Source organism: Proteus sp. G2669, assembly GCF_009915245.1.
Classification (GTDB): Bacteria; Pseudomonadota; Gammaproteobacteria; order Enterobacterales; family Enterobacteriaceae; genus Proteus.
Window position 1 is genome coordinate 57,672 of sequence record NZ_JAABLX010000055.1, and the last position, 230,686, is coordinate 288,357.

A 230,686-nucleotide genomic window follows, 5' to 3' on the forward strand; every position below is an offset into this window, starting at 1 on the left:
ATTGAACTTGCTGCTGAAATAGCATTACCCCTTGATATTACCTCATTACCTGAAAAAGGTACGATTGATGCGACCTTATTAACCTCGCATTATGCTTATCCCTTAGTTCTTATTCTTGAATGGGTAGGACAATCAGGCACTATTTCACTTGCGGAACAAGGGGGAGGCCATGCATTAGCTCTGCTACCTTGGCATGTTACTCCCGAAAATATAAAAATTGAACAAGGTCGTTGGGAATGGTTTGGACTAGATCAGCCATTGCGTGGTGGCGTTAATATTAATATTGCCCAATGGCAAAAAGGCCTGTCTAATTTAAGATTAACTGCACGATTAAATGTAATGACAGAAGGTAATGCTGGAAAAGGAAATTTAGTTATTTCAATTCCTGAAACAGCAGTAAATATACTAGATGCACATATTCCTATTCAGATTACTGGTGTGGTTAATAAACAATTAATGCAAACCAGTGCGCAATTACCTGTTTTCGTGACGGGAGCATTAGCTGATCCTACGATTGAATTTCAATCTGGTTCATTACTTCGCTTTAAAGGTCCATTAACTGAAACGCTCACTATAAAAGATGCACGCTTACCATTAGCAGGAACAACATTTTCATCAAAAGGTTTTAACGGTCGTTTAAATGCGATTGTTGTCGCACAAGATAGTATTTGGGGCGACTATCGTATTCATTTTCAAGGTAAAGCAATTGATTTTTTACCTGATAATGGAACGTGGCAATGGCGTTATTGGGGGGAAGGAAATTTATTGCCTTTAAAAGCTCGTTGGGATATTGCTGGTACAGGGTATTGGGTTGATAAATTGGTCAGTTTTGAAAAGCTTAATACAGGGTTTGATGTTTTAAAATACCAACATACAACGATGACTGCACCTCGATTATCTTTAGAGAGTCCATTTCGCTGGGTAAGAGATGAGAAAAAACCAACATTTGGTGGAAAATTAAAATTAACCAGTCAACGTATAGACTTTCCTGCTGGTGGTTTTCTAGATAAAACCGATTTTATTGTCACAATCAATGGTAAATCACCCTTTAATTTTAATATGAAAGGTGAATTAAGTGCCAAACCCAATATAGGACCAATTGCAATTAATACGCGTTGGGATGGTGCTAGGCTGAGAGGGCAAATGCGTTGGCCTTCACAACCAATAAATGTTTTTCAATCTTTAGTGCCAGAAGATTTAGGAATTACTCTTGATAAAGGAGAACTCTATACTCAAGCAGATTTTTCTATTGCACCAGAACAAGGTTTAATTGCTGGAGGACATCTTGTTGTTAAGCAAGGAGGAATGTGGCTTAAAGATGGAGTTTTAGAAGGGTTAGATTTTATTTTACCTTGGCGTTTAAACGGTGATGAATGGCAACTTGGTGTTAAACAGCCTGTTCAGTTACGAATAAAGCGTGTTAATAATCTTTTTGAAATGACCAATATTACAGCTGATCTTCAAGGTTTTTATCCGGCAACAGAAAATAAACCATTAGTTTTATCCAATGTGAATGTAGCTATGCTTGATGGAACCATTTCATTGGAAAAACTCACTATTCCTCAACGAGATGCGGCAATTATTTCTCTTGATAATATTCAATTAAGTCATCTATTTACTTTATTAAAAGTGACTCAGTTTGCTGCATCGGGTAAAGTTAGTGGCGAATTTCCATTCTTTATTAACAATAATCAATGGATTATTAAAGATGGATGGCTTGCTAATTCATCTTACTTGACGTTAAGACTTGATAAAGATTTTGTTGATTCAATCGATGATAATAATATGTCAGCAGGTATTGCTATGGCGTGGTTGCGATATTTAGAGATCAGTCGTTCATGGACTCGCGTCAATTTAAGCAATTTAGGTGAGTTAATATTAGAGGCTGAAATTCAAGGAACGAATCCTCTAGAAGATAAACGTCGACAAGTTAATCTCAATTATCGGCATGAAGAGAATATCTTTCAATTATGGCGAAGTTTACGATTTGGCTCACAATTGGAAGAGTGGTTAGAAAAAAGCTTATCAGATTTAGGGAGTGAGTCAGAGTGAAACCATTATTTTTAAAAAAACTATTTTTATTAACGGCCTTAATGATGGGAATATCAGCGTTAACAGGATGTATTCGACTAGAAGTCGCTACGCCCGATAAGCCGATTAATATTAATATGAATGTTAAAATTGAACATGAGATTAATGTAAAAATAGACAGACAAGTCGAAGATCTCTTGAAAAATAACAGTGCCATTTTTTAAAGGATAAATGATGAATTATAAAAAATATCTCTTAAGCTTTGGTCTAATGATAGCTTTAACTAGTGTAAATGCCATAGCATTAACGCTTGATGAAGCGAGAACACAAGGATTAGTAGGCGAGACCTTTAGTGGCTATATTGAACTTGTGCAGACAAATAACAAACAAGCTCAACAACTTGTTGATAAAATAAATCAAGCTAGAAAAGCTAAATATGCTGAAATCGCTAAAACTAATCAGATAACGCCTGAATCTGTGGCTCGATTGGCTGGTGAAAAATTAGTGGCAAGAGCCAATGAAGGTGAGTATGTTAAAGGTATTAATGGAAAATGGGTAAAAAAATAGTAACGCCTTAAATAAGCATTTAATTTCGTTAAAAGCACGATCTATTATAAATAGCTATCGTGCTTTTCCATAATTGCAATCACTAACTATCGCTAAACGTAACAACATCATCATTTATTTTTATAGTGAACTGAATATTGGATTGTATATAACCGGGTTTTGGAGGTATATCATCTTTTTTTACATAATTAGCAAAAAAATAAAACTCAACTTTACCATCAATGAGATTTTCAACAAACTCATTCTCTTTATTAAGATCTAGTGGTCTTTGTTCTTCATTGTATAATAATTGAAATGTAATATTAGCACTTGCACTATCGTCAGTGATCTGATTTTTTAAATAACCAGTATTATTATCAATACTTGAATTTTCAATTTTCAAACGAACTTCGCCATGGCTTTTAGAGCAATCATTTATAGTAACAATAATAATGTGACTGTCTGTATCAGCTAATGTTCCCGCTTCATGTGATGAAAAATCATTTTCATTAATAGAAATCTTATCGCTGATATTTTCATAGATATAATCAATATCACAACTTAAAGGAATTTCATGATCACCGCGCCTAGGTGCTGATGATAATGAAAAAGAGATAAGTAGTAACATAATCATTAAATAGATGTTTTTTTTCATAATTTTCTTAATAGAGATAAATTAGTTTAAATACAATTGATTTCTTTTTTTATTAGAGTGATGTTCTTTTCATTATCATTAATTTCATAGTTAAATTGACACTGCTTATCTTCTCCCCATTTTACTTTTACTAGTCCACTCTCTGTAATACCAGAAAGAAAAATAATATTATTTTCCGATACTAATCCGTGAGAAATAATATTACCGTTTTTATCGAACGTGGTGACTGTCGATGCAAAGGGAAGTGGAGTTGTTGATTTAAAAATAACACGATAACCAATTTTTATTGGGAAAATTATTTTAGACACTGAGCCTAATGTAGGAATAATATTTTTACTATAAACTTCTGTTTCTGCTTGTTGGGGTAATGTCGTTGCATTTAATTTAATGTTGTTTATTCGATAAGGTGTTATGTTATTTAAAATTAGATTTCCAAAAATATCTGTTTTCGCTTTTGTTGAAAATGATGTTTTAATTCCAGATATTCCTTGAGTATTAATCAGTGCAAATGTTCTACCTAAACGAGGAGTAAGAGTAATACCATTAGAATGAAGGACAATTCCTCCATTGATAGAAACATTGTAATTGTAACTATCTTCCACTTTGTTTACATTAAATGTGTAAAATTGATAGTTATTTTGGTAACGGGCATTGGTGGAAAAACGGTTGAACTTTCTTTTCTCATCATAAGAGTGTTGATAATTTACTGAATAACCTAAATTGTAATTAAGTAGAGCACCTCCAATGTTGGTCGTGTTGATATAGTGTTTCTTCTTATTTTGATAATCTATTTGATTATTAAACCAATGATAGTGTTCACTATTATTACCTAATGGTATATGGAGATTAAGTGAGAAGGAATGATCAAAAATAGATCTGTCTTTTTTAAAATTATATTTAATATTATAGTTTATTTTATTTATTGAAGATGAGAAAGAAGTACCTAATTCAAAATTTTTAGATGTGGTTTTATATATTTTTTCGTGATACTGAAAAGAAAGATAACCTAAATCACTAAAGTTTTGTGATAAAGAAAATGAATAATTTATTTTAACTCTATCTTTTTTTTGGAAATTATCTAAATAATGATAAAAAGATATTCCAGAAGTAAAGTAGGCTTGCGTTTTTGATATTTTTTTTTGATAGCGAAGTTGATATTTAAATTTATTTTTACTATTTTCATAACTTAAGTCTGTTGCTAAACCACCCAGTATACCTAAATCAAGAGATAGTCCAGATAAATAATTCATATAGTTATCTCGTTTTTTTATCGCGCTATATGAGGTAATTCTTTGACTAAGACCATATGATAATTCACTTAAAAGGAAAATTGAATTTTCTTTATCGCTATTCTTTGCTAATGTACCGGAAATGAAATTATATTGATAACTACCTTTATTTAGTTGATTAGGTAATGATGTGAAATAATGTGTTGAGGTTTTTATTCTTCCATCGGCTTCTTTAACTTCTAAACTGAGTTTTTCACTCCCTAAAACAGGTAATGAATTTATAATAAAAGGACCTGGGGGAACGGTGCTTTCATAAATGACTTTGTCACCTTGCTTAATCACCACTTGAGCTTCAGTATCAGCAATTCCTTCAATAATAGGTTTGTTAGCATAAAGAGTATTACTTAAAATTAAATTATTGGATATTAATTGAAAGCCAATTATTTTATCAGTTGGTAATATTCGTGTTGTAGGTGAGAACTTGCCTCCATAAAAAAGAGCAGAAAAAGAATTAATTTGGCGATAGGTATATATTGATGAAAGCTTCGACTGGTAACGATTTTTATTCCAATAAAAACTATTTTGACTGCGTATGCGCCAAGTACCTAAATTAAGGCCTGTTTGTAAACTGAGTTTTTGTTCTAGGTCTTTTTTTTGATGATGCCTAATTGAATAGGAATATTGACTAAATAATGCAGTGATCCCGTTATCCCAATCTTTTTCATCGATAATTTTATTTTCTCTTTTTATCAATGCTTTTTGTGGAATAATTAAATTTAGTTTCTGATTTGAAAAAGAGTATTTAAAATCAATTGAGTATTCAATTAAAGGAATTATATCTTGATGCTCTTTTTTTATTGAATAGAAATCAGCATCAATACCAAGAGAGATAAAATCATTAACAGAGAGGCAAGGGATTAACTTGTTGTCTATATTTTTAAAATAAAGGAGTTTTGCCATTTTTTTTCTATTGTTGATATGAATAATAGAATAATAAAACCCTTCAGGTTTTTTATTTTCAAGTAGTTGTTTGATAGTTTCTTTATCAATTTTAGAAAATGAATGAGCATAAATTGAGAGTGAGCTATCTTGAGCTATAGTATGTTGATTATAAATAGATATTAAAATAAAAAATGTTAATTTTGTTTTTATATGATTAATAATCATTAATAACTTCCTTATCCATCACCTCTATAGCTACACCATATTGATTAAATGTTTTCCATTTAACGTTCCCACTTTCTGAAATTATTTTTTTTGTGTTATATTTTTTAAATGGCGGGATTGTTTTACTTTCATTAACTATTAATATCCTATTAAAATATACTGAAGATAGAGAAATAAAATAAGGTGTAGGGTTGTTTATAATAAACTCATTATTTTTATTTTTTAAAAATTCAATTTTTTTATAAGCATCTTTTGCATCTTTTTCTATTGATATAGGTCTATATATTAAGTTATATACTGAATTTATAGAGACATGTAACATATTTTTACTGTTATCAGAGTTTAATAGAATAGGTATTCTTTTAATGTTTATTCTATATAATGTTTCTCTATCTCTTTCTTTTATTTCATCTTTTTTAAATATCTTTAAAGAAAAGGTTTCATCTTTTTCTATCCTGAAAAGAGGTGGGGTTACCATAAAAGGAATTTCATTACTATTTTCTTTATCATAATGTGTAATCCAACTTTGTATAAAGTAATCATTATTTGCTTTGTTGTTTATTTCAATTATTTCTTGATTGATACTTTCAATGAAAATAAATTTATCTTTATTTATTTCTATTGATGATTGACTATATGTAGGAAAGATGAAAAATAATGCGAAAAATTTAAATTTTTTAAACATATTCTTTTGCTAGCTAGAGTAGAAAGTATAAATGTTAAAACAAAGCTGGTATTCCAGCTTTGTTGATTTATGGCATTTTAATCCACAGCAATATCACTATATATAACATCAAAAGTTAAAGTGGATGATACTAAACCTGGTGTCGCATTTATTCCATTAGGCTTCATATAGTTAACATTAAATAAAAATTGTGCACTTTTATCTTCTTTATCTATTTTTGTTTTAAATGCGTTAGGTTTTTCATTACTTAATTCAATAATATTTTTATCAGTATCAAAAATAGCAATGTCAACATTGCTACCGTTATTGGCTAAATTTTTTAAAAGTCGTTTAGTTTGTTTTGGTATTTGTAATTGTACGCTATTAATGTTTTCGCCACAGTTAGTAAATTGAATCTCAAGAGGTTGAGCTGGAGTTTTAGCAATATTATTATCACCAAAGTTACTCGCTTGAACTGGCGGTAACTCAATAGGTTGTATTTCATCTAATTGACATCTTGGATTTGGTGTAACAGAACCATTAATTGTAATTGTTCCTACATTTTTTTCTGTATATTCAACAGCATTTGATTGAGTTGAAAAAAGAGTTGTAGATAGAATGAATATTGAAAGTATACTTTTTTTCATCGTAAATTCCATTTATTGAATTAATAAAATTATTTAATTACTTCTATATTACTTAAAGCGATTAAATCTTATTGATTTATTCTTTATAAATCCAATTTGTTTTTTATATAAACATTTATTTATAGTATGAATAAAAAGATAAAAATTAAAATATGGTTGCTAAAACAACCTGTATTTTAATATTATTTCAAGGATTTTATTAAAAATAGAATTTATCTCTATTAAGGTTTGTAAATTATAAATTAACTATGATTTTTTTATAAAAGAAAAATAATGTAATAATTATTGCAATGGAATATTAAATTTAGGTATAAAAAAAGCACCTGAGTAGGTGCTTTAAGAAAAATATCAATTATTATTTTACTGCAATGCTTCTTGTATTAATGATAGCATCAATTTCTTTTTGTGCTTGTTGGTGAGATTGCTGTGCGTATTCTTCACCAAAGGCAGTACCTTCAGCCATAATAAATTGTACGTCGTTAATACCAATAAATGCTAAAAATTGTTTTAGGAAAGGAGCGATAAGATCAGAAGGTTGATCTTTATGAACGCCACCACGGCTCGTTAATACAATCGCTTGTTTATCTTCAAGTAAACCTACAGAACCCGCTTCGGTGTATTTAAATGTTTCACCCGCACGAGCGATATAATCAATGTAATGTTTTAATTGTGCCGGAATTGAGAAGTTGTACATTGGTGCAGTGATAACAATGATATCATGTGCTTTTAATTCGCTAATTAATTCATCAGATAATGCTTTAGCAACTTTTTGTTCATCAGATAGCATTGTTGTTTCTTTTCCAAAAGCGAATAGAGTAGCTTGGTCTAAGGTTGGTACCGTATCTTTAGCAAGATCACGCACAGTAATAACATCATCCTTATGGTTATTCTGCCAATTTCCAATCAAGTAATCGGCCATTTTATTGCTGTGTGAGTAGTTTTCTAAAATGCTAGACTTCAGTACAAGGATCTTTTTCATTATTTTCTCTTGATCTATCAAATATGCTATTTGTTTAAATTTGCTGGTTTACGGTATTTTACTCTATCTTTTAAAGATCACATCTCAATCCTTTGAATATGCTATTCAAATATATTGATTATATAAAATCATAGACTAAGAAATTTAACCAAGCCTTTATGTGCCAATAATCTGTTGTGATATCATAAAGGCATTAGTTTTGATTGAAAATAACCTCAAAAAGGATAATAAAAGGTGACATTATCATCTGCCATGCTCTATCAAGAAATAGAGCAATTATCGTTGCGGGAGCAACAACGGTTAAGAAAACGTCTACGTGGCGTCGCTAAAATTAATAATGAAGAGTCCAAACAGGCGGTATTAAGTGCAATTAAGCAAGATATCACCACAGCACACCAGATGATAATTCGCCGCCAAGCTAATTGTCCTGAAATTACTTACCCAGAAAACCTTCCTGTTAGTCAAAAGAAAGATGCTATTTATAATGCAATAAAAGATAACCAAGTCGTTATTATTGCAGGGGAAACTGGCTCAGGTAAAACAACACAGATCCCTAAAATTTGTCTTGAATTAGGGCGAGGGATCAAAGGATATATTGGCCATACTCAACCGCGCCGTTTAGCCGCGCGTTCTGTATCTGAACGTATTGCTCATGAGTTAAAAAGTACGTTAGGAGAAGCTGTAGGTTATAAAGTTCGTTTTAGCGATCATGTTGGTGACAATACACTTGTTAAATTGATGACTGATGGGATTTTGTTAGCAGAATTACAGCAAGATAAACTGTTACTGCAATATGACACGATTATTATCGATGAAGCCCATGAGCGTAGTTTAAATATTGATTTCATTCTTGGCTATTTAAAACAGCTATTACCTAAACGTCCTGACTTAAAAGTAATCATCACGTCAGCAACCATTGATCCTGAGCGCTTTTCTAAACACTTTAGTCAAGCTCCAATTATTGAAGTTTCAGGTAGAACTTATCCTGTTGAAGTGAGATATCGCCCAATTGGTGGTGATGAACTGGATAGCGATAAGGATATGACTGATGGGATTATCGATGCTATTGATGAATTAAGCCGAGAAAGTGCGGGTGATATTCTTATTTTTATGAGTGGTGAACGAGAAATTCGCGATACTGCTGATGCTCTGAATAAATTACAACTTCGCCACACCGAAGTATTACCTTTATTTGCCCGCTTATCTAATAGTGAACAAAATCGAATTTTTCATCCTCATAATGGCAGACGCATTATTTTAGCAACCAACGTTGCCGAAACTTCATTAACTGTACCTGGTATTAAATACGTTATTGATACCGGTTTTGCGCGTGTCAGTCGTTATAGTTATCGTACTAAAGTACAACGACTTCCAATAGAGCCTATTTCTCAAGCTTCAGCAAATCAAAGAAAAGGGCGTTGTGGTCGTGTTTCTGATGGTATTTGTATTCGTCTTTATTCAGAAGATGATTTTATTTCTCGTGCTGAGTTTACTGATCCTGAAATATTAAGAACTAATCTTGCTTCTGTTATTTTGCAAATGACCTCAATAGGATTAGGTGATATTAGTGCATTCCCATTTGTACAGCCACCTGATAAACGTAATATTCAAGATGGTGTTCGATTATTAGAAGAGCTAGGTGCATTACAAGAGGGAACAGAAAATAATGGTGCTTATCGTTTAACCCCTATGGGAAAACAACTTGCACAACTTCCTATTGATCCCCGTTTAGCAAGAATGGTACTTGAAGCGCGTAAATATGGTGCTGTTAAAGAGTTGATGGTCATTACTTCCGCACTTTCAATTCAAGATCCTCGTGAAAGACCGATGGATAAACAACAAGCTTCTGATGAGAAACATCGGCGCTTCCAAGATAAAGATTCTGATTTCTTGTCTTTTTTAAACATGTGGGATTATTTGAAAACTCAACAAAAAGAGTTGAGTCATTCCCAGTTTAGAAAACTGTGTCGCCAAGAGTTTTTAAATTTTATGCGCGTGCGAGAGTGGCAAGATGTTTATACGCAATTACGACAAGTTGTGAAAGAATTAGGTTTCCCTGTCAATAGTGAACCTGCTGATTTTAGAAGTGTTCATGTTGCACTCCTAAGCGGTTTATTGTCGCATGTTGGACAAAAAGATGCGGATAAACAAGAGTTCACTGGTGCAAGAAATGCTCGTTTTTCTATTTATCCAGGCTCAGGTCTATTCAAAAAACCGCCTAAATGGACAATGGTGGCAGAGCTCGTCGAAACATCTCGTTTATGGGGGAGGATTGCGGCTCGGATTGAACCTGAGTGGATTGAACCTATTGCTGAACATTTGGTGAAGCATCAATATAGCGAACCTCATTGGTCAAAAGCGCAAGGCGCAGTAATGGCTAATGAAAAAGTGACATTATATGGTTTACCTATCGTTGCCTCTCGACCTATAAATTACAGTCAAATTGATCCGCTTTTATGCCGTGAACTCTTTATCCGACACGCCCTAGTGGAAGGGGATTGGCAAACTCGTCATGCTTTTTTCCGTGACAATTTAAAACTACGGACAGAAGTTGAAGAATTAGAGCATAAATCCCGTCGTCGTGACATTCTTGTCGATGATGAAACAATGTTTACCTTCTACGATCAGCGAATACCTCAGGACGTCGTTTCATCTCGTCATTTTGATAAATGGTGGAAAGATGCACAAAAAATATCACCTGATCTGCTTAACTTTGAAAAAAGTATGCTTATCAAAGATGATGCTAAACGAGTTAGTGCATTAGATTATCCGAACTATTGGCAACAAGATAATTTAAAATTACGCCTCACTTATCAATTTGAACCCGGCACTGCAGCTGATGGTGTCACCGTTCATATTCCATTAGCTATTTTGAATCAGGTAAAAAATGAAGGATTTGACTGGCAAATTCCGGGTATTCGTCATGAATTAATAGTGGCTTTAATTAAATCATTACCAAAACCTATCCGTCGTAATTTTGTACCAGCACCTAATTATGCTTCTGCATTTTTAGAGCGAGTACCTCAAGTTGAAGGTGATTTGCTTGATAGACTTGAAAAAGAGTTACGTCGAATGACTGGGGTAATGGTTGATAGAGAAAGTTGGCAACTTGATCAAGTTGCCGACCACTTAAAAATGACATTCCGTGTTGTTGGCGAAAAAAATAAAATACTGGCAGAAAGTAAAGATCTCAATAAATTAAAAGATAACTTAAAGGAAAAAGTGCAAGAAACATTATCAGCAGTAGCCGATGATGGTATTGAACAACAAGATTTACATATTTGGAGTTTTGGTGATTTGCCTCAGCGATATGAACAAAAACGCGGTGGTTATTCAGTGAAGGCTTATCCTGCTTTAGTTGATGAAAAAAACAGTGTAGGTATTAAGCTTTTTGAAACAGAAACTGAACAACAAGCATCAATGTGGGAAGGGATACGACGGTTATTACTATTAAATATTCCTTCTCCGATTAAATATTTGCATGAAAAATTACCAAATAAAGCAAAACTTGGTCTTTATTTTAATCCTTATGGCAAAGTGCTTGATTTAATTGATGACTGTATCGCTTGTGGTGTTGATAAACTTATGGCGTCTTATGGTGGCTTAATTTGGCAAGAAGACGAATATCAAAAGCTACAAGAGTATGTCAGAGCAGAACTAAATGATGCTGTGGTTGATATAGCAAAACAAGTTGAAGCAATTTTAACGCAGGTATTTGCCATCAATAAACGCTTAAAAGGGCGGGTTGATATTAGTGTTGCTTTTGCATTATCTGATATTAAAGCCCAGCTTGGCCAGTTGGTTTTTCCTGGTTTTGTTACCTCTCACGGCTGGAAACGCCTTGCTGATATTCCTCGTTATTTGAGTGCGATTGAAAAACGAATGGAAAAATTAGCTATCGATCCTAATCGTGATCGTGCACAAATGAGTCGAGTTGAAAATGTTATACAGCAATGGCAACAATGGCTAGGTAAACTGACTGAAAAACAAAAGCAGCAAGAAGAAGTGCAAAATATTCGTTGGATGATAGAGGAGTTAAGAGTGAGTCTATTTGCTCAACAGATAGGGACTCCATATCCAATCTCAGATAAACGTATATTGCAGGCAATGGAACAAATTAATTTTAACTAATTAAATAGCGACATGTTTGAACCCACGAAAACTAATGCTTTTCGTGGGTTTTTTATTCTCTTGCCAATTAATAGTCACCTATATATTAGTTACAACATACTATATGTTTCTTGATTTATAAATACCTAACCATCAGTGCGAAAAATAACAGCTTAGCAGGAAAATTTTTTTGACCTAAGTGAAATTGATTTTGAAGAGAGAAGAGAAAGAGAGGTACTGTTTTTCCAGTACCTCTAAGATTATTTCTAGTAAATAGTTAAGTAACCTAATGCTGGAATAGAGCCAAATAAGACAAGAGCTAACAGAATTTTTTCACTTAAGAGTAGCGGCTTTTTGTCTTTATATTGTTTACGTGTGTATAAAAACATCAGGATACCTGGTGCATACAGAACAACAGAGAGTAATAAATTAATCACACCTGATGCATAAAGTAACCATAAACCATATAAACTTGCGGGTATGGCAATTAATAATAAAGCACGACTACTGCGTGCAATTGCTACTTTAAATAAAAATGCACCTACGAGAAAATAAGGAACAAGGATCATCTCTGACGCAATAGTCAGTAATGTGTTGTAATTACTTCCCGTCAGCCAAATTAAAACTAAAGAGAATTGAACAGCATAATTGGTAAACCATAACGAAGATGAAGGAGCATCATTTTTATTCTGTTTCCCTAATTGTTTAGGGAAAGAGTGATGTAGTGCGGCAATATACGGTACTTCTGCAGCCATAATTGTCCAGCTTAAATAAGCACCACATACAGAAAGAATAAGACCTGCAGCAATAATTATTTCGCCCATACTACCAATCAGTTGTACAAGCAGAGGAGCCATTGACGGGTTTTTCATTGCAGCTAGATCAGCTTGGCTGACTAAACCTTGTGATAAAAGTGTCACAAGAATATAAATAATCAAAGCAATAACAACAGCAAGTACAGTCGCTAAACCAACATCTCGTCTATTTTTAGCTCTTGCAGAAACGACGACGGCACCTTCAATACCAATAAATACCCATAGTGTGATCAGCATTGTATTTTTAACTTGGTCCCAAACAGGAACACCCATATTTATTCCTTGGAAATCAAGGGTAAATATGTCCATATTGAAAGCTAATAGGGCGACAATAATAAATAATCCCAGTGGAATAAGTTTTGCCATTGTTGCCATTAAATTAATACTGGCTGCTGTTTGTACACCACGCAAGATAAGAAAGTGAACAACCCAAAGTAATATGGATTCTCCTATTAAGGCCTGCCAAGTATTACCATCACCAAAAATGACATTTTCTGGGGAGTCTGTAAAAAAACTGAAGGCAGCAAAGACAATAACAAGATAAGAAACGTTAGCGACAACCGCACAGACCCAATAACCCCATGCAGAGCAAAAACCAATAAACTCACCAAATCCTTCTTTAGCGTAAGTGAAAATACCCCCATCAAGATCGGGGCGAAGGCGAGAGAGAAGCAATAAAGACGTGGCAAGAAAGAGGATCCCAACACCCGTTATCACCCAGCCAATAATCAATGCAGCAGGGCTAGCAACTTCAGCCATATTTTGAGGCAAACTGAATACACCTGCACCAACCATTGAGCTTAACACTAACGCGGTGAGTGATATTAAGCCAAGTTTCTTATTCAAGGATAATTACCTACGTGATTAAAATTGTAAATAAATAGCGTATTTTCTTGTTTTTTGGTCAGTAAATAGAATAAATATGAATATCTCAAATTTAAATAAAGATAAAAACACTAAAAAACAGCGAGATTTTACGGAGAGTTAACTTGGTTGTCTATGCATTAAATCATAAAAATTATGCACTTTTACAAAATGTGGTTTATTTGATTATATTTTGAGTAAAAAAAAACCTCGCATAAGCAAGGTTTTTATTAATTAGGAAGTTTTATTACTTGAATAGGTCAGCAGTAATAGTGACTGTACCACCATCACTTTGCCATTCATTTGTAATATGGTAATACTTGGCACCTTTTGCGGCAGCACGTTTAGCAACCTGATAAGAAATTTCTGGTGAGTTTACAAAGTATCCGCTAAATGTAATGGTATCAAAAGGGTCCATTAATGCAGCAGCAGCTTTGTTGACTTCTTGGATTTCAGTACCATCAGGTAATGTGACAGTGTAACGACCACTTGCACCCGAAGTTTGTGTATCAGCAAATGCACCTACACTTCTATCAAAATCAGTGTTTGATGCAAGACCTGGCTTTTCAACTTTATTGGCAGAAGCTCCGCCTTCAGCAATAAGTGCGCGACCGGCATCAGAATCATAAGGAACAACGGCTTCTGGTGCTTGAATAGCGCGTTTAGGTGCATCTTTTTTGTAGATATAAGCTGTAACTTCTTGGTTACCACCATCATTTGTCGATACATTACGTACAATAAAGAATGATGCAGCACCTTTTTTAGCAGCCGCTTTTGCAATTGCATCGTTAATATCAGGGGTTGTTGGGAAGTAACCACGGATAGAAACAGTATCAAATGGTTGTAACAGAATTGCTTCAGGTTTTGGTAATTCAGTTACGCCATGAAAAATACGGTAGCTTTCTTCTTCTGCTTTGGGTGCATCTTTATGGTATAGATCAGCAGTAACACTCATGTTGCCACTATCACTAATATCATCTAGACCTTGAATGTAGAAACTATCAGCACCGACTTTATCCGCACGACGAGATACCGCATCAGCGGCTTCATAAATAGCGTTAAAACGACCGATAACTGTGATTCTTTCAAATGGTTTTAGTTCTGCAGCTTGTTCGGGTGTTAATTCCTGAGCAGCCTGCGCAACAGTGATATTAGTTAAAGACAACATCGCTGCTGCGATGACTGAGGTTTTCAGCTTCATACAAAATCCTTCCGCCTTGCGCAATTAATATTGGTCATGTGCTGAACGTAGTGGTTTATCACATAGGGATTAATTATTACATGTAATAATAGCATTTGTCGCATTATTTTATTTAGCGAATCACCACAGAGTCAAATGACCAGTATATGTTACCAGATATTTACCTGAATATAGTGAATAATTCATAAATATGCCTTTTCGACTAAAATGATCCAATTAAGTTCAATTTTAGCTTTACACAGATATAGATTATTGGTTTTATTTTCAGTAGGTTATTAGAGCTCCGATTAATGGCATGCATATTATTATTTTTAACATTTTTTTTGCATGAATGTGAAGTTAACGGAGAAGTTTTAACAGGTCACTATGGATAAGAAGGGAAAATTATGCGAATTGGTATACCCAAAGAGCGACTTTCTAATGAAACAAGGGTTGCGGCAACACCAGCCACAGTAACACAACTCATAAAATTAGGATTCACAGTCGCAATTGAAAATGGTGCTGGTATTGCTTCAAGCTTTGAAGATAAAGCTTATCAAGAAGCTGGTGCTGAAATCCTCGACCTCCAAAATGTTTGGCAGTCAGACATTATTTTGAAGGTTAATACACCACTTGATAATGAAATAACATTATTGCAAGAAGGTGCAACGTTAGTGAGCTTTATATGGCCAGCACAAAATGCGCCATTGCTCGAAAAACTAGCTGAAAAGAACATTAATGTTATGGCCATGGATAGTGTGCCACGTATTTCTCGTGCACAATCTCTTGATGCATTGAGCTCGATGGCAAACATTGCTGGTTATCGTGCTGTTGTTGAAGCAGCTCATGAGTTTGGTCGATTCTTCACAGGGCAAATTACTGCTGCGGGTAAAGTACCACCAGCTAAAGTGATGGTGATTGGTGCCGGTGTTGCAGGTCTTGCTGCAATTGGTGCAGCAGGAAGCCTTGGCGCAATTGTTCGTGCATTTGATACTCGCCCTGAAGTGAAAGAACAAGTTCAAAGTATGGGCGCTGAATTCCTTGAGCTTGATTTTAAGGAAGAAGCAGGCAGTGGTGATGGTTATGCGAAGGTAATGTCAAAAGCCTTTATTGATGCTGAAATGGCGTTATTTGCAGAGCAAGCAAAAGATGTTGATATCATCATTACAACCGCATTAATTCCAGGAAAGCCAGCACCTCGTTTAATTACGAAAGAAATGGTTGATTCAATGAAGCCAGGGAGTGTGGTTGTTGATCTGGCAGCCCAAAATGGAGGGAACTGCGAATATACCGTACCTAATAAAGTCTTTACGACAGAACATGGCGTAAAAATTATTGGTTACACAGATCTTGCAGCTCGCTTGCCGGCACAATCGTCTCAGCTTTACGGTACTAACTTAGTCAATTTACTGAAATTACTTTGTAAAGAGAAAGACGGCAATATCAATATTGACTTTGATGATGTTGTTATTCGAGGAGTGACTGTTATTCGTGCTGGTGAAGTAACATGGCCTGCACCACCGATTCAAGTTTCAGCACAACCTAAAGCGGCACCTGCTGCGAAACCACAAGAGAAACCCGTTGCTAAACCTGTTTCACCTTGGAAGAAATACGGCTTATTAGCTATTGCTTTCTTATTATTTGCATGGCTTGCCAATGTTGCACCAAAAGAGTTTTTATCTCACTTTACGGTATTCGCGCTTTCTTGTGTGGTGGGATATTACGTTGTTTGGAATGTTAGCCATTCATTGCATACACCATTGATGTCAGTTACAAACGCAATTTCAGGCATTATTGTTGTCGGTGCTGTACTCCAAATTGGGAGTGGTGGTTGGGTTAGCCTCTTTTCGTTTGTCGCAATTTTAATTGCGAGTATTAATATTTTTGGTGGATTTACTGTTACTCAACGTATGTTGAAAATGTTCCGTAAAGGATAAGGGAGACAATTATGTCCAGCGGAGTTGTTACAGCGGCATATATTGTCGCCGCAATATTATTTATTTTTAGCCTTGCCGGCTTATCAAAGCATGAAACCTCTAAACAAGGTAACTACTTTGGTATTGCAGGGATGGCGATTGCACTGTTCGCAACCATTTTTGGGCCTTATGCTGGCAATGTAGGTTGGATCATTATTGCAATGGTAATCGGTGCTGTTATTGGTATCCGTTTAGCTAAAAAAGTCGAAATGACTCAAATGCCAGAATTGGTTGCAATCTTACACAGTTTTGTAGGTTTAGCGGCTGTATTAGTTGGTTTTAACAGTTATCTTGACCACAACACAGCAATGGATCCTGTGATGGTGAATATCCATCTAACAGAAGTCTTTTTAGGGATCTTCATTGGTGCTGTTACATTCACAGGTTCGATTGTTGCTTATGGTAAATTAAGTGGAAAAATGTCGTCGAAACCGATGATGTTGCCTAATCGCCATAAATTAAATCTTGCTGCTTTAGTTGTTTCTTTCTTATTGATGGTTTGGTTTGTTAAAACCGACAGTGTTGGCTTACAAGTTTTCTTAATCATCGTAATGACAGTAATTGCATTAGCATTTGGTTGGCATTTAGTTGCATCGATAGGTGGCGCTGATATGCCAGTGGTTGTTTCGATGCTGAACTCCTACTCAGGATGGGCCGCCGCCGCCGCAGGCTTTATGTTGAGCAATGATCTGTTAATCGTAACCGGTGCATTAGTGGGTTCTTCAGGTGCGATCCTTTCTTATATTATGTGTAAAGCGATGAATCGTTCCTTTATTAGCGTAATAGCAGGTGGATTTGGTACAGATGGTTCAGCTCCAACTGAAGATGGTGAAATGGGAGAGTATCGCGAAACAACGGCTGAAGAAGTCGCTGATATGCTGAAAAATTCAACATCTGTCATTATCACTCCTGGTTATGGATTAGCGGTGGCTCAAGCACAATACCCTGTGCATGACATCACTGAGAAATTACGTCAACGTGGTGTGAAAGTACGTTTTGGTATTCACCCGGTAGCAGGGCGTTTACCGGGCCATATGAATGTATTGTTAGCGGAAGCTAAAGTACCTTATGACGTTGTATTAGAAATGGATGAAATTAATGATGACTTCTCTGATACTGATACTGTTTTAGTTATTGGTGCTAACGATACGGTAAACCCAGCAGCACAAGATGATCCAAATAGCCCAATTGCAGGTATGCCTGTGTTAGAAGTGTGGAAAGCACAAAACGTCATTGTGTTTAAACGCTCCATGAATACAGGTTATGCTGGGGTTCAGAATCCTCTATTCTTTAAAGAGAATACGCAAATGTTATTTGGCGATGCTAAAGCTAGCGTAGACGCAATTTTAAAAGCACTGTAATAGATACAGATAGTGAATAGTGAAAAGCCAGTCAATTCTTTGACTGGCTTTTTTAATGGATACTTCAACTATCAATCGTGATCGCTATCAACTGTAATAGGGCAGGTAAAACCATCTGGTTTGATGGCCAATAAATCACATTTGATATGGTCTATCAATTGTTCTGCGGTATTTCCTAAGAAGGCTGCTGAAAGCCCGGTTCTTCCTAAAATACCTAAAACAACAATACCTGCATTTAACTCTTCACAAACTTGAGGAATAACTTGTTCTGGTAATCCTTCTTTAACATGTGTTTTCTCTTCAGGGATGCAGAATTTCTGGCGCAACTCTTTCATCGCAATAAGATGCTGACCACGAAGTGCATTGTTATAAAGATTAGGATCAAAATCAGGTAACTCAATCGCAATATTAATCGGTGCAACAGGATAAGCACTGAGTAGATGAACATCAGGATCTTTTTGTATGCGATGAGACAAATCAGTTGTTAATTCAATAAGTTTTAGATTAAGAGCATCATGATAAGATTCTTCATTTGATAAATTTGCAGCTACGACAATAGCGCCGTATTCAGGCCACTCTTTATCTTTAACCATCCAGACAGGGCAAGGGCATTTTCTAAGTAATTGCCAATCTAGAGGAGTAAAAATAAGTGAACCTAATTTATCGTGTTGATGAGCCATTTTTATGAGTAAGTCATGCTGATGTGCTACGACTTCTTCAATAATGGCTTCATAAGGTCGATTATGCCAAATGACTTTAATATCAATTTCTATACCGGCTTCAAGGTAATAGCGAGACTGCTGTTTGATCCAAGCTGCTTTTTGACTAATAACACCTTTGCGCATTGCGTTGCGTTCATCGGGAGATAAAAGGGTTGTCATGTCATAGGAGAGATCATAAACAGGTAGAAAAGCTTTTATCCGCCCACCATTACGCTGAACGATATAGACAGCACGGCGAAGTGCTGGTTGGTCATCTTGGTTAGGATCAATGACAACGAGAAGGTTTTGATATTTTTCCATTGTAATATCCTCTTTAGGGCTGGATTTATCCATCTACAATTTAAAGATAACCCAAGAAGATAAAATTCAATAGTACAAAATAGAAAACGGGGCACAAATTTGTGTGCCCCGTTATAAAATTAACGAGTGAAATGTAACAGATATTAAACTTCAGCTGACGAAGGAAGTTTACCCGCTAGTTCACTTAATAACGTACCATCTTCGATGGTAATATATTTACCTTTAACGCTTAACATGCCACTTTTTTGGAAGCGACCTAATAAACGGCTAATCGTTTCAACGGTTAAACCCAAGTAATTACCGATATCACCGCGTGTCATGGTTAAACGGAATTCACGAGGAGAAAAACCACGCTGAGCGAAACGACGAGAGAGGTTATAAATAAAAGCAGCCAGACGTTCTTCTGCATTCTTTTTCGATAGCAGTAAGATCATCTCTTGGTCACCTTTGATTTCACCACTCATCAGGCGCATCATTTGTTGACGTAAGTTAGGCATTTTGCCTGACAGATCATCCAAAGTCTCAAATGGAATTTCGCAAACCATTGATGTTTCTAAGGCTTGAGCGAAACTAGGGTGTTCAGTATTAATAATGGCGTCAAATCCAACCAAATCACCAGCAAGATGAAATCCTGTTATTTGCTCGTCGCCTTCTTCCGTAATAGTATAACTTTTAATAGTACCGGAACGTATGGCATAAAGTGATTTCAGCTCATCACCGGCTTTAAACAAGGTTTGACCTTTTTGGATGGGCTTTTTACGCTCGATAATATTATCGAGTTGATCAAGCTCATGCTCGTTTAAAGTAAACGGGATGCAGAGCTGGCTAATACTGCAATCCTGACAATGGATTGCACAACCGCCAGATTGGATTCGGCGAACGACGCGTTTTTCTGGGATCATAAGCTTGCTCATTACAAATAAAAATATTGATATGCGTCAATTTTAACACATATTGCAGTAATTGGTAAGGGGAATAACGATACGTGTAGAAATAATTCTGAATGTAACAAAACATGTATCTTGATAAAAACGATGTTTTGCTTAAAGGCTTATTTAGAACAATTTGCGCTAACCCTATACTCGATTGGTATATTATTCGATTTTCTAATGAAATTATAGTGCTATTACTAAATTATCCTCGTCAAAAGCCAAAAATGAAGGCGTGCTTCAATATTTTCTATCTTTATATTGACATTTAGTTTACGGCTTTACCTTAAATTCGTGTTTTTTATACATAACTCTTTATTTTCTTAACAAAAAATAAGTAAAGTTAACTAGGTGTATTTTTGATACAACTTAATGCTACCTTGAATTAGCTTTTCCTTATAAAAGATGGGGGAACTGCAAAGAAGTGCGGAAAATTGAAACATTCTATTACCTATTAAGTGGTATTGATATACATCAATGAGGGTTTACCACTATACCCTATTATTTTCACTGATGAGAGTTGTTATGTGAGAATGATAAACTAATGAAAAAAATAGAAAAAAGTGAAGAAAACAAAGGGATGATGTCTTTAAGTCGTCGCCATTTTGTTCAAACAAGTGCGGCATTAGTTACTGTGCCTTTTTTCGCACGAAATGCACAAGCTAATATAGATAAAAGCTTACCTATTGCACGAAATGATAACGAACCGGCCACTGTTGTTGCTACATGTAGTACTTTTGACTGTGGTGGTAAGTGTGATATCCGTGCACATATAAAGGAAGGTATTGTTACTCGTATTACCACGAGACCAGATAATGAATTAGATGAAGCTATGCCTGTTATGAGGGCATGTGTGCGTGGACGAGGTTATCGCAAGTTTTCTTACCATGCTGATAGATTGAAATACCCAATGAAAAGGGTCGGCAAACGTGGTGAAGGCAAATTTGAACGCATTTCATGGGATGAGGCAACAACGCTCATTGCGGAAAATGTGACACGTTTAACGGAGAAACATGGTGCTGGAAGTCGTTTTTTAACAGTGAGCACAGCAGTAACAGGGGGGATCTTCTCTGGTGATACCATGATGAAGAAACTCTTTAACTTAACAGGAGGCTATCTTCCTTATTACCATTCGGTTAGCTTGGGTAACACCTTAAAGGTAACGCCTTATACTTATGGTATTGCAAAAACAGGTAGCTCTTTAGACACCCTCGAAGACACACCATTAGTGATCTTATGGGGCCATAACCCTAATGAAACTATTTTTGGGCATACTAACCATTATTTTCAAAAGATGAAAAATAATGGTACTAAGTTTATTGTGGTCGATCCTCGTTATTCTGATACTGCGCAATCTTTAGCTGATCAATGGATACCTCTCTTACCAACGACAGATAATGCCTTAATGGATGCAATGATGTATGTCATTGTTACTGAAAATCTTCATGATAAACCTTTTATTGATAAGTATGTCGTGGGTTTTGATGAAGATCACATGCCTGAAGGTGTTCCTGCTAATGAATCTTTGGTTGCTTATTTAACGGGTAAAAAAGATGGCATAGAAAAAACACCTGAATGGGCAGAAAAAATCACTCGAGTACCCGCTAATACTATTCGTCAGCTAGCACGCGAATATGCAATGACTAAACCTGCTGCTCTAATTCAAGGTTGGGGACCTCAACGCCATATTTGTGGTGAACGTAGTGCGCGAGGATCTTCATTATTGGCAGCAATCACAGGTAATGTGGGTAAAAAAGGCGCTTGGGCTGCGGGTTACGGTGGTATTGGTAATCGTCAATCTATGCGTGGACCTAATATTGGTAATAATCCAGTTAAAGCTAAAATCTCGATAATGAACTGGATGCAAGCTGTTGAAGATGCAAGTAAAGTTCGTATTGAGGATGGGCTTGTTGATGCGGATAAACTTGATTCAAATATCAAGATGATCTTCTCTTTAGCGGGTAATTATTTAGTTAATCAAAACCCAGATGTGAATGCAGCCGCTAAATTACTAGAAGATGATTCAAAGGTAGAATTTATTGTTGTCAGCGATCTCTATTTATCACCTTCTGCAAAATATGCCGATCTCGTTTTACCTGAAACCAGTTTCTTGGAACGCTGGAACATAGGAAATACGTGGGGAACAGGAAATTACTTCCTACTTTCTGAAAAAGTTGTTGAGCCCGCTTTTGAACGCCGTTCTGATTATGAATGGATTACAGAAGTTGCGGAAAAAATGGGTGTAAAAGAAGCTTTCACTGAAGGTCGTAGTGAGAAAGAATGGATTGCTCACCTTGTTGATATTAACAAAACACGTTTTGAAGATAGACCTGATTTTCCTAATTTTGAAGAGTTACAAAAAACACGCCGTTATCTTTTTAAAGATAAACCTTTTGTTGCCTTTGAAAAAAACATCAGTGACTTTGAAAATAATCCATTCCCAACACCTTCAGGTAAAATTGAGATTTTTTCTAAACGTCTTTATGACATGAATAATCCGGATATTCCGGCTTTGTCTCATTATGTGCCAGCAATTGAAGGCCCAGAAGACAAATTAACAGAAAAATATCCATTACAAATGTTGACTTGGAAAGGAAAAAATAGAGCTAACTCAACGCAGTACGCTAATCCTTGGTTACAAGAAGCTCAACGTCAAGAGGCGTGGATAAATCCAATTGATGCTGAAAATAGAGGTATCAAAAATGGTGATATGGTGCGTATTTATAACGAACGCGGAATAACTGAGATCCCAGCATTAGTAACACAACGCATTATTCCTGGTGTTGTTGGTTTACAAGCCGGTGCTTGGTGGGCTCCCGATGAAAACGGCGTTGATCATGGGGGGTGCCCTAACGTTTTAACATCGACACGAATGACACCATTATCACATGGTAATTCACATTTAACTGTTTTAGTTGAGGTAACCAAAGCATGAGTGACTTTAAAGAATATGCACCGGTAAGCGATGAACAGCTCGGTTTCTTTATTGATTCCTCTCGTTGTTCTGGTTGCAAAGCTTGCCAAGTAGCATGTAAAGATAAAAATAATTTAGAAGTTGGTCGCCGTTTTCGCCGTATTTATGAAGTAAAAGGAGGCGGTTTTGCACCGACAGGGCAAGGTGGTCTGGTTAATAATGTGTTTGCATATACATTAACTATTTCTTGTAACCACTGCGAATCACCCGTTTGTGTGAAAAACTGTCCAACAACAGCAATGCACAAACGTGAAGGTGATGGCATTGTTCGTGTTGATACCTCTAAATGTGTAGGTTGTGGTTATTGCGCATGGTCATGCCCTTATGGCGCACCACAAATGAATGAAGAGACCGGACAAATGTCAAAATGTGATTTTTGTATTGATTTACTATCAGAAGGCAAAAATCCAATTTGTGTTGATACATGCCCGCTAAATGCGATTAAGTTTGGCAAGATTAAAGAGTTAAGAGCGAAATATGGGCATTTAAGCCAAGTTCAAGGATTACCTGACTTTACGATGACAAATCCAAATTTAGTTATCAAACCTCATACTGGTGCGACGAAAAAGGGAGGAGTTCAAGCATGAATGAATGGCCATTAGTGACCTTTACTTTATTCGTCCAGAGTTCTGTTGGCGTAACTCTTTTTTCAGCCCTTTATTTTTGTTGGTTAGAAAAAGAGATTGGTAATCAAAGAGCCACGGTTGCGATGCGACCCGTGTTATTAACTGCCGCTATTTTAGGGTGTTTAGGATTATTAGCATCAACGTTACATATGGGATATCCATGGAATGCTTTTCATGCATTACGCCATATTTCTTCATCATGGTTGAGTCGTGAAATCATATTTGCTGCCGTTTATCTTGGTGCGTTATGCCTTTATACCTTAGTGGTTTTGATTAAAGGGCACATGAACAAAACCTTATTAGCGGTTATTGGTCTGCTTGGCATCATTGATATAATATGTATGGCGTCATTGTATTACAACACTTCGATGCTGACATGGATGCACGTTAATACTTACTTTATGTTTATAGGCGCACTATTTTCAACTGGGGCCGCTATAGCGCTATTAATAACAGCACTTCGCGTTAAAGCCTTTGTAAATAGTGAGCTAGCAAAAAGAATTGTAATCAGTGCATTAGTGGTTATTTTTCTTACAGTAACATTACGTATGGCGGAGCAACCCTTTTATTTAGAATGGATGTCATCAGTCATTTCAACAAATGATGCAATAACGTTCCCTCATACGCCTATCATTGCGTATAATGAAACATTCGGATTAAGAATATCTGCATGGATTTTGTCAATTCTTGGTATTTTAATGATGGGATACAGCGTATGGAAATATCGTAATGCTGTATTTACTTCAGGATTGCGTATGGTATTAGCAAGTAGCGCAACAATACTGATTGCAGAAATTCTCAATCGTTTTGCATTCTTTATTGTAAAGTAGTGGAGTAGTGAAGTATGAGGCGTTTTATTAAGGTGGATCTTCCTCCTGAACCAATTATTAATGATAAATGTGTTAGAAAACGCCTCAAACAAAGCCTATGTGATAGTTGCTCTAAAGTTTGTCCTGTGGGCGCTATCACTTTTGGTCATCTAGAAGTAAAAATAGATAATGAACGCTGTTTTCAATGCGGTAATTGTCTATTTACTTGCCCTGTCGATGCAATAGAAAACATTACACCTCATGAAAGAACACATCAGGATAATTATCTTGTTGTTAATCATGATGAACCACTAGCAAGCACAGAAGAATTGTTAGTGTGGCATCGTCAATATCACATTAGAGGAATGAAAATAGCGCAACCTTTAGTGGATAAATGGCTTCCTGTTTTGGCGAATTTAAATCTTCAACTAAAAACATTACAAGAGCCTATCTGGCAATTAATGATCACAGAACCTACTGATATTGATAGTGGTCGTCGTTTTATGCTTTTTCGTCAAAAACTTGATGAAAAACCATTAAATAAAGATCAAGTAAGAACAGGATTAAATGCAAGAAAACAACTATATCCAGAAGATAGTTGGTTTCAAATTCAGTTAGATACCGAAACATGTATTCTTTGTTCCGCATGTGCAAAGGTCTGTGATGAAGGTGCGATTGAACTCGAAAACAATATATTCAAACTGGATGAAAAACGTTGTACTGGTTGTATGAATTGTGAAGTTGTTTGTTTCCCTAAATCCATTCATGTTAAAGAACATGTCGCTAAAAATAACGAACCCATTTTTTATCACTATTATGATGCACACTGTGAAAAATGTCGGTTAGCTTTCTTATCATGGAAATCTGATGCAACATTATGCCCGATTTGCATACAACATCAGAAGCAAGGTTGGTTATAATCTTCCTTTAAATACACTTTGATCTATTTATTGCTTAATCGGCGAACACTTTTCTTGAAATAAGTAAGATAAGTGATAGAAAAAGCTTAATTAGCGTTAAGATCAGAGAGTGGATAAATTAAATGGGAGCATATGATGAATACTGTTTTACCTGCAAACATGTTAGAGATTGCTATTACAGAACCTGGTGATATAGACAAATTACAAGCAAAAATATCACCTATACCTTCACTTCCTCCTCATTATCTTTTAATTAAAGTTGCCGTCTCAGGTGTTAATCGACCTGATATCTTTCAAAGACAAGGAAGCTATCCGCCACCAGCAGATGCTTCGCCTATTCCAGGCCTTGAAGTTTCTGGAGAAGTAGTGGCTTTAGGTGAAAGTTGTACTAAATGGCAATTGGGTGATCGGGTTTGTGCTTTAGTCGCAGGTGGTGGTTACTCTCAATATTGTATTGCACATGAAGACATCGCATTACCATCAATGAATTTAACAGATATTGAAGCAGCTGCATTACCTGAAAACTTCTTTACCGTCTGGGCTAATTTATTCCAGTTAGGCAAACTAAAACAGGGCGAATCTGTTCTTATTCATGGTGGAACTTCTGGGATCGGTTCTACTGCAATTATGCTTGCCCATGCTATAGGGGCAACCATTTATACAACCGTAGGTTCTGAAGAAAAAAAGGAAGTAGCTTACAAAATTGGTGCTGATTATGTCATCAATTACAAACAAACCGATTTTGCTAAAGAAATTCCTATCTTAACTCACGGTAAAGGTGTCGATGTTGTACTTGATATTATCGGTGGAGATTATGTCGAGAAGAACTACCAAGTTGCGAGCAAATTTGGACGCATAATACAAGTGGGCATGATGAAAGGGATGCCTAAAAATGTAAATATGATGCCAATGATGGTTAAACGATTAATTCATACCGGCTCAACGATGCGTTCCCGTTCAGTAGAAGAAAAAGCTCACATTGCACAAGAATTAAAACAACATGTGTGGCCATTGATTGCTGAAGGTAAAATTAAGCCAATAATTAATGCCATTTTCCCATTAACAGAAGCAGGAAAAGCTCATCAGTTAATGGAGTCTGGTGATTTAATTGGTAAAGTTGTGCTAGAAAATACGACTTATAACGTAAATGATAGTAACTAAGAGTATTAAATATTATTTGTTATAAGAAGTAATGGTTATTTTTTGTTTAAAAAAGCGAATATTCCGAAAAAAACATGAGCAATTTATCATGTGTTTTTTTATATATTGAAGTAAAAATGAATAACAATTAAATAAATATATTTTTGGTGGCGCATAAAATTTAATATCTATCCTCTTTAATTGATGTTGGGCGATATAAATATTTATTAATTCTAATTAAGGTGGGTTTAAGTATTAACCTTAGTAAAAATAATATCACATTGACTGAAAAGTAACTTAAATCAAAATTGATAATAAAATAAAGAAACTAACAAATAAAACTAAATCATTAATCATTAAATAGAGAAAACTTTAGGTTGAATTGAAAAAATCTTAACTGATATCAATAAAATAAAGAAGATTCTTACTCATCATGTAGTATATCATTTGAATAGAGATTAATTATTTACGATTAATAAACACAATTCTCATTAAAACAAATAACAAAAATTTATATATAGGTGCGATGATGGCAAATCATAAACAAACCTGTCTGAGTGCTGCAGAGCGTGTATACCATACCCGAACCGTTGATACGCTAGCATGTTATCATCGAGAGATGGCAAAAATATTAATGAATAGTGAGTATTCTTTTCCTAATGCAAGTAAAGCAAAAAAAAATAATAGTGATAATTTAGAGACTAAAATAAAAAATTGTACAATTGAAAAAAAAGTAGTAGATAATTCTTTTGACTCTATTTTAGAGTCGCTAAAACAGCAAAGCAATTTTACTCAATCAGATATTGAGCCTTATTTTTCTCATCATCATTCACAGGTGATGCAATTGGCTAAATTCGGCTATCTTTCTGCATTGGCTTACAATTCAGATAATGTTTTTAATCACCATTCGCCCTTACAAAAACAACAAGAAAAGGAAATTATAGAAGATCTCTGTAAATTAATTGGCTTTTCATCGAAAGATGCATTTGGGCATATCACGACAAGCCATACCCTTGCTTGTTATGAAATATTATGGGCACTTAGAAATTTAAAAACATTACCAATGGCAATTGCCCGCCATCCCAAGTCACGAGATTTGGTTGCAGATAAAAAAGCATTTGAGTTATTCAATATGTCTATCTCAGATATTCTAGCTATGGGTGAACAACTCCATAAACGTAAGATTTTTGATGATGTTAGTTATTTGACATGCCGGGGAACGGGTATGACAAAAACAATGCATTTAGGAAAATTACTTGTCCCTGTTTCGCGTTTTGAATTTTGGAAGAAAGCAATGGATATATTGGGGTTAGGATATGACAACCTTATTGCATTGCCTATCGATGGATCATTTAAAACAGATACTGAAAAAATGCGTAGTATTGTTTTACGCCTTATTGAACAGGGCGAACCTATTTTGGGTATTATTGGTATGTTAGGCTCCCCATCTTATGGCAGCATTGATAAATTAAGACCACTTTTTGAATTAAGAAGAGAATGTGAGGAGAAATACAAAAATTCTTTTTATATTCATATAGATGCTTCACAATTTGGTTATATGAAAAGTTTGTTTCTTGATGATAATTACGAACTTATTCCTTATAAGACGTTGTGCAAAAAACTAAAAAAAGAAGCGCCTCTACTTGAATTAACGCCAGAAATATATGAAAGCGTCACACAGCTTTCTCTTGCAGACTCTGTCTCTTTTGAGCCTTTTCAAGCTGGCTTTTCACCTTATCCCACGGGTGTCGTTTGTATTAAAGATGCACGCATGAGTCATTTTCTAACCAATCCACCAAGATTATGTCCAGAGCAAGCTGATGGTGTTCCCGAAATTGACGGTATTCAATCAGCACCTGCAGTGGCTTCGATGTGGAGTGTACATCAACTTTATCCCTTTACTTTATCGGGATATGGAAAATATGCTCAAATTCAATGGGAAACACGAGTCAAACTTGAACAATTCTTTAATCAAGCTCAATCCTTTGAAAAGGAAGGGGAGCACTACTTTATTCGAGTTTTATCAGCATCCGATTTTAATAAATTGAATTTTGCAGTTGTGAAAAAAGGGAATACGTGTTTAGAAACACAAAATAAGCTGAATAAAGAAATATATGAACACTTAGTTGTAAAAAGTCACTATAGACAAGACCTAAGCTTACTTACACTTTGTGCTCGTAATAGTGATGATGCACCCGCACAGTTTTGTCATGAGTGTTATCTAGATAAAAATGAGTGGGAAACAATCAAGCATTTAAGTCTGTTACAACTTACTATAAAAAGTACGCAAATAGGTGATAAACAACAAATTGAGGCAGGGTACCAATATATTAAGAAGGTCGTTTTATCTGCGCTAGAGAGAGAGTTATAACAATAACTTTTGATCACTAAAAATATCCAGCCTGAAAAACGAAGAAGTGAGTGATATCTCATTATCTTCGCTTTTTGGGTGGTTTAATGTCCGCATCTAATTGTTCCCCTTACAAAATAAGTGACATCGTCACTTATCGTTTTCTCTTTATTACTTACAATCATCAGCTCACTAAAACAGAACGACGATCACTTCCTCAAAATTTATTTTTTATAACTATTTTGATTTTTTCTTCTTTTATTTCCATTGATAGCACATAAAAGCAAGCTAGAGAATGAGAATCATTCATAATAACACTCTTCCTTGTATGGATATAATCATAAATAAATCATATTGTTAAAGATAGAATTGATTTAGTAATACATTTAGATATATCTAAAGCTTGATAATTTAGATATATCGGTTTATATTGCATTACATGAATTCGATATATCTAAAACGATGAGGGAATATTTATGATGATTCGAGCATTACACTCACTTTATCAACAGCGTGCTGAAAATGGTGAACATGGTAGTCATGGTCACGGAAACGGAAAAGGGCATTGTGGAGGTAAAGTTAAACAAGGTCGGAGCCATGGAAATCACGGCGAGCATTGCTGTCATGGTGAACATGGTCACGGACATGAAGGTCATGGTGAGCATGGTCATGGACATGAAGGTCGCGGTGAATGTCGTCATGGTGAACATGGTCATGGACATGAGGGTCACGGTGAATGCTGTCATGGTGAACATGGTTCTGAAAGACAAGGCAAACAACGCGGTCGTGGATGCGGTGGGCGAGGTAAAGGTCAAGGACGTCAATTAAAACGTATGTTTGATCATGGTGATTTACGAGTTTTATTACTCAGCATGATTGCGAAAAAACCGAGCCATGGTTATGAAATTATTCGTGAAATTGATGAAGCCTCTTCAGGATTATATGTGCCTAGCCCCGGTGTTATTTATCCAACACTAACATTACTTGAAGAGCAAGATCTACTGGTTGCCACCATTGCTGAAAAGGGTCGTAAAAATTACAGCATTACACCTGAAGGCTCTGCATTTTTAACTGAACATCAGGAAATAGATGCCAATATTCAAAGAAAACTTGCTTATGCGAGAGACTTGTCTCAAAACGCGGGTGGTGTTTCAGAAGAGATTGAATCTGCGGTTGGAAAATTAAAGGCTGTATTACGCCATAAACTGGTGTTAAAAGAGCTTTCTGTGGAAAAAGCGGAACGTATTGCTTCCATTCTTAATGAAGCAGTTGAGAAAATCGAAGCTATTAATGAGGCATTGATCTCAGAGGAAAGGGAAGATGAATAAAACAGATACTCAACCACAAAATACAAGAAGACATAATGAAATAGAAAAAGAGGATTTAGAAAATAATCCAGCTGTAAAAGAGCAAATTTGCCCTAAAATGCCAGTTTCTTACTTTCGTAGAGCATTACGTAAACCTGGCAGAATATGATAATGATGGACGGAGGTTATCATGATATGACCTCTGTCAGTTTTTCTTCTACCCGTTGTTCCTCCTATCTACTGCTTTACAAAGTGGTTTTTAACTAACAGAAACCAACAATTTCCTTGTAAAACTTGTTTTACTTCCCAATGACTATCTTAGCAATCACTACCTTCATTTATTTTTGTAAGTCATCTTTTTTTGATGGCCGTTTGTGGCGTTTTTCTTAGGTTATTGTACTGATATCAAAAAAATCATAAATGTTTGTGGAAATGTTCCATGTTAGCGATTATTTTATTTAGGTTAGTAAGCCATTATAAAAATAGAAAACGTAAACCAGAGATATGCTTGTAATAACAATAAAATAAATACCAGATCAAAATAATAAACGTTCGTAAGCACTTAAACGAGAATAAGTGCATTACTTCAAACGTATACCTTACTCGATAATGCATGCATTTAATGCGCATAAATTAGAGAAAAGTAACATAGATAGTGGTTTATTTATTGTTAAGAATAGAAAAAGCGATGCGAATAAGCGGTTGATATTCATAAAAATATTTCCGCATAAAAATAACAATACGCTCATCAAATAGAACAATCGATCGACGAAGTTGATTGTTATGTATTTGCCGTACTTATTGAATCAACATTTGCTAACTTAGGAATATTCGAATGAAAGTGAAAGCATTATCTGTAGTGATAAGTTTGATACTCGCTACACCGTTATGTGCTAATGCGCAAACTGATATAAGTGCTATTGAAGCAAGATTAAATGCGTTAGAACAACGTGCGAATGCAGCTGAAGCAAGAGCTGCTGCTGCAGAACAAAAAGCAGCTCGTCTTGAACAACTCGTTAATTCAAATAATGGATATAAAGGAAAGCCTACAAATAACGTTGCTTCAATGAATATGGAGCAACGCATTGCTGTATTAGAAAAGCAATCAGATGAAGCTCAAGCTAAAGCCAATATCGCTCAAACCCAGCTAAATGAACTTCAACAAAAACAATCAGTTCAGCTTGCTAATACAGGGAATAAAGAAGCTACAGGTTTTTTCTCTACTAATACAAATTGGGGTGATCTCAAATTGTATGGCGATGTTGAATATAATATTGATGCGGCAAGTAAAAAAGGCCAGTTAACATCAATGAGAATGATGCCTGGTAAGCAAAAAGACTTTGAAGATAACGAAAAATGGTCACTTAATGGGCGTATTTTAATTGGTATCGATGGTGAGAGAGAATTAAAAAATGGCAATTATGCTGGTTTTCGTGTTCAGCCTATGGCTGACATGACCGGTAAAATGAATCTAGATGATGCTGCCTTTTACTTTGGTCAACGTAATAAATGGGAATATAAAATTGGCCGTTATGAAGCGTATGATATGTTCCCTTTAAATCAAGATACTTTCGTCGAATATTCAGGTAATACCGCAAATGATTTATATGGTGATGGTTTTGGCTATATTTATATGATGAAAGAAGGGCGTGGTCGTAGTAGTGATGGCGGTAGCATGATGGTTAACACACATTACAACGACTGGTATTTTGAGTTAAATGCATTAGTTGAAGATGGAACTTCAGTTTTCAAAGATGGTGAGTATCACGGGCGTAAACTTGATAATCGTAAAAATGTTATTTATATGAGACCTGTTGTTGCATGGCAGAAAGGTAACTTAACAATTGCAGGTGCGATAGACGCAAACGTAATAAGTAAAGCTTATGGTTACGAGGATGAAAATGGAAAATTCCAAGATCAATCACGTCGTACTGGTTATGGTCTAACGTTAAGATGGGATACTTTAGCTGATGATCCTATTAATGGCATTGTTGCAAATTTAAGTGCTGCTTATCTTGATGCTAAAGATGAAAATGATTTTTCAATTGGTAGTAATGTGTTGTGGCGTAAATTCCAATTAGGTTATATCTATGCACATAATGATATTAAAGCTTACTATCAAACAAGCGGAAATAATGAGCAAAATGAAACCTATCTAACGCTTAATCCTGGTAAGTACAATATCAATACAGTATTTGCTTCTTATGAATTACCTAATATCTTGGATATGGATAATTTTAAAACCTATTTAGGTGCTTATTATTCACGGATAGATGGCAAAGACGAGATAAATGTACATAGTAGTGATAAGGATCGCTATGGTGCTCGTATTCGCTTTAAGTATCTCTTTTAATTTTATTTTTGATACTTTAAGTTAGACATCAGTCCCACATCGAAAGACTTCAATTTTTAATGTACTGTTATTAGTTGAAGTCTTTGCTTTTTATGTATGTATAGCGATAAGTATGTAAAATGGTAAATATGTAAAACCTCAAATACCGGATAAAAGAAAGGTTTTGACCAGTTTTTCAACCTGCCACTCTTTAATATCAGAAACTTGCCCATCACCAATCTCAACTAAGCGTAACTCTCCAGCAGCATTCCTGACTACATCTATGGAATAAAATGGCGTGTTTATCTGTTTCGCTACTTTTCTTACAAGTTCAGGAATTTCATTATCCGCAGAAAATATTTTCTGATTTAAAACAAAATATCTACGCTCACTATTATTAATAAATTCTTCAACTCGGCGAAGGCTGACGCCACCTTCAATATTTCCCCTAAATTGTGTAATCAGTTTTAATATTTCCCTAATCTCATCTGCATTTTTAGCGATAGAGCCTCTCGTTGTCGTTAGCGATTTTACATAATCTTTCACAAAGTAAGCTGGCCATTGAAGCTGCTTAGTTAACTTTTCAAAATCTGTTTCTGCATTAACAATAACAGTTTCTGGTGTGAACTCTTTACAATATTCATACCAACCAGTTATATGATGGTTACGAATATAATCTTCAGGTGTTTCAAGCATTTTTCCGCCATGAAAATCCACAGCATGGTATAACTGTTGATACTCATTTTTATTTAACATCCATCCTCGCCAAATAACGGGATGTTCTGATTCAAGTGGATGTGAAAACTTATATTTACCCAACGCGACATCTTCTGATGAGAGTAACAAGCAATGGATGTTGAGTGCTTTGGCACAACGATATTCTTGCTCAAAGGCCTCATCGGGTTTGCCAATTTTAGAATAATCATCAGGGTAAATTATTTGCATAAGTAATTCCTTTTAGTTCAATAAATTCAAAGAAAGATATTTTAATGCTCTATTTAATGGTTTGAAGCTTTTTTCTCTTAATTACATGTTCTCTTTTTAAGTTGTGAGATCTCTCGATTTTTTGATCTTTTCTCAGCTAGATAACTGATTTTACTCGTGCCATAGTTTTATTTCCTGCCATAATCTGTTTAACAAATACAGACATAAAATAACGTATTTAAATACGATTAATATTAAGCAGGAAACAATTCAATGTCTTTCTATACACAAAACAGTTATTCAAATAATAAGACCTATAAGCAAAATAGAATAAAAACACTATTAATAGGTTTGGCCTTAATTCCTTCCTTCGTATTTGCAGATGACCTATCACAATTACCACAAAAAGAGCGAGTAGCTTATTTTACTCAAGCTCAGCAAGCAGGGATCACTGGTGTTGCTATTAAAACCAAGCCTGTATTGGCAAGGCCGGCTAAAGAAGGTGAAATCATCACAACCATTATTAAAGGTGAAGGTGTTGAAACTGTCTCTGAACCTGCAAAAGGGGGAGATTGGGTCGTACAAAATATCTGTCCAGAGACAGGTAATGAAGAAATATTGGTAAGAAAAGCTAAATTTGCTCAACGTTACAATACGGCAGAGAAAAATGAAATTAATTTAGTGTCTTATCCTAATGATTATCAACCTTTTATCCCGAAAGGGATCGAAATGAATTATTTTATTATACCGGGATCTACACCAGCATTTGCAATGGAAGCTCCATGGGGAGAATTGCAACGCTTTCAACCGGGTGATGCGGTTGTTCAATCCACAACGGATGGCCAAGATATTTATCGTATTCAAAAGGCAGCATTTGAGTGTACTTATACTATCCTTAAACCTGCTAAATTAGCACAATAATATTAAACTAATCTGTTGTAGGTTGAATTATTATTTTTATAATTCATAATGTTATAAGTATATCGCCATTTAAGGCAAGGATGTTAAATAGAGAGAGTTGTTGATAGTAAGTAAGGCATGCTGCATTGTTGTTTAATTGCATTAATAGCTACATTTCGTTAACCTATCTCTATCAATTTCTTCAACTCATTAGGTAAAACCTATTGAACTGATAGCAGGAATGTATTAGCTATTCTCAAGTGGAATAGGTACATTAGTTCCCATACCAAACAGGAGGAAATACAATGTCTTTAATTAATACCCCAATCAAACCATTCAAAAACATGGCATTTAAAGACGGTCAATTCGTAGAAGTGACTGAAAAGGACGTCGAAGGCAAATGGAGCGTTTTCTTCTTTTACCCTGCAGACTTCACTTTTGTGTGCCCAACCGAATTAGGTGACTTAGCGGATCATTATGCTGAGTTCCAAAAAATGGGCGTAGAAATCTATTCAGTTTCTACCGATACACATTTTACCCATAAAGCATGGCACAGCAGCTCAGAAACTATCGGTAAAATCAAATATGGTATGATTGGCGACCCAACTGGCGCATTAACTCGTAACTTCGAAAATATGCGTGAAAACGAAGGTCTTGCAGACCGTGGTACTTTCGTTGTTGACCCACAAGGTATCATCCAAGCAATTGAAATCACAGCTGAAGGTATTGGCCGTGATGCATCAGACCTGCTGCGTAAAGTTAAAGCTGCTCAGTATGTAGCTAGCCACCCAGGCGAAGTTTGCCCAGCAAAATGGAAAGAAGGTGATGCAACTTTAGCTCCATCACTGGATTTAGTTGGCAAAATCTAAATAAGAATTAAGCCACTAAAAAAGTTATTTATCGGGTGTTTCGGCACCCGATTTTATTGAGGGTGCAAAAATGTTAGATAATAATTTAAAAGCTCAATTGAAAGCTTATTTAGAACGATTAACTCAGCCAGTTGAGTTAGTAGCAACATTAGATGACAGTAAACATTCAGCTGATATTCAAGCGCTATTAAAAGAAATCGAACCATTATCCGATAAAGTCACTTATCGTGAAGATAATAACGCTGATGTGCGTAAACCATCTTTTCTTATTACTAACCCAGGAAAAGAAACGGGTGTTCGTTTTGCAGGTTCGCCATTAGGCCATGAATTTACTTCATTAGTTTTAGCATTACTGCAAACTGGTGGTCACCCATCAAAAGAAGCACAAGAATTACTTGAACAAATTCGTCAGTTAGACGGTGAGTTTCATTTCGAAACCTATTATTCGCTCTCTTGTCATAACTGCCCAGATGTTGTTCAGGCATTAAACTTAATGGCGATTTTAAATCCGAAGGTCACACATACAGCGATCGACGGAGGCATGTTCCAAAATGAAATTCAGGAACGTAATATTATGGGCGTTCCTGCTGTATTCTTAAATGGTAACGAGTTTGGTCAAGGTCGCATGACTTTAGCTGAAATCGTTAACAAAGTAGACAGCAATGCAGAAAAACGTACTGCGGAATTATTAAACCAAAAAGATGCATTTGATGTATTGATTGTTGGTAGTGGCCCTGCAGGTGCATCAGCGGCTGTTTATTCAGCACGTAAAGGTTTAAACACAGGTCTTATTGGTGAACGCTTTGGTGGTCAAGTTCTTGATACTGTTGATATTGAAAACTATATCTCTGTACCAAAAACAGAAGGTGCAAAACTTGCGGGTGCTTTAAAAGCTCATGTTGATGATTACCAAGTGGATGTGATTGATAGCCAAACAGTCAGTCGTTTAATTCCGGGGGCATCAGAAGGGGAATTACACCAAATTGAAACAGCATCAGGTGCAATTTTAAAAACCCGTAGCTTAATTATTGCAACAGGTGCTCGCTGGAGAAATATGAATGTTCCCGGTGAAAATGAGTACCGTACTCGCGGTGTAACTTATTGTCCACACTGTGATGGCCCACTGTTTAAAGGCAAAAGAGTCGCTGTAATTGGTGGTGGTAACTCAGGTGTTGAAGCGGCAATTGACTTAGCTGGCTTAGTCGAACATGTCACAGTATTAGAATTTGCGCCAGAAATGAGGGCCGATGCTGTATTACAGAAAAAACTGCGTAGCTTAAACAATGTAGAGATTATCTTAAATGCTCAAACTACAGAAGTGTATGGTGATGGTACTAAATTAACCGGTCTAAAATATAAAGATCGCACCAATGATTCTATGCACGATATTGCGCTAGCAGGTATTTTCGTTCAAATCGGCTTATTACCTAATACACAGTGGTTAGAAGGTACAGTTGAGCGCAATAAAATGGGCGAAATTGTTGTTGATGCTCGTGGCGAAACCAATATTAAAGGTGTTTTTGCCGCTGGTGACTGTACTACAGTACCTTATAAGCAAATTATTATTGCTGCTGGTGAAGGTGCTAAAGCCTCACTTAGCGCATTTGATTACCTTATCCGCACGACTGCAAAATAAGCAAATCAAAGATAATCAATAAGTTATAGAGAAAGGCATCTTTTTTAAGATGCCTTTTTTTGTACATAAAATCATCAAAAAGGGCTGAAAAGTGCCCTTAAGTGTTCAAGTGTGGACAATATGTGGACACTCTAAACCAGTAATTCTGTACTACCTTTCAATGGGTTATATTGAATGGCATCTTGTAAGAAGTCTGGTGCAAAGTGTGCATAGGTCAACGTTTGTTGCAAATTAGTGTGTCCTAAGATGCGTTGTAACGTAATAATACTTCCGCCGTTCATCATAAAATGGGTGGCGAATGAATAGCTTCTTGCTTCTTTTCAAAGCGTCGTCTGATCCGTTTTCCATTACGGCCAGTTGGTCTAATGTCCACTTCATATTGACCATTTTCGAGTTTCTTAATTGTCATAAGAAAACCCTCCAATGGTACAAATGCTTTGTGAATTAATAAACTCACAAAAATCTAGATATATCGTTATCCAATTTTCTTGTCTGAGTGGGACGATTGCGTGTTTATAACGAATATTTAATTGCTGATGCCAATCAGGATTTAATTAATTTATATCATCATGTTTTAAATAACACTTCGGTGATGAGTAGAGATGGTTATCATGATTGGGAAAAACTAAACAAAGCTGATACTTATTACACAATAAGAAAATCATTTAATTAAATTGGCATTAAATACATGTCAACACTCTCAGTGTTTCTCATTTTTTATATTTAAATCGCCATTGTTATAACGGTCTGTGTAGATATAACAATTCAGGTGAATTTAATGTGCCATTTGGAAAATATAAAAATATTTATTTTCCAGAAAAAGAAATTTATCAATTCGCTGAAAAAACCGTTAATGCCATTATCGCCTGTTTAGAATGGCAAGATACTTTGTCACTCGTTGATTTTGGGGATGGAGTTTATTGTGATCCCCCTTATATGGGAGATGAAGGTAGTTTTACTAAATATCATCACACTGATTTTACTCACGCTCATCAAATTGAATTAGCTCAAGCGTTAAAGGCATTAAATCAATCACAAGGTAATCCGATTACCGTCTCTAATTCCATTCACGCCAAAGAACTGTATGCCGACCTTGGTTTTCTTATTCACGAGATTGATGCGCCTCGTTCTATTTCTGCAAATGGAAACCGCCAATCAGCAAAAGAAATTATCGCCGTATTACAGGAGGTGTGCTGATGGAACAGGGCTATGTTGATATTCAAGATCCAAAAAAATGGGGTGCATATCAAAAATGGAGAAGGACTTTTTATTCAAGTCGTTCAAAGTCAGATAATGGGCACATTGCTGATAATGATTATTTTAAACATCATAAAATTTTTGATGAGGAAACGTATTGGGATGTTGTTCCATCTATTAATATGGGGTGTTATAACTTTTTAAATATGGAAAATATAAGAAATGATAGGGGTGATGATTATTTTAATGAAATGATATTGTGTCAATTCAATGGGAATTGATTTGTGGAATTAATGAAAAATGGCTTAAAATATTCTTGAGAATAATTTAAGCCATTATGAAATTAATCTATGGACATATCATCAAAGTAATCAATTATCTTTTCTAAATATCTTATTTTTCTACCAGAATAACTGTCTATATCTCTAAAGTAATTATTATCTTTAAGCTTTTTAAACTCTTCACCAGTAAGCAATTCATAGCGAAGTACCATATACAAATAGTGAAGTGATGTATCAAATAAATTCTGATCTAATGGTATATTCAATATGGTAAGTACTTCTTCTGGAGTTATATTTTTTCTTTTTAATTTTTCTAATAACGGTTCATTGTTAATTTTTATAAAACAAATCAAGCCAACAATAACTTGATGTGCACTATTAAGCATCATTATTTTATTGGAGTTTTTTATAATTGAAATTAAAGAATAACATTTTTCTATTTCTCTAAGAGATACATTGTTGAAGTTAAATAGGTACAGTAACATATTGAATACATCGCTTTCTCTCATAAAAATATTATTTTTATCTATGTGTTGAAGATAAGTTCCTAAAGTTAAATGTTTAGGCATACGATATCCTTCACTATTTATGTATTTATCTGTTGTGAATATATCTTTAGGCAAAGTAAACCAATAATCTATAAATTTATTTAAATATAGTGATGAGTTAATATTTCCATATCTTATTTTTATTGATTCTTCAAATTGTTGCTTATTCATAACTAGCAGAAAATAAAAACCTTCAACATTAAATATGTGTTTTATTAATTCTAAAAGATTTAATGAAAAATCAGGTCTTGCTCTATCTAACTCATCAATAATAAACAAGGTTTTATTATTTGTTTTTTGGTGTATAGACCTTAATATGGCTCTAAAACTTTCGATTTTATCCTCTTCTTCTTGTGAGTTTTTTATTTTATCTTCAATGTAACTTTCCCAAGGGGCATTTGTGGCATCAACAATTGATTCCTTAATTTTATCTATATCATCACTGTCGATTAATTTAGAGGTTAATATATTGATTATACTTTTAGGAACTTGTTTTGAAATGCTTAAAGCAACACTTTTACCTGTTTGGAATACTTTCTCTTTTATAGATTTTTCATCATGTTCTATACTATTGTATACACATGATATCATTGGTAATAATGGGTCTTTTTGGTAATCATTTTTAAAAGAATCAAAGTAAATAACATTAATATTATTTTCTGATAGTTCTAATTCTGCTTTTAGCATTTTTACAAAAGAGGTTTTACCATTTCCCCATTTATCATTTAATGCAAGAACTAAGTTACTATCTTCAGAATGGTTTACGACATTAATAATTTTGTCATATAAAGCTTTCCTATTAAAAATATCATTTTCGCTTGTAAACCCTTGAAAAAAATCAGGTTCTTCTGGTGACAATCTCATAACAACTCCTTAAATACGTTTAATATGAAATCTATTTAGATAGTTACTATTGCATGGTAAGCAATTCTGAATAATTTTGCATGATATTGAATCTATTGTGCCGTCATTTTTTATATACACTAATGCCATTGCAGGCGCTATGATGAGAATTTGCATCTGCATAAAAATCGACACATTTAGTGCGCGGGCGTGGCGGGGTCACGATTGCGTTTTGAGGGGCCAAACGTTAAGCTAACAGTTAATGAAAAATTAAAGGATATATTATGTTTTCTTCTAATATTGATGATAATGAAATAAAGAAAAGAATGGATAACTTTAGGAATAATATAGAAAAAGGAGTAAATAAAGGAGATATTACTCTTGAGCTTATGTCTATATTTGGGGACAATTATATTTGTCCGGTTGAAATGAAAATCTATGATATAGGAACTCCTTTTTATCGAGTTCGCCCCATTCCTTCAGAAGATATTTGTAATCCTTTTAAAACAATATCTAGAATTGAAGATGCTTGGGAACCACCTGAATATATTATAAAAACAAGAGGTCGACTAAATAATATAAATGAAAGTATTTTATATTGTTGTCCTGATGATTTTGAACTAGCTATTGATGAAGCTAGAGCGAGAGATAATTCATATATAGCAATCATGGTATATAAGTCATATCGAAAAATAAAATATACTGTATTGGGAGACTATGAAAACTCTAGTTTACCTAAAGATAATAAAACAAAACTATTATATTCATTTTTAAATGAGGAGTTTTCAATAGTTGTTGAAAATGGTGAGGAAAATCGCTATTCGATTACTCACGCGATTGCAAATTCATATTTTAGTTACCCTGAGCAAGATGCTTGGTGTTATCGTTCTATACAGTCATCTAAAAAATTTAATGTTGCATTTTTACCCAAAAAATCAAAAGATTGTCTTAATCTTATGGGGGTTATTATTTGTAATCCTAAAAAATTACCTAATGGAAATTATAATGTAAAATATGTAATTGATTTTGATAAAGTATCAAATAATATACGTTACCATAAGATTGATTCTGAATGGCAAAAAAAAATATTTCCTGAAATTATAAATGGTGAAGTTTCTTCCACAGTAATAAAAAAATAAAAATACCACTTTATTTTTTGTTAATATCTTGGAAAAAATTATACTTTTCCAAGATATTTTCTATTAATATTTACTCATCATCCAATGTGTACTTATCAAACTTAATCACTTCTTCACCTAACCAATCATTAATCTGTAATATCTTGCTTTGCAGTGGTGCCAACTCATTACGAAAGAAAACCTTTGCCGCTTTCTCAACGTCACCAAAGCTACCGGTATTTTGTGGAATGATCCCCATCATTTGAGGTGGTACGCGGTGTGCCGCTAACATATCGTCACGGCTGACATTCTTGATATTAAGAAATTCATCTTTTGCGCAATCTCACTTAGTGGAATAACTTGTACGCCGTCTTTCTTGCCGTTCGGTGCATGGATAAACAAGTTGCGGAAATTGCCGGGACCTTTTGAGTTTTGCATTGCTTTACGGATTTTATCAATATCACTTTGGTTTTGTGATGCGTCACTGACGTATAAAATAAATCCGGCATGGCTTCCATTACGATAATACTTAAGACGGAACAGCATTCAGTAGCACTGACATGGTGGACGCCAGATATTCCGGTAACCCGTACAACTCTTGATTTAAATCGGGTTCGTATAACTGAAATACACTGCCGGGTTTAAACTCATAAGGTTGTGAGTCATAGCCGTAACGTACAAACCAATAACTGTCATCGGCAACACCACGACGGGTATATTTTGCCAGTGTTGGTGTGAGTTTTAATAAATTACCCACCATATTATTACGCCGTTCAAGATAGGCATTGCCGAATGTTAAGAAGTCGAGCGCAAACCGGCTAAAGTCTAACTTAGAGAGAAGACGGTTAGGCTGAAATGTGCTGACTAAAATATTACGTTTGACATAAATTGCACTACTATGATGAGTCGCAGCGCGAAATAATTTTGATAACCCATCAAAGCTAATTGGGGGCTCATACCAATTATCAATTTGCGCACATTCCAGATAATCAAAGATTTCTCGTTTATCTAACACCGGAGCGAGATCACCAAAGGTAAAGGCTTCCATGCTGTTATTGGCGGTGCCACGTTGAAAAGGGCGTGCATCGTTGCCCACGCAAGGTCAGCGTGTCCGCTTGAGGCTTCATAAGTGAGGCGGTTACCGCTTTCTGTGGTAGTGTGGGAGATGGACACCGTTTTTCATTGGTCGATAGAGGCGCTTATACCGGCGTGACTGCAAATTATTTAAATACCCGTAAACCGCAAGAGAAAACACAATCACAAATTAGGCGCAGAAAACCCACTACTGATAAACCGAAAAAAGAAGAAGAGAAACAAGGGGAGTACCTTGTCGGTGAAGAAGGTAACGTGATGGTGTTGTCTCATACTTACGCGAGTAAAACCAATGCCGAACGCGCCGCGAAAGCCGCGTGGGAAAAAATACAGCGAGGTGTTGCTTCATTTAGTATTACGCTGGCGAAAGGGCGTGCAGATCTCTTTCCTGAGTTACCGGTACAAGTGAGCGGTTTTAAACCTGAGATTGATAATGCTTATTGGACGTTGGTCACGGTGAGCCATTCGCTGAACAATAGCGGGTTTACCACCTCGTTAGAATTAGAAGTCAAAAGCAGTGATATAGATATGGATAAGGAATAGTGCCTGTGTATAATTACAGGTAATTTCCACATCATAAAGAGGTAACCCGTTTATGATGATTTGTCCTGTTTGTGGTCATGCCGCACATACTCGTAGTAGTCAGCAAATATCTTCCGATACCAAAGAACGTTATAACCAGTGTCAGAATATCAATTGTGGCGCGACGTTCGTCAGCCATGAAACCGTAACGCGGTTTATTTCAAAGCCTCAATTGATTGAACGAGTAGAGCCACATCTTGATAAGTGTTGTCAGCAGGCGTTGGGGATTTGATGGAAATCCCCGGAGAGAAAAATTGTACTATAAAAACTCAGGGGATCTTAGTTTCATTTTTTATTTTATATTTTATTTACAATATTTTTTATAAAATTCATGTACGGATTTGTAGGATCTTTTTGCTTAGACATTAAAAATGTTGTACCAAATATAGCTTCAAATTGGCCACAACTATCTTTTATTGCAGATTGGTTCGATAATCGATTTTTTAATCCTGGTTTTAGCATTTGTAACTGGAAAGAAGAAATAGTTAATAAATCTTTCCATAAGTTAATACAGTCATTCCTAGTAACAGTATCTTTAAAACCAATACGATATGGTGATTTGATACTATTTTCGATAATTACTTCAATTATACGTCTAATTGCATGTATTATTAAAAAAGAACTTCCTCTTTCATTTAAAAATGATAGGAAATTTTTTTCGTGCTCTTTGATTTTAGATTTTCTATCCTTATTTTTTAATTCTTCTTGTAAAATATTACAAGCTTCAAGTAGTGTATAGATAAAAATGACATGTCTTGCTGTAATGGAAGGATTAAATACTTTTTGATAAAGATTATCATCTTCCCATATTTTCATTTTATTATGATAGCTATCATATGGGCTACCGTGCCATGCCATTAAAGCTTGAGCAGCTGTATGAGCATCTATTTTTAATTTTTTATTTGCACAAGGTACTCCACGTAAACCACCATCATAATTTCCTGACTTGTGCTTTGAAAACTCTTGTCTTAATCTTTTTTGTATAGGATCATTAGCTCTAAAGTCTGATTGAATAACTTTGTTTTGGCTATTGTTGTACCGAGTTATTTCCTCTATTAATTTTTTATTTTCACACTTTATAAAGCGTATACCTATTTCTATTTCATCTAATTTTACTTCTTTCTTTAATGTTCCAAGTGAACCAGTTGTTTGGGCTCCATTAACTATAGAAATTCCTTTAATACTTTTTAAGTATTTTTGACTCTCTTCAGTGACGATATTAAAGTCATGAACTAATGCTGTAATTCCATTATTAAATACAAAAAAATCATGAGGCGTTTCTTTTGATGAACGTTGTATACCTGCATTTATGATTTTATCATTATCTTTATTATTGGCTCCCATAAAATTTCTTACGTTTGCACTAAATAATTCTGTAGATGTATACTTTTTATAGATATCCGCTAACCATTTTCCATTAATTGTTGTAACAAAAGTTTCCCAATCAGAATTTTTTTTAAGAAAACCAACTCTATTTTCAGGAAAAGATATTTCATCAGAGATAATTATAGATTGTGTAGATGATTTATATAATTCATCTAAAGTTTCTAGTCCAATTTCGCGAATACTGGCTTTAACATTAATTTTTTCATTATTATATTTTTTTAGTTGTTCTTGCATTGGTGTTGACATTGGCTCCATTTGTTTTTTTATTTGCTCACTTTCGGGGCAATTATGTACATACCAAATGTGAATAATATCTATTTCGCCTGCTGATAAAGCATCTCTAGCATCAGAAACATGAGGGCGAATTTCTACTGGAATATCATCAAGAGATGAACTAAGTAAAACTCCTATTGCGTATGATAAATCAGCACCTTTGTTACCTTTAGCGGTTGGTTTAAATGATTGAGCTTCATAAGCTTGTATCATAACAATAGATCTAAGTTCTCGGCTAACAAATAAAATATCTATTTTAGCATCATCTCTACCTCCAGTAATTGCTGAAGATATTGTATTTAATGCATCATCTAAACCAAAGAACAATTCTAAAGCAAATACAGCTTCTTTATTTTCTTCAAAAATTTCCAGATCTTCTCTTTTTTTTAATGCTGAAATAAAGTCACTATCATCAAAACTTGTGTATTTTTTATTCAACTTAATATCCTCAAAAATAAAATTTAGAAATAAATTTACCTTATAAATAAATATATTCATGCGGAAAATATTATTTTTGGGTAAATAATCACATTATTGATGAAATACTATTGGAATAAGTATTAAGTTTGTTATATAGATAAAAAATATACTGTATTAATTAACAGTAATTAACAAAAAGCCTCTCTTTTTGAACTTAGGTTGTTCATTTCAAGAGGCTTTCCGAAATGTGGTCAATATGTAGACATTGACGCTGATTAAATCCTTTTATATCAATCTATTAAAGCAGTATAAAAAGCCTCACTTAGCGCATTTGATTACTTGATTCGCACGACTGCAAAATAAGTAAGCTAGGTTTAAAAATTAACTCTTTTACATTATAAAAGCATCTCAATTGAGATGCTTTTTTTCTACCTTGAATTTTTAATTTATCGAAAAATCTCTATTCATAAACCTCAAACAACCTATGCTATTATCTCACGACTTAAATAATCTATAGGGAAGTTGATTGATATGAATATAAAAATGATGAATTTTAAACAAATTGTTCCTGCAATTCTTTTTTCTTTGGTAAGTATTAGCTCTTTTTCTGTTAATGCAGATATCGAAATTCGTGATGAAACTTTATTTGAAGCACATCAACGTTTTAAAACCGAAATTATAAATGACAGTTTTGATAATATTGATCCACCTTGGGAAGCGCCACCAGAAATATTTAATGTTATTAAATACCCAGCCAAACCCGGTGATATGTATGCCTATTTAACACCACCTCCAGCAAACAAAAAAACGAAATTACCTGCTGTGATCTGGCTAAATGGAGGCTACGGTGGAATAGGGGGTGATGACTATTTTTGGCAACCTAAACCGGCTGATAATGACCAAACAGGTGCTATTTTCCGAGATCCCAATATGGTACTGATGATCCCATCTTTTCGAGGTGAAAATACCAATCCTGGTCGTTATGAAATGTTCTATGGCGAATTGGAAGATCTTGAATCAGCGAGAGAATATTTAGCATCATTGCCTTACATTGACGCTAAACGTATCTATGTCGTTGGACATAGCACTGGAGGAACACGTGCATTATTAGCGAGTGAATATAGTGATAAATTTAGAGCTGTTTTCTCTTTAGGTGGAATACCTGATCTTAAATTAAGAGCTGAAGGGGATATGATAGTTGAGTTACCTTTTGATAGAAATAAGGAAGAGGAATTTAATGTTCGATCTGTATATCGTTATATTAAATCAATAAAAACACCAACTTTTTATTTTGAAGGACGAGACTATTTTTGGAATGAGTTTAATGAGCTACGTGCCGTTGCAATGGTGCATGATATTCCATTAAAAATATATAGTATTAAAAATGGTGATCACTTTAATATTATTGTTCCAGTCAGTAAATTAATTAAAGATAAAATTTTACAAGATACTGATACAAATAAAGAAAGCAATATTCGATTCACTAATGAAGAAATAAAATGGATCAATAAACAAGTTCGATAATAATTTAATTTATATTTGAACAGATTTTTAATAACTCGCTCTTTTATTTAATTGATAAAAGGGCGAGTTTTTTATCTAAAAGTCAATATGGTTAAACTGAAAACTCATCACATAACTCTTGAAGTTTATTAATCATCCTTGCTATATGAAAACCATCACAAGTAGCGTGATGTACTTGAATGGATATTGGTAATAAAAATTTGTCATTTTGTTGAATATATTTTCCCATAGTAAAAATAGGAGGAAAATAATCTTTTACATTAGCAATATTTAAATTAAATCCATCAAAACTTACCCACGGGATCATCGAAATACAGAAATGATTTTCAGGTAAATTAGGTTTTGCAGATAGATTCAGATTATCTTTATACTTTTGATAATCTTGCTTATATTCTTTTAAAAAAGAACGCCAATCTTCAACATATTTACTCCATAACTCTGAAAAAGTTTCCGTTTCTGGATGAAAAATCGTATATGCAGGATTGATATAATCCCAAATAACCAATTCATCATTCTTTATTGCCATTCTAGATTCAGGATAATAATTTACCGTTTTTGCAATCAAATAGATCATTACAGGGTAAAACTTAAGATTATTTTTAGTTAATATATCCCTTAAGGCCGTAATATCTAACTTAGTTGTCAAACTAAAACCACATTGCAAGTTATGACGATAATGTAAAAAGTGTTCTTTTCTATGCCATTGTTCTAAATCGATTTTTTTATAATTCATTTTTAAGCCCTTCTTGTTAAGTAATAATTTTCTTAGTGAAGAAGGGCAAAACGGGTTGTCTGAATAGGCTGCATAATAACTCCTCACATATTTAATTATTATAAAAGATAATATAACGTATTATTGCACTAATTATTAAATATTAAAGGTATTTTTGTGCTGACACTAACTACAATAACATTTTTTTGGAAAAAGACATTAAGTATATTATGATAAGAAGGTTACTTTTTAAAAAATGAAGGGATTTATGATGCAAGCTAAACTTGCTTATCAATGGAAACAACAAAGACGTGGAAGGCTCTCTTTTTTAGGTTTAGAAATTGCTTGGTCAATTTTATTTGCTATTGTCGAAAACTTAATATATCGCTGGTATATATTACTTTATCCTGAAAGCGCAGATTCAATAATTGAAAGTGCCTTTTATTATCAATTTTCTTTTACGCCATATGGTTTAATCGAAATTGTACTTTTAATAATACAAATCTACATATTTACTCTGATTTTATCACAACGAGTGAGAGATATTGGTATAAGTTATCCAGTCATTATTTCACTTGTTTTTACTATCAGTCCTATATTATTAATGCCATATTTGCTCTTTAATGCGCCAACCATGTTAATGGTGCTTTTTGTTGTTTTATTAATAGGTGGGTTGGTTGCTTTACTTGCACCTTCTGCTTATAAAGTTGATATCGACATTAATAAAACGTCAGAAGAAAAAGAAAATAACTAATTAAAAAATGTGTTGTGTGAAACGAGAAAAAGCATCTAAAAAGATGCTTTTTCTGATCAAGGCATATGGCTCATGGTTTATCAAAAAGTTAGGATAAAATCTCAATGACTCCTTTTTGCCCATCAACTTTTACTCTTTGCCCATTTTTTAAAATATTCAATATATTACGAACGCCCATAATGGCAGGTAATCCCAATTCTCTAGCAGTAACAGCACCATGAGATAATGGTCCACCACTTTCTGTAATTATGCCGGAAGCTCGATAAAAAAGTGCAGTCCAAGCTGGATTGGTTGTTCTTGCAACTAAAATGGCATTTTGTGGAAATTCGGCAAAATTTTCAGGGCCATGAACAAGATAAACTTCACCTTCAACAATGCCTGCACTTCCAGCCAACCCTTTTAATTGGTGCTCATTTGTATTCAGTTCATCACCGCCATCTTCGCCATAAATCCATTGTGGGGTAACTGATTTTGCTTTTAGATATCCAGTTTTGTTTTGGTATATATGATGACGTAACTGATTCCACTCAGTAGGATCATCTGCAAGAATTGCATTAGCTAAAGGTTGTTCATTAGCAAAATAAATGTCCATTGGGCAATCTAAAACACTACGAATAACCAATCGCTCTCCTAATGCTTTTAATCCGCGACGCATAGGTAAAGCTAGTCGTGTTGTTTGATAATGTTCTAAGTCATCAAGTGCAGTATAAACTCGAGCTAATCGAATAATCTCTTGTAAGAAAAAACGTAACTCTTCAGGAGCATCAGAAACAATTGAAAATTCAGTTTCTGATTGTAGAATTTTTTTACCTAATGGATCATCTACTTGTTTATCATCAGCTAAATCAGCCATTGCCTTAATTTGAGTCAACACAATATGGGGGGCATCTAGCCAAGTTGGATGATACGCATCAAAGTCTAATTCTCGATGACCGTGATTTGCTAAAAATAAGGAAAATTGCTGGTGAAAATGAGGATCACATACCTCAATTTCTTGCATAATACTTTCAGGAACAATGGATGTTATAAGTTTGAGAAGTTGAGGGTGCTGTCGAACATAACGAGAGAGAGCCCAAAGTTCAGCGTTCACTTGCCCCGTTTTAGTTTCAGACATCGCAATTAAATTATCGAATGCGGTATGAGCATATTTTTCTTCTTTGAAGAAAAGTTTTAGCAATGCCATCAATGCAGAATAGAGTGAGCGCTGAGTCAAGGATATGGCAATGTTAGGTAAAAAGTAATCAGCGCCTAATTTATTAATTCTTTGCACATAATCCCATAGCTGAGGCAAACTTTTATCCTGCAATGGTTCATTCATCAATGCACCAATAGAGATTAAATATTTATCTAAATCACGCATCCAAGTAATAGGTAATTCCTGTACCCAACTGAATTTTTGTGCAATTTCAGGCAACGATTTTAACAGGGTAGGTAAATCATTCATCATCGATGTAGGGAGACGATTACTATACAAGGAAACTGCATTTTGGTTGCCGTAAATATAATAATCTTGCATACCGAACCATTTACCATTAAATGAAGGAAGCCCCATAAGATTAAGGCTAAAGTTTAATGATGAATGAAAACCCGCTTCACACATATCCCATGTTAATGGCGTGATAGGATTAGGGAATCTTTCTGCTGATTCTTCTCTTGTCCAAATTGGGGCAATTTGTGTCACATTGCGTGATTGCAAAAGCCATAATTTTCCATCATGAAATGCCCATTCTATATCTTGTGGGAAATCAAAATATTTTTCCGCTGAGATAGCAAGTTCAGCTACTTGTTTACACTGTTCTGCTGTCAGCGAGGACATGGATTGTTGAGCAGATTTAAGAGGTAAGATTTTAGTACCATTATCAACCATAACAATGGCATTTATTTTTTGAGCAATCGTTTCTTGTTTTAATGAGAAACTCTCTCTATCAATTAGAAATTCATCGACAGGATCTTCACCAGCAACAACAGTTTCACCTAATCCAAATGCGGCATTAATTAATACAGTAGAAAGAGAGCCTTGAACTGGATCAACAGAAAAAGCCACACCCGCAGCTTCATTCTCTTGGACGTTAATCATTCTTTGTAGCACGACCGCCATTGATGCTTGAGTATGGGGTAAATTTAAATGTTGGCGATAGAGCATAACGTGCGTGTGCCATAAAGATGCATAACATTGGCGAATAGCTTCCAGTAAATTAGGCAAAGTTTTAACACCTAATACAGTATCATGTTGCCCCGCAAAAGCGGCTCCAGGCATATCTTCTAATGTTCCAGAAGATCTCACCGCTAAAGCAGTGTTATTTAATTGGAGCTCGTTTAATTTCGAATTTAAAGAATGAATTAAGCTCTCTGGCATGGATGCTTGTAAAATTAAATGGCGAATGTTTTTACTAACGACTTCAATTTCTTGCTTTTTTTCTGATAATAAGTGATTAATTTCAGGCAGTAAGGGCGTGATAAATAACTGATAAGCTTGACAAGAGAGGATTAAACCATCAGGAACAGGCAGTGACTGAATTGTTTTTGCTAAACTCGCACCTTTACCCCCACTAATAGATACTTCAGAAGCAATAGGCTCGTTAATTTTATAAATGAGTTCCATATTCGACCTTATTATTTTTACAAGTGATGTAAAGCACCAATGATGCAAGTAAAGCACCGACAATAACATCAATGCCATAATGGTAATGTAAATATACAGTTGCCAAAATCAGCCCTATTAGGATAGGAAATAAACAATAAGCCGTTTTTTGATAACCTGATAAATAGAAAAAACCAACAATATAAAGCGTTATCCCAGTATGCAATGAAGGAAAAACATCCATTCCTGTAATGCCTTTATCAACGAGATCAGTCAGAAATAGTGTCATAGCGCCAGAGTAAACGGGATAGTTAAAATCAGAAGGAAATGCAGAGTAAGGACCTGCGGCTGGAATAGTAAAGTAACCAATAAATCCAAAAAAATACATCAGCATTAAACCGAAAAAATAGTTTTTAGTTAGCACGTTATTCCGGCTAAAAAAGAAGAACAGGGCACTACCAATAATTAGAAAATAGAAACTAAAATAGCAAAAAGAAAGAAATTCACTTAGCCATCCTGATTGTAAAAAAATAGACCATTCGGGTAAACTTTTTCCAAACCACAAGAACTTATCCAAAGTATATAAAATATCATCAAAACTCCATTGGTATAATCCATAGCGAATTGACTTAAATAAGGGAAAAATGGTCCAGCATACAATCAGTTGTAACAAACCTAACCAATAAAATCGCGAATGATATGTTGAATGTTGATTTTTATATCCGACAAAAACCAATAAAATCCATAAAAACAAACCTAAGAAAATAGGTGTTAGCATCTCTGTAGCATGAATTAACCAACTACCATAAGTACCAAGTCCCCAGATAATAAAGAGTTGCACGGAAAATAGATGGTTAAAAAGCATCCTAGCTTTAGTCGTTAACATATTTGGGCGCCTTTCTTCCTTATCAATATGAAGCCGAATGATGCACTGACTAAGCTTATACCAATAAATAGAGGTGAAAAGAATAGGAGCATGACTAAGATCGGAAGCCAAATTGCTGAGGCAATAGCGCCACCTAATATTTTGAAGAAGCTAACGGTATTACGTGCATCAGCAAAATGAGATGCGATAAATGATGAAAGTAATATTGGGAATAAAATATACATAAATAAAAATGAAATATAACGCCAAATTAGAATAGAAGATTGAGAGGTTTTTTCTATAGTTTTATTGCTATTATCTGCTTGAGATAAATTATTTTGATAATCAATAAAGGATTCAGCATAAGAGTATCCTTCTTTATTTTTATTAAAAGCATAGGATGAGGCTTTTTCAAAAATATCAACATCTGGACAATTAACAGAAATTTTATTTAATGCATTAGATACTTCTTTATGAATATTTTGTTCCCATTCCCTGATTGATAAATTATCTTTTTTCGAGGTTATACATATATTATCTCCAATATAAACTTCAACTTTTGAACTGAATTTATCAGGTGCGATATAAAATAATCCCATAGGGATAATATCAAAATCTACTCCCTCACTGATTAATGTTCTAATAATTCTTGCAGCTCCTCGTTGATAAGGTAAAGGCTGGAAACCCCACTCACTACTGCCTTCTGGAAATAAAAGGAGATCTCCGCCTGCTTTTATATGCGCAATTGCTGCTTCTGAAGGGCTTGAAAATATATTTGTATTTATGCCTAAACGTTGTCTATCCTTTTTTCTAACTACGGGAATGCCCGTAAAAAAAGTCTTCATTATGCAACTATTTAATAATTGTATTGATGCTAAAGCCTGAGCTTTAGGAAATGCCTTCAATGCAATGTAACCATCAAAAGCACTGTTCCGATGACTACAAAGAATTAGCTTTGGATGTGTATTTTCGGATTGAGATCTATTATGGTAAATAAGTGAAACTTTTGAAAAATAGATTTCTCTAATTGAAGTGGATATGAATTGATAATAAAAAGGAAGTTCAGAACCAGCAACAAAAGAGGAGGTTTTTTTTATTGGGGAAGGTAATATTGAATTAGGCATAAGATTTCCTTACATTATCCTTCTGCCAAAACATATCATGCTCTAAAAAAAAGTAACACTAAAAAATTTAAAATGCACTATTAGAATAGTAGTTTTTTACTGATTCGAGGCTTTTAATTCTAATGAATAAGATGGAAATGAGTATGATTCAACTTAGACTTGCTGAACCACAGGAAGCAAAAAGATTGTGGTATTTACGAAATCAAGCTTTGCGATTTGGTTGTGAGAATGTTTATCCAAAAGCTATTTTAGCTGCATGGACTCCCGATGAAATGCCTGATGGATATCGACAAGCTATTATAGATAATCCATTTTATGTAATTGATTATAAAGAGTATAACATTCCAGTAGCTTCTGGTTTTTTAGATGTCAAAACAGGTTTTGCTGAAGCAATTTTTACATTACCAGAATATATGGGGAAAGGATTTGCAGGACTTATTTTAAAACAGTTGAAACATGAAGCAATAAAGAGGGGGCAAAAAAAATTATTTTTGGATGCAACACCTAACGCAGTAATATTTTATTTAAAACAGGGCTTTAAAGCATTAGAAGAGCGAGATTATTATTCAAGTTTAGCAAAAGCAAATCTACATTGTTATCGAATGTACATTGATTTAGATTAGCTTCGGGAATTTATGCACATAAAAAAAATTTGTACTGAATGATCTAAAAATAAAAAATGCTATTCTGAAAATGCGATATTGCTATATTTTTATCATATTTTGAGTTGGTTATTGTATTAACAACATAAAATAGCAATCGCCCTGATGTTACGATATTGTAAAGTATCACGACATCTCTAGGATAAATATTATGCAAAATGTGTTATTAACGTTATGGCCATTATTCGCGTTAATTGCGCTAGGTGCAATTTTAAGAAGAAATAAAACGTTTGAACCCGCATTTTGGGTAGGAGCTGAAAAACTTAACTATTTTCTACTTTTTCCTGCCCTATTGATTAATAGTTTGGCGAATGCTCCTTTATCTGATCCTCAATTACCCCACCTTGCTGGGGCTATTTTTTCTGTAGTTATTATTGTCACTATTTTGTGTGTTATTTTGAAAAAAATAACAGGGTGGTCTGCGGGTCGCTTTGGTGCAATTGTTCAAGGTAATATTCGATTTAACACTTATTTAGGTTTAGCTATTGTTGCTGATTTATTTGGTGTTGAAGGCTTGGGAATAGCGGCTTTGATATTAGCAACACTAGTTCCTCTATCCAACGTAACTTCAGTGCTTTGCTTAACTGCAGGGCAAAATGTGACTTTGCGTCAATTGATATTACCTATCATAAAAAACCCTTTAATTATCTCTTGTGTTATTGGCATCATAATAAATCTGTCAGGAATTGGGCTTCCTTTTGGTAGCGATCAATTCTTGAAATTGTTAGCAGCAACGAGTTTACCTTTAGGACTTATTTGTATTGGTGCAGCATTGCATCTATCAACACTAAAAGCAGAAAGCAAAATGATTGGTATTAACACAGTTACCCGATTGCTTATAGTACCGGTAATCGCGTATAGCGTTGCTTATTTCTTAGGTTTATCTTCATTAGTTATGATGCTTTTAGTTATTTTCTTTTCTATTCCAACAGCGCCAACTTCTTATATTTTAACCCGACAGTTAAGGGGCGACTCTGAATTAATGGCAGGGATCATTACATCTCAGACGATACTTGCAGTAATGACATTACCTATTATTTTAAGTTTTTTAGCAATATAGAAAGGTTTCATTATCAAAATATCATAAATAACTAGATTGTTTTTTTATATCATAAAATCTTTATCCTGATATTTTTATTTCATAATATTAGATATTAGGAGAATATAATGCCAATAAAAATTGCTGATTATTCAATAAGTCCTGTAAATGCAAAGCAAATACAAGATGCATCCAATCCACTAGATGCAAGAACTATATGGGAAAAAATAAAAAATTGGTTTGGCTTTGGACAAGAAAGCACGGTTATCCCATTAATTAAAAATACTTTTTTTAATGATGAAACATCTAAGTTAGATAAAATACTTGGATTTTGTAAATTAGAAAACCTTACTACTGGTAATGAATATAAAAAAAATTTTTTGATTGAAAAAAACGATGATGAAATAACTTGTTCTATTAAATTGGATAAAAATCCTGACAGTGAAGAAATAAGCTTTTCATATAATATAAATGATATTGACAATGATTTGAAATCAATAACAGATATAATAATAGCATTAAAAGAAAATGATTTTGATGAGTTTATATTTGATGCTATAGCAATCTGGGATGAAAAAAACAAGAATAACATTAATAAAATCGATGATATTAAAAAAGAAGTTATTATCAATTTAATAAATAATAAAATTAAGGTTGTAAATGAAAATAAATTTGATAGAAATTTCATATTAACAAACAGATTATATAAAAAAGCTAATTTTGATTTCAAGAAGTTTCCTAGTGAATTAAAGGCATTAATTGAAGATGAAAGAAAAAAAGCAAATAAAGAAGGTAAAAGATTATTAGATAAAATTGAGGCTGAACTACTTAATGACCTATCAAGGATGTCATTGAAAATTAATAGTATTTCCGTTGCTGATCTAAGAAATAAACCACAAGAATTAGACGAAAAAACATTCAAAGAGTTAGAATTTAAAAAATTAAAAAATGAATTTACAGATTTGGATGAAAATAATAAGGAACTAATTTATTCCTTATTATATCAAAAAGGACTTCTTGAATTTAAATCATTTTTGATGAAACAAGATACACTTGCGGGATTAATTAATGTTCCTTATTCAGCAGAAACGGTAATAGATATTATAAAAGATAATAGTAAAAACACAATAAAAATTAAAATAGAAAATAAAAAATCATTACAAGATAAAAGTAATAATAATATAGAAAATATAAAGAATTTAATAAATACAGAGTTACCGTATGTTAATGAGCAACACTGTAACTTAGTCAACCTCGTTAGTAAAGAACTTATAGGAAAGCCTTTTTCATTAGATAAATATATGAATATTATGGGTATTGTTAACTCTAATATTTCAGAGTTATTATTAGTTGGAAGGAATATTACGTTAGAAGATAACACTAAATTAATTTTTGACTATGATATTAAAAATAAAACACTTGTTCTTGATAACAAAAGTGAATATGAATACGCAATCTTGAAGTATTGACTATTGGGCTAAACAAAGCTTCTTGCTATTATGGTTATAAATCAATAATAAGTAAGAGGCTCTTTTTATGTCACAACCTCATCACCTTGAAATCCAAGCAGTTATTACCAAACTAAAAGAACAATATCAAAATGCCGTTGATGCATTACGTAATGCAATTGTTGATTATGCACAAAATGGAACATTACCCGATATAAAACAAAGAGCTGAAGGATTATTTGCTTATCCTCAATTAACAGTGCATTGGTCTGGAGAAATAAAAACAGAAGATAAAACGAGAGCTTATGGGCGTTTATCTCGCTCAGGAACTTATTCTACCACTATTACTAATCCCGCTTTATTTGAAAACTATTTATCAGAACAATTGCAACTTATTGCTGATGCCTACTATGCAACTTTTGAAGTTAGTGCCTCAAAACAAGAGATCCCTTATCCTTTTGTCATTGATGGAACTGGTGTTGGTTTTGATAGAAAAATGAGTGCTTCTTTAGCTAAATATTTCCCGACAACTGACTTATCTAAAATTGGTGATGAAATTACCGATGGATTAATTTGTGATAGGGATATTTTACCACTTTCTCATTTTGATGCTTTACGTACAGATTTCTCATTGGCACGTTTAAAACATTACACAGGTACATTACCTGAAGATGTTCAACCTTATATTTTATTCACTAATTATAATCGCTATGTTGATGAATTCGTTCGTTGGGCATGTGATCAAGTTGCGGATAAAGATAGTCCATATTGCGCGCTTTCCTGTGCTGGGTTTCAACAAATTACAGCAGATACTGTTGATCCTGAAAAGTTAATATCAGATTTAACTTGGAAGAAATATCAAATGCCAGCTTATCATTTAATTGCTAAAGAAGGCCCCGGAATAACATTAGTTAATATTGGTGTTGGCCCTTCAAATGCAAAAACAATTTGTGACCACTTGGCGGTTTTACGGCCTCATGTTTGGTTAATGATTGGTCATTGTGGCGGATTACGTGAAAGCCAACAACTTGGCGATTATGTTTTAGCCCATGCTTATTTGCGTGATGACCATATTTTAGATGATGTTTTACCGCCTGATATTCCAATCCCAAATATTGCAGAAGTACAACGTGCACTTTATGACGCCACTAAAGCAGTCAGTGGAAAACCAGGGCATGAAATAAAACAAAGATTAAGAACAGGAACCGTTGTGACAACGGACGATCGTAACTGGGAATTACGTTTTTCTGTTTCAGCTAGACGATTTAATTTAAGTCGCGCCGTCGCTGTTGATATGGAAAGTGCAACAATCGCAGCACAAGGCTATCGTTTTCGAGTTCCTTACGGCACATTATTATGTGTATCAGATAAACCTTTGCATGGTGAAATTAAGTTACCTGGTCAGGCGAATCATTTCTATGAGGGCGCTGTGTCAGAACATTTGCAAATTGGTATACAAGCTATCGAGTTACTTAAACAAGAAGAAAATAATTTGCACTCTCGAAAATTGAGAACATTTAATGAACCACCTTTCAGATAAATTGTAAGTAATAATAAATCCCAAATTATAATTAATTCAATAGTTTGGGATTTTTATTTGATTTTATCAAAAGTGAATTATTCAAAAATAAAATTTAAAAACGTAAATGGCGTGCTGCTTTTCTTAGTCGATCATCCCCACGTCTGTCATAACGCTGAGTTGTCATAATACTGGCATGACCCATTGCATCTTTTACAGTCACAATATCTTCTCCATTATCAAGCATTGCGGAAGCAAAAGTTCTTCGAAGATCATGAGGAGCAAATTTATCAATACCACTTTCTTGCTGACGAGTTTCTAAAATATAGTAAATAGCTTGGTCTGTAATTCGTTCAGTTGTTACATCGTCAAAACGACGAATTCGAGTAAAAAGAGGGCCATCTTGAGTACCTCTTATTTCATCAATCCATAATTGAACGCGATCCCAAGTATCATCAGGCATATAAGACATTCTTTCTTTATTACCTTTACCTCTGACAAGAAAAGCTTGATCACGAAATTGAATGTGCTCGTAATTGATAGCGACTATTTCTGAACGACGTAACCCGCAACCTAATAACACACTTAATATTGCGGCATCTCTTAAACCTTTCGATGAATTGTCTTTTTCACAACTTTTAAATAAAGCACGAATTTCACTACTCGTTAGAGCTCGACCTTTAGGGAGTCGACTTCCTCTTACCGATTTAACTTGGCGGATATGCTGATAACTTTCAGTATCCATTTGTTTCATTGCCCAAGCTTCTAAAGCGACACCTTTTAAAGCAGCAAGATAAGTATTGATAGTGGCGGGGGCTTTATTGGCATCAGATAACATATCAATAATGGCTTGAATATGATGCCGGCGAAGTGCTCCCCACTGGCAATTTTTGAGAGAAGAAAAACCAATCATCTTAGCAACAATAGTTAAAAACGATCCCATTGTTTGACGACTACGTTTTGAACCCAAACTCATTAAATATGCCATTGCAGGATTAGTATGAGCGGGTGAGGTGAATGTTGCATTCAGATCCAATAATGCTTGTTTTTCAGACAAAACTAGCGATGTTTCAGGTGTTAATTCCTGATCGTCGTGGTGAAATTCCACTGTGATTTCCTTATTAAATCAACATAACCATGATGAATATTCTAACAGATCCAAAAAAGAAAAAAGCTACTTTTTCAAAGGATCATTTTAATAAGTAGAATGGATCTTGTTTGTTTTATCATCAATTGGAATGTTAATTGAACATAGTTAGTGTAAATAGTAATCGAGTTGAATTGTCTCTAAAATTAAGAATAGATTTCTTTCAGAAAAAATGTAGGGAATAAGACGAATAATAGGAGATGAGCTAAGGTTTCGTACCCAAGATCTTCATTTTTCTCTGTTTAAAAATAAGGAAGAAATTGGGTACGAAATAGAAAAATGACTATTTAAATTTACTCTTTATAAATAGCAACAACAGGTTTTCCATCATTACCGATTGTGCCACGGTACATACCTTCAGAATTAAAACTCATCGTATAGTTGCCTGACTTATCTAATACGATAACACCACCACTTCCATTAATAGCTTTGACTTCATCAAGTGCATTTTGTGCCGCTATTTCTAAAGGTAGATTTTGATATTTAACTTGGGCGGCAATATTAAAGGCGGTTAATGTACGGATAAACATTTCACCAGAACCCGTTGCAGATACAGCAACTGTTTCATTATCGGCATAGTTACCTGCGCCAATAATAGGGGAGTCGCCTACTCGGCCATAGCGTTTATTAGTCATTCCGCCAGTTGAAGTTCCAGCTGCTAAATTACCATGTTGATCCAGAGCAACTGCACCTACTGTGCCATATTTATAATCGTACATCATCGGATCAACAAAAAGTGCAGCTGTTTTTCCATCATGATCTAAAACGATTTGTTCTTTTTCTATCGCTTTTTGGAGTTGTTGCCAGCGATTTTCGGTACGGAAATAAGAAGGGTCTACAATTGTCAGCCCTTGTTCTTTAGCAAAAACATCTGCGCCATTTGATACCATTAAAACATGAGGGCTTTTTTCCATTACTGCAATAGCTGCATTGATAGGATTTTTAACTGTAGTGACTCCAGCAACAGCACCGGCATTGCGTGTTTTTCCATCCATAATAGAAGCATCAAGTTCATTACGTCCATCATGGGTAAAAACGGCGCCTTTTCCTGCATTAAAGAGAGGCGAATCTTCCATTACGTTAATTGATTTTTGAACCGCTTCTATACTAGTGCCTCCGCTATTCAAAACAGCATATCCTGCGTTTAATGCTTCAGTCAGTTTTTCTTTATATTCTTTTTCTTGCTCAGGGGTGATAGTGTCTTTAGTAATTGTGCCTGCACCACCATGAATAACAAGGCGAATAGGGGATTGGGTATTAGCATAAACAGAGGTAGCAAATAGAGTGCAAAGTGTCATTGTGGCGAGTTTATATTTTATATTATTCATATAACCCTTCTTATTTTAGATTAAAATTAATTTGATATTTTCATATGTTTTCTTACCGCTTTATTCCTAAGTTCTAATTAATTACGTAAGTTAGCTATAATAACTAACTGCAATAATCACTATATAAAAAGTTTAAGACATAAGTGGTCTGAACACTTGAATTTATTTCTGATTTATCGATCTCTGTCATAGGGTTATTTTACTTTACGATTTATTTTATAACATATTCAAGTGGTTACATTTTTTAGAGGTTGTTTTTATATCAGAAGAAATATGTTAAGTAAGTAATAATATATTCAATTTAAAATTAATAATGCTATTTTTACTGATTATTTCTAGGTATTTAAAATAAGTATTTAAAAATAGGCTTCAATTAATTTATGCAATAAATTCAATCTGTTGCTATAGATGGTTACATTACAGTTAACTAATAATTAGTTATTTTATAAAAGAAAATAAAAAGACAAGTATCGTTTTAATATTGATAAGCGATTGATAACAAATTGTTATTATTTCGTTTGTATTTGAATGTAATAAAAAGGTGTTTTTTATATACAATTTGTGTGCTTCTTCGAATAATCAAAAAGGGATAATGGATTCTGTGATAAAAGCACTACATTAATTTGAGTTAAGGCTCTATTATAGTAACATAATATTTATAATTCATAAGGTTAGCTTTTAACATTTTATTTTTTTATTAGGTATGAGTTAGCTTTATTAATACAAATGAACTATTTTTAAATATAGATAAAATAAAAAATTAATCAGTTTTTACTATTTAACTATTTTCTGACATACAGCAGATAAACACATTTTGGGTATTATTTTATGGCTAAAGGAAGGTTAAATAATTTATATGAAAAATCAAAAAAAGAGTCGTTTTTTTGTTTACGGTATTATTCTTATCGCGATAATTGCTGCCGGTGTTTTTTGGTGGAAATCCCAAGCACCGACACTTCCTTCTGGATTTGCTCAAAGTAATGGGAGAATAGAAGCAACCGAAATTGATATATCAACAAAAAGTCCAGGAAGAATAGACTCTATTTTAGTGCAAGAAGGTGATTTTGTTAAAGCAGGTGAAGTTTTAGCCAATATGGATACTCGTACACTTAAAGAACAACTTCATGAAGTTCAAGCACAATTAAATCAAGCAAAAAGCAGTGTTGTTACTGCTCAATCTGCATTATCACAACGTAACAGCGAACAACTTGCTGCCCAAGCGGTGGTTCGTCAACGTATTGCTGAACTGGATGCAGCACAAAAAAGGCTCAATCGTTCTCGCGCATTAGTAAAAACCAATGCTATTTCTATTCAACAATTAGATGATGATATCGCCAGAACTGAAGGGGCTAGAGCTGCCGTTGAAGCTGCCAAAGCGCAAGAAACGGCAACCGTAGCTGCTATTGAATCTGCAAAAGCGGGCATTATTCAAGCAAATACAAAAGTAGATGCCGCAACAGCAACCGAAAGACGCATCATGGCTGAATTAGATGACAGTATTTTAAAAGCCCCTCGTAATGGTCGTGTTCAATATCGTGTTGCTGAGCCAGGCGAAGTTTTAGGCGCTGGCGGTCGTGTGTTAAATATGGTTGATTTAAGTGATGTTTATATGACCTTCTTTTTACCAACTGAAGCGGCAGGTCAAGCAGCTTTAGGTAGTGACGTTCATATTATTTTAGATGCAGCCCCTCATATTGTTATTCCTGCAAAAACGACTTATGTCGCTAGTGTTGCTCAATTTACGCCTAAAACAGTTGAAACGGATAATGAAAGACTGAAATTGATGTTTCGTGTAAGAGCGAGAATTTCACCTGAGTTACTTGAAAAACATCTTGAATATGTAAAAACCGGATTACCAGGTCGTGCTTATATTCGATTAGATAACAATCAATCTTGGCCAACTGATTTAGAGGTGAAATTACCACAATGAGTCAAACAATGAGAACGCAAAGTCATTCTCATATCATTGAATTGACTCATGTATCCCAACATTATGGCGATACCAAAGCACTTGATGATGTGACATTGACTATTCCAGCAGGAAAAATGGTCGGCCTAATAGACCCTGACGGTGTAGGTAAATCGAGTTTAATTTCTCTTATCTCAGGAGCTAGAGAGATTCAAACAGGGCAAGTCATTGTTTTAAATGGTGATATGAATGATGTTGAACATCGAAGGGCTGTTTGTCCTCGTATTGCTTATATGCCACAAGGATTAGGTAAAAACCTTTATCACACACTTTCTGTTTTTGAAAACGTTGATTTTTTTGGCCGTCTATTTGGTCAATCAAAACAAGAACGAGCAGAGCGTATAAACGACTTACTTGAAAGTACGGGTTTAGCGCCGTTTCGTGACAGACCAGCAGGTAAACTTTCTGGTGGGATGAAACAGAAACTGGGTTTATGTTGTGCATTAATTCATGATCCTGAATTACTTATTCTAGATGAACCGACAACAGGGGTTGACCCTTTATCTCGTGCTCAATTTTGGGAGTTAATTAATCGTATCCGTAAACGCCAAACAAACATGAGCGTGTTAGTTGCGACTGCTTACATGGAAGAGGCTGAGCGCTTTGATTGGCTGGTTGCTATGGATGCCGGAAAAGTTTTAGCAACAGGTCATGCCAATGAATTAAAAGCACAAACTCATACGGATGAATTAGAAGCCGCTTTTATTGAGTTGTTACCTGAAGAAAAGAAAAAGAATCATCAAAAAGTAATTATTCCTCCTAGAGATAAAAGCGACGATGATGTGATTGCCATTGAAGCTAAAGATCTAACCATGCGTTTTGGTCAATTTGTTGCGGTTGATCATGTGAGCTTTCGTATTCCTAAAGGCGAAATTTTTGGATTTTTGGGATCAAATGGTTGTGGTAAATCAACCACAATGAAAATGCTGACGGGATTATTAGAGGCTAGTGAGGGGCGAGCTTGGTTATTTGGTCAAGAAGTTGACCCTAAAGATATCGAAACTCGTCGTCGAGTGGGGTATATGTCGCAAGCCTTTTCACTTTATAGTGAATTAACGGTACGACAAAATCTAGAATTACATGCCAAACTTTTCCATATTCCTGAAGAAGAAATTCCTCTACAAGTTAAGGCGATGAGTGAGCGTTTTAATTTAACCGATGTTGAAGATGTCCTTCCTGATGGTTTGCCATTAGGTATTCGCCAACGTTTATCCCTTGCAGTCGCAGTTATTCATAAACCTGAGATGTTGATACTGGATGAACCAACCTCAGGGGTTGACCCTATTGCTCGAGATATGTTCTGGAACTTGATGGTTGACTTATCAAGACGTGACGGTGTCACTATTTTTATTTCAACCCATTTCATGAATGAAGCTGCACGCTGTGACCGAATGTCACTTATGCATGCGGGTAAAGTTTTAGTCACTGATACTCCGAGTAATTTAGTCAAAAATAGTCAATTTGATACCCTTGAAGAAGTCTTTATTGATTATCTTAAGAAGGCATCGGGTGAACAGGAAAACCCTGAACTTAATGAAAAAACACTACAACTTCCCGCATCTAGCGATGAAAGTGCAGAAAAAGCCTTAAAACAACGATTTAGTCTACGACGTTTATTTAGCTATAGTATTCGTGAAGGAATGGAGTTGCGTCGTGATCCTGTGCGTCTAACACTGGCGTTATTAGGAACGGTTATTCTCATGTTTATTATGGGATATGGAATTAGCATGGACGTTGAAAACTTACGCTTTGGTATAATGGATAGAGACCAAACGGGTTTAAGTCAAGCATATAGCCAAAATCTGTCAGGTTCTCGTTATTTTATTGAAAAAGCACCAATCACTGATTATGACCAACTTGAACGTCGGCTACGTAGTGGCGATATCACCGTTGCAATTGAAATTCCGCCTAACTTTGCCCGTGATGTTGCAAAGGGAAATACTGTAAAAATAGGCGTTTGGATAGATGGTGCGATGCCAAATCGAGCTGAAACAGTACGTGGTTATATTCAGGCAATGCACTTAACATGGATGCTTGATATGGCAATGCGTCAACCAACAAACGTGGTTGATAAATTATCACCAATTAATATCGAAACACGTTATCGTTATAATCCTGATGTAAAAAGCTTACCTGCTATTGTACCGGCTGTTATCCCACTTTTATTAATGATGATCCCTGCAATGTTAAGTGCATTGAGTGTGGTACGTGAAAAAGAGCTGGGTTCTATTATTAATCTTTATGTTACACCTGTTACCAAGGCTGAGTTTTTATTAGGTAAACAATTTCCTTATATCTTATTGGGAATGTTTAACTTTTTTATGCTCTGTGCGCTTTCAGTCTTTGTATTTGGCGTCAGTTTTAAAGGCAGTATGCTTACGCTCTCTTTAGGGGCATTGCTCTATATTACGATCGCAACAGGGATGGGGTTATTAATCTCTTGTTTCATGAAAAGTCAGATTGCCGCTATTTTTGGTACTTCAATTATTACCTTAATTCCAGCAACACAATTTTCAGGAATGATTGACCCTGTTTCATCATTAGAAGGCATTGGTAAATGGATAGGGCATGTTTATCCGACTTCTCATTTCTTAACTATCGCAAGAGGGACTTTTTCTAAAGGATTAAACCTTTTTGATTTGCCTTGGTCTTTTATTCCTTTGCTTATTACTATCCCTATCGTAATTGGCCTAAGTGTCTTTTTCTTGAAAAAGCAGGAGGCTTAAATGTGGCACACAATGCAAAATGTATTTAACTTAGGTATAAAAGAGCTACGAAGCCTCTCACGTGATAAGGCCATGCTGGCATTAATTGTGTTTGCTTTTACCGTATCGATTTACTCATCTGCAACGGTAACACCGGGTTCATTACACCATGCACCGATTGCGGTTGCTGATCAGGATAAATCACAATTATCTGCACGTATTGTAAATAGTTTTTATATGCCTTATTTTTTGCCACCTGCAGATATCACTCCTGAGCAAATAGATGGTTTGTTAGACAGAGGCGCTTATACGTTTGCATTAGATATTCCACCTAATTTTCAGCGCGATCTTTTAGCGGGTCGTAAACCGGAAATACAAGTTAATATCGATGCAACACGAATGAGCCAAGCTTTTTTAGGTAATAGTTATATACAAAATATTGTAATGGGAGAGGCGAAAACCTTTTTAGCCAAAAACAGAACCAATGACCCATTACCTGTTGATTTAGAAGTAAGAATGAGCTTTAACCCTAACCTAACACAATCTTGGTTTGGCTCTGTGATGGCAATTATCAATAATATCACTATGTTATCAATAGTATTAACAGGAGCTGCATTAATAAGGGAGCGAGAGCACGGAACCATTGAACATTTACTGGTTATGCCTGTAACTCCGTTTGAAATCATGCTTTCTAAGATATGGTCAATGGGTTTGGTTGTACTATTGGCATCGGTAATGTCGTTAGTCTTAGTGGTAAAAACCTTGCTTAATGTACCTATTGAAGGCTCGGTTTTACTGTTTATGTGTGGTGTTGCTTTAAGCTTATTTGCGACAACTTCTATTGGTATTTTCTTAGGTACAATGGCGCGTTCAATGCCACAATTTGGTTTATTGATGATTATGGTTTTACTACCACTAAATATGCTATCTGGTGGTATGACATCACGAGAAAGTATGCCTCAGTTTGTACAAGATGTAATGCAAACAATGCCAACAACACACTTCGTGAGTATAGCTCAGGCCATTTTATATCGTGGTGCTGATTTCTCTATTGTGTGGCCTCAATTTATTGTCTTAATTGTTATTGGGTCGGTATTTTTCTCATTAGCCTTATTACGTTTTAGAAAAACCATTTCGGCTATGGCCTAATAAATTTTAAATATTAATCGATAATTTAACCTATTCTCTTCTATTATTAAATATAGAAGGGGATAGGTTTTTTATTAATTAAATTATCTCCGCTTGGTGTTTTTACTTAATTATGGGGTTTTAATAATTAATATTTACAAGAGTAAATAGTATATTTAAGGTAAGACATTAAGTAAAACTCATTAGTAAATAACCTTACCCATTATCAAAATAATGAAATTAATATATTTTTATTGATTGTTTTAAAAATATTTAAAATAAGGTTGGTTTTATGAAGATAATAAGAATATTTAAAGTTGCAACAAGAGAAAGTAAATTTAATAAAGAAGAACAAATTGGTATAGATATAATGGATATTAAGCCAATTAGAGATAAATTATATTTACCTCACTCTATAAATGCTTGGTACACCACAACACTTAATGAACCGATGACTTTTATTCAACTTCCTACAGCGACATCCGGCTCCCAAATTTTACTTCATATCACTCAAGGTTCAGGTGCAAATCAAGTGACTTTTGTTGATGGTGTATTATGGCCTTTAGGTCGTAAACCTCTATTGTCATGGGATGAAAATGCTATTGATATGATCCAGTTTATTGCACTTAACGGGAAATGGATGGGGCGATTTATTGGGGGAGGTATGCATGTATCAGAATGATAATTTAATGTCTATATATAATTTGTTATTTGGTCATCAACGATTCTTAGATAATAATACCGGTTTAACAATGGATAGAAATAAACAACATTTTGTCTTTAATCTTGATGGTGTTTTATCAAATAATAGACACACAATAGGATATACACGTTTAGAATCACAGCCTAATGGAGATGCAACAACAGAAGGTCAATCTTTACAAATATTGGGTTATCTTTATGTATATAAGGCAACAAAGGATAAATATTGGTTAGATAAAGCAATTTGGTGCTTTGATGCCTATATTAAATATTTCTATCAAGATCAAACAATTCCCGACCCTCCTCATAATAGATGGTTAAGCCAATGGATTATTAATGGTAAAGAGCCCACGTTATCTAATTGGCCAATTAATTTTGATGAACCGACTAATTCAGGATTTATTGATACTGAAATTATGTTTGTTGATGGTATATGTCAAATACCCCATGGCACGCCTTATTGGGGAGAATATCTTGATATAGTGACACAAGCCTATCGTGGAGTATTATCTTATTCAAATATAAATGCCAGAGTTGTCGGAATTAATAATGATGGAAGTATTAATTGGAGTAAAAAGGGTGAATCCGTTGAATTAGCATGGTTGATTGATTTATACGGACGAAAAATTGATAAGCAAGGTTATGTATTAGAAGAAAATGCGATTGAACCCAAAGGCTATGTAAAAATGGCATCGCCAATTAATGGATTATGGAAATTGTGTCATGCAAATATTCAACCTGTAGAGAAAGGTGGCTTTCTGATAAAACGAAATATGGCATGGCATAATAGACCTCTTAATATCCCTATTATTGATAAACAGAACTATGGGAATGCTGCTGATGCAGAAGAGTGGTTTTTAGAGGCAAGTTATACATTATGGAAAATAACGAATGAACACCGTTATTGGTTAGCTTGGCGAAATAGCGCATTAATGTGCATGAGATATGCAAATATTGATTCTAATGATAAGTTCTTCAGACAATCTACTACTGAATTAAGTCCGTTTACTGACGGGATCTCCTATGAATATCATTATCCCAAAAATCGCCAAATTACTCTTGATAGGAATAAACAGGGATTTATCAGAATAAAAACGGATGGAAATGCTACGTTGACTTTAGAGCAGCAAAGTATTTCTAAGAAAATTGATAAAAACTCTAAAATAATCATTAATGTAGGAGGAGTGGATAAAAATAAAGCCCCATTAAACGTCAGAATTAATATGGGTATTATTCCGCAAAAGAACAGTCATGTTGTGAAAAATTGGTTTTTGTCACTACCTCATACTTATACAAATAATAAAGTAATAAAATATGAATTCAGTGTGAGTTCGTTTATTCAAAAAGATGAAGATATTGAATACCTTACTGTTAATGATGTAGGGTATGTTGAACTGGGTGAAGATATCAAAACTTCATTTGAGTTTGAGGATAATGTTGTTGATGGTCGTTCAGCTGTTGTACAACATGTGGAACTTAAAAATAGCAGTAAAATGATGGTGGGTTTTTGGTTAACAGAAGAAGAAAAAACGGTTCCGACATCATTTACGTATAAATTGAATAGAAATAAATGGGAAATCATTATTTATGATGCTGAATTTTGGCGCTGGCACTGGACATTACCTGTAACAGGAGGCAAATGGTCTACTATTCAGCTAACACCTGAATCTCTTGAATTAACGACTTATCAACCTTATTACTCAGATGGCGAAATTAAGCCTAAGTATCCAAAATTACAAGCCGTATCTAGCGTTACTCTTGCTATAAATGAAGCTGAAAAAGAGAATAGCTCCGAACTTACTTGGTATTGCTTTAACGATATTCCCATTCATTTTAATGATCTTAATGGTTGGACGCATAAATTTTCAATAACCCTATCAGGTGATGATAGTTTTGAAGGACTTATTGGTGATTGTGATATTAGCTATAACGATCTCAATAAACTCGCTTATACCCCCGGAATTATTCCTTTTTCCAATAATTCTACAAAAGATTCCTCTCAATTCGATTCGTGGCGTGGATTACCTTATCCTGGCTATCAACATCCTTTTATTTATATCCATGAAGAAAATGCACAAACTCATTTAGAAAATATGTGTCAGTTTTTGTTTGATGCCCAAAAGGCTTATGAAGAGAAGTTTAAGGTGAAAGGACCTGTTGCTATGGCCTATATTTGGGATCGCTGGGATAACATTGAGTATGGTGAGGCAGATACCTTTATTTTTAATCATTGGGGGAGTGATGCTTGGGCAGGTTATCAACCTAGGGCTTTTGCTTCAGCAGCTAGAGCGTGGTATGAATTAGCCTTATGTGAAAAAAATATTCCTGAAAATCTTATTCAATTTACAAATAATTGGGTTGCTTATCTTATTCATTTTTTCGAAAAAGTAGGTGGATTCCCTTGCGAATTTCCTGCGGATTCTCCACCACCAGAAAAGCGAGATTTTGTCGGTCATATGACAGGATTGTGGCTATGTGGCCTTTGTTTTGCAGCACTGTCTGGGTGTAAAAACAGTAAATTAAATTGGATTATTGAAAAATCAGTTACTGAACTTATTGAACATTATCAAATTGTGTCTCCAACAAGTCCCATGAATGGGAGTTGGTCCCCAGCTGTAAGAGTCGGGAGCGATAATGGTATATTCTATGGTTTTTGGTCTGGTGAGATCTTACGGGGATTAGGTATGTATATTTTATATAAACAAGAAAACTAATTAATAGATTAACTTTACCCATCCTCTAATAGTGTCAGTCATGGCATAAATCGATAACCGATCCCTGTTTCTGTTATTAAGTGTACAGGACATGTGGGATCGGTTTCTAATTTTTGACGCAAATGCCCCATATAAATACGTAAATAATGGCTATGCTCGACAAAATTAGGCCCCCAAACATGTTGCATTAAATGTCGTTGAGTAAGCACTTTACCACTGTTATTAACTAGTTCACTCAGTAAGCGAAATTCTGTTGGTGTCAAATGAACCTGTTCATTTTGGCGTGTGACAATACGATTAACCCAATCGATAGTAATATCACCAAAGGTAAATTGTGTGTTTTCAGTTTCTTGCTTTACAAAACGACGTAGTGAAGCCCTTACTCTGGCAAGTAGTTCACTAATGCCAAAAGGTTTCGTTAGATAATCATCAGCTCCAGCATCAAGTGCGTTTACTTTATCTTGTTCACCATCTCTTGCAGAAAGGACGATTACCGGCGTACTACTCCATTGGCGAAAATCTTGAATAAAACAGAGTCCGTCTTTATCTGGTAAACCGAGATCAAGAATAACCAAATCAGGTTTTCTTGATGCCGCTTCAATTAACCCTCGTTGACATTCAGAAGCCTCATAAACACGAAAACCTTCGTTCTCTAATGCTAGCCGAACAAAGCGTAAGATCTCTTTTTCATCTTCAACAATTAAAATGTTATATGGAGTCACTGTTTTATTTCAATCTCATCAATATCAGGGAGTGATTTTAAAGGTAAAACAAAGTGGAAACTTGCTCCACCTTTTTTATTGTTTTCAGCCCAAATTTCACCTTCATGTAAGCGAATAATCGCATTGCAAATCGCTAAACCTAATCCAACTCCAGGAATAGCTGATTCTTTTACTGCGCGTGAAAATTTATTGAAAATAAGCTGTAGCTGATCACTGGGAATACCATGACCTTCATCCCAAATTTCAACATGAATTTTTGTTTCTTCTGTGTAGGCTTTTATGCCTAACTTCGTGTTTGATGCTGTGTATTTAACTGCATTTTCTAGCAAATTAGTGATAACTCGTTCAATTAAATTGCTATCACAATAAAGCAATAGATCGGCTGAAATATCAATTTGTAATGGATGTTTATCTAGTAAATAAGAGAGTGAACGAATGGCACTTCCTGTAATTTCTTGTAGTGAGTTCCATTGTAAATTGACATGAAATCCACCTGATTGGATCCGAGCCATATCCAGTAAATTATTGACTAATCGTGAAGTTGTGAGAATTTGTTGTCGAATTTGGTTCACTTGCTCAGTGTGTGATGAACCTTCGGCACTTAAATCTAGAAGTAAAATCTCAGATTGACCAAAAAGCACAGTAAGAGGGGTTTTTAAATCATGAGAAAGAGCCGCTAAGAGGGCATTTCGTAATTGTTCTCGTTCTATATTAATTCGTGATTGTTCGGCCATTTCTGCCTGCTGTAATCGCTCAAGTGCATTGGCAATCAGTCCATTAAACGTTTGTAATAACTGTTGTTGTTCAGGAATAAGTAGCTGGCGAAGATTATTGGGTTCAATGGCTAAAATAGCTAAAACTTGTTGAGATGCCGTAATAGGGTGTAATTGATAAGGTACACTTGGAAGCGTATCAGTGCCTGCGCCAGCGATCTGATCTTTGTCATAACACCAACGCGCAATTGCATTATCAAGAGGTAAATGCCCCATTCCTTGAGCATGAAAAGGAGTTAATTCGTCTTGTTTATTGGGAATAAGTAAACAAACTTTGGCGTCAAATGCACTTGATAGAAAATGATAACTTGTCTGAGCAATTTCTTGTAAAGTTACAGCGCGACTAAGTTCTCTGGTCATTTCAAATAAATGGCGAGTGCGTTGTTCTCGATAACGTGCAACTCGTGTTTGATAACGCATACCTGCGGTTAAATTTCCCACTACTAGCCCAACAATAAGCATTACAGTAAATGTAATTAAATACTGCATATCTAAGACAGCGAGAGAAAAGTGAGGCTGTACAAAGAATAGGTCAAAGCTAATAACATTAATTAATGCGGCAAAAATGGAAGGGCGGCGACCAAAAAAGAGCGCGATTAATACAACACCCAATAAATAGAGTGTGACTAAATTGGCCTTATCAAGCGCTAATAGAAAAGTACGAGAAAATAAGGTTATTACTAAACATAATCCAATGGCTGTGAGATAACCTTTTAGATTTTGTCGCCATTTATCATTTTGCAGTTGTGGTATTTTAGTTTTGTAACGAAGCTCCTCATCACTAAGTGCAACGCTGATAACATGGAGATCGGGAGCGTATCGCGCTAATTTTTCAGCAAAACGCATACGTATCCAACGTTTTAGCCACTGCCACTTTTGATAAGCGCGCTGTCCAATAATGACTTTTCCTAAATTATGCTCTCTGGCATAACGGATCACCGCTTTTTCTGCATGATTGTCGGAGAGGATCGCGGTTCTTGCACCAAGATGTTGGGCCAGCTTTAATGAATGTAAAATTGCTCGGCGTTTATGTTCTCCAATTTGGTGAAGTTTAGGTGTTTCAACATAAATGGCATGCCATTGGCAACCAAAAGCAGCAGCATAACGTGCCGCTGTACGAACTAATTTATCATTACCACCATGAGCCCCCAGGCAAACCATTAAACTATCTGTAGTGTGCCAGACTGGGGCTGTTCCTTGACTATCACGGAATTCTTTAACTTGTGTATCAACACGATCGGCCATACGGCGTAAAGCTAATTCACGCAAGGCAATTAAATTACCTTTACGAAAAAAGTGTTCTATTGCACGCTCGGCTTGTCCTGCAATATACACTTTGCCTTCGTGTAATCGCTGTTGTAAATCGTCAGGTGGCAAATCCACCATAACCACTTCATCGGCACTATCAAAAATATAGTCAGGGATTGTTTCTTGAACTCGAATACCCGTAATACTACCAACAATATCATTAAGACTTTCAATGTGTTGTACATTTATCGTAGCAAGAACATCAATACCCGCATCCAATAACTCTTCAATATCTTGCCAGCGTTTAGGATGTCGGCATTTATGGGGATTACTAAATGCCAATTCATCCATTAAGATCACCGCAGGGTGCCTTGCTAAAGCGGCATCTAAATCAAATGCCGTTAATTTTCTACCATGATAATGAATACGTTGTGGTGGCAATACCGGCAATCCACTTAATAATGCTGCTGTTTCTTGGCGTTGATGTGTTTCAACCACGCCCACAAGAATATCTATACCTTGCTGGTGGAGGCGTTGAGCTTCTTGCAACATGGCGTAGGTTTTCCCTACGCCAGCACAAGCACCAAAAAATATTTTTAAACGCCCACGAGTTGTTGTTCGCGTTGAAGCGAGTAAATCATCAGGAGAAGGGCGTTGCCATTGTTGATCGTGTTCCATTCTATTGAATACTCGCTTTCTGTTGTTTTTCAGCACTTAATTTATCAAGTGCTTGATTCAGCATAAATACATTCACAACAGGCTCTCCCATAAATGACATTAATGGAGATATCGTGTTGTTTTTTATTAATTGTTCTAGTTCATTTTTTGAAAGTTGACGTAACTGTGCAATATTTTCAACTTGGTAATAGGCTGCTTGTAATGAAATATGCGGATCAAGCCCACTTCCTGATGCAGTTACTAAATCCACGGGTACTATATGATGATTACCAACGTTTTTTTGCCATATTTGAACACGTTTTACGACTTCATTTAGTAATAAAGGATTAGAAACTGCCAATTGGCTAGCACCTGATGCCATACTGTTATAAGGCCTTTCTGTTGTCATTGAAGGTCGGCTTTTAAAATAATCGGTTCGATTAAATTGTTGACCAATTAATTCAGAGCCAATGAGCGTGTCATCTTGATAAATAAGAGAACCCTTCGCTTGCCATGGGAATATTAAGTTAGCTAGTCCCGTTACTAAAAGAGGATAGGCCAGCCCAGTTATTAGTGTAAGTAATAATAACATTACTAATGATGAACGAAATAGAGGCATATATAACTCCTTAAAACCCAATAAGCGCTAAAATCATATCGATAACTTTAATGCCAATAAATGGTACTAATAGACCGCTGATCCCGTATAAGGAAAGATTACGACGAAGTAATACATGTGCTGATACTGGACGGTAATTCACACCTTTAAGTGCAAGTGGGATCAAGAAAACAATAATTAAGGCATTAAAAATAACCGCAGATAGCATTGCCGATACGGGTGAATGCAAGTTCATCACATTAAGCATATTGAGTTGAGGATAAGTGACGGCAAAGGCTGCTGGAATAATGGCAAAATATTTAGCAATATCATTGGAAATACTAAAAGTAGTTAACGCACCTCGTGTCATTAGCATTTGTTTGCCAATATGCACAACTTCGATTAATTTTGTTGGATTAGAGTCTAAATCAACCATATTGCCTGCTTCTTTAGCGGCTTGAGTACCTGAGTTCATCGCAACAGCAACATCGGCTTGTGCTAATGCAGGGGCATCATTAGTACCATCACCCGTCATTGCGACTAATCGACCTTCTGATTGGTATTGACGAATTAATGCTAATTTTGCCTCTGGTGTTGCTTCTGCGAGGAAGTCATCAACACCAGATTCTGCTGCGATAGCTGCTGCCGTAAGATGATTATCACCGGTGATCATGACGGTTTTTATCCCCATTTGGCGAAGTTGGGCAAAACGTTCTTTAATACCGCCTTTCACAATATCTTTAAGTTCAACCACACCTAAAATTTTCTGATTTTCAACGACCACTAGTGGTGTTCCACCAGCTCTTGCTACTTGCTCGACTATAGCGGTGACTTCATCAGGAAAATGACCGTGACTAACTTCAATATGGCGACGAATAGCATCAACAGAACCTTTGCGGATCAATCGCTCCCCAATATTGACTCCACTCATTCGTGTCATTGCAGAGAAGGGAATAAAAGATGCCCCAATGGATGCTAAATCGCGTTCGCGCAAATTAAAACGTTGTTTAGCGAGGATCACAATGCTTCTGCCCTCAGGTGTTTCATCTGCAAGCGAGCTTAACTGTGCTGCATCAGCAAGCTGTTTTTCGCTAATACCCGAAAGAGGGATAAAACGAGAAGCTTGACGATTACCGAGAGTAATTGTGCCTGTTTTATCAAGAAGTAAAACGTCAACATCGCCAGCAGCTTCAACAGCACGGCCACTAGTTGCGATAACATTTGCATCTAGCATTCGGCTCATACCTGCAACACCAATCGATGAAAGCAACCCACCGATCGTGGTAGGGATCAGACATACTAACAAAGCAATCAAGGTTACTACTGAAATAACGTCGCCATGGCCTTGATATTCGACAGCGAAAACACTGAACGGGTAAAGGGTGATGCAGGCTAATAAGAAAATAAGTGTGAGTGCTGTTAATAAAATAGTTAAAGCCACTTCATTTGGTGTTTTTCTGCGTTTAGCGCCTTCAACCATTCCAATCATGCGATCGAGAAATGAATTCCCCGCTTCTGCAGTACAACGAATGATCAACCAATCGGATAACACACGAGTACCACCAGTGACAGAAGAAAAATCACCACCTGATTCACGGATCACCGGTGCGGACTCACCCGTAATAGCACTTTCATCAACTGAAGCACCACCTTCAATTACTTCGCCATCACAAGGAATAACTTCACCCGCGTTGACTAAAACAATATCACCTTTATGTAATGAAAAAGAATCAACGGTTTCTTTCGGTGCATTGATGTCAGCGTGATGCAAACGCACTGCTTTGGATTGTTGTTTCGCACCACGTAAACTAGCTGCTTGTGCTTTGCTTCGGCTTTCTGCTAATGATTCAGCAAAATTGGCAAATAACAATGTCACCCATAACCAAAACATCACTTGTGAAGTAAAATGATTATCACTAGGGAGATATCCTAATAGCGAAGCAATCCAAATACCGGTAGTTAAAAGCGCACCAACATAAACAATAAACATAACGGGGTTACGCCATTGAGCCTGAGGGGTACATTTTTTTATTGCATCAAAGAAAGCCGACATTATTGTTTTTCTGTCAAAAAGTTGGGTTGTTTTCATGATAGGTTTCCTTATTTAGCCCAAAACAGCTGTAAATGTTCTGCAATAGGGCCAAGTGCTAATGCCGGAACAAAAGTCAAAGCACCGATCATTAATACCGTGAGGATCAATAAAAAAATAAACAGTGGTGAAGTGGTAGAGAGTGTCGCCAAGCTTTCTGGTTGACGTTTTTTCACCGCTAAACTACCCGCAATAGCAAAAACAGGTAACATGACACCAAAGCGACCAATGAGCATTGCGATACCTAATGACAGATTATAAAAAGGTGAATTGACATTGAGCCCGGCAAAGGCACTACCGTTATTATTCGCAGCAGAAGTAAAAGCATATAACACTTCGCTAAAGCCATGAGGGCCTGGGTTTAAAATGGCTTCACGACCAACATCAGTAAATAACGCAAGGGTAGTACCTAATAAAACAACGGCTGGAGAGATTAAAATGGCAATGGCTACCCATTTCATTTCGGCAACACCAATCTTTTTACCGAGATATTCCGGTGCACGACCAACCATTAAGCCAGCGATAAATACAGCTAATAACACATAAAGGATCATGCCATAAAATCCTGAGCCTACACCGCCAAAAACCACTTCACCTGTTTGCATTAACCACATTGGCGCCATGCCACCTAATGCTGTTAATGAATCATGCATTGCATTAACGGCACCACAAGAAGCGGCCGTTGTGACAGCAACAAAAATGGCGCTACCAATTATTCCAAATCGTGTTTCTTTTCCTTCAAAATTCAGTGAGCTATTGGTACCTGCGAGTATAAATTCTGGATTTCCTTGCCATTCAGCCCAAGTAATAACACCAACGGCAACGATAAAAATCAGCGTCATTGCCCAAAGTAAGGTGTAGCCTTGGCGCTGAACTCCACTTAAACGACCAAAAGCAAAACATAAGGCAGTAGGAATAAGAAAAATAGCGAGTATTTGTAAGAAGTTACTTAATGAAGTTGGATTTTCATAAGGATGTGCAGAGTTTGCCGCAAAAAAACCACCGCCATTTGTGCCTAATAACTTAATTGCTTCTTGAGAAGCAACTGGCCCCATTGGCAACCATTGTTGTTGACCATCAAGACCTTGACTGAATAGCGCAGGTTGAAAGTTTTGTATCACGCCTTGGCTGACAAATAACAGAGACCAGATAATCGCTAAAGGTAGTAAGACATATAATGTAATACGCCCAATATCGACCCAAGCATTCCCTAAAGAAGAACAAGAAGATTGTGTTAATGCTCTAATTAAAACAAAAGCTACCGCAATTCCCGTTGTGGCAGATAAAAAGTTTTGTACTGCAAGCCCCATCATTTGGCTCAAATAACTGACAGCAGTTTCACCGCTATAAGCTTGCCAGTTAGTATTTGTAATAAAGCTAATAGTTGTATTTAGTGCTAAATCCCAGTTCATATTAGGGGCAAATTGGGGATTTAACGGTAAATAGCCTTGGTTAAGCAGTATGACAAATAATAGAATTGCCCCCATTAAATTAAAAATAAGCAGAGCGAGCATATACTGATACCCGCTCATAGGCTGAATAGATTTACCTGCGGGTTTAAAACCACAGCAACGCCAAATGACATGTTCAGTTTGAGTAACCCAATGAGGTAAATCACCTTCAATCAGGCGAGCTAAATAATGTCCAAGCATTTTTCCCATTACAAATAGTGTAATAAGAAAAACAGCAATATATATCAACGCTGTTATTGCCATTTTTAAAATGCCTCTGCATGAAATAACACATAAATAAGATAAGCAGTGAGCAAAACAACTAATGTCACAGCACCGAATATCACCATCAGAACGATCCTTTTACTATTTAGATTAAGAGAGCGTACTTAAAGGTCTGTAAAGATGTTGATAAAAGAGATAGGTGAAGTGTAAAAAAAGTATAAAAATGGCAGATAGGTGATCTATTGACTCCTTGATTGGTTGAAATAATGTCATGCCTTTGTTAGATCTAAGTTAGGTTCAAATAATATGCTAATTAAGTGAATAGAAATTAGCACTCTCTAGGGGATATTGAATGAATACTCTCTATCTAAAGGCCAAATGGTTTTTATACTTCTTAAGCTTATTAATAATTTCATCTATCTTCATGGTTAAAGCGATGGCAAATTCTGATAAGGCATACCTAGTTACACTGGCACAAGAGGGAAATTTATCTGAATTAAAACGTCAGATAGAACAAGGTGCAGATATTGAACAACGTGATCTAAAGTTACGCACACCGCTAATGGCGGCCACACATGCCAACCAAATTGAGGTTGCAAAATATCTGATTGAGCATGGTGCAGATGTTAATGCTCGTGATGCTATTCATGATTCACCATATCTTTATTCAGGCGCTAGAGGTTTACAGGAGATCTTAGAATTAACGTTATCGCATGGTGCCTCGCTTAAAAGTGTTAATCGTTATGGTGGAACAGCATTAATTCCTGCTTCAGAGCGAGGTCATGTAAAAACAGTAAAAACATTGATTGATGCTGGTGTGGATGTTGATCATATTAATCGTTTAGGTTGGACGGCTTTAATCGAAGCTATTATTTTAGGTGATGGTAGCCAAAAATATGAAGAGATTGTGACTTTACTTATTGAAGGCGGAGCTAACGTTAACCTCGCCGATGGCTCTGGCCACACACCATTAACCTTAGCTAAAGATAAAGGCTATACAAACATCGTTAATATACTTGAAAAAGCGGGGGCAAAATAATGTCAGATAAGCAATTTATACAACAAGCTATATCGCTTGCAATGGATAATGTGAAAGTGGGGGGAAGGCCATTTGGTGCGGTCATTGTGAATAATAATCAAGTGATTGCAAGTGCTGTTAATCAAATAGTAACGACAAATGATCCCACCGCCCATGCTGAATTATTAGCATTACGAGAAGCAGGTAAAGTATTAGGGCGAACAAAATTAGATGACTGTATTGTTTATGCCAGTGGACAACCTTGCCCAATGTGTCTTGCAGCCATGCGTATGGCGGGGATCTCTAAAATTTTTTATGCTTATTCTAATGAGGATGCAGAGCCTTACGGACTATCGACAGCCCGTATTGCTAAAGCATTAAGAAAGGAGCCAGAGCAACAAGAAGGCCTTCAATTTGTACAGATAAAAGCTGAGAATGAAATGCAACCTGAACTTTATCAGTATTGGTCACAGCAATCTTAAAGATGCTAAGTTTTCTATAAATAAAAGCCCTAAAAGCGAGAATTGAAGTAACAGCATAAGATCAGATACTTTTAGGACTTTTTATTTTTACTATTGATGATTAATCAACAAAATAATTGTTTTTCAGCAGGGGTCACATTTAACTGCGATTGCCAACTTTTGAGCGTTAACGTCGCCAACATGGCTAAACCTTCATAATAAGGGGAGGCCCCTTGTAAAGATAACTTTTCTAAATAACGATAAGCCCATGGCAGAAGGTGTTCTGCTAATAACTCATTGAGCTTTTCAGGGCGAGTTTCTGCAATCCATGCCACCATCATTACCATTAATCCAAAGTGATCTTCAGGCTCATTTTGAGTTAACGCAATATCAATGCCATTTTCTAGCATCCATTCACGTAAATCTAATGTTGAATTACCAAATAATACATTTTCATGATCAAGATAGACTGAGCCCCAAGGCGGTGCTGGAAGTGCGTAAGGGCCGACAAATAAACGCTGATAAGCTAGTGCTAAAGTTTCTTCATTTAATGAGGTTTGTGAAAGTAGACTTGCAATACGTTGCTTCTCTTCCTCACTGCCATACGGCCATTCATCAATCCACTTTGGGCTCGACAGCAGTTCGACAATGTCATTTTTTTCAGTGGGTGCATAATAAAATGCCGCACCTAAAATACGGGCAGTAAGAGAAATGTCAGTAATAAGTTGTTGTTCCATAATATTTTTATAATCCGCTTAGATTTATTGTCTTTACTATATGCGATTTTCTATCTAAACATAATGACGAAGATTAAAAAAGAGTGATACCGCATTATAAAAGGAAAACCGCCATAACAGATAAAAAGTATGGGCTTTTTAACTATTACAGCGGTTTAAAGGCAGTACTTTTAATTAACCAACCACAGCCATACCGACAGTCATATGTAAACCATAGAACACACCGCGTCCGATAAACTCACCGGCAAACACTAAAATAAAGCCCAATGCTAATAAAGCAACAGAAGGGTTATTTTTACGCAGAAGTGGTGCAATCCAGCAACTTAAGCCTAAAACTAAAGCTACTAATTTAATTCCCATTAAAGCACCATAGTTAGGGACTAAATCTACTGCTTTTTGTACAGAAGTTTGAATAGAGCTTAATTCAAAGCCTTGTGATGTTGCCACAATAGCACTCACAACAATTGCGATAACACTTAATAATGGCAATGCACTGACACAATTGAGGTTAAAACCCGCAATACGCAGTAAAAGTGCCGCTAAAATAGGGCCACAGATAAAGGCGGTTAGCACAAAATTAAATGTAGTGTAGCTGTTATACCATGTTGGAACGGTATCAATTTGGTATACGCGAGATATTGCTGTAATAAATAATGCAGCTAATACTATCACAAGGGCGACCCATAATTTGCCCAATGCAGCCGGCATCTTATTAAGTACAGCCAGTAACCAGTAGATCCCTCCCAGAGCAAAGAAAATTGAACCGCTGGCAATTTCATTACTTAATGATGAGTGACCCAGACGAAGTAATGAGTTAAATGCGCGTAATGGGGTTCCCATATGCATCATGGATAATAAGAAACCAATACCCATTAATACCCAAAGACCAAACATGCTGTAATGTACTTTTCTGTTCATTTCAGGAGAAAGCTTCCCCGAAAGAATAGCGCATCCCATGATAATAAATGCGCCAGCAACACTTTGACCGATAACAGTAAAGAACATCAGTGGCCATTCATGCAATCCCACCATCTTACACCTCCTCTGGGTTTGCCAGATGACCGGTGGTATCACCCACAGGACGGCTATTGGCATTTAATTTAAGGACAATATTTGGCTTGGTATATTTTGCTGAAGGAAGTGGGGCGATTTCAGCTAAATCACCATATTTAGCACGTAATTCTTCAATCGGTGCCATATCTAATGCACGTAGTGGACAAGACTCAACACAAATCGGTTTTTTGCCTTCAGCTACACGCTCATAACAACCGTCACATTTGGTCATATGACCTTTAACTTCATCAAATTGCGGTGCGCCATAAGGACATGCCATGTGACAATAACGACAACCGATACAAATATCTTCATTAACGACAACAAAGCCATCTTCACGTTTATGCATTGCACCACTTGGGCAAACTTTTGCACAAGCAGGATCGTCACAGTGGTTACACGAAATGGATAAGTAATAGGCAAAAACATTTTGTGTATAAACGCCATCTTGTTCAGTCCAATCGCCACCTGCATATTCATAGATCCGACGGAAATTGACTTCAGGGGATAAATTTTTAAAATCCTTGCACGCCAGTTCACAGGTTTTGCAGCCGGTGCAACGACTTGAATCAATGTAAAAACCATATTGCGTTGACATAACCAGACTCCTTACGCCTTGACGACTTCAACAAGATTACTGTGAGAAGGATTACCCTTGGCAAGTGGCGAAGGGCGTTGTGTCGTTAACACGTTAATGCTACCTGCGTGATCAATGCGGTTACTATCTGGGTTATACCAAGCACCTTCACTTAAACCTACTACACCGGGTAAAATGCGAGGTGTCACTTTTGCGTTGATCCTAACTTCACCACGATCGTTATAAATACGTACTAAATCACCGTGTTTAATGCCTCGTTTTGATGCATCAACAGGGTTTATCCATATTTCTTGTGGACATGCGGCTTTTAAAACATCTACGTTGCCATAAGTTGAGTGAGTACGTGATTTATAGTGGAAACCCGTCATTTGTAATGGATATTTTTCCATTGCTGGATCACCATAACTTTCAAAACCAGCAGAATAAATCGGCAGTGGATCAATGACATCGTCAGATGCAAGTTCCCATGTCGCTTTAATGTCAGCAAGTTGAGAAGAATAAATCTCAATTTTGCCTGATGGTGTCGTTAATGGGTTGTTTTCAGGATCATCACGGAATTTACGATAAGCAACATGATGACCTTCAGGGTCGCGTTTTTTGAAGATCCCTTGAGTACGGAACTCTTCAAAAGTGGGAAGTTCAGGTAAGTTTTGACGAGATTGTTCGTAAAGGTGACGTAACCATTCTTCTTGAGTACGATTTTCAGTGAATTTTTCACCTACACCCATGCGTTTTGCAATTTCGCTGGTCATTTCATAGATATTACGGCTTTCAAAGCGAGGTTTTATTGCTTGATCTGCAAAAATTACATACGCCATATTACCCGCCGATGCATCCATACAGAAATCCATCTGTTCTGATGCAGTGCAATCAGGAAGTAGAATATCGGCATATTTAGCAGATGCTGTCATATGGTTATCGATCACCACAATCATTTCGCATTTTTTATCGTCTTGCAAAATATCGTGAGTACGATTGATTTCAGAATGTTGGTTAACTAAACAGTTACCTGCGTAGTTCCATACCATTTTAATAGGCACATCAAGTTTGTCTTTACCACGAACACCATCACGAGTTGCTGTCATTTCTGGGCCACGTAAGATTGCATCCGTCCACATAAACATGGAAATGCTGGTGGTGACAGGGTTAGTGAACGTAGGCATACGAACAAAAGGAATGCTGTAAGAGCCTTCGCGAGCACCAGTATTACCGCCGTTAATTCCCACATTACCGGTCAAAATAGAGAGCATCGCAATAGCACGAGAAGCGAGTTCACCGTTAGAACGGCGTTGAGGCCCCCATCCTTGTGTAATATAAGCTGGTTTTGCTGTTGCAATTTCACGAGCCAATTTCACAATACGTGAAGCGGGAATACCTGTAATTTGCGCTGCCCATTCTGGTGTTTTAGGTTGACCGTCAGCGCCGTCACCTAAAATATAGGCTTTATAGTGCCCATTTTTTGGCGCACCTTCAGGTAGAGTGGTTTCATCGTAACCTACGCAATATTTATCTAGGAAAGGCTTATCAACTAAGTCTTCTTTGATCATGACATACGCTAAGGCATTGACTAATGCTGCATCCGTTCCTGGGCGAATAGGGATCCACTCATCTTCACGACCTGCACCCGTATCGGTATAACGCGGATCGATGATAATCATTCGTGCATCAGATTTCTCACGGGCTTGTTCAACGTAATAGGTGACACCGCCACCACTCATCCGTGTTTCACCTGGATTATTACCAAACATTACAACCAGTTTGGTGTTTTCAATATCTGAAGGGCTATTACCATCTGCCCAACCACCATAGGTGTAATTTAAGCCAGCTGCAATTTGTGCCGTACTGTAATCACCGTAGTGATTAAGATAACCACCACAACAATTCATTAAACGAGCAATTAATGTTGCTCCTGGTGGCCATGACTTCGTCATCGTGCCACCTAAAGTACCTGTGCCGTAGTTCAAATAAATAGATTCATTACCATAATCTTTAATCAAACGTTTCATGGTATCTGAAATCGTATCAAAGGCTTCATCCCATGAAATACGTTCAAATTTACCTTCACCACGCTTACCCACACGTTTCATTGGGTAGCGTAAACGGTCAGGGTTGTAAACACGACGACGCATTGAGCGACCACGTAAACAGGCACGAACTTGGTGTAATTCTTCGTAGATATCATTACCCGTATTGTCGGTTTCTACATATTTAATTTCACCATCAACAACATGCATACGTAATGGACACCGACTACCACAGTTTACTGTACAGGCACTCCACACCACTTTTTCGCTATTCGTTGTCGGTTTTGTCTCTGTGGCGATGGCTTGATTAAAGGGGAGAGATAATCCCCCTGCAGTTATTGCTAAACCACTCGCTGCACCTGTTTTTACAAAACGACGGCGAGATAAGGGAGTGGAAAGTAACGCCATCTCTTTGATGTTTTTCATACATTACTCACTTGATTATTTATATTTTTAAGAAAAAAGAAGCCAACAAGCTTATAGAAATAATTATTGTTATTGTTGTTAAAAAATAAGCACTTTAACGTAGGTAATAAAACCCAACTGTTAATGTGGATATTACGTATTTTCTAAAAGTTGTAGTTGCTTTACATCAAAGAAAAGTGATTTATTACAAGCGTTACCAGTTTTTGAGGTTAACTTAAGTTTTTGTATTAGTTAAATTTAATCAAATGATTGACAGTGTTATATAATAAAATATATAACGATTAATAAAGTATTATAATGTTACTGATAACAGAGAATAGACGAAATAATAATGCACTATCTATCAGATTTGACTGGATAATTTGCCAATAAAATTAATGAATGGAATATTTTTTTCTCAAATAAAATTATTTAACATTATATTAATTTGTTTAGCTAAATAAAAAATAATTTGTTTAGCTATTAGATTATTTTAAGTTACTTTTATTGTCTAGTTAGGACTAGTTATGTGTCTTTTTTGTCGTTTAGATCACAAATAGAACGCTTTTATCCGTATATTTATTGCCATTCAAGATAGGTTTTTATTTAATCATATTATTAGCTAAACCGTTTTAGTTTTTATGACTGCTATTAATGATTGGTTTATAAACGAAGTAAGACTTACCGAGGCTATGATGAATATTGAGAATATTGCTCGCCAACTAGTACCTTTATTGGGAGGTGCTGAAAACATTGCCAGTGCGGCGCATTGTGCTACTCGTTTAAGACTTGTATTAGTCGATGACACTAAAGCTGATAAAGAGGCAATCAATAAATTAGAAGGTGTAAAAGGGTGTTTTAGTAATGCAGGGCAAATTCAGGTAATTTTTGGTACTGGCTTAGTTAATAAAGTGCATGCTGCCTTTATTGCTGCGGCGGGTATTGGTGAATCAAGTAAATCTGAAGCGGCAAATATTGCAGCCAAAAAGCTTAACCCATTTCAGCGAATAGCTAGACTGCTTTCTAATATTTTTGTACCTATTATCCCTGCCATTGTGGCATCGGGTTTATTAATGGGGTTACTTGGGTTAATGAAAACTAACCAGTGGGTGAGCCCTGATAATGCACTCTATATCATGTTAGATATGTGTAGCTCTGCGGCATTTATTATTTTGCCTATTTTGATTGGTTTTACTGCGGCAAAAGAGTTTGGCGGAAATCCTTATCTTGGCGCTACATTAGGTGGAATTTTAACGCATCCTGCATTAACTAACGCATGGGGCGTTGCCGCTGGTTTTAACACCATGAACTTCTTTGGGTTAGAGGTGGCAATGATTGGTTATCAAGGTACTGTTTTTCCAGTCTTGCTTGCCGTTTGGTTTATGAGTGTCTTGGAAAAACAATTACGTAAAGTTGTTCCTAATGCTCTCGATTTAATTATCACGCCATTTTTAACCGTTATTATTTCGGGCTTTGTGGCGTTATTAGTTATAGGGCCTGTTGGTCGCCTTTTAGGTGATGGTATTTCACTATTATTAAGTACCTTAATTACACAAGCGGGTTGGATAGCAGGGCTGATCTTTGGTGGCCTTTATTCTGTGATTGTTATTACGGGTATTCACCACAGTTTTCATGCTGTCGAAGCGGGTTTATTAGGTAATCCTAATATTGGAGTTAACTTTTTATTGCCGATTTGGGCAATGGCGAATATTGCTCAAGGTGGTGCTTGTATAGCCGTTTGGTTTAAAACTAATGATGCAAAAATTAAAGCAATCACAATCCCATCTGGTTTTTCCGCTATGTTAGGTATCACTGAAGCGGCAATTTTCGGGATTAATTTACGTTATGGAAAACCTTTTATTGCTGCGTTAATTGGTGGTGCAGCTGGCGGTGCTTGGGTTGTAGGCTCGCATGTTTATATGACAGCCGTAGGGTTGACTGCTATTCCGGGTATTGCAATCGTGCAAGCAGGTTCAATTATGAACTATATTATTGGCCTTGTGATTGCCTTTGTGACTGCGTTTGTTATCTCTCTTTTGCTGAAATACAAAGTGGAGTCTGCATAAATGAACACAAACGAAGGGTTATCTGCGATTTTACAATCGGTCATGCGTAATAGCGCTAAAGCCATAAAAGATAAATATTATCCACATTGGCATTTAGCGCCAGTAACTGGGTTATTAAATGATCCCAATGGATTTTGTTTTGATGGTGAATATTATCATCTGTTTTATCAATGGAACCCTTTGTCTTGTGAGCATAAACATAAATGTTGGGGTCATTGGCGCTCAAAGGATTTGATTACTTGGCAGCATCAACCTATTGCTTTACTACCTGATGAATTTTATGACAAAGATGGCTGTTATTCTGGTAGTGCCGTGATCTACCAAGGGAAATTAACTCTTTGCTATACCGGTAATGTCAAATTTGAGGATGGCTCACGTACAGCATGGCAATGTTTAGCCGTTGAAAATCAACAGGGAGGTTTTGATAAGTTAGGGCCTGTATTAGGGCTTCCTGAAGGCTATAGTGGTCATGTCCGTGATCCGAAGATTTGGCAATATAATGATGTCTGGTACATGGTATTAGGCGCACAGAACTTAGATAAACAGGGTAAAGTTTTACTCTATCGTGCATCTCACTTATATCAATGGCAATTAGTCGGCGAGTTAGCGGGAAGTTATTTAGGCGGGTTAGCTGATGCGGGTTATATGTGGGAATGCCCAGATCTCTTTGAACTAGATGATCGCTTTATTTTATTAACATGTCCCCAAGGGATAAAAAGAGAACAACAACGATTTTTAAATTCGCATTCTAGTGCCTATTTAATCGGGGATTTTGATTATTCAACATTGCAATTTCAGCATGGTGATTTAGTCGAACTAGATGCAGGTTTTGAGTTTTACGCACCTCAAACAACATTAGTGAATGGCAGACGTTTATTATTTGGTTGGATGGGAGTTCCTGATGGTGAAGAGATGTATCAACCGACTATTGCTAATGGCTGGATTCACCAAATGACTTGCCCTCGCGAATTACATATAAAAGAAGGGAAGCTTTATCAACAACCCGTAAAAGAGTTACAGCAATTAAGACAAAAGCCAGCATATTGGCAGGGTATTGCTGATGATGCGCCAGATATCAGCGGATTTTCGTTTGAATTTGAAGTAGAGCTATTTGGCTCTCTTACTATTTATTTTTCTGATACTCTTGCTTTATTCATTGAAGATGATCAAGCCGTGTTAAAACGCCGTAGTGTTAAAAATGGGGAGTGGCAATCACGTTTCTGGTCTGGTGATATAAAACATCTTCAAATATTATGTGATAGCTCCAGTGTAGAGATTTTCTTTAATGGCGGAGCCGGTGTGATGAGTAGCCGTTTTTTCCCCTTAGAAAAACAGACTATTTGTTTCTTGGGAAAAGACACAATAAACCTCACAACTTGGCCATTAAAGAATGCATTACTCAGTTAGATCCAATTATATAAACAATAAAACAGTTTAAGTTTAGCGAATGTGACATTAAGTAGAATAATAGTGAAAAAACAAAAACGTATCACGATCACCGATATTGCAAAATTAGCGAGCGTTTCAAAAACAACGGCAAGTTTAGTATTAAATGGCCGTGGTAAAGAGATGCGTGTATCTGATGATACTATCGCACGTATTACGGCTATTGCTGAACAATATCAGTATCAGCCTAATATTCATGCTCGCTCTTTACGTGATAATCGTAGTTATGCATTAGGGTTGGTTATTCCTGATATTACTAACTATGGTTTTGCTTCTGTGGCGTATGAACTAGAAATATTATGCAGAGAAGCAGGTATTCAATTACTTATTTCTTGTACTGATGAAAATGCGGCTCAAGAAACGCTGGCAATAGAACATCTATTATCACGTCAAATAGATGGTTTGATTGTGGCTTCTTGTTTACAAAGTGATTTTGAATATCAACGTTTAAGTAAGCAAATACCTGTTGTGTTATTTGACCGGTATTTTGAAGGAACAACATTACCTTTTGTTGTCACCGATTCAATAACGGCAACACAACAAATTATTGCAGAAATTGCTTCGACAAAAGGTATTGATGAGTTTTATTTCCTTGGTGGGCAATCAACGCTTTCACCAACTAAAGATCGTCTTTTAGGTTTCACCCAAGGGCTTTCACAAGCACAAATCAATCTAAAATCAGAGTGGATCATACATGGGCATTATCACCCAAGTTCAGGTTATGAAATGTTTGGCTCTTTGTGTGCATCGTTAGGACGATCGCCTAAGTTTGTTTTTACTTCTGCTTGTGGCTTATTGGATGGCGTGTTGCGCTATCTAAGTCAAAATAAAATTATGCAAAATGAAGTCTATTTAGCCGGTTTTGATGATCACTATTTGTATGATTCATTATCAATACCAATAGATACTATTGCACAAAATAATCCTGAATTAGCATCACACTGTTTCCGACTGGTCATGGGATTAATAAACCAGACAAACTTAGAAATTCATCAAATTTTTGTTCCAGCAAAAATTCATCAACGACATGAGTAAGACTGAGCAATTTTATGCAATCACCAGTATAGTGTTTATGATACAAGCTGATGATTTTTACTGTTGATGGAGTCAATATTCAATGCGCCAAGAGCAGGCTAAACTTATCCACCTTCCTGAGCTGAATAGCCTTGCTTATCTGCAAGCTGAATATTTACACCAAACTTTCTCTCGCCATACCCATGAAGGCTTCTGTATTGGTGTAATTGATGATGGCGCACAGCAGTTTTATCGCACAGGAAGTGAACATATCGCTCCTAAAGGAGACATCATTATTGTTAATGCAGATGAAGTTCATACCGGCTCCTCTGCGGTTGAATCTGGTTGGGCTTATCAAGCTATTTATCCCACACCAGAATATCTGCAAACATTAACGCGTGATCTACAACAAGAGCAGGGTGCCACGCCTTGGTTTCCTGATGCTGTTATTCACGATCCTGGTTTAAGTCAGCAACTTTTATTACTTTTTTCATTACTGGAACAACCTAATAATTATCTTTTAAAAGAATCGCTATTGCTTTCAACAATGGCAATGTTGATTTTGCGTTATAGCAAAACAAGAACCCAAGAAAAACCATTAAGTGCTATAGGGCAACGGTTACAGTGGGTGAGTGAATTAATGAATGACACACCTGAAAATGAGTTTTCACTCAACACGTTAGCTGAAATGGTGAATTTAAGTCCATGGCACTTTTTACGTCAGTTTAAAAAAGAAATAGGTATGACCCCTCATGCTTGGCTTATTCAAGCCAGAATTCGTAAAGCAAGGCAGTTACTCTCTTTAGGTCATACACTTACTGATGTAACACAACGTTGTGGTTTTTCAGATCAAAGCCATTTCCATCGTCATTTTAAAAACGCTATTGGTGTTACACCGGGAAACTATTTAAAAGGGCTTCGATTATCTTCCTCTTTAAAATCCCCCTTGTTGTAATAAAAAATTAAAAGAGCAATTTTATACAATCCCATTTATCTTTACTGACTGATAATCATTCTCTATAGAATTAATGTATTAGACGTGAAGACAGATAAATGGAAAAAATCAAAAATAACACTGAAGATAAGCAAACTATGCGTGCCTTTGGTTTAGGCGCTTTACATGTTTTGCCTTTATGCCTTGCGGTGATCCCTTGGGGAATACTCGCAGGTTCAATGGCTGTTGATGCAGGATTAACCTTTGCACAAAGTGTCGGAATGTCTGCTATTGTTTTTGCAGGTGCGGCGCAATTAGTAACATTAGGGTTAGTTGTTTCTGGGGCAGGGATGCTAACCATTATTGTTTCTGTCTTTTTTATTACTGCCCAACACCTTTTATATGGTTTAACCTTACGGCCTCATGTTGCTCATTTAAAATGGTATCAACGCATTACGATAGGTTTTTTATTAACGGATGAGCTTTTTGCAGTGTCAGCACAACCTAAAGTGAAACTAACACCTGCTTATATGATCGGTGCAGGATTATGTTTTTATTTAGCCTGGGTAGCGGTCAGTATTGTTGGCATTATTATGGCAAGCCAAGTTTCTGATTTATCACGTTATCATCTTGATTTCTCTATTGTTGCTACGTTATTGGCAATTGTGATCCCGTTAATAAAAACATTTAGTACGTTAGTCGGTGTTATTGTCTCATTTTGCCTTTCAATTGTTTTCAGTTGGTTAAATATAGAGGGTGGTGTCGTTATTGGTGGGCTAACAGGTATGTTTATCGCGGTTTGTGTTGCAAGAATAAGAGGAGAGCAAAAATGACATGGTCGTTATTATTAATTTTGGCACTGGTCATTTTCATGCTGCGTTATTTCTTTCTCGAACCAGCAGTACCTGTCAAATTACCGCCAGTGATCAGACAAGCCTTAGGATACTCTGCACCCTGTTTATTAACCGCAATCTGTGCGCCAATTGTACTGTTAGAAAAAGGCGAATTTAAAGGTATTTTAGATAACCCTTATCTTTGGGGAACTTTATTATGTGTAGGATTAGCGCTTAAAATACGCAATACATTAATAGTGGTTTTACTGACCTTGGTTGGTTTTTATCTTCTTAATGCCTTATTAAACTGAATACTAAAGGTGATTTTATTTAACGTAATATTTACATTTAAAAATAATCATTTTTGTATTAATGTAGTTCGTTATTTTATCGGCCGTCTTTGAACGGCTGATTCTACCTCTCTTTTCTGTATTACCATTCATTATCCGACTCGTTTCACCTCTCATTTTTAACGTATACCAATTGATGTTGTGTTAAAAAAATGTGATCTAAATTGCTTCGATTTGGTTTTGCTTCTGTTTTTGGTTTTTTGTTTTGAATACCATCGCAGAATCACAGACCTGATCTCCTTATTCTCGTTATCAATGATACGGAGGCACTTTATATGTTTTCAGAAGAACGGCGGCAGGAAATTTACACCATCATCAGGGAACAAAAGAAAGTTAAAGTGGCTCAGCTTGCGGAGAAATTCAGTGTCACATTGGAGACTATTCGCAGCGATTTGAAATACCTTGAAGGAGAAGGGTTGATCAAACGTTGTCATGGTGGCGCCATACTAGGGAAACAAGAAATTAAAAAAATAAGTAAATTCAGTGATAGTTTTGATATTTCATGTTTATTGCACGACTTATTAATTGTTAGAGAACGTAAAGATAGAAAACCGGAAGGTAAAGTCTGTGTTTTAGGATCGTTTGTAGTAGATATTATCGCCAATGTCGAATCTTTTCCGAAAGTTGGTGAATTAGTTAATTCAAAAAGCAATTCGATAGGTCCTGGTGGTAAAGGAACAAATCAGGCGATGGCAGCAAGTTTTTCTGATGCAAAAGTCCATTTAATAACAAAAGTTGGTGAAGATCATTTTAGTAAATATGCTTATAAATATTTACAAGAAAGTGGCATTGATTCTTTCACTATTTTTCAAACAGAAACCGAGCCAACAGGCAGTTCGATTAGTTATTTAGCTGACAAAACACAAAACAATATTACAGCAACTTATCTAGGCGCAAATAACACTTTTTCTGAACAAGAGATTGATATTTCATTGCCGTATGTCAGTGAAGCCGATGTGTTATTGCTCCAAGGCGAAATTAATATAGAAGCTAATATTAAAGCCGCCTTATTTGCTAAGTCGGTTAATAAGATCATCATACTAAATGTTGCGCCTTATAACGAAAACCTAAAACAACTTTATTTGTATCTTGATTTTATTACTTTAAATGCGAACCAAGCATCTCATTGGGCTGACTTTGAAATAAACGATATTAATGATGCAAAGCAGGCGATCAATATTATTTCCGGTGACGAAAGTAAGAAAGTGATTATTTATATGGATGAGCTTGGTGTGGTTTATTTTGATGGTCGAGCCACATTTCATATTCCACCTATGCCATCGTTACGCGTAGATACGATGGCAGCAACAGATGCGTTTAATGGCGCATTTGCATCAAAGATAGCAGCAGGAGGCACAATGCATGAGAGTGTATTATTTGCCAGTGCTTTCCTCTCTGCATTTATAGAACAAAAAGGCGTAACAGCAATGCCTGTACTTTCCCAAGTTCAGGCTCGCCTTAAATCAAGGCTTGAAGATATTCGGCCACAAATAATCTGCAATGAGAAAAGGTGCATATAATGAAAAAAACACTTCTGGCATTTACCCTATGCAGTTCCATTTTTACACTTCCGGCTTTCGCGCAATACCCTGAAAAACCGATTACTATTGTTGTTCCTTGGGCTGCAGGTGGTAATACCGATACGGTTGCACGCTTAGCAGCAAAAGGACTACAAGAAGAATTAGGCGTTACTGTTAATGTAGTCAATAAAACTGGCGGCAGTGGTGTTGTAGGTCATGATGCCATTAAAAATGCAAAACCTGATGGCTACACATTAGGAATTGCAACAGTTGAAATTACCATGATGCATCATCAGGGAATGACGAATTTAACATATCAAGATTACACACCGATTACACGTCTTGCCGTTATTTATGGTGGATTGCAAGTTGGAAAATCTTCGCCATTTAAAAATGCACAGGAAATTATTGATTATGCGAAAGCAAATCCAGGTAAATTAAAAGCATCAGGCAGTGGCTTAAATTCAATTTGGCATCTGAATACTATTGGTATGTTGCGTGCAGCTGGATTACCAGATAATGCTATTCGCTTTATTCCTTCTCAAGGTGCGAGTGCGGCGTTACAAGAATTAGCATCAGGGGGTGTTGATATAGTGACATCTTCATTAGGTGAAGCCGATAGTATGGTAAAAGCGGGATTAGTAAAACATATGGCCATTATGTCCAATGAAAAGTCGGCTTTCTACCCAGATGTACCCTTATTCAAAGAAGCTACAGCTTATAATTGGGATCTGCAAGCGTGGAATATGTTAGTTGCCCCTAAAGGTCTTGATAAAGAAGTACAAGATAAACTTACCGCAGCCATGAAAAAAGTATATGCCTCTGGTGAATTAGCCGAATTTGCAAATAAACAAGGCTTTGAAGTTATCGAGTTATATGGCGATGATGCCACTCAATTTATGGCCAATGAAGATAAAAAGTTTGGCGAAATTATAAAGAAATAACTGAGGGAACGGCTGAGCAACAGCCGTTTTTATGCCTATGCTAAATCGTCATATTCTATCGCTCATATTTTGTTGCTTTGGTTTATTCCTTATTGTTTATAGTGCATATTCATTAGGCGATTTTAGTGAATATGGTGCTGCGTTTATGCCTTCTATTATTGGCGGTGGCATGATCCTATTTTCATTAATAGATATATTTTCACGTAAACAAGAAAGTGACATTCCATTAGTGACGTGGCATGAAATAAAATTTGTCTTATTAATTATCAGTATTATTCTTTTTTATGTGCTTGCATCTGATTATTTAGGATTTATTTTAACCGGATTAATTATTACAGCACCATTAATGATGAAATATGCAACAGTAAAATCTATATATAGTTTTATTATTTCAGCAGGAGTGGTGTTAGGTGTGTATTACTTATTTACCGCTGTACTGTTAGTACCGCTACCTCAGCTATTTTCATAAATAGAGAACAACAGTATGGATATATTAATTAGCGCACTTGCTTATATTGATTACACAACAATTCTTGTCGTTATTGGAGCCTGTTTATTTGGCTTATTTGTTGGTGCAATTCCCGGATTAACATCAACAATGGCTATTGCATTAATGGTACCGTTTACTTTTTTTCTTGAACCCATTCCTGCTTTAGCCTTAATGATCTCCGTTGGAGCATCATCTATATTTGCAGGGGATATTCCCGGAGCCTTATTAAATATTCCGGGTACACCTGCATCGGCAGCTTATACCAATGATGCACATTCCTTAGTTAAAGAAGGTAAAACAAATCGTGTATTGGGTATGTCATTAACCAGCTCTGTGATTGGTGGCGTAATTGGTACGATTATATTAGCCTCAACAGCACCAATATTAGCTGAATTTGCTTTAAAATTTAGCTCTTACGAATATATGTGGTTGTCTCTAATCGGTTTAAGTTGTGCAACTATTGTTTCCGGCTCTCATATTAGAAAAAGCTTATTAGCTCTGTTCTTTGGTATTGCATTAGCCACCATTGGTTATGATGAGTTTACAGGTCAAGCCCGCTTTACTTTCGGTGAAGTTTCTTTAATGCAAGGTGTCAGCTTTATTCCAGCAATGATAGGGCTATTTGCTATTTCTGGTGCTATCAAATATTACGTTGAACGTTGGAAAGAAAAGCAAATTACACTAACAGAAGTGAATGTGGAAAATAACTCTTACAATATCTTTAAAGGTGTGGGGGGTGTTGTTCGTCAACGTAAGGGCGGTATTTTCCGTAGCGGAATAATAGGAACATTAATTGGTGCTTTACCTGGTGCTGGAGCCGATATTGCCGCGTGGATCTCTTATGCTGTTTCAAAGAAACTCTCTAAAAAACCAGAGAAATATGGTCATGGCTCTGAGGAAGGTATTGTTGATGCTTCAGCGAGTAATAATGCAAGCTTAGCCGGAAGTTGGATCCCATCTCTAGTCTTTGGTATTCCCGGTGATTCTGCGGCTGCAATTATTATCGGTGTACTATATATGAAAGATATGCAACCGGGACCAACGTTATTCTTATTTAACCCCGATAAATTGTATGCTGTCTTTATTATCTTTTTTATTGCTAATCTTATTTTACTTCCGATTGCTTTTATTGTTGTCAATTTGTTGAAAAAAATTGTTGCTATCGATAATGCGATTATTTACCCAGCAATCATTCTATTTAGTATCGTTGGCTCATATGCAATCACAAATACGATGTCTTCTATTGTGGTTATGTTAGTTATGGGTGTTATTGGCTATTTCCTTCAAGAACGAAAATTCCCAATCTCACCAATTATTTTAGGCATGATATTAGGGCCTATGTTAGAAAAGAATTTACTCTCCTCATTAATGAAATCTGATGGTGATTTTATTAATTTTGTTAATAGACCTATTTCGATGGTATTAGCCAGTGCATTTTTTCTCATTGTTATTATGCAAATTAGAGGTGCATTGAAAGCTAAATAACGCATCTCGTTTTTATACCAAATAAATTAAATATAAAGATACTTTTTAAGTATCAGGGAAAGCTCATTTTAAATAAACAAAATAACGTTTTTTAAGATGTTAGAAATCAGCAGATAAATAAAAATATCGGGTGATCGAATGAAAAAAATATTAAATAAGCCAGAAAATTATGTCGATGAAACATTAGCCGGTTTATGTCTTGCACATAGCCATATTTATCGTCAACCACAGCCAAGATTGATTGCTCGTTCAAAAAAAGCAGATAAGCCGAAAGTGGGTATTGTAACAGGCGGAGGCTCTGGCCATTTGCCAGTATTCACAGGATATGTCGGTAAAGGTTTATTAGATGCAGCTGCTGTGGGAGATGTTTTTGCTTCACCTTCAGCGGATTTAATGGCCGATACTATTCGTGAAGCAAATAGCGGCTTAGGCGTATTGCTACTTTATGGCAATTACGGTGGCGATGTAATGAATTTTGATATGGCAACTGAAACGGTTGATTTTGAAGATAATATTCGTTGCACAACGGTATTAGCTGCGGATGATGTTGCTTCAGCAAAGCCTGAAGAGGCGCATAAACGCCGTGGTGTAGCTGGGATGGTTTATGGTTTTAAAATGGCGGGCGCCAAAGCAGAAGAAGGGGCTTCACTTGATGAAGTAACACGTATTGCTCAAAAAACCATGGAAAATACCCGAACGATTGGTTGTGCGTTAACATCTTGTACCTTACCAGCGGTAGGACATCCTACCTTTGAAATTGGTGAGGATGAAATGGAAATGGGCATGGGAATTCACGGTGAACCGGGAATTTGGCGTGATAAGTTACGCAGCGCTGATGAAATTGCCCAAGAAATGTTCGATCGTCTGCAAGCTGAATTATCATTCAAAGCAAATGATAAGGTTTCAGTGTTAGTCAATTCATTAGGCGCAACACCTCTTGAAGAGCTCTACATTCTATATAACAAAGTTGCACAGCTTATTGAAAAAACAGGTGCTACGATTATTCATCCATTAGTCGGCCGTTATGCTACATCAATGGAAATGACGGGGGTAAGTTTAACGTTGTGTAAATTAGATGATGAACTCGAAGCTTTAATGAATGCACCGGCTTATTGTGCATTTTGGAGAGTCTAGCGATGAATATCACTCTTGATATGCTAAAACAAGGCGTTGCACGTATTGCTACTGCTTGTGAGCAATCACAGTCAATGTTGTGTGAAGCTGATAGTCGTTTAGGTGATGGTGATTTAGGGATCACCATGCAAAAAGGGTGGCGGCAAATTGCAGATGATGCACAAGATTGGCCTGACGATTTAAGTAAATCACTTTTTCAATGCAGTAAATCACTACAAAAAGCCTGCGCTTCTTCTTTTGGTACGTTGCAAGCGACTGCTTTTATGGCAATGGCGAAATATTGCAAAGAAAATCAACTGCAAGAAATAGCCCCCGCCGATATTTCACCACTTTTAACTGTTGCGTATCAAAGCATGATGGCGAGAGGAAAAGGGGAGTTAGGGCAAAAATCGGTACTTGATATTATTTACCAATTATCTGAAGCGCTAAAACCTGTTTTATCTCTATCGGAATTAAAAGCAGCAGCCTTATTCAGTATTGATAATACGCTTACTGAATTTCGTCAAAAACCTAATTTATTAGGTCGAGCGCGTATGTTTCCAGAAAAATCTATTGGTTTAGATGATCCTGGCATGTTGGCAATTAAAGTTATTGTTGAAGCAATCTGATTTAATAAAGGTCTTAATATGAAAAAATTATTTGGCGTTACAGTGGCAATGGTTACTCCGTTTGATTCGAACGATCAAGTGGATATTAATGCGTTATCTACATTAACAGACATGTTAGTCACTCAAGGTGTTGATTGCCTCTATCCTTGTGGCACTACGGGAGAGATGCTACGTTTATCAGCTTCAGAGCGTAAAAGTGTTGCAAAAACTGTTGTCGAAACAGCCAATAAACGCTTACCCGTTTTTATTCATGTTGGCGCAATGACATTAACCGAAACCATTGAATTAGCGAAACATGCCGTTGAAATTGGCGCTGATGGTATTGGTGTGGTGACACCACAATTTTTTGGTGCGACAGACAGAGAATTAGAAAATTATTTTGTGACGGTGGCAAACAGTGTGCCGGATAATTTCCCTGTTTATCTGTATAACATACCACAATGTGCGGCAAATAATATCAAGCCTGAATTAGCGGCAAAAGTACAACAACAGTGTAAAAATGTGATTGGGATTAAATACAGTTTTGCTGATAACAATACAACATTAAGTTACCTTGCTGTAGCTGATAATTTTTCAGTGCTTCATGGCTACGATAAATTATTCCTAGGCCTACTAGATGCAGGTTGTGATGGTACTGTTTCAGGTTGTGCTTGTGTATTCCCTGAACCATTTGTGAATATGTATAAAGCCTATATTGCAGGTGATCATCAAGAAGCAAAACACTGGCAACAATTTTGTGTGAAATTTAGTGATGCACTCAAATCAGGTGCAAATATGGCAATATTTAAATCAGCATTAACCATGCGTGGTTTAGATGGCGGTCATATGCGTTTACCACAACTCGATTTATTACCTGAAGAAAATCAACAATTAAAAGAGAGTTTAACGCAATTGTGTAAAGAAGCAGGGATCACTTTTTCACTTAATTAAAAGAGACTAAGCAAAAAACATCTTCGTTATCTTAATTGAGTGGCAATATATTGATGATTTTAAGCAGTATGAAAAATAATCCATACTGCTTTTTTTTAATTGTTAATAACATCTTTTTATTGTGCTAAAAAACGACCATATTGTGCGATATCGACATTACCACCGCTGATAATAATTCCGATTTTCTTACCTTTTAATTTATCACTAAATTGACGAGCTGCCGCTAAACTTAAACATCCCGTTGGCTCTACAATTATTTTCATTCGCTGGGCATAAAACTGCATGGTGGAAATTAACTCTTCATCTGTTGCAGTTAAAATATCATCCACATTGTTACGAATAATCTCAAAAGTATAATTACCAAGATGTTGTGTTTGCGCACCATCTGCAATTGTTTTCGGAGTATCAATATGAATGATTTCGCCTTTGCGTAATGATTGTTGTCCGTCATTTCCTGCTAAAGGTTCAACACCAAATATTTTACAATCTGGTGAGAGGGCTTTGGTTGATAATAAAGAGCCAGAAAGTAAACCACCACCACCTAATGGAACAAATAGCATATCTAATTCACCAACTTCATCAAACAGCTCTTTTGCTACAGTACCTTGCCCTGCAATAATATGAGGATGATCATAAGGTGGAATTAACGTTAATCCTTCTTTTTGTGCTAGTTGTTGGCCAATTTCTTCACGATTTTCTGTATAACGGTTATAGGTGATCACACGACCACCATAGCCTTTTGTCGCTTCCATTTTAGCCTTTGGCGCATCTTCTGGCATGATAATTGTTGCAGGAATACCTAATAATTTTGCTGATAAAGCAATAGCTTGTGCATGGTTACCTGATGAGAAAGTCACGACACCCATTTTACGTTGCTGTGTGGTAAATTGTGATAACGCATTTATTGCCCCCCGAAATTTAAATGCGCCCATACGCTGAAAGTTTTCACATTTAAAATAAAACTGCGCCCCGGTTAGCGCATTAATAGTACGAGAAGTTAAAATAGGTGTTTTATTAAGATAAGGCAAAATGCGTTGATGGGCCTGTGCAACATCTTTATAGGTAGGAATAGGTAGCTTATTCATAAGATTACTCCTTGATCACCACGGCTTCAATTTCAATTTTGCTTCCAAAATGTAATTCTTTTACGCCAGCGACTAATCTTGCGGGTCTATGTTCGCCAATCCATTTTGCATATAGCTCATTAACAACGGGCCATTCATTAATATCAGTCACATAGACTTTTACTTGAGCAATATCGGTTTTCTTTGCATTTATTCCGAGAAGACAGGCATTTAAATTTTCAAGAACTTGTGTGATTTGAACTTCAACTGGCTTGTTTGCCAATGGATTTCCTTGTTTATCTAAAGGCAATAGTCCAGAAATAAATGACATATTATTTGCAGTAACAACATGAGAGTAATGCCCACCAGGTGAGGCAAGGGTTTCAATATTTTGTAGTGTAAGATGTGATGCCATGGTATTTTCCTATTTCACTTAAGTTAGATAAAATGTATACTTATTTATACATAATGTCTAATGTTAGATCAATAGTTCATTTACTTATTTGCCAATAAATTTTTTTTATAAAAAAATCAAAGAACGGTTATGATCTTGTCATTGTTTTAATGTTAAATAATTGACTTTTTGAATGATATCTTCAAAAGAGATTGGTTTGATTTTATCATTATAAAACAATGTATTATAAACACTTTTTGCCAAATCGTTATACAGATCTCCTTTTATTTTTGAATACTCGATATTTATCATCATATTATTATCATTAGAAATATTACTAATGGTATTAGTATTTTCTTGAGAATTGTTTTCTATTTTTAATAATTCATTATTAAGAGTTTTAATAGCTAAATTATTTCTTAATATATCATCTATCTTTAGTGATGATATTTTCTCCATTACTTGAGTATCACGTAATAGTGATTGAATAATGGAACTTTGGGCACATTTACTATTTATTTCAATGTGATATTCCTTGCTCAATTCATCGAATATTTTTTTTCGATTTTCATCTGTTAAACGTGTACCTTTTTTAGAAAAAATATGATCAATCTCTCTATTAATTATGGCCGATATAAGCGTAACTCTTTCTTCTTGTTCCCATTTTTCTATCATCTGTTCTAGTGTCAGCTTCTTAGTTATTGGCGAGTCTAAATCTTTTACCGTGCTTTCTAGCATCATAATTGCGAGTCTTTGACTTACATCTTTAAGATTAATATCTATCTGTTTTTCTTTGTATTTCAATGTGGCAAATGTATTTTTCGCATCATTAATATTTTTTAACAACGCTTGATAGTTTGAGATTTCATCAATCTTTACTGATTTTTTCTGATCTATCTTATAAGATATTCTGCATTTATTTCCAAATAAAACATTGATCATTTCATTATCCTAAATATATAAAAATAATACTTTATTATATTATTAGACTAATAAGTAAATACGTCTTTTATAAAATGCACGATTATATTTATTTTTAATTTAAAGATAAAAAAAGAATGAAATATGTAAGCTGTAAAAAGATAATGTAAACAAAAAATAAAAAGAGGTGAAAAAATCACCTCTTAATTATTTGAGTATAGAAGCTTTAGTATGAGCACCGCGTTATTTTCCACGCTGTATAAATCGCTATTAATGGTGCGAATGCTAAAAATAAGAAAAGGGCAGATGCAGAAGAAGAAAGTCCTTCCGGTGTACCGCTATTAAAGCCATTTAAGTTAACTATCATACCAGCAAGAGCAGAACCGAGTGCAGTTGCAAATAACTGTACCGTGGTAATCGAAGCACCTGCAATATCTTTATCTTGTTCTGATGCGGCTTGTAATATTCGTGTTAATAGGTGTGGCCAACCAAAACCAATACCATATCCCACTAAGAATAAAGCGAATAATATAATAGAAAGACTAACCGCATTTTCCGATTGCAGCAATGGATTTGGAATAACGAAAGCTAACGCTAATAAACCAGCAAAAACAATAATAGGACCACTTAAAATACTAAAACGCATTTTAGCGCCTTGCCAACTTGCACTAATCACTTCAGCAACTGTCCAACCTAACGCCATTAATGCACTCATATAACCAGAAGCTAAAGGTGTTTGCATATGCAAGCTTTGTAGATAGTAAGGGACAAAGATCTCACATGTCATGCCAATCGCTAATAACGAGATAGTCAGATATAAAAGGGCATGTAAAGAAAGACCTTTAAAAGTATTTGACGGTAATAATCGAACAGAAAGGCGTTTCTCACAAAAAATAAGTATACCAATTAAACCAAATACCACCACGATACTGAGTAAGTTGATGATGAGTGAAGAAGAAAGGCTACCTGATGAAATAAGCAAAACTGCCGCTGTTAAAATTATTAGCTGAAGATAAGGTAAACTTTGTGATGATGATTTTGGAGCCTCGTTATCATTCTTTGGTAAGATAAACCACAGGTAAATACCATAAAAAAGCATGATAGGTAACATAATACCAAAGGCATAACGCCAAGCATCTAATTGAGCAAAAATTCCACCAATAGCAGGGCCAATTAATGTAGCAACCCCCCACATTCCTGAAATTAATGCCATTGCTCTTGGCCATAATGCTTGATCATAAACGATATTCACCATGGCGTAGGAAAGTGCAAATAAAAGCCCACCACCAAGGCCTTGAACAAATCGACCAATTAGCATGACTTCCATTTTAGGTGCTATTGTACACAATAAACTACCAATAAAAAAAAGTACCGTTGCTATCAAATAGGCACCTTTGGCACCTAATAAACTTAATAAGCGTGCAGATAATACCGAACCAATAATAGAGGCCGCAACAAATAGCGTGGTGTTCCATGCATATAATCCCATTCCGCCAATATCGGTTACAACTGAGGGTAAAATCGTGGTTGCCATTAAAATATTAATTGCGTGGATCACGACACCAAAGGAAAGTGCAAATGAAATTGCCCCATTTTTCCCTGAGAAAAGATCACGCCATTGGCTATTGTTATCTGGGATCATTAGAAAAAATATCCTTCTTTTATTGCTATTACGACATAGCTTCGTTAAATTACCAAGGTAAAACTTGGATTAATAAATACTGAGACGTCTAATATGTCAAGAAAAAACTTGGAATATAATTATCCTGCTCAACGTAGTGTTGGCGATAAAATTCTGTTTTTAATTAAAAAACATGGGCCAATGCAAGCAAATGATGTTGGTCAACGTCTTGGTACAAGTAGCGAAGCGGCAAGGCAACAATTTGTAAAGCTTGCCAGCGCAGGATTGGTTGAAGCAATAACTGAGCCAAGAGGGGTTGGACGACCTATTCAATATTGGCACTTAACAGAATTAGGGCAAAAGCAATTTCCAGATACTCATGCTGAATTAACAGCACAAATTCTGATGACTATTCGTGAAGAATTGGGTGAAGATGCGATTGATAAAATTATTCTTGCACGAAAAAAACAGAGCTATGAACGCTACACTCAAGCAATAAGAGAAGCTGATGAACTAACAGAACGCTTAGATATTTTAGCTTCTCTGCGTAGTCAAGAAGGCTATATGGCGCACTGGGAACAAGTAAAAGATAACGAATACCTGTTTATTGAAGATCATTGCCCAATATGTGCCGCAGCTAAAGTTTGCCAAGGTTTTTGTAATACAGAAAAAGAGTTATTTTCTGAAACACTAGGGGTAGAACTACAACGTGTTGAATATATCTTAGAAGGTGCAAGACGTTGTGCTTACCACATTAAAATCTAATCTTATTCATGCTTGAACAATAAAAGCAAAACCGCGCAATAAAGCGCGGTTACGTTCTGTCCTTAGAAAATAAGTTTATTTTTTACAAGGTAATTGCAGAAGCTTTCCAAATTCGTTGCATATACTCTGTTACCGCACGATCTGCAGAAAAATAACCCATTTGGCAGATATTTAATGCAGATTTTTTCAACCAAGCATCTCCATCTTGATAGAGAACATCAACACTATCTTGAGTATCCACATAGCTACGATAATCGGCTAATACCTGATAATGATCGCCAAACTCAATTAAACTATCGAAAATTGATTTATATCTATCAGGAGAAGTTGGATTAAAGAAGCCATTAGCGATTTGATTGAGCACTGTATGTAGCTCAACATCTTCATCATAATAGCGACGTGGCGAATAACGCTGTCTTAACTCAGCAACTTCTTGTGCGTTATGACCAAAGATAAACATATTTTCAAAACCAACATGCTCACCAATTTCAATATTAGCACCATCCAGAGTTCCGATAGTTAGCGCACCATTTAACGCAAATTTCATATTACCTGTACCAGAAGCTTCTGTGCCAGCTAAAGATATTTGTTCAGATAAATCCGCAGCAGGAATAATATGTTGCGCTAAGCTCACGCCGTAATTAGGAATGAAGATCACTTTTAGTTTATCTTTAATACGCTCGTCATTATTAATCTTCACCGCAATATCGTTGATAAGATTAATAATTTTTTTCGCATTATAATAAGCTGACGCAGCTTTACCTCCAAAAATAAATACGCGAGGCACCCAGTTTTTCTCTGGATTTTCTAGAATACGATTATAACGAGTGATAATACCTAACACATTGAGAAGTTGACGTTTATATTCATGAATACGTTTAATTTGCACATCAAATAACGCATCAGGATTAATGGTAATATTCAAATCTTGCTGAATAATGTTAGCCAAGTTTTGTTTATTCAGTCGCTTTGAGTCTTTTAATTGGTGTAAGAAATCTTTGTCTTTCACCAGTGGCATTAATTCACCTAATTGCTCTAAATTGGTTCGCCAGTTGGTACCAATCTGGTTATCAATGACTTGAGAAAGAGAAGGGTTAGCTAATGCCAGCCAGCGACGGGGGGTAATACCATTGGTAATATTGCAGAATTTCTTAGGATAGATCATCGCAAAATCAGCAAATAAGGATTGCACCATTAATTGGCTATGAAGTTCAGAAACTCCATTAACTTGCTGACTAATAATTACCGCAAGCCAAGCCATACGGACATTACGACCATTTTCTTCATCAATAATAGAAACACGACGTAATAAGTCGTTATCATTAGGATATTGTTCTCTAACTTGCTTTAAGAATTTATCATTGATTTGGAAAATAATTTGTAAATGGCGAGGAAGTGCGCGTCCTATCATATCAACAGGCCATGTTTCTAATGCTTCACCCATTAACGTATGATTGGTATATGAAAATATGCAGATTGTTTGCTTCCATGCTTCATCCCAACTAAATCCATGCTTATCAATAAGTTGGCGCATTAATTCAGGAATAGCGAGAACAGGGTGAGTGTCGTTAAGGTGAATGGCAATAAAATCTTTTAAATTATCAAAGCGTTGATGAAGATGATAATGACGTTGCAAAATATCTTGAATAGAGGCGCTGACTAAAAAATATTCTTGCTGCAAACGCAACATCTTACCTGACATAGTTGAGTCATCTGGGTAAAGAATACGAGAGATATTTTCAGAGCGATCTTTGGCTTCTGTAGCTTCAAGGTATTCACCTTTATTGAATTTACCTAAATTAAACGCACCATTTGCTTTAGCAGACCATAACCTAATGGTATCTGTTGCTTGTGTGTTATAACCAGGAACAATAGAGTCATTAGGTTGAGCCAGCACATTCAAGGTATCAACCCAATAACTTTTATCACCTTCTTGTTGTAAACGCCCGCCAAAATCCACTTCAAATTGCACATCATGACGAGGGAATTCCCAAGGATTACCTTTCTCAAGCCAGTTATCCGCAACTTCATGCTGTTCACCATTTTGAATTTGCTGACGGAACATACCGTATTCATAGCGAATACCATAGCCTGTCACCGGATAACCTAATGTGGCACAAGAATCAAGAAAACACGCCGCTAAACGACCTAAACCGCCGTTACCTAAACCTGGGTCTGGCTCAAGTTCGATTTGCTTTTCAAGATCAAGTCCTAATTCTTTTAATGCTTCTTTAACTTCGTTATAAACCCCTAAAGAAAGCATAGCGTTCGTTAAAAAACGTCCCATAAGAAATTCCATCGAAATGTAGTAAACCTGTTTTACTTTCGGTGAAAGTTCAGCTTTGGTTGATTTCAACCAACGTTCAACTAAACGGTCTCGTATCGCGTAGGAAGTTGCATTTAACCAATCTGTTGGTGTGGCGTATTTAGGGGAAGTACCAACAATAAACATCAGTTTATAAACAATAGAACGCTTTAACGATTCAACATCCTTATCTGGTGATAAATAATCAAATTCACATAACTTTTTCATTATAAATCTCTTTTGGTGATCCACAGGTCAAATAGACATCATGTCTATAAACGGTGATACAGCGCTGCATAGGTCTTAGCCGCTGTTTCCCAACTAAAAATAGTTTGGCTCATGGCATCTGTTTGAACTTGTTGCCACTGTTTTGGCATACCCCACAAGGTAAAGGCTCGATTGATAGCAAGACGCAAATCATCAGGTGTTGCTTCATGGAAAACAAAACCTGTGGCTTGATGATGGGCTAGATTTTCTAATGAACAATCATTCACCGTATCAGCTAATCCACCGGTGTGTCTCACTAAAGGAAGTGCGCCATATTTCAAGCCATATAGCTGAGTTAACCCACAAGGTTCAAAACGACTAGGCACCATAATCACATCAGCACCCGCGATAACTTGGTGTGAAAAACTTTCGTCATAACCAATATGAGTAGCAACATGTTGAGGGTATTGTTGTTGAGCATGTAAAAATGCGGATTCAAGATGGCTATCACCTGTGCCTAACAACACAAATTGACCACCTTGATCAACAATATCAGGTAATACGTCAATCACTAAATCAAGCCCTTTTTGTGATGTTAAACGGCTCACAACAGCAAAAAGAGGGGCATTATTATTAACAGGTAAACCGCATTTTTTCTGTAATGCTGTTTTATTTTCTAGGCGTTTATTGAGGTTTTTTATATCATAGCGACGTGTAATTAAGTTATCCGTTGCAGGCTCCCAAATCGCCTCATCTATACCATTTAATATGCCACTTAATCGCTGTTCATCGGTACGTTGACGCAATAAACCTTCAAGTCCATAACCAAATTCAGGGCGCGTTATCTCTTTGGCATATGTTGGGCTAACCGTCGTAATATGATTTGCATAAAATAAGCCCGCTTTTAAGAATGAAATCTGTCCATAATATTCCAACCCATTAATTGAAAAACTGTAATCAGGTAATTCAAGTTGATGAAGATGATAAGGTGAAAACTCGCCTTTATAAGCGAGGTTATGAACTGTAAAAACCGATTTTGCAGGATAGTGTTTTACAGCCAAATAAGCGCAAGCTAACCCCGCATGCCAGTCGTGAGCATGAACAATATCAGCACGCCATAAAGGATCTAATCCTGCGGATAATTCACTGGCAACCCAACCTAATAGGGCAAAACGAAAAACATTATCACTATAAGCATGTTGATATTCATCGTGATAAGGGCTGCCTGCTCGTTGATAAAGATGAGGTGCATCAATAAGATAAATATCAATACCTTGGTATTGACCATAAAGCAAAGAAATATGACCTGCAAAGGTATCAACATCAGTGACTAATTTGAGATCAACAATATTATCTTTAATCGCAGGAAACGCGGGTATAACAACCCGCGCATCTAAGCCTATTTTTTTCTGAGCTAGGGGCAAAGAGCCCATAACATCAGCTAATCCCCCTGTTTTTAGCAGAGGAAATAACTCAGAACAACAGTGAAGCACATTCACGAAAATGCCTCCTCATTTTGAGGTTTCTGTTCTTCGTTTTTCTCAATTGGGTTTTCTTTTTTTTGATGTGCTAATTGTTCAAGCATTTCTCTTGTCACTAGCACAATACCTTCTTCAGTACGATGAAAACGAGCCGCATCATCTTCTGCATTCATACCAATGACTGTCCCTTCGGGGATAGTACAACTACGCTCGATGATACAACGTTTTAAGTAGCAGTGATGACTCACGGTAACATCTGGTAAAATGACAGAATCTTCAATGTGGCAGAAAGATTCAACACGAACCAATGGGAATAAAATAGAAGAATAGAGAGTTGAGCCATTGATAATACAGCCATCTGCAATCAAAGAGTTCATCATTTGCCCATGCTCACCATGATTATCTTGTACAAATTTTGCAGGTGGTAGCGGGGTCATAAAGGTGCGAATTGGCCAATCTTTGGCATACATATCAAGCTCAGGTGTCACTGAGGCTAAATCAAGGTTTGCAGACCAATACGCTTCAATGGTTCCTACATCACGCCAATAAGGTGCTACAGACGGATCAGAACTAACGCAAGAGAGTTCAAATGGGTGAGCTAACACATCACCACGTTCAGTGATTTTAGGAATAATATCTTGGCCAAAATCATGATGTGAATCAGGATCACGGCTATCTTCTTCCAGTAAATCAAATAGATAATCTCTATCAACCACATAAATCCCCATGCTCGCTAATGAATGCTCTGGATCATCAGGAATACACGGTGGATTTGATGGTTTTTCTAGGAAATTTAGTACTCGACGATTTTCATCGATGTCCATAATACCAAACTGAAATGCATCTTCTTTAGGAACTCGAATACAGGCAACGGTAAATTTTGATTTATTTTCAACGTGATCAAGTAATAAACGCGCATAGTTCATTTTATAAATATGATCACCCGCTAAAATCACCACATATTTAGCTTTGTAGCTACGAAGAATATCAAGGTTTTGATATATCGCATCAGCCGTACCCATATACCAATGTTCGGTATTACGACGTTGTTGAGCTGGTAATAAGTCAACAAATTCATTCATGTCTTCGTTAAAAAATGACCAACCGCGTTGAATATGTTGAACGAGGGAGTGCGATTGATACTGGGTTATTACACCAATACGACGGATCCCTGAGTTAAGACAGTTTGATAGCGTAAAGTCGATAATTCGAAATTTCCCACCAAAGAAAACCGCCGGTTTTGCACGTTTCGCTGTCAATGCTTTCAAGCGTGTGCCACGACCTCCAGCTAAAACGAGCGCAATCGCCTCTTTAGGAAGTTGTTGTGCCAACATTAATTTTTGGCCTTGTTCTGTTGTCATCATAGTTATAGCACTCCAATCAAATTACTTAACTTGGGAGGAAATATTGGGTAATTTTTCAGTAGAAGACTGAGTATAAAAAACGCTATTTCGCCAAAGGGTGATACTGTTAGGTTGTACTTCACAATGCTGAGATTGTGTTGGGTGACAAAGAGGCCAGCTAGCCGTATCAAGCAAGCAAGACCAAGACCCTTCAGGTAAAGAAAAGACAGCGCTGTTTCTTAATGGGTTAATCATTAAAATCCATTGTTGCGCTAAAAAAAGTTGTAATGGTGAGGGCGGAAGTTGTTGCCAATCTTCATCGCTCATTGGTTGAGCATCTTGATTGAACCAAATAACGTTTTCACTATCTTCTTCCCACCATTTAAGAGAACTTAAAGGTGTAATTTGGTGACGTAATTCAATAAGGTGGCGAATGTAATCAGTTAAGTCATAAGGTTGTTGAAACCATTTGATCCAACTGACTTTATTATCCTGACAATAAGCGTTGTTATTACCATATTGCGTATTACCCACTTCATCACCGGCGAGTAAATGAGGTGTTCCTCTAGAAAGCAGTAAGGTTGCCAGCATATTCCTTGTCGCAAGCAATCTGTATTGACTTATTTTTTCATTAACTATCAAACCCTCTTCACCAAAATTCACACTGTAATTGGTGTTATGTCCATCTAGGTTTGATTCTCCATTCTCCTCGTTATGTTTATTCTGATAACTCACTAAATCTCGCAGTGTAAAGCCATCATGGCTTGTTATCATATTGATACTAGAATAGGGAGGCCGACCGTTTTTATGGTATAGCTTTGCAGAGCCAGTAATGTTGTCTGCAAATGTTGCAATAGATACATCTCGCCATAACCAAAAACGACGAATAACATCACGGTAGCCGTCATTCCATTCTGTAAATGGAACTGGGAAATTACCGACTTGATAACCATCAGAGCCTAAATCCCATGGCTCTGCGATAAGTTTAATGCGTGAAAGAAGCGGATCTTGGCGAATAGCCGTTAATAATGGCGATTGTGTATCAAAATAAGGAACTCGGCCAAGACTGGTTGCCAAATCAAAGCGGAAGCCATCAATATGAAATTCAGTAACCCAATAGCGTAGGCAATCCATTACCCACTGCACCGTTTCAGGGCGACTTAAATTGAGAGTGTTACCACATCCTGTCCAATTTTGGGCTTTACTTTCATCGTTTAACCAATAATAGCTTTGGTTATCAATACCACGTTGAGAAACAATATAACCTTCAAATTGGTCACTTAATTCAGCAGTGTGATTGAATACCACATCTAGGATGACTTCAATATTGGCTTTATGCAGACATCTTACGGCTTCTCGAAATTCATCAATAATATTTCGACCAGTGTTGGAATAATATTGTGTCGATAAAGCAAAAGGCGCTAATACGTTATAACCCCAATAGTTTTTTAAACCAATTTTATGAAGATGTGGCTCGGTTAAATGATATTGAATAGGTAATAATTCTAATGCCGTAATACCTAATTTTTTCAAATGCGAAATAAAAGCAGGGTGTCCTAATGCTGCATAAGTACCCCGTAATTTTTCAGGTATTTCAGGATGTAGTTTTGTTAGTCCCTTTACATGACCTTCATAAATAATGGTTTCTGACCACGGTGTATTTAAACGCTGATAAGTGCCTTTTTCTTTATAATAGTGACAAAAACAACCACTATCATCCGTGATAACTGCTTTAGGTGTTATTGCACTATCATCATGTTCTAATGCATTAAAAACAGGGGATGTATAAGGCAAGGTGTTATCCACTATGCCTGTGACTTGCCTCGCATAAGGATCTAATAACAACTGTTGAGGTTGATAGAATAATCCTTTTTCTGGTTCCCATTCGCCTTCTACACGATAACCATAATGTAAACCAGGCCCTGCACCAGGCAAATACCCATGCCAAATTGAGCCAGTTTTACCCGGTAATGGATAGCGGATCTCTTTGCCTGCTTTATCAAACAGGCAGAGTATGACTTTAGTGGCATTTTCACTAAAGAGTGTAAAATTTACTCCATAACCATCATAATGACTGCCCATAGGAAAAGGGCGACCATAATCTAAAGACATATTAATCCTTCAATCTTAAATACAGCGTCGCAAGTGGCGGTAGTGACAATGACAAGGAGTGAGGCTTGCCATTAAATGCACTTGCAGTTGTCTCTATTTCACCTAAATTTCCTACATTACTGCCGTTGTAAAACTCAGAATCACTATTGAGTATTTCTTGATATGAACCCGCTTTGTTTACACCGACAACGTAATTATGATGAACAATAGGAGTGAAATTACTGATAACAATAATTTCATTGCCTTGTGCATCTTTACGGCAAAAAACAAAGACGGAATTGTCGTGATCATCAACGGTAAGCCATTCAAAGCCTTCGCGTTCAAAATCACACTCATAAAGCGGGGCATTGGCTTGATAGGAAAGATTTAAATCTCGTACAAAGTGTTGAACACCTTGGTGCGGGCTATTTGGCTCTTCGAGAAGATGCCAATCTAAACTACTGTCGTGGTTCCATTCACGCCACTGTGCAAACTCACATCCCATAAATAGTAATTTTTTGCCGGGATAAGCCCACATAAAGCCAAGATATGCCCGTAAATTGGCAAATTTTTGCCAATCATCACCCACCATACGACCTATTAACGAACCTTTACCATGCACAAATTCATCGTGAGAAAGAGGCAGAACAAAGTTTTCGTTATAGGCATAGAGCATGCCAAAGGTCATTTGATTGTGGTGGTATTTACGATAGATAGGATCTCGTTGCATATAAGCTAACGTGTCGTGCATCCAACCCATATTCCATTTGTAATTAAAACCTAAACCACCATCATCAGGCGGTAGGGTAACACCTGGGAAATCGGTTGATTCTTCTGCAATCGTGATAGTACCTGGGCAAGTTGCACCCAATAATTTGTTGGTATGACGAATAAAATCAATGGCTTCTAAATTCTCACGTCCACCGTGTTTATTAGGTATCCATTCACCTTCTTTTCGGCTGTAATCACGATAAAGCATGGAAGCAACTGCATCGAAACGGAAACCATCAAGCGCAAAATGTTCGTGCCAATACAATAAATTGCCTGAAAGGTAATTCAGTACTTCATTGCGCCCATAGTTATAAATTAATGTGTTCCAATCAGGATGGAAGCCTTCTCGTCTATCAGCATATTCATAGAGTGATGTACCATCAAAATTACGTAAACCGTAGTCATCTTCAGGGAAATGCCCAGGAACCCAATCTAAAATAACGCTAATTTCAGCCTGATGAGCCGCTTCGATAAAATCACGAAAATCCATAGGTGACCCAAAGCGACGAGTTGGTGAATATAACCCTAAAGGTTGATATCCCCATGAGCCATCAAAAGGGTGCTCATTAATAGGCAATAGTTCGATATGGGTAAAGCCCATTTCTTTAACGTAGGGAATTAACTGTTCGGCTAGTTCACGATAACTTAACCAACTTTGATCGTCAGTGTGTCGGCGCCATGAACCTAGATGAACTTCATAAATAGAGATAGGCACATTACGTTGATTCGCTTGCTGACGTGGCAATGGCATTGGCTTAACGGGAGGTAATGTATTGATGATTGATGCAGTTTCAGGGCGTATTTGCGTTTCAAAAGCATAAGGATCTGCTTTTAATCGACGTTCTCCATTGGCATCCAAAATAGCGTATTTATAGCAATCACCAAGATGAGCTTGTGGAATAAAAAGCTCCCAAATTCCACTTTCACGACGTAATCGCATAGGAAAACGTCTTTCATCCCAAAATGAGAAATCGCCAACCACACTCACACTTTGTGCATTGGGTGCCCATACAGCAAAAGTAATACCATCAATATCACCTAATTTAGCAGGGTGAGCGCCTAAACATTGATAAGGGCGAGAATGATGACCTTGTGCTAAAAACCAAATATCCATTTCTTGCAGTAAAATACCGAACTGATAAGGATCATCAACAATCCCTTGTGCATTTTCCCAAGTAACATCTAAACAATAACTAAAACGACGTTTACGTCGGGGGATTGCACCACAGAAAAAACCACTAGGATGTTTGCGTTCTAATGTCGCGACTTTTCTGCCATTCTTTCTATCGATGACACTGACTGAAACAGCATCAGGTAAAAATGCACGAACTTCTAAACCAGCCGATGTTTCATGCATACCAAGAAGTGCAAAAGGGTCAGACTCATACCCATTAATTAGCTTTTCTATTGTTTTTTTTGTCACAGCTACAGACATCTTATCGTCCTTCGTTGCTAGCAAATAAATTAATAAATTTTATATATAAATATCAGCATAGAACGTTAATTTAAGTTAAACAATAAGTGTTTTTAACAGATTATTTAAAAACAAAATAATCATCATGGGTTAATATACTTAAAATTTGTCTTTAATTGATTGAATGCAAATACATTTGATGTGAGAGGTAGAGTAAGATCGCGAATTATAAATACAGCACAAATAGCGTTTTTACCTAATCTAAAAAAGAGGCTGATATTAAATATTTTTAATTAAATATTTAATATGGAGTTTTAAAAAGTATAAGTAATAAGAGTAAAATCGTCATTTTTATGAAAAAAAAACACTTATTTCATTAGCAGAATTAACTTTTCTGTTGTGTGAGCCATTGTTCAAAATCGAGGTGTGTTTTGGTTTTTTGTACACCTAATGGTGTTAATGCATAGTAATAAAGAGGGGCTATTTGAATGTTAGGAAATAAGATTTTTAAAGTTCCGCGATTTATTTCATTCGATAAAATTGAGATTGGGCCAATACCTATTCCTAAACCTTCGATAATTGCTTGAAGAGAAATATGAAAGTGATCAAAGCGATACTGACGCAAAAATGATCGCTGAGTATTAAGTTGAGCCGCTATTAGCCATTGTTGCCAATGACCAGGACGAGTAAGTGTATCGATGACAGGGCAATTAAAAACATCTTCCACATTTGTGACGCTGTAACGTTTAAGGAGCTTTTCAGAGGCAACTAAACAATGCACATCCTTTAGAAAAACAAGAGATGAATACTCTTGTTGCTGAGGTTGCGGACGAATAATTAAATCATCATGGCTGATTAAGTGAAATCGCTCACTATTTGCTGATGCAATTTGAATGTTGGCATTAGGATATTGAAGATAAAAATCCTCCATTCTTGGAATAAGCCATTTTAAACATAATGTTGTAGGAACACTGATATTTAAAATATCGTTTTTACCACCATTGCCATAACGAACACCAATGTCATTTAGCTTATCAAAAACATCACTTAATTCTTGTGCCAATGTTAATGCATAGGGAGTTGGTACACGGCGTAAACCTTGTTTGTTAAATAACGTAACACCAAACCATTTTTCAACAACTTGAATATGTCTGCTAATCGCACCATGAGTTACACATAGTGTTTGTGCCGCTTCTGTATAACTTTGGCTATGACAAGCAACTAAGAAAGCACGCAATGAAGGTAATGGAGGAAGGTTTCTCATCATAATTTTCTCTATAGTTTACTTATCACCAATAAGGCGGTCTTTCTGATTAAAACTCACAGTACAGTGATATTTTATCACAGGTAAAAATAAAGAAGGCAGGTATGATAAAGCATCTTTAACTTATTGAACTTAAAGGATGATAATGAGTTTTATCGCGGTTATTTTATTAGCAGTGTTTTCTGGTGTTATCAGCGGAGTGGTTGGAACAGGTTCGTCTATTTTACTTATTCCTGCATTAACTTATGTATTTGGCGCTAAAGAGGCGGTGCCTATTATGGCTCTTGCCTCCGTAATGGGGAATTTATCTCGCATTTACTTATGGCGTCATAGTATCCGTTTTAAGCCACTTTTTTATTATTTATTACCCGGTATTCCCGCGGTTATTTTAGGTGCCAATACATTATGGGTTATGCCTGAAAAATGGCTCAATATCGGGATGGGGCTGTTCTTCATTCTGATGATCCCAATTATTCATTTATTACGCCAACATCAAATTAAAATGAAAACTTATCAAGTTATTATTGCTGGCGCGGTTATCGGCTATTTAACGGGCGTGGTGTTTTCTACTGGGCCATTAACTATTCCAATATTTTCTGCATATGGGCTAACACTAGGGCCATTACTAGCTACAGAAGCGGCCGCTTCGTTTGTTATTTATCTCACCAAAGCCCTAACTTTTAGCCAACTTGGTGCAGTTAATAGTTTTATCCTAATTAGTGGCGTGTTAGTGGGTTGTGGCTTAACCATAGGCAATTTCCTTGGCAAAAAGCTGGTATTAAAACTGACACCTAAGCTATTCCAAGGGCTACTAGATGTCATGTTAATTTTTGCTGGTGGCTCACTGCTTTTTAATGGTTTTTTCTCTTAAATAACGAATGTAATTACTTATTTTCTTTATTGATCATAATAATCTGATAAATAAGGCGCTAATATTATTAATGAGAGATCAGCGAGTGGCAACAATTCATCAACTGTAGCTCCTGATCTTGCTCTTAAAGAAATGGAATGCAATAACGCAATCACCCCCAATGCAATGGTGTGAATATCAGTTCCTTCTTTTAGTTCACCGGCCTCTAACACTTCTTGCAAGGCATCTTCAACTTGCTGAGTTTGTGCATTAATAACCCGATTAAGCATATTTTTGATTGCAGGATCGGCAATTTCAGTTACTGCGGTTGAAAGTACCATACAACCAGTTAATCCATCATTATCTGTATAAAAATGGATAGCCGAATTCAGATACCGATTTACTCTTGCGGTAATTTTATCTTTCGGTGACTGTTTTTCTAATTCATGGCGATAACGCGTAGAAGCAATATGATTAAAGCGTTCAATGGCTTTTTCATACAATGCGGCTTTATTACCAAATGCAGCGTAAAGACTTGGCTTATTCATTTGAGTTTCAATGACCAAGTCATCCATCGATGTTGCAGTAAATCCTTTTCGCCAAAATAATGCCATTATTTTTTCAAGAGCAGCATCGCTATCATAACGACGAGGGCGACCTTTTTTTTGCATTTTATACCAGTTAGTAAGAAATTCATTTACTCAGTATAAAACAAATGTCATTATTTTACTAACCAGTACAAAATAGGAAAGTAAAATGAATCACAATGAAATGCTGTATGGAAAAAATATGCCCTCCATTATCAAACTTGTTGAAGATGGGCGTAAACAGCAATTAAAGCCATTGAAAATAGGTATTTTTGTCTGTCCAGGCTTTATGCCTATGGATATTAATGGCGCTCAATCAGTCTTTACGATTGCAAGTGCTGAAATTTATTTGATCTGGAAAAAGAAGGAGTTAGTTGAAGGGTATATTGGTTGGCCAACAATGCCCACCATGACTTTTGATGAATGCCCAGAAGATCTTGATGTACTCGTCGTAGGAATGGTACCACCAGAAATTGTTGAAGATGAAGATACACTAACATTTTTTGCTAATATGGGTAATAAAGCACGTTATGTTATTGGTACATGTTACGGCTCTTTAGTTTTAGGTGCGGCAGGATTATTAAAAGGTAAAAAAGCAACCAGTAATTCAAATGTCGTTCCGATGTTACCTGATATGGGGGCCATAGCAGTAGAGGGAAGTGATGTTGTTATTGATGGCAATATTTATACTTCAGGGCCAGCCACAGGTTCGTTTGATGCCTCATTATTAGTATTAGAACAATTACTTGGTACACCTTTTGCTCAATTGGTTGAACTCGCGATTGAATATGATCCTCGTCCTCCTTTCGGAACAGGTTCCCCCACACTTGCAGGATCTGAAATGACTGCTATTTCACAAAGTTTGACCGCTAATCTAAATGCTCAATTTCATCAAGCCGCACGTAATGGTCTTAAAAAATGCCGTTAATTTAGGTTAATCCACGCTAGAATGAGGTGATAAATATTGAAGTTTATCTAAACTGTTTTATTCAATTTCGGAGTATCACAATGACAGAATACGAAAAAATGGTATCAGGTCATCTTTATCATGCATGTAAAGATGATAGTTTAGAGCCACTTAGAGTAAAAGCTCGCGAAATTATTTATGATTTTAATGTAACGCGACCATCTGAAGTTGAAAAAAGAAAGGCATATTTAAAACTGCTTTTGGGTAAAACAGGCGATAGCTTTACTATTGAACCCCCGTTTCATTGTGATTATGGTGAATTGATTGAAATTGGGGAGGGATTTTATGCCAATTTCAATTTAACGATATTAGATTGTGCGCCTGTAAAAATTGGAAACAATGTAATGTGTGCACCTAATGTTAGCATTTTAACTGCAACTCATCCGATCGATCCTGAAATACGCAGCAGTGAGCTCGAATATGCATTACCTATTACTATTGGCAATTCTGTATGGTTAGGTGCAGGGTGCATTATTTTACCCGGTGTAACTATTGGTGATAATTGTGTTATTGGTGCCGGCAGTGTAGTAACAAAATCTATTCCAGCTAATTGTGTTGCTGTTGGCAATCCCTGTCGTGTAATAAGACAAATCAGTGATAAAGATAAAACAGATGCAGAAAGAAGGTTGAAACTTTAATTACTAAAAATCAAGGCTCAATAAGTCTATTGAGCCTTATGATAAGGTTACTCTTTAATAAAACTTAAATAGTTAAAGAGTGATTGAAAACCAAACTTACGATATAGCGCTAAACCATCTGCGGATGCATCTAAGAAACAACGCTCTACACCTTGCTCACGGCAAAACTCTAAAACATGTTTAATCAAATGAGTAGCATAGCCATTGCCTTGATAAGCAACATCTGTCCCAATATCATCAAAACGCGCTAATTTATCATGTAACGTCAGCGTTAATGACGATACGGGCTGACCATCAACTAACAGAGCATAATGGAAAATAGCCGCACCATTATCTAATGCTTTTTGGTGATAACGAATATATTCATTAACAATCGTATCATCGCTATCATCTCCCACAGGGAACGCTGTTTTTAACGGATGTGCCCATTGTTCTAGGTTATGATTGGTGAGAATAATATCGCATGGATTATTTCGATAAGAAGGGTAAACCGCTTCTGACAATGTTAAATACATTGCTGTTGTCATACCGTCACCGGTATAGCCTGCATTTTTTATAATTTCTTCAAATTCAGGCAATAATGATTCAGGTAAAACCAGAATATGATCTTTTTTTTGCGATGAGAAAAGGGTACTGGCCTGCTGAAACGAGCTTTCTGTTGCGCCTTGACGTAAATAAATAAAGTTAAAAATTGGCGCATCCATTGGTGTCATAAAGCAATGAGTATGATCACCAATACGAATATTATTTTCACAAATTTCTGACCAAAAGGCTTTTTCTACTATTTTAAATTCTTTATACAGTTGTGCATCCATAATGGTTCTCTAGCTAAATCGTGATAAGCGATAAGGAGTTAATAAAGGATTCGCTTTTTCGTAAATCAGTTCTTGTGCAACCAATTTACATAATAAAGGTGACAACGTCACGGCGGCGTGCATAGTAACAAGATATAGTCCCTGATAAGGAGATATTTCTCCAATAATTGGCATTTCATCTTTAGGCATGGGTCTTTCACCAACAGTAACCTGTTCAATCGTTAGTTTACCTGTTTGCGTAAAATTATCATAAAAAGTCGCTTGTGCATGGAATGCAATGTGCTCAGGGTGATGTTCATCACTATTATCAATGTAATCCTCAGCCGCAATAATCTCATTTTGAGCAAAGTGACGTAACTCCATTTCTGGTGTTGAGATAATGCAAGGTAAAAACGGCGTTTCAGCATCTGTTGTTAATTTGAGTAAAATACTGGGTAATGCATATAAAGGTAAATTAATACTTTTTTCAGACAATAACGCTAAAGCGCCCACTCCCGCGGTTAAAATAACATGATCAGCATGCATTTTAATATTTTCTGTTTCTACACCAATAATGCGATGATCTTCTTCTATCAAACGAATGACTTCAGTGTTAGCTCTGTATTTTACGCCCATTTCTTGGGCTTGCCGTAATAATATGTCAATAACATGAAAAGGGTTCACAGCACCTTCATCACTTGCAAAAGCCGCTAGCTCAGGGGCTTTGGATAAATTAGGTACTTTATGGATCAATTGTTCTTTATTTAATGCTTGGACATTAAAGCCAGCTTGGTGATGTGATTGAATAAATTGAGCAGTTTCTTTGTCAGAAGACATCCAACTTATTGCACCTGCCCAATCAATATTTAATTTTCCTTGAGTCTCTTTATCAAGTTCTCGCCAACAATGGATCGCTTCTGCTCGTAATTGTTGATAAGCATCTGGTCGTCCATAAGAGACATTTAGCCAAGCAAATGAAGCACTTGTTACACCAGCTCCTGCATTGGTTTTATCTAATAAGATAATCTGCATGTTACTCATTTTCGCAAGATACCAAGCTTGCATTACACCAACTATACCAGCACCAACAATAATAATTTTCTTTTGTGTTTTTTGAGATAGCGATGAGGCGCTTATATCCATTTTATTCTCTTAACGGTAATAGGAAGTAAGGTAATTTTTATGCTAATTATAAAAAACAACACAGAATAATGGTTTTGAGAAAAATAATCTTATTTATCCTCTCACTTTTTGTGCTAATACATTCAATGATGCATTTATAAAAATCATTATTTTTCATAAAGATATTGACTGTTATTGCTTTTATTTTGACAATATTGGGTAGATGCAGATCACAAAAGGAATAAAAAACTATAACACAAAATAAACAATGGGATATTACCTCTTATATTTGTCTTTTTTATAGTTTATAAGACTATAATTATTTTTTATTTTGAATTTTATCACTGTTTAAATTTTAATTTCAGCATCATACTATAACGCATAGTCAAACCAGTTTTTTAATCCAATATGAATAAGTAAAAAAGACTTACAAACTGCTTTTTATTAACAAAAGCAGAGTAATTAACTTATTTTTAGTTTATATAAAGATTATTGTTTTACAAAAAAATTATTGTGGATATGATAGCTCATATATTCAGCATGTTATTTTTTTAAAAAAGGCGTCGTATGTTAGAAAGTATCGGTATTTCAAATATTTGGACATACCTTTTAGGCGTTATTTTTATTACCTTAGTACCTGGTCCAAACTCGATTTTCGTCCTTACTTCCAGTGCGAAGCATGGGGTAAAAGGGGGGTATAAAGCCGCTCTTGGTGTTTTTACGGGTGATGCATTATTAATCTTTTTGGCATTTTTGGGGGTAGCTTCATTAGTCAAGACTTCACCCGTTTTCTTTATTGTTATTAAATATGCAGGTGCTCTTTATTTAACCTATTTAGGTTTGAAGACATTATATGCAACGTTTCACAAGAAAAAAGAAACAACTGAACAAGTATCAGAAGTGGCAATCAAAGCAAAAGATGGTCTTTATGTTAAAGCTCTATTTTTAAGTATGCTTAATCCTAAAATGATCATTTTTTATGTCTCTTTCTTTATTCAGTTTATTGATCCTAAATATGAAAATGCGGGTGTTCCATTTTTTGTATTAGGTGCAATTTTAGAAACATGTAGCATGATTTATTTATCAATTCTTATTTTTGGCGGAGTGGCTATTACTAATAAAGTAAAACATAACAAACGATTAGCATCATTATCAAATAGTTGTATAGGTGCAGTGTTCTTACTTTTTGGTGCCAAACTTGCTTTAACAGCGTAAGAATATAGTTATAGTTTTAGTTAAAAAGGTCACTATAAAGTGACCTTTTTTGATCTCTCTAATTTGTTAGAGAAAAGATTTTATTATTTGATAACTACTTCTAATATTGAATTATATGTCTCTGTTTTGATAAATTTATTAATTTTTAAATCCGCTTTATCTAATAACTTAATAAACTCTTCTTCAGTGCGCTCTCCTGATTCAGGAAACGCACTTACACAAAGTAGATCCATATATTTTGCAATGTCGGGAATATTCTTCTTAAAAACGACAGGTTCAATAATAAGTATTTTTGAATCTTCTTTCATTGCCTCACGGAAATTTTTAAATATTTTAATGACACTTTCATCATCCCAATCATGAATAATATACTTAATTAAATAAATATCTGATTCAGGGTATTTACCAAATAAATCTCCAGGAACTAATTTCCAGCGGCTATCATCACCTAACTCTACTAATTTAGTGCGTTCTAATACATGTTGACGATCAAATAACTGACCTTTTAAAGTTGGATTATTTTTTAATACTTCTAATAATAATCCTCCTAAACCTCCTGCAATATCAGTAACAATTTTATTTTCAGGAAATTCATAATATTTAATAATGAAGTAATTTTCTATTTTTGAAAGTGAGCTCATGCCTGCCTGAAAATCATGATCTTCTCTTGTATTATCTTGCCAGTATTGATAAAAGGACATTCCATACAAGTTTTCAAAAGCTGGGTTACCTTGCACTGATTCGGTTATATCGCCGACAGGTCGCCATAATGTCTCATTCGTTAACATTAATACGGCATCACGTAAGCTATATTCGTGATCACTTAATAAAAATTGCCCTGCAGGAGCAAGAGAATAATTAAGATTTTCAGATTCATAAAGTATGTTCTCTGATGCTAGCATTCTTAATATTCTATTTAAAACTGAAGGAATAGAGTTTGTTTCTTCTGCAATCTCATTGATATTTTTAGGACCGTCCTTCAATAAATCAGCAATTTTTAATTTAGCAGCAACTCTTAACGCACCAGGTACGGTAAAACTCATTGATTTTTTCATTAAATCTAAAGCTGCTGATTTGTTTTTTAAATTCAAAGTGCTATTTATCATATTAAACCTTATAATTAGATGTAATTAATAATTAATATAGAAAACTATTAAAGCAAATAAATTATAGATGATAATTTAATATTTTTTATTTTATATTTCATTTTTAAACTTAATTGTTTTTAATTATAATAATATTTATGTTCTATTATCATATAACAAAACAAGTTCCTCTTGTTAATGTAACAATATGAAAATATATTAATTTAATTATTTAATATCTTTTTATTCTATTGATAGAACAGTAATGTTTACGCTAGGCAATTGTTACTATCTTATTAGTTCTACATAAAGGAAAAAGCAAAAAATGGAGTGCATAGTATCTCTACTTTCACGTTATACTAATTTTAATGTTTCCAGTTTATCTGAGTGAATTTATGTACTTCCAATATGGTGAAAAAGAGATAAAAACCTTAAAACAGCGTGATAAGCGTTTAGCTGCACTCATTGAAAGAATGGGGGATATTAAGCGTCCTATTACACCTGATTTATTTACAGCATTAGTTAAAAATATTATCGAACAACAGATTTCTGTTTCTGCTGCAATAACGGTGCATCAAAGGCTATTGAATTTATGTGAAGGTGTCTATACACCAGAACGTATTAGTATATTAACTGAACAAGAAATTCAGCAATGTGGTATGACAATGCGCAAAGCAGGTTATATTATTGGCATTGCAAACTCAGTAATCTCTGGGGAATTAAAATTAAATAAAATTCCTGATATGACAGATAAAGAGGTTATTGATACTTTAATTCAATTAAAAGGTATTGGGGTTTGGACAGCGGAAATGCTATTAATTTCTTCACTTAATCGGCCAGATATTTTGAGTTGGGGAGATTTAGCTATTCAACGTGGGATTATGCGTCTTTATCGTCATAAAACATTAGATAAAACACGTTTCGAACGCTACCGAAAACGCTATTCACCCTACGGTTCTACGGCATCACTTTATTTATGGGCATTATCTAAAGAGCCAGAGTAATTGAGCAATAAACGGAGTTCTTTATTCATTATGTCTGCCGATAATAGCCATAATTCCGCATTTAAAGGACTACCATAATGGAAAGTAAACATAATCAACTTATTGAGCAAGCTTGCCGTTTTATTGAAAAAAACAACGGTGATGTTTCACTAGCTCGTATTGCTGAGCATGTTATGGCAAGTCCATATCATTTTCATCGTTTATTTAAATCAACGATGGGGATCACGCCAAAAGATTATGCTAATGCTTATCGCCAAAAATTAATAAAAAAAGCATTGGTTCAAGATGGCAGTATTACAGATGCGATTTATCAATCAGGCTTCAATGCTAATAGCCGTTTTTATGAAAATGCAGCTGCAATATTAGGAATGACGCCAACAAATTGGCGTACAGGCGGTAAGAATATTGCTATCTTTTTTGCAATTGCATTGTGCTCTTTAGGCAATATTCTTGTGGCTCAAAGCGAAAAGGGGATTTGCGCTATTATGCTAGGAGATGATGCAGAACAGTTATTAAAAGATTTACAAAAACAATTTCCTCTTGCTGAATTAATTGGTGCAAATAAAGAATTTGAACAAATAATAGCCCAAGTTATCGGTTTTATTGAATTACCTAAACAACCGCTATCTTTACCTCTTGATATTCAAGGTACTGTTTTTCAACAAAAAGTATGGCAGGCATTATTAGATATCCCTTTCGGCAGTACTATGACATATCAAGAAATTGCCAATAAAATAGGTTCCCCTAAAGCATATCGTGCGGTAGCAAATGCCTGTGCAGCTAATAAACTTGCTGTGGCGATACCTTGTCATCGTGTTATTCGCCAAAATGGTGATTTATCAGGTTATCGTTGGGGAATTGAGCGTAAAGCTAAGTTACTTCAGGTGGAGGCATTAAATAACTCGCCAATAGCCAAAAAAGAGTAAAGAGTAGTTATTGCATGATAAGATAATTAGTAATTTATCAATAAGTATATGAGTTAATATTATGTCGGCAATACCAACAGAAATTACTTTTTTTGAACGTTTAATTCCTTCTATTCTTGAAGAAAAAAAAGTGATTACCATCCGAGATGAAAACGAAAGTGATTACAAACCAGGAAGCATTGTTGAATTATTTGCTAACGAACATCGCACTTACTATGGAAAATTGAAAATCATAGCGGTATCGCCTTTATGCTATGATGATATTAATGAGTATCACGCACAACAGGAGGGTATGACACTTCCTGTGTTGAAAGCGCTTATCAAAGATATTTATCCGACAATTCAGTCTTTATATCTTATTGAATATGAATTAGTAAAATAAGAACAATAAAAAAGGATCACGATGTGATCCTTTTTGTTTAAACAAAATCCCATCTATCTTAAATCAATTTAAGTGCATGTTTTAGCTGGCTAATCTCTAATTTCCATTGAGTTTGCAAAGCCGGTTTTTGATGACTTGTTTTACGCGCTAAATCAGCCTCTAACTTATCTTCTAGCTCAATTAACTTAAAGAGTTTTTTATCATCATCATCATGTGAAACTAATGGCATTGATGAGATATTCTGCGAGTTATTGAGTTTATCCATTAGCAGAACTTCTGGTATTTCTTCTTCTGAAATAAGCTGATAAATGGCTTCAATATCATGATGTTCCGTTAAGACACCGTTGTGAATATACCAAAAACGATTACAGCTATTTTCAATCAATTCTCTATCATGGCTAACTAATAAAACACTACCAGGAAATTGACTGATCTGTTCAGCTAATGCTTTTTTACCTTCCATATCAATATGGTTAGTGGGTTCATCCAGCATAAGAAAAGAATACTTAGCTAAACTGAGTCCAACAAATAATAAGCGAGCGCGCTCACCACCACTTAATGTACTAATTTTTTGCTCATGTCTAGTATAAACAAAGCCTGCACTAATCAGTGCCATTTTACGTTGTTCATCTGTTAATGGAGCAAACGGTTTTAATGCATCAGAAAGAGTATCATTATCAATTAATTGAGCAATTTTTTGATCGTAATAGCCCAGCTCAACACGAGGATGCAACCTTATTTCACTTTGTTCATTTTCTTTAACTGAACTAAGTGACCAGATCATCTTCAATAGTGATGATTTTCCGGTTCCATTAGCACCGATTATTGCCACCCGATCACCACTTTTGATACGCTGATTTTCGACAGTGTATAAAGTTGGAGTGTTTTCAGCAGGAATAACAGCGAGCTGATTTAATTCACAAAGTCTATCCGCTCGTAACGTCGTTCCAGAAAATTGTAATATCCATTGATTTCCGTCCGTCACTTCAGTTTGTTCATCTTTTAAACGAACGATATGTTTTTCCATCTGTTTGGCTTTACGAGATAAATTTTCGTTATCATAAACATGACCCCACATTGCGAGTTGTTTTGCACTTTGGGCTATTCTATCTATCTCTTTTTGTTGTGCATTATGACGATGTTGTGCACTAATATCTTGCTCTTCTTGCGCCACTCTAGCTTGAGAGCAGGGTAAACGAAAAATAGATAGCGATTTATCACGAATGATCCATGTACAATTCGTTACGTTGTCTAATAACGTATTATCATGTGAAACCAAGATAAAACTACCACGCCACTGTTTTAAAAATGTTTCTAACCATAAAATAGTCGGCAAATCGAGATGATTACTCGGCTCATCAAGTAATAATAAATCAGGCTCGATAATTAACGCTCTCGCTAATAATAAACGAGTGTGTTGACCACCACTTAATTGTGAAACAAGTAGATTTTTCTCGTGAAGTTTAAATCCCATTTCACTTAGCAATAACTCAGCTCGCCAGCCTTCAGATAATCTGTATTCTTCAGGAAGTTTATGAAGTACAGCATCCATTAATGTCATTGGCTGTAGCTCTTGGGGAAGGTGTTGCTCTATATAGGCCATTACGGTTTGATTAGCAATGGAAATAACGCCTTCATTCGGTGTTAATTGATGTGATAAAAGTTTTAATAATGTACTTTTTCCACAGCCGTTATGGCCAATTAAACCAATTTTTTCACCTTTAATTAGAGCTAAAGAAATATTATTTAATAACAAACCGTAGTTATTATGGAAAGACAGATTTTGTGTAGATAATAATGTGCTCATAGCTTACTCATTTTTAGGCGTAGCAACGCCTTGGGTAATATCTTGCGATAACCCTGTAAGCTGAGGAGAGGTAATAGTTAACGTCGCTCAGGCAGGTTAGCGCAGTAAAATACTGTGAGAGCCTGAGCTGTGGCGATTACCAAAGAAGTGTGAGTATTCAATAAGATCACACAAAAGCATAATTAGCCTCCTTCTCTAAGTTTAAAAGTTAATCGGTAATGTAATTCTATCAAGATAGATTTCTGATATGCAATCCTGCAAGAAAAACAAAAGGTATCATTTTGTGTGAAAGTCCGCTATTTAAGCGGACTTAAGATAATGACGAACAAATAAAGAACAATTTCTATCTATTATCGGTATTCGTTGATTGGCGCGAAGTAGAGCTATTTCATCTAAAGAAAAATGAACTTGCTGTGACACCTCAGAACATCACGATGATATTCACGCTTAATTCCTTTACGTCCTATCAAGTTAATAAGTTCTTTTTCTCATAATAGCGGATTGCTAAAGAAACAATACCCGTTGTTTTTACAACCTCGGTAATATCCATTTCAATCGATTGTTTTATATCAGACATGGCATTTAGCTTATGCGAATAACTTTGTTGTTATCGCTTTAAAGAGTGATGTTTTTACACTCTAAATCATAGAATTTCATCATTTTATCGTGATTTTTCGCAGATAAGAACTATCTACCTACATTGGGGGTTTTTATCATGATATATTGCTACCTATTCGCTATAGCTGTCCTATAAAAGGTTAGAAAATGAGTAAATTAAGAGTCGCTATTATTTTTGGTGGAAAATCCACAGAACATCAAGTTTCATTACAATCAGCAAAAAATATTATTAATGAATTAGATCGAACGAAATTCGACCTTTGCTTAATCGGTATTAATGAACAAGGCCAGTGGCATGAATATTCAGAAGCTGACTATCTACTCAATAGCGATAATCCTAAAACTATCTCATTAAGTAATTCGTTAAGAGCAGTTGCAATTATTCCAGGTAGTGAAAAAAATCAATTCATTTCTTTAGAAGACGGCCAAGCACTTCCTCAAATTGATGTTGTCTTTCCAATTGTCCATGGCGCTTATGGCGAAGATGGTACATTGCAAGGTTTATTACACATGATAGATATGCCGTATGTTGGCCCAAATATCATGAGTTCCGCTGCTTGTATGGATAAAGACATCACTAAACGCCTTCTTGATGGCGCGGGATTAGCGGTCGCACCGTTTATTACGATCATGGCGCATCAAATTGATGATATTCCTTACAATGAAATGGTTCGTCAATTAGGACTTCCTTTATTTATTAAGCCTGCGAATCTAGGTTCTTCTGTAGGAATAAGCAAAGTTAATAATGAAGAAGAATTTAATGCAGCATTAGCAATGGCATTTGAGTATGATCTTAAAGTTATTGTTGAAAGTGCTATTGTGGGTCGTGAAATTGAGTGTGCCGTTTTAGGTAACGAAAATCCTGAAGTCAGCCCGTGTGGCGAGATCGTACTAAACGATGCTTTCTATGCCTATAACACAAAATACATTGATGACGATGGTGCAAAAGTCGTTGTTCCAGCAATAATGAACGAAGACACTAGTTTACATATTCGCCAAGTGGCATTAAAAGCATACCGTGTTCTTAATTGCTTAGGTATGGCTCGTGTTGATGTATTCTTAACTCAAGATAACCGAGTTGTGATTAATGAAATAAACACATTGCCAGGGTTTACAAATATCAGTATGTATCCAAAATTATGGCAAAGTGCTGGTTTAGGCTATCAGTCGTTAATTACTAAATTAATTGAGTTAGCACTGGATCATCATAAAAAAACGGCTGCTTTGAAAACGAAGTGTGAACTTTAATTAAAATGATAACACGCTAAATAAAAATATTTAGCGTGTTTTTTAGCTTTAAGTCATTGATATTAATCAAGCATATTTTCGTGAGCCCGCAACGCAAAAAATAACACCAACGGTTACAAGCAACATCAATAAATTGACAGATTCATGAAGTAATGCAGCCGCTAAACCTAATCCAAAGAAGGGTTGTAATAATTGAAGCTGTCCTACAGCTGCGATCCCACCTTGTGATAATCCTTTGTACCAAAATATAAAACCAATCAACATACTAAAAAGTGAAACATAACCTAATCCAGTCCATGCAGAAAGGCTAATTTTTGTTAATTCTTCTGGCATAAGAATAAAGCTAAGAATAAGCATTGGAGGCAATGATACAATTAAAGCCCAACAGATAACTTGCCAGCCACCTAGTTGTTTCGTTAATGTTGCGCCTTCTGCATAACCTAAACCACAAACAATGACTGACGCTATCATTAATAAATCAGCACTGATAGATGATGCTCCACCTTGAGAAAGGGCATATCCCATCACTAATAAACTACCAACAATAGAAAAAAGCCAAAAAGTAGGACGAGGCTTTTCACCACCACGAATTACAGCAAAAATTGCCGTAGATAATGGTAATAAAGCCAGAAAAACGAGGGAGTGTGCGGATGTTATCTCTTGTAATGCAATAGCGGTTAACAGCGGAAAACCTACCACGACACCTAATGAAACGACTGTTAATGAAATCCATTGTTTAAATGTTGGTAATTTTTCTTTATATAACAACAACATTACTAAAGATAATAATCCAGCAATACTCGCTCTTGCTGCTGTTAGAAATAAAGGTTCAAAACCTAATACAGCAGCTTTTGTAGCAGGTAAAGATCCACTAAAAATTAGCATACCAATAAAGCCATTTATCCAACCATTAGTTTGCGTTTTTTGTTTTATTTGTTGCATACGATGTTCCATAATTATTATTAATTCTCTTTTAAAAACAAATGATTATATTTTTTACAATAGGAAGAAATATAAAATTCATTTTAAATAATTGTATCTATTATGTACTTGCTGAGTACTATCTTATGGGTCACAATCATGACAATCAAATAATTGTCATGGATACAATTTCTATGGTTCAGCCCCGTTATAAATCTTTAGTTGATAAATTGGCGAACGAAATACGTATAGGAAAATTATTACCTGGTACACGTTTACCCACACATCGACATTTGGCCGCAGAGCATAAAATGTCTCTTGCAACGGCAAGTCGTGTCTATGCTGAATTAGAAAATATGGGTCTAGTCATTGGTGAAACAGGAAGAGGAACATTTGTTCGTGAGTTATCACTTCCAACAAACCATGGAATAGAAAATCCTACGGCAACGGATATGTTGGATCTGAATTTCAATTATCCATCATTACCTATTCAAGCTGAATTATTACGCTCTGAACTAAAAAGATTATCAACTTCAGGTGAAATTGAATCATTACTTCGCTATCAACCACATAGTGGCAAATTACACGATAAAATAGTGATTTCTCAATACCTCAAAAATAAAAAAATCACCGTTGAACCTGAAAATATTATTATCACTAACGGTGCACAACAGGGTATTGCGATTACATTATTAGGTGTATTAAAACCTGGTGATGTCGTTGCTGTTGATGCATTAAGTTACCCAGGATTTAAATTAGCAGCATTAGCTCATCATTTGGAAATATTACCGATCCCCATAACACCTTTAGGAACAGATTTAGATAAATTAGAAGAACTATGTAAAAAAAGGGCAATTCGCGCACTTTATTGTATTCCTACACTACATAATCCAATGGGATGGGTATTAACATTAAAACAACGCCAACAATTAATTGTCTTAGCGCGAAAATACCACTTTATAATTATTGAAGATGCAACTTACGCTTTCTTAGTTCAAAAAGCACCGGCTCCCATTGTGACTTTAGCGCCAGAGATTACCTTTTATATTTCAGGATTTTCTAAAAATATTGCATCAGGGTTAAGAGTCGGTTTTATGGTTGCTCCTACAAAGACCATTGCATCATTAGAGCGAGCGATGAGAGTGACAACATGGAATACACCAGCACTGATGACATCGATTGTCTGTCAATGGGTTAAAGAGGGTGTTGTTGATAAATTAGAGAGATTATTACGCAAAGATGCACAGCAACGGCAAAAAATTGTCAGCGAAATCTTTGAAGGAATAGCTTATATTCATCATCCTACTTCTTACTTTTTATGGATCCCACTACCAGAAGAAATTAGAGCTGATAAAATTGTCGCTTCCTTACATCAATTACAAATATCTGTCGCCACTGCTGAACCTTATGCCACAACACCCCATATTCCTCATGCAATCCGTATCGCATTAGCTTCAGTTGAAATTAGTTTATTACGTGATGCACTAATAAAAATAAAGGATATTATTAAATATCACATTGATTTATGACTGTTACTAGATAGCAACCTAAACAAGCGCGGGTAAATGAGTAATACATAAAAGCTAAATTCATTAGCTATTTTAACGTGTTATATCAATAACTAAAAAATATAAAAAGCGTTCTATTTTGTTTAGTATTTTTTTAAATAACACTTATTGTTAAAGAAAAAAGGTATTTAGTTATCATTTTTTTAAATTTGTTTTAAATAAATATTTTTTATGAAGAAAATAACAGTATAATTACTAAACATTAATATTTTAATCTTATTTTGATTGTCTTAAATAGAAAGATTTTGCATTATCTTCAAGTAATTGTTATATGATAAATATTGCTAAAATGATAAAGGTTTTACTTTATCCTCACCCCTTAAATTAAATATTAAAGGAGTGAAATGAATATTTTAGCGATGTTTTTAATCAAAAAATGGACGGTGCGATGAAAAAACTTATCCTATTAAGTGCAATATCTGGCGGTATACTCTTTTGGTCTATACATTTACAAGCAGATAACTTTGATTGTCGAAATGCAGCAACGCAAACTGAAATAAATCAATGTGTACATCAAGACTTTCAGCAGAAAGATGAAGAACTTAACCACATTTACCAGCAATATTACGCCAAGCTAGATAGCACTAGAAAAGAGCAATTAAAGCAAGCACAGTTAATATGGATTAATTTTAGAGATCTCTCTTGTCAGTATGAAGCTGACTATTATCAAGGGGGGAGTTTAGCACCAATGGTATATAGCAGTTGCTTAAAAGATAAAACAAAAGAAAGAATTAATGATCTTAAAAATTATATTGCTTTATATTAAATAAAAAATTAATCCTTAAAATCAAAAAAATCATTTTATAATAGTCAAATAAGTAAATTCATTAGCATGGAAATATTTCATAAGTGATATAATTGTAAATTCTGTATTATTTTGAAACACAAAATTCCTTGACTAATCATTGCCACAAAGTAGTCTGATGCTCAAGTAATAAGCAAAAAAAGAAGCGAATACAATGAATAAGATATTAAAACTTGGGCTAGGATTACTTTTTGCATCATTACCTTTCACTTCAATATCATCTGAAATTAAACTCGAATATGGAGTAAATCTTATCGATTTTAATGGTGATGGTGTTCCTGATGTCGTGGTTAAGTCTCGACGCTCATTAAATGATTCATCATCTTTTGATATGACGACCGTTTATATCAAAGGTAGCGATCAAAAAGTGTATATTGTCCCATCCATATATTCTAATGCATTAAGTCTTTATAACAATAAGATTAAAGGTACTAATATCACTATTTCTGATTTTGAATTCATTGAAAAAAAAGGTCGGGTTGTATTGTTAAGTGCTGAAAAAGTAGGAAATAATTTACAACAACCAACTCCGATTCGTTTTTCTAGTTATGAAATATCAGAAAAGAAACAAGGAGATGAAATTCAGTTCAAATGGCAATTTAATACTTATTGTGTCACTGAATTATCCTATCTTAGTGTTGAAGACTCATATTCTGATGCTTGTATAAATAAAATTATCAATGAATAAATCTACAATTTGCTAACAAACACATCACATTTTAATGTGTTATTTTTTTATTTTATAAAACAATGAATTGTAAGAAGACAAAGAATATTCCTTTCTTTATATTCATTGAGTACTTGTATCATTTCTTTTTCCTTGTTATTAATCTACTGTTAGGATATTTCTTAATCAAAATGATATTAATAGTGCTGTTCTTATCGGGGGCTGTTTAAGAGGGAAATATGAAGGAGATTATTACGGGTTTACTTCTAGCCTCAATATCACTATTTACCGTATCTTGTTCACAAGAAGATACACATAAGGTAAAGGTGGCAATTAATACAGGACCTGATCAAGTGATTTGGGATGAAGTTATTCGTTTAGCGAAATTAACAGAAGGGTTAGACGTTGAAGTTGTCGCTTTTAATGATTATGTACTTCCTAATAAGGCATTAAATAATAAAGAAGTTGATGCGAATGCATTTCAATCCATTCCTTACCTTCAAACGCAAATGAAAGAAAATAGTTATAAATTTCATATCGCGGGTAAAACCTATATTTTTCCTTTAGCAGCATACTCTAAAAAAATTAGCGATATAAATGAGTTACAATTAGGATCTCTTGTTGCTATCTCAAATGAAGCCAGCATGAGAGGTCGAGCACTTCTATTATTAGCAGAAAACCATCTTATTACTCTCAATGAAAATGTCGGTTTCACCCCAACATTAGATGACATAATCTATAACCCTAAAGAAATTAAGTTTATTGAAGTCGATACGCCACAGCTCACTGAAGCACTAAATGATCCAGCAATTACAATGGCGATTATTAATAATAACTTTTCGTCTCAAATTGGGTTAATTGCAACTCGTGATGGATTAATTCTAGAAAATAAAAACTCACCTTATGCCAATGTTATCGTAACCCGCGAAGATAACAAAGATGATGAAAATATAAAGAAGTTGATTTCAGTACTTCACTCACGACAAATCGAGTTGAAGTTTAAAGAAATGTATAAAGGTGATGCAGTAAGAGCATGGTAACGTCTTAACTTAAAGATAGAGAGAATGCTTTTTGTCTTTAAGTTTTTATTATTTTTCCCCTAGAATGTTCCACTCTTATTTGGTGTGTTTTCTTGGCTAAATATCACTCAATTCTTATAATTTCATTATTAATCCTTATTTTTATTCCTAATTTCGCTATTTTCATATAACTGCTAGTTTTTATACTTTATAAAACATTCTAACAACATGAATTTTTTTCAGTATGATAACTCATCCTCCATTACACAGAAGAAATAAAAAAATGGCTGACTCTCAACTAAAAAAACAATATATCGGTGAACACAAACTATCTCCTGAAACACTTATGATGAGTTATGGATATGATCCATTACTTTCTGAAGGTTCAGTAAAACCGCCAGTATTTTTAACATCGACCTTTATTTTTAAAAGTGCAGAAGAAGGCAAAGCTTTCTTTGATACAGTAAGTGGAAGAAAACCTTTACCTGAAGGTGAAAAAGCAGGTTTGGTTTATTCTCGTTTTAATCAGCCCAATAGTGAGATTGTTGAAGATAGACTTGCTGTGTATGAAAATACACAATCTTGTGTATTATTCTCTTCAGGTATGTCAGCAATCACCACAACATTAATGGCCTTAACTCAGCCTGGAGATGTCATTTTACACTCTCAACCTCTTTATGGTGGAACAGAGACATTAATTGCAAAAACACTTGCTAAATTTGGTATTCAAGCCACTCCATTTACTGACGGATTAAACCTTTCTCTGATCCAAGCACAAGCCGATAACGCTAGCCAAAAAGGGCGTGTTGCCGTTATTTTTGCAGAAACTCCTGCAAACCCAACTAATTCATTAGTCGATATTAACGCATTAAAAATTGTTGCTGATAAACTAGAAGAAAAGCAGGGCTATCGTCCCATTATTGTTTGTGATAACACATTACTTGGCCCAGTTTATCAACACCCAATTGAGCAAGGGGCGGATATATCTGTTTATTCTTTAACTAAATATGTTGGTGGTCATTCGGACTTAGTTGCTGGTGCTGCAATGGGCTCTCGTGAACTAATTAATCAAATCCGATTACTACGAGGAGCAATAGGAACACAACTTGATCCTCATTCTTGTTGGATGCTTGGACGCTCTTTAGAAACACTACAAATTAGAATGGAAAAAGCGAACCAGAATGCTTTATTAGTTGCAGAGTTTCTGCGTGATCATGAAAAAGTAAAAGCTATTCACTATTTGCCTTTTGCAGATAAAAACTCAGTTGAAGGCCAAGTATTTGCAAAACAATGTACAGGTGCAGGTTCAACATTCTCATTTGATATTGTGGGTGGAGAGAGCGAAGCTTTCCGTTTTCTTAATGCTATGAAAATTTTTAAACTGGCAGTTAGTTTGGGAGGAACTGAGTCTTTAGCCTGCCATCCAGGCTCAACAACTCATTCTGGCGTGCCGATAGCATTACGTCATAATATTGGTATTCAAGACACTACCATTCGTTTATCTATTGGTATTGAAAATCCTCAAGATTTAATTGCTGATTTATCCCAAGCATTAGCAAGTGCTTAATTAAATAAGCTTATTAATATTAAAAAACACCAGGTAATGTAGATTTCATTATCTGGTGTTTTGGTTTAATAGGTCTGTTTTTGGATTTCAATCCATTCATCTTTAGTTAAGCGGCAAATATTTTCAACTTTCACTTCATCTAAAAATTCTGCGTATTGCTCTTCAATAATGTGATGAAATTTAAACCCACATTTTTCTTGTGCTTTTTGTGACTTATTATTATCAGCAAAATACCCACACCATAGATTATCTAACTCCAAAGTTTCAAAGCTATGGCGACTAATTTCTCTCACTGCTTCAGGAATTAAACCTTTCCCCCAGAACGGAACTCCAATCCAATAAGATACTTCAGCATCATTATCGCCTATCGAGAAATTACTCTCTTTAGCAAAAGATAGGCCCACTAAGCCGATAGCGCGATCATCATCGATTAATGTGACAGCATAAACTTCATTTCGCATAAATATAGTACGAATTATTTCAGCACTTTCTTCAACACTTTTATGAGTTGGCCAACCAGCGATAGGGCCAACTCGTTCATCTTTAGCGTATTCATACAGGCTTGGCGCATCAGAAAGTTTCCATGGCCGCAGTATGAGTCTTTCAGTTTTTAATGTTTTCATTTCAATCAATTTTCTTTTTTATCAATATGTTGCTATTTATCTTACGTTTTTAAGATATGTGCATTCTAAAGAAAAGAAATAAAAACCCGAATGGCATAAAAGAGGTAAAATCAGTACTTTTGAAAACTAAATTAAAGGAAATACTTGTTATTAACAGCAATATCATCAAATATAAAAACTATCAAATTAGAATAAAAAGAGAACAATAGATTTATGTTAAGCCAAGTATTGTCACAATTAAATACCGCATCCCAACACGCCATTATGGGTGAAAGCAGTATGGCAAATGAAATTAATTACCCATTACCTTTATCTTACATCGTGGTCATGGTTTGCTTAGAAGGAAGGGCTGTAATTAATATTGGTTTTCAGAAACAGACGATTAAAGCGAATGATATTCTTATTTTAGGCGATGATATGATGACTGTTTTGAGCCAGAAATCAGCAAATTTTCGCTTATTTTATTGTTTTCTTGATAAATCTTTTGCTTCAGAAATTGCTTATTCTCTTTCTAATACTTTATTTGCCTTTCTCCATGAAAATCCCATTTTCTCCCCAAAAAAAGAACAAGAAGAAGCCTTAAATAGATGGGTAGAACAACTAAAATATATAGATAATCACTATTCTGAACATCGAAAATTGATGTTAAAAAACCATCTACAAAATCTCTTCTTTGCGATCACAGAATTAATACCAACACATTTCTCTATCGCTAAAAAAGAATTTAGTCGCAAAGAAAAGCTTTGTTGGCAATTTTGGGAATTAATTGGAAAACATTGTTTAAAGCATAGAGAAGTTGCTTTTTATGCAAATTGTCTTAATATTACGCCGTTTTATTTATCACAAATAACAAAACAATTTTTTAATGATTCACCTAAGACGTTGATTAATCGTCAAGTTATTCTTGAAATAAAAGCATTATTAATGCACACTTCACTTTCAGTAAATGAGATATCAATAAAGCTTCATTTTGATGATCCTTCTTATTTATGCCGATATTTCAAAAGAGAGACGGGGCATTCTTTATCTGGTTACCGTAAACAACATCAACGACAATAAAACAGATGATATTGTATTTATTGTTCTATTTTTAACTAAAGGAGGTAATTATGTTGAAAAAATATCACTATACAGACCGAGGGAAAATACTTTCTTAAGGTTAAGATTTTTATTACTTATTAAGAAATTACTATGATTTATTTTACTTCTGATACACATTTTTGCCATTCAAATATCCTCAATCTTTGTGATCGTCCTTTCAATAGTGTAAGCCATATGAATGATACATTAATCCATAACTGGAACGCTTATGTATCTGATCATGACGAAATCTATATTTTAGGTGATTTTCTCTATCGAGGAACAGGACAGGATGCCAACCGAATTTTACGTCGGTTAAACGGTAAAAAGTACCTTATCCGTGGAAATCACGACAAATTTCTCGATGATCCGGAATTTGATGCATCAGTATTTGAATGGGTGAAAGACTACTTTGAATTGGATTATAAAAAACGAAAAATTGTGATGTTTCATTATCCTATATTAGAATGGGGTGGTTTTTTCCGTGACGCTATTCATTTATATGGTCATGTACACAATTCACAAAAAGATCCAACTCAACGTAAACGTTTAGATGTTTTAGGAAAAAATGCAATTAATGTTGGTGTTGATGTCAACGATTTCTTCCCAATTAGCATTGAAACAATACTCAAAAGAACATCGAAATAATCTTACTTCTCGGTGTTTTTTATTTAAAACTCAATAAGGTAATGGTATTAACTAACCATGCAACTCAAGATTAAGAAGAAATATGCCTTACTTAATCCATTGTAGAAAAAATAGAGACAAAATCAGTCATCTACAAACCATAAAAAAGACACCTTTAAGGTGTCTTTTTAGTTTGTGAAGTCTTCAGAAATTAGAGTGCAATAGCTCTTGTTTTACTGGCGTTCATTCCTTGGATCATACAAAACCAAGCCAATGCAGAAACGGCCATTAAAATTGCAAATAAAGAAATAGGAGGGAATGACGTTAAAATAAAACCGCTAGCTAATGGATTTAATGCTGCGCCTAACCAACCTAATGACTGAGCAGAAAAATAACTTGCTTTCATTCCTAACGGTGCAATGTTATCAATCATCATATACTCACCGGGCGCATAAATTAACTCACCAAAAGTAAAGACGGCAATGGCTAATGCCCAAAATATTAAGTTATCACCCGCAAACATAAAGCCAAGTAAGCCAGTCATAAAAAATAACGTACCTAAGGTCATTAATTTACGCAATCTATCGGCTGTAACATGCTTACCCACAATATATTGCAAAGAAACGACAATAGCGGCGTTTACAGGTAATACAACCGCAATAACGGACTCTGCTAATTTAGCGTCATAGACGACTAAGATATATTGCGAAATACATGATGCAAAAGAGCCAAATGTTAAAGTACCAAAAAAAGTCGAGAGCACAAACCAACTTAATGCTCTGTCTTTTAGCATTATTTTCGGATCCCATTTCACACTATTTTCTTCACCAGTATTTATTGCTTTAGAACGCTGAACAAACAACTGGATCATAAAAAGTGGAACACTGGCAGAAATAGCAGCAAGCCAGAAGGGTAATTGTGTTCCATACATTAATAATAACGTGCCAATAGGCGGGCCGACCGTCCACCCCATATTGATAAAGGTATAGTTTAGCGAGAATATTTTAGGTTTCGCTGAAATCGATAAAGTTTCAGAAAAATAGGCTTTCAACACGGTTGAAAACACTAAATAGGAGCAGTTGATTACCGAGAAAAAAATAACCACTAAAACCGTACTATGAACCATAGGTATTGCAGCAAAGCCAAAGATGAACGTTATAATAGATAGCAACATATAACGTTTTTTCTCAAATTTATCCGCAAGCATCCCGAAGCCAAGGCTGAAAAAAATACCGGTTGTTAATGCAATGGACATGGCAATACCAATATCATCAACAGGTAATTGATATTCCCGTGATAAATAGATTGCCATAAACGGTAATGTTGCACCTCTTCCTATCGTAAGAAGCAGTGATGAAAACAGCAGTGCAGTTGTTGATCGTGTTTTTTTTGAGAACATATTATCTTTATTCTAATTATTTGTATTTTATGAAGTGTTTTATAATTTGCGCGATCTTTTACGGGTGCAAAAAGAACAAAATCGCACTGTGTATTAATACATGACTTAGTAATTACTGTATAGATTAAAATGAGAGAAAAAGCTCTTTTTAATCCTGTCTTTTTTCTTGCAGATCTTATAGTAAGATTTAATTATCCCATTTTTGATAATAGTGTTTATCAAATTCCTCTCTATCGCCATATTGTTATTTTTTCTAAACTGAGCTAATTATCGTTTTATTTACTGCATTAAATCCGAGGTCGTTATGTCTTTTATTCATCTTGAATTTGAAAAACCTATTGTTGAATTAGACGAAAAAATAGATGCATTGCTCACCTTTAAGCAATCTCAAGATGAACCCACAGGTATTAATTTAGATGAAGAGATTGCTCGTTTAAGACAAAAAAGTCTTTCGCTGACAAAATCTATTTTTACTGATTTAGGGGCTTGGGAAATAGTGCAACTTGCTCGTCATCCTATGCGCCCATATACCCTTGACTATATTAAAGCGATTTTTACTGACTTTCAGGAGTTAGCGGGTGATAGGGCTTATGCCGATGATAAAGCGATTGTGGCGGGTTTAGCTCGATTAGACAAAATGCCAGTCATGGTGATTGGGCAACAAAAAGGCCGTGATACAAAAGAGAAAATTCTTCGCAATTTTGGTATGCCATCACCAGAAGGTTATAGAAAAGCATTACGTTTAATGAAAATGGCTGAACGTTTTCATCTACCCGTTATTATTTTTATTGATTCTGCGGGAGCTTATCCTGGCGTTGGTGCTGAAGAACGAGGGCAAGCAGAAGCCATTGCTCGTAACATTCTTGAAATGTCACGATTAAAAACACCGATTATTTGCACTATTACTGGTGAAGGATTTTCTGGCGGAGCGCTCGCAATTGGTGTCGGTGATAAAGTTAATATGTTGCAATACAGCACTTATGCGGCAATTTCACCAGAAGGCTGTGCTTCTATTTTATGGAAAAGTTCTGATAAAGCGCCAATAGCGGCAGAAACTATGGGAATGACGGCACCTAAATTACAATCATTAGGCATTATCGACGCTATTATTCCTGAGCCATTAGGTGGTGCTCATCGTGATCATCAACAAGCGGCTGAATTTCTTAAACAACAATTATTAACCGACTTAGCCTTATTAAAAAGCTATTCAACTGAAGAGCTTTTAGATAATCGTTATCAGAAACTCATGTCTCATGGTTACTGTTAATTATTAACGAGAGAAAAGAAAATGAATGATACACTGCCTACATTAAGCAATAGAAATACAGTAGGCAGTGAATTATTTATGCAAATCGATCTTAATTTATTACGTATTTTTTCTGCCGTAGCCGAACAAGGACAATTTGCCGCGGCTGCTCGACTACTATCTATGCCTACTTCAAATATCAGTCGTGCAATTAAACAGCTTGAACAGCAACTCAATTGTAAACTTATTGATAGAACAACGCGAAAGATGCGCCTTACTGAACAAGGTAAATTACTCTATCAGCAAGGAAAGAAAACCTTAACTGAGTTAGATAATGTTGTAAGTAACATCACCAGTGATGGCCCATTAACAGGAACATTCCGCTTAACCATTCCAAGTGAATATGGCAGCGAACTACTGGCTGATATTTTAGCTGACTTTGCCGTTCTTCATCCTAATTTACTTATTCAATGTGACACCCAATTAATGCCAAGAAATATCATTGATGATGATATGGATTTACTATTAACTTTTCATCGCGGAAATCTAGCAGATAGCAGTTACCATTCACGGTTAATTAAATCGTGGCGCAGTATTGTTGTTGCCTCTAATGAGTTATTAGAAAAAACAGGAGTTCCAACTCATATCGAACAATTAAGCCAAATGCCTTGTATTTCTAGTCTAAGTGCACTAGAAGGGCAACCTTGGATATTTCTTGATGAACATAAAAAACCAATAAAAGTTACTATTAATAGCCATTATCGAGTAAATAGCGCTATATTAGCGAGAGCTGCGGTATTAAAAGGATTAGGGTTTGCTATTTTAGCTGAGCATTGTTGCCTTGATGCAATTAAAGCAGGGAATTTGCGAGCTATTGAATTTCCTCAACAGCCCGCCAGTATCAATTTAATCGCAATATATGCAAGTCGTAGTACACTTTCTCGTAATATTGAATCTTTTCTTGAGTTTCTCACTCAACGTTTATAAATATTAATCCGTTATTTGCTGAGAAAGTGCGCTATGTTTTGCTTTAAAAGGAAATAACACGATAAATAAAGTGACAAAACATGAGATCCCAGCAGTTGCGATTGCATAAGCAAACCCAGAATTAAATGCCTCTGGTAACATGGTGATGAATCCTTTGTCTAAATTGCTCGTAGCATTTTCAGTTACTAGACTGACAATATCGATATAGTTTACAGATATTCCTAATACCTGACTTTGCATAACCATATAATGGATTGCTTGTTGCACCATTAATGTGCCTAGTAAAGCAATTCCCATCGTCATTCCTGTTTGTCTTAATGCATTCATGGTTGCAGACGCCATACCAGAGCGAGATGGTGAAACACTTTTCATCACTAACGCACCAATTGCTGGTGTTGACAAGCCCATTCCAGCACCTAATACAAATAGGTAACTTCCAGTTAATCCATAGTGGCTATTTGTTGCCAATGTCGCTAATAAGCAAGAAGAAATAGCAATAAATAAGAAACCACAGATCATGAGTTTTCTGACTGAAAAATATGCAGATAAACGCCCAAAAGACATTGAAAATAGGGCCATCGCAATAAATTCAGGTGCCATTCTCCAGCCTGTTTCTAATGCACTCCAGCCTTGTGCTTTTTGCAGAAAAAAGGCAATAAAAAAGACATTACTATAAGTGGCAAAGCCCAAAGTGAAAGAAGAAAGGTTATATTGAAAAAATGCACGATCTTTAAATAAAGTAAGTGGTAATAAAGGGCGTTTAACACGTTTTTCTATCATTAAAAAGAGGGCGAGGAATATAACGCCTACAATCAATGTCGATAAAGTTCGATAATGCGACCAACCAACCGATCCGGCTTCAATTAAACCATAAGTCAACAAGCCTAATCCTAACATACTGGTTAATTGACCAAAGGGATCGAGTGCCACATTTTCAGGATCAGCACTTTCACTTAATCCATACCAACCTAGTAATACAGTAATTATGCCTATAGGAATATTAATAAGGAATATACTTGCCCAACCACTAGTGTGAACTAATACCCCACCTAAAATAGGACCAATAATCAGTGATAAAGCACTGACAGAAGACCAAATACCTATAATACGGACACGCTCAATATCAATTGGAAAAGCATGTGTAATTAGAGACAATGCGCCCGGAATTAGTGCTGCGGCAGCAATACCTTGAATAATACGACCTAAAATAAGCACTTCATGTTGCTGTGCAATCGCACAGATCACAGATCCCACTGTAAAAATAATCACCCCCCATAACCATACTTTTTTTCGCCCAAAGCGGTCACTTAAAGGGCCTGATGACAAAATACAGGCAGATAAACAGAGCGCATAAGCATCGACAATCCACTGTAAGGTTGCCATATCAGCGTGAATATCATTTTGAATAGTGGGTAATGCTACATTCACAATACTAATATCAAGTGTTGCCATAAAAGTGCCTAAACAAATGGCACAGATAAGTGACAGTCGTTTCAAATAAGTCATAAGTTTTATTGCCTTAATGATGAATAATAATGGCATAATAATACCCGACTGACCGTCGGTCAATGGTTATTGATAATGAGTTTCATTTATCATCATTGTGGCTCGCTTTAATATAGAGTACTCTTTACATGCGACTTTGAGGGAGATAAGCAATGTCATTAGAAGAACAAACTACAGATAAACCAAGAACAAAACCCGCAGAGGTTCGTTTAGAAGAGTTAATGAATGCGGCAGAAACATTGTTTTTAGATAAAGGCTTCGATGCAACAACTGTGAGCGATATCGTAAAAAAGGCAGGGGTAGCCAAAGGAACATACTATCACTATTTTTCTGCTAAAACAGACGTTCTTGATGCCTTAAGAACTCGTTATATGGATTGGTACTTGGATAAAATAGACAGTGCAATGGATGCCTGCTCAGAGCAAGATCACCGTGAAAAATTAAAACAATGGTGTGAAATTAGTGTAATTGCTTATGTTGAGAAACAGCAATTACACGATATGCTTTTTCATCAAGTTTTTCATCAAAGCAGTAATATTCATGAAAATAGGGCATTGCAGCAAATACAAACATTGTTAATTGCGGGAACTGAAAATAAAACGTGGCACGTCACACAGCCTGAATTAACCAGTACATTGATTTATCACGGTATGCATGCCGCTGTTGATAACTTAGGCCATAGTGAAGAATACACCGCAAAAACACTGGGCAATATGCTATATCAACAATTTACCCAATTACTAAAATAAAACGAAACCTTATATTGTGACAATGTCACATTAAAAACCTACTTTTATAGAAAAGGGTGATCATAATATCATGATCACCCTTGTTAATTTATATTGAAGGCATTTTGTTATTTAACCGCGTTCTTTGTGAGTCTTGAGAGAAGAACACAGAATAAAGCCAATATAATAAACAAGTTAGTAATAATTAGTGTTGAATTTAAGCTGTAGTTATCAACGAGCAAGCCACCTAAATAAGCTATCCGTATTGGAGGGAATGACGATAGTCGATTAATACGTAAGGTATTAGCACCTCACCGTTTAATAACCTGTGCATCTCCCGATTATTTTGAGCGAAATGGTATGCCTCAATCTCCTAATGCATTATCAGAACATCAATTAATTACTTTTTCTCACCAAGGTTCAACAGTGCCTTAGAAATATCAAGCTCATCAAAAAGAATTCGCTCTTCCCGTTAAAGGTAAATTACATTTAGATAATACAGAAGCTATTTTAGACATGGCATTATCGGGTTATGGAATATGCCAGTTAGGTAGTTTTTAGTGGGTGAATTTATTAAATCTGATAAATTAGTGCCTATTTTATTAGAGCATACAGTTGATCTTGCACCGATTTGTGCCGTTTATTCGTCTAAACGCCATTTATCTCCCAAAGTACGCTATTTGCTTGATTTTATTGAAAAGCAATATGGCAAATAGCATAATCTTTGATTTGAATAATAATTAATGTGTAAAAAATCAAATAGACAATAGCGAGGATTATCACCGTGATCCTCGCTATATTTTATTTATTCTGCAAAATACGTAAACGATTTAATAAGGTATCTAATGTAGATTTAGCATGTTCTAGCTGAGCCTTACCATCGAGACTATTTGCTATCCATAAAGCAGTGGCTTCTAAACTGCCATAAATGAATAGAGCCAACATTTTTGAGTCAGCCTTTACAAGTATTTTATTCTCGATAAGTTTATCAATCATACTACTCATAGATACTACACAATGAGTGGGAAGTTCAGTCACTTTATCACTTAATACAGCGCGTGAATCTCTCATAATAATACGTTGAATTTCAGGCTCTAAAGCCATTTCTAAATAGGTATGACAACGCATTGAAAATGCCAACCAAGGATCGTCAATAGTATCGGAAATAGCCTGTAAACGAGCATCCATCTCTGCATCTATTTGTGCAACAACAGCCGATAACAATCCTTTTTTATCACCAAAATGGTGATACAACGCACCTCGAGTTAAACCTGCTTGTGCCGTTAAGTCATCCATTGAGGCTTCTGTATAGCCTTGTTCACAGAATACTTTCCTTGCTGTTTCTAGCAATAATAGCCGTGTTTCTTCCATTTCAGCACGAGTACGTCTAGCCATTTTATCTCCTTTTTTAAACATACATACGTATTGTTTGTATATTTACATTCAGATCGTATGAATATATGATTTATACATACGCACTGTATGTATTATCTTTAACCCTCGCTAAAATGGCAAGGGTAAACATAAGGAAAACTATGATAAATACTTATCGAACACTATTTAGCTATAAAGGCACGCTATCTTTTACCTTAGCGGGAATGGTTGCACGATTACCACTACCGATGATGGGTATTGGTATCATCATGATGATTTCACAACTTACAGGCAGCTATGCATTAGCGGGAACAATTTCTGCCAGTTTTGTATTTACTTACGCGATGCTATCACCGCAAATATCACGTCTAGTTGATACTTATGGGCAATATCGAATTTTACCTTTATTCACATTAATCAGCGTTATTGGAATAGGGGGCATGTTATTGGCAACATGGTTACAATGGCATATTAGTTTATTATTTATTTTTGCAGTGCTGATTGGCTTTATGCCGTGTATTTCTGCAATGATCAGAGCAAGATGGACAGTAATTTATAAAGAAGATAGTCGCTTACAAACAGCTTATTCGTTAGAAAGTGTGTTTGATGAAGTTACATTTATTATTGGTCCACCCATTTCAGTCACATTAAGTGTCGTTTTTTTCCCACAAGCTGGGTTATTAATGTCTGCTGTTTTTCTTATCATCGGTGTATTTTTACTCGTTTTACAACGTGATACAGAGCCTGCAATAACACCAATATCTTCTGAATTAATACATCATAAGACACAATCTGTGATCCGCTTTTCTCTCGTAAAAATCTTAACTGTTATTATGATTTTTATGGGCGTAATTGTAGGCACCATTGATATTTTTAGTGTGGCTTTCGCCAATACCCAAAAAATGCCTGCAGGTGCAAGCATTGTATTATCCGCCTATGCTATTGGCTCTTGTTTTGCAGGTCTATTCTTTGGCACATTAAAATTATCAACACCGTTACACCGTTTATTATGCTTAGGTGGCATCGCAACGTTCCTCACTATTTTACCTCTTGTTTTTGTAGACTCAATTTATAGCTTAAGTTTAGTGGTATTAATTTCCGGGATCTTCTTTGCTCCCATGATAATAGTGACAATGTCACTTATTGAGAAAAGTGTACCCGAAAATCAACTTACAGAAGGAATGACATGGTTACTTGCAGGATTAAATGTAGGCACAGCAATTGGTGCAACATTAACAGGGCAACTTGTTGATTATTCTGGTGTTCAATCTGGTGTATGGATTGCAATTGGAGCAAGTACTTTAGTGATGTTAATTGCATTTTTAGGTTTTCAACGCATTAATCATAAAAACAGTAAAAGTTATGCGTAATTAATAACGATCAAAGCCTAAGAATATCAGCAAAAATAACACCAATATCTTAGGCTTTTTCAATCAACGGCTACGATTTAACAGCATTAAGCAAAGGAAATAGCTACCACCTAAAATAGCGACTAAAGTTCCTGCTGCAATTTGTGCGGGATAAATAAATATTTGTCCAAGCCAATCAGCCCAAACCATTAATGTTCCACCAATTAACCCTGAAACCATTAATTGTGCGTTGATTTTTTTAGCACCAAGTAATACCGCCATATGAGGAGCAACTAAGCCAATAAAGGCAATAGGGCCTACCGTTGAAGTGACTAAAGCACATAATAGTGAAACGATGATTAATAAAATAATACTGGCACGTTCAGTATGTAATCCACGAGCTAAAGCAAAACTTCGACCAATTGATATTAATGCAAGCCAGCGCGTTAATAAAAAGACACTTCCTACAATCAATGTGATTGCGAATGCAAAATAGAGAGCCTGTTCACTATTAACACGATAAGTCGAACCTGATAACCACAGTAATATTTTATAGCTGCTTAATGAGCCTTTCGCTAAGAAAAATTGAATAAAGGCTTCTAAACTCGCGGTTAAGGCAATACCCGTTAATATTAAGCTGGCTGGTGCATATTGGTGTTTCTTGCCTAAGACTAATAGAGCAATCATCACAATACAGCTACCTAATAATGCAATTCCCCACTGTGATGTTTGTAAGGTACTCCCTAAAATTAAGCTAGAAAAAACCAATGCAAAAGTAGCACCAGATGAAACCCCTAAAATATCAGGGCTAGCTAATGGATTGTAGATTAAACGTTGTAAAATAACGCCAGCAATAGCCAGTGCAATACCTGCAAATAAAGCAGCTAATAAACGAGGAGAGCGTAATGCCCATTGGTAAACAGATGGTATTTCCCAAAACCATTGGTGCTCATTAATATGAATGAAAAGTGTAAGGGCTAATCCAAGTATTAATAATACAAATATTCCTATCACAGTATATATTGATACTGTTTTGGTCTGAGAATGAATAGAAATAGAAAGCTGATCTTGGGCTCTCATTTTCTTTCGACTAAACCAAATTAATGCAGGTGCTCCAATAGCCGCGGCTGTCACCCCACTGGGAATAACCGTATTGAGCCACTGTCCAACCCATATTGCCAAGCTATCTGTAATAAGTAATAAGCATATTCCCATTAGGCCACTGGCAATAAGCTCTTGACGAGGCGTTCTTGCGCCTAATGTTCTGACAATATTAGGTGCAAGTAATCCGATAAAACTAATGACGCCAACAACAGTAATTGAAACAGAAACTAACCAAGTGCTTAATATAATAAAAAATGCAAATGTGGGTAAAACAGACAGCCCTCGAGCCGTTGCACCTTCATGCCCTAATCGCAATAAAGTGAGAATACGGGGTGCAAACATAAAAATAAGTAAAACAGGTGTAATTCGAGGTAATAACCAAAAAAACGTCTCCCAACCATCTTGAGCAAGATCTCCAGCTCCCCACATAAATATATTCTGGGCGAATTGAGAATTTAACGTCACTAATGCGGTTGCAATCGCACCTAATAAGATATTCACTACCATACCGGAAACAACAAGGGGCAAGCCGGTCATATTGCGAATACCTGCAATCATAATCACCAAAAAGAAAGCCAATAACGCTCCCATTGTCGCAGCGAATGCGCTGTGATCAGCAACCCAATCTGTAAACCAGATATTAACAATAACTAAAGCTAACCAAGCGCCTGAAGAAGTTCCTAATGTTAACGGTGATGTCAGGTTATTTTGTGTTAATTGTTGCATTAAGCTGCCAATAACACCGAAAATTCCTCCAATCAGCAGTGTCATAGCTAAACGAGGTAATTGTGCATGAATAAAAAAAACATCGGCAAATAGGGTGTTTGTGTCTAAATGCCCTAACAAATACCATTGACGAGATAATGAAAGAGAATTATCAATTTGTAAGCTAGTAATGCTTAATAAGATGATTGCCAAAAAATAGAAAGTAAATTGCTTAATGTTCATTATTCTGTGCCATATCTAATAAACTTTCTGTAATAGCTTCAGCCATTAACGTTAATGATGCCACTCCACCATAATTCCATACTGGTTTCACTGAATGAAAATGCCCATTCTGTACAAATGGCATGGCTTGCCATAACACGGATTTTTGCAGTTTACTTTCATCAGGGAATGGCAACATATAAAGAACATATCCTTGTCTAATATGCTGCAATATATTCATTCTTCGCTGATCAATTCCCCAAGGTTGAGGAGGTAATGATATGGCAGATTTTAGACCTAACTTATTAACTACATATTCAGTTGTTGAATTTTCGGTGTACAAAAAAACAGATGTTAATGTAGAAAAACGGATCACTTCCACTTCAGGTAATGTAATAAATGCTTGCTGTAATTTGCTCTTTAATTGTGTAAAAGTGCTATCCATTTCCGCTAACTTTTTTTGTGCAAGCGCTGTTTTTCCTAAAATAGAGGCTAGGGTATTAAAATGCGCCAAAGCAACTTCTGCGGCATTATCTTGACGAGAGAAATTAGGCAGATATACGACAGGGGCAATAGTTTTTAATACAGGCAATAAATCTTGTTGTGAACTTGATGCCAAAATAAGATCTGGCTTTAACGATGCCATTTTTTCTAAATTAGGCTCTGCTCGCATACCCACTTCTTCAATAGTATTTGGAGCAACAGGGTGAGCTACCCATTGGTTATACCCAGCAATTTCAGTTGCCCCCACAGGAATAACATCAAGTGTCAATATTTGTTCCAGTAGATCCCAATCTAAAACAATAATGCGTTGGGGGATTTTATTGCTATTTTGCGCAGCATTAACAAGGGGAGTGATAAATAAAATAGCCAGACAAAAAGGCAGAAATCTAACTATTTTTTGTAATATTACACGCATACCACCGCCACCTTATGTTGTTGTGAACCTTGATTATCAGGGTGTTCAATCAGCTTAATAGGTGTTTCATAAAGTGCTGAAAGTCGCTCATCATCAAAAAGTAGAGAGGCTTCACCTTCAAATGCAATTTTCCCTTTTTTAAGCGCGATAATATGAGTGGCATAACGCAAGGCAAGGTTGAGATCATGCAAAATAACAATAATACCAACATGTTGAGTTTGATTTAGCTCACTTAAGAGTTCCATTAGTTGATATTGATGATGTATATCTAAAGCAGAAGTAGGTTCATCTAAAATTAAAATGGGTGATTGTTGAGCCAGTAACATTGCAACCCAAGCACGTTGACGTTCACCACCAGATAAATCATCAGCGAGTGTGTCTGCAAAGGGCAGAACTCCCGCTTTTACCATTGCTGTTGTGATTATTTCATCATCTTTTTTATTCCAACGGCCTAATGTTCCACGCCAAGGAAAACGGCCTAAACGCACTAATTCTCTTACTGTTAATCCTGCAGAAGCAGGAAGTTTTTGAGGAAGAAAGGCTATCTGTTTAGCTAGGTCACGTGGTTTATAGTGTGAGATATTGCAATTATTCAGTGTAATATTTCCACTATCTGGGGCTTGCTGACCAGATAATAAACTGACTAAAGTCGATTTACCTGAACCATTATGACCGAGCACAATAGTTAACCCAGAATCTGAAATACGCAGTGAGGGGATTGATAAAATAGTACGTCCACCGCGATCCATTTGAATATTTGAGAGTTCAAACATGGTCACTCATTTATAAAATAATATTCCCCCATTTATTGTACGATGAGCAATAAATGGAGGAATAAGAAAAATTTACCAGCGATATTTAGCATTCAATAAAACAGAACGGGATTGACCGTAATAACAGTAATAATCACAACCAGAGAGATATTCTTTATCAAGAATATTGTTGATATTTAACTGTAATTGCCACTGTTTATTGACGTTATAGATTGCAGCCATATCCCATAATGTTGCACTTGGTACAGTTAAATCACTACTCTTAGGATTATCTTTAGATTTACCTAAATAACGAACACCTGTTCCTAAGGTTAAATCTTGAGTTCCAGTAATTGGAATAGTGTAGTTACCCCAAGCAGATGCGGTATGTTTAGGAATTAAACCTGCTTGTTGTTTACCTTTATTACCTGTGTCATCAGTTTGCATATCGGTATAGGTATAATTGGCTTTTAATGCAAAACGTTCCGTTAATTGCATTTCACTTGTTACTTCAACACCTTTTGATGTCACTTTACCAGTTTGTGTTGAAACAGAAGTCGTTGGGTTTGCTACAAGAGCATTTTTTTGTGTGATATCAAACCAGGCAATATTAAAGTAACCATCCATAAAATCAGGTGTGTACTTTATCCCTGCCTCAATTTGATCGCCTTTTAACGGTTTATACAGATCTTTCGTCGCAGGGTCGATAGTGCTCATCACCTCAAAAGACTCAGAATAGCTCACATAAGGAGAGAGACCATTATCGGCTAGATACATTAATCCTGCATTGAGGCTAAACTCACTATCGGTACGTGATTTGTCCTCATTTTTTGTTTGTGCTTTATTTTCTGTTTTTACCCAATCTTGACGTACACCGGCTACTGCAACCCAGCGACTATCAAATTTGGTTTGATACTGTGAATAAAGGCTATATTGTGTTTTGTCGATGGTGCGATTGACATTATTAGCAGGATCAAGAGGAATATATTTACCGTAAACAGGGTTCCACGGATTAATCGTACCAAAATTGTAATTATCTTGTTCATCACCTTTAGTTTGGTGATATTGCAATTCAGCACCCGCTAATAATGTATGCTCGAAATTATCTGTATCCCATTCACCAACAACATTATTATCAAAAGAGATACTTTGGTTTTTACCATCACGGAAAACGATGCCACGATTCAGTTCTGTTGCGGTAATATCTGAATTAGGGAAGGCATAAACGCTACGCAATAACAGATCGTTATAACCATAATTTAGACGTTGAGAAAAACGCCAAACATCATTGATATTACTTTCTAATAAATAACCCGCTGAAATTTGAGTACGTTTATACTTATCGTAACCTGGTTCACCTAAATTTGTTGAAGGCTTAATTTTACCAAAAGGAGATGAAATCAAAGTGCCTGCGGCAGGAAAGAACGGGTTAGTTGGTGTGCCATCATCATGCAAATAAGTTGCCATAAACGTCAATGATGTATCGTCAGTCAAGTTAATCGCAACACTTGGTGCCAGATAAATACGCTCACTATCTGTGTGAGATAATTCTCCGTCTGATTTTTTCATTAACCCAACAAGGCGATAGCGCACACGTTTATCATCCGTGGCACTTGAAACATCAAAACCTAACCCACGTTGATCATTATTTCCAACTTCAAGAAATACTTCATTTTGGGGTTTAAAGCTGGGTTTCTTTTGTACTACGTTAACAGCACCACCAGGTGTAGATTCACCAAATAATACAGCTGAAGCACCTTTTACAACTTCAATTTGTTCAAAACCATAAGGTTCAAGTAGCCATGTATAATAACCATCACGAAAGAGACGACTGTTATCTAAATACGTTGCAGCTTCAAAACCGCGCACACGAAGCCAGTCAGTATCGTTATCGGCACCAAAGGGTTGAGAAACGACACCTGACGTATAACGTAAAGCTTCATCAAGTTTTTGAGGCGCATGTATTTCGAGATCTTTTTGAGAAATGACAGAAACGGATTTAGGCGTTTCTTGCAAACTAGTATTTACTTTTAATGCTTGAGCACTAACGACAAGCTTTTCTACTTGTTCTGTCTTTACTGCTTCTTCTGCAAAAGCCTGTGTAGCCAAAACAAAAGGAAAGGTGGCAGAACAGAGCAATGCCACCGGTTTTAATTTAAATGCATAAAGATTAATCACAATAAGCCACCGAATAATAATGATTACTATTAGCACTATTATTCATGCAATCGATACTAAGGTAAATTAATTTATGCAAAAATGTCTATAAATAATAATTTTTTAGATTAATTAACTGGTTGTATCAATCCAAGCAAGGCGACCACCGACAGAAGTGCTGCGATGTGATGCATTGTGGCTTAAACACAAAGTTCGCATACCTGCAGCTTGTTGTGAATACCAAGCCCCTCCGCGCATTAAAGAGCGTTGACCATAATTTCGTAAATAAACCTGATCATTGTCCTGTTGGTTTATTGCTGGATATAATCCTAATTCTTTAAATAATGTAGGTATTTCAATACTATTTTCTGCTGTTATTGCATTAAAATCACCATCCATTAATCCCGCAGGATAACCATTATCTGTTGGTGTGCCGTTATAGTGTTTTATTGAAGTTGATAAAATGGGAGTGCCTGCATTTTTGTCACAATGATCTGAAGGGGCATCGTATTTTGCGCTATCGGGATGATTGATGGGCAATAATTGCCCCGTTGATAATGCTATTGAATGCCATTGCTCTGTTACAGAGGGATCACCACAGAATACTGAATCATTATCTTTAATTATCTGTATTTCTCCGGCATTTAATTGCATACCGCTTTGCCATTCCCAAAGGTTGCCACATAAATCACTAATACCAAACTCACTATTATCATGATACCAATTCGACCATTGCGGTCCTGTTATTGTCGTGGGATCACCTGTAGTAAAGTCAGTATCACCAGCTTCTTTACCATCAACGCGATTAACAGATTGCTCTGGATGAAGAAAACTTCGTCCATAATCTGTATTGCCATCTTCAATCATATTGTGGTGGCGACACCACAGCATTAAAGCAGCCCATTCTGCATGGGTACTTAAATGAAATCCCCGCCCTGTATGTTGTGCATATTGCTGAAAACTCAATAAATCTAATAATGTCGCCGGTTTTTGGTTAGGCAAACTTAACAACTCACCTTGATGCAATGAAGCGGGGTAACACGCATAGAAAAATCCATTCTTAACTTTTTCATTTACAATAAATGCAGAGTGAATAGTATCATCAAGATTATCTGATACCTCATTTAATCGAAAATAAGGAACAACGTACATATAGTTAGGTTGGCCTTTTGCTGAGTATAAAATAGTTCTTTTTCCTGCTGACTGTGACTCAACTTTTGCCCGTAAAGGATCGGGTGAATAGATATCAAACATGATTATTCCTTATCTTGATCAAGTAATGTTACCCAATAGCCCGTTTCCCATTTCACAGGTAAAAATTGAGTATGGTAATCATAAAAAATAGTGTCTACATCGAGGTGAGAAAAGCGATCAGGGTGTAGCCATTTAGCCATTTGTAAGATTGCAATAAAACCAAAAGGGCTGTCATAAAATGAGTGCCAAAGGGCATATACTTGTTTATTTTTAACCGCATCGAGTGTTTTGTAGGCAAGCCGTTGCATTAAAATTTCAAGTTGCTGTTTTGCCAAATCTAAATTTGCACCAGGCCCTAAGTTAATCCAATCACCTGACGGGTTATAGCCACTCCAATCAGCCCCTGTTAAAAAAATTTTATCGGGTTTGGCATAAATCACCGTTTCTTGGTTCAAAACCCCATAAGTGCCTTTTATATATTCTGAGCCTAAGTTTTGCCCACCTGCATTTTGTAGCATTTGTCCCATACTGCCATTACCATAAGAAAGACAACACTCAGGTGTAAAGCCCGCAGCTCGTTCAAATAACACATTAGGGCGTTTAAATGGTTTTTTTCCTAATTGCTGAGAAATATAAGTGAGTTGTTTTTCACGAAATTGATTCATGGCTTGGCTTTGTGAAATATTACCCAGTAAATTCCCCATAATAGATGTGCTGATTGGCGTGTTATTAAGTGGGTCGATACTCAAATCAAACACCACAACAGGAATATTCGCTTTCGTTAATAAATCCAGCACACCATTCACACTAATTGCACGATAAGTTCCAACCGCCACAATAATGACATCGGGTTTTAGCGCGATAAGTTTCTCACTATTGAAATGCCCACTCGACATAGCCGTAAATTCAGGTAATGCCAATAATTGGGGGAATGCTCGCGTATATTGATGATATAAACTTAAGTCGGCGGTACGAAATGCAGAAGGCATCCCGATAAGGCGCTCATAAAGAGCGCCTTCATTTAATGAAGCATAAAGTAAAAATAACCCACTATCTGCCACATAAATACGTGTTAATTCTTGTGGTAATACAATTTCTCTTCCCAGAATGTCAACGATTTCTCTCTGTTTTGGTTTTGCATAAACAGGAAAAGGGCTTGCTAATAGTAACGATAATGCACTGGCACCTTTTAGTAATGAACGTCGATAGTTATCCATGTTCATTTCCTAAAAATAGTAATTGAGGACACCAAGCACAACACGGTCGCTTCCCACACTGCAATAAGTCGAACTAGTACAGCTAGAAACATAGGATTTATTCGTGATATTGCTGACAGTTAATCCTAATTCTAAACCCTGTAATTCACGATTAATTGCCGATAATTGGTAGCGGAAACTCACATCCCCTAACCATACTGCGGGTACTTTAAATGTATTTGTATTATCGCCGTAAGTTGAACCTAAATAACGGACACCCGCACCTAATAATGCACCGTCTAAATAAGGCTGATGGAAACGATAATCTATCCATGCAGATCCCGTATGAGTAGGTACTTGAACAGGATGTTTATTTAAGGTGGTTGGATCGCTAGTCGATGTCACAATATTATGAAGATAGGCATAATTGAGCATCATATTAACTTGTGGCGTTAGCGCTAATTTACTTTCAAACTCAAGTCCACGAGAACGAATTTCACCTGATTGCTGATAATAATCAGGATTTCTAGGATTATGTGTTGTGACATTTTCTTGGGTTAATTGATATACAGAAACACTAACCAGTTGTGTTAACTCAGGATTTTGATATTTAACGCCTGCTTCATATTGTTTTGATTTCATTGGAATAAAAGCTTTTCCATCTGCATCAGTGCCCAATACAGGATCAAAACTATCAGATGTACTTATCCATGGTGAGAACCCATTATTAAATTGATAACTTAAACCAACACGATGACTCCATGCTGTGTTATGGCTTTGCTGTGTCGTACCTGATATTTGATTATGTGTATCTAAGTCCGCACTGTCATAACGGCCACTGAGTAATAAATTCCATTGCTGCCAACGCAGGTGATCTTGTAAATAGTATCCATAGCGATCAAATTGTTGTTTTGTGGAAGTACGAGAAACAGGGTAAGGCTCAAAATCAGGCTTATGATGTGATGCCCACGGATCAAAACTAACCGTTTGTGAACCCCACCAATCTTTTGTCATATAGCCATGTTGGTAATCAAAACCAGCCATCACAGTATGATTGATATCCCATGTTGCTAATTTACCAATCAATTGTGAATCAGTTACCCATGTTTCTGATTTACTTGGTGCTTCCTGATAAACCGCAGTTAATAAGCGATCACCAGGTAAAAAACCACGGGTATAGTCACGGCTTATTTCCGTATCAACCTTCATAAAACGAGTGTTTTGCTTAAATTGCCACTGTGGGGACAATTCATATTCAAACAATGAAGTTAACGACTGTTGTTTACGATGTGAATTATCATGACTTTGATTATTATAATTTCGATTAGGATCAACTTTACCATTAGGATTCGGTAATAAACCTAATGCTTGAGCCGGTAGCGTATTGTAGTAACCTAGGCGAGGCTCTTTTTGATATTGTCCCAATATTGTCCAACTCAGTGCATCATTCGGTTTCCAAGTGATAGCCGGTGAAATAAGAAAACGAGTTTGACGAGAAGAGGGAATTTGCGACTCTTGTTCAAGCGCTAACCCTGAAACACGATATAACCATGTTTCATCCTCATTAAGAGCTGATGTGGTATCAAATTTAATACCATGATTTTTATTATTACCCGCTTGTAATTGCACTTGGTGTTGCGTTTCTGCGGAAGGGCGACGCGATGTCATATTAATCACGCCACCTGCACCACCTTGTCCATATAAGGCAGATGCCGGGCCATGTACGGCTTCAATACTTTCTAAACTCCAACTATCAATCTGTGGCGCCCAAATACCACTATTACCAAGCATTCTTAAGCCATCTAAATAATAATCAGCATCAAATCCGCGCATTTTTGAATAATCAATACCGCTTCCAAAAGCGCCAAATTTTTCACTCACAACCCCTGAGCTATAACGTAATGCTTGACTAATAGATTCAGAGGGCAAGTTATCTAGCTGGCTACGATTAACAACAGAAACCATTTGTGGTGCTTCTAATAAAGTGGCATCACTTTTAGTTGCCGTTGTCTGTTGTTTTGCAACATATCCGTAAGGTTGTGCATCAGACGACGAACTTGGCGCAGAAGTAACAATAATTTTTTCAATATTTTCTGATGCAAAAGAAGGTGACATCACGCTTAGTGAAATTAATGTCGGTAAAACAAAAGAATAGCCACATTTCCAATAATTTTTTAATTGCTTATTTGGACAATGTATTGTTTGAGGTAGTAGCAACATAATGATCCCAAAAAATGAAATAAACCATGATTGACTCGTGGTCGGTAACATACACTAACGACTGACTGTCAGTCAATATAAATGATAATCATTTATATTTGTATTGCCGTAAAAATAGAATGAGTCATAAATGAAATAAAAATAGGAGGGCGAAATTATCGGGATCTTTTGATTACAATAAAAAAGGCCTGATAAATAGTTATCAAGCCTTTGTTTGTTTATTACTTTAATTCTGCTGTGAAATTAAAGTGTAACACCTTTTTTGGCAAGGAACTCATCATAAGTACCTTGGAAATTAGTCACTTTTTCAGGTGTAATTTCAATAATACGATTTGCTAATGAACTTACGAATTCACGGTCATGAGAAACAAAAATCAGAGTACCTTGATAAAGTTCTAATGCCATATTCAGTGATTCAATAGATTCCATATCCAAGTGGTTGGTTGGCTCATCCATAATCAGAATGTTTGGTTTTTGCATCATCAGCTTACCAAATAACATTCTGCCTTTTTCACCACCAGATAAAACTTGAACTGATTTTTTCAAGTCATCTTGAGAGAACAGTAAACGACCTAATACGCTACGTACAGATTGTTCGTCGTCTTCTGGTTTCATCCATAAGCTCATCCAATCAAATACGGTCATATCTACTTCAAAATCAGTTGCATGATCTTGTGCATAATAACCGATATTTGAGTTTTCAGACCATTTTAAACGGCCTGTATCTGGTGTTAATTCACCGACTAATGTTTTAATCATCGTCGATTTACCCACACCGTTATTACCTAGAATGGCAACTTTTTCGCCCACTTCAAGCATCATATTGACGTCTTTAAACAGTGGGGCATTATCATCATAGCCTTTAGAGATATTTTCCACTTCAAGCGCATTACGGAATAATTTTTTCTCTTGTTCAAAGCGGATGAATGGGTTTTGGCGACTTGATGCTTTAACTTCAGCTAATTGAATTTTTTCAATTTGCTTAGCACGAGAGGTTGCTTGGCGTGATTTAGATGCATTAGCACTGAAACGACTTACAAAAGATTGTAATTCATTAATCTGTGCTTTTTTCTTCGCATTATCCGCTAATAAACGTTCACGCGCTTGGGTTGCAGCAAACATATATTCATCATAGTTACCTGGATGAACGGCTAATGCACCGTAGTCAAGGTCAGCCATGTGCGTACAGACCATATTTAAGAAGTGACGGTCATGGGAAATAATGATCATGGTACTGTTACGTTCATTTAGCGTTTGTTCAAGCCAACGAATAGTATCAATATCCAAGTTATTCGTCGGTTCATCCAGTAACAAAATATCCGGATCAGCGAATAGGGCTTGTGCTAATAACACACGTAATTTCCAACCTGGTGCGACTTCACTCATAGGGCCATTATGTTGTTCTAATGGAATGCCTACATTTAATAACAATTCGCCAGCACGAGATTCAACGGTATAACCGTCCATTTCACCGAATTTTACTTCCAGATCGGCAACTCGTAAGCCATCTTCTTCACTCATTTCTGGTAAGTTATAGATGCGTTCGCGCTCTTGTTTAACTTCCCAAAGTTCAGTGTGCCCCATAATCACAGTATCAAGCACTGTATATTCTTCATAAGCAAATTGGTCTTGTTTTAATTTACCAAGGCGCTCATTAGGATCAAGAAATACGTTACCGCTACTTGGCACTAAATCGCCACCTAAAATTTTCATAAAGGTTGATTTACCGCTACCGTTAGCACCGATTAAACCATAGCGATTTCCGCCACCGAATTTGACAGAAATGTTTTCAAACAGTGGCTTCGAGCCAAACTGCATAGTGATATTATTGCTGATTAACAAGACGAATACTCATTATTAGTGAATGACAAAAGGTAATGGGGCCGCATTATGCCACAAGTTACCCCTATTAAGACAGTAAAGTGACAAATGTCTATTGAGGAAATTTCATTGTGAGCAGAAAACTCATCATAATGTGAGTTATTGACCACAATAAAAGCAAGAAAAAAGAGATAACACATAGGTTATCTCTTAAGTTAATTGTGTTGATATTAATATCTATGATTTAGTTGGCACCAAACCCGGTTCAACCACTGCATAAACTTGATCATCTAGAAGATCGGCTTCAAGAAGTTGAGTCACCAAACGCGCGACATCACGACGATTAACTAAGCCGTGAGTCTCTTCATATTGATAAAGCTGAGCTTTACCCGTTTCTTCACCATTCAGTAATCCGCCAGGTCTTACTATCGCATAATCAAAACGGCTAGTTTGCAGCCATACTTCAGCTAATGATTTTTCTCTAACGGCTTGCCCAAAAGCGGCTTTTGCTCTGTCAGATAAAGCAACCCAACTATCGCCACAGCCTAAAGAAGAAACCATGAGCATCCGTTGAAACCCCATTTTTTCCGCAGTATCAATCACGGTTCTATGCGCAAGATAATCATTTTCTCCGCCCATTGTGGAGATAATGTCTGCTTCTTTTCCTGCTAGTGTTAAAACAGCTTCAACCGCTTTAGCATCAATCGCATCACCAATAACTGTTTTGATCCCTTTTTCTTCTAAACGATTGGCCGCATCTTCGGAACGAACTAAAGCCACAATAGGGCGTTGTTGTGTAACGCCAATATCTGCAATATGTGCGCCAATCCCTTTACCGCCAGCACCAAAAATAACCCAAGTTTTCACGTGCAATTATTCCTTATTTAATTGTTGTGCTAATTGACGGAAGGCTGATAGTTGCTCTGGCAATAATTGACGATGTTCATCTCGTCCAAGGAAAATTTTAAACATAGCAACGCCTTGTTGATTGAAAAATAAAATAGAGGCGGTATCCATACCCATAAACTTACGTTCGATCATTGCGATGGATTGGCAATTTTCGGCTTTAATATGGCCAGTCATTCCTTTTTTACCTCGTAAGTTAAAATAGCCATGACGATGGAAACCACTTGGCAACTCACCACTAAACTCTAAGATAACATCTTGAGTATGCACAAGCGTGGTGACATTACCCCATTTCATCACACTATCCCATACAGTATCGAATTGTTCGCCACTCATTAATGAGCGTGATGGTAAATGTCTCACAACCTCCAACAATGTGGTATTAAATTGTGTAGCAATAGTTTCCAATGTTCCATCAGGCTCAGTCATTAAAAATTGTTGTAATTCAGTATTCATGATGTTGTTTCCATCTTCTAATTAATATTCAGGGTAATAAAATTAACGAGGTGTATTTAATTGCAAAATTAATTGCTGTAAGGATGTCAGTAAGTTACTTGCCCAAAATCGACCTTCATTGGTCAATTTCATACAAAGAAAATCGTCTTCAACAAGACCCGCTTGATACCATTGATTTAATAAAGGGGAGAGTAGAGTCGCTTGTGGGCTTAACTTGGCTAAGTCAACACGTCCGCACTCAATGCCAGCTTGTAACTCATGACGCCAACGAAAACCACTATCAGTTGTACGACTCATCATCATTAAGGGTTTTTGGTTATCTGTAATTTTTTGATAATAATTATCAAGTGAACGTTCAATCATCCATGAATAACCATTCACTGAGCCACCAGCACCAGAACCAAAAGCTAGGCAATCTGCCCCTTGCTTGATTAATAGGTTGTAAAGATTGCGCTCGCGGGTTGTTCTTGCCCAATGGCTATTACTGATCTGACGCCAGCCCACATTTTCCATAAAGTCACAACCTTGAAGATAAAGATCGCGTCTTTGTATTGGTGAAGGCACAGTAATTCGTTGATTTTCAACCGCTTTACCTAATGGTGTATTAGGCAATAAATTCAATGCATAGAGATCGACACCATCTAAACCAATATCATGAGCAATAGTGAGATCTTCTTGCCAGTTCGTCGCATCTTGCCCAGGTAATCCAAATAACAAATCACACACCACGGCAGCACGATCGCGTAAACAAAGCCCTTTCATAAATTTGGCTGCTTCTTCACCCGTTGAGGTTCTTGCCATTCGTTTACGAATTTTACTGTTAAAGGTTTGAATGCCAATAGAAAAACGGTTTGCACCTGCATCTAAACAAGCATCAATACGATTATCATCAAAATTTAAAACGCGACCTTCAATGGTGATTTCACAATCTGGCGCTAAAGGGAGGGATTGGCGCAAATGCGTGATCACACGATAAAGATCTTTAGCTGATAACGCAGAAGGGGTTCCACCACCAAAATAAACCGCATGGATTGGTGCTGATTGATAAAGTAAACTATCTGACTCAGCCGATATCTCACGCAGTAATGCATCGGTATAGCGTGCACAGGCTTCTTCGTGATAGTTATTTTGATAAAATCCACAAAACGTACAATGAGTCGCACAAAAAGGAATATGAATATACAACAAACGTTTGCAGGCTGGTGTTTTACTTTCTAATAAGGCTTGCCATGTGGATTGCTGTTCTTCTTTCGCAATAGGTGCAGAACCTCGCCATGGCATGGTGGCATGTCTATCTCGAAAAGGGCTATCACCTTCTAAAGCGAAATGAGCAGTGAGATCAATTTCAGTAGAAGGGGGCATAATATGTGTTGCGACTGACTCTTTCATTATTAAATCATTCCTACTTATTATTCGACCTTATTACCGTTTACTAGATCAGCGGGGTAAAATTGTTGATGCAATAATTCTACGGCATCCACAATACGAGGCCCCATTCCCAAAATAAGGGATTGATCAATTTCGATAATGCGTTGATTTTTCCATGCTTGAGTCATTGACACACCGGGCACAGAAGCTAATCCTTCAGACGCTCTTATTGTACCTGTTTGGTTTTTCTGGCTTTGTGTTGTAATAACAATTAACTCTGGATCAGCGGCAATAATGGCCTCTGCGCTATAGATACGATAATTCTCGTGTGTTGCGATATTCTCACCGCCTGCTAATTGAAGGATCGCATCTGCGACACTGGTTTTCCCTGCAACTTGAGGAATTCCACCTCCCGGTGAAAGAAAGAACATCACTTTTACTTTCTGTTTAATTTGATTGTTTTTGGCTTTAATAGTGTCTAAGCGGGATTGTAATGAATCAATTAATGCATCGCCTTGTGCCTGCTTATCCAGTGAAACGGCTAACGTGCGGATGTTTTGAAGCATTAACTCAAAGGTTGCTGGCGTTCTTGGTAAAGAAATCACCTTAACGTTATGCTGTGCAAGCTGACGTAAGGCCATTTTCGGCTCAGCATCATCCCACGTTACAAAAGTAGAAGGACGCAAAGACAAAATGCCTTCAACACTTAATTGTTTCCAATACCCTATATGAGGTAATGCCTGAGTTTGTTCTGGGTAAGAGGTAGTTTCATCAACACCAACAACCTTATTGCCAGCATCCATGGCATAAACTAATTCCACAATAGAACCACCCGCAATAACCCAACGGTCATTTTTTATATTCTCTTTTGCCGTTAAGCTAAAAGGTAACAATAATAAACTGAGAGTAATTAATATTTTTTTCATTGTTAAAACGCCCATGTCAGGCCAACAGCTGCATTAATACCCGCAGCAGGAATAGATTCATGAGCCGTTTGATAACGTTTATTTAAAATATTATTTAAATCAAAGTTAATACGATATTGATCGTTATGACCAAACTCACTACTAAGTGAAAGATTAACCGTTGTCCAGCCAGCGTAATGCTGTTTATTTTCTGGATTGCTATAATCTTTAGCTTGCGTTGCAGATCTTAAATATAAATCTGACATTAGATTCATATTATTGAGTAATAATAGATGTTTAGCACCAATACGTGTAGTGACTGTAGGTTCCCCTGTATCCCATGTTTTTAGGGTTGGGCTAATAAATTGACGACGCATCACATTGGCAGAAACATAAGGTGTAATTGACCAGCCTTGGTATTGGGCCATTACCTCCATACCATAAGTTTTCGCGCGATCGATATTGTCATAATAGAAGTAATCTGCTCGGCCTGTTTTGCTATTTCCTTCACAAATACGTTCTCCAGCACAAGCGGCTGAGGTGATGTAATCTTTTGCTTCAGAATAATAAATGGCGCTATCAACATACCAATTATTCCCTTTATAACGCGCACCAAATTCCACGTTATTAGAATGTTCAGCCTCAAGATCACGATTGCCATAAGTCACCGCACCGCCCGCCGTTGTATTCATAAATTGCTGAACTAACGTAGGGAACACATAACCTTGTGCAAATGCAAGGCGCAATTCAGTATCTTTAAATCCGGAATAACGCAGATTGGATGAAATAATAAAAGCGTTATCTCTCACAGAGGTAGAGGATAATGTCTTATAGCTTGTGCCTGTTTTATTATGGTTAACAGTCTCATCACCATCTTGTAATTCTGATTTTAACCAATACTGCCTAGCACCCACAGTCCATGACCAATCTTCTGTTATTTTCCAATCATTTTGGGCAAAAACAGATGCATTAGTTTGTTTACTGCGATTATGTAACAGAGATTGTTTTTCATAGTTTACGGCAGGTGGGAAACCCGTTGTACTATTTGAAGATGTTTGGCCAGCAGAGGTTTGTTTTACTTTATCTTGTTGATATTGTGCGCCTAAAATGAGTTCATTATTTGCAGGTAACGTAAAGTTTGCCTGCATAGTCATTCCATAAGTATTCTGTGTATCCTCCGACTGTGTTCGGTTTTTAACAGTTAAATTACCAATCATTGGGCTACCTGTTGGCGTAACGACACCAACGCGGTTCTCAAATTTTCGCTCAATTCGCTGTGTATAAGCATCTATATGAAGTTTCTTAAAATAATCAGCATCAATATCATAATCATAAAATAAGCCGATTTTTTCACGCTCAAGCTTAGGTACTTTAACGCTAAATTCTTGATATTTGCCTTCATCAGCATAATAAGATTGCGTAGATAAATCATAGCGATCAAGTGAAAGCCCAAATTTATGTTTATCAACTTTATAGCCTAACCATGCCCCTTGACCATTATTTCTAAAATGCGTATTAGTTAAGCGACCATCTGGCGTATCGCGATCACCATGATCGGCATAACTCCCATTAAAACGGTATTCAAAATCACCTATTGTGCCTGAAATTAACGCAGACTCACGCCATCCCATCGTTGCTGAGTCATAAACAACTTTAACATTGCCACCAAAGGGCTTATCGCCACCTTTTTGGGTGATTAAATTCACCACACCGCCAATAGCTTGTGAACCATAAAGTACAGAATAGGGACCTTTAACCACCTCAATACGCTCTAGGGCAGATTCATCAATTAAAATACCCGCACCAAAGTTTTGACCACCTCGTTGATAGGTGACTTCTTGCCCATCAACCAATAAAAGTACACGTGATGAAGATTCGCCACGAATACGAATTTGTTTACGGCCCGCGAGGCTATTATCAGTCACTTCAACACCAGGAATATCACGCAATTGATCCGCAATAGAAGAAGCTGTTGATTGACTTAATGATTCTTTATCAATGACTTGAATGGTCGCAGGGCTATTCCATAAAGAGGAAGCACTACGTGTTGTAGTAACAACTAGCGTTTCTTCTTTAGGTGACGCCGTTTCAGCAATGGCGTATTGAGAAAGTGAGAGAGTTAGAGCAGATAAGACGAAGCAAGATTTAAATTGAATGCACATAGTTACAGATCCTAATGAGATCAATAATGATTATCATTCGCTTTATAATTTAACTTTTGGTATTCAGCAACCTAAAAATAGTAAATAGAATACATCTTTGATTTAAATCAAAGTAAAAATGTGACTTCATGCACATTAGGTGCCTAAATAAACAAAAACGGCATAAAAAGAAGGGTTTTTAAGCAAACAAAGAAAAGAAGATAAGTAAGAACACCCAGTTTCTGTACTTACCTTTATTATTAAATATCTTGCAGAAAATAGAATAGGGGGAAAAATATTATTCTAGGGAATTAAGAAAAACTTTGAGTAATGCATTTAATGCTTGCTGTTCTTGTTGTGATAAATCCGCCACCAAACGTTTTTGATTATTAACATGAGCTTCAATAACTTGATTGATTAATTCCAAACCTTGTGGTGTTAAAGAAACTAAAAAGCTACGACCATCTTCCGGATTAACTTTACGAATAACCCAGCCTGCTTTTTCTAATTGATCAATACGGTTTGTCATTGTGCCCGATGTAACCATCAATGTTGATAACATTTCACCAGGAGAAAGAGTATAAGGATTTCCTGCTCGTCGTAATGTGGCAAGCACATCAAAACTTGATGTATTCAAGCCAAATTGGGAAAAAACTTTCTCCATTTCGCGGGAAAGATGCAAAGTGATATTACCCAACCGGCCAATTAACCCCATTGGGCTAATATCAAGATCAGGTCGTTCACGTTGCCATTGTTCGGTAATTCTATCTATTCTGTCCATACATTTATCATGTCAATTATTTATCTTGACGTCAAGGTATTATCAATTTATCTTGACCTCAAGATAAATCACAATGACAAATAAATTGAGTCACTTTATGAATCGATACACAACGCTTTTATTAACCGCTTCAGCTCCCATTGTTTGGGGAAGTACGTATATTGTGACAACCGAAATGTTGCCCGCTAACGTACCAATGACATTGGCTGCATTACGTGCATTACCTGCTGGTATTTTATTATTAATAATTATGAGACAACTGCCTCAAGGGATATGGTGGTTACGCGTAATCATTTTGGGTATTTTAAATTTCTCACTATTTTGGTGGTTATTATTTATTTCTGCTTATCGTTTACCTGGTGGTGTTGCAGCAACTGTAGGAGCAGTTCAGCCTTTAATTGTCTTATTTTTGTCTCGTTGGTTATTACAAACACCTTTATCATAGCTTTCTATTTCAGCAGCATTAGGTGGGATATTAGGTGTGGCAATATTAATACTTACACCTAATGCAACACTTGATCCTATCGGAATAATGGCAGGATTAGGTGGCGCTTTATCAATGGCAGCGGGTACTGTATTAAGTCGTCGTTGGCAACCGCCAGTTACTCCTTTAACGTTTACCGCGTGGCAATTAACTGCTGGTGGCGCTGTATTATTACCTTTTGCGTTATTATTTGAACCTGCATTACCTTCATTAACGGGGATTAATCTTTTAGGCTTAGCCTATTTAACGTTAATTGGTGGAGCATTAACCTATATTTTCTGGTTTAGAGGACTGGCATTATTAGGGCCAAGCTCTGTAGCATCATTAGGATTTTTAAGCCCGCTTAGTGCTGTTATTTTAGGTTGGGCGTTATTAGGACAACAATTAACTAGCTTACAAATTATCGGTATGATTGTGATATTAGTGAGTATTTGGGTTAATCAGCAATCAGAAAAACGAGCAAGAGCAAAGCTTCAATCACTTAGTTAGGATTATTGTGTTATTTTAACCTCCTTAACCATGCAATATTTAATACAGAATAATCAAGAGAGAGTTGTTATGCCTATTTGGGTTGATGCTGACGCATGTCCTAAAGTAATCAAAGAAGTGTTATATCGAGCAGCAGACAGAGAAAAAATGATCATTACTTTTGTTGCTAACCAACGATTAAGCGTACCTGCATCGCCTTTTTTACGCACATTACAAGTTTCTGCTGGATTTGATGTTGCGGATAACGAAATTGTTCGCCGTACCAATAAAGATGACTTGGTGATCACCGCAGATATCCCATTAGCGGCTGAAGTGATTGAAAAGGGGGCGGTTGCTCTAAATCCTAGGGGCGAACGTTATACTGAAGCCACTATTCGTGAACGCTTAAATATACGTGATTTTATGGATACGATGAGAGCTAGTGGTATTCAAACGGGGGGGCCAGCAAGCCTAAACCAACGCGACCGCCAGCTTTTTGCTAATGAATTAGACAAGTGGCTATTAGAGCAAAAAAGACGTGCTTAATTTCACAGGTTATCATCTCTTTAAGTAAATAAATAAAAAAACGGGCATTTTAATCATTGCCCGTTTTCCTTTTTTAGGACAAACGCTAAGTTATTTCTTTTTTATAATGAAATTAAACATAACGTTTTTTGCCTAGAATACTTGGTTTCTTTCCTTTAAAAACATGAGGGCCATCCATCGTTAACTTAAGTTCATCACCAATACGTGTTAACCAAGGAGTGGCTTCACTACCTGCTCTTGATGTCACACCTGAAGGTTTTAATGTAATACTGTCTTGATCGATTTCAATAATACCAATGACATAGGTGTAAATCATATTATTGAAAAAGCCTTTTTTGTATTCGCAAGAGCACTCAACGATTTGATTACCATATTCCATACGCATTGTTGGTTTTAATGATGCAACAGAAACACAACCATTACTAATGGCAGAATAAACACTACAAACTAATGCCACTTTTCCGCCCATTAATTGAGAAATAGCGGGGTTTATTTCAACTGTTTCACAGCCGGGCTGATCTTGACTAACACTGACCACATCACCCGTATGGAAAACAAAAGGATCTGCATTAAAAGCACCACTTTTATCTGGCGCTTGAATTATAGACATTTGACCATTGGGACGCAAAATACCCACACGAAGATCTAAATCATCATTATCCTTACCATCACCATTATCTATCCATGTTGCACTGACTAAAATGCGCTTAGGTGCATCACTCCCTTTTAGTAAAGAAACACGGTGGCTACTATCTGGTTTCGTCAGTTTCACCACACTTTTTTGTATATTAACAGGTGGTGTTGATGCAGGCACAATAACTGGGGCAGGCTCTTCAACTTCAATGCCATAAAGATCGCATAGCCCAGCAAGTCCAGACGCGAACCCTTGCCAAACAGCACGTACTTTATTTTGCCCATTTCGAATATACAGCTCTAAAACAATAATGCCCGTTTCTTGCGAAAATTGGCTTGGTGCTAATTCAATAACATCATTATTTATCAATACTTGCGCTTTTAATTGATTAACAACAGCAAAACCGCCAGCACTTCCATCTTGCGTCAAGGTAATGGCAATTTTGGTAATATTGGCGGGTAAACGAGATAAGTCAAAATCAATACTATGAATAACCGTTGAGCCTTGAGTTATCGGTGAAATAAACGAAGCCGCACCAGAGGCATGATGAGGAGCGTTAAAGAAAACCATATCGTCGTCATTAACGACTTTTCCTGATCCTGTTACTAAAAATGCCGTCAGATTAATATCAAGATTATCGCCTACTGCATGAGAGACTTTAACTTGTCCTTTATTTTCACTTAGTGATGTATTTTCACCAGGTTGCAACGTTTTACTCATTAAACCACTCCTTGATTGATAAGACTAACTGCAAGAAATTTAGACACCGAGCGCGATAATAACTTCGATTAATTATTTATTCGGTGATCTCATTCACTTTCGGTTGATATCAAAAGCTGATGAATTTATCTATAATCTTAGAAAAATTTTCCCATCAAGACGAGAGGTAATGATGTCATTTTCTAAATCTATGCTTGCTTTGGCTGTCATGGCAGTCTCCTTTTCTAGTTACGCGGCAAAACAGGCTGATTTGATGATTGTTGATGGTACTGTTCTAACTATGGATCAGCAAAATAAAATCATTGAACAAGGTACTGTTGTCGTAAAAGAAAATAAAATTATTGCCGTTGGTGGCCCTGAGCTTTCTAAAGAATATCAAGCCAATAAAGTATTAGATGTTGATGGTGATATTGTGATGCCGGGTTTAATTAATACCCATACACATGGTTCGATGACGGTATTTCGTTCATTAGCCGATGATGTCCCAGACAGACTTCACCGTTATATTTTCCCACTTGAAAGCAAAATGGTTTCTCGCGAAATGGTCAGAGTTGGCGCTAACCTTGCCAATATCGAAATGGTAAAGGGGGGAGTAACGACTTATGTTGATATGTATTATTTTGAAGATGAAGTTGCTAAAACGGTTGATAAAATGGGCAATCGTGCGGTATTAGGAGAATCTGTTATTAATTTTCCTGTTGCAGATGCGAAAACACCAGAAGAAGGTATTCAATATGCGGTAAATTTTATTAAAGAATATAAAGATCACCCTCGCATTATCCCAGCATTTGCACCACATGCTCCTTATACAAATACCACTGAAAACCTTCAGAAAATTGCTAAATTATCAATAGAACTTGATGTTCCTGTTATGATCCATTTAGCCGAAACAGACCGTGAACAAGAAGAAATAGCCAAACGTACAGGTGGTAAAAGCCCTGTTCAATATATGGCCGATATTGGGGCGTTAAATAACAAAGTTATTGCAGCACACGCAATTATGGTTGATGAAAAAGATATTGATTTACTGAAAAAATATGATGTTGGTGTTGCTCATAATATCAGTGCGAATACTAAATCAGCGAAAGGTGTAGCACCTGTCGTTGCAATGCTAGAAAAGGGTGTCCGTGTCGGTTTAGGGACTGATGGTCCAATGTCGAGTAATACGCTAACAACCATGAACGAACTCAATCTTGTGGGTAAAATCCATAAATTAGAGAATAAAGACCGCGCGGCAATGCCACCTTTAACCGTTGTAGAGCTAGCAACTATGGGTTCAGCAAAAGTCTTGCATATGGAAGATAAATTGGGCTCATTAGAATCAGGTAAGCTTGCTGATATTATCGTTGTTGATACAAAATCACCTAATATGGTGCCTATGTATAGCCCTTATGCAGCATTAGTGTATGGCGCAAATGGCAGTAATGTTCGCCATACCATTGTAGATGGCAAAATCTTAATGGAAGATCGCCAACTATTAACCGTTGATGAGAAAGCGATTATTAAAGAGGCACAAGATTTCTCTGATAAAGTACGCAAAACTGTTATTGATAGTGGTGAAGTTGTTAAATAAAAATTGATAACAAACATCTTTATCCTAGGCAGTTTATTTTTAAACTGCCTTTATTTAGTTTTATTGAAATATTTATCTTATTTCTATCTAAACAAGACGATATAAAGCAAATAAAAGCTAAATATCTCGCCATCATTAAGATAATCCTTATCATTCAAACATTCATTTAATTTAAAACAATAACATATTGTTTTATCTATTGTTTTTTATCCTCACATTATTAGATCTTTAAGTTTATTCTGTTATCTAATTTATTAGAGATGCAATACTATCTAAATATACTTGTGCAACAGTGCATCTCTATTTTGCGGTTCTTACAATACTGCTCATCAACTATGGATAGAATGAAAATGATGATTAAACCCAATAAATTAACGTTATCGCTTATTACATTATCTATTATTAGTACAACTAGTGCTTTTGCTAATGAAATCAATTCCGTAGATCCCACTAAACCACTTAATTATGATATAAAACTCAATCAAGCAACAATTTTTTTACGGGGTGCTGAACTTGAAAATAACGTCACTCTCAACTTACCAGCGGGGCAGAGTGACGTTGTTTTGTCTAATGTTGCAAACAATATTGATCCTAGAAGCTTATCAATTAGTATTGATAATGAAGATGTGATTATTAACACCATTAACGTTAAAAAAATTCCTATTGCCCCTAGTTACCCAGCCACCATTACGACATTAATGGATAAACAAAAAGAGATTAATAAACAAATTGAAGTATTAAACATCAACATTAGCGTTGGTGATGAACAAATTATTTTACTGAAAGATCAATCCTTTTTTGGTAATGGTGAAACGCAAACATTAGAGCAATCATCACAAAAATTTGATTTTATTAGTCAAAGAATGACTTCTATTTTAAATCAACAAAAAATGGCGCGTGAAGAAATTGCTAAATTAACAGAACAATTAGAAGAATTAAACCGACAATTAGAAATTGATATGCCAATTATTGCTGAAGAGAAAACACAAATTGTTTTATCTTTAGGCACGTCAAAAAATCTAACTAGTAAGATGCGTATTTCTTATATAACACCAGATGCTGGATGGTCACCTGCTTACGATATTCGAAGTCAAGGAATGGATAAGCCGATATTACTCACCTATAAGGCGGATGTTATTCAAAATACAGGCCTAAATTGGGATAAAGTAAAACTGGTTTTAACATCCACTAATCCATCACTTAATATCACTGCACCAACATTATCACCTTGGTATTTATCTCTTTATAATGATAATTCAAAATTTAGAAAAGACAGTATGAGAATGGCGATGCCTGCACCAGTCGCAGTTATGGAAGAAAATGTTTCAGACCTAACTCGAGAAAAACAAATAAACAAAGGAGTGACTCGATATGTTACGACGAATAATAATGGAATTAATTTAAGCCATGCTATCGCGTTACCTTACACCTTAAAAAATAGCACCGAGCCTAACACATTGGTCATTAACCAAAAAGAAGTCACCGCTGATTATCGCTATTTAGCCACACCGAAATTAGTAGAAGAAGTTTATTTACAAGCTGAAATTAAAGATTGGGAAAATTTAAACTTACTTAATGGTCGTGCAAATATCTACTATATGAATAGCTTTGTGGGTAATAGCTATATTAATACAAATGAACTTGAAGAGTTACTTAATATTCCGATGGGGATAGACAAAAACATTCAAATTAGCCGTATTAACAATGAGAAAATAAGAAAAGAGCCTATCTTTATTGGTACCACGATTGAACAAAAAGAGAGTTATACCATTAAAGTAAGAAACACTTATAACTCTCCTGTAAAAGTCACTATTTACGATCAGCTACCACTTAGTCAAGAAAACAATATCAATGTAGCAGATGCCGTTTATAAAGATGGCGTACTTGATAAAGATACAGGTGAAATAGAGTGGAATATCACACTAGAGGCAAAACAAGAAAAATCCTTACCATTAAATTATACGCTTTCTTATCCTAAAAATAGACAAGTTATGGGGCTATAATTACGTCATTTCAGGTTGATAAAAATAGAAGGGGGTGCAATTGCACCTTTTTCTATTTTAAAGAGATCAATTTTATATTTTTCATTGTGTTATTTTTATTACTGCTAACATATCATCCCCATCTTTATCCATACCAGTCTCTTTAAAACCGAAAGAGCTATAGAATGTTTTAGCTACTGGATTTAATGGGTTATAACAAATTTCAATTTCATTGATTGTTTTATCTTGCTTAATTTCATTTAAAGCGATGTGTAGGGCTTCTCTACCTAACCCTTTATTTTGGTGTGCTTTGTCTATCATAAAACGCCAGATAGCAATTTTATATGGGCTTTCTTTTACCCACATAAAGAAACCAACTGGTTTATCTGATAAATAAATACCTCTGACGACATAGTTCTCGTTATAAGCTGCTTCAACTAAAGACCACATATTAGAAGCAATATAGTCTTCTTGATATTCTTCCACTTCAAGTAAACTAATTTCTTCATAATTATCTAAAGTGATAGGTTTTAAACTGATATCCATCATATTTTCTTTTTTTAATCACTAATTAAAGTATCAATATAAGTTTACCTCTTATTATCATAGATAAAATTTAAGAAAGATTAAGAGAAAATTTAGATAGCACTATACTTTATCTAATTAAAAAAACGGGATAAAATTTTTATTAAAAATAATCTTAATCCCGCTCATAATTTTCAGTAAACACAGAAGAAACCAAATAAATAGCAGTAAAATTTTTAATGGCCATTTTTCTGCATAAATTGATTGACACTATTTTTGATAGTTTCTCTTAACCACAATATTTTAGAGTTGTACGCATGGCGTTTATGCCACAGCAAAATAAATGAGATATCAAGCTGTTCAGAAACACTGTGTGGCAGTGGTAAAGGTAATGTCACTAAATTAGGTAAAGCTCTAGAGAGATAATGTACACAATATCCGGGCAAACAAGTAATAAGCTCATGATTAGGTTGAGAAATCATAAATAAAGTTTGCTCAAATGACGTGTAAGTTATGGCAATATTACGTAAACGTCCATGCTCTGCCAAAATATCATCTAATGCCCAATGAGGCCGTTTATCATATTCTGTTGAGATGTGAGAATAGCGCAAAAATGTCTCTAAATTCCAAGGCTCTTTTAATAACGGATGATCTTTTCGCACATAAACTAATGGTGTATCACGAAAAAGCTCTTCACAATCGATAACATCAGGTAATAGATGTAATGCTTCTTTAGAGCCCGAATAATATTCACGACCTAAAAAAGCAATATCAGCATCACCGTCAATAATGCTCGAGAGTGAGTTATATTCCCAATTTCGTATTTTCACCATTGATTGAGGATAATAATTCAATATTTCTAAAGGAAATTGATTTAGTAACACCTGATGTAAAGGAGATTCTAATATTAAACTGAAATGAACACCTTTAGGCGTTTCGCTATTTTGCTTGCCCGCGATATGGTTACCAATATTAATAAAATCAGAAAGAGATTCTTCAATACTTAATGTCAAAGGTGTCGGAATTAATCCCTGAGGGCTACGAACGAAAAGGGGATCATCAAACCAAACGCGTAATTTAGCCAATGCTTTACTCACCGCAGAAGGTGAAACAGACAACCATTTTGCAGTCAATGTGACACTACGCTCTTGTAAAAGAATTTGAAAAATAACTAATAAATTCAAATCTATTCGATGTAATGGCTTATGCATCACAATTCACCTTTTGTTGTTGTCCTGAAGAACGAAAGAGATGCAAAAAGGTAAAACCAATAAAGCTACTTGCAAACAATATAACAATCAGCATATTAATTGCAGATATTCCTAACCATCCCATAGTCCAGATATAGAGAGATGCAAAACTCAATTGCGAAATCCCTAAAATCGAACTGGCGAGTCCAGCTCGCTGACTAAATGGAGAGAGAGCTTGACTCATTATAATACCAAATAGTAACGCAAACCCCGCGCCACATAATGAAAATGAGACAAAGAACCAGCGAGGATCACTGTTTTTTCCGATAAAAAGAAAAATAGCCGCACCTAAAAAACCCGATAAACCAGTATATAAAATGGTTTCATAACGAAGTTTTGTTAATATTTTCGGCATCATAAACGAAGTGGCCATACTAACCATCGAAAGCAATGTGATTGCTGTTGAATACTGCCCAGTGCTGTAATGCATTTGCTGCATAATCACGATTGGAGAGATATTAACATAAGTCAGGATCACGCTCATCCCCAAACATGAAATAAGCAAACGACTTAAAAAGAAGCTATTTAAGAAAGATTCATCGGTGATAGTGGTCGTTTTATTTTTACTTTTGGCCAACTGTTTTGGTTTGGTTTCTTTTATTACAAAAAAACAATAAATAAAGATTAATGATGCATAGATTGCCATGGCATAAAACATGACTGGCCATTTAAATTTTAATAAGATCAGAAAACCTAAAACAGGCGCTAATACAGGAATAATACAAGTAATGCCATTTATCATAGAAAGAACTTTAGCACGTTGTTTTTCGGCTAATGTATCTCGCAATATCGCAAAAGTAACAACATAACAAAATCCAGCGCCAATACCTTGGAAGAAGCGTGCGATCAAAAAGTTATTTTCCGTTACCGAAACTCCAGCACCAAATGATGCCAATAAAAAAATAACGGTTCCAAGCAATACAACAGGTTTACGACCTAAATTATCACTACACCATCCTGCAACTAACATGGATGAAACCATGCCCATTAAATAAATTGAAAAAGCTTGATGTAATGTCACTTCCGATGCGTTTAAATCATTTGCAATTGCCGTTAAGCCCGTTAAATGTAAGTCCACACCAAGAGGGTAAATCAACACTAAACAAAAGCTAAAAAGGATATATTTTGTCATCCAGCCACCTCAATTATTCTAATGAAGAGGCATTTTAGTCGTCAAAGAAACTGAAACCTAATGACAAAAAAGCAATCTCTAATTTCCATTTTGGAAATAATATATTTATCTCATTATCAAGAATAATCACGCCTTCTTAGGGATATACACTAAAATCCGATTATATTTTTCCAAATCAAACGCTAATGATGTGTATTCATAATACTCTTTTTTATTATCAAAGTTTAAGGTTCTTACACCATCACAAGGGGGATATATCTCATGTTTTTCCCACATTCTCTTAAATTCAGGTGATGAACAATTTAACGAGGCAATTAATTTACGAATATTGGGATCATTCTTTGTTCTTGCATGGTCACGACGAAAGCTTGCCAATAATCTCTCCGCAATATTTTCCCAATCATCAATACGCGTTTTGTAACGGGGATCCATAAACAACAAATAAAGATAATTACGATTTTCGGCACTATAATCTGAAAAATGAAAATAAGTATCTGCTTTTTGATTATAAGCCAATACATCCCAATGTAGATTTAAAACATAACAGAGATATTCTTGTGGAAAGTCAGCCAAAATCCGCAAAATAGTTTCAGGAACCTGATGTTCTGTTATTCCTGTTTCTGTCGGCTCTCTCATATGCGATAACAAATAAAGGTGCTGCCTTTCTGCACTATTTAAGCGTAAAGCGGTGGCTAAACTATCTAAAAATTGGCTCGATACGCCAATATCTCTTCCTTGTTCAAGCCACGTATACCAAGTTAACCCAACGCCAGAGAGTGCTGCAACTTCCTCACGACGTAATCCTGGTGTACGGCGACGCCCAGTACCAGGTAATCCCACGGTTTCAGGTAAAATACTTTGCCTTTTAGTTCGTAAAAAATCAGCTAATTCAGGACGAGTTCGTTTTCTTTCAGTCATAGCCTATTGCTTTTAGTAATAGTATAAATGGTTAAATTGTATCAGGATAAATAACTCATTATAGTCTCATTTCTTTAATCATTGAGACAAAAAAATGAATACCCAACAACGCATCGCCTTATTTGTTCTGCTATTAGCAGGATTTGTCACAATATTTGATTTATTTGTCGTCAATGTCGCTATCGTGAATATTGAACAAACGCTCAATGCAACACTAACAGAACTCACATTAATTATCGTAGGATACGAATTAGCCTTTGGTTTATTATTAATTACAGGAGGGCGACTCGGTGATATTTACGGCCGTCGTACCCTTTATCGCATTGGTATGTTTGGTTTCACTTTAACATCTGTATTGTGTGCAGTTTCTCCTAATGCAGTCAGTCTTGTTATTGCTCGTTGTCTGCAAGGATTAACCGCAGCGTTATTGTTCCCCCAAGTTTACTCAAGTATTCGCCTCAATTTTGATGATATACAGGCTAAAAAAGTATTTGGTTTATTAGGAATGACATTAGGATTAGCAGCAATAGCAGGGCAAGCATTAGGAGGGCTTTTAATATCGTTAAATATTTTTGGGCTTGAGTGGCGTACTATTTTTTTAATTAATCTTATCATTGGTATTATTGCATTGGCACTTTCTCACTATTTAACGCAAAGTGAGACTCTAGATTATATAAGATTAGATATTGGCGGTGTTGTTTTATCTGCTTTAAGTATAACGTTCACATTACTTCCTTTATTAATGTTACCTATCTGGGGGTGGAAATTACATAGTACGTTACTTTTTCTTTTCGGACTAATATTGTTAACACTGTTTATTTACAATGAAAATCGATTAAAACAGCAAGGAAAACAACCGCTTTTTGATCTTATTTTATTTACTAATCGCCCTTATGTAATTGGGATCGGAATTGTTGTTTGTGTATATGCAACATCATCGGCTTTCCCTATGATGATGTCGATATTATTACAAAGTGGATTTAAACGTTCTGTTCTCGATTCTGGATTAATTTTTGTTCCATCAAGTATAGGTTTTGTTCTTTCATCATTATTAACACCTAAATGGATAAGAAAGTTTGGTGAGCTGTTTGTTATGCTTTAAGCTATCTCTTTTTAATTGGAGGTATTTATTATCTAATATCGCCAGAAAATAGCTCTCTTGTGATCCCATTCCTATTCTTAGTTGGCTTTACACAAGGCATGATAATGACACCCATGCTTAATTTAGTATTAACAAAAGTTAAATCCGAATTTGTTGGTATCGCTTCAGGATTAACTGCAACATTACAACAAGTTGGCGCAGCTATAGGAGCAACTTGTGTTTCAATTATTTTACAATTTAGTCTTAGTCACACACTTTCAACAAATATGATTGAGCAATATAAGATTGCATTTAGTTTTAGTATGATTTTCAATTTTATTATGGCTATATGTGCCACATTGCTATTAAGAAAAATAGTCATCAAAAATAGATAAATTAGCTGATATAAAAATATCTTATAAACACTTTTAATAAGATATTTTTATTTTAATTAAACAGTGACTTTATCGTTATCTTCTCTTTTATTAGTTCTATTTTTTGTGCTGGTGTTTTACTCTCATTGGAAAGGCAATAATTATAATAAAAGCTATAAATAGACAATAATATATTTACTGTACTAGGCGATAGCTTTCTTAAAAACACATCAGGAAATTTATCTTTAAATGATTGAATAAATAGATGGCTGTAATCAAGAGAAGGGGAAATTTTAGTATAAAAACTAACGTCATCTGTTTTATTTAACCCCAAATTACATAGGTAGAATAACTCTCGATTATCTTGAGATATAAACTCATACCATTTATTATTCCACCAACCCAGCGTATAACTTCCTTTATAAGTAAAATCTGGTGTTAAGCGAGTTCCCGTTGAAACCACATAATAAAGGTTAGATATTCTTTGCTTTATTTCTTTGCCATAGGCAACCATACACCCACCACGGATAAAACTATCATGATAAATAAAATGATGTTTAATACTTATTGGGAGAATAAACTTTAATTTAAGAAAGTGAAAATGTGATAAAACAACAGGTTCAATAATATGCTCAGAGCAAATTTTTTCTGTGTATTGAATTTGACCGAAACTTTTCCTACTATTTATTTGCTCATATCGCATAATAATATTATCGAGTAATACACCTTGAGTATTATCTAATGTCTCTTTTTTAGTGTTGTTATGATATTGACTATCAGAGCTCACTAATATTTCACTCCAATTGACACTCGAAATAAAAACATAACCTGTTTTAGAACAACAGGTTACCATTCCAAAAAGTTCATTTGAAAAGCCTTTTTTTGTGTTGTTACGGCAACTCAACGTAAATACATTTGTTTGCAAATCATAAGTTTTATTTTTATCTAATAACTTTTCATATTGCCTTGTTTTTATTTCTATTATCTTTTCAATAGCAGATAGTTTTCTATAAAAAAGAGCAGGGGTAATGTTTAAATTCTTAATAATATAAGTGGGTGTTTGCGAATGTAAAATAAGAAGCTCTATTATTTTATTATTAAGAGATTTTAAATCCATATTATTTTTAAGAGAAAAAACCGTATTACACTGTTTACATTGATAGCGTACCGTTCCTTTTCCCGTTTTGCCATAAAGTATTTTTTCTGATGAATCACAATTTGGACAGTGTTCATTAATATTTAAATTAAAGAAATCAATATAAGGATTTAATAATTCCTTTATATCTTCATTATTAATTAATACACTACTACCACCACAACAATTACAATAAACGGCAGGAAAACCTAATTTAAAAGACGGGATCACATAGGCATTTTCTACAACTTCAGAAAAATGCTCACAACTCTCTGTTTTACATACATTAACATTAATTTCTTTTACTATTTTCATCAGCTCTTATCACGAAAAACCAACACGAAATGATAATAACATAATTCAACTACACGTAATGCTAACGCACTGTGATAATTATCATACTTTTAACAAGTCAGGTGTTATTAACTGAATACCGAACATCAACCAAGTTATTTCAGTATTTTTATTATTACAGGATATTATTATGAATAAGCCCGTTCTTATATTACCTCTGTTAATTGGCGCTTTATTAGGAAGTTCTTCCGTATTCGCTCAAGAAATTACTATTTATCATACTAACGATTTACACGCGAATGCCGTTCCTTTTAAAGCACCTTATGTTAGTAAAGATAGATTAGTCGGTGGGTTTGCAAATATTGCGACCATTGTTAAAGATGCTAAAAAAAATAATCCAGGCGTTTTATTTCTTGATGCTGGCGATTATTTTACAGGACCTTATTTAAGTACTTTAACCCAAGGTGAAGCCATCATCGATATCATGAACGAGATGTCTTTTGATGCGGCTTCTGTGGGTAATCATGAATTCGACCACGGTGTAGAAAACATGGTGACTCAACTTAAAAAAGCAACATTCCCTGTACTTTTAGGCAATGTTTTCTATCAAGATAACGGCAAAGCTGTCTGGGATAAACCGTATATTATAATAGAAAAAGAAGGCGTGAAATTTGGTGTAATTGGATTGCATGGTAAGTTTGCTTTCTATGACACGGTTAATAAAGATAAACGAGAGGGTGTTGAAGCAAGAGATGAAGTTGAATACCTTAATAAATATCTTAATGAACTGAAAGGAAAAGTTGATATAACCGTATTACTCGTTCATGAAGGCGTTCCAGCAAGACAATCTAGTTTCGGCTCAGCTGATGTCGCTCGTATGCTACAAAAAGATATTGAATTAGCACAACAAGTAAAAGGACTAGATATTTTAATTACTGGTCATGCCCATGTGGGTACACCAGAGCCTATTAAAGTAAACAACACGCTGATTGTTTCTACGGATGCTTATGGCATTAACGTTGGAAAATTGGTGTTAGATATAAACGACAAAACTAAAAAAATTGATAACTATAAAGGCGAGTTAGTTAATATCTTTGCTGATGAACACAAGCCTGATCCAGATACACAGAAAAAAATAGAAACATGGACTAAAAAATTAGATGAAATTGCACAACAAAAAATTGGCAATACTCAGAATGAACTAACACGTTCTTATGGTGAGTCTTCTGAAATTGGTAATTTAATTACTGATGCTTTTTTAGTCACAGATAATCGAGCACAAGTTGCTTTTGTTAATAGTGGTGGCATTCGTAACGAGATCCATAAAGGAGATATTACGATCGGGGATATTATTAGTATGTTCCCATTCCCAGATGATTTAACTTACATGGAGTTAAGTGGTAAAGACTTACGGGATTTAATGAACCACTCTGCAAATTTAACTAATGGTGTATTGCAGGCATCTAGTGGTTTTGAAATGAAATATGACAGTACTAAACCTGTAAATGAACGTGTTGTTTCAGTTTCTATCAATGGAAAACGTGTTGAAGATAATACTTACTATCCAATTATTGCTAATTCATTCTTAGCGAGAGGCGGAGATGGTTTTACAGCCTTCACTCAGGGTAGAAATGCTAAAGATATTCCTAATACTAGTGCGGCTACAGCAGTGATTGAATATATTAAGCAAAAAGTCACTATCAACATGCCTAAAGAAGAACGAATTATTGATATCTCTACAAAAAAATAGTGTGTAAATAATCAATAACCCATCATCTAACGCCATTAATATTCTCACCATTAGTGGCGTTTTTGTATTAATGACAATGAACCTCTTTAATCTTAATAATCGTTGTGATATCAGATAAAGCTTAGCTAATCTACTGATATACTCATACTAATTTTTGTTATTCATCTTCATATTATAGAGATATTCCTATGCCGTGGACTTTTTCACATCCTTCTATTGTTTTCCCCATAAAGCAGTCCCAAATAGGAAAAAACCTTAATTTACCTGCATTAATTGTGGGAAGTACTTCACCGGATTTACTCTATTCTTTTGGTTTATACCAATCAGCAACAACAGCACATGATTTATTAGGTTGGTTTTATACTGCATTTCCTTTTTGTATCTTCGTTTTTATCTTAAATTACTTATTCAGAAATCCATTAAAATATGTATCGCCCATACCTTTATATGACCCTCTAAAATTCAATCTTCGGACATTGAGTCTATTTGTTTTATCCCTGTATATTGGCGCAGTAACGCATATTGTATGGGATTCATTTACCCATGAAACAGGAACTGCCGTCAGATTTTTTTCTGTACTACAAGCACAGTTATTACAAGGAATGACCGATAGCCAAGAGATTGCGATTTATAAATTGTTACAACATTTAGGCTCGGTATTAGGGCTACTTTATTTGTGTTGGAAATACATTCAATACCAGCGTAAACAAGACCATCTAACACAAAAAGAAAACCGTATTAAATTATATCGTTTAGTTGGGATCGGCTTTCTGTCTGGGTTATGTGCTTTGCCTTTAGCTTTGCAATTCTCAAATAGAGGACAGGGGATCAACATTAATCGATTTATTTTCTTAGAGCTATCTTTAGCTGTGCCTTTTTTCTTTGGTTTAATGATAATCTTAGGGTTATGGTTATATCAAACTAAAACTTGACCAAGTAAACTAGGAAAGCCCCATAATATAAATTTATGAGGCTTTTCTTTGGTGTCCGTATTTAATAGAGAAAATCTTAGCTATTTATTAGTTTTTAAACCACTGCATGACTTCTTCGTAACTTCCTTGGTAAATAATTTTATCTGCCTTTTTGCTTAATTGATAACGATACATAGGATCGTAATACTCTTTCAGTAAAGGAGTTAACCAAGTAAAGTGTGCTTCAGTATTAGCTTCTTTTTTTTGTATTTCTAAAGCATTATCGAGTAATTGTGTTAATTCCGCAGCGCGTTGAGATCCCAATCGACGACGGATAGCAAATAAACCATGATGTAAATAATCGCTATAAGCTTGCCAGCCTTTATCTTCGCCATATATCTCTAAAAAATCATGAGTCATACGATCAAAATACTCCGCTTTTAAACGCTCAATACGTCGCTCTAAGGGATCATCAACAACAACGATTGATGCCTCGGCCATTTTTGCTCGCAAACATTCAGGTAATCCATTAGCCCCAATAGCACGACCTTCATCCTCAAGCACCCATCTCGGGTATTTTTGTGATTTTTTCAACATTTCAATACCAAGATGGTTTTCAAATGTCGCTTGAGGAAATTGATCTTCAACAGTACGGCCAAAAGAAGAGCCTCGATGATGGGCAATACCTTCAAGATCAATACCTTCAGGTAATGAACGCACTAATGTCGTTTTTCCATTACCAGTACATCCACCAATAAGGATAATAGGGCGCTGAACGAATTCATTGGTCATTTCAATAACAGTCTGTCTTAACGCCTTATATCCACCTTCAATTAATGGATAATCTATACCGATTTCTTTAAGCCATTGCTGAACGATATGAGAACGCATTCCTCCACGAGCACAGCAAATATAACCATTTGGAAATTGCTCACAAGCTTCACGCCAAGCTGCGATACGGTTATCACGAATTTCACCACTAACCAATTGATGTCCTAAATCAACTGCTTTTTGTGAGCCTTGTTGTTTATAACAAGTTCCCACGGCCGCGCGCTCTTCATCATTCATTAAAGGCAAATTAACCGCATTAGGGATCGAACCTTGATTAAATTCAATAGGCGCACGCACATCAATAATAGGTGTGTTAGTAGCAAGAATATGTCGAATATTTTGAGCAGAAAACGCTGATTCCATAATAAAAATTGTAATATCTAGTCGGGCTGAAAGATTAGCTACTATACTCTTAAAATCATGTAACGCCCATAATTACAGTCATATTTGAAAATGGAGTCCTTCTTTCAATAAAAAAATTTAAGATAAGGCTATAGATTGATAGATAAAAAACATCTAACATCTATTTGATGGGATGTTTTAGATTAATTCATTGATTAAATACTATAAATAAAAACACTATCGTGTTGAAAACGGACCATAAAATTTATCGAAAAATGACGAGTGTATTACCTTGGATATAATAAAAAAATATTATCGTATTACTAGCTTGAGCATAATGATATTGCTGTTATCAGGTTGTTCTCGAGGCCATTCTCCTTTTATTAGTATGTTAGGCGCCTATTTCCCATATTGGATGTTATGTACATTTATTGGCTTATTAGGGGCTTTGGTCATACGTGTGTTACTTATCTATTGGGGTATTGATGATAAATTGCCACTTCCTTTAATCTTTTATTTTGCAATATTGTTATCAATTTCTTTAACCATCTCTTTATTTTATTTTTCTTATTAAAAAATTATGGATAAAAAAATCAAAAAAAAGCTGGCACTTATAATCACGGTGAGCGTTTTTGTGATTACACTCATCTTATTGTGGAAAAACATTCAATTATCAGCGTTAAATCCACTCAGTGAAGATGCAATAATTGATGCCAATAAAATTAACATATCATCAACTGTGCCAGGTCGAATTAGTGCTATTTACGTCAAAGAAAATAGCAAGGTTAATAAAGGGGATTTACTGTTTACTATCGATCCCACTATGTACGCATTAAGAGTTCAGCAAGCAAAAGAACAACTCATGATTGCTGAAGCAACATTAAGTAACAAGCAACGTATTATTATTGCAGAAACATCAAATTCAGAAGTTGCAGAAGCACAAATAAAACGTGCTCAAGTCAATTTATTATTAGCGACTCAATCACTCAATAGATTAGAGCCATTATTAGCAAAAGGATTTGTGACCGCACAACAAGTTGATGATGCTAGAACATTAAAACATGATGCAGAAGTCACATTAAAACAGGCACAAAAACAAAATGTCGCCTCAGAAGCCTTAATTAATAATACAGATTCAGAAGTAGCATTAGTGAAATCGTTAAAAACCTCATTGGCAATGGCTGAATGGGAATTAAGTAATACTGAAGTAAAAGCACCAAGCAATGGCTACGTTGCTGGATTAGTGCTATCACCAGGTGAATTTATTATTTCTGGACAGTCTGTTTTTACCTTAATTGATACTGATACTTGGTATGCTTCAGCTTATTTTAAAGAGACCGATTTAAATAATATAAAAATAGGCAACTGCGTCGTTATTTATTCAATGATTGATAATAAACATCCCATTAAAGGCAAAGTAGAAGGTATTAGCCGAGGGATCATGTCAACTGATCTTATTAATATTCCAAGAGACTTACCTTATGTACCTAAATCATTAAATTGGGTTAGAGTTCAACAACGGTTTCCTGTTAAAGTCACTATCACCAATCCACCAGAAGATCTTATGCGGGTTGGCGCTACAGCAACTGTTAATATAATAGCTAATGACGATGATTGTTAAACCCTCTCTAATAGTGAAACAAGTCAAAAAAGACTTGTTACCCTTTGATTTTCGTTTAGCAACTACTTGGCGCATTGCATTGCTTTGTGCATTAATGGCTGCTATTGCGATGATTTATGAAATTCCCGAATCCGCAATAAGTTGCTATTTAATTATCTATTTAATCAAAGCTGATGCTGTACAAAATATATTATTATCTGTTGGCGTAATTATTTTATGTTCTATTGTCGTGTGTATTATCTTTGTTCTTTTTAATCTCACGATACAAAACATTATTTTACGATTCTTCTTTATGGCTTTGTTTTCAGCCGTTTTTATGTACTTAGCATCGGCCAGTAGCCTTGGTGATATTGGTAATTTAGTCGCTTTAGTTATCGCCTTTTTAATGACTTTAATTGATGATATCCCTGTCGGAGATGTTGCAACAAGAGCATTACTTTACGCATTATTGATGGCAGTATCTCCAATGTTATTGGTTATTTTATTTAATTTCTTTGTTGGCATTAGCCCAAGAAAATTACTGTTAAACAGAATCGCCAAACGCTTTTCTACTGCAAGTGATTTCTTTTTAGGAAGAAAAGAAAGCCAACTCGAAATTAGTGAATTACTGAGTACACAAACAGAATGTAAACGTTATTTAATATTTATTAAAATATTTTATTTACGGGGAAGAGAAGATATTCAATGGTTAGAGAACATTATTGATAACTCTTATAAAATATTAATTATGTCATTAACTTTTGATAAAAATACACCAACTTCTATACGTTTTCTTCTTTCTAACAGATGTTTAGAAATTGCCGATTGTTTTACACATCGTCAAATAGATAAAATAAAAGATAAACAACAAGAACAATATACAATAAGTAAACTTCGCTTATTAAATACTTTTGATAAGATTTTATCTAATAAAAGAGAAACTAAACCGGTACAGAAAAAAACACCTTTTTTTGTTAGTGATGCATTTACAAATCCTAACCATAAATACTTCGCTTTAAAAACCACTATAGCCGCTATTCTATGTTATATTTTTTATGATTACTTTAAATGGCAGGGTATTCATACTGCAATGATCACTTGTTATGTTGTGGCATTAACATCTGTCGGTGAAACAGTTCATAAATTAACATTGCGGATCACCGGATGCCTAATTGGGGCACTAATTGGCATGATTTCACTGCTCTATATTATCCCTAACTTATCTGATGTTTTTGAATTAATGGTGCTGATCTTTTTCTGTTTATTACCTGCAGCTTGGGTTGCGGTTGGTAATGAACGTATCTCTTATGCCGGCGTACAAGTCGGTTTAGCATTTTTATTAACAACATTACATGGATTTAAACCTAGTTTTGATATGGACGTGGTCTCTGATCGTATTTTAGGTATTTTGTTAGGTAATATTGTGATGTACATTATTTTCACAAAAGTATGGCCTTCAAGTATTGTTAATACAATATACAAACAAATCACCTCTATTTTAGATAATTATATAGACCTAAGATATTCGACGAATAAAAACGATATGTTAGATTTAGTTTCATCCGTAAATGAAGCTATCACACAGTCAAAAGACAATATAAACTTACTCATTTTTGAAAAAAAAGATAGAGAAAGAAATAAAAACCTAATGCTCTTTTTTAAAGAGTCATTAAATAAAATTTCTTATATTAGCTATCATAATTACGCTCATAAATTTATTTTTGAAGATAATTTTTCTTATTCAATTATCGATGAAAATTCAAAATATGAATTTAAAAAAGACATCCTTAACAAAGAAATGAAAATATTACCAGCAGATGAAAGAGAGCTTGTATTTAAACATTTAATAAGAGAAAAACTATAATGATAAATTTAGTCATTAATAACAAGAAAAATATTCTGTCATCTCTGTTAAGCCTATTACTTGTTGGTTGTGTTGACACAAGCAGTTCATTTAAGCAATATTCTCAAGAGCCTATCGCTTATGATAATACTCAATATCTTTCCTCACCTGCTGAGCAATACTTATCTCTCCCTCAAGAACGAACGGTTAAATCTCACTATGCTTTAGCTGACCTGATAGATTTAGGGCAACAAAATAACCCAGACACACGTATTGCATGGGAATTAGCCAAAAAATCAGCCACTGATATTGGTATGGTAGAAAGTACATATTTGCCAATTATCACAGCAACAGCGCTCGCAGGATATCAACATGGAAAAATTGATTTACCTAAAAATCCTATTGTTGATGATATAAAAACATCTAGTAGCGCTTTTATTCCAGCACTTACATTTAGGTGGCTTATTTTTGATTTTGGTAAACGAGGAGCATTAGTCGATGCTGCCAAACATACTTCATTAGCAATAAATCTTAATTTTAATCTGATGCATCAGAAGATTATTCATGATGTCTCGGTTGCCTATTTTAGCTATGGTGCTGCACAAAAAAAGGTGAATATTACTCAAATGGCCCTTCAAAGGAGTAAAGATATTTTATATGCCGTTGAGCAAAAACGAGTGAAGGGATTAGCGACCGTATTGGATGTAGCATTAGCAAAACAACAAGTTGCACAAATTGAATTACAAAACGTGTTAGCTAAAGGTCATGAAAAAGATCAATATCAAATCTTATTGTCTGCTATTGGCGTTTCACCTTTTGAAAAAATAACCATTAATTATGCCGCTGATAATTTTCTTCCTGATGATATTTCACCATTAACTCATGATGTGATAAAAAAAGCACTTGCACAACGTCCTGATGTTTTAGCGCAATATGAATTACAGCAAGCCGCAATTAAGGCTGCTAATTCTGTCGAATCTGACTATTTCCCTAAAGTATATCTTGCTGGTGCACTTGCAGGAGGAACAGGTAGCTTTGATGTTCAGGGGCTTCCTGATATTAGCCAAAGAACGTCATCTTCTAATATCTTGATTGGAGTCAGTATTCCATTATATGAAGGCGGAATACGTCAATCTAGAATGGCAAATGCACAGTCAGAAATTAGGCTAGCTCAAGAAAATTTACGCAAAAGCCAAGATCTTGCAATAAAAGAGATTTCAATTAGCGAAAATACACTCAAGTCAGCACTTGAGGCAAATAAAGCGTCTAAAAATTTAGTAGAGACAACACAATTAACCTATACCGCCAGTGTTGAATTTTATCGTAACGGATTGGGAACAGTAACCGAAATTAATACCGCAGAGATTGCATTATTAAATGCACAAATGTCTCAGATTGATGCCTATACAGGATCACAGATTGCAGCCGTTGATTTGGCATTTGCATTAGGTGAAATAGGTAGGGCCTTGCCTAATTCAGCATCATATTAAAAATATTTCTTTTGTATATTGTTATCTTAGTAGAGGCGACGTTAATAATAAGTCGCCAGCCTCTAACACAACGATGAAAGATTATTTACTCACGTTAATCTGTTCAAAAACAGGATTATTCATATCTTTAAACTGTGAAAGAGAATATTCGGTATAGTTGATATCGTTATAGCCTCTTATTTTCATTACACCATTCGTTAAATCAGATAACGTTGTCCAAACCGTGTATTCCGTTTGCAGTTGATTACTGGTGCTTTGACTTTCTCCCATGATATCAGCCGTGATATTTTTTGTTCTATCAAAGCGATTCATAATGTGCGCTAGGGTATTCATCGCTTCAGGTGTCGATTCGGCTGTTGGTGCATAGGTTGAAAAATAAACCGCGCGGATAAAACGACCGACAGACGTATCTGATGAAGGTAATTGAGATGTTGCAATGCCACTATCAGGCTGTACGACATTGATATTAGCCAATTTACCTGAAGATTTATCAATATTAGTTAATTGGCTATAATTATTAAGGTTAGTTAAATGCCAAGGAAAGTCTGGACCATTTGTCATTACACGGGTTGGATTTTGATAAACGTGTAATTTACCATTTGTGGCTTCAACGACGATACTGCCACCTTTTTTATCATAGAAGGCATAGTGAAAAGGCGATTTTAGATTGCCAAAGTTTTTTAACACAGGGGCCCAAAAATAACCTGACTCAACCGCTTTTTGTACTTCTTCAACTGTTGAAAAATTAGCTAATGCCCATTCACCGATAGAAGTGACGGGAATGGCTTTATCATAATCCTTTTTATCAAGCGGTGATAATTCAGCTTCTGTTATCATATTGGCGCTAAATGACAAACCCGCACTATTTAAACCTTGTAATAAGTTATGATCATCACCATCAAAAAAGATATCGGTTGTAACGGCTAATATGTCATATTTATTGCTATAACTTAGGCTATTTTCACCATTAGGAGCTTTTTTTGTAAATTGTGTATTTTTAGGATAAAAAGTAACCCATGAAGGTAAATCTGCCGTCAGTTCAAGTGTTCTACCTTGGTAAACGTTATTATTTTTATCAAGTATAGCCAAACTAGAGCAGGCTTCACTCGCTACTGAAACTGCGAGTAATGAGGATAATAAACCAACCAATATTGTATTGCGTTTCATTATGAATTCCTTAATTAAAAAACTCCTTTAAAGTTAGTTCAAATAAAGAATACAACAACTATTTGGTAATTAAATAATAAATATTTTTAGAGCATTGGGGATCTTGTGATACTTGAAATTTTTAGAACACTTTTACACTATAGCTTGCATTTTCTGGTACCCATTTTATTAGGCTATTTTTTCTGGCGTAAGGATTGGAAGATAGCCTCACTGCTTATGATCGGAACAATGGCCATTGATATTGACCATTTGCTAGCAACACCTATTTTTGATCCCAATCGTTGTAGTGTTGGATTTCATCCATTACACACGGGTTGGGCCGCTTTGGTTTATTTGGGTATATGGTTTTTACCTTCATGGAAATTAAAAGCCATTGCAGTAGGATGTTTATTCCATTTATTTACCGACTCGATTGACTGCTATTTAGGTGGATTAAAACCCAATCTAACAATAACGATGAGTTGTGATAAAAATTACTTTATATCCAATTTCAGTAATAACTTTATTAGTCAAAAATAGGAAAAATAAAAAGGGAGGGATAAACCTTCCTTTATTTTTTATTTAAATTGCTTAGTAAATTTTATTAATACACCACCAATAATCAATAAAATACCTATTATTTGCAATAGTAGGTTATTGCTTTCAACACCACTGCATATATCAATAATCAGACTTGAGATCATTTGTCCGCAGATGGCTAAAACAGAAGTTAACATGACACCCAACAGCGGTAAAACATAACTATTAATGACAACGAAGAACGCGCCAATAATACCACCAGCAAAGGCAATTAAAGGGATCGTTGATAGTTCAATAGAATGATAATCTTTTATCCATAAAACAAAGACAGTTAAGAATATAAAACCAATTAAGTGATTGATTAAAGAGCTATAAAAAGCATTACTATTTTGTGCTAACTTACCATTTAAAGTACGGCTTGTTACAATACAGACACCATTAAACAATGCAATTAAAATAAAAATACTCATTAGTTATCTACCTATAATTAATAATGTGCTACCAGAAATAAGTAAAAAGCACATAAACAAATCGCGTAGGATAATTTTTCTTTTTTCAACCCCGAACCATCCCATTGCATCAACAATAACACTAAAAAGAATTTGTCCTGTTATCATTAAAATAATACTACCTGAAAGTGATAATGAGCTATTTACTGTAATTGCAGCTAATAACACCGTAAAAGCACCAGGTATCCCACCCAAATACCATAGAATTTTTATCTTATTATTATTTTTCTTGTTCTGTTGATTCTTTCTTAAATATAAAATATATATAATTAAAGAGAAAAGAGTTCCTATAGCGTGTGTTATCCATGATGCGGTTAATGGTGTTGTAAAACTAGCTAAATAGCTATTACTCATAATCATTAATGAAAGTAAAACGCCAGAAAAGACCGCAACAAGAGAGAGAATATACTTGTTATTCATAATATTAAATTTGTATAAATTATTTTTGTGTAGGCTTAAAATATTCCTTTTTGAGAATACTGGCAAGGAAACACACTGTTTACTCTAGGTTGACAATATGAATGATATGAACGTTTTTCCCATTCTGATTGCTGTGGCTGAGCATTTGAGTATTACCAAAGCAGCCAAAACATTGAATATGACAAAATCAGCGGTCAGTAAGGCCATCCAAGGTGTAGAAGAGAAATTAGGTATACGCCTATTTCATAGAACGACAAGAAGTGTCAGCTTAACTGAAGAGGGCATTGTCTATATTGGCTATATTCGGGGATCTTATAAGTTAGCTGTAATGGCAGAAGAGGCCATTTCACAATTTAGCGATAAAGCCAAAGGCAACATTAAAATTTCAGCGCCCATGTCATTTGGTACGTTACATCTTGCTAAAATAATGCCTTTATTTATGCAGAAGTACCCAGAGCTTGATGTACAACTTTTATTTGATGATAAAGTAACGGATTTAGTAGCAGAAGGGTACGATCTTGCAATTAGAATTGGTGAATTACCCGATTCCTCATTAATAGCGCGTCAATTATCACCTTGTCATAGCCAACTTTACGCTTCTTCAGAGTATCTTGAAAAATATGGTGAACCCACACAAGTTTCTGAGCTAAAAAATCACAATTGCTTATCGTATTCATTATATCAAGCTGGCTTAGAGTGGATTTTTTATCAAAGAGGTAAAAAATATAGCCATATTCCTAAAGGTAGTTATCGTGCCAATAACAGTGAAGCATTATTACAAGCCGTTTTGCAGGGAATAGGTATTGCTTTACTCCCTCATTTTATTACTCAAACAGCCTTATCAAATACAGATAAAAAACTTATCCCAATATTGACGCACTTCGATTTACCTGAACACTTTATTTATGTAGTTTATCCTGATAAAAAAAATCTTCCTCGCAAGATAACGCTATTTGTTGATTTCTTAAAAGAGCAGTTTGGTGTTCATAGCGACTACCAACGCAACATTGAAAGAAAATGATCACAATAAACGATTATCATCACCGAAAAAGTCACCTGTTAACCACTGCGTTACGGTTTTAGCATTAATTTGATTTGCTTGTAGCTTTTCAATCGCAAAGTATTCAGGGAATGAGGAATCTGATTCATCAGACTCTCTTTCAAGTTGTTCTAATTTAGAGAGGGCATTTTCATAGTTATCAAAAATAACTTTAATATCTCGATAGATCTGACCAAAACCTTCACTAAAACGTGAAACAATATAATAAAAATCTGAAAGAGGGATATTACAACTAAAAGTGTCTAATTTCACTTCTTCAACTTCGATCCATCTGTCCTTTTCAGTGAGAACTTTAACTTGATTTTCGTCGTTTTGATTATCTTTAATGAAAGTCATTTTTGCTTTTTCAGCAGCATCTCTGTTGTCAAAAGCCCCTAAAATAAAATCAGGGCCTTCATAATCAGATATACCTATAATGCATAAATAAATTATCTTCATGTTTTTTGCGCCTTCTTGAAAAAATCTCTAATAATTTTATAACCATTTTAATTTTGTTAAGAATATTATAAGCCCCCCATACACTAAATTACTTGGCTCATTGACACTCTTTTTGACTTTATAATCTGGTGGTAATTGCAAAAATCTTGATGTAGAGTGCTCAGTCTTTTTTTAATGAAGTCTATTGGGGAGGCTGAATGTTTATAGGCTTTGATTACGGAACATCGAATTGTTCTGTTGCAATCATGAAAGAAGGAAAACCGACTCTTTTGCCTTTAGAAGGTAATGATGTCTATATTCCATCGACCCTTTGTGCGCCAACCCGTGAATCTGTTTCTGAGCACTTATTTCGCCATTTAAATATTAAACCTTCCAGTGAAATTGGCGAACAATTACTAAGAAAGTCGATTGCGTTTAATCGAGAAGAAGATATTGAATTAGTTCCTGAAGATATTCTTTTCGGACAATCCGCACTAAGTTTATATCTACGTGATCCGCGCGATGTCTATTACGTTAAATCACCGAAATCCTTTTTAGGGGCTTCTGGCCTGCATGATATACAAATTAGCTTCTTTGAAGATTTAGTGTGCGCCATGATGGCGAATATTAAACATCAAGCAGAAAAAAGCACACAAGAAGCAATTACAGATACCGTTATTGGCAAACCTATTAACTTTAATGGGTTAGGTGGTGAAACGTCAAATAAACAAGCAGAAAGTATTCTTATCCGCGCAGCTAAAAGGGCTGGCTTTAAGAATATTATGTTTGAATTTGAACCAGTAGCGGCTGGGCTTGAATATGAATCAACCTTAAATAAAGACCAAACAGTGCTCGTCGTTGATATTGGCGGAGGTACAATAGATTGTTCATTAATTCAGATGGGGCCGAGTTATCAAGGAAAAACTGATCGTTCAAACACCTTACTAGCCCATAGTGGACAACGTGTTGGTGGTAATGATCTTGATATTTACCTTGCTTTTAAACAGCTTATGCCTTTATTCGGTATGACAGGATTAACTTCTTCTGGTATTAAATTACCGCTGAAACAATTCTGGGATCCCATTGCGATTAATAATGTCGAAGCACAAAAAGATTTTTATTCTCGTCAAAATTTAGCCGCATTAAATCAACTTAGACGAGATGCAAAAGAACCTGAAAAAATAGCTCGTCTAATCGAAGTGTATAATGAAACACTGGGTTATAGCATTGTTCGACGTGCTGAAGAAGCTAAAATTGCTTTATCAGATTCTCCTGAATATATTGCTAATATCGCCTTATTAAGTGAAACATTAGAATGCACCATTGAGCGTGAACAAATGGTGGAGTCGATTGAATCCCCTAAAAGTAAAATGATTGAATTAGTTAATGACGCTGTTCAACAAGGGGGAATAAAACCGGATGCTATCTTTATGACGGGTGGCTCAGCGCGTTCACCGATTTTATGCCAAGCAATAGAACAACAATTACCTAATATTCCTATTGTGAAAGGGAATGATTTTGGATCGGTTACCGCAGGATTAGCACGCTGGGGCGAGGTCTGCTTTAAATAACTTACATTTTCAAGATATTAAAGCGCTTTACATTTAATCGGTGTATTGATTAGATGTGGAGCGTTTTTATTTATAAAACACAATAAAAAAATACAACATTTGACAGGAGAACACATGTACCGCTTCCAAAATGATTATAATGAAATTGCACATCCCGCGGTCATGAAGGCAATCACGGATACAGTGGGTCAACGCTATGATGGATATGGCATGGATACGCTTTGTCATCAAGCTGCTCACTCAATAAAACAGCGTATTCAACAGCCTGATGCGGATATTCACTTTTTTAATGGTGGTACCATCACTAATTTAACCGCGATTTCTCATTTTTTACGCCCACACCAAGCTGTTATTTCTGTGAGTACAGGACATATTGCAACACATGAAACCGGCGCTATTGAAGCAACAGGGCATAAAGTTATCACCACATTTTCGGCTGATGGTAAATTAACCCCTGCATTATTAAAACCTATTCTTGCTGAACATAACGATGAACATTGGGTTCAACCTAAGCTTGTTTATATTACGAATGCCACCGAAATTGGTACGGTTTATCGTAAAACAGAACTACAAGCACTCCGTGATTTCTGTAACGAGCATAATTTGTGGTTGTACCTTGATGGTGCGCGTTTAGCCGCAGGATTAATGTCAGCTCAAAGTGATCTGACTATTGAAGATATCGCCAGTTTAACCGATGCGTTTTATATTGGTGGTACTAAAATCGGTGCAATGTCAGCTGAAACGCTAGTGATTTGCCATCCTGCATTAAAATCTGATTTTCGTTTTAGCTTAAAACAAAAGGGTGGATTACAAGCAAAAGGTTGGTTATTAGGTGCGCAATTTGAAGCTTTATTTAAAGATGATCTCTATTTTAAATTAGGCAAACACCTTAATGAAATGGCATCACAATTAACCGAATTCTTTACTGCACAAGGTTTTGAATTTTTAGCACCGCCAGAATCTAACCAAGTTTTTGTTATTCTGCCAAACACGATTGCGGAAAAATTAACACAACAGTTTGTTTTTCATCGTGTATTACTTGAAGATCTTAATTTGAGTTGCTTACGTCTTTGTACTTCTTGGGCAACAACACAGCAAGATATCGATGGATTTAAAACAGCATTTCTGCAATTAGTTTAATTTGTTATTTACAGTTATTGTTTATGCATTACGCACTTATTCAGGCGTAATGCATTTTTAATGTAATAATAAATTAATTTCTCCAATTTTAAATATAATGATGGAGAGGAATCTTAATAGTGTTATATTAATCTCTCCTCACTCAACATAAGTAGGGTAAAAGAATGAAGAAACTGACACTCCAAGAAATGACAGATGCCCAACGAATGCGAGTAAGAACCCGAATAGCTCAAGAGAAAAAGAAGTTCGGACGTGAATTAACTAATGCTGAAATGAACAGAACCAAAGACTCCATTATTACCGAAATCTCCCTCGAAGTTGAAAAAGCCACCAAAAAAGCACAAGCCCTCAAGAAAAAACAGAAATTAGCCCCTAGTGATGAAACTTATAGTTGGTCAGCCAAAAACCATCGTAGTGGGTATCGTTAATTTTTTTCCTTGCTAGTAAGCCCTATTACTAGCAAGGAATTACCTTGAAAGTCGTATTTTCAATTACTATTGTTAAATAAAAAAACACGATATAGTATGATGAATATATCAGTAAATTTTAGAGAATGAGAGCTTTGAACATGTATATTAAAAATATTTTAAAAACTAATAATATAGAGGATTTAAAATTATTAGGTTCTTTTAATGAGCTCGTCAAAATTATCGAAAATGAACTTGATACAAAAATTATAGTTACAGATTGGATTTCATTATACAAAACTATAATGTCAATTAATGACTTTATTCTTTGGTTAAATTCAGGTGATTCATTAAATTATAAAATGGGATCTTTTTTAGATACTAAAAAACAACTATCAGAAAAACTGGGATTTACAATTAAAGCAAAGAGTTGGAAGGCGTTAGAATTAAAAATAGACAAATTAAAGAAATTACCTGTTTTAAATAGTTTTGATCCCTACGAATATTATGAAAAATATAAATTAGAGAAATTTTGTGATAGTTCAAAATTAGAGGGGTTAGATATAAAAATTCCTGATGAATCAACAAGTTTAGAAAAAATTCTAGCAAAGTATTATCAAGGATAACATATGGACAAATATGACGTCATCCACGACCATTATTGTTATTCTGGCTCAAGTACCTTAAAAAACAAATTAAACATAAAAAATATTGAACTCCTAGAGGAAGCAGAAAGAGAAATTACTGCCATTACAATTAAAAATATTAGATTTTTCCTTCCTCCTTATAATTTAGATTACCTTTGTTATATACATTATCAACTTTTCTCTGAACTCTATGATTGGGCGGGAAAAATCCGAACAATTGATATATCTAAAGGAGGAACACGATTTTGTACCAATACAAGAATTGCTATCGAAGTGAATAAATTATTTTTACAACTAGAAAAAGAAAACTGGCTAATTAATCTAAAACGACACGATTTCTGTAAAAAACTTGCTGAGTATTATATTGAGTTCAATATGATCCATCCTTTTAGAGAAGGTAACGGAAGAGTTCAGAGGCTATTTTTTGAGCACCTATCGTTAGCTGCAGGTTATGATTTAAATTGGAAAAATATTGAACCAGAAGAATGGATTCAGGCTAATATCGATGGAGTAAATATTAATTACGTGCCAATGGAAAAAATATTTAGCCGGATCATAACCCTTCCAAAAAATTAATTCCCTGCACTCTGAACAACAACACCCAATAAAGCGCCTAATGGAGCCAGTAATACATCACCAATAATAAATACCGGTGTACCTATTGTATTACCTACTAAATTTCCGACATTCGTTTTTGGTGTGCCTTTTAAATCATAAAGAGCAATATTAATAGGTTTAGGTAACACTTTTTCTACGATAACCACATATCTCGTTTGGTTACGTTCAAAAACATTGGCATTGATCCAAAAATCAATACACCACTGCAAGCTACCATCTTGTGCTTTGCACTCTTTTTTAAAATGAGCCTGTTCTAGCTCTTTTATTTCACTTTCCAGTAGTTTTACTTCAGGATTGATTGAAAATAAGAAAACACCTTGAATATCAGAAGCTAAAATATTATCGCCTTTATTAACGTGTCTATTTTGAATTTCAAAAGGAACGGCACCTTGAGATGCTATTCTGGCGCTAAATTTCATTTTTGGCATATATTTATAGATAACTTTTAATGGGTAATCACCATAAGAGATATTATAAATTCGGGTTTTACTCGCTAGTGACATCCCTCTAAGTGAAATAGCGCTACCATCTCGTATAACTAATGGCTCTTTATCTTCTTTTAATTCCAATTTAACGACTTCAGTAATTACATCTTTATATTCTTCTTCATAATGATAAGTAAAATCTGAAACAGGATTATTGTTCCATAGAGATTTAGTCATACAACCCGTTAGCAATGATACTCCGATGATAACTAAACCTAATTTTTTCATTTTGCCTTCTTATCTATTATGTTTTCAATATAGAGAGATCTCATAGTGCATCTTATCTTACAACTGTAAGTGAAAAATAAAACCACTCTTTATTGAGTGGTTTTAAGTATTACCCTGATATTGACGCAATATTGCTATATTTCCATCGTATCAATCAATGAATATAGCTTTTTAAAAGCATGATATTTTTTTTCGTATGTTTTATGTTTTTCTAAATTGGGTGTATGGCGTTTTTCAAGCTTAGGTTGAGAAAGAATTACTTGTGATGAATGAGCAGGGTTTACTGCTAATTGTGCTAGTCTTGCTGCACCAAGTGCAGGGCCAACATCACCACCTTGGCGATAATCAAGGGTTTTTCCTGTAATATCTGCCAGAAGTTGTCGCCAATATTCGCTTCTTGCACCACCACCAATTAACGTAATGTTATCCGTTAATTGTCCAGCATTATCAGCAACTTCAATCCCTTGTCGTAACGCAAAGCTTACACCTTCAAGAACAGCTAGGCATAAGTCAGCACGTTGATGTTCATGAGTTAATCCCCAAAAAACACCTTTGGCATTAGGGTTGTTATAAGGCGTCCGTTCACCTGAAAGATAAGGTAAAAAGAGTAGAGGGCTATCAGCAAAAGTAGCGTGTTCAATCTCTTCAAACATCGCACTCACACTCTCAATTCCTGTCAATTGACACACCCAATCAAGACATGATGCTGCACTTAACATCACTGACATTAAATGCCAAGTATTGGGTAATGCGTGACAAAAACTGTGTACTGCATCGTCACTATTTTGGAGAAATTTTTCGCTAACAACAAAATAAACACCAGAAGTACCTAAAGAGAGCATCGCCTGACCGGGTTGGTAAACGCCAACACCGATTGCCCCCGCAGCATTATCACCGCCACCCGCAATAATAGGTACTTGCTTCATTTGCCATTTTTTAGCCACATCAGCTAATAGATAACCGGTGATTTGATTACCTTCAAACAATGTTGGCATCTGCCGACGCGTTAAGCCTGTTGCACCTAAAAGTTCATCACTCCAGTCACGCTTTTGCATATCCAACCAAAGCGTACCGGCGGCATCCGACATATCACTGGCAAAATTACCACTCATCTTCCAACGTAAAAAATCTTTCGGTAATAAAACATGCGCAATACGTTGAAAATTTTCAAGCTCGTTTTCAGCAACCCATTGTAGTTTTGGTGCCGTAAAGCCGGGCATAACTAAGTTACCAGTGATTTTTTTAAACTGAGGATATTTAGCCTCAAGCATCTGACACTGTTTAAAACTACGGCCATCGTTCCATAAGATCGCAGGGCGTAAAACGACTTGTTGAGCATCAAGTAAAACGGCTCCATGCATTTGTCCGCTTAATCCAATTGCCTCTATTTGTTCCATCGGATAATTGCGACCAAGCTGGAGAATAGCTTCTTCCGTTGCTTGCCACCATTGCAGTGGATCTTGTTCTGACCATTGAGGGTGAGGGCGTGATATTGCTAAAGAAACAGAATGGCTGGCAATAACATCGCCTTGCTCATTCATGATGATCGCTTTAACGCTTGAAGTGCCTAAATCTAGCCCTAAATACATGAAATTACCTCATGACCTGTATCTAATTAATAAACACAGCGGAAAACCCGCTGTGTTATTACGTTTATGCCATTAACCAAAAATATAGCGATTCACTAAACTTTCTAGCATTTCTTGACGTCCACTTTGTAACTGTGGCGCTAATGTATTGCTTTGTGCGTATTTCGCCACATCTTCAAGGCTTAATTTACCTTGTAAGATATTTTGGCCAAATTCAGCACTCCAACCTGAATAGCGCTGTGCCGTGAATTTATCAAGGCCACCATCTTGGATCATTCTTGCCGCAATGCGTAATGCCATTGCCATTGTGTCCATTCCTGAAATATGCCCGTAGAATAGGTCATATTTATCATTGCTTTGGCGACGAACTTTAGCATCAAAGTTTAATCCACCTGTAGTAAAGCCACCTGATTTAAGAATTTCATACATGACTAGTGCATTTTCTTCTACACTATTTGGGAATTGGTCTGTATCCCAACCTAATTGCGGATCACCACGGTTAGCATCAACTGAGCCTAAAATGCCTAACGCAATCGCAGTTGCAATCTCATGGTGGAAGCTATGTCCTGCTAATGTTGCGTGGTTTGCTTCAATGTTTACTTTCACTTCTTTTTCAAGACCAAACTGCTTTAAGAAGCCATAAACGGTTGCAGTGTCATAATCATATTGATGTTTTGTTGGCTCTTGAGGTTTTGGCTCAATCAATAATGTGCCTTGGAAACCAATTTTGTGTTTGTGCTCAACCACCATCTGCATAAAGCGGCCAATTTGCTCTCTTTCTTGGCGTAAATCAGTATTTAACAGCGTTTCATAGCCTTCGCGTCCACCCCATAATACATAGTTTTCGCCACCCAGCGCTTTTGTCGCTTTCATCGCTTCACACACTTGTGTTGCGGCCCATGCAAAAACATCAGGATCAGGGTTTGTTGCAGCACCTGCGCCATAACGAGGATTAGTGAAGCAGTTTGCGGTTCCCCATAATAACTTAACGTTGGTTTCTTCTTGTTTCTGCGCTAATACGTCGGTGATTGCCGCCATGTTAGAAATATATTCATTGATGCTATTCCCTTCAGAAATTACATCGACATCATGAAAACAGTAGAAAGGAACATTGAGCTTATGAAAGAACTCAAAGGCCACATCTGCTTTACGCTTAGCTTGCTCTAAAGCTTCACCAGGTGTTTGCCACGGTCTATCAAAAGTGCCGATACCGAACATATCAGAACCATTCCAGCAGAAGTTATGCCAATAACAAGCTGCGAATCTTAGGTGATCTTCCATTCGTTTACCCAAAATAATCTCATCAGGGTTATAGTAACGAAATGCTAATGGGTTATCGCTTGTTGTGCCTTCATATTGAATTTGTTCAATTTTATTAAAGTAAGACATGGAACCGTCCTTATTTAGTATCAAGTTGTAATTCTGAATGTGATCCAAGCTCAGCAGTCATTTCTTCCTGCTCTTCTGGTGTTAATTTGGCAATGCCAAAGCCCGTAAAACCCCACAGCATGGCAAAGAAGATGCCACTCCAGCACAATACAGCCCAAGGTAAGTAACTTAAGGTTGCAACACCTAACGTACCCGCCATATAAGCGCCTGCAGCAGTCCACGGTAAAATAGGTTCAAAGATAGTGGCGGAGTCTTCTACAGTACGCGCCAGATTTTTAGGATGTAAGCCTCGTTCAATATAGGCACCACGTAACATTTCAATAGGAATAAGGATTGAGATTTGTCCATTACAGGTCACGCCAATCATGGTTAGTCCGCAGGCAATTGTGGCTAAGATCATTGAACCTGTTGAGTGCACCATTTTTAACAATGCATGGACAATCACTTCTAATGCGCCACTTAGCGATAAAGTACCAGCAAAAGAGAGGGCGCAGAAACAGATAAGCAGAGTGCTCATCATGGAGTTCATGCCACCACGATTTAGCAAATTACCTAACAATTCAGGAACTTCTTTACCTTGGATCATCGAGACGTTGAAACCATCAACCGCACTTTTTACGATGTCATGTAAACCAAAACCTTGAATAAGATAAGCGTTAAGCATCGCAATTGCGGCAGAAGCTAACATCACTGGGATAGTGGGTTTTTTCGTTACTGAACCATATAAAATCACTAATACTGGAATGAGAAGAATAAGATTGAAGTTATAAACATTCTCAAGACCATTAGTAATTAATGTCACTTTTTCTGGCACACCTTGACCCGCTAAATCGCCATTCATGCCATAAACCGTCATCACAATCGCCGTTAAAATCAGCGAAGGCAGTGTGGTATAAAGTAAGTGCCAAATATGTTGATAAAGGTCGATCCTTGCTGCCATTGCGGCAAGGTTAGTATCACCTGATAATGGTGAAAGCTTGTCACCAAAATAAGCCCCAGCAACTACGGCACCCGCTGTAGCTGCAAGGTTTGCTTCCATGCCCACTGCAACGCCCATAAATGCAACACCGATGGTTCCAGCAGAACCCCATGATGTTCCTGTACAGACCGACACCAATGACGTGACCAATAATGCTGTAACATATAGCATTTCTGGGCTGATCATTTTCAAGCCGTAATAGATCATCAGTGGAATGGTGCCACCAATCATCCATGTGCCTATTAACAAGCCCACACTGATTAAAATCAGCAATGCTGGCATAGTTTTAGCAATCTTTTGTGAGATAGCTGTTAAGATCTCGTCATAGCGATATCCCAACCGTTTTACTAACAGTGCAGCCACAACAGTCGAAAGCACCATTAATGGTTCTGGTGGTAAATCAAAAGCGGCATAGCCTCCTCCTAATAACACCACCATAGTGAGAATAGGAAAGAGCGATTCAAGAAGCGTAGGCGTTCTTGGGCTGTTTATCGTTTGCGTTTTCATTGTAATTTATTCCAAACTGGCGTGAGGTAAGGTACGAATAAGCCGAGTGAAAACGGTTTCTAATATTGAACGAGGTGTCGCGATATTAATGCGGAAAAAACCATCCCCAACCGCACCAAAACCACGCCCCCAACTCATTTCCACTTCGGCTAATGAAACAAACCAATGTTTTAGTTGTTCTTCGGTTAACTGCATTTTTTGGTAATTAACCCATAGCATGTAGGTGCCATGACTTTGTGTGATAACCCAATCGGGAAAGTGACGTTCACATTGTTCCTTTACCCAACGTCGGTTATCAGCAAGGTACGTTTTTAATTCACCAACCCATTGTTGGCCTTGTAAGGTATAGGCTTGTAAAAAAGCGGGAACAGAAAAATATCCTGGATTATGAATACCAGCGGCAATCAAACACTGTTTAAATTTTTCACGATATTCAGGGTTAGCAATCACAATATTCGCTATCTCTAGTCCTGCTAAATTGAAAGTTTTAGCTGGAGATGTACAAATAAAAGAGTGCTGTTCTACATAGGTGTTTAAAGATGAAATAGGGTGATAGAGAGCATCATCAAAAACAAAATCTGCGTGCACATCATCAGAAATAATAAAAACGTGATATTTTTGTGCAAGCTTTGCTATTTTTATTAAGTCAGTTTGTTGCCATACCGTACCTGTTGGATTGTGTGGTGAGAGCAACATAAAACAGACCGACTGTTTAAACTTATTTTCTAGATCGTCAAAATCAATTTCATAATAACCGTCACGATAAATTAATGGGCTTTCTAATAACTCGCGGTTATTTACACAAACAGCATTACTAATAGGATGATAAGCCGGAGACAGCGTTGTGACTTTATCGCCTATTTGTGTGAAATTCTGGATATAAAGTGAAACCGCTTGTATAACACGAGGACAAAATACAATCGTCTCAGGGGCAACTATCCATTGATATTGGCTTTTAAACCAATTAGCGGCAACATTATTCCAATCATGGCTAAGATCGGTATAACCATAAATTCCCTTGTGATTAAATTCAGCAAGTTTGTTTGTAATAAAATCAGGTGCAGCAATTTCCATATCTGCAACAGATAATGGAATAACATTGGCGTTACTATTACACCATTTTGCGCTATAGGTATTTTGCCTAGAAATTAATTTATTAAAGTTATTCTGATACATGAAAAATCTCCTCGGCAATCGTGTTTAAAAACAAAATACTCGTTGTTCTTAACATTGGTTATTCCTATTTTTTACTTTGCTATTATGAAATTTGGCTTGTGTGATAGTAATCACATAGCGATGAAAGCAAGTTCTTACAAATCTAAAGCTATGGTTTAATGCCAGCCTTGGGGAATAGGTAAACAAAAATGAAAAAAGATACATACTTTCGTATTGTGCTGTTATTCAATGCTAATAAAGTGTACGACCGTCAAGTAGTTGAGGGGGTTGGAGAATACCTTCAGGCATCACAGTGCCATTGGGATGTCTTTATTGAAGAAGATTTTCGTACTCGACTGGATAATATTAATCACTGGGTTTGTGACGGTATTATTGCAGATTTTGACGATCCAATTATTGCTAAGCATTTAAGCCAATCATCGTTAGCGGTAATTGGTGTAGGTGGCTCTTATCACCAAGAAAAAAATTACCCGCCAGTACCTTATATCGCCACTGATAATTATGAATTAGTTCAGCAAGCCTTTTTGCATTTAAAACAGAAAGGGCTTAAGCATTTTGCTTTTTATGGTTTACCCGCAAAAGATCATCCCCATTGGTCTAATGAACGAGAGCACGCTTTTCGTCAATTAGTCACCAGTGAAAAATATCCAGGCATTGTTTATAACGGCATGGATATTACCCAAGAAAATTGGCAACACGCACAGAATCGTTTATCTGATTGGATACAAACTTTACCGCCACAAACAGGGATTATTGCGGTCACTGATGCAAGAGCGCGTCATTTATTGCAAGTTTGCGATAATTTAAATATTAATGTGCCTGAAGAAATAAGCATTATCGGAATTGATGATGAAGATATGACACGCTATTTATCCCGCATTGCATTATCTTCTGTTGTGCAAGGTTCACGGCAAATGGGATATTTAGCTGCAAAATTATTACATCAAACCCTAGAAGGGCATGTAACAGATAAACAGCAAAGAATATTAGTTCCCCCCGTTAAAATTGTTGAACGGCGCTCAACTGATTTTCACTCATTTAACGATCCCACTGTTGTTCAAGCTATGCATTATATTTATTACAATGCCTGTAAAGGGATAAAAACAGAGCAAGTTTTAGATGCAGTTAATATGTCGCGTTCTAATTTAGAGCAACGGTTTAAAAAGGAAATTGGCAAGACAATTCATACTGTTATTTATGAAGAAAAACTCAAACGCGCTCAAAATTTATTAGCCACGACAACACTCGCAATTCAAGAAATTTCCGTGATGTGTGGCTATCCGTCATTGCAATACTTTTACTCTATCTTTAAAAAAGAATTTGGTATGACGCCAAAAGAGTTTAGGGATGAGTGAGAGTAATATCTTCAGTACTATTTTATCGATTCTAGATATTTTACTTTCGACGGCTATTCGCCCAAGGATCACAATCAGGATGGTCGATCACTTCAATCACATCATCAATATCAGCTTCAAGAGAATCGAGATAGAGCGCTTCTACTTCAGCGCGTGCCCAAGGAGTTCTGCGCAAAAATTTCAAACTTGATTTCACGCTAGGATCACTTCTAAAGCAGTTAATCTTGATAAGTTGACCTAATTTAGCCCAACCATATTTAGCCACCAGCGCATTTACCTGCATTTCAAGAGTGACGCCATGTAGTGGATCTTTAGAAATATGTCCTGTCATGATTTTCTCAAATACGTATTATTAATTTCAAGGTAAGAAGCGGTGCAGAGTACAAGAAAGCCGTGGAAGTGGCAATAAAATGGGCTGAATAAAAATAGAGATGAAGCGTTATTATCCAGCATGACTTGTAATATAAAAAACTTCCCATTCGTCATCGCCAGTATGCCTTAGCGTGATCCTAAGATCAGTGGGGCCTTTAAATTCGATATTGATATCCTGCATTTCGACTTCAGTGCCATTAAACCAACGACGTAGTCGGTTTCCATTTGTTTGTTTTGGAAAACTATAAGCAAACTGATATCCAGAAGCAGGGATTTCTCTTATCGCTTTAGCTTTAAACTCTTCTAATGTTTTCCCTGTGTACATGTTTCGTTGTGTCAGATTAAATGCCTGTTCATATTCTTCATTATTGATATTACTAATAAAATTAGTAGCCAGTTGACGCTGATAAGAAAAAGAATAGGGTAGTTTAAGCCAATAGTACGCACCCAATGCCGAAACAATAAATAAAAACGAAAAATAAGTGGCCATCTTCTTATATTGTTTTCTCATGATACTCCCCATTCTCATTTTTAAGTTTAACATTCCATTATAACCACCGTGTTTAAAGCTTGATTACAACAGAGTCATTAACTCTTTAGCCACAATGAATAATATCATTTCTTTGCACCATCGCTTTATTTAAATAAAATTAATCTGTAATACAGGTTATTAACTTTTATTTTATTAATACTAGCGATTTATACGTAGAGCCTAAATTTTATACTGCGCGTGATCAAACATTTATATTATTTATCTAATATAAGGATAAATCCTAAGAAAGCGTTAAATTCTATGTCCTCTGAAATTTTACGTTACAATTTCGAACATTATATCAAGCACTCACAAGATGCTTATTATCAGATTTTAATATTATATGTAAGTTAAAAATCAGACTAAATCACCAAAAGCAAAGTACAAAAATGATATTTAAAAATTTAATATTTCAAACTACAGCAAATTTTTGAAAAGGTATTGCAATGTAGATCTCATAAGAAAAAGTAAATATAATTTCTTCGAGTTGAACATGCCGGCACATATTTAATGTTTAAATCTTCGAAATATTGCCGACTAAATAAATAAACATTATTTAATTTAACGAGAAAACTTATGACTTTTTCTAAAACACTTTTAATCACATCTATTATTGCAGCTTCATTTTCTGGTATTGCAAATGCAGCACCTGCTGATGGTAACACAACTGGTGTTATTCATTTTAAAGGTCAATTTATTGATTCAACTTGCACAGTTGAAACTAATAACCAAAATCAAAATGAAGGCACGGTCCAATTAGGCACTTGGTTAACAAATACCTTTAATACTGTAGGTGAAAAAACAGAAGCAATGCCATTTACCATCGGCTTAAGTGGTTGCCCTGCAACATTAGGAACCGCACGAGTGACATTTGAAGGAACTGAAGATAATGAAAACCCTAGCTTATATAAAGTAAGTGACGCAAAAGGTGTTGGTATTGGTCTTTTAGGTGATCCTAACAGTGAGACTTATTTCACGCCAAATACTGAAGCAGAAGGTATTACACTAAAAGGTAATCAAGGTCAAAAAACATATTATGCGCGTTATGTAACCACGGCAGAAGAAGTATCACCAGGAAATGCTAATGCGGATGTTACTGTGACAATTAAATATACTCAATAATTTATTACTCTATATTTAATTACCCCATATTTACGTCAAAGGGGAACGTAGGTTCCCTCTTTTTTTCAAAGGAAATATAAATGAAAAAATCAATTATTGCCTTATCACTTTTAAGCATAGTTACTATTAATGCTAATGCGAGTGTAGTATTAGGTGGTACTCGTGTTATTTATGAAGGTGACAAAAAAGAGGCATCAATCTCCGTTAGAAATAATGAAAAAATACCTTATCTAGTTCAATCATGGATTGAAAATTTTGATAATAATGACTCAACTAAACCGCCATTTTCAGTAACACCACCTTTATTTAGAATTGAAGCAGAATCAGCAAATGCAGTGCGTATTGTATTAACAGATCCTCGTTTACCAACAAATAAAGAATCTGTTTATTGGTTAAATATAAAATCTATTCCACCAACAGATCCTAATGCTGTCAATAATTTGACTATTTCTGTTAATAATAAAATTAAGCTTATTTATAGACCTGCAAACTTATCGAAATCAGCGGCGGCGACAGCTTATGAAACCTTGACGTTTGAAAAACAAGGCGACCAATTAAAAGCTAAAAATCCAACACCTTATTATGTTTCATTTGGTCAATTAGTCGTAGGTAATAAAGAATTAGATAACCCAGGCATGGTACCTCCAATGGCTGAAGCCTCGTGGAATATCTCTGGTATTCAAGCCAACCAAGTGACATGGAATGCAGTTAACGATCACGGTTCAATCACGGATAATAAAACACAAACATTGAAATAATAATTGGATGATTATTCATTATGCGCCTTATTACAAATCACAAAAAAACAGAAAAAAATTGTAATAAATACATTATCTCTTCGCATAATGGATTATTTACATTTCAATTAAAAAGAATATCTCAAGCTATTGCTACTATTATTATTGTTGGAGCAACAGCGAATTATTCAATTGCAAATGACTATTTTAGTCCAAATTCATTAAGTATTATTGATGGACAGAACATTGCAGATATAGAAAGCCTTGACCAATTCTCCAAACCTGGAGGGCAATTAGCTGGAAATTATCACGTCGATATTATTATTAATAATATTGTTGTTGATGCAAAAAACATTACATTTATTAGTAATGAAAAAACAGGTCAATTAATGCCTGTATTAAAAAAAGAAGATTTAAATGATTGGGGTATCAAAGTTGATTCTATTTCTGATTTGGCTTCATTAGCACCAACACACGAAATTACTGATATCAGCGATTATATTGCTGATGCAAAAACAGAATTAGCATTAAATCAGCAAAAATTAATGTTTTCTATCCCCCAAATTGCGATGGAAAAAATAGTACCGGGAACAATTCCAAGTAGTAAATGGGAAAATGGGTTACCAGCATTCGTTTTAAATTACTACTATAGCGGTTCAAATAACTGGAGCCGTACAGGAGGTCAAGACACTAATAATCACTATGTAAACTTTCGCAGTAGTGCAAATTTAGGCCCTTGGCGCTTAAAAAACTATTCAACTTTTAGCGAAAGTTCAGCAGGTAGAGAGTGGAAAAGCATCGAAACGAGCTTAGAGAGAGGGATTAATAACCTAAAATCACAATTAATTATGGGTGATACCTCAACACCAAGTGACGTATTTGACAGCTTTCAATTTCGAGGCATTCAATTACAAAGTGATGAGGCAATGTTACCAAGCTCAATGCGTGGTTTTGCTCCGGTGATCCGTGGTATTGCACAAAGTAATGCAGAAATTACCATCAAACAAAATAATTATGTAATTTACCAAGCTTATGTCGCGCCAGGTGCTTTTGAAATTGATGATCTCTATTCAACAGGAACTAGCGGTGACTTAACGGTGCTAATTAAAGAAGCGGATGGTACAGAGCGCTCTTTTGTTGTGCCATTTTCATCAATTGCCATTATGCAACGTGAGGGGCAATTTAAATATTCACTCACAGGGGGAAAATTTAAATCTAATGCTGACAACGCCAAAGAGCCAGAATTTGTGCAAGGTACGGCCATTTATGGTTTACCTAAAGGTGTTACAGGTTATACAGGCGTATTGCTCTCAAAAGATCATCAATCTTATGTTGCTGGTGTTGGTGTTAACTTAGGTAGTTTAGGGGCGTTCTCAACAGATATTACCCATGCTAATACTCAAAACTTAGCAGGTAAAAATAATAATAGTGGGCAGTCTTATCGCTTCCAATACTCTAAAAATATGATGACGACGGGAACCTCTGTCACATTGGCTAATTATCGCTATTCAACAGAAGGTTATTACAGCTTTACTGAAGCCAATAACCATTACAGCGATGAGTTACATCATGATAATAAAAAGAATCGCTTTCAGATAACATTGAGCCAGTCTTTAAATGACTACGGTAGTATTTATTTTTCTACCTATCAGCAAGATTATTGGGATCGTTCAGGAAAAGAGCGCTCCATAAGCTCTGGCTATAGTAATAATATGGGCGGAATTTCTTATAATTTAAATTATAGCTATTCAAGCACACCTAATCAGCGTAAGTCAGATAATCGATTTGCGTTCTCTGTTTCTATACCTTTGGATAGCATGGCGGGAAGTTACACGTCATTAAACAGCAGTGTAACAACAGATAATAACGGTAATGCTGACATGATGGCCGGTATTAGTGGCAGTTTACTTGAGAACAATAACCTAAATTATTCAGTCCAGCAGTCTTATGGCAATAAAGAAAATAATGCTAGTGGTAATGCATCTGCTTCTTATCGCGCAAGTTATGGTGTCGCTAATGTAGGCTATGGTTATGACAAACATTCACAACGAGCTAATTATGGATTAACAGGTGCTGTGGTTGCTCATCCTTATGGCGTGACGCTGTCACAACCTATTTATGATTCGTTCGCCATTGTTAGAGCACCAGATGCCAAAAATGTGCAAATTCAAAATCGCACAGGTGTTTCCACCGATTGGCGAGGCTATGCCATCGTACCTTATTTAAACGCATATTCTAAGAATGAAATTACATTAGATATCAGCTCATTACCTGACAACGTTGAATTAAAGAATAATACCGTCACGCTTATCCCAACGAAGGGAGCCGCTATGCTTGCTGATTATCAAACTCATGTGGGATATCGCGTGTTATTTACTGTTATTAACAACGGTAAACCTGTTCCATTTGGTGCTTTAGCTCAATTATCACAACAAACCAATGAACAAGAGGTAAGTACAGGTATTGCCGATGAGAATGGGGATGTCTATCTCAGTGGAATGCCAGAAAAAGGACAACTTACCGTGTCATGGGGCAAAAACACGCAAGATCAATGTATTGCAGATTATCATTTAACGGCAGAGCAATTAAAACAGCATTTGCCAACCTTAACTGTTAATTGCCGTTAATTAAGAGGATCTTCATTATGAATATTAAACAATTTATTATTGCTACTTCTTTAACCTTGTTTTCATCTCAGGCATTAAGTGATGGTACTTTTTACCTCGGTATTAATAATTTTATTATTGATGATATAGCTCAAAAAAAACCATCAGGCTCTCTTTTAGGTAATGGTTGGCAAACATTCAGCGCAAGCTCTGATGAAAATTTATGCGAGGCGTTTACACCGGGTAAATATAACTATGTAACGAAGATCACAACAAATTTATCAGGTATTTCTGCAATACGCGAAGATTCACAATCTTATCCTGTTTTTAAAACCAACATAGATGGCATCGGTTATATCATGGGATATCGTCAACAAGGAACATCACAGTGGTATCCCATTACTTCTGCTGAAACCTATCGTGAGACGAAAGATAATACCGTAAAGCTTTATTTAGAAATGAAAATTGCCTTTGTAAAGACGGTATCTGGCGAAATAAATAAAAGTACATCTAATAGAATAAATTTAGAATCATTAAACTTTCAATGTACACGAGGAACAACATCTTTGGTTATGGGGGTGGGTTTAATTGTACGAAGTTCACCTGCTGTGACGTGGAAAGAGAGCAGTTGTGAAGTAAAAACCAAACGTGAAACCGTTGATTTAGGGACTCATGAGCTGGCGGCAATACGCAAATTGGGTATTGGTGATAATTTTGGTTATGCACAACAATCAATGACGGTTGAATGCCCTGAAAATATGATTGTTGATTACACGATTGCTGATAATAACAACCCAAATAATATTGGCTCAGATATTATCTATTTAGAAAATCAGAGCAATAACCCCGGCTTTGGTGTGCAGATGTTTGAATCAGGAAGCTCTGAAGCTTTAAAACTCGGTGGCGATAGAAAAACACCGGGTAATTATCAATATTCTTTTGCGAAAACAACCAATAAGAAAGAAGTGATAAATAAAGATTTTGATTTTAAATACGTAAAATTATCTGACAATGTCAAGGCGTCTGATGGCAATGCTAAAGTCACTGTAACGTTAGTTTATCGCTAATTTAGAAGGAACTATCGTGAAAAATAAATCAATTTTAAAAAAGAGTGTTATTCAGTGCATTTTATTCGCATTAGTATTCTTTTCTTTCTCTGTCTTTGCTAGTGATAGCGTTAAAGTCAATTATACGGGTTCGATAAAAGCGGCGGCTTGTAGCATTGAAACAAATAATTTAAATGTCGAACTAGGCACTTGGTTATTAACAGGAAATGGCAATAATTTCTCTGCGGGCAGTACAACTGATTGGGTTGAATTTGAATTAGTCTTTAATTGTAAAATGCAAAGTAGTCAAGTGGTAGGTTCATTACAAGGAGCACCTGCATCAGATAAAAACTTATTTAAGCTTGACGATATCGCCAATGCTGCCTCAGGAATGGCTATTCAAATTGAAGCCTATTCTCCAGAGCGCAACCACTGGGAAGCTAAAAATGCCAATGAGTTAAGTGTGTTATTAAGCTCGAAAGAAGTTGCCAATGGTATTAATAAATTGAAATTAAGAGCTCGTTATAAACAGTTAGAAAATACGGCAACGCCGGGCAAAGCTAATGCTTCAATTACCTTTGTTGTGCAAAGTAATTAAGGAATAATGATGAAACCAATCCAATCCATAATCCTTTTTGTCTCTTCCTTATTATTTTCTTCACAAGTAATAAGTTATGACACCTTATTTGATATTAAAGGAAAGGTGCAAGCTAGTACCTGCATATTAGAGTCATCAAAAATCAAAGAGGTTAACCTTGGGCATATTTCCTTAAGTAACAACGGATTTGGCGAACAGATACATTCAACGAGCGAAAAAATAGACTGGAATATTACCCTAGAGTGTCCCGAAGGATTACCCGTTATTTTAAATCCTAGAGGAACTGCTTTTTCTGGCGACAATACTGTTTTGGCATTAAATCCTTCATCTGATAATGCCAAAGGAGTTGGTGTTGAAACACAATACAGTGTAAATGGCAGTAATTGGTCTACATTAGAATTAAATAAACGTAATACCGTGATTAGCGCCACCCAAAATGAAGGTGAAGTAACTTTAAATTTTAGGGGTTATTACAAACAAATGGAAAAAGACGTTTTCCCTGGGACAGCAAATGCTACATTAGATCTTGAAATTGTTTATCAATAAAACGTTTATTAAGCTAAGTCATTAAGTTAATTTAATAAATTTTAATGATTAATTACTTCTTACGCGAGAAAATGAGCAATTATTCCAAAAATATAATTATTATTACCTCATGTTTATTAAATTAAATGATTAAAGTAATAGCAGTTATTTTTACTACATAATCCATCCATTAAAAATAGAAATATATTATATAAATTATATTTTTATAGCGCTGGAAATAAAAATGAAAGAATTTAATAAGTATAAAAAAACATTGAATGAAATTGACTACTATGTGTATGCTCTTTGTGAGGTAAATGGAACTCGCCGTATACCATTTTACATAGGGAAAGGGAAAAATTCTCGCTGTCTTACCCACATTGCTGAAGCCGAAAAAATGAAGGAAAATGGCGATGAATTAGATGAAAAAACACAAAAAATCATTGAATTACAAAAAAACAATATGCTTGGTATCGATATCTTATGTCATGGGATTAGTAACTCAGATAGTGCATATATGGTCGAACGAACTTGCTTAGATTTAATTGGTATTGACCTTTTGACTAATAAAATTAATGGAAAAAGCAGTAGCAATAATGAAACCAACAAAAGACAAGGTAGGTTAACAATAGACGAAATACAATCCATTTATTCACGTGAAGATGTTGATGTTTCACCTGAACACAGTGGTTTAGTTTTTATTTTAAATAAACTTTATAAATTTGGTATGACTGATCTTCAATTATTCGAGGCAACCAGAGGTGTGTGGCATAATCCACCAAGAAATGATGAATCTGTAAAGTATGCTTATGCTACATATAATAATATTGTTAAGGAAGTATACGAAATTCACGGATGGGTAAAAGCTGGAACACAAGAATACTTTACTCGTACAATAAAGCTACCTAGTGAACGTTGGGAATTTATAGGTCGAAAAGCACCTCAGGATATTCGCGATCGCTATGTTGGAAAAATAATCAATTATAACCGTAGTTATAGTAGTCCATTTGTCAGAGTCGGAAAAAACAACTAATTTCAGATTAAGAATAAAATAGAAACATAAATAGTAATTTATATTTCTATTTTTGCTAGCCATTCACAATCCAACACCGTTATCGATTTGCTCTTTAATTTAATCGCCTTAATACTGACTAAATGAGCTAAAGCGCGGTTTAATTGTCTGGTTGAGATCCCAAGCATTGCCGCTAATGAGTCTCTTTTTTCTAATTGAAAAGAGACTCCTTCTTGTTGTGTTTTAAAAAATAAATATCGGCGTAGTTTAAATTCTGAAGAATAGGGTGACTGAGAGTGTCTTAATGAAGATTGATAAAGTTTTTGGCTTAATTGCTGACAAATAAAGGTGAGAAAATTAGCATCTTGTAATGCTTTTTGTCTGATTATGGAAAGAGGTAACGCTAATAAATAGGAAGGAACTAAGGCTTGTACGGTGCTAAAGATCATTTCATCTTTAGCTGAAAACAGTTCTAAATCACCAATAACACAGAAAGCTTGTTCAAAAGAAAAGACCACATGCTCACCGTTTATTTCATAGCGTTCAATTTGTAATACTTGATTTAGCTGCTGATGAGGCCCGTTTTCCTTTAGATAATCATATCACTGCTTTTGATTATGTTAAAAAAGCAGGGGGTAATTTAATTGCTCATGCAGGAGAAGCAAAAGGTGCTGAAAGTGTCACAGAAACATTGGATAAACTGCATGTTACTCGAATTGGTCATGGTGTAAGAAGTATTGAGGATAGCGAAGTTATTAATAGGCTTAAATCTCAAAATATATTATTAGAGGTTTGTCCAAGCTGTAATATTATCTGCAATATCTATGAGCAAATAGGCCAACATCCCGTTAATCAGCTAAAAAAGCAGGGCGTTAAATTAAATATTAATACCGACGCACGAACGCTTGCCAATACTTCATTAAATAAAGAATATCAATTATTACATGATATTTTTGGTTGGTGCGAAAAAGACTTTCAGCAATGTAATATCGATGCTCTTAATGCCAGTTTTATTTCAGATGATATTCGTAAAAAGCTAATGGATAAGCTTTGCTACGTTCACAAAAAATAGCGATCCACACATAATAATCACCAAAGAGAACACTTTATTTTTAAAGTGTTCTCTTTGCTTTTAAGCAAAACTACTTATTTATCAGATTGTGATTATTCAATCTAGATAAAACAATGTGATATAAAACATAAGAACGGTGAAATCTAATCACATCCTTCCTGTTTTAAGAATAATTACATTCAATAAGTAAAAATAATTGCTGACTATGTTGATATAACCATTATCAATGTAAGGATACATCATGTCAGAAAAACGGTGTCATAAAATTGATAGCTTAGTTAATCTTACTCAACCTTATGCTGTTGATAGTTTTGATGATGCTCTTTTTACTGCATCTATGGATGAAGCAGACATCTGGCATCGTCAATATAATGCTAATTATCAATCGCTATGGCAAAAAATGCCTCAACCAGTTATCCCCGTTAATTTATTTAAAACCATGGATTTAGCGACACCAACACATCGCAATGGCATTTGGCTAAATAGTTCAGGAACGGGACAACAAGGAAAAACACAAGTTTTCTTTGATGATGTCAGCCTAAAGCGCATTGAAACGGCAATGACACAGATTTTCTATCACAATAGCTTAATATCCACAAACCCAGCCCATTTTCTGATGTTATCGCCCGATCCTCAATCTGGCGATCATGCTGGTTTTGCCACTGCTTTCTTAAAATTTACCCAATGCGCACCGATTAAAGAGCTTGTTTTTACGGTATCAGAACAAGGCCAATTTGATACAAAACTAGCATGGTCAACATTGCAGCGTTGGGCGAGTGATCCGGCTCCTATTTATATTCTTGGGTTAACACTTTTCTTTGAGCACTTATGTTTAAGCCGACCAGAACCCTTCACGCTGTTATCGCCGATTAAAGGCTTAACGGGCGGAGGATGGAAAGGGATGACAAAACAACTTGAACGACCTGATATTATCCAAGGATTAAAAGAAACCTTACATGCTCCTAATGTTGATATTCGTGATATTTATGGCATGACAGAACATCCTCTACACTACATTAGTTGTAGTGAAGGGCATTTCCACATTCCAGCTTATTCTCGCTTTGCCATTATTGATGAAACGGGTGATCGAGCACCAGAAGGTAAAACAGGATTTATTCAACTTGAGAATCCTTTTTTTGATTCTCTGCCTTCTCAACGTCTGTTAACTCAAGATTTAGGAATATGGGGAACACAATGCGCTTGTGGTCATTCTTTACCCTATATTCATTATATTGGAAGAGCTACTTCACCAGAGGGCACTTGCGCTGCACAGATAAAATGATAGAAGCGATACTTGTTCGTTTAGCAAACATTAAACTGTGTTTAATACACTGCCTTAATGAAAACTGGTTATTTTCTGATGACGTTTTGACGCAAAAATTCTGCCTTGAACGTCTGAAACAATGGGCTTATAGCGATGTATTAGCACAAAAAGTGGCTAACGAATTAGGAAATAAAAACTGGCGAGCGCCCAATAAATTATTAATTGTAGTCTCTGAAAAAGATCCCCTTGGTACATTAGAAGCCTTACTTGCAGGCTATTTAATTGGTAGTCCCATCAGAATAAAAGCACGATTATCAACACAATGGCTTTATCCATTACGGGCATATTTAGGCTTAAATGAAAATCAGTGTGAAATTCTAAATTGGTCGAGTGAAAATCAAAACGATGAGCTTGTTCTTGAAGGTATCGAGGCCATTTTATTAGCAGGTGGTGATGCGCTTATTCAGCATTATCGCCAAATCACACCAGCACATATTAAATTAATTGAGTTAGGTCCCAAAATAAGTGGGATGGCTATTTTGGGTGATTCATTACCTGATATTTCTTTGGTGTTAAATGATGTTTGCTTGTTTAGACAGCAGGTTTGTAGTTCACCTCGTTTTATTTTATTAGAAAATAAAACCTGTGCAGAACAACTCTATCAGCAACTTTCTATCGCATTGCCCTCATTACCGCCATTGCCTGATGATCTAAAACTTCAACAAATGGCACAAGCGCATGAGTATTCACTGTCTCGTGAGCGACTCAATAATGAAAAACCAACACACTATGATGCAAAATCAGGCTGGGCAGTCACTTATCACACTCAATTTATGCCTCAATATTGGCTTAATTTTGGCTTTCAATTGATTGTTGGCTCTGTGGAGCATCATTTGCAATTAGCCCAAAAAGAGTGGTTTGCACGCTTACAAACGCTGGCTTATCACGGCGACCTCTCTTCACTTTCACTGCAAAATTACTGTTTCACTCGTTATTGCCCAATTGGCACGATGCATTCTCGCCCAATGACAGCAACGCATGACGGCTTTTTTATATTGGCTGCACTGGTGTTCTTTGTGAATAAAGAAGGATAACAACATTGAATAAACGGAAAATATTTATCACAGGCGCTAGTGGATTTATTGGCTCTTACTTATTAGCTAAACTTGCAGAACTCGGTGATGAATTAACGATATTATGTCGCGAACCCCGTAAAAATCATCCTTATCGTCCAGCATTACCCAACGGTATTAAGGTGGTGAAAGGCGATTTATTGCAACCGAATACCTACCGAGAAGCGCTGATTGGGCAAGATATCATTATTCATTTAGCCGCGGATTATCGAGTCGGCATTGCGCCGACACGTTCAGAACATCAAAAAATGTATCAAACCAATGTCACTGGCACATTGAATTTGCTAGATGAAGCCAAAAAAGCACAAATCTCTCAGATTTTATATACCAGCACAACAGCAGCATTAGGAGAAACAAAGGGGTTATTACTTGATGAAACTCATCGTCACAATGGTTATTTTCGCAGTTATTATGAAGAAACCAAGCAAATTGCTCACGTATTCGTTGAACACCACCAGCAACAAGGTATGCCGATAAAAATTGCGATTTGTGGCGGTGTTTTTGGACAAGGTGATAATAGCGTTTTAGCCCAAACCTTATCCGCATTTTTTAATAAAAAAATTCCTTTTCAAATCAGTACAAACAGCACATTTCAACTCTGTCATGTTGAACGACTTTGTGACGGATTATTACGATTACTGGCCTTAGATAAACCACAAGAAACTGTTCTTTTCACAGGTGATGTTTTTTCTATGCCTGAAATTTTCACACTATTAAGTGAAATACAAAAAATACCCTCATTACCGATAAAAGATCGCCGTAGTTTGCGGCCATTAGCATGGTTGATGGATAGACTCTCTATGCTAGGTCTAACCATGCCACTTTCTTGTGAAACACTACGTATTATGGATGGTAGCACTTATACCTATTCATCTTATAAGGCAGAACAACTATTAGGATGGACAGCAGGAGAGCCATTAACTGAATTTAAGGATTATATCTGTGGCATTGCTCATCAACAGACGTTGATAAATAAGGAGCAAAAATGAAGCCAAGGACACTAACCAGCCCATGGGGAGCGGTTTCACTCTCACTTGAAACTGAGCAACTATTAAGTATCAAGGGTGATACAGATAATGCGGTTTTCTATGGTCAAGGTTATGGTGCAGCTTATTTGCGATTGTGGCAATTAGACTTATCACGCCGAGTTGCCAGTGGTCGCTTAAGTGAAGTCATGGGAAATGGCGCCCTTAGAACAGACATTTTTCAACGTCGATTAGGATTAGTAGAGTTAGCCAAAATTGCAGAACTTAACGATAAAAACGCACCGTCGGATAGTTGGCAGGCGACTCAATTTCAACATATCACTGCATATATTGCAGGTATTAACCAAGCTATTAATGATTTAAAAATCAGACCTATTGAATGTTTATTATTGCGTTATCAACCTGAAAAATTTACCACGACAGATAGCTATCTCTTAGGGCAATTGAAATACTTTATTAACTCAGCTTGGCAATATGAGTTATTTAATACCCGCTTAGCGAATCGACTAACAACATCTCAACATCAACAGCTTTTATCTACCTTTAGCCTAGAAGGCAATCAAATTCCACCATTACCTTTAAACGAGCAGGGGGAATATCACCCTGAAGTGATTGCAGCGTTTAAAGAAGGGTTAAAAGGCCTACAGCACTTAGGACTGGCTTCACCTGATACGGGATCTAACGTGATTGCAGTGAATGGCTTGTTTACCGCATCTGGTAAACCGATGTTAGCTGCTGATCCGCATATGGGACATGTTAATCCTAGTTTTAATCTGTTATGTCGGTTAAAAAGCGATGAAGGATTAAGCGTAATGGGTTCACATTTTCCAGGATCACCGGGCATTATTGTGGGACGCAATGCCCATGCAGCGTGGGGAATGGTTGGCATTATGGCGGATAACCAAGATTTATATTGGGGACGCATTGATTTAGAAAATGAAAAGGTTGAAACCACACAGGGATGGGAACCTTTAGTAAAAAGAACACATAGCATTGGTTTATCTTCAAAACGCCAACAGAGCTTTGTGACTTATGAGTATTCACAAGGTCGATTGATGTCAGAAAAGGAGGGCTATGGTTTATTTCTACGCTGGCCCGCATTAGATGATCCAAGTGGTGATATTACTTTTTATCAGCTCGCAAAATGTCATAACTGGGCATCATTTAGAGAAGCTTTAAAGCATGTAAAAAATTCCCCCATGATGGTGGGATATGCAGATATTCACGGCGATATTGGCTTACAGAGTATGGGGTATATTCCTAAGCGTCATCGTGAAATTGGCAGTTTAATACTGAGCCTAACGGAACCATTGCATCAATGGCAAGGTTATGTTCCTTTTGATGATTTACCCACAGAATATAACCCTGAACGGGGATATGTTCTTTATGCCAATCAATATAGCGAATCTCTTTTTAATGGGAAACCTGCGCTATCTAATCGCTGGCATCCACCAACAAGAGCGTTGCGTATTGAAGCGCTTATTCAGCAAACAAAAAAACACACTGTTGAGACATTTTGCCAACTTCAAGATGATAAAAAAGATATTTTTGCTCAACAAGCACTCGCTTTTTTGCTCCCTTATGTGCCTGAAGATAAAATCCTTTCTCAGTGGGATGGCAATACTCAACAATTAAATGCCTCACGATTTTTTGATGTGTGGTTCCAACATCTTACTGACAAGGTATTAGGCAAGGTATTAAAAAGAGGATCACGCGCACTGTATACGGATTTTTGGCCAAGTTGTCGCTGGAGTATTTTGAATATTTTGCAACATCATCTACAAAGTTGGCAGTTTGAAGAAAAAGAGATACCCATATTAATTCGTGAAACCTATGCCAGTGCATTAATTGCCAGTCAAAAAATGGAACGCCCTTATGTTGAATTCCAACATAGTATCAAAAAGCCATTGTGGCTTAATCGTCTATTAACTGGACGTTATTTCTATCAAGGTGGTAATCGTGAAACTATTCACGCGACACGACAAAATGCAGATTTCTTAACGCAATCTCAAATAGGGAATAACGATACCATTAAAATCAAGCCATATACGTTTGGTCCCGGTTTTAAACTAATTTCCTCTTTAACGCCACAAGGCGAATGCCATTATTTAATTAATACACCGGCAAAAGGCCATCCTTTCTGCTGGTCACTACGTCATGTTTTGAAATACTGGCAAACAGGTATTCGACAAAAAACCACTTTGCCGCTTCATGAAAATAATCATCATTGTAATGATCAGAAGGAATAACTCATGGTAAGAATGAAGCAATGGCAACAAACAGGGAACCCAGCGCGCTTATGGCACCCAATTTCAAATAATCGCATTCAATGCGAGCTTTGCCCACGAGCCTGTAAAATTAATTTAGGTCGCACAGGAACTTGCAAACTAAGACGCAATGAGAATGGCAGTTTAGTGACGCTAAACTACGGTAAATCGGTACCCATGACACAAGAGTCGATAGAAACCGAAGCGGTTTATCATTATGCACCCGGTGAACGCATTTTATCGTTAGGTAATATTGGCTGTATGTTACGTTGTGATTTTTGCCAAAACTGGAGCACCAGCCAAGCACGTTATGTACAAGACAGCAGTGTGGCGTATTACAGCCCTGAAGATGTGGTCAATTATGCGTTAAAACATAATATTCGTGTTTTGTCGTGGACTTATAATGATCCGATTGTTTGGCATGAGTTTGTCATGGACACAGCGAAGCTTGCTCGTGAACATGGCTTAAAAAATCTGTACAAGAGTGCATTTTACATCAGCGAAAAAGCCATTGATGAATTACTAGGTGTAATGGATATCTTTAGTATTTCATTAAAATCAATGCAAGATAGTTTTTATCGTAAGCATACAGGAGGGCGTTTACAGCCCGTTCTTGACGGTATTAAACAAGTCTATGATGCACGCAAAGCTACAAATAGTCCGCATCTTGAAGTCTCTAACTTATGCGTGACGGGACGTAATGACTCACTAGAAGAAGCGAAAAAAGTCACAGATTGGATGCTTAAATATCTTGATGCAGATATTCCTTTGCACTATGTTCGTTTCCATCCTGATTACCAATATCGACACGTTGAACGCACATCAATTCCTTTTTTAGAGCAAGCTCGCCAGCAAGCCTTAAACGAAGGTATGCGTTATGTTTATGTCGGAAATGTGTTTGATACAGACAGCGCAAACTCTTATTGTCCTGAATGCCATGCCTTATTAGTTAAGCGAAGTGGGTTAATTGCACAATCTCACTTAGATAATGGGCAATGTCCTCATTGTCATTTTCAGCCGTCCATTATTTTGCCTTGGGCTAGATCTAATACTGACAAATTATCAGAACATATCCCTGATGATTTTATCTGTATTACCCATCCTTTCCGTGGTCCTGTTCAGGCTTGCCATATTGAACAAAAAAATGATTCGCCTATTTATTATCAATTTATTACAAAACAAGGTGAGACTATTGGCCCAATCAGCACCAACAGTTGCCATCGCTTTATGTTGTCCAAAAGTAGCCCTAAAGCAGAGGGGATCCGCCTTTATCATCACCAAAATGAACCTTGCCAACTATTTGAGGTTTACGATCGTGCTCACTTTCCTGTTACTGAGGCCGAAAAAACGCATCTTGGTAGCGAAAATGTGCCGATCACTCTTATTCCATTAAAAGGACGCTAAAAATATGCCACTCAATAGAGGATGGTCATTAATCCGTGCTCAGCTTATTGCGGCTCAAATTCGTAAAGCACAACTCGATGATAAAGTACCCAATCTTCCTATTATCTATTTACCAGGAATTTTAGGCACTAAGCTTTTTGATAGACAAAAGCAGGCCTTTATTTGGGGTGATCATCGTAGTGTTTTTACAAAAAGTGATTATGAATATGAACATCCCAACGCTCAACATTCACCTCGCGTATTAGCCACCGAGCAATTGCATGCCTTTTCGATTGTCCCTTATTTAGTTAGCACACTTGTCACTCAAGAGCTTAAAGATGTACTTGAAACCGCATTGGGTTATCGTGAAGGGCAAGATCTATTTTTCCTTGCTCATGATTGGAGAGCCGATCATCGATTGCTGGTGGATACTATTGATAGAGAAGTTAATCGATTAAAAACGATTTTTGGCGAGAGTCAGCCTTTTATTTTTATTGCACAATCCGCGTCTAACCTCGCAATACGCTATTGGTTACGTCATACCACACCAGAAAATAGAGCATTAGTGGCGAAATGGTATGCCTTTGGCCCACCTTGGCACGGTACATTCCAAGCGTTATCAATGATGGAGACTGGCTATTATGCCGGAAGTGGTTATCTTCATGGCTTTTCATCCGATGATGTCTGCGGTTGTCCTTTTGTATACCAACTTTTACCGCCTAATCCTGTGGTTATGGATAGCTACGGTAGAGCATTAAGTGATTTTGATATCTATGATGAGACATGTTGGGAACGCTACCGATTAGGCCCTTATAAAACATCAATCAGTTCAGCACAGAATCAACGGGTAAGAGAGGCTTTGGCACAAAATCTACAATGTGCTAAACGCTTTACTGATGCGGTTTCAGGAATTAATGCTGATGAACAAGCCGTGCCACAAGTGTGGTATTTGAGTGATAACAATATCACATTAAAAGCAGCTATTTATGGGAGAGAACGCTGGTATTTACAAGCCAAAGATATTAAACGTGAATTTCCACAATTAGTTACTCAAGCATTAACCGTTGGAGACGATCACTTGCCTTTAGAAGGATTATTGCAACATTGGCGCGCGCCTATTGTACGTGATCGTTATCAACACCCTTGGGGGAAAAGTTTTGCCTTTATCAGCCAAGCGTCAACACATCGTGCATTAATAAATCATTCACCTAATTTAAGAAGCTTGGCATTTGATATTGCCACCGAAAGAAGAAAAGTTCGTTAATCCGCTTATCTCTCTCACTCTTATTTTTCTCACTCTAACAAGGATTGTTTTCATCATTTAGTGAATGATTTGTAAAAAAATTAAGCATATTCCTAGGAAGTTGAGCATACAATTTAACCTAGAAGATGATAACCTCAAATAGGTTAACAATTTGATATATCATTAAATTTATCTTTTAGTTTAAGGAGTGAAAATGCAAAGAAAGACGCTGGCGTTGCTACTGTTGGGCAGTTCTGCACTTTTGCTTCCAGGTTGCAACTCAACGACTGGAGCATGGGATAAATTCACCACAATTTTATCGAATACTGCACCTTTTATAAAAGAATCCCAAGAGTGGGAAGCGTATAGCGTAAAAACAACTCAACAAGGTGTTGTTTATAGCGCAGCGAATGCCTCAGATAAGCAATTTGTAAGCAACAAAATGGATACAGAGTATGTAGCTGCAATTGCACGTCTTTCAAATCCTTTTGCTATAGGGGAAGACGCTAAGGAAGAACTTGCTAAAGAGAATCAAGGTTATCGTTTTAAATATAATGACATCGTGACAGTAAAGGATAAAAAGACCTCAACAACACTCGGCTATTGCGTAAATTATGATTCGGATAGAGTGATTGACGGTAAATTAAAAGAAGTCAGTGAAGAAGATAAAATTCGAAAATCTTTTATTTATATTGCTAAAGATAAACCTGTCTCTGTAGCTACTGTAAGTGCTGATTTTACCAAATTAATGTGTGGTGAAAAATTTTATAACAAAAACAAAATATAGTTATTAGAAAACCTAAAATACTTAAACACAACAATAAATTAAATTATAAAATCCCTTTTAATTTGAATTTAATTAAAAGGGTTGAGCCACAAAATAAAAGAACTCATAATAAATCCCACCCATCGTTAGACTTTTAATTGATACATAAAAATATGACATCACATATAAATGGAATTATTGATAGCATTCGTAAAGCTATACAATGCTCAACACAAGGTATGATTGGCCGTGAACAACTTGCTGAGTTAGTTGTTTTAGCTGCCGTTGCTCAGGAGCATTTGCTAGTTATTGGCCCTCCAGGAACGGCGAAAAGTGCTGTTGTACGTAGAGTTTCTCAAACATTGGGTGGGCGATATTTCGAATATCTTTTAGGGCGCTTTACCGAACCTTCTGAGCTATTTGGGGCGGTTGATCTCAAAAAACTCAAAGAAGGTAAAGTTGAAACCGATATCACAGGAATGTTACCTGAAGCAGATATCGTGTTTCTTGATGAGGTCTTTCTAGGATCGACTGCGATTTTAAACACCTTATTAGGTATTTTAAATGAACGCCGATTTAAACGTGGTCATACCGATATTATTAGTCCATTAAAAGTGTGTATTGGTGCTGCTAATAGTTTGCCTGATGATCCGAACCTTGCCGCATTCTCAGATCGCTTTCTTATTCATCTTTTTATAGATCCTGTACCCGATCACCAATTAGAAGCCATGCTTGAAGGCGGATGGGCCTCAAGTTTGACTCCACTTTCAGTGCAACTCGATATTATGCGATTAGATGAACTACACCTTGCAGTGAAAAATGTCGATTTAACACAAGTCAGACCGTTAATTGCGAATGCTGTGCGTTCATTAAGAAATGCAGGAATCACGCTTTCAGATAGACGTATTGTGCGTGTTCAGCGTCTTATTGCAGCGGCAACCGTACTCAATAATCGAGAGATTGCGACAGAGCAAGATCTCTGGCCTTTACTGTATGTACTGCCTACTGAAGATGCGCAACAACAAGGACGTGAAATCTTACGACAAGAACTTTCACTTTCAATGAATTCTCGGTTATTTAGCTCCGTAGAAGAGGCAACATTACAACCTCAATCTCGTATGAACCGTTTAATTGAAAGAGCAACAGATGTTCTAAATGCACAACCTGTTTCTAAAGCGGATATTGAACTGACGTTACGAGAAATAGATGCGAATTTTTCGACAGAGATGTTAAGTGAAGAGCTTGCCACATTACGTACCCAATTAGCGATACAGTTTAGTCACTTATTATGAGCCTAACATTTCCACTGACTTGGCAACCTAATGCAACGCCCACTAAACCACAAGGGGTGTTTGCAACAGGTGTAACGGCTAAACAGCTTATTGAGCGCATTATTCATTTACCTGATGTTCAGCAACAACGGCTAAAAGTGATCACCAGTCAACATCGGCTTATTGTGTTAGGAAAACAGACTGATTTACCTTGGGCTGAAAATATAACGCTGATCGCACCGTCTACTGAAACAGCAAAATTATGGCTCCCTATACATCAACAGCTTTTATTACCTAATGGGCTGGTGGAGCAAGCCTTAGTGCAACATTTTAAACGCCAACCACTATTACTTTTACCATCACCTCAAACGGTGATCCCTTTAGATAATCAGTGGACGTTAACACCAACGCTACGGGATACACTCACCCAATTGTGTTTTTAGTGAAATATAATGTGATACAAGGATCGGTTTATCATCATGTCATTACCCACAACACAACCCACCACGTTGCCCAAAGCGCTACAACCTTGGCAAACTTGGCTTAGCTGGTTAGATCCTGAATTAATTCCTGCCTTTTCTGATCTATTACAACGTCTAAGTCGTGCATTAGGTCCTGTACAGGGAAAGCAACTCGGTGGTTTACCTGAACAAGATGGTATAGGGCAAATACAGCGTAAAGGGGATTATCAGAACCTGCTACTTAGTGAATGGTTAATGGCTGATGAAGTGCCTGATGAATTTATGAGACGTGCCATTAATGCAGAACATCTCTTTTTGGCACCAAACTATAAATCCCAACAATCTTTAAATCAGATCACCGTACTTTTTGATACGGGTATTTCGCAACTAGGTGAATGCCGCTTAGTGCATATTGCAATGCTTATTATACTGGCACAACGGGCAGAAAAAGTGGGTTGCACATTAATGTGGGGAACGTTGCAATCAATCATTCCATTAATGCCGTTAAACAGCATTAATGATCTATACGAATTATTGACACGTCGGACTTATTCGCCTGTTTTAAACGAAAATATTACACATTGGCAAAACGTTATTGCTGAAGATTTTGATGTGCAAAACGGTGAGATTTGGTTAGTTACGGGCGCTCATCAACAATCTATATTAAAACAACTTATATTGAAACAGACTGCATCAAGTCATCATATCGAATTAATGGCAGATGATTGTTTCAATAAAACGATTGATGTCAAAATTCGCACGCCTCATTTTCAACGCCATATTGTATTGCCAACGCCACCTAAAGCATTAAGTTCACAATTATTGAAAGGGCAATTAAGACCGCCTTCCGTGCAAAATACACATCAACATGAACACAAAATATCACTAATGTTTTCACCCGTTATCTCATTTCATGGTAGTGCGGTTGGTGTCACTTTATTAGGTAAACCCGGATTAGTGGTTATTAAAATCCCACCGCTCAATAGATTAAATCCAAACAGTTCACTTAAAAAAACGTTTGTATACCAAATATATCCTGATGGTTACACTATTTTAGCGTTACAGTGTCATGGGAAAAAGGTAGGTGCATTACTTTCCAATAACAATGGCCTCTATTTTTGGCAATTACCCAAACTCTCTTATATACCTCGACCTTCCGATGAAGAGTTCTCTGCGGGTATTGGGCGAGGTAATACGCTTACCAGTGCTTATTTATCTAATCGAGAATATACCAGTTTATTTGTTCATGATAGAGCAAGGCGGTTAGTCGCTTTCTCATCCAATATTTATGCTGAAGAAAAAAATAGCTTTAAGATTGTTGAAGAGAAAGTCCTTGGCATAGAGAAAATAGCAGACAACCTACTTGTGTATATTTATCTCAATGGCAGTAGTGAATTAGTCCAAATGGTTACTGGTGCAGACTTTTCTCGAAATAAATACCAACATCGACTCTATTTTACTCAATTTATTTCCTATCAAAGAGCTGTCTTATTTGCTTATCGCCATAAATATACTGATGGTTCTAAATCCGTATCTTGCGCCATTTCATTAGGCACTAATCGACAAAGCTGGCATGTTTATAATATGGAAATTGATGAGGTTTATGGCTATCAAATAGATTTACCTCAAGGATGGCAAGGTATAGGGCTTTTTTATCCAACACTCGATGGCTCCTCAGAAGAAGATTTAACCACCTTAAATATTTTGATGATCAGCCCAAACAAACGAAATATTGCCAATTATTCAAAAGGTGAGATAGAAATCTTATATCGTGCAGATAATCCGTTTACACGTTACTCATTTAGCCCCTCTAAAGGCCTTTTTGCTGCATTAACGGATCATGCACAAGTCGTTGTTTATGATGTATACCAAAAACAATTACGCCTAAATCTGTATACCATTGCACAAGAAGGTGATATCCAAAATGCATAATGATTATATTCGTCATCCAATGTTATTAGGATATCGTCAAATCGAAGGTTTATGGCTGCCGAATGACTGGTTTAACGAGACTCAACGGCTGACTTATTTAATAAAATATTGGCAAGCTAATTGTCGTATTTATCGATTCGAACAAGGGGATGTTCTCTGTTTTACTGAAAATAAAACGGTGAATTGCTCATCCATTGAAGGATGGCCTTTAATTCGTTACGGTCGCCTTTATAGCACAGCACCTTTAGATAATGATGAGATAAAAAAACTGCCTTATGCAGATCTTGCTTTAGTTCGTAGTGGTGTTGTAACAACGCTTCTATTTTCACAAGCTGAACCTCTATCACTTGCTAATTATCTCGATATAAAAGAGATTAATTTTGAAGAAACAGATAACTACGCCAGTCTGTATGAAATAAAACCCCAAGCCTTGTCAGAAGAGAAAAATATTAGAACGATTATAGGTGACAATATTCCACTGGCAGATGATAAACAAAAACAATTTATAAAAACGGTATTTGAAAATACTTCGTCATCGTCTCAAACACAGACACCTCGCGTAAAAACGTCATTATCACTGACTCAGAAAATCATTAATAAACTTCTGACACCTCAAAATCATGAAGCTATGCCTTATTCGCCTGAAAAAACAATTCAATTATCCCCATGGCAACGCTGGCTAAATAAACTCTCAGTAAAAAGCGGCTTAGCGTCTGTAATGAGTAAACAGCAGGCTGATTACATTAAAAAAATGATGAAAATGTTTGAAGACGGTAATGTCGATCAAGCATTGCGCCATGGTATTCCGCTTAGTCAATATCAAGAAAACCAAGAAACAACGCCTTCACCTTATTTGGGGAGATTAAAAGGGCGAAATAAACTGGAAATATCAGCCAATCAACAAGGGCGTAAAAGTCTTTATTTTGGAGATGAACTGCAAAATTATTTAAAACAACTTTATCGTCAACAGTTTATAAAGCTAGATAAAGCTGGTTGTAATGAAGAAGCACTATTTGTTCTCGCTGAATTGTTACAAGAAAAAGAAGAAGCACTGAGTTATTTAGAAAGCTTTCAGCGCTATCAACATGCTGCGGAACTGGCGCGGATGTGGGGAATGCGGCCTGATCGTATTATTCGTTTATATTGCTTAGCGGGCGATATTGATTCTGCTGTTATTTATGCTCGCCTACACAATACTTTTTCCTACGTCATATTACAGTTACAAGAAAAACATCCTGATATTGCAGATAAAATGCGTGAAGAGTGGGCTGAATATCTGGTGGACTGTGAAGATTATTTACAAGCTATCGATATTATCTGGCAATTAAACAATGAGGACAGCCGCAATAAAGCTAAGCATTGGTTAGAAATTGCCTATCAAGCTGGTGGAGAATTAAGCCTACGCAGTCTTGTGAAATCAATATTTTTATTACCTGATACTTTCCATTTATATCAAGGTGATATTAAAAAGACATGTAACGATCCTCTTGCAACTATTCAACGCGCCATTTTAGCAAGAGAGCTATTAGCATTACCTAAGCAGACTAAATTAACAGAACAACTAATTAATCAACTTATTCGACCCATTATTGTTGATCAATATGGTGCTAATTCTGTGCTAGAAAAAAAAGAAATTAGCCAACTTATTCATAAAAGTACCAATAAACTATTAAAAACAGATATACCTCATAGTGATATTCCAGAGGCTAAACGCTATTCATTAGATGCGCAAAATCACTTTATTTCAGCGACTATTCCCGAACAAGGCCTTTACGCAATTTATGATGTGATTGCCTTAAGTGATCACCGATATCTTATTGCGTTAGGTGAATCTGGGGTATTATTAACCGATAAAGCAGGGAAAAAAATTTGGTATAATTTAACGCCAACTTATCATATTGTTATCGCAGAAAACCACCAAAGCGCTTTATTATTAGCACCTAGAGGCGATTATTTCCAAATTAATTCATTAGCAATCACAACACAGTCCATTCAAGAGCTTGGTACATTGAAATGCACTGTTTTTACTCGTATTTTTGATGGTGTTTTTTGGACTATTGCCATTAATAATACGGTACAGGTTGTTGATACTAAAGGTGACTTTAAAATCGTTTGGAATGTAGATACCTTGAATGGTGATGTTGTTGAGCTTCTGCGCCACAATGATACTGAGCATTGGCTAATTAATAGTGAACCCAAAGAACGCTGGTCGTATATTTTACCTGAACGTCGATTAACTCAACGAGAAAACCTGCCTCATCATTTAAATGAGGGATTAAAATATGATCTTATGTCTAACTCATATTATGGTGTAAAGCATGATAAATGCGTGCTCACATCAGCAAATTCACACTATACCCAACGTTTACAGCTGCCTAATACTCAATCTATTGAAGAACAGCAATCTTTTCATTTAACGTCAAGAACAGCGAAACTAATTGATTGGCAAAAAGATGAATTAACGATCTTTCGTTTATACAATAATAAAAATCACTGTAGCTTTGAATTAAAGTGGCCGACAAAATTTACACCCAGTTATCGTCATGAGTTTAACCAGTGGTATTTTTTCGATAACACAGGGCGTTTAGTGCATTTTAATTGGGATAATGGACGAGTAAATACATTGAGTTTGCTTTGAAAATAAAGACCAACCAAAAGAAGAATTTGATTTTTTATTCTTCTTTTAAAAGCGCCACAATGGTATTTCTTAACCAATTAAGCGCATTGTCATTATCACTACGTTGATGCCAGATCATCTGAAATTCTAATTCGGGAATATCAATGGGAGGGGCAAATATAGAAAATTTCTGGCGCATATCTTGAGGGATCGCTTTTTCAGCAATAGTTAATATTAAATCGGTATTTTCTAATAATTGAGGAGCAATTTGCCAATAAGGTACTGTAACCGCAATGCGGCGTTGTTGATGTATTAATTGAAGTTGATGGTCTATTTCATTGGCATCGAACGGTTTCATACTGACTAAAATATGGGGTGATAACAGCCATTCTGTTAGATTTATTGTTTTTTCGGGATACACCGTTTTATCGACCACACTGACCATTTTATCAGTAAAAATAGATTTTGAACGTAATGTATTATCGAAAATATTAAACACCCCAAATGCTAAATCTAAACTTCCTTCATTTAGCTTACTTTGCATTTCTTCTCGGCTACTGTGCCAAATTTTTAAATCAACATCAGGTGCATGAGTATGTAAATAATGAATTAACTTGGTTGAAATTAGCGTTGCACCATAATCAGACATCGCAATATTAAATCGTCTTTTACAATCCTTCGGCTGAAAGTCTTGTTGTGCAATAAGATTATCGAGTTGTTCCAATGCTTGAGTCAGCGGTTGATAAAGTGATTCCGCTTTACTGGTTAATTGATATTGCCCATTTTTTCTCACTAAAAGCGGATCTTGAAATAACTCTCTTAAGTTATTGAGAGTATGGCTTACCGTTGGCTGACTTTTATGTAATCGCTCTGCTGCACGACTCACATGGCGTTCTCGTAATAGATAAAAAAGAGTAACCAATTGATTTAAATCTAGTTTCCGTAAATTATTCATATCACGAATAGTGCCTTATAAAATTGTTCATTTCCTCAAAATAACATCATTGATTAACATCCCCTTAATTTATTTTCATCCGTAATTAATTAAGAGGTTATTATGTCAACACTTTCATTATCTGGGCTTTTACTTGCTGCTTTGGCTTTACTTGCTGGTGCAGTAGTGCCCATTCAAGCCGCCAGTAATGCTATATTAGCACGCCAATTAGGCCATCCTTTATGGGCAAGTGCAATATCGCTGTTAATCAGTATTGCGGTTTTAATTCCACTCTTATTTATTTTTAAAGTTCCTAAGCCTAATTTCAGCACTGAGCTTTTTAGTCAACCTATTTGGATCTGGTTTGGCGGTATTGCAGGTATGCTTTATTTAACGTCTGCTTTAATTCTAGTGCCTAAAATTGGTAGTACGACCTTTTTTGTGATGGTGATTGCAGGGCAACTGATTATTTCTGCTTTAATTGAACAATTTGGTTGGTTTGGTATGAGCCAAAACTCTATTCCATTGAGTAAGATCTTAGGGATTGGTTTGGTTATTTTAGGGGTTTTATGTGTCCAATTCTCACGAAAATAAGACTAAGTTATAGTGCAGATCTCTATAAACGTTGTACGCTATTAGTAATAATTTGCTGTTAAATTTACTGAGAGTCTATATATGTTGCAAAAAGATCACCAATACCACCTAACAGATCTTATATTGGCAATGAAACAAATTGAGTCGCGAGATGATAATTTTTGTTTATACGGCGAAGATGATATTGAAGATAAATTAAAAATAGGGCAGCAGTATTTTATTGCAGATTATCCTGACGTTGATGATAGCGATAACGAAATCTACCCAAATATTGTACAAATGAATCATCTCGTTTATTTATATTCTGGTCAGCAGTTTGCGGATGTTATTGATTTAGCATTAGAACAAAAACCATCTGCAACATTAGATGATTTAGTTAATGCACTTAACTATTATTCAGAGCATGATGATTTTATGGATCTTTAATTATCTTAGAGCCTCGGCCACAAGGCACAGCATTAAGTACACCTTAAGTCAGTGGTCTTTGCTATCTCGATGATGGTCACTTATCTATGTGGAGAGGATTGATAAAATGGCTAAGGTTCCCTTAAAAAATAGATTATGGTTTAACTATGTAATTTGTATAATTTTTTTTGTATTCACAAGATATATTTTGCAGATTATAACTAACTATATATTTAAAGATCCTCAACCAGGCGTGGAAATGCTGTATCTTGTAAACATTATCTTTTATGTTTTATTATTTTTTTGTGGTTGTTTAGCTGGTTATTTAATAAATAAACGAACCATTCTGCATGCTTCATTAGCTCCTGCTATCGCTATTATGTTTACTATTCCTCTTATGGGAATAAATTTAAGTAATTATACAGGACTTATCTATCTATTAATACTTGGCACTGTTATAGGTGGAATTGGAGGTGCAACAGCATTATTAGTGAAAAAACTTTGTCAATCACATCAGAAGATTTAGTTTCATCAGAAGATGTTCATAGTATCTTTCTGCTTTATTTTACAAATCGATAATTGCTCTCATTTCAACAATGAGCGAAGTGTTGTTTATTTTTTATCAATACACTCACTATAAACCAATAAAGGAGAGCACTAATGATTGCCGTGATATTTGAAGTAAAAATTAAACTAGGAAAACAGGATCGTTATTTATCTTTAGCTGCCGATTTAAAACCATTACTAACAGATGTTGAGGGGTTTATTTCAATAGAGCGTTTTCAAAGTTTATCAACCGAAGGAAAATTATTATCACTTTCTTGGTGGGAAAATGAAGAAGCTGTTTTGCAATGGAAGAAAAATATTTCACATAAAAGTGCGCAACAAGAAGGTCGAGAGTCTATTTTCGATTTCTATAAAATTAGTATTGCTTCTTTGGCCCGCGAATATTCATTTGATACAGAAAGTCTGTAATTAAATAGGCTCTCGATCTTGCTACAATAACGTTATTACACCATTCATGACATGCTACTAAAAGGCTCAATTTTTAAATGGCTAAATCTGAGATAAAATCGGAATATCAGCACACGGTAGAATCCGCAATAGCTACTGTTGGTGCAGCGATATCTGATATTTCTAGAGTCAAAATACTTTGTGCATTGATGGATGGAAGGGCGTGGACAGCTACTGAGTTGGGTGTTGTGGCTGATATTTCTGCTTCTACAGCCAGTAGCCATTTATCAAAATTACTGAATAGTGGTCTAATTTCTGTAATATCCCAAGGTAAATATCGTTATTTCCGATTAGCTAACGATGAAATTGCAAAAGTTATTGAAAAATTAATGAGCTTTTCAACTGACCATATTTCACAAGCAAAAATAACAACACCTAAAAATCTAAGAAAAGCAAGAACTTGTTATAATCATTTAGCAGGTGAAGTGGCCGTTAATATTTATGATTCTCTTTGCCAGCAAAAATGGATAACAGAAGACGGCTGTGCTATTACAACGCTAGGTATTGAGCGATTTAAAAATATGGGTATTGAATTTCAAGCAAAGCATTCACACAATATTTGCTGTCCATGTTTGGATTGGAGTGAACGTCGTTTTCATTTGGGTGGGAAAATGGGTACTGCTTTTCTTCATTATGCAGAAGCGCAAGCGTGGTTAACACGACATCAAGGATATAGAGAAGTGACTATCAGCGAGAAAGGTTATAAAGCGTTGATGTTCTACTTTAATATAAAAAAGGAATAACGCGAATTTGAGTTATAAAACAAAAAACCGGCTTTCACTAATAATAAAAAGCCGGTAGCTTAATTAAATTAGATTATTTTAAGATTTTAACCTTACCATCTAACACCTGACCTTTGTTAATAACTTTTCCGTTTTCATCATATTGAGTAATGACGCCAATAAGAGCTCTGTTCTCCATATATCCCTGCAAATTAACGTTATTTTTAGGTGTGTTATGATAATATTTAAAAGCACCATGAGGTAAGCCATTACGCATAGCGATTTCACTGTATATGTTACCATTAGTCTGATAACTTTTTACCACACCATTAACTTCACAATTTTTCAATGGTATGACCATTTGTAGTTTACCATTTTCATAATAAGCATTAACGTAACGGTCATAACAACCTTTAGTTACCCATGACTTATATTTTAATTGCCCACCTGGATAATAACGTAAATATTCACCATCTTTTGTTCCTGGCGGTATAGCTGGCACTTTTAGTTTAGTGGTATTTTCCATCAACTTTACATTACTCAGTGACATTTCTGGATTACTACCTAAGCTAAAAAGGAAGGCAGAACAACCAGAGAGCAAGAGTGTTGAACTCAAGATCAAAGCAAGTACAATTCTCATATTCATCCTCGCACAATATAAATAAAAATAATTAATTTCCGTTTATAAATATTTATTTTCACATTAAATATATGTATCAGCGTAAAGTAGGCTAATTGAATTGAATATAGGAAATAACTGACACTAGCGTGTTTTTTTTGTGATTTTTAGGTCATTAACAATAGAATTAAACAAATCCGACTAGTAAGTTGATAACAGGCTCACACTTAAATAAATATTCTTTATTTTTATGTTTATAATATAGTTATGAAACTTATTCCTTTAATGATTAGTTATGATAAATCATAAAAATATCACCCAATATGTTAGTGAAGTATAAGAGGTAATCATATGACTAAAAATTTTGGTGTTTTTACTCTAATGCTATTTTTTTCGTTAAACGTTGGAGCCAAGCAAACTAATACATCTGATCTCGCCATCCATCAACAAAAAGAGAGCGAAAGCATAAATAAACAATTTACGGCTGATGATAGGAAAATTATTTTAGATATCCTTGCTCAAATTCTTAACGTTATGAATAAAGAAAAAGAATTAACGGAAGCAGAACCTCTATTTGGTAGATATATTCATGTTGAGCCTAAAATGGGAATTTTAAAATGGATGCGTTATAACAATAAACTTGCTTCCACAAATTTTTATAGAAAAAATAGGGAATTAGGGTGGATTTATGCCAGTTTGTCATTAGATATAAATAATTTCACTATCACAGACTTTAAGCAAAATGATTTTGACTCACTCGATTTAGCTTTTGATAGTATCTTTGAAGATACTTATGTTGCGATCAAAGCGCCCAATGGAATGCGTTTGAAAGAATTAACAAATTTACCATCTTACATTTATAGGTTTAGATTTAAATCCAATAATAAAATTAGGCTGGAATTTAGGGTATTTCCGGAAATGATGAACATGAACGAAAAATTCCCTCGAAATTTCACATCTGTTTCAATTTATAAAGAAGAATAGAGAGGGTATTGCTTGTAATATTTCAACTTATAATTTATGTAATATTACTTCCCTCTAAATCTCAATTTTTCAAATTAAACGGTAAAGCCAGATCACGATGAATACCGTTTAATTATATTCTTTATTTTTTACGAGTTGATAACAACCTTAATGTCTTCAATTAGCTTATCTATTATTTGCAAGATAAAATCCCAAATATTATTAAAAAAATTACCTTTTTCAATACGTTCGGTGGAAATTAATTCTTTTGTTGCTATTTGTTTATCATCAACAAGAAATTCAGCATAGCCAACAACATCTCCTTTATTAATAGGGGCTGAAATATAGTTATCGTTAAATATAAAGTTAATTTTTATTTTATCTATATCTTTCTTTTTTATATCTATCGCAGTACCTTCGGGATAAGTCACTTGCATTTCTGTTTTATCACCGTACCAAACTCGCACAGGTATGGTATTTGTAAGATCTGGTTTATAAACAGTGTAATTATCGAACCCCCAAGACAGTAATTTATCCGCCTCATTAAATCTTGTTGCGGATGAATCTGCATCTAATACAACAGCAATATATCTAATATGATTGTTTGTGGCTGATGAAACAATATGATATTTATTATAGGATGTTGTTCCTGTTATTAATCCATCAACATCAAGTTTGCTTTGATATAAAAGTTTATTGCGATTGTACTGCTTAATTCCATTATGTGAGAACGTAGCCTCTTTATATAATTGGTAATCATTAGGCGAATCTTTAATTAATTGTTTGGCTAA

Annotated in this window: 197 protein-coding genes and 5 pseudogenes (2 of these 202 only partly in view); 116 read left to right on the forward strand and 86 right to left on the reverse strand. The window is 35.7% G+C overall.

Features of this window, described 5'->3' with window-relative positions; translation table 11 throughout:
- The 3 genes in view from GWI68_RS17775 to GWI68_RS17785 are tightly spaced (at most 10 nt apart) and all read left to right on the forward strand, a layout consistent with a single transcriptional unit that may run on beyond the window.
- A protein-coding gene (locus tag GWI68_RS17775) for a YdbH family protein (RefSeq protein WP_166541128.1) crosses the window boundary here: on the forward strand, positions 1-2,052 show its 3' portion. It extends 585 nt beyond the left edge of the window; 2,052 of the gene's 2,637 nt are visible here — the last part of the coding sequence; its start codon lies off the left edge, out of view; the stop codon is at positions 2,050-2,052.
- The gene (locus tag GWI68_RS17780) at positions 2,049-2,255 is read left to right on the forward strand and encodes a YnbE family lipoprotein (protein WP_109408118.1); all 207 of its coding nucleotides are present in this window, start codon (positions 2,049-2,051) and stop codon (positions 2,253-2,255) included. The genes GWI68_RS17775 and GWI68_RS17780 overlap by 4 nt, the downstream gene beginning before the upstream one ends.
- A 10-nt stretch (positions 2,256-2,265) precedes the next feature.
- Positions 2,266-2,598: a YdbL family protein gene (locus GWI68_RS17785; RefSeq protein ID WP_166541129.1), complete on the forward strand. Its 333-nt coding sequence runs from the start codon at positions 2,266-2,268 to the stop codon at positions 2,596-2,598.
- Positions 2,599-2,680: 82 nt separating this feature from the next.
- Here the strand turns inward: GWI68_RS17785 and GWI68_RS17790 are convergent, their stop codons facing one another.
- The 5 genes from GWI68_RS17790 to GWI68_RS17810 all read right to left on the reverse strand — a co-directional run bounded on the left by GWI68_RS17790 (position 2,681) and on the right by GWI68_RS17810 (position 7,918).
- Positions 2,681-3,232: a fimbrial protein gene (locus GWI68_RS17790; RefSeq protein WP_166541130.1), complete on the reverse strand. Its 552-nt coding sequence runs from the start codon at positions 3,230-3,232 to the stop codon at positions 2,681-2,683.
- A 26-nt stretch (positions 3,233-3,258) separates the two neighbouring features.
- Positions 3,259-5,628, reverse strand: coding sequence for a fimbria/pilus outer membrane usher protein (locus GWI68_RS17795; protein WP_166541131.1), 2,370 nt, complete (start codon positions 5,626-5,628; stop codon positions 3,259-3,261).
- Positions 5,618-6,313, reverse strand: a complete 696-nt coding sequence (locus GWI68_RS17800) for a molecular chaperone (RefSeq protein WP_166541132.1) — start codon at positions 6,311-6,313, stop codon at positions 5,618-5,620. The genes GWI68_RS17795 and GWI68_RS17800 overlap by 11 nt, the downstream gene beginning before the upstream one ends.
- A gap of 77 nt (positions 6,314-6,390) precedes the next feature.
- Positions 6,391-6,939, reverse strand: a complete 549-nt coding sequence (locus tag GWI68_RS17805; protein ID WP_166541133.1) for a fimbrial protein — start codon at positions 6,937-6,939, stop codon at positions 6,391-6,393.
- Between the two features lie 355 nt (positions 6,940-7,294).
- Positions 7,295-7,918 carry an FMN-dependent NADH-azoreductase gene (locus tag GWI68_RS17810; RefSeq protein ID WP_166541134.1) on the reverse strand — a complete coding sequence of 208 codons (624 nt, stop codon included), beginning with the start codon at positions 7,916-7,918 and terminating at the stop codon, positions 7,295-7,297.
- Positions 7,919-8,152: 234 nt separating this feature from the next.
- Between GWI68_RS17810 and hrpA the strand changes: the two genes are divergently transcribed.
- Positions 8,153-12,049, forward strand: a complete 3,897-nt coding sequence (gene hrpA / locus GWI68_RS17815; protein WP_347877540.1) for an ATP-dependent RNA helicase HrpA — start codon at positions 8,153-8,155, stop codon at positions 12,047-12,049.
- 245 nt (positions 12,050-12,294) lie between these two features.
- Here hrpA and GWI68_RS17820 read toward each other — a convergent pair whose 3' ends face one another.
- Positions 12,295-13,689, reverse strand: coding sequence for a basic amino acid/polyamine antiporter (locus GWI68_RS17820; protein ID WP_166541135.1), 1,395 nt, complete (start codon positions 13,687-13,689; stop codon positions 12,295-12,297).
- Positions 13,690-13,954: 265 nt separating this feature from the next.
- The gene (ydgH, locus tag GWI68_RS17825; RefSeq protein WP_166541136.1) at positions 13,955-14,908 is read right to left on the reverse strand and encodes a DUF1471 family protein YdgH; all 954 of its coding nucleotides are present in this window, start codon (positions 14,906-14,908) and stop codon (positions 13,955-13,957) included.
- A gap of 386 nt (positions 14,909-15,294) precedes the next feature.
- Here ydgH and pntA point away from each other — a divergent pair, with 386 nt between their 5' ends.
- The gene (gene pntA, locus GWI68_RS17830; RefSeq protein ID WP_166541137.1) at positions 15,295-16,824 is read left to right on the forward strand and encodes a Re/Si-specific NAD(P)(+) transhydrogenase subunit alpha; all 1,530 of its coding nucleotides are present in this window, start codon (positions 15,295-15,297) and stop codon (positions 16,822-16,824) included.
- Positions 16,825-16,835: 11 nt separating this feature from the next.
- The gene (gene pntB, locus GWI68_RS17835; protein ID WP_166541138.1) at positions 16,836-18,224 is read left to right on the forward strand and encodes a Re/Si-specific NAD(P)(+) transhydrogenase subunit beta; all 1,389 of its coding nucleotides are present in this window, start codon (positions 16,836-16,838) and stop codon (positions 18,222-18,224) included.
- A 71-nt stretch (positions 18,225-18,295) separates the two neighbouring features.
- Here the strand turns inward: pntB and uspE are convergent, their stop codons facing one another.
- Together uspE and GWI68_RS17845 are read right to left on the reverse strand one after the other, a co-directional pair.
- Positions 18,296-19,246 (reverse strand): universal stress protein UspE, encoded by a 951-nt coding sequence (uspE, locus tag GWI68_RS17840; protein ID WP_166541139.1) that lies wholly within the window; start codon positions 19,244-19,246, stop codon positions 18,296-18,298.
- Positions 19,247-19,389: 143 nt separating this feature from the next.
- Complete coding sequence (locus GWI68_RS17845; protein WP_072068170.1) at positions 19,390-20,148, reverse strand: FNR family transcription factor; 759 nt, start codon at positions 20,146-20,148, stop codon at positions 19,390-19,392.
- A gap of 571 nt (positions 20,149-20,719) precedes the next feature.
- Between GWI68_RS17845 and GWI68_RS17850 the strand changes: the two genes are divergently transcribed.
- The 9 genes from GWI68_RS17850 to GWI68_RS17890 all read left to right on the forward strand — a co-directional run bounded on the left by GWI68_RS17850 (position 20,720) and on the right by GWI68_RS17890 (position 32,654).
- Complete coding sequence (locus tag GWI68_RS17850; protein WP_166541140.1) at positions 20,720-23,110, forward strand: DMSO/selenate family reductase complex A subunit; 2,391 nt, start codon at positions 20,720-20,722, stop codon at positions 23,108-23,110.
- A complete protein-coding gene (locus tag GWI68_RS17855) occupies positions 23,107-23,736 on the forward strand; it encodes a DMSO/selenate family reductase complex B subunit (RefSeq protein ID WP_109408131.1) in 630 nt (209 codons plus the stop codon). The genes GWI68_RS17850 and GWI68_RS17855 overlap by 4 nt, the downstream gene beginning before the upstream one ends.
- The gene (locus tag GWI68_RS17860) at positions 23,733-24,605 is read left to right on the forward strand and encodes a DmsC/YnfH family molybdoenzyme membrane anchor subunit (RefSeq protein WP_166541141.1); all 873 of its coding nucleotides are present in this window, start codon (positions 23,733-23,735) and stop codon (positions 24,603-24,605) included. Before GWI68_RS17855 ends, GWI68_RS17860 begins: the two co-directional genes overlap by 4 nt.
- 14 nt (positions 24,606-24,619) lie before the next feature.
- Positions 24,620-25,504 carry a 4Fe-4S binding protein gene (locus GWI68_RS17865; protein ID WP_166541142.1) on the forward strand — a complete coding sequence of 295 codons (885 nt, stop codon included), beginning with the start codon at positions 24,620-24,622 and terminating at the stop codon, positions 25,502-25,504.
- 132 nt (positions 25,505-25,636) lie between these two features.
- Positions 25,637-26,665, forward strand: a complete 1,029-nt coding sequence (locus GWI68_RS17870) for an NAD(P)H-quinone oxidoreductase (RefSeq protein WP_166541143.1) — start codon at positions 25,637-25,639, stop codon at positions 26,663-26,665.
- 508 nt (positions 26,666-27,173) lie between these two features.
- A complete protein-coding gene (locus tag GWI68_RS17875; protein WP_166541144.1) occupies positions 27,174-29,015 on the forward strand; it encodes a tyrosine decarboxylase in 1,842 nt (613 codons plus the stop codon).
- Between the two features lie 455 nt (positions 29,016-29,470).
- Complete coding sequence (locus GWI68_RS17880) at positions 29,471-30,322, forward strand: PadR family transcriptional regulator (protein WP_166541145.1); 852 nt, start codon at positions 29,471-29,473, stop codon at positions 30,320-30,322.
- Entirely contained in the window at positions 30,315-30,470 is a 156-nt protein-coding gene (locus GWI68_RS17885) for a hypothetical protein (RefSeq protein ID WP_164526352.1), read from the forward strand. The genes GWI68_RS17880 and GWI68_RS17885 overlap by 8 nt, the downstream gene beginning before the upstream one ends.
- A gap of 666 nt (positions 30,471-31,136) precedes the next feature.
- Positions 31,137-32,654 carry a carbohydrate porin gene (locus GWI68_RS17890; RefSeq protein WP_166541146.1) on the forward strand — a complete coding sequence of 506 codons (1,518 nt, stop codon included), beginning with the start codon at positions 31,137-31,139 and terminating at the stop codon, positions 32,652-32,654.
- A 138-nt stretch (positions 32,655-32,792) separates the two neighbouring features.
- Here GWI68_RS17890 and GWI68_RS17895 read toward each other — a convergent pair whose 3' ends face one another.
- Positions 32,793-33,578 (reverse strand): ATP-grasp domain-containing protein, encoded by a 786-nt coding sequence (locus GWI68_RS17895; protein ID WP_166541147.1) that lies wholly within the window; start codon positions 33,576-33,578, stop codon positions 32,793-32,795.
- Positions 33,579-33,830: 252 nt separating this feature from the next.
- Between GWI68_RS17895 and GWI68_RS17900 the strand changes: the two genes are divergently transcribed.
- The 3 genes from GWI68_RS17900 to ahpF all read left to right on the forward strand — a co-directional run bounded on the left by GWI68_RS17900 (position 33,831) and on the right by ahpF (position 36,962).
- Entirely contained in the window at positions 33,831-34,478 is a 648-nt protein-coding gene (locus GWI68_RS17900; protein ID WP_166541148.1) for a hypothetical protein, read from the forward strand.
- A 284-nt stretch (positions 34,479-34,762) separates the two neighbouring features.
- Positions 34,763-35,326 carry an alkyl hydroperoxide reductase subunit C gene (ahpC, locus tag GWI68_RS17905; RefSeq protein ID WP_006536680.1) on the forward strand — a complete coding sequence of 188 codons (564 nt, stop codon included), beginning with the start codon at positions 34,763-34,765 and terminating at the stop codon, positions 35,324-35,326.
- 70 nt (positions 35,327-35,396) lie between these two features.
- Positions 35,397-36,962: an alkyl hydroperoxide reductase subunit F gene (gene ahpF / locus GWI68_RS17910; protein WP_166541149.1), complete on the forward strand. Its 1,566-nt coding sequence runs from the start codon at positions 35,397-35,399 to the stop codon at positions 36,960-36,962.
- 131 nt (positions 36,963-37,093) lie between these two features.
- Here ahpF and GWI68_RS17915 read toward each other — a convergent pair.
- A pseudogene (locus tag GWI68_RS17915) lies at positions 37,094-37,267 on the reverse strand (integrase); the annotation flags it as partial.
- Positions 37,268-37,458: 191 nt separating this feature from the next.
- On the opposite strand from GWI68_RS17915, the gene GWI68_RS20600 reads away from it, so the two are divergent.
- The 3 genes from GWI68_RS20600 (at position 37,459) to GWI68_RS17930 (ending at position 38,440) form a co-directional block, all read left to right on the forward strand.
- Positions 37,459-37,635 carry a DNA adenine methylase gene (locus GWI68_RS20600; RefSeq protein WP_282186869.1) on the forward strand — a complete coding sequence of 59 codons (177 nt, stop codon included), beginning with the start codon at positions 37,459-37,461 and terminating at the stop codon, positions 37,633-37,635.
- Between the two features lie 74 nt (positions 37,636-37,709).
- Positions 37,710-38,159 carry a Dam family site-specific DNA-(adenine-N6)-methyltransferase gene (locus GWI68_RS17925; RefSeq protein WP_208105255.1) on the forward strand — a complete coding sequence of 150 codons (450 nt, stop codon included), beginning with the start codon at positions 37,710-37,712 and terminating at the stop codon, positions 38,157-38,159.
- Positions 38,159-38,440, forward strand: coding sequence for a hypothetical protein (locus GWI68_RS17930; RefSeq protein WP_166541151.1), 282 nt, complete (start codon positions 38,159-38,161; stop codon positions 38,438-38,440). Before GWI68_RS17925 ends, GWI68_RS17930 begins: the two co-directional genes overlap by 1 nt.
- A 62-nt stretch (positions 38,441-38,502) precedes the next feature.
- Here the strand turns inward: GWI68_RS17930 and GWI68_RS17935 are convergent, their stop codons facing one another.
- Positions 38,503-39,852, reverse strand: coding sequence for a P-loop NTPase fold protein (locus GWI68_RS17935; RefSeq protein WP_166541152.1), 1,350 nt, complete (start codon positions 39,850-39,852; stop codon positions 38,503-38,505).
- A gap of 263 nt (positions 39,853-40,115) precedes the next feature.
- On the opposite strand from GWI68_RS17935, the gene GWI68_RS17940 reads away from it, so the two are divergent.
- Positions 40,116-40,970, forward strand: a complete 855-nt coding sequence (locus GWI68_RS17940; RefSeq protein WP_166541153.1) for a hypothetical protein — start codon at positions 40,116-40,118, stop codon at positions 40,968-40,970.
- Positions 40,971-41,040: 70 nt separating this feature from the next.
- Here GWI68_RS17940 and GWI68_RS17945 read toward each other — a convergent pair.
- Together GWI68_RS17945 and GWI68_RS20530 are read right to left on the reverse strand one after the other, a co-directional pair.
- A pseudogene (locus GWI68_RS17945) lies at positions 41,041-41,997 on the reverse strand (phage portal protein).
- Positions 41,958-42,122 (reverse strand): annotated as a pseudogene (locus GWI68_RS20530) (hypothetical protein); the annotation flags it as partial. The pseudogenes GWI68_RS17945 and GWI68_RS20530, both read right to left, overlap by 40 nt.
- Here GWI68_RS20530 and GWI68_RS17950 point away from each other — a divergent pair.
- Both GWI68_RS17950 and GWI68_RS17955 read left to right on the forward strand, forming a co-directional pair.
- A pseudogene (locus GWI68_RS17950) lies at positions 42,105-42,584 on the forward strand (contractile injection system protein, VgrG/Pvc8 family); the annotation flags it as partial. The pseudogenes GWI68_RS20530 and GWI68_RS17950 overlap by 18 nt on opposite strands.
- A 52-nt stretch (positions 42,585-42,636) precedes the next feature.
- Entirely contained in the window at positions 42,637-42,855 is a 219-nt protein-coding gene (locus tag GWI68_RS17955) for an ogr/Delta-like zinc finger family protein (protein WP_166541154.1), read from the forward strand.
- 65 nt (positions 42,856-42,920) lie between these two features.
- On the opposite strand, the gene GWI68_RS17960 is transcribed toward GWI68_RS17955, so the two are convergent.
- Positions 42,921-44,720, reverse strand: coding sequence for an AIPR family protein (locus tag GWI68_RS17960; protein WP_166541155.1), 1,800 nt, complete (start codon positions 44,718-44,720; stop codon positions 42,921-42,923).
- 513 nt (positions 44,721-45,233) lie between these two features.
- Between GWI68_RS17960 and GWI68_RS17965 the strand changes: the two genes are divergently transcribed.
- Positions 45,234-46,226: a prolyl oligopeptidase family serine peptidase gene (locus GWI68_RS17965; protein WP_166541156.1), complete on the forward strand. Its 993-nt coding sequence runs from the start codon at positions 45,234-45,236 to the stop codon at positions 46,224-46,226.
- Between the two features lie 91 nt (positions 46,227-46,317).
- Here GWI68_RS17965 and catA read toward each other — a convergent pair whose 3' ends face one another.
- On the reverse strand, positions 46,318-46,959 hold the full coding sequence (gene catA / locus GWI68_RS17970) for a type A chloramphenicol O-acetyltransferase (protein ID WP_166541157.1): 642 nt from the start codon (positions 46,957-46,959) through the stop codon (positions 46,318-46,320).
- A gap of 247 nt (positions 46,960-47,206) precedes the next feature.
- Between catA and GWI68_RS17975 the strand changes: the two genes are divergently transcribed.
- Complete coding sequence (locus tag GWI68_RS17975; RefSeq protein ID WP_243733456.1) at positions 47,207-47,692, forward strand: hypothetical protein; 486 nt, start codon at positions 47,207-47,209, stop codon at positions 47,690-47,692.
- Positions 47,693-47,780: 88 nt separating this feature from the next.
- Here the strand turns inward: GWI68_RS17975 and GWI68_RS17980 are convergent, their stop codons facing one another.
- Genes GWI68_RS17980 through GWI68_RS17990 form a run of 3 tightly spaced genes read right to left on the reverse strand, consistent with a single transcriptional unit; the run spans position 47,781 to position 52,262 of the window.
- Positions 47,781-50,294 carry a PEP/pyruvate-binding domain-containing protein gene (locus GWI68_RS17980; protein ID WP_166541158.1) on the reverse strand — a complete coding sequence of 838 codons (2,514 nt, stop codon included), beginning with the start codon at positions 50,292-50,294 and terminating at the stop codon, positions 47,781-47,783.
- The gene (locus GWI68_RS17985) at positions 50,278-51,159 is read right to left on the reverse strand and encodes a phosphatase PAP2 family protein (RefSeq protein ID WP_166541159.1); all 882 of its coding nucleotides are present in this window, start codon (positions 51,157-51,159) and stop codon (positions 50,278-50,280) included. The genes GWI68_RS17980 and GWI68_RS17985 overlap by 17 nt, the downstream gene beginning before the upstream one ends.
- Positions 51,153-52,262: a glycerol acyltransferase gene (locus GWI68_RS17990; protein ID WP_166541160.1), complete on the reverse strand. Its 1,110-nt coding sequence runs from the start codon at positions 52,260-52,262 to the stop codon at positions 51,153-51,155. Before GWI68_RS17990 ends, GWI68_RS17985 begins: the two co-directional genes overlap by 7 nt.
- Positions 52,263-52,399: 137 nt before the next feature.
- On the opposite strand from GWI68_RS17990, the gene GWI68_RS17995 reads away from it, so the two are divergent.
- From GWI68_RS17995 to GWI68_RS18010, 4 genes are all read left to right on the forward strand, one after another.
- Positions 52,400-52,885: a GNAT family N-acetyltransferase gene (locus tag GWI68_RS17995; RefSeq protein ID WP_166541432.1), complete on the forward strand. Its 486-nt coding sequence runs from the start codon at positions 52,400-52,402 to the stop codon at positions 52,883-52,885.
- Positions 52,886-53,075: 190 nt separating this feature from the next.
- Positions 53,076-53,984 carry an AEC family transporter gene (locus GWI68_RS18000; protein WP_166541161.1) on the forward strand — a complete coding sequence of 303 codons (909 nt, stop codon included), beginning with the start codon at positions 53,076-53,078 and terminating at the stop codon, positions 53,982-53,984.
- Between the two features lie 107 nt (positions 53,985-54,091).
- Entirely contained in the window at positions 54,092-55,432 is a 1,341-nt protein-coding gene (locus tag GWI68_RS18005) for a hypothetical protein (protein ID WP_166541162.1), read from the forward strand.
- Between the two features lie 67 nt (positions 55,433-55,499).
- Positions 55,500-56,951 (forward strand): AMP nucleosidase, encoded by a 1,452-nt coding sequence (locus tag GWI68_RS18010; protein ID WP_166541163.1) that lies wholly within the window; start codon positions 55,500-55,502, stop codon positions 56,949-56,951.
- A gap of 94 nt (positions 56,952-57,045) precedes the next feature.
- On the opposite strand, the gene GWI68_RS18015 is transcribed toward GWI68_RS18010, so the two are convergent.
- Both GWI68_RS18015 and GWI68_RS18020 read right to left on the reverse strand, forming a co-directional pair.
- Positions 57,046-58,038, reverse strand: coding sequence for a tyrosine-type recombinase/integrase (locus GWI68_RS18015; protein WP_166541164.1), 993 nt, complete (start codon positions 58,036-58,038; stop codon positions 57,046-57,048).
- A 332-nt stretch (positions 58,039-58,370) separates the two neighbouring features.
- Positions 58,371-59,405: an isoaspartyl peptidase/L-asparaginase gene (locus tag GWI68_RS18020; RefSeq protein ID WP_166541165.1), complete on the reverse strand. Its 1,035-nt coding sequence runs from the start codon at positions 59,403-59,405 to the stop codon at positions 58,371-58,373.
- An 856-nt stretch (positions 59,406-60,261) separates the two neighbouring features.
- On the opposite strand from GWI68_RS18020, the gene GWI68_RS18025 reads away from it, so the two are divergent.
- The 5 genes from GWI68_RS18025 (at position 60,262) to GWI68_RS18045 (ending at position 68,623) form a co-directional block, all read left to right on the forward strand.
- Positions 60,262-61,335 (forward strand): HlyD family efflux transporter periplasmic adaptor subunit, encoded by a 1,074-nt coding sequence (locus GWI68_RS18025; protein WP_166541166.1) that lies wholly within the window; start codon positions 60,262-60,264, stop codon positions 61,333-61,335.
- An 8-nt stretch (positions 61,336-61,343) separates the two neighbouring features.
- Entirely contained in the window at positions 61,344-64,100 is a 2,757-nt protein-coding gene (gene rbbA / locus GWI68_RS18030; RefSeq protein ID WP_208105257.1) for a ribosome-associated ATPase/putative transporter RbbA, read from the forward strand.
- Positions 64,101-65,228 carry an ABC transporter permease gene (locus GWI68_RS18035; protein ID WP_166541168.1) on the forward strand — a complete coding sequence of 376 codons (1,128 nt, stop codon included), beginning with the start codon at positions 64,101-64,103 and terminating at the stop codon, positions 65,226-65,228. It abuts the gene before it with no gap.
- A gap of 271 nt (positions 65,229-65,499) precedes the next feature.
- Positions 65,500-65,889 (forward strand): hypothetical protein, encoded by a 390-nt coding sequence (locus GWI68_RS18040; protein WP_166541169.1) that lies wholly within the window; start codon positions 65,500-65,502, stop codon positions 65,887-65,889.
- Positions 65,876-68,623 (forward strand): phage tail protein, encoded by a 2,748-nt coding sequence (locus GWI68_RS18045; protein WP_166541170.1) that lies wholly within the window; start codon positions 65,876-65,878, stop codon positions 68,621-68,623. The genes GWI68_RS18040 and GWI68_RS18045 overlap by 14 nt, the downstream gene beginning before the upstream one ends.
- Before the next feature lie 38 nt (positions 68,624-68,661).
- Here the strand turns inward: GWI68_RS18045 and kdpE are convergent, their stop codons facing one another.
- Genes kdpE through kdpA form a run of 5 tightly spaced genes read right to left on the reverse strand, consistent with a single transcriptional unit; the run spans position 68,662 to position 76,425 of the window.
- Positions 68,662-69,345: a two-component system response regulator KdpE gene (gene kdpE, locus GWI68_RS18050; protein ID WP_166541171.1), complete on the reverse strand. Its 684-nt coding sequence runs from the start codon at positions 69,343-69,345 to the stop codon at positions 68,662-68,664.
- Positions 69,342-72,044 (reverse strand): two-component system sensor histidine kinase KdpD, encoded by a 2,703-nt coding sequence (gene kdpD, locus GWI68_RS18055; protein ID WP_166541172.1) that lies wholly within the window; start codon positions 72,042-72,044, stop codon positions 69,342-69,344. The genes kdpE and kdpD overlap by 4 nt, the downstream gene beginning before the upstream one ends.
- Position 72,045: 1 nt before the next feature.
- Positions 72,046-72,642 carry a potassium-transporting ATPase subunit KdpC gene (gene kdpC, locus GWI68_RS18060; protein ID WP_166541173.1) on the reverse strand — a complete coding sequence of 199 codons (597 nt, stop codon included), beginning with the start codon at positions 72,640-72,642 and terminating at the stop codon, positions 72,046-72,048.
- A gap of 10 nt (positions 72,643-72,652) precedes the next feature.
- Positions 72,653-74,710, reverse strand: a complete 2,058-nt coding sequence (kdpB, locus tag GWI68_RS18065) for a potassium-transporting ATPase subunit KdpB (RefSeq protein WP_166541174.1) — start codon at positions 74,708-74,710, stop codon at positions 72,653-72,655.
- Positions 74,711-74,721: 11 nt separating this feature from the next.
- On the reverse strand, positions 74,722-76,425 hold the full coding sequence (kdpA, locus tag GWI68_RS18070; protein WP_166541175.1) for a potassium-transporting ATPase subunit KdpA: 1,704 nt from the start codon (positions 76,423-76,425) through the stop codon (positions 74,722-74,724).
- Positions 76,426-76,738: 313 nt separating this feature from the next.
- Here kdpA and GWI68_RS18080 point away from each other — a divergent pair, with 313 nt between their 5' ends.
- Positions 76,739-77,425, forward strand: a complete 687-nt coding sequence (locus GWI68_RS18080) for an ankyrin repeat domain-containing protein (RefSeq protein ID WP_109408163.1) — start codon at positions 76,739-76,741, stop codon at positions 77,423-77,425.
- The gene (locus tag GWI68_RS18085; protein ID WP_166541176.1) at positions 77,425-77,886 is read left to right on the forward strand and encodes a nucleoside deaminase; all 462 of its coding nucleotides are present in this window, start codon (positions 77,425-77,427) and stop codon (positions 77,884-77,886) included. The genes GWI68_RS18080 and GWI68_RS18085 overlap by 1 nt, the downstream gene beginning before the upstream one ends.
- Positions 77,887-77,990: 104 nt before the next feature.
- Here the strand turns inward: GWI68_RS18085 and dmsD are convergent, their stop codons facing one another.
- The 4 genes from dmsD to dmsA form a co-directional block, all read right to left on the reverse strand.
- Complete coding sequence (dmsD, locus tag GWI68_RS18090) at positions 77,991-78,602, reverse strand: Tat proofreading chaperone DmsD (RefSeq protein WP_166541177.1); 612 nt, start codon at positions 78,600-78,602, stop codon at positions 77,991-77,993.
- A gap of 174 nt (positions 78,603-78,776) precedes the next feature.
- Positions 78,777-79,634, reverse strand: a complete 858-nt coding sequence (locus tag GWI68_RS18095; protein ID WP_166541178.1) for a DmsC/YnfH family molybdoenzyme membrane anchor subunit — start codon at positions 79,632-79,634, stop codon at positions 78,777-78,779.
- A 1-nt stretch (position 79,635) separates the two neighbouring features.
- Positions 79,636-80,253, reverse strand: coding sequence for a DMSO/selenate family reductase complex B subunit (locus GWI68_RS18100; RefSeq protein WP_023582154.1), 618 nt, complete (start codon positions 80,251-80,253; stop codon positions 79,636-79,638).
- Positions 80,254-80,264: 11 nt separating this feature from the next.
- A complete protein-coding gene (gene dmsA / locus GWI68_RS18105) occupies positions 80,265-82,703 on the reverse strand; it encodes a dimethylsulfoxide reductase subunit A (protein ID WP_166541179.1) in 2,439 nt (812 codons plus the stop codon).
- 674 nt (positions 82,704-83,377) lie between these two features.
- Between dmsA and GWI68_RS18110 the strand changes: the two genes are divergently transcribed.
- The 13 genes from GWI68_RS18110 to GWI68_RS18170 all read left to right on the forward strand — a co-directional run bounded on the left by GWI68_RS18110 (position 83,378) and on the right by GWI68_RS18170 (position 96,436).
- The gene (locus GWI68_RS18110; RefSeq protein WP_109402365.1) at positions 83,378-84,748 is read left to right on the forward strand and encodes a sucrose-specific PTS transporter subunit IIBC; all 1,371 of its coding nucleotides are present in this window, start codon (positions 83,378-83,380) and stop codon (positions 84,746-84,748) included.
- Positions 84,749-86,155 (forward strand): sucrose-6-phosphate hydrolase, encoded by a 1,407-nt coding sequence (locus GWI68_RS18115; protein WP_166541180.1) that lies wholly within the window; start codon positions 84,749-84,751, stop codon positions 86,153-86,155.
- A 60-nt stretch (positions 86,156-86,215) separates the two neighbouring features.
- Complete coding sequence (locus tag GWI68_RS18120; RefSeq protein WP_227336956.1) at positions 86,216-87,229, forward strand: LacI family DNA-binding transcriptional regulator; 1,014 nt, start codon at positions 86,216-86,218, stop codon at positions 87,227-87,229.
- An 82-nt stretch (positions 87,230-87,311) separates the two neighbouring features.
- Positions 87,312-88,163 carry an AraC family transcriptional regulator gene (locus GWI68_RS18125; protein WP_109408170.1) on the forward strand — a complete coding sequence of 284 codons (852 nt, stop codon included), beginning with the start codon at positions 87,312-87,314 and terminating at the stop codon, positions 88,161-88,163.
- Positions 88,164-88,261: 98 nt separating this feature from the next.
- Entirely contained in the window at positions 88,262-88,975 is a 714-nt protein-coding gene (locus GWI68_RS18130; RefSeq protein WP_227336904.1) for an AzlC family ABC transporter permease, read from the forward strand.
- Positions 88,972-89,286 carry an AzlD domain-containing protein gene (locus tag GWI68_RS18135; RefSeq protein WP_166541182.1) on the forward strand — a complete coding sequence of 105 codons (315 nt, stop codon included), beginning with the start codon at positions 88,972-88,974 and terminating at the stop codon, positions 89,284-89,286. The genes GWI68_RS18130 and GWI68_RS18135 overlap by 4 nt, the downstream gene beginning before the upstream one ends.
- A gap of 314 nt (positions 89,287-89,600) precedes the next feature.
- Positions 89,601-90,845 carry a ribokinase gene (locus GWI68_RS18140; protein WP_109408172.1) on the forward strand — a complete coding sequence of 415 codons (1,245 nt, stop codon included), beginning with the start codon at positions 89,601-89,603 and terminating at the stop codon, positions 90,843-90,845.
- A complete protein-coding gene (locus GWI68_RS18145; protein ID WP_109408173.1) occupies positions 90,845-91,789 on the forward strand; it encodes a tripartite tricarboxylate transporter substrate binding protein in 945 nt (314 codons plus the stop codon). The genes GWI68_RS18140 and GWI68_RS18145 overlap by 1 nt, the downstream gene beginning before the upstream one ends.
- Before the next feature lie 31 nt (positions 91,790-91,820).
- Complete coding sequence (locus GWI68_RS18150) at positions 91,821-92,258, forward strand: tripartite tricarboxylate transporter TctB family protein (protein WP_166541183.1); 438 nt, start codon at positions 91,821-91,823, stop codon at positions 92,256-92,258.
- Between the two features lie 15 nt (positions 92,259-92,273).
- A complete protein-coding gene (locus GWI68_RS18155; protein WP_109408175.1) occupies positions 92,274-93,764 on the forward strand; it encodes a tripartite tricarboxylate transporter permease in 1,491 nt (496 codons plus the stop codon).
- Positions 93,765-93,902: 138 nt separating this feature from the next.
- The gene (locus GWI68_RS18160; RefSeq protein ID WP_109408176.1) at positions 93,903-94,898 is read left to right on the forward strand and encodes a dihydroxyacetone kinase subunit DhaK; all 996 of its coding nucleotides are present in this window, start codon (positions 93,903-93,905) and stop codon (positions 94,896-94,898) included.
- 2 nt (positions 94,899-94,900) lie between these two features.
- Positions 94,901-95,506 carry a dihydroxyacetone kinase subunit L gene (locus GWI68_RS18165; protein WP_166541184.1) on the forward strand — a complete coding sequence of 202 codons (606 nt, stop codon included), beginning with the start codon at positions 94,901-94,903 and terminating at the stop codon, positions 95,504-95,506.
- An 18-nt stretch (positions 95,507-95,524) separates the two neighbouring features.
- Positions 95,525-96,436: a dihydrodipicolinate synthase family protein gene (locus GWI68_RS18170; RefSeq protein ID WP_166541185.1), complete on the forward strand. Its 912-nt coding sequence runs from the start codon at positions 95,525-95,527 to the stop codon at positions 96,434-96,436.
- A gap of 116 nt (positions 96,437-96,552) precedes the next feature.
- On the opposite strand, the gene GWI68_RS18175 is transcribed toward GWI68_RS18170, so the two are convergent.
- From GWI68_RS18175 to GWI68_RS18190, 4 genes are all read right to left on the reverse strand, one after another.
- Entirely contained in the window at positions 96,553-97,521 is a 969-nt protein-coding gene (locus GWI68_RS18175; protein ID WP_166541186.1) for a threo-3-hydroxy-L-aspartate ammonia-lyase, read from the reverse strand.
- Positions 97,522-97,525: 4 nt separating this feature from the next.
- Positions 97,526-97,915 (reverse strand): RidA family protein, encoded by a 390-nt coding sequence (locus GWI68_RS18180; protein WP_109408180.1) that lies wholly within the window; start codon positions 97,913-97,915, stop codon positions 97,526-97,528.
- Positions 97,916-98,053: 138 nt separating this feature from the next.
- On the reverse strand, positions 98,054-98,836 hold the full coding sequence (locus tag GWI68_RS18185) for a hypothetical protein (RefSeq protein WP_166541187.1): 783 nt from the start codon (positions 98,834-98,836) through the stop codon (positions 98,054-98,056).
- A 205-nt stretch (positions 98,837-99,041) separates the two neighbouring features.
- Complete coding sequence (locus GWI68_RS18190) at positions 99,042-100,457, reverse strand: MFS transporter (RefSeq protein ID WP_166541188.1); 1,416 nt, start codon at positions 100,455-100,457, stop codon at positions 99,042-99,044.
- A gap of 93 nt (positions 100,458-100,550) precedes the next feature.
- Between GWI68_RS18190 and GWI68_RS18195 the strand changes: the two genes are divergently transcribed.
- A complete protein-coding gene (locus GWI68_RS18195; protein ID WP_166541189.1) occupies positions 100,551-101,201 on the forward strand; it encodes a metalloregulator ArsR/SmtB family transcription factor in 651 nt (216 codons plus the stop codon).
- 82 nt (positions 101,202-101,283) lie between these two features.
- Here the strand turns inward: GWI68_RS18195 and glgP are convergent, their stop codons facing one another.
- From glgP to GWI68_RS18225, 6 genes are all read right to left on the reverse strand, one after another.
- Positions 101,284-103,734, reverse strand: a complete 2,451-nt coding sequence (glgP, locus tag GWI68_RS18200) for a glycogen/starch/alpha-glucan family phosphorylase (protein ID WP_166541190.1) — start codon at positions 103,732-103,734, stop codon at positions 101,284-101,286.
- Positions 103,735-103,778: 44 nt separating this feature from the next.
- Positions 103,779-105,212, reverse strand: a complete 1,434-nt coding sequence (glgA, locus tag GWI68_RS18205) for a glycogen synthase GlgA (protein ID WP_166541191.1) — start codon at positions 105,210-105,212, stop codon at positions 103,779-103,781.
- Positions 105,209-106,558, reverse strand: a complete 1,350-nt coding sequence (glgC, locus tag GWI68_RS18210; RefSeq protein ID WP_166541192.1) for a glucose-1-phosphate adenylyltransferase — start codon at positions 106,556-106,558, stop codon at positions 105,209-105,211. The genes glgA and glgC overlap by 4 nt, the downstream gene beginning before the upstream one ends.
- Positions 106,559-106,579: 21 nt before the next feature.
- Positions 106,580-108,649, reverse strand: a complete 2,070-nt coding sequence (gene glgX / locus GWI68_RS18215; protein ID WP_166541193.1) for a glycogen debranching protein GlgX — start codon at positions 108,647-108,649, stop codon at positions 106,580-106,582.
- 1 nt (position 108,650) lies between these two features.
- Positions 108,651-110,834: a 1,4-alpha-glucan branching protein GlgB gene (glgB, locus tag GWI68_RS18220; protein WP_166541194.1), complete on the reverse strand. Its 2,184-nt coding sequence runs from the start codon at positions 110,832-110,834 to the stop codon at positions 108,651-108,653.
- Between the two features lie 364 nt (positions 110,835-111,198).
- A complete protein-coding gene (locus GWI68_RS18225) occupies positions 111,199-112,080 on the reverse strand; it encodes a LysR substrate-binding domain-containing protein (RefSeq protein WP_243733460.1) in 882 nt (293 codons plus the stop codon).
- 142 nt (positions 112,081-112,222) lie between these two features.
- Between GWI68_RS18225 and GWI68_RS18230 the strand changes: the two genes are divergently transcribed.
- Entirely contained in the window at positions 112,223-112,948 is a 726-nt protein-coding gene (locus GWI68_RS18230; protein ID WP_166541195.1) for a sulfite exporter TauE/SafE family protein, read from the forward strand.
- 26 nt (positions 112,949-112,974) lie between these two features.
- Here GWI68_RS18230 and GWI68_RS18235 read toward each other — a convergent pair whose 3' ends face one another.
- Positions 112,975-113,598: a TetR/AcrR family transcriptional regulator gene (locus GWI68_RS18235; RefSeq protein ID WP_166541196.1), complete on the reverse strand. Its 624-nt coding sequence runs from the start codon at positions 113,596-113,598 to the stop codon at positions 112,975-112,977.
- Positions 113,599-113,683: 85 nt separating this feature from the next.
- On the opposite strand from GWI68_RS18235, the gene GWI68_RS18240 reads away from it, so the two are divergent.
- Together GWI68_RS18240 and GWI68_RS18245 are read left to right on the forward strand one after the other, a co-directional pair.
- The gene (locus GWI68_RS18240; protein ID WP_166541197.1) at positions 113,684-114,442 is read left to right on the forward strand and encodes a DJ-1/PfpI family protein; all 759 of its coding nucleotides are present in this window, start codon (positions 113,684-113,686) and stop codon (positions 114,440-114,442) included.
- 80 nt (positions 114,443-114,522) lie between these two features.
- Complete coding sequence (locus GWI68_RS18245; RefSeq protein ID WP_166541198.1) at positions 114,523-115,119, forward strand: sugar O-acetyltransferase; 597 nt, start codon at positions 114,523-114,525, stop codon at positions 115,117-115,119.
- A 47-nt stretch (positions 115,120-115,166) separates the two neighbouring features.
- On the opposite strand, the gene GWI68_RS18250 is transcribed toward GWI68_RS18245, so the two are convergent.
- Together GWI68_RS18250 and GWI68_RS18255 are read right to left on the reverse strand one after the other, a co-directional pair.
- On the reverse strand, positions 115,167-115,934 hold the full coding sequence (locus tag GWI68_RS18250) for a GNAT family N-acetyltransferase (RefSeq protein ID WP_166541199.1): 768 nt from the start codon (positions 115,932-115,934) through the stop codon (positions 115,167-115,169).
- A 9-nt stretch (positions 115,935-115,943) separates the two neighbouring features.
- Positions 115,944-117,056 carry an FAD-dependent oxidoreductase gene (locus GWI68_RS18255; protein ID WP_166541200.1) on the reverse strand — a complete coding sequence of 371 codons (1,113 nt, stop codon included), beginning with the start codon at positions 117,054-117,056 and terminating at the stop codon, positions 115,944-115,946.
- A gap of 546 nt (positions 117,057-117,602) precedes the next feature.
- Between GWI68_RS18255 and leuE the strand changes: the two genes are divergently transcribed.
- A complete protein-coding gene (leuE, locus tag GWI68_RS18260) occupies positions 117,603-118,250 on the forward strand; it encodes a leucine efflux protein LeuE (RefSeq protein WP_072068106.1) in 648 nt (215 codons plus the stop codon).
- 83 nt (positions 118,251-118,333) lie between these two features.
- On the opposite strand, the gene GWI68_RS18265 is transcribed toward leuE, so the two are convergent.
- Entirely contained in the window at positions 118,334-119,356 is a 1,023-nt protein-coding gene (locus tag GWI68_RS18265; protein ID WP_227336891.1) for a methyltransferase, read from the reverse strand.
- A 374-nt stretch (positions 119,357-119,730) separates the two neighbouring features.
- On the opposite strand from GWI68_RS18265, the gene GWI68_RS18270 reads away from it, so the two are divergent.
- From GWI68_RS18270 to yqfB, 3 genes are all read left to right on the forward strand, one after another.
- Positions 119,731-120,339 (forward strand): DNA-3-methyladenine glycosylase, encoded by a 609-nt coding sequence (locus GWI68_RS18270; RefSeq protein WP_109408197.1) that lies wholly within the window; start codon positions 119,731-119,733, stop codon positions 120,337-120,339.
- A gap of 77 nt (positions 120,340-120,416) precedes the next feature.
- On the forward strand, positions 120,417-121,265 hold the full coding sequence (gene ada, locus GWI68_RS18275) for a bifunctional DNA-binding transcriptional regulator/O6-methylguanine-DNA methyltransferase Ada (protein ID WP_109408198.1): 849 nt from the start codon (positions 120,417-120,419) through the stop codon (positions 121,263-121,265).
- 61 nt (positions 121,266-121,326) lie between these two features.
- Positions 121,327-121,647 (forward strand): N(4)-acetylcytidine aminohydrolase, encoded by a 321-nt coding sequence (yqfB, locus tag GWI68_RS18280; protein ID WP_166541201.1) that lies wholly within the window; start codon positions 121,327-121,329, stop codon positions 121,645-121,647.
- A gap of 58 nt (positions 121,648-121,705) precedes the next feature.
- Here the strand turns inward: yqfB and GWI68_RS18285 are convergent, their stop codons facing one another.
- Positions 121,706-123,454, reverse strand: coding sequence for an ABC-F family ATP-binding cassette domain-containing protein (locus GWI68_RS18285; RefSeq protein ID WP_166541202.1), 1,749 nt, complete (start codon positions 123,452-123,454; stop codon positions 121,706-121,708).
- A 765-nt stretch (positions 123,455-124,219) separates the two neighbouring features.
- Between GWI68_RS18285 and ddlA the strand changes: the two genes are divergently transcribed.
- Complete coding sequence (gene ddlA / locus GWI68_RS18290; RefSeq protein WP_166541203.1) at positions 124,220-125,320, forward strand: D-alanine--D-alanine ligase; 1,101 nt, start codon at positions 124,220-124,222, stop codon at positions 125,318-125,320.
- Between the two features lie 66 nt (positions 125,321-125,386).
- Here the strand turns inward: ddlA and GWI68_RS18295 are convergent, their stop codons facing one another.
- Positions 125,387-126,262, reverse strand: coding sequence for a DMT family transporter (locus tag GWI68_RS18295; RefSeq protein WP_208105244.1), 876 nt, complete (start codon positions 126,260-126,262; stop codon positions 125,387-125,389).
- A 173-nt stretch (positions 126,263-126,435) separates the two neighbouring features.
- On the opposite strand from GWI68_RS18295, the gene GWI68_RS18300 reads away from it, so the two are divergent.
- The 5 genes from GWI68_RS18300 to GWI68_RS18320 all read left to right on the forward strand — a co-directional run bounded on the left by GWI68_RS18300 (position 126,436) and on the right by GWI68_RS18320 (position 131,867).
- Positions 126,436-127,770: a PLP-dependent aminotransferase family protein gene (locus tag GWI68_RS18300; RefSeq protein WP_109408203.1), complete on the forward strand. Its 1,335-nt coding sequence runs from the start codon at positions 126,436-126,438 to the stop codon at positions 127,768-127,770.
- A gap of 427 nt (positions 127,771-128,197) precedes the next feature.
- Positions 128,198-128,575 (forward strand): lysozyme inhibitor LprI family protein, encoded by a 378-nt coding sequence (locus GWI68_RS18305; protein ID WP_227336887.1) that lies wholly within the window; start codon positions 128,198-128,200, stop codon positions 128,573-128,575.
- A gap of 193 nt (positions 128,576-128,768) precedes the next feature.
- Positions 128,769-129,302: an FG-GAP repeat protein gene (locus GWI68_RS18310; protein WP_109408205.1), complete on the forward strand. Its 534-nt coding sequence runs from the start codon at positions 128,769-128,771 to the stop codon at positions 129,300-129,302.
- 218 nt (positions 129,303-129,520) lie between these two features.
- Entirely contained in the window at positions 129,521-130,321 is an 801-nt protein-coding gene (locus GWI68_RS18315; RefSeq protein ID WP_166541205.1) for a MetQ/NlpA family lipoprotein, read from the forward strand.
- A gap of 262 nt (positions 130,322-130,583) precedes the next feature.
- Positions 130,584-131,867, forward strand: coding sequence for a cystathionine gamma-synthase family protein (locus tag GWI68_RS18320; RefSeq protein WP_109408207.1), 1,284 nt, complete (start codon positions 130,584-130,586; stop codon positions 131,865-131,867).
- A 65-nt stretch (positions 131,868-131,932) separates the two neighbouring features.
- Here the strand turns inward: GWI68_RS18320 and GWI68_RS18325 are convergent, their stop codons facing one another.
- Positions 131,933-132,490, reverse strand: coding sequence for a GNAT family N-acetyltransferase (locus GWI68_RS18325; RefSeq protein WP_166541206.1), 558 nt, complete (start codon positions 132,488-132,490; stop codon positions 131,933-131,935).
- A gap of 213 nt (positions 132,491-132,703) precedes the next feature.
- On the opposite strand from GWI68_RS18325, the gene GWI68_RS18330 reads away from it, so the two are divergent.
- Together GWI68_RS18330 and GWI68_RS18335 are read left to right on the forward strand one after the other, a co-directional pair.
- The gene (locus GWI68_RS18330; RefSeq protein ID WP_166541207.1) at positions 132,704-133,549 is read left to right on the forward strand and encodes a helix-turn-helix domain-containing protein; all 846 of its coding nucleotides are present in this window, start codon (positions 132,704-132,706) and stop codon (positions 133,547-133,549) included.
- Positions 133,550-133,681: 132 nt separating this feature from the next.
- Positions 133,682-134,218, forward strand: a complete 537-nt coding sequence (locus GWI68_RS18335) for a metallophosphoesterase (RefSeq protein WP_072068090.1) — start codon at positions 133,682-133,684, stop codon at positions 134,216-134,218.
- 190 nt (positions 134,219-134,408) lie between these two features.
- On the opposite strand, the gene ydeE is transcribed toward GWI68_RS18335, so the two are convergent.
- A complete protein-coding gene (ydeE, locus tag GWI68_RS18340) occupies positions 134,409-135,596 on the reverse strand; it encodes an efflux MFS transporter YdeE (RefSeq protein ID WP_109408211.1) in 1,188 nt (395 codons plus the stop codon).
- Between the two features lie 304 nt (positions 135,597-135,900).
- Here ydeE and accA point away from each other — a divergent pair, with 304 nt between their 5' ends.
- Both accA and GWI68_RS18350 read left to right on the forward strand, forming a co-directional pair.
- Entirely contained in the window at positions 135,901-136,863 is a 963-nt protein-coding gene (gene accA, locus GWI68_RS18345; RefSeq protein WP_166541208.1) for an acetyl-CoA carboxylase carboxyl transferase subunit alpha, read from the forward strand.
- A 78-nt stretch (positions 136,864-136,941) separates the two neighbouring features.
- The gene (locus tag GWI68_RS18350; RefSeq protein WP_109408318.1) at positions 136,942-137,829 is read left to right on the forward strand and encodes a LysR family transcriptional regulator; all 888 of its coding nucleotides are present in this window, start codon (positions 136,942-136,944) and stop codon (positions 137,827-137,829) included.
- Positions 137,830-137,832: 3 nt separating this feature from the next.
- Here GWI68_RS18350 and GWI68_RS18355 read toward each other — a convergent pair whose 3' ends face one another.
- On the reverse strand, positions 137,833-139,335 hold the full coding sequence (locus GWI68_RS18355) for an MFS transporter (protein WP_166541209.1): 1,503 nt from the start codon (positions 139,333-139,335) through the stop codon (positions 137,833-137,835).
- 152 nt (positions 139,336-139,487) lie between these two features.
- Here GWI68_RS18355 and GWI68_RS18360 point away from each other — a divergent pair, with 152 nt between their 5' ends.
- Both GWI68_RS18360 and GWI68_RS18370 read left to right on the forward strand, forming a co-directional pair.
- Positions 139,488-140,084, forward strand: a complete 597-nt coding sequence (locus GWI68_RS18360; protein ID WP_109408214.1) for a TetR/AcrR family transcriptional regulator — start codon at positions 139,488-139,490, stop codon at positions 140,082-140,084.
- A 539-nt stretch (positions 140,085-140,623) separates the two neighbouring features.
- Positions 140,624-140,779, forward strand: coding sequence for a hypothetical protein (locus tag GWI68_RS18370; protein WP_166541210.1), 156 nt, complete (start codon positions 140,624-140,626; stop codon positions 140,777-140,779).
- Positions 140,780-140,864: 85 nt separating this feature from the next.
- Here the strand turns inward: GWI68_RS18370 and GWI68_RS18375 are convergent, their stop codons facing one another.
- The gene (locus tag GWI68_RS18375) at positions 140,865-141,458 is read right to left on the reverse strand and encodes a TetR/AcrR family transcriptional regulator (protein WP_166541211.1); all 594 of its coding nucleotides are present in this window, start codon (positions 141,456-141,458) and stop codon (positions 140,865-140,867) included.
- Positions 141,459-141,598: 140 nt separating this feature from the next.
- Between GWI68_RS18375 and GWI68_RS18380 the strand changes: the two genes are divergently transcribed.
- The gene (locus GWI68_RS18380) at positions 141,599-142,807 is read left to right on the forward strand and encodes an MFS transporter (RefSeq protein WP_166541212.1); all 1,209 of its coding nucleotides are present in this window, start codon (positions 141,599-141,601) and stop codon (positions 142,805-142,807) included.
- Positions 142,808-142,870: 63 nt separating this feature from the next.
- Here the strand turns inward: GWI68_RS18380 and fhuB are convergent, their stop codons facing one another.
- The 14 genes from fhuB to GWI68_RS18450 form a co-directional block, all read right to left on the reverse strand.
- Positions 142,871-144,838, reverse strand: coding sequence for a Fe(3+)-hydroxamate ABC transporter permease FhuB (gene fhuB, locus GWI68_RS18385; protein ID WP_166541213.1), 1,968 nt, complete (start codon positions 144,836-144,838; stop codon positions 142,871-142,873).
- Complete coding sequence (locus GWI68_RS18390; protein WP_166541214.1) at positions 144,828-145,736, reverse strand: iron-siderophore ABC transporter substrate-binding protein; 909 nt, start codon at positions 145,734-145,736, stop codon at positions 144,828-144,830. The genes fhuB and GWI68_RS18390 overlap by 11 nt, the downstream gene beginning before the upstream one ends.
- Complete coding sequence (locus tag GWI68_RS18395) at positions 145,727-146,509, reverse strand: ABC transporter ATP-binding protein (RefSeq protein ID WP_166541215.1); 783 nt, start codon at positions 146,507-146,509, stop codon at positions 145,727-145,729. Before GWI68_RS18395 ends, GWI68_RS18390 begins: the two co-directional genes overlap by 10 nt.
- 72 nt (positions 146,510-146,581) lie before the next feature.
- Entirely contained in the window at positions 146,582-148,666 is a 2,085-nt protein-coding gene (locus tag GWI68_RS18400) for a TonB-dependent siderophore receptor (RefSeq protein WP_166541216.1), read from the reverse strand.
- Between the two features lie 111 nt (positions 148,667-148,777).
- Complete coding sequence (locus tag GWI68_RS18405; RefSeq protein WP_166541217.1) at positions 148,778-149,899, reverse strand: SUMF1/EgtB/PvdO family nonheme iron enzyme; 1,122 nt, start codon at positions 149,897-149,899, stop codon at positions 148,778-148,780.
- Between the two features lie 2 nt (positions 149,900-149,901).
- Positions 149,902-151,056, reverse strand: a complete 1,155-nt coding sequence (locus GWI68_RS18410) for an ABC transporter substrate-binding protein (protein WP_166541218.1) — start codon at positions 151,054-151,056, stop codon at positions 149,902-149,904.
- A 9-nt stretch (positions 151,057-151,065) separates the two neighbouring features.
- Complete coding sequence (locus GWI68_RS18415; RefSeq protein ID WP_109408224.1) at positions 151,066-153,306, reverse strand: TonB-dependent siderophore receptor; 2,241 nt, start codon at positions 153,304-153,306, stop codon at positions 151,066-151,068.
- 192 nt (positions 153,307-153,498) lie between these two features.
- Positions 153,499-155,097: an ABC-F family ATPase gene (locus GWI68_RS18420; protein ID WP_166541219.1), complete on the reverse strand. Its 1,599-nt coding sequence runs from the start codon at positions 155,095-155,097 to the stop codon at positions 153,499-153,501.
- 216 nt (positions 155,098-155,313) lie between these two features.
- The gene (locus tag GWI68_RS18425) at positions 155,314-155,943 is read right to left on the reverse strand and encodes an NAD(P)H-binding protein (RefSeq protein ID WP_166541220.1); all 630 of its coding nucleotides are present in this window, start codon (positions 155,941-155,943) and stop codon (positions 155,314-155,316) included.
- 6 nt (positions 155,944-155,949) lie between these two features.
- A complete protein-coding gene (gene hutX / locus GWI68_RS18430) occupies positions 155,950-156,441 on the reverse strand; it encodes a heme utilization cystosolic carrier protein HutX (protein WP_109408227.1) in 492 nt (163 codons plus the stop codon).
- A gap of 39 nt (positions 156,442-156,480) precedes the next feature.
- Complete coding sequence (gene hutW / locus GWI68_RS18435) at positions 156,481-157,800, reverse strand: heme anaerobic degradation radical SAM methyltransferase ChuW/HutW (RefSeq protein WP_166541436.1); 1,320 nt, start codon at positions 157,798-157,800, stop codon at positions 156,481-156,483.
- Positions 157,801-157,847: 47 nt separating this feature from the next.
- Positions 157,848-158,732, reverse strand: coding sequence for an ABC transporter substrate-binding protein (locus GWI68_RS18440; protein ID WP_166541221.1), 885 nt, complete (start codon positions 158,730-158,732; stop codon positions 157,848-157,850).
- 2 nt (positions 158,733-158,734) lie between these two features.
- Entirely contained in the window at positions 158,735-160,873 is a 2,139-nt protein-coding gene (locus GWI68_RS18445) for a TonB-dependent receptor (RefSeq protein ID WP_166541222.1), read from the reverse strand.
- Positions 160,874-161,150: 277 nt separating this feature from the next.
- Complete coding sequence (locus GWI68_RS18450) at positions 161,151-161,633, reverse strand: MarR family transcriptional regulator (RefSeq protein ID WP_166541223.1); 483 nt, start codon at positions 161,631-161,633, stop codon at positions 161,151-161,153.
- Between the two features lie 97 nt (positions 161,634-161,730).
- Between GWI68_RS18450 and GWI68_RS18455 the strand changes: the two are divergent.
- Positions 161,731-162,606 (forward strand): annotated as a pseudogene (locus GWI68_RS18455) (EamA family transporter).
- A gap of 69 nt (positions 162,607-162,675) precedes the next feature.
- The gene (locus GWI68_RS18460; RefSeq protein WP_109408232.1) at positions 162,676-163,131 is read left to right on the forward strand and encodes a YaiI/YqxD family protein; all 456 of its coding nucleotides are present in this window, start codon (positions 162,676-162,678) and stop codon (positions 163,129-163,131) included.
- 112 nt (positions 163,132-163,243) lie between these two features.
- On the opposite strand, the gene GWI68_RS18465 is transcribed toward GWI68_RS18460, so the two are convergent.
- On the reverse strand, positions 163,244-164,485 hold the full coding sequence (locus tag GWI68_RS18465; protein WP_166541224.1) for a TerD family protein: 1,242 nt from the start codon (positions 164,483-164,485) through the stop codon (positions 163,244-163,246).
- Positions 164,486-164,657: 172 nt separating this feature from the next.
- Here GWI68_RS18465 and GWI68_RS18470 point away from each other — a divergent pair, with 172 nt between their 5' ends.
- Positions 164,658-166,058, forward strand: a complete 1,401-nt coding sequence (locus GWI68_RS18470) for an amidohydrolase (RefSeq protein WP_166541225.1) — start codon at positions 164,658-164,660, stop codon at positions 166,056-166,058.
- A gap of 350 nt (positions 166,059-166,408) precedes the next feature.
- Positions 166,409-168,061, forward strand: coding sequence for a DUF4139 domain-containing protein (locus tag GWI68_RS18475; RefSeq protein WP_162556983.1), 1,653 nt, complete (start codon positions 166,409-166,411; stop codon positions 168,059-168,061).
- An 81-nt stretch (positions 168,062-168,142) separates the two neighbouring features.
- Here GWI68_RS18475 and GWI68_RS18480 read toward each other — a convergent pair whose 3' ends face one another.
- From GWI68_RS18480 to GWI68_RS18495, 4 genes are all read right to left on the reverse strand, one after another.
- Positions 168,143-168,586, reverse strand: coding sequence for a GNAT family N-acetyltransferase (locus tag GWI68_RS18480; protein WP_166541226.1), 444 nt, complete (start codon positions 168,584-168,586; stop codon positions 168,143-168,145).
- Positions 168,587-168,801: 215 nt separating this feature from the next.
- The gene (gene yidZ / locus GWI68_RS18485; RefSeq protein ID WP_166541227.1) at positions 168,802-169,776 is read right to left on the reverse strand and encodes an HTH-type transcriptional regulator YidZ; all 975 of its coding nucleotides are present in this window, start codon (positions 169,774-169,776) and stop codon (positions 168,802-168,804) included.
- Positions 169,769-170,947, reverse strand: a complete 1,179-nt coding sequence (locus GWI68_RS18490; RefSeq protein ID WP_166541228.1) for an MFS transporter — start codon at positions 170,945-170,947, stop codon at positions 169,769-169,771. Before GWI68_RS18490 ends, yidZ begins: the two co-directional genes overlap by 8 nt.
- 126 nt (positions 170,948-171,073) lie before the next feature.
- Complete coding sequence (locus GWI68_RS18495; RefSeq protein WP_166541229.1) at positions 171,074-171,865, reverse strand: helix-turn-helix transcriptional regulator; 792 nt, start codon at positions 171,863-171,865, stop codon at positions 171,074-171,076.
- Between the two features lie 94 nt (positions 171,866-171,959).
- Here GWI68_RS18495 and GWI68_RS18500 point away from each other — a divergent pair, with 94 nt between their 5' ends.
- Positions 171,960-172,967, forward strand: coding sequence for an MFS transporter (locus GWI68_RS18500; protein WP_243733462.1), 1,008 nt, complete (start codon positions 171,960-171,962; stop codon positions 172,965-172,967).
- 104 nt (positions 172,968-173,071) lie between these two features.
- On the forward strand, positions 173,072-173,341 hold the full coding sequence (locus GWI68_RS20535) for a hypothetical protein (protein ID WP_243733464.1): 270 nt from the start codon (positions 173,072-173,074) through the stop codon (positions 173,339-173,341).
- A 52-nt stretch (positions 173,342-173,393) separates the two neighbouring features.
- Here the strand turns inward: GWI68_RS20535 and GWI68_RS18505 are convergent, their stop codons facing one another.
- Positions 173,394-174,770, reverse strand: coding sequence for an IS1 family transposase (locus tag GWI68_RS18505; protein WP_166541230.1), 1,377 nt, complete (start codon positions 174,768-174,770; stop codon positions 173,394-173,396).
- Between the two features lie 169 nt (positions 174,771-174,939).
- On the opposite strand from GWI68_RS18505, the gene GWI68_RS18510 reads away from it, so the two are divergent.
- Positions 174,940-176,499 carry a bifunctional UDP-sugar hydrolase/5'-nucleotidase gene (locus GWI68_RS18510; protein WP_166541231.1) on the forward strand — a complete coding sequence of 520 codons (1,560 nt, stop codon included), beginning with the start codon at positions 174,940-174,942 and terminating at the stop codon, positions 176,497-176,499.
- Positions 176,500-176,687: 188 nt separating this feature from the next.
- Complete coding sequence (locus tag GWI68_RS18515; RefSeq protein ID WP_166541232.1) at positions 176,688-177,431, forward strand: DUF4184 family protein; 744 nt, start codon at positions 176,688-176,690, stop codon at positions 177,429-177,431.
- An 87-nt stretch (positions 177,432-177,518) separates the two neighbouring features.
- Here the strand turns inward: GWI68_RS18515 and mnmH are convergent, their stop codons facing one another.
- The gene (gene mnmH / locus GWI68_RS18520; RefSeq protein ID WP_166541233.1) at positions 177,519-178,604 is read right to left on the reverse strand and encodes a tRNA 2-selenouridine(34) synthase MnmH; all 1,086 of its coding nucleotides are present in this window, start codon (positions 178,602-178,604) and stop codon (positions 177,519-177,521) included.
- Between the two features lie 316 nt (positions 178,605-178,920).
- Between mnmH and GWI68_RS18525 the strand changes: the two genes are divergently transcribed.
- From GWI68_RS18525 to GWI68_RS18540, 4 genes are read left to right on the forward strand one after another with little or no spacing between them, the layout of a single operon-like run.
- Positions 178,921-179,157 (forward strand): YtcA family lipoprotein, encoded by a 237-nt coding sequence (locus tag GWI68_RS18525; protein ID WP_227336871.1) that lies wholly within the window; start codon positions 178,921-178,923, stop codon positions 179,155-179,157.
- 6 nt (positions 179,158-179,163) lie between these two features.
- A complete protein-coding gene (gene mdtN / locus GWI68_RS18530) occupies positions 179,164-180,204 on the forward strand; it encodes a multidrug transporter subunit MdtN (RefSeq protein WP_109408243.1) in 1,041 nt (346 codons plus the stop codon).
- Positions 180,194-182,047, forward strand: coding sequence for an FUSC family protein (locus GWI68_RS18535; RefSeq protein ID WP_166541235.1), 1,854 nt, complete (start codon positions 180,194-180,196; stop codon positions 182,045-182,047). The genes mdtN and GWI68_RS18535 overlap by 11 nt, the downstream gene beginning before the upstream one ends.
- Positions 182,047-183,516, forward strand: coding sequence for a TolC family protein (locus GWI68_RS18540; RefSeq protein WP_166541236.1), 1,470 nt, complete (start codon positions 182,047-182,049; stop codon positions 183,514-183,516). The genes GWI68_RS18535 and GWI68_RS18540 overlap by 1 nt, the downstream gene beginning before the upstream one ends.
- A gap of 81 nt (positions 183,517-183,597) precedes the next feature.
- Here GWI68_RS18540 and GWI68_RS18545 read toward each other — a convergent pair whose 3' ends face one another.
- Positions 183,598-184,686, reverse strand: a complete 1,089-nt coding sequence (locus GWI68_RS18545) for a linear amide C-N hydrolase (protein ID WP_227336955.1) — start codon at positions 184,684-184,686, stop codon at positions 183,598-183,600.
- A gap of 102 nt (positions 184,687-184,788) precedes the next feature.
- Between GWI68_RS18545 and GWI68_RS18550 the strand changes: the two genes are divergently transcribed.
- A complete protein-coding gene (locus tag GWI68_RS18550) occupies positions 184,789-185,202 on the forward strand; it encodes a DUF6122 family protein (RefSeq protein WP_166541238.1) in 414 nt (137 codons plus the stop codon).
- A gap of 38 nt (positions 185,203-185,240) precedes the next feature.
- Here the strand turns inward: GWI68_RS18550 and GWI68_RS18555 are convergent, their stop codons facing one another.
- The gene (locus GWI68_RS18555) at positions 185,241-185,672 is read right to left on the reverse strand and encodes a DMT family transporter (protein WP_166541239.1); all 432 of its coding nucleotides are present in this window, start codon (positions 185,670-185,672) and stop codon (positions 185,241-185,243) included.
- Between the two features lie 3 nt (positions 185,673-185,675).
- Complete coding sequence (locus GWI68_RS18560) at positions 185,676-186,131, reverse strand: DMT family transporter (RefSeq protein WP_166541240.1); 456 nt, start codon at positions 186,129-186,131, stop codon at positions 185,676-185,678.
- A 97-nt stretch (positions 186,132-186,228) separates the two neighbouring features.
- Here GWI68_RS18560 and GWI68_RS18565 point away from each other — a divergent pair, with 97 nt between their 5' ends.
- Positions 186,229-187,152 (forward strand): LysR family transcriptional regulator, encoded by a 924-nt coding sequence (locus GWI68_RS18565; protein WP_166541241.1) that lies wholly within the window; start codon positions 186,229-186,231, stop codon positions 187,150-187,152.
- Here GWI68_RS18565 and GWI68_RS18570 read toward each other — a convergent pair whose 3' ends face one another.
- Complete coding sequence (locus tag GWI68_RS18570) at positions 187,153-187,629, reverse strand: hypothetical protein (protein ID WP_166541242.1); 477 nt, start codon at positions 187,627-187,629, stop codon at positions 187,153-187,155.
- A gap of 197 nt (positions 187,630-187,826) precedes the next feature.
- Between GWI68_RS18570 and yegD the strand changes: the two genes are divergently transcribed.
- The 5 genes from yegD to GWI68_RS18595 all read left to right on the forward strand — a co-directional run bounded on the left by yegD (position 187,827) and on the right by GWI68_RS18595 (position 191,949).
- On the forward strand, positions 187,827-189,179 hold the full coding sequence (yegD, locus tag GWI68_RS18575) for a molecular chaperone (protein WP_166541243.1): 1,353 nt from the start codon (positions 187,827-187,829) through the stop codon (positions 189,177-189,179).
- Positions 189,180-189,293: 114 nt separating this feature from the next.
- Positions 189,294-190,319: an aminotransferase class I/II-fold pyridoxal phosphate-dependent enzyme gene (locus tag GWI68_RS18580; RefSeq protein ID WP_166541244.1), complete on the forward strand. Its 1,026-nt coding sequence runs from the start codon at positions 189,294-189,296 to the stop codon at positions 190,317-190,319.
- Positions 190,320-190,483: 164 nt separating this feature from the next.
- Positions 190,484-190,747: a DUF3811 domain-containing protein gene (locus GWI68_RS18585; protein WP_109408254.1), complete on the forward strand. Its 264-nt coding sequence runs from the start codon at positions 190,484-190,486 to the stop codon at positions 190,745-190,747.
- Between the two features lie 140 nt (positions 190,748-190,887).
- The gene (locus GWI68_RS18590; RefSeq protein ID WP_166541245.1) at positions 190,888-191,352 is read left to right on the forward strand and encodes a hypothetical protein; all 465 of its coding nucleotides are present in this window, start codon (positions 190,888-190,890) and stop codon (positions 191,350-191,352) included.
- Between the two features lie 3 nt (positions 191,353-191,355).
- Complete coding sequence (locus GWI68_RS18595; protein WP_166541246.1) at positions 191,356-191,949, forward strand: putative adenosine monophosphate-protein transferase Fic; 594 nt, start codon at positions 191,356-191,358, stop codon at positions 191,947-191,949.
- Here the strand turns inward: GWI68_RS18595 and GWI68_RS18600 are convergent.
- The 5 genes from GWI68_RS18600 to GWI68_RS20190 form a co-directional block, all read right to left on the reverse strand.
- The gene (locus tag GWI68_RS18600) at positions 191,946-192,704 is read right to left on the reverse strand and encodes a hypothetical protein (protein ID WP_166541247.1); all 759 of its coding nucleotides are present in this window, start codon (positions 192,702-192,704) and stop codon (positions 191,946-191,948) included. The two genes, GWI68_RS18595 and GWI68_RS18600, sit on opposite strands and share 4 nt — an antisense overlap.
- 134 nt (positions 192,705-192,838) lie before the next feature.
- Positions 192,839-194,293, reverse strand: coding sequence for a xylulokinase (gene xylB / locus GWI68_RS18605; protein ID WP_166541248.1), 1,455 nt, complete (start codon positions 194,291-194,293; stop codon positions 192,839-192,841).
- A gap of 72 nt (positions 194,294-194,365) precedes the next feature.
- Entirely contained in the window at positions 194,366-195,682 is a 1,317-nt protein-coding gene (xylA, locus tag GWI68_RS18610; protein ID WP_166541249.1) for a xylose isomerase, read from the reverse strand.
- Between the two features lie 10 nt (positions 195,683-195,692).
- Positions 195,693-197,168 (reverse strand): Na+/H+ antiporter NhaC, encoded by a 1,476-nt coding sequence (nhaC, locus tag GWI68_RS20185; protein WP_109408257.1) that lies wholly within the window; start codon positions 197,166-197,168, stop codon positions 195,693-195,695.
- A 6-nt stretch (positions 197,169-197,174) separates the two neighbouring features.
- Positions 197,175-198,344, reverse strand: coding sequence for a MalY/PatB family protein (locus GWI68_RS20190; RefSeq protein WP_208105247.1), 1,170 nt, complete (start codon positions 198,342-198,344; stop codon positions 197,175-197,177).
- A 188-nt stretch (positions 198,345-198,532) separates the two neighbouring features.
- Here GWI68_RS20190 and GWI68_RS18620 point away from each other — a divergent pair, with 188 nt between their 5' ends.
- The gene (locus GWI68_RS18620; RefSeq protein WP_109408259.1) at positions 198,533-199,699 is read left to right on the forward strand and encodes a XylR family transcriptional regulator; all 1,167 of its coding nucleotides are present in this window, start codon (positions 198,533-198,535) and stop codon (positions 199,697-199,699) included.
- Positions 199,700-199,739: 40 nt separating this feature from the next.
- On the opposite strand, the gene GWI68_RS18625 is transcribed toward GWI68_RS18620, so the two are convergent.
- A complete protein-coding gene (locus tag GWI68_RS18625; protein WP_109408260.1) occupies positions 199,740-200,030 on the reverse strand; it encodes a VF530 family protein in 291 nt (96 codons plus the stop codon).
- Positions 200,031-200,141: 111 nt separating this feature from the next.
- A complete protein-coding gene (locus GWI68_RS18630; RefSeq protein WP_166541250.1) occupies positions 200,142-200,582 on the reverse strand; it encodes a hypothetical protein in 441 nt (146 codons plus the stop codon).
- A gap of 597 nt (positions 200,583-201,179) precedes the next feature.
- On the opposite strand from GWI68_RS18630, the gene GWI68_RS18635 reads away from it, so the two are divergent.
- The 7 genes from GWI68_RS18635 to GWI68_RS18665 all read left to right on the forward strand — a co-directional run bounded on the left by GWI68_RS18635 (position 201,180) and on the right by GWI68_RS18665 (position 208,270).
- Positions 201,180-201,725: a fimbrial protein gene (locus GWI68_RS18635; RefSeq protein WP_166541251.1), complete on the forward strand. Its 546-nt coding sequence runs from the start codon at positions 201,180-201,182 to the stop codon at positions 201,723-201,725.
- Positions 201,726-201,805: 80 nt separating this feature from the next.
- On the forward strand, positions 201,806-202,483 hold the full coding sequence (locus GWI68_RS18640) for a molecular chaperone (RefSeq protein WP_166541252.1): 678 nt from the start codon (positions 201,806-201,808) through the stop codon (positions 202,481-202,483).
- Between the two features lie 20 nt (positions 202,484-202,503).
- Positions 202,504-205,089, forward strand: coding sequence for a fimbria/pilus outer membrane usher protein (locus GWI68_RS18645; protein ID WP_166541253.1), 2,586 nt, complete (start codon positions 202,504-202,506; stop codon positions 205,087-205,089).
- Between the two features lie 17 nt (positions 205,090-205,106).
- Positions 205,107-206,135, forward strand: a complete 1,029-nt coding sequence (locus GWI68_RS18650; protein ID WP_166541254.1) for a fimbrial protein — start codon at positions 205,107-205,109, stop codon at positions 206,133-206,135.
- Between the two features lie 16 nt (positions 206,136-206,151).
- Entirely contained in the window at positions 206,152-206,712 is a 561-nt protein-coding gene (locus tag GWI68_RS18655; protein ID WP_166541255.1) for a fimbrial protein, read from the forward strand.
- A gap of 9 nt (positions 206,713-206,721) precedes the next feature.
- Positions 206,722-207,258, forward strand: a complete 537-nt coding sequence (locus tag GWI68_RS18660) for a fimbrial protein (protein ID WP_166541256.1) — start codon at positions 206,722-206,724, stop codon at positions 207,256-207,258.
- Positions 207,259-207,481: 223 nt separating this feature from the next.
- Positions 207,482-208,270, forward strand: a complete 789-nt coding sequence (locus tag GWI68_RS18665; RefSeq protein ID WP_166541257.1) for a hypothetical protein — start codon at positions 207,482-207,484, stop codon at positions 208,268-208,270.
- Positions 208,271-208,308: 38 nt separating this feature from the next.
- Here the strand turns inward: GWI68_RS18665 and GWI68_RS20605 are convergent, their stop codons facing one another.
- On the reverse strand, positions 208,309-208,767 hold the full coding sequence (locus GWI68_RS20605; protein WP_109408268.1) for a helix-turn-helix domain-containing protein: 459 nt from the start codon (positions 208,765-208,767) through the stop codon (positions 208,309-208,311).
- Positions 208,768-208,802: 35 nt separating this feature from the next.
- Between GWI68_RS20605 and GWI68_RS18675 the strand changes: the two genes are divergently transcribed.
- From GWI68_RS18675 to GWI68_RS18730, 12 genes are all read left to right on the forward strand, one after another.
- Positions 208,803-209,321, forward strand: a complete 519-nt coding sequence (locus GWI68_RS18675) for a hypothetical protein (protein WP_166541437.1) — start codon at positions 208,803-208,805, stop codon at positions 209,319-209,321.
- 241 nt (positions 209,322-209,562) lie between these two features.
- Positions 209,563-210,603, forward strand: coding sequence for a hypothetical protein (locus GWI68_RS18680; RefSeq protein ID WP_166541258.1), 1,041 nt, complete (start codon positions 209,563-209,565; stop codon positions 210,601-210,603).
- Positions 210,600-211,679 carry an acyl-CoA reductase gene (locus GWI68_RS18685; protein WP_166541259.1) on the forward strand — a complete coding sequence of 360 codons (1,080 nt, stop codon included), beginning with the start codon at positions 210,600-210,602 and terminating at the stop codon, positions 211,677-211,679. The genes GWI68_RS18680 and GWI68_RS18685 overlap by 4 nt, the downstream gene beginning before the upstream one ends.
- Positions 211,680-211,684: 5 nt before the next feature.
- Complete coding sequence (locus tag GWI68_RS18690) at positions 211,685-212,707, forward strand: NAD-dependent epimerase/dehydratase family protein (protein ID WP_166541260.1); 1,023 nt, start codon at positions 211,685-211,687, stop codon at positions 212,705-212,707.
- A complete protein-coding gene (locus GWI68_RS18695) occupies positions 212,704-214,953 on the forward strand; it encodes a penicillin acylase family protein (RefSeq protein ID WP_166541261.1) in 2,250 nt (749 codons plus the stop codon). The genes GWI68_RS18690 and GWI68_RS18695 overlap by 4 nt, the downstream gene beginning before the upstream one ends.
- A 3-nt stretch (positions 214,954-214,956) precedes the next feature.
- Complete coding sequence (gene amrS, locus GWI68_RS18700) at positions 214,957-216,375, forward strand: AmmeMemoRadiSam system radical SAM enzyme (protein WP_166541262.1); 1,419 nt, start codon at positions 214,957-214,959, stop codon at positions 216,373-216,375.
- 4 nt (positions 216,376-216,379) lie between these two features.
- Positions 216,380-217,618: a hypothetical protein gene (locus GWI68_RS18705; RefSeq protein ID WP_166541263.1), complete on the forward strand. Its 1,239-nt coding sequence runs from the start codon at positions 216,380-216,382 to the stop codon at positions 217,616-217,618.
- Positions 217,619-217,811: 193 nt separating this feature from the next.
- Positions 217,812-218,384, forward strand: a complete 573-nt coding sequence (locus GWI68_RS18710; RefSeq protein WP_166541264.1) for a hypothetical protein — start codon at positions 217,812-217,814, stop codon at positions 218,382-218,384.
- Positions 218,385-218,536: 152 nt separating this feature from the next.
- A complete protein-coding gene (locus tag GWI68_RS18715) occupies positions 218,537-219,655 on the forward strand; it encodes an AAA family ATPase (protein WP_166541265.1) in 1,119 nt (372 codons plus the stop codon).
- A complete protein-coding gene (locus tag GWI68_RS18720) occupies positions 219,652-220,077 on the forward strand; it encodes a hypothetical protein (RefSeq protein WP_166541266.1) in 426 nt (141 codons plus the stop codon). The genes GWI68_RS18715 and GWI68_RS18720 overlap by 4 nt, the downstream gene beginning before the upstream one ends.
- A 36-nt stretch (positions 220,078-220,113) precedes the next feature.
- On the forward strand, positions 220,114-222,027 hold the full coding sequence (locus GWI68_RS18725) for a hypothetical protein (RefSeq protein WP_166541267.1): 1,914 nt from the start codon (positions 220,114-220,116) through the stop codon (positions 222,025-222,027).
- On the forward strand, positions 222,020-224,665 hold the full coding sequence (locus GWI68_RS18730; RefSeq protein ID WP_166541268.1) for a bpX6 domain-containing protein: 2,646 nt from the start codon (positions 222,020-222,022) through the stop codon (positions 224,663-224,665). The genes GWI68_RS18725 and GWI68_RS18730 overlap by 8 nt, the downstream gene beginning before the upstream one ends.
- Positions 224,666-224,699: 34 nt before the next feature.
- Here GWI68_RS18730 and GWI68_RS18735 read toward each other — a convergent pair whose 3' ends face one another.
- Positions 224,700-225,599 (reverse strand): LysR family transcriptional regulator, encoded by a 900-nt coding sequence (locus tag GWI68_RS18735; protein WP_166541269.1) that lies wholly within the window; start codon positions 225,597-225,599, stop codon positions 224,700-224,702.
- Positions 225,600-225,701: 102 nt separating this feature from the next.
- On the opposite strand from GWI68_RS18735, the gene GWI68_RS18740 reads away from it, so the two are divergent.
- From GWI68_RS18740 to GWI68_RS18760, 5 genes are all read left to right on the forward strand, one after another.
- A complete protein-coding gene (locus tag GWI68_RS18740; protein WP_166541270.1) occupies positions 225,702-226,172 on the forward strand; it encodes a DMT family transporter in 471 nt (156 codons plus the stop codon).
- A gap of 81 nt (positions 226,173-226,253) precedes the next feature.
- Complete coding sequence (locus tag GWI68_RS18745; protein ID WP_166541271.1) at positions 226,254-226,598, forward strand: hypothetical protein; 345 nt, start codon at positions 226,254-226,256, stop codon at positions 226,596-226,598.
- Positions 226,599-226,704: 106 nt separating this feature from the next.
- A complete protein-coding gene (locus GWI68_RS18750; RefSeq protein ID WP_166541272.1) occupies positions 226,705-227,103 on the forward strand; it encodes a hypothetical protein in 399 nt (132 codons plus the stop codon).
- A gap of 134 nt (positions 227,104-227,237) precedes the next feature.
- A complete protein-coding gene (locus GWI68_RS18755; RefSeq protein ID WP_166541273.1) occupies positions 227,238-227,552 on the forward strand; it encodes an antibiotic biosynthesis monooxygenase in 315 nt (104 codons plus the stop codon).
- A 77-nt stretch (positions 227,553-227,629) separates the two neighbouring features.
- A complete protein-coding gene (locus GWI68_RS18760) occupies positions 227,630-228,334 on the forward strand; it encodes a metalloregulator ArsR/SmtB family transcription factor (protein WP_166541274.1) in 705 nt (234 codons plus the stop codon).
- Positions 228,335-228,407: 73 nt separating this feature from the next.
- Here GWI68_RS18760 and GWI68_RS18765 read toward each other — a convergent pair whose 3' ends face one another.
- On the reverse strand, positions 228,408-228,953 hold the full coding sequence (locus GWI68_RS18765; protein WP_162556987.1) for a hypothetical protein: 546 nt from the start codon (positions 228,951-228,953) through the stop codon (positions 228,408-228,410).
- A 330-nt stretch (positions 228,954-229,283) separates the two neighbouring features.
- On the opposite strand from GWI68_RS18765, the gene GWI68_RS18770 reads away from it, so the two are divergent.
- A complete protein-coding gene (locus tag GWI68_RS18770; protein ID WP_166541275.1) occupies positions 229,284-229,916 on the forward strand; it encodes a hypothetical protein in 633 nt (210 codons plus the stop codon).
- Between the two features lie 128 nt (positions 229,917-230,044).
- On the opposite strand, the gene GWI68_RS18775 is transcribed toward GWI68_RS18770, so the two are convergent.
- Positions 230,045-230,686: the 3' portion of a serine hydrolase gene (locus GWI68_RS18775; RefSeq protein WP_166541276.1), read on the reverse strand. 552 nt of this gene lie beyond the right edge of the window; the window shows 642 of its 1,194 coding nt (coding positions 553-1,194); its start codon lies beyond the right edge, outside the window; the stop codon is at positions 230,045-230,047.

What these genes read in the sequence shown, in the direction of transcription:
- GWI68_RS17785 (WP_166541129.1), top strand. Translation starts at nt 2,266, where the DNA reads ATGAATTATAAAAAATATCTCTTAAGCTTTGGTCTAATGATAGCTTTA.
- GWI68_RS17790 (WP_166541130.1), bottom strand. Translation starts at nt 3,232, where the DNA reads ATGAAAAAAAACATCTATTTAATGATTATGTTACTACTTATCTCTTTT.
- GWI68_RS17795 (WP_166541131.1), bottom strand. Translation starts at nt 5,628, where the DNA reads ATGATTATTAATCATATAAAAACAAAATTAACATTTTTTATTTTAATA.
- GWI68_RS17800 (WP_166541132.1), bottom strand. Translation starts at nt 6,313, where the DNA reads ATGTTTAAAAAATTTAAATTTTTCGCATTATTTTTCATCTTTCCTACA.
- GWI68_RS17805 (WP_166541133.1), bottom strand. Translation starts at nt 6,939, where the DNA reads ATGAAAAAAAGTATACTTTCAATATTCATTCTATCTACAACTCTTTTT.
- GWI68_RS17810 (WP_166541134.1), bottom strand. Translation starts at nt 7,918, where the DNA reads ATGAAAAAGATCCTTGTACTGAAGTCTAGCATTTTAGAAAACTACTCA.
- ydgH (WP_166541136.1), bottom strand. Translation starts at nt 14,908, where the DNA reads ATGAAGCTGAAAACCTCAGTCATCGCAGCAGCGATGTTGTCTTTAACT.
- pntA (WP_166541137.1), top strand. Translation starts at nt 15,295, where the DNA reads ATGCGAATTGGTATACCCAAAGAGCGACTTTCTAATGAAACAAGGGTT.
- pntB (WP_166541138.1), top strand. Translation starts at nt 16,836, where the DNA reads ATGTCCAGCGGAGTTGTTACAGCGGCATATATTGTCGCCGCAATATTA.
- uspE (WP_166541139.1), bottom strand. Translation starts at nt 19,246, where the DNA reads ATGGAAAAATATCAAAACCTTCTCGTTGTCATTGATCCTAACCAAGAT.
- GWI68_RS17845 (WP_072068170.1), bottom strand. Translation starts at nt 20,148, where the DNA reads ATGATCCCAGAAAAACGCGTCGTTCGCCGAATCCAATCTGGCGGTTGT.
- GWI68_RS17850 (WP_166541140.1), top strand. Translation starts at nt 20,720, where the DNA reads ATGAAAAAAATAGAAAAAAGTGAAGAAAACAAAGGGATGATGTCTTTA.
- GWI68_RS17855 (WP_109408131.1), top strand. Translation starts at nt 23,107, where the DNA reads ATGAGTGACTTTAAAGAATATGCACCGGTAAGCGATGAACAGCTCGGT.
- GWI68_RS17860 (WP_166541141.1), top strand. Translation starts at nt 23,733, where the DNA reads ATGAATGAATGGCCATTAGTGACCTTTACTTTATTCGTCCAGAGTTCT.
- GWI68_RS17865 (WP_166541142.1), top strand. Translation starts at nt 24,620, where the DNA reads ATGAGGCGTTTTATTAAGGTGGATCTTCCTCCTGAACCAATTATTAAT.
- GWI68_RS17870 (WP_166541143.1), top strand. Translation starts at nt 25,637, where the DNA reads ATGATGAATACTGTTTTACCTGCAAACATGTTAGAGATTGCTATTACA.
- GWI68_RS17875 (WP_166541144.1), top strand. Translation starts at nt 27,174, where the DNA reads ATGGCAAATCATAAACAAACCTGTCTGAGTGCTGCAGAGCGTGTATAC.
- GWI68_RS17880 (WP_166541145.1), top strand. Translation starts at nt 29,471, where the DNA reads ATGATGATTCGAGCATTACACTCACTTTATCAACAGCGTGCTGAAAAT.
- GWI68_RS17885 (WP_164526352.1), top strand. Translation starts at nt 30,315, where the DNA reads ATGAATAAAACAGATACTCAACCACAAAATACAAGAAGACATAATGAA.
- GWI68_RS17890 (WP_166541146.1), top strand. Translation starts at nt 31,137, where the DNA reads ATGAAAGTGAAAGCATTATCTGTAGTGATAAGTTTGATACTCGCTACA.
- GWI68_RS17895 (WP_166541147.1), bottom strand. Translation starts at nt 33,578, where the DNA reads ATGCAAATAATTTACCCTGATGATTATTCTAAAATTGGCAAACCCGAT.
- GWI68_RS17900 (WP_166541148.1), top strand. Translation starts at nt 33,831, where the DNA reads ATGTCTTTCTATACACAAAACAGTTATTCAAATAATAAGACCTATAAG.
- ahpC (WP_006536680.1), top strand. Translation starts at nt 34,763, where the DNA reads ATGTCTTTAATTAATACCCCAATCAAACCATTCAAAAACATGGCATTT.
- ahpF (WP_166541149.1), top strand. Translation starts at nt 35,397, where the DNA reads ATGTTAGATAATAATTTAAAAGCTCAATTGAAAGCTTATTTAGAACGA.
- GWI68_RS17930 (WP_166541151.1), top strand. Translation starts at nt 38,159, where the DNA reads ATGGAACAGGGCTATGTTGATATTCAAGATCCAAAAAAATGGGGTGCA.
- GWI68_RS17935 (WP_166541152.1), bottom strand. Translation starts at nt 39,852, where the DNA reads ATGAGATTGTCACCAGAAGAACCTGATTTTTTTCAAGGGTTTACAAGC.
- GWI68_RS17940 (WP_166541153.1), top strand. Translation starts at nt 40,116, where the DNA reads ATGTTTTCTTCTAATATTGATGATAATGAAATAAAGAAAAGAATGGAT.
- GWI68_RS17955 (WP_166541154.1), top strand. Translation starts at nt 42,637, where the DNA reads ATGATGATTTGTCCTGTTTGTGGTCATGCCGCACATACTCGTAGTAGT.
- GWI68_RS17965 (WP_166541156.1), top strand. Translation starts at nt 45,234, where the DNA reads ATGAATATAAAAATGATGAATTTTAAACAAATTGTTCCTGCAATTCTT.
- catA (WP_166541157.1), bottom strand. Translation starts at nt 46,959, where the DNA reads ATGAATTATAAAAAAATCGATTTAGAACAATGGCATAGAAAAGAACAC.
- GWI68_RS17975 (WP_243733456.1), top strand. Translation starts at nt 47,207, where the DNA reads ATGATGCAAGCTAAACTTGCTTATCAATGGAAACAACAAAGACGTGGA.
- GWI68_RS17980 (WP_166541158.1), bottom strand. Translation starts at nt 50,294, where the DNA reads ATGGAACTCATTTATAAAATTAACGAGCCTATTGCTTCTGAAGTATCT.
- GWI68_RS17985 (WP_166541159.1), bottom strand. Translation starts at nt 51,159, where the DNA reads ATGTTAACGACTAAAGCTAGGATGCTTTTTAACCATCTATTTTCCGTG.
- GWI68_RS17990 (WP_166541160.1), bottom strand. Translation starts at nt 52,262, where the DNA reads ATGCCTAATTCAATATTACCTTCCCCAATAAAAAAAACCTCCTCTTTT.
- GWI68_RS17995 (WP_166541432.1), top strand. Translation starts at nt 52,400, where the DNA reads ATGAGTATGATTCAACTTAGACTTGCTGAACCACAGGAAGCAAAAAGA.
- GWI68_RS18000 (WP_166541161.1), top strand. Translation starts at nt 53,076, where the DNA reads ATGCAAAATGTGTTATTAACGTTATGGCCATTATTCGCGTTAATTGCG.
- GWI68_RS18005 (WP_166541162.1), top strand. Translation starts at nt 54,092, where the DNA reads ATGCCAATAAAAATTGCTGATTATTCAATAAGTCCTGTAAATGCAAAG.
- GWI68_RS18010 (WP_166541163.1), top strand. Translation starts at nt 55,500, where the DNA reads ATGTCACAACCTCATCACCTTGAAATCCAAGCAGTTATTACCAAACTA.
- GWI68_RS18020 (WP_166541165.1), bottom strand. Translation starts at nt 59,405, where the DNA reads ATGAATAATATAAAATATAAACTCGCCACAATGACACTTTGCACTCTA.
- GWI68_RS18025 (WP_166541166.1), top strand. Translation starts at nt 60,262, where the DNA reads ATGAAAAATCAAAAAAAGAGTCGTTTTTTTGTTTACGGTATTATTCTT.
- rbbA (WP_208105257.1), top strand. Translation starts at nt 61,344, where the DNA reads ATGAGAACGCAAAGTCATTCTCATATCATTGAATTGACTCATGTATCC.
- GWI68_RS18035 (WP_166541168.1), top strand. Translation starts at nt 64,101, where the DNA reads ATGTGGCACACAATGCAAAATGTATTTAACTTAGGTATAAAAGAGCTA.
- GWI68_RS18040 (WP_166541169.1), top strand. Translation starts at nt 65,500, where the DNA reads ATGAAGATAATAAGAATATTTAAAGTTGCAACAAGAGAAAGTAAATTT.
- GWI68_RS18045 (WP_166541170.1), top strand. Translation starts at nt 65,876, where the DNA reads ATGTATCAGAATGATAATTTAATGTCTATATATAATTTGTTATTTGGT.
- kdpD (WP_166541172.1), bottom strand. Translation starts at nt 72,044, where the DNA reads ATGGAACACGATCAACAATGGCAACGCCCTTCTCCTGATGATTTACTC.
- kdpC (WP_166541173.1), bottom strand. Translation starts at nt 72,642, where the DNA reads ATGCCTCTATTTCGTTCATCATTAGTAATGTTATTATTACTTACACTA.
- kdpB (WP_166541174.1), bottom strand. Translation starts at nt 74,710, where the DNA reads ATGAAAACAACCCAACTTTTTGACAGAAAAACAATAATGTCGGCTTTC.
- kdpA (WP_166541175.1), bottom strand. Translation starts at nt 76,425, where the DNA reads ATGGCAATAACAGCGTTGATATATATTGCTGTTTTTCTTATTACACTA.
- GWI68_RS18080 (WP_109408163.1), top strand. Translation starts at nt 76,739, where the DNA reads ATGAATACTCTCTATCTAAAGGCCAAATGGTTTTTATACTTCTTAAGC.
- GWI68_RS18085 (WP_166541176.1), top strand. Translation starts at nt 77,425, where the DNA reads ATGTCAGATAAGCAATTTATACAACAAGCTATATCGCTTGCAATGGAT.
- dmsD (WP_166541177.1), bottom strand. Translation starts at nt 78,602, where the DNA reads ATGGAACAACAACTTATTACTGACATTTCTCTTACTGCCCGTATTTTA.
- GWI68_RS18095 (WP_166541178.1), bottom strand. Translation starts at nt 79,634, where the DNA reads ATGGTGGGATTGCATGAATGGCCACTGATGTTCTTTACTGTTATCGGT.
- GWI68_RS18100 (WP_023582154.1), bottom strand. Translation starts at nt 80,253, where the DNA reads ATGTCAACGCAATATGGTTTTTACATTGATTCAAGTCGTTGCACCGGC.
- dmsA (WP_166541179.1), bottom strand. Translation starts at nt 82,703, where the DNA reads ATGAAAAACATCAAAGAGATGGCGTTACTTTCCACTCCCTTATCTCGC.
- GWI68_RS18110 (WP_109402365.1), top strand. Translation starts at nt 83,378, where the DNA reads ATGAATATTGAGAATATTGCTCGCCAACTAGTACCTTTATTGGGAGGT.
- GWI68_RS18115 (WP_166541180.1), top strand. Translation starts at nt 84,749, where the DNA reads ATGAACACAAACGAAGGGTTATCTGCGATTTTACAATCGGTCATGCGT.
- GWI68_RS18125 (WP_109408170.1), top strand. Translation starts at nt 87,312, where the DNA reads ATGCGCCAAGAGCAGGCTAAACTTATCCACCTTCCTGAGCTGAATAGC.
- GWI68_RS18130 (WP_227336904.1), top strand. Translation starts at nt 88,262, where the DNA reads ATGGAAAAAATCAAAAATAACACTGAAGATAAGCAAACTATGCGTGCC.
- GWI68_RS18135 (WP_166541182.1), top strand. Translation starts at nt 88,972, where the DNA reads ATGACATGGTCGTTATTATTAATTTTGGCACTGGTCATTTTCATGCTG.
- GWI68_RS18140 (WP_109408172.1), top strand. Translation starts at nt 89,601, where the DNA reads ATGTTTTCAGAAGAACGGCGGCAGGAAATTTACACCATCATCAGGGAA.
- GWI68_RS18145 (WP_109408173.1), top strand. Translation starts at nt 90,845, where the DNA reads ATGAAAAAAACACTTCTGGCATTTACCCTATGCAGTTCCATTTTTACA.
- GWI68_RS18150 (WP_166541183.1), top strand. Translation starts at nt 91,821, where the DNA reads ATGCCTATGCTAAATCGTCATATTCTATCGCTCATATTTTGTTGCTTT.
- GWI68_RS18155 (WP_109408175.1), top strand. Translation starts at nt 92,274, where the DNA reads ATGGATATATTAATTAGCGCACTTGCTTATATTGATTACACAACAATT.
- GWI68_RS18160 (WP_109408176.1), top strand. Translation starts at nt 93,903, where the DNA reads ATGAAAAAAATATTAAATAAGCCAGAAAATTATGTCGATGAAACATTA.
- GWI68_RS18165 (WP_166541184.1), top strand. Translation starts at nt 94,901, where the DNA reads ATGAATATCACTCTTGATATGCTAAAACAAGGCGTTGCACGTATTGCT.
- GWI68_RS18170 (WP_166541185.1), top strand. Translation starts at nt 95,525, where the DNA reads ATGAAAAAATTATTTGGCGTTACAGTGGCAATGGTTACTCCGTTTGAT.
- GWI68_RS18175 (WP_166541186.1), bottom strand. Translation starts at nt 97,521, where the DNA reads ATGAATAAGCTACCTATTCCTACCTATAAAGATGTTGCACAGGCCCAT.
- GWI68_RS18180 (WP_109408180.1), bottom strand. Translation starts at nt 97,915, where the DNA reads ATGGCATCACATCTTACACTACAAAATATTGAAACCCTTGCCTCACCT.
- GWI68_RS18185 (WP_166541187.1), bottom strand. Translation starts at nt 98,836, where the DNA reads ATGATCAATGTTTTATTTGGAAATAAATGCAGAATATCTTATAAGATA.
- GWI68_RS18190 (WP_166541188.1), bottom strand. Translation starts at nt 100,457, where the DNA reads ATGATCCCAGATAACAATAGCCAATGGCGTGATCTTTTCTCAGGGAAA.
- GWI68_RS18195 (WP_166541189.1), top strand. Translation starts at nt 100,551, where the DNA reads ATGTCAAGAAAAAACTTGGAATATAATTATCCTGCTCAACGTAGTGTT.
- glgP (WP_166541190.1), bottom strand. Translation starts at nt 103,734, where the DNA reads ATGAAAAAGTTATGTGAATTTGATTATTTATCACCAGATAAGGATGTT.
- glgC (WP_166541192.1), bottom strand. Translation starts at nt 106,558, where the DNA reads ATGATGACAACAGAACAAGGCCAAAAATTAATGTTGGCACAACAACTT.
- glgX (WP_166541193.1), bottom strand. Translation starts at nt 108,649, where the DNA reads ATGTCTTTAGATTATGGTCGCCCTTTTCCTATGGGCAGTCATTATGAT.
- glgB (WP_166541194.1), bottom strand. Translation starts at nt 110,834, where the DNA reads ATGTCTGTAGCTGTGACAAAAAAAACAATAGAAAAGCTAATTAATGGG.
- GWI68_RS18225 (WP_243733460.1), bottom strand. Translation starts at nt 112,080, where the DNA reads ATGATGAGAAACCTTCCTCCATTACCTTCATTGCGTGCTTTCTTAGTT.
- GWI68_RS18230 (WP_166541195.1), top strand. Translation starts at nt 112,223, where the DNA reads ATGAGTTTTATCGCGGTTATTTTATTAGCAGTGTTTTCTGGTGTTATC.
- GWI68_RS18235 (WP_166541196.1), bottom strand. Translation starts at nt 113,598, where the DNA reads ATGCAAAAAAAAGGTCGCCCTCGTCGTTATGATAGCGATGCTGCTCTT.
- GWI68_RS18240 (WP_166541197.1), top strand. Translation starts at nt 113,684, where the DNA reads ATGAATCACAATGAAATGCTGTATGGAAAAAATATGCCCTCCATTATC.
- GWI68_RS18245 (WP_166541198.1), top strand. Translation starts at nt 114,523, where the DNA reads ATGACAGAATACGAAAAAATGGTATCAGGTCATCTTTATCATGCATGT.
- GWI68_RS18250 (WP_166541199.1), bottom strand. Translation starts at nt 115,934, where the DNA reads ATGGATGCACAACTGTATAAAGAATTTAAAATAGTAGAAAAAGCCTTT.
- GWI68_RS18255 (WP_166541200.1), bottom strand. Translation starts at nt 117,056, where the DNA reads ATGGATATAAGCGCCTCATCGCTATCTCAAAAAACACAAAAGAAAATT.
- leuE (WP_072068106.1), top strand. Translation starts at nt 117,603, where the DNA reads ATGTTAGAAAGTATCGGTATTTCAAATATTTGGACATACCTTTTAGGC.
- GWI68_RS18265 (WP_227336891.1), bottom strand. Translation starts at nt 119,356, where the DNA reads ATGATAAATAGCACTTTGAATTTAAAAAACAAATCAGCAGCTTTAGAT.
- GWI68_RS18270 (WP_109408197.1), top strand. Translation starts at nt 119,731, where the DNA reads ATGTACTTCCAATATGGTGAAAAAGAGATAAAAACCTTAAAACAGCGT.
- ada (WP_109408198.1), top strand. Translation starts at nt 120,417, where the DNA reads ATGGAAAGTAAACATAATCAACTTATTGAGCAAGCTTGCCGTTTTATT.
- yqfB (WP_166541201.1), top strand. Translation starts at nt 121,327, where the DNA reads ATGTCGGCAATACCAACAGAAATTACTTTTTTTGAACGTTTAATTCCT.
- GWI68_RS18285 (WP_166541202.1), bottom strand. Translation starts at nt 123,454, where the DNA reads ATGAGCACATTATTATCTACACAAAATCTGTCTTTCCATAATAACTAC.
- ddlA (WP_166541203.1), top strand. Translation starts at nt 124,220, where the DNA reads ATGAGTAAATTAAGAGTCGCTATTATTTTTGGTGGAAAATCCACAGAA.
- GWI68_RS18295 (WP_208105244.1), bottom strand. Translation starts at nt 126,262, where the DNA reads ATGCAACAAATAAAACAAAAAACGCAAACTAATGGTTGGATAAATGGC.
- GWI68_RS18300 (WP_109408203.1), top strand. Translation starts at nt 126,436, where the DNA reads ATGGTTCAGCCCCGTTATAAATCTTTAGTTGATAAATTGGCGAACGAA.
- GWI68_RS18305 (WP_227336887.1), top strand. Translation starts at nt 128,198, where the DNA reads ATGAAAAAACTTATCCTATTAAGTGCAATATCTGGCGGTATACTCTTT.
- GWI68_RS18310 (WP_109408205.1), top strand. Translation starts at nt 128,769, where the DNA reads ATGAATAAGATATTAAAACTTGGGCTAGGATTACTTTTTGCATCATTA.
- GWI68_RS18315 (WP_166541205.1), top strand. Translation starts at nt 129,521, where the DNA reads ATGAAGGAGATTATTACGGGTTTACTTCTAGCCTCAATATCACTATTT.
- GWI68_RS18320 (WP_109408207.1), top strand. Translation starts at nt 130,584, where the DNA reads ATGGCTGACTCTCAACTAAAAAAACAATATATCGGTGAACACAAACTA.
- GWI68_RS18325 (WP_166541206.1), bottom strand. Translation starts at nt 132,490, where the DNA reads ATGAAAACATTAAAAACTGAAAGACTCATACTGCGGCCATGGAAACTT.
- GWI68_RS18330 (WP_166541207.1), top strand. Translation starts at nt 132,704, where the DNA reads ATGTTAAGCCAAGTATTGTCACAATTAAATACCGCATCCCAACACGCC.
- GWI68_RS18335 (WP_072068090.1), top strand. Translation starts at nt 133,682, where the DNA reads ATGATTTATTTTACTTCTGATACACATTTTTGCCATTCAAATATCCTC.
- ydeE (WP_109408211.1), bottom strand. Translation starts at nt 135,596, where the DNA reads ATGTTCTCAAAAAAAACACGATCAACAACTGCACTGCTGTTTTCATCA.
- accA (WP_166541208.1), top strand. Translation starts at nt 135,901, where the DNA reads ATGTCTTTTATTCATCTTGAATTTGAAAAACCTATTGTTGAATTAGAC.
- GWI68_RS18350 (WP_109408318.1), top strand. Translation starts at nt 136,942, where the DNA reads ATGCAAATCGATCTTAATTTATTACGTATTTTTTCTGCCGTAGCCGAA.
- GWI68_RS18355 (WP_166541209.1), bottom strand. Translation starts at nt 139,335, where the DNA reads ATGACTTATTTGAAACGACTGTCACTTATCTGTGCCATTTGTTTAGGC.
- GWI68_RS18360 (WP_109408214.1), top strand. Translation starts at nt 139,488, where the DNA reads ATGTCATTAGAAGAACAAACTACAGATAAACCAAGAACAAAACCCGCA.
- GWI68_RS18375 (WP_166541211.1), bottom strand. Translation starts at nt 141,458, where the DNA reads ATGGCTAGACGTACTCGTGCTGAAATGGAAGAAACACGGCTATTATTG.
- GWI68_RS18380 (WP_166541212.1), top strand. Translation starts at nt 141,599, where the DNA reads ATGATAAATACTTATCGAACACTATTTAGCTATAAAGGCACGCTATCT.
- fhuB (WP_166541213.1), bottom strand. Translation starts at nt 144,838, where the DNA reads ATGAACATTAAGCAATTTACTTTCTATTTTTTGGCAATCATCTTATTA.
- GWI68_RS18390 (WP_166541214.1), bottom strand. Translation starts at nt 145,736, where the DNA reads ATGCGTGTAATATTACAAAAAATAGTTAGATTTCTGCCTTTTTGTCTG.
- GWI68_RS18395 (WP_166541215.1), bottom strand. Translation starts at nt 146,509, where the DNA reads ATGTTTGAACTCTCAAATATTCAAATGGATCGCGGTGGACGTACTATT.
- GWI68_RS18405 (WP_166541217.1), bottom strand. Translation starts at nt 149,899, where the DNA reads ATGTTTGATATCTATTCACCCGATCCTTTACGGGCAAAAGTTGAGTCA.
- GWI68_RS18410 (WP_166541218.1), bottom strand. Translation starts at nt 151,056, where the DNA reads ATGGATAACTATCGACGTTCATTACTAAAAGGTGCCAGTGCATTATCG.
- GWI68_RS18415 (WP_109408224.1), bottom strand. Translation starts at nt 153,306, where the DNA reads ATGTTACCGACCACGAGTCAATCATGGTTTATTTCATTTTTTGGGATC.
- hutW (WP_166541436.1), bottom strand. Translation starts at nt 157,800, where the DNA reads ATGCCCCCTTCTACTGAAATTGATCTCACTGCTCATTTCGCTTTAGAA.
- GWI68_RS18440 (WP_166541221.1), bottom strand. Translation starts at nt 158,732, where the DNA reads ATGAAAAAAATATTAATTACTCTCAGTTTATTATTGTTACCTTTTAGC.
- GWI68_RS18445 (WP_166541222.1), bottom strand. Translation starts at nt 160,873, where the DNA reads ATGTGCATTCAATTTAAATCTTGCTTCGTCTTATCTGCTCTAACTCTC.
- GWI68_RS18450 (WP_166541223.1), bottom strand. Translation starts at nt 161,633, where the DNA reads ATGGACAGAATAGATAGAATTACCGAACAATGGCAACGTGAACGACCT.
- GWI68_RS18460 (WP_109408232.1), top strand. Translation starts at nt 162,676, where the DNA reads ATGCCTATTTGGGTTGATGCTGACGCATGTCCTAAAGTAATCAAAGAA.
- GWI68_RS18465 (WP_166541224.1), bottom strand. Translation starts at nt 164,485, where the DNA reads ATGAGTAAAACGTTGCAACCTGGTGAAAATACATCACTAAGTGAAAAT.
- GWI68_RS18470 (WP_166541225.1), top strand. Translation starts at nt 164,658, where the DNA reads ATGTCATTTTCTAAATCTATGCTTGCTTTGGCTGTCATGGCAGTCTCC.
- GWI68_RS18475 (WP_162556983.1), top strand. Translation starts at nt 166,409, where the DNA reads ATGATGATTAAACCCAATAAATTAACGTTATCGCTTATTACATTATCT.
- GWI68_RS18480 (WP_166541226.1), bottom strand. Translation starts at nt 168,586, where the DNA reads ATGGATATCAGTTTAAAACCTATCACTTTAGATAATTATGAAGAAATT.
- yidZ (WP_166541227.1), bottom strand. Translation starts at nt 169,776, where the DNA reads ATGCATAAGCCATTACATCGAATAGATTTGAATTTATTAGTTATTTTT.
- GWI68_RS18490 (WP_166541228.1), bottom strand. Translation starts at nt 170,947, where the DNA reads ATGACAAAATATATCCTTTTTAGCTTTTGTTTAGTGTTGATTTACCCT.
- GWI68_RS18495 (WP_166541229.1), bottom strand. Translation starts at nt 171,865, where the DNA reads ATGACTGAAAGAAAACGAACTCGTCCTGAATTAGCTGATTTTTTACGA.
- GWI68_RS18500 (WP_243733462.1), top strand. Translation starts at nt 171,960, where the DNA reads ATGAATACCCAACAACGCATCGCCTTATTTGTTCTGCTATTAGCAGGA.
- GWI68_RS20535 (WP_243733464.1), top strand. Translation starts at nt 173,072, where the DNA reads ATGACACCCATGCTTAATTTAGTATTAACAAAAGTTAAATCCGAATTT.
- GWI68_RS18505 (WP_166541230.1), bottom strand. Translation starts at nt 174,770, where the DNA reads ATGAAAATAGTAAAAGAAATTAATGTTAATGTATGTAAAACAGAGAGT.
- GWI68_RS18510 (WP_166541231.1), top strand. Translation starts at nt 174,940, where the DNA reads ATGAATAAGCCCGTTCTTATATTACCTCTGTTAATTGGCGCTTTATTA.
- GWI68_RS18515 (WP_166541232.1), top strand. Translation starts at nt 176,688, where the DNA reads ATGCCGTGGACTTTTTCACATCCTTCTATTGTTTTCCCCATAAAGCAG.
- mnmH (WP_166541233.1), bottom strand. Translation starts at nt 178,604, where the DNA reads ATGGAATCAGCGTTTTCTGCTCAAAATATTCGACATATTCTTGCTACT.
- GWI68_RS18525 (WP_227336871.1), top strand. Translation starts at nt 178,921, where the DNA reads ATGATATTGCTGTTATCAGGTTGTTCTCGAGGCCATTCTCCTTTTATT.
- mdtN (WP_109408243.1), top strand. Translation starts at nt 179,164, where the DNA reads ATGGATAAAAAAATCAAAAAAAAGCTGGCACTTATAATCACGGTGAGC.
- GWI68_RS18535 (WP_166541235.1), top strand. Translation starts at nt 180,194, where the DNA reads ATGATTGTTAAACCCTCTCTAATAGTGAAACAAGTCAAAAAAGACTTG.
- GWI68_RS18540 (WP_166541236.1), top strand. Translation starts at nt 182,047, where the DNA reads ATGATAAATTTAGTCATTAATAACAAGAAAAATATTCTGTCATCTCTG.
- GWI68_RS18555 (WP_166541239.1), bottom strand. Translation starts at nt 185,672, where the DNA reads ATGAGTATTTTTATTTTAATTGCATTGTTTAATGGTGTCTGTATTGTA.
- GWI68_RS18560 (WP_166541240.1), bottom strand. Translation starts at nt 186,131, where the DNA reads ATGAATAACAAGTATATTCTCTCTCTTGTTGCGGTCTTTTCTGGCGTT.
- GWI68_RS18565 (WP_166541241.1), top strand. Translation starts at nt 186,229, where the DNA reads ATGAATGATATGAACGTTTTTCCCATTCTGATTGCTGTGGCTGAGCAT.
- GWI68_RS18570 (WP_166541242.1), bottom strand. Translation starts at nt 187,629, where the DNA reads ATGAAGATAATTTATTTATGCATTATAGGTATATCTGATTATGAAGGC.
- yegD (WP_166541243.1), top strand. Translation starts at nt 187,827, where the DNA reads ATGTTTATAGGCTTTGATTACGGAACATCGAATTGTTCTGTTGCAATC.
- GWI68_RS18580 (WP_166541244.1), top strand. Translation starts at nt 189,294, where the DNA reads ATGTACCGCTTCCAAAATGATTATAATGAAATTGCACATCCCGCGGTC.
- GWI68_RS18585 (WP_109408254.1), top strand. Translation starts at nt 190,484, where the DNA reads ATGAAGAAACTGACACTCCAAGAAATGACAGATGCCCAACGAATGCGA.
- GWI68_RS18590 (WP_166541245.1), top strand. Translation starts at nt 190,888, where the DNA reads ATGTATATTAAAAATATTTTAAAAACTAATAATATAGAGGATTTAAAA.
- GWI68_RS18595 (WP_166541246.1), top strand. Translation starts at nt 191,356, where the DNA reads ATGGACAAATATGACGTCATCCACGACCATTATTGTTATTCTGGCTCA.
- GWI68_RS18600 (WP_166541247.1), bottom strand. Translation starts at nt 192,704, where the DNA reads ATGAAAAAATTAGGTTTAGTTATCATCGGAGTATCATTGCTAACGGGT.
- xylB (WP_166541248.1), bottom strand. Translation starts at nt 194,293, where the DNA reads ATGTATTTAGGGCTAGATTTAGGCACTTCAAGCGTTAAAGCGATCATC.
- xylA (WP_166541249.1), bottom strand. Translation starts at nt 195,682, where the DNA reads ATGTCTTACTTTAATAAAATTGAACAAATTCAATATGAAGGCACAACA.
- nhaC (WP_109408257.1), bottom strand. Translation starts at nt 197,168, where the DNA reads ATGAAAACGCAAACGATAAACAGCCCAAGAACGCCTACGCTTCTTGAA.
- GWI68_RS20190 (WP_208105247.1), bottom strand. Translation starts at nt 198,344, where the DNA reads ATGTATCAGAATAACTTTAATAAATTAATTTCTAGGCAAAATACCTAT.
- GWI68_RS18620 (WP_109408259.1), top strand. Translation starts at nt 198,533, where the DNA reads ATGAAAAAAGATACATACTTTCGTATTGTGCTGTTATTCAATGCTAAT.
- GWI68_RS18625 (WP_109408260.1), bottom strand. Translation starts at nt 200,030, where the DNA reads ATGACAGGACATATTTCTAAAGATCCACTACATGGCGTCACTCTTGAA.
- GWI68_RS18630 (WP_166541250.1), bottom strand. Translation starts at nt 200,582, where the DNA reads ATGAGAAAACAATATAAGAAGATGGCCACTTATTTTTCGTTTTTATTT.
- GWI68_RS18635 (WP_166541251.1), top strand. Translation starts at nt 201,180, where the DNA reads ATGACTTTTTCTAAAACACTTTTAATCACATCTATTATTGCAGCTTCA.
- GWI68_RS18640 (WP_166541252.1), top strand. Translation starts at nt 201,806, where the DNA reads ATGAAAAAATCAATTATTGCCTTATCACTTTTAAGCATAGTTACTATT.
- GWI68_RS18645 (WP_166541253.1), top strand. Translation starts at nt 202,504, where the DNA reads ATGCGCCTTATTACAAATCACAAAAAAACAGAAAAAAATTGTAATAAA.
- GWI68_RS18650 (WP_166541254.1), top strand. Translation starts at nt 205,107, where the DNA reads ATGAATATTAAACAATTTATTATTGCTACTTCTTTAACCTTGTTTTCA.
- GWI68_RS18660 (WP_166541256.1), top strand. Translation starts at nt 206,722, where the DNA reads ATGAAACCAATCCAATCCATAATCCTTTTTGTCTCTTCCTTATTATTT.
- GWI68_RS18665 (WP_166541257.1), top strand. Translation starts at nt 207,482, where the DNA reads ATGAAAGAATTTAATAAGTATAAAAAAACATTGAATGAAATTGACTAC.
- GWI68_RS18680 (WP_166541258.1), top strand. Translation starts at nt 209,563, where the DNA reads ATGTCAGAAAAACGGTGTCATAAAATTGATAGCTTAGTTAATCTTACT.
- GWI68_RS18685 (WP_166541259.1), top strand. Translation starts at nt 210,600, where the DNA reads ATGATAGAAGCGATACTTGTTCGTTTAGCAAACATTAAACTGTGTTTA.
- GWI68_RS18695 (WP_166541261.1), top strand. Translation starts at nt 212,704, where the DNA reads ATGAAGCCAAGGACACTAACCAGCCCATGGGGAGCGGTTTCACTCTCA.
- amrS (WP_166541262.1), top strand. Translation starts at nt 214,957, where the DNA reads ATGGTAAGAATGAAGCAATGGCAACAAACAGGGAACCCAGCGCGCTTA.
- GWI68_RS18705 (WP_166541263.1), top strand. Translation starts at nt 216,380, where the DNA reads ATGCCACTCAATAGAGGATGGTCATTAATCCGTGCTCAGCTTATTGCG.
- GWI68_RS18710 (WP_166541264.1), top strand. Translation starts at nt 217,812, where the DNA reads ATGCAAAGAAAGACGCTGGCGTTGCTACTGTTGGGCAGTTCTGCACTT.
- GWI68_RS18715 (WP_166541265.1), top strand. Translation starts at nt 218,537, where the DNA reads ATGACATCACATATAAATGGAATTATTGATAGCATTCGTAAAGCTATA.
- GWI68_RS18720 (WP_166541266.1), top strand. Translation starts at nt 219,652, where the DNA reads ATGAGCCTAACATTTCCACTGACTTGGCAACCTAATGCAACGCCCACT.
- GWI68_RS18725 (WP_166541267.1), top strand. Translation starts at nt 220,114, where the DNA reads ATGTCATTACCCACAACACAACCCACCACGTTGCCCAAAGCGCTACAA.
- GWI68_RS18730 (WP_166541268.1), top strand. Translation starts at nt 222,020, where the DNA reads ATGCATAATGATTATATTCGTCATCCAATGTTATTAGGATATCGTCAA.
- GWI68_RS18735 (WP_166541269.1), bottom strand. Translation starts at nt 225,599, where the DNA reads ATGAATAATTTACGGAAACTAGATTTAAATCAATTGGTTACTCTTTTT.
- GWI68_RS18740 (WP_166541270.1), top strand. Translation starts at nt 225,702, where the DNA reads ATGTCAACACTTTCATTATCTGGGCTTTTACTTGCTGCTTTGGCTTTA.
- GWI68_RS18745 (WP_166541271.1), top strand. Translation starts at nt 226,254, where the DNA reads ATGTTGCAAAAAGATCACCAATACCACCTAACAGATCTTATATTGGCA.
- GWI68_RS18750 (WP_166541272.1), top strand. Translation starts at nt 226,705, where the DNA reads ATGGCTAAGGTTCCCTTAAAAAATAGATTATGGTTTAACTATGTAATT.
- GWI68_RS18755 (WP_166541273.1), top strand. Translation starts at nt 227,238, where the DNA reads ATGATTGCCGTGATATTTGAAGTAAAAATTAAACTAGGAAAACAGGAT.
- GWI68_RS18760 (WP_166541274.1), top strand. Translation starts at nt 227,630, where the DNA reads ATGGCTAAATCTGAGATAAAATCGGAATATCAGCACACGGTAGAATCC.
- GWI68_RS18765 (WP_162556987.1), bottom strand. Translation starts at nt 228,953, where the DNA reads ATGAGAATTGTACTTGCTTTGATCTTGAGTTCAACACTCTTGCTCTCT.
- GWI68_RS18770 (WP_166541275.1), top strand. Translation starts at nt 229,284, where the DNA reads ATGACTAAAAATTTTGGTGTTTTTACTCTAATGCTATTTTTTTCGTTA.